The organism is Achromobacter spanius, from assembly GCF_002812705.1.
In the GTDB taxonomy this organism is placed as follows: domain Bacteria; phylum Pseudomonadota; class Gammaproteobacteria; order Burkholderiales; family Burkholderiaceae_B; genus Achromobacter; species Achromobacter spanius.
The window spans coordinates 6,039,323-6,270,008 of the sequence record NZ_CP025030.1; the positions used below are offsets into that span (position 1 = coordinate 6,039,323).

A 230,686-nucleotide genomic window follows, 5' to 3' on the forward strand; every position below is an offset into this window, starting at 1 on the left:
CGCACGCGGATTATCGGGGTTGGCGAATTGGTCCAGCACCACGCCCCTGCCGTCCGCCTGCATCTCGGTGGCCAGGTCGCGGGCATACTCCATGCCGCCCTTGTCGGCCGGCGTCAGGATCAGCTCGGCGCCATAAGCCGCCATGGCCGCGCGGCGTTCCACCGACAGGTTGTCGGGCATGATCAAGATCATGCGGTAGCCCTTCATCGCGGCCGCCATGGCCAGGGCGATGCCGGTGTTGCCGCTGGTGGCTTCGATGAGGGTATCGCCCGGCTTGATGTCACCGCGCGCTTCGGCGTGCTGGATCATCGACAAGGCTGGGCGGTCCTTCACGGAACCGGCGGGGTTGTTGCCTTCCAGCTTGGCCAGGATGACGTTGCCACGCGCGGCGCCCGCGGCACCGGGAATGCGCTGCAAACGCACCAAAGGCGTATTGCCGACGGTCTGCTCGATAGTGGGGTAGGTAGTAGTCATGCGAAAGATCATAACTCCGCCCGATAGCGAGCGCGGGCAAAAGCCGCGCTCGTGCCAGGGGTTCCCAGGCGGCCTGGTGCCGTCAGGGCCGGCTGGGCTGCGGGGGGGCAGCTTTGCCGGTGGCCGGCCGGTTGGCGGGTTTTCCGGCCGGTTTGGAAGCGGCTGAGCTGCTTGGCGCCGCGGCTGCGGCAGCCGGTGCCGAGGCGGCAGTCGCTGCGGCGGCTTGGGTTGCGGCATCCCCTTCACCCACCTGCAGGCCGGCCGCTTCCAGTGCCTTTGCCTTCTTCTCGCCGATACCGCGCACCCGCTCAGCCAGGTCTTCGAACGAATCAAAGCGGCCGCCCCGTTCGCGTTCGTTGATGATGATCTCGGCCGTGCGAGGACCAATACCGCGGATGGTCTCCAATTGCTGCGCGCTGGCCTGGTTCACATCCAGCGCCCGCGCTTCGGGTGCGGCGAAACCAAGTCCGCCAATCAGCAGGATCGCACCCAGGGTGTGCTGCCACAAGCGGCGCCCGCCCTGCGTGCCCCCAGCCACCTGACGCGCATGGCGTTTGTGCCAAGGCATGGTCAAGGAGCGCCGGGCGACGGCGGGTACGGAAAAAGCGTTCATGGGAAGTCTCCAGAAAGAATGGGCGCGGCAGGTGCCGAACCACACCCAGATCATGACTTTCCGCCCCGCTTTTGGGCCGGGCAGTGAATGGAATGATCCACCTCGGGAACTACGCGTGACCTGCTCCCCGTGATTAGTACGAAATCGATGTAGAGTCCGTTCCCAAAGGAATGGCAATGAAGAAACGATTCACGGAAGAACAAATCATCGGCGTGCTCAAGGAGGCCGATGCGGGTGCCAAGCCCGCAGAACTGTGCCGCAAGCACGGTATCTCCGAGGCAACGTACTACAACTGGAAGGCGAAGTTCGGTGGCATGACGGTGTCGGACGCTCAGCGGCTCAAGGAGCTGGAGCAGGAGAACAACAGGCTCAAGAAGCTGTTGGCCGAGTCGATGCTGGACAAGGCGGCGCTTCAGGATCTGCTAAGCCGAAAGTAGTCAGCCCGCAGGCCAAGCGCGAGGCGGTCAGGACATTGATGGCCGAGCGCAGCATGGGTGTTACCCGGGCCTGCGGGCTGGTAGGAATTTCGCGGTCGTTGTTTGCCTACGGGAGCACGCGCATAGGCGATGCTGCTCTGACCGAGCGCATGAAAGAGATGGCAGTGGCCAAACGACGCTATGGCTATCGGAGAATCCATGTGCTCTTACGTCGCGAAGGCTGGCAAGCAAATCACAAGCGAGTCTGGCGGCTGTACAGCCTGGCAGGGTTGAGCGTGCGCAAACGCAAGCGTAAGCGCATCGCGGCGACCGAGCGCGTGGTTCGCCCAGCGGCAACCGCGCCGAATCAAAGTTGGTCGATGGACTTTGTGGCCGACGGCCTAGCCTATGGCCGCCGGTTCCGTTGTTTGAATATCGTCGATGACTACACTCGCGAATGCCTGGCCATCGAGGTCGATACGTCGTTGCCGGGAGTGCGTGTTGCCACGGTGCTGCAACGGCTAGCTGAAATGCGTGGCCTGCCGCGATCTATTACTGTGGACAACGGTCCGGAATTCGCCGGAAGAGCCTTGGATGCCTGGGCCTACCAAGCTGGCGTAAAGCTGTCGTTTATCCGGCCGGGTAAACCGGTGGAGAACGCTTATATCGAAAGTTTCAACGGCAAGTTCCGCGACGAATGCCTTAACGAGCACTGGTTCTTGTCCCTGCGACAGGCCAAAGACTTGATCGAAAACTGGCGGGTCGAGTACAACACCGATCGGCCCCACAGTGCGCTCGGATATTTAACCCCGGCGCAATTCGTGCAGGCTCATCAGAAAGAAGGTCTTTTACCCCTGGACTCTATGTCGGTGCCGTACTAAATCTGGGGGCAGGTCACGCGGGCGAAGCCATGCGGAGACGAAAAAAAGCCACCTCAAGGGTGGCTTCCTGTCATGGCGCCTTAGCGCGATATCAACGGCGAGCGCGCCAATACCGTACGTATTCGGCCACGCCCGTTTGCACATCGCGCATCGGCGCCTGAAAGCCGACCGCACGCAGTTGGGTGACGTCGGCCTGCGTATAGCTTTGATAGCGCCCTTTTAGGTCGTCGGGGAACGGGATATAGCGGATCAGGTCCAGTTCCACCAGTTGCGCCAAGGTCAAGTTGGCCTCTCCCCGTTCGGCGCGCAGCGTGTTCACGACCGCGGCGGCCACGTCATTGAACGGCTGCGCACGCCCCGTGCCGCAGTTGAAGATGCCGGATTGCTCGGGGTGATCCAAAAAGTGCAGGTTGACCGCCACCACGTCTTCGACCGAGATGAAGTCGCGGCTTTGGCCACCATCCACATAGCCGTCCCAACCCGCGAACAGACGTACGTGGCCGTGCTCCAGGAACTGGTTCATGTTGTGGAACGCCACCGAGGCCATGCGGCCCTTGTGCTGTTCGTGCGGACCATAGACGTTGAAATAGCGCAGGCCCACGACCTGTGCCGTCAGGCTGTCCATGCGCTTGCGCAACACCTGATCGAACAGCAGCTTGGAGTAGCCGTAGACGTTCAGCGGCCCTTCGTTGGCCGGGTCTTCCACATAGACCGAAGACGCGCCATAGACGGCGGCGGACGAGGCATACAGGAACGGAATGCGGCGCGCCTGGCAGAACTCGAACAGTTCCAGCGTGACGCGGTAATTGTTGTCCATCATGTAGCGGCCGTTGCGTTCGGTCGTGTCCGAACACGCGCCTTGATGCAGCACCGCACGCACCTCGGGCAGACTTCCGTCGGCCACACGGCGGCGGAAGTCGTCCTTGTCCATGTAGTCGGCGACCTGGCAATCGACCAAATTGACGAACTTGTCGCCCTCCGTCAAATCGTCAACCGCGATGATGTCATGGATGCCGCGGCGGTTGAGCCCGCGCACCAGGTTGCTGCCTATGAAGCCCGCGGCTCCGGTTACGACGATCATGAGGATTCTCCTGCCAATTCCGCGGCGGTAACGACGGACGTGCCCAGCTTGCCCACGGCGATGCCGCCGGCCTTGTTGGCCCAGCCCATCGACTCGGTCCACGGCAAGCCGATGGCGCGTGAAACCGCCAGGGTGGCCAGCACCGTGTCGCCTGCGCCTGACACATCGAACACTTCGTGCGCCTGCGCATCGATGTGGTCGCGTCCCGCATCGGTAAACAATGTCATGCCCTGCTCGGAACGGGTCACAAGCAGCGCTTCCAGGTCAAGATTGGCGCGCAGGCGCTGCGCGCGATCGGTCAATTCGGCTTCAGAATTCCAGCGGCCCACGGCCTGCTGCATTTCCGCCCGGTTGGGGGTGACCAGCGTCGCGCCACGATAGCGCGAATAGTCGTCGCCCTTGGGGTCCACCAGCACCGGAATGCCCGCATGGCGCGCCATGGCCACGAGCGATTCGACGCGCGTCAGCACGCCCTTGGCGTAGTCGGATAGCACCACGACATCATGATTGGCCAGATGCCGGGCCAGCGCGGCGTCCACGCTATCCAACGCGGCTTGTTCGGGAAGCTGTTCGAAGTCCACGCGCAGCAATTGCTGCTGGCGGCCCAGCACGCGCATCTTCAGCGTGGTGTGCAGGGACGGGTCGGCGATCAGGTCGGCATGGATGCCGGCTTCGGCGGACAGGCGGCGAATGCTGTCGCCAGCTTCGTCCGCACCCAGCACGCCCACCAGCGTCACCTGGCCACCAAGCGCCGCGACGTTGCGCGCCACGTTGGCGGCGCCACCCAGACGGTCTTCGCGGCGCGCAACGCGCACCACGGGCACAGGCGCCTCCGGCGAGATGCGTTCGACTTCACCGAACCAGTAGCGGTCCAGCATCACGTCGCCAACCACGAGGACGCGACCTTGTGAAATGGCTTCGGCGGGGAAAGGCTTCATTCAAGTTCTTCCAGGCGGCGCGGCGCATAGGTTTCCCAGGCGTTGCAGCCGGGACATTGCCAGTAAAAACGACGCGCTTGAAAACCGCAACTGCGGCACGCATAGCGGTCCAGGCGTTGCGTATGCTTGTGGATCAGGCTGCGCAGCAGCGTCAGGTCGGCGCCGGGTACCGGCCCCTTTTCGGCGCCTCCTTCCGGATTGGCCAGTTCGGCTTCCAACAGGCGGTCCAGGCCCAGCAAGGACGGATGGCTGCGCAACGCGCCGCGCGCAAACGCCCAGGCGACTTCCGACCCTTGCTGCGCGCGCAGTTCGCGGAACACGACGTTGAAGAGGTCCAACGAGGCGTGGCGCTGATATTGCTTCATCAGGAAATCCAGGCCCGCCTCGATCTGATTGGCAGCGCGATAGTTGGCCAGCAGTGGCTCGGCCACCAGCCCCGCGAATTCGGGCGCGTCGGTCATTACCGATTCCAGATAGAGCCGTTCGCGCTTCGGGTCCTGCTCCAGCAATGCCAGGCGGGCGCGCAGCATGGCGGTGCGCACCATGGCACCCTTGCCTACCGTGGCATCGGTGGTCGACAAGGCGTGGTCGGCGGCGTCAAGCGCCGTGTGTGCGGCATCCACGTCAGCGGGCTTGGCAGATAGCGCGGTTTGCGCCTGTTCGCAGTAGTAGTGCACGATTTGCGGCACCGGCTCGTCGACCAGGCCCTGCAAGGTCTTGACCGCTTCAATCGCGCGCGGCCAGTCGTGCTCGGACTCAAAGATGCGGATCAGGGAACGCAGCGCGGGCAGCGCATAGCGCGTGTCCTTCAACTGCTCGAAACCGCTTTCGGCGCGGTCCAGCATGCCGGCTTTTAGAAAGTCCTGCGCCAGTTCATGCTGGGCGTGCTCGCGCTCGGCATCGGGCAGGTCGGAACGGCTGAGCAGGCTTTGGTGCACGCGGATGGCGCGCTCCATTTCACCGCGCCGGCGGAACAGGCTACCCAGCGCGAAGTGCAGCTCCGTGGTTTCCGGGTCCAGCTTGGCGACTTCGACAAAGGCGTCGATCGCGCGGTCCGGCTCTTCATTGAGCAGGAAATTCAGCCCCCGGAAATAGGAGTCGGGCAGGCTGCGGGTTTCCCGAAGCATCTGCCGGATATCGAAACGCGCGGCCAGCCAGCCCAGCGCGAACAACACCGGCACGAAAATCAACCACCAAGGTTCAAAATCCACGGTTCGGGCTCATGCGGTAATTCAGTGCGGTATGCGGGACGTGCGGTGATTGGCCCGCCATCAGAGCGGCGACATCGGTGCAACGGCTTCGGGCGGCACGACGGGCGTGGTGCCGTTGGCGGCGGCCTGGACACGGTCCAGCTCGCGGCGCAAGCGGATCGCTTCGCGGCGGCGGCGCATGGCGGCGGGCACGGTCAACAACAGGCCGAACACGGCGCCGGCCACGAACACAACCAGCATCACGACGATCAGCGGCACATCTTGCACGACGTAGTCCGCATAGAACTTCACGGCAACCGGATCGGTGTTCTTCAAGGCGAACATCAATACGGCAATAAACACGAGCAATCGCAGGGCCCAGACGAGATAGCGCATGACGCATGCTCCAGAGATTCAAGACTGTCAATTGTAAGCGGAGTCTTAACAGTCGAAGGAAAAAAACAAAGCCCCTTGATTTCTCAAGGGGCCTGTTCTCGGTCCGATCTGCCCGTAGGCAGCCTTACTAGCCGATCCGTCAGTGCATGGCGTGCAAGCTTGCCATTGACGTCATCGGTTCACCCGATCCAGAGGACTGGGCGTCCTCATCGTTGCCGCCGACCAGGTCAACCCGCTCGCGCAATTCCTTGCCTGCCTTGAAATGCGGCACCTGTTTACCAGGCACCAGCACTTGTTCGCCGGACTTCGGATTGCGGCCGATGCGGGGAGACCGCTGCGACAACGAGAAGCTGCCAAAGCCGCGGATCTCGATGCGCTGACCCGAGGCCAGGGCCTGGGTCATTGCATCCAACACGGTCTTGACGGCGTAATCGGTGTCGCGGGCGGCCAGCTGAGGATAGCGGGCCGCCAAGGCGGCGATCAGCTCCGACTTGGTCACGAATTAACCGTCGTTGCGCTGTTGGTCCAGCTTGGCCTTCAGCAGCGCGCCGAGGTTGGTGGTGCCGGACGAAGCGCTGGCGTCGGACATGCGCTGGATCGTATCGGCGGTTTCGGCGTTGTCACGAGCCTTGATCGACAGTTGGATCGAACGCGTCTTGCGGTCGATGTTGACGATCATGGCTTCGATGTTTTCGCCGGCGTTCAGCACGGTGGTGGCATCTTCAACGCGACCCGAGGAGATCTCGGAAGCGCGCAGGTAGCCTTCAACGTCCACGGACAGCGTAACCACAGCGCCCTTGGCTTCGACGGACTTGATGGTGCCCGGAACAACCGCGCCCTTGTCAAACGTGGCGACGAAGTTGTTGAAGGGGTCGCCTTCCAGCTGCTTGATGCCCAGCGAGATGCGTTCCTTGTCGGTATCGATGCCCAGAACCACGGCTTCGATCTCGTCGCCCTTCTTGAAGTTGCGCACGGCTTCTTCGCCCGTTTCCGTCCACGACAGGTCGGACAGGTGAACCAGGCCGTCGATGCCGCCAGGCAGGCCGACGAACACGCCGAAGTCGGTGATCGACTTGATGGCGCCGCGGACCTTGTCGCCGCGCTTGAAGTTCGTGGCGAACTCTTCCCACGGGTTCTGACGGCACTGCTTCATGCCCAGCGAGATACGACGACGGTCTTCGTCGATTTCCAGGACCATGACTTCGACTTCTTCGCCCAGGGTAACAACCTTGCGCGGGTCGACGTTCTTGTTGGTCCAGTCCATTTCGGAGACGTGAACCAGGCCTTCGATGCCGGCTTCGACTTCAACGAACGCGCCGTAGTCGGTCAGGTTCGTGACCTTACCGAACAGGCGGGTGCCTTGCGGGTAGCGGCGAGCCAGGCCCACCCACGGATCTTCGCCCAGTTGCTTGACGCCCAGCGAGACGCGGCTCTTTTCCTGGTCGAACTTGAGGACCTTGGCTTCGACTTCTTGACCCACTTGCAGGACTTCGGACGGGTGACGCACACGACGCCATGCCATGTCGGTGATGTGCAGCAGGCCGTCGATGCCGCCCAGGTCAACGAACGCGCCGTAGTCGGTGATGTTCTTGACCACGCCCTTGACCACAGCACCTTCGTGCAGGGTTTCGAGCAGCTTTTGACGCTCTTCGCCCATGCTGGCTTCCAGCACCTGGCGACGCGACAGCACAACGTTGTTGCGCTTGCGGTCAAGCTTGATGACCTTGAATTCGAGGGTCTTGCCTTCGTACGGGGTGGTGTCCTTGACCGGACGCAGATCCACCAGCGAACCCGGCAGGAACGCGCGGATGCCGTTGGTCATGACGGTCAGGCCGCCCTTCACCTTGCCGGTGATGGTGCCGGTAACCAGTTCGCCGTTTTCCAGGGCCTTTTCCAGCTGCAGCCAGGCCGACAGGCGCTTGGCGCGGTCACGCGACAGGATGGTGTCGCCGTAGCCGTTTTCCAGGGAATCGATGGCCACCGAGACGAAATCGCCGGGTTGCACTTCGAGCTCGCCCTGGTCATTCAGGAACTCTTCCAGGGGGATCAGCGCTTCGGACTTCAGGCCGGCGTTGACGACGACGAAATTATGGTCGACGCGCACGACTTCGGCGCTGATGACCTCGCCGGACTTCATGTCCTGGCTCTTGAGGCTTTGTGCGAAAAGGTCGGCGAAACTTTCGCCGCCGGTGGCGGTAGTGGAAACGGAAGACATGGGGTTGAAATCCATTGGGCCGAAATGGCCGTTAAGAACACACCGCAGCGGATTGCCCGCCACAGTGGAGTCAAAATACCTGCCTGCCGGTTTGCCCTGCGGGGTGGCCCGTGGGGGTTGCGCCTGGCTAGGACAGGGCCTAATCAAGTAAAAAATCTTGGCCTGGATGGTTTGGCCTGGCTGCATTGGCTGAAACTTGCCAATGCCAGGGCGGGTTTCAGCCCATCAGGCTTAGCCCTTCGGGTTTCAGCCCACCGGGTTTACAACCCACCCTTGCCTTTCTCTTGCTGCCAAAAATCCAGTATTGCCTGCACCGTTTCAGCAATCGTCAAATTGGACGAATCCAGCACGTGTGCGTCTGCTGCGGGAGCCAGCGGCGCCGTGGCGCGTTCGGTATCGCGGGCGTCTCGCTCGCGCATGTCTCGCAGAAGGTCGTCTAGATTAGCAGAAATTCCCTTTTCGATCAACTGCTTACGCCGCCTCTCCGCCCGGGCCACCACGTCGGCAACCAGGAACACCTTCAGGGACGCATCGGGAAAGACCACCGTGCCCATATCGCGGCCGTCCGCGACAAGCCCCGGGGGCAGGCGGAAGGCACGCTGGCGCTCGAGCAAAGCGCGGCGCACACCGGGGTACGCCGCCACGCGGGACGCGAAATTACCCACTTCCTCGCGACGTATGTCATGCCCGACATCCACCCCCGCCAGGTAGACGTGCGGGCCGTCAAACTGAACATCCAGGGTTTCCGCCACACGCGCCACGCCGGCTTCATCGTCGGCAGGCACACCCTGCTTGAGGGCGGCCAAGGCGGTCAGGCGGTACAGCGCACCACTATCCAGAACCGCCCAGCCCAGCGCCTTGGCGACGCGATGCGCCACCGTGCCCTTGCCGGACGCGGTGGGGCCATCGATGGTGATGACGGCGGCGGGGGAATCTGTCGATGAAATCAAAGTCATGTGGAAAGTGCGCTAGGCCGAGACCAAGCTTGCGTAAACATCAAAATAACCCGGGAACGTCTTGCTGACGCAACCGGGGTCCATGATCCGGACGGCCGCCGGCCCGAACGCCGCCAATGAAAAGCACATTGCCATGCGGTGGTCATCCCAGGTGCCGATTTGCGCATCGCGCCAGGCATCCTGCGCGGGCGGGATGACACGCAGCCAATCCGGCCCCGATTCCACCTGCGCGCCAAGCTTTTCAAGCTCGGTCTGCATGGCGTGGATGCGGTCGGTTTCCTTCACACGCCAACTGCCAATATTGCGCAACAGGCAAGGGCCGTCGGCATATAGCGCCAGCGCGGCGGCGGTCATGGCCGCGTCCGGGATCAGATTGAAATCCGTGTCGAAGGCTTTCAAGCGCGCACCGTCGGCCACACGCACGCCGGAAACCTCGATCCAGTCGGGTCCGTACGCCACATTTGCGCCCATCTGCGCCAGCGTGTCGGCAAACGCGACGTCGCCCTGAATGCTGTCGGCGCCCACGCCCGTTACCCGCAAGGGGCCGCCACCAATCGCGCCAAGCGCCAAGAAGTAAGACGCTGTGGAGGCATCGCCTTCCACCGCGATCTGGCCCGGGCTGCGGTAGCCCGCGCCGCCATCGATCACAAAACGGGTCCAGCCATCGCGCCGCACCTGTACACCGAAGCGTGCCATCAGGTTCAGCGTGATCTCGATATAGGGCTTGGAGATCAGCTCGCCGACCACTTCAATCGTTACCGGCTTACCGCTACGGCCTGCCTGCAAGGGCGCCGCCAGCAGCAAGGCGGTCAAGAACTGGCTGGACACCGAACCCTGCACGCGCGCCACCGCATCGTCCGAGATCTGACCCTGGCCAATATGCAGCGGGGGATAACCCGGCTGACCCAGGTAATCAATACGGGCGCCCAGTGCATTCAAGGCGTCGGCAAGATCACCGATGGGCCGTTCGTGCATGCGCGGCACGCCCGACAGGCGGTAATCACCCCCCATGAGCGCCAGCGCGGCCGTCAGCGGACGTATGGCCGTGCCGGCGTTGCCCATGAAAAGGTCGGCGCTTTCCACCGGAAAACGCCGCACGCCCTGGACCGTCACGCAACCGGCATCCAATTCAGACACCTGCACGCCCAATTGGCGCAAGGCGCCCAGCATGACGCGCGTATCGTCGGAATCCAGCAGACCGGTAATGGTGGTGGTGCCCTCGGCAATCGCCGACAACAGCAGCACGCGATTGGAAATGCTCTTGGACCCCGGCAAGGCCATCACGCCCTGCGCCTGCCGCACGCGCGGCAGGTCCAGATAAGGCAAAGCGCCCATGTCAGCTACTCCTTCTGCCAGTTACGGCGCGCTTGCGCCGCCGTATCCAGCAATGCCAGCAACGCCGCGTCATCGCCATTGGCGATGGCGCGTTCGGCGCGATCCAACACGGCGCGCACGTCGGCAAGCTCGGCCAGCATCGCATCGCGATTGGATAAAAAGATATCGCGCCACATCTCCGGCGAACCCGCCGCAATGCGCGTGAAATCACGAAAACCGCTACCCGCGAGGTCAAGCCGGGTGCGGGCGTCAGCGGCCGTGGCCACCTGCTCCATATACACCGACGACAGCAGGTGCGGCAGATGGCTGACCGACGCCAGCACGCGGTCGTGCGCGCCTGCGTCCATATCGATCACGCTTGAACCGCAGGCCTGCCACGCGCGGCGCACCAGGCTGATGGACGCGGCGCGGTTCTCGGCAAGCGGCGTCAGGATGACGGTGCGACCGGCGTAGAGCTTGGCATCGGCCGCCTCGGGGCCCGTGCGCTCTGCGCCTGCGATCGGATGGCCGGGCACGAAGCATCCGACCCGCTCGCCCAGGGCCTCACGCGCGGCATCGACGACTTCAGCCTTGGTGCTGCCCGCATCGGTCACCACGGTGGCCGCGCCCAGATGTGGCAGCATCCGCGACAACACGTTTTTCAAGCCGCCAACCGGTGTGGACAGCAGGACAAGATCAGACCGCGCCGCCGCGTCTTCCGCGCTGACGGCTTCGTCGATCAACCCGAGTTCAACCGCCCGCGCCAGCGACGATGCGCTACGCCCGACACCCAGCACGCGGCCGACCTGACCCGCCCGGCGCAACGCCGCGGCGAACGACCCGCCGATGAGGCCAACGCCCACCACGGCCAATACAGGAATCAGGGGGCCAGCGGCCCCCTGATCGGTAGAAGGTAACGCGTCGTTCATGTGGCCAGAATGTCGGTCAGGGCATCAATAAAGCGGGCGTTCTCTTCGGGCAGGCCGATCGACACGCGCAACCATTCCGGCAAACCATCGCCCGCGACGGGGCGCACGATCACGCCGCGCTTGAGCAGTTCCAGATTGATGCGGGGCGCATCGCCCACATGCACCAGCACAAAATTGCCATAGCTGGGCACGTAGCGAAGCGCAAGGCGGTCAAACGCGGCGCACAGTTGCGCCTTGCCCGACTTGTTCGACGCGTAGGCTTCTTCCAGATAGGCGGTGTCGCCCAACGCGGCAATCGCGGCGGCTTGCGCCAGCGTGTTGACGTTGAAGGGCTGACGCACGCGGTTCAGCAAGTCGGTCAGCGGCGGCTGCGACACCGAGAAGCCCACGCGCAGCCCCGCCAGCCCGTAGGCCTTGGAGAACGTGCGCGAGATGATCAGGTTCGGGAAACGACGCGCCAGCGCGGTGCTGTCGAAACGGTGTTCCGGATCCAGGTATTCGTTGTAGGCCTCGTCCAGAACGACGGTGACGCGGTCGCCGTGGGCGGCATGCACACGCTCCAGGAACGACGTGACCTTGTCGCCCGACACAAAGGTGCCCGTGGGATTGTTGGGGTTGGCAATGAAAAGCAGGCGCGTGTCGTCGGCAATGGCCTCGAACATCGCATCCAGGTCATGGCCATAGTCCTTGGCCGGCACCACGATGTGGCGCGCGCCGCGCGCTTGCGTGGCCAAGCGGTAGACCGCGAACGAATGCTGCGCGTACACCGCCGACGAACCCGGCTCCAGCAAGGCCAGCGCGGCGATCTCCAGGATATCGTTCGAGCCGTTGCCCAACGTGATCCAGTTCATCGGCACGCCGTAACGTTCGGCTAGCGCCGCCTTCAGGTCGAAACCATTGGGGTCCGGATAACGGGCCAGGGACTCGGCCGCGGCCAGCATGGCTGCGCGCGCCGACTTGGGCATGCCCAGCGGGTTTTCGTTGGAGGCCAGCTTGACGATGCCGGCCGGGTCCAGCCCGAATTCACGGGCCAGTTCTTCAATGGGCTTGCCCGCCTGATACGGCGCGATGGCGCTGACGTGCGCGGGGGCAACGAGGGGCTTGGATGCGGTGGTCATGGTGTGGACTCACGGCGCCGGGTAGGAACCCAGCACCTTCAGGTAGGCAACCTGCGCCTGCAACGTGGCAAGGGCGCGCTCAACGTTCGGATCATTACGGTGACCCAGGACGTCTACGTAGAAATAGTATTCCCACTGGCCGGTGCGCGCGGGACGCGACTCAAAGCGCGTCATCGACACGCCGTTGGCCGCCAGCGGCGCCAGCATTTCGTACACGGCGCCCGCGCGATTTGGCACGGCCAGGATCAGGCTCGTCTTGTCCTTGCCACTGACCAGCGGCTGGATGTTGCCGATGGCCAGGAAGCGGGTGCGATTGTGCGGATCGTCCTGGATGCCGGACGCAATCACCTGAAGATTCCAGGCGGGCGCGGCCACTTCGCCGGCGATTGCGGCAATGGTCGGGTCCCCCGCCGCGGCGCGCGCCGCTTCGGAATTGCTGGACGCCGCGACACGGTCCACATCAGGATAATTGCGCGTCAGCCAGCCCTGGCACTGAGCCAGCGCCTGCGGATGCGCCGAGATGGTCTTGATGCCCTCCATGCCGCCCGATTGCGACATCAGACAATGGCGGATCACCAGCGAGCGCTCGCCCAGAATCGTCAGCGGCGTGTTCAGCAACAGGTCCAGGCTGCGGTTGACCGCGCCTTCGGTGGAATTTTCCACCGGCACCATGCCCACATCCGCCTGGCCGGCCTCGACCGCGCGAAACACTTCATCGAACGATACGCACGGCAGCTTCTGCACGGCGTGGCCGAAATGTTCCAGTGCCGCCTGCTCGGAAAACGAGCCTTGCGGGCCAAGGTAGGCAACGGTCATGCCGCGCTCCAGCCCACGGCAGGCCGAGATGATCTCGGTCCACACCGACGCCACGCCCGCATTCGGGAAGGGGCCGGGGTTGATCTGCTGCAAACGGCGGATGACCTCGGCTTCGCGCTCGGGGCGCAACACCGGGCCATCGGCCTGCGCGGCATGCTTGGCCTCGCCCACTTCCAGGGCAGCGCTGGCGCGCTGCGACAAAAGGTCGAGAATTTGCGCGTCCAACGCATCAATGCGTTCACGCAAGGGGCGCAGCTTGCGCTGCAGATCTTCATCCATAGCGGCGCTCGAATTCCTTCAGGTACTCGACCAGCGCCGACACCCCGGCAAGGGGCACGGCGTTGTAAATGGACGCGCGCATGCCGCCCACGCTCTTGTGCCCTTTCAACTGGGTCAAACCCGCCGCATCGGCGCCTTGCAGGAAGGCGTCGTTCAGCGATTCATCGCGCAGTACGAACGGCACGTTCATGCGCGAACGCACGGGCGCATGAATGGGATTGCGATAGAAATTGCTGCTGTCCAGATAGCCGTACAGCAAATCGGCCTTGGCCTTGTTGGCGGCTTCCATGCCCGCCACGCCGCCATTGGCCTTGACCCACTTGAACACCAGGCCCGCAACGTAAATCGCGAAAGTTGGCGGCGTGTTGTAGCGCGAATGTTCGGCGGCCACGTTGGCGTAATCGAACGCCGACGGGCAGATCGGCAAGGCGTGGCCGATCAGGTCGCGGCGGGCGATGACCATGGTAACGCCTGCCGGGCCGGCATTTTTCTGCGCGCCGGCGTACACCATGCCGCAGCGTGTCACGTCCATCGGACGCGACAGGAAATGCGACGACGCATCAACCACCAGAGGCACGTCCGGCGCGCCCAGCGCGGCGGTGTCGGGCCAGTCCATGAACTCGACGCCACCAATGGTTTCGTTGCTGCACAGGTGCAGGTAGGCCGATTCCTTGCGCACGCTCCAGGTATCGACCGGCGGCACCCAGGTCAGCGGCGCCTGCTCGCGGCCATCCAGTTGGATGGCCTGTTCGCTGCTTGCCGCCACATGGGTGCTGCCATAGCGGCCAGCTTCCTTGTACGAACGCTTGGACCAATGGCCCGTCACGACGAAGTCGGCGGCCGGCGTGCCGCGGCGCCCCATGAGATTCATGGGAACGATGGCGTTTTCCCCGGAACCGCCGCCTTGCATGAACATGACCGCGTAATCGGCGGGCAAGCCCAAAAGATCGCGCAGATCGGATTCCGCTTCGTCGCAGATCTGCACGAAGTGCTTGCCGCGATGAGACATTTCCATCACCGACATGCCACTGCCATGCCAATCCAGCATCTCAGCTGCTGCTTGCTGCAATACCACCTCGGGCAAGGCCGAGGGGCCTGCCGAGAAGTTCCAGGGGCGGGCCATTATTGCTCCGTAGGTTCCGTCGAATCCGTCGAGTCCGCTGCGCCGTTGCTGTCGTCGCCGCCTTCCGTCGCGCCGCCTTCAGCCTGGACGTCTTCGTCCAGTTCGCCGTCGTCGTCCGCATCGCTTTCCACAACACGACGCACGCCGGACAGCGTGCTGCCGTCATCAACGTTGATCAGTGTGACGCCTTGGGTCGCGCGGCCCATTTCGCGGATTTCCGCGACTCGGGTACGCACCAGAACGCCGCCGGTGGTGATCAGCATGATTTCGTCGGTCGGGTTGACCAGCACCGCGCCCACGACCTTGCCATTACGCGAGGTGGTCTGGATGGCGATCATGCCCTTCGTGCCGCGGCCATGGCGCGTGTATTCACCGATGGGCGTGCGCTTGCCATAACCGTTTTCGGTGGCGGTCAGCACGGTTTGCGTTTCGTCGCCGGCAACCAGCAGCGCAATGACGGTCTGCGTTTCTTCCAGCATCATGCCGCGCACGCCGCGGGCGTTTCGGCCCATCGGACGCACGTCGTTTTCGTCGAAGCGCACGGCCTTGCCGGAATCCGAGAACAGCATGACATCGTGCTTGCCGTCGGTAAGGTCGGCGCCGATCAGGTAGTCGCCATCGTCAAGGTCGACGGCGATGATGCCGGCCTTGCGCGGGTTGGAGAAGTCGGACAGCGGGGTCTTCTTGACCGTGCCGCGCGACGTCGCCATGAAGACGTAGTGATCTTCGCTGAATTCCTTGACCGGCAGCACCACGGTGATCTTCTCGCCGTCAGCCAGCGGGAACATGTTGACGATGGGCTTGCCGCGCGAGTTGCGCGTGCCTTGCGGCACTTCCCAGACCTTGAGCCAGTACACGCGGCCACGGTTCGAGAAGCACAGCAGGTAGTCGTGCGTGTTGGCGATGAACAACTGGTCGATCCAGTCGTTTTCCTTCATCGCCGTGGCCTGCTTGCCGCGTCCGCCACGCTTTTGCGAGCGGTATTCGGACAGCGGCTGGCTCTTGATGTAGCCGCCGTGCGACAGGGTCACGACCATGTCGGTCGGCGTGATCAGGTCTTCAGTGTCGAGCTCGGTGGCGTTCAGTTCGATTTCCGAACGGCGCGAGTCCTTCGTGTTCGTCGAGAACTCGGCCTTGATGGCCTGGAGTTCGTCACTGATGATGGCCGTGATGCGTTCCGGGCGAGCCAGGATGTCGAGCAGGTCGGCGATGGTGGACATGATGTCCTTGTATTCGCCGACGATTTTGTCCTGCTCCAGCCCGGTCAGGCGTTGCAGGCGCATGTTCAGGATTTCCTGAGCCTGCGTATCGCTCAAGCGGTACATGCCGTCGGCCTGCAGGCCGAACTCGGTGCCCAGGTCGTCCGGACGGAAGGCTGCGCGGCCTCCCGGCGTATCGCCGTCGGCGCGCGAAAGCATGTCGCGCACCAGCGACGAATCCCACGACTTCGCCATCAATTCCTGGCGTGCGACGGGAGGCGTCGGCGCGGCCTTGATGATGGTGATGAAATCATCGATGTTGGCCAGCGCAACGGCCAGGCCTTCCAGCACGTGGCCGCGTTCGCGGGCCTTTCGCAGTTGGAACACCGTGCGGCGCGTGACCACTTCGCGGCGATGCTGCAGGAAGTAATCGATCATCTGCTTCAGGTTGAGCAGGCGGGGCTGGCCATCGACCAACGCCACCAGGTTCATCCCGAAGGTGTCTTGCAACTGCGTATTCTTGTACAGGTTGTTCAGCACAACCTCTGGCACCTCACCGCGCTTGAGCTCGATGACCAGGCGCATGCCGTCCTTGTCGGACTCGTCGCGAATATCGGAGATACCTTCGATCTTCTTGTCGTTGACGAGCTCGGCAATGCGTTCCTGCAGCGTCTTCTTGTTGACCTGGTAGGGAATGGCGTCGATGACGATGGCTTGGCGGTTGCCCTTTTCCATGTCTTCGAAGTGCGTCTTGGCGCGCATGATGACGCGGCCACGACCCGTGCGATAGCCTTCGCGCACGCCGGACATGCCATAGATGATGCCGCCCGTGGGGAAGTCCGGCGCCGGGATGATCTCGATGAGTTCATCGACCGTGCAGGCCGGATTGCGCAGGCAGTACAGGCAGCCGTCGACCACTTCCTGGAGGTTGTGCGGCGGAATGTTGGTGGCCATGCCCACGGCAATACCCGAGCTGCCGTTGACCAGCAGGTTGGGCAGGCGCGACGGCAACAGCAGCGGTTCTTGTTCGCTGCCGTCGTAGTTGGGGCCGAAGTCCACCGTTTCCTGGTCGATGTCGGCCAGCAATTCATGGGCGATCTTCGCCAGGCGGATTTCGGTGTAACGCATCGCCGCGGCGTTGTCGCCGTCGATGGAGCCGAAGTTGCCCTGGCCATCGACAAGCATATAGCGCATGGAGAAATCCTGCGCCATGCGGACAATGGTGTCATAAACGGACTGGTCACCGTGGGGGTGGTACTTACCGATAACGTCCCCGACGATACGCGCTGACTTCTTGTAAGCGCGGTTCCAGTCGTTGTTAAGCTCATGCATCGCGTAGAGCACGCGCCGGTGGACGGGTTTGAGCCCGTCCCGCACATCCGGTAGCGCCCGCCCAACGATCACGCTCATCGCGTAATCGAGGTAACTGCGGCGCATCTCTTCTTCCAGCGAAACCGGAAGCGTCTCCTTGGCAAAGGAATCCATATATATAACGACAGAATCGTGTAAGGAGGAACCCGGGCCGGGTAAACAGGAAATTCTATCATTCGATTCCGTTCCCGTTTGCCGGGGTTGCCGCAGGAGCCCCGCCAGGCGTTCGCCCCGCCCATCGCTCAAGCCGCCTCGTTGGCCGCCCGATGGCGCCCCACGGCCCTGTTGTCAAAAACCAACATGGAAAACCGAACGAGCGCCGAAAACGTCGTATCCAGCATTAATGCGGCTCTCCAGGGAAGCCAAAGGCCCCCAAATGCCTTAAGATTGTTTCCAGCACGCAGGAAACCCAGTAGCTAATACTTTGAACCAGCTCTTGGCGTTGCTATACTGGCCCCGTTTTCCTGATATGCGGCGGGGGTTCGCTGCGAGTCACTTATCCAGCTTCAAGCTCAACGAGGAGAAACATGAACAAACCCTCCAAATTCGCTCTGGCGCTCGCCTTCGCCGCCGTCACGGCCTCTGGTGTAGCTTCCGCGCAAACCGTGGACAACTGGCGCAACCCGTTCGGTGACGTTTGGAAAAACGGTACGAACGAACTGTGCTGGCGCGATGCTTTCTGGACCCCTGCCACCGGTATCCCCGGTTGCGACGGTGTCCCGGTTGCACAACAGAAGGCGAAGCCGGCCCCGATGGCGGCAAAGGTCGTGTTCAATGCTGACACGTTCTTCGACTTCGACAAGTCGACCCTGAAGCCCGAAGGTCGTCAGCTGCTGGACCAAGTCGCCCAGCAAGCTCGCGGTATCGAGCTGGAAACCATCATTGCTGTTGGCCACACCGACTCGATCGGTACTGACGCCTACAACCAGAAGCTGTCCGAGCGCCGCGCCGCTTCGGTCAAGACCTACCTGGTCAGCAAGGGTATCGACCCCAACCGTATCTACACGGAAGGCAAGGGCGAGTCGAACCCGATCGCTTCCAACAAGACGAAAGAGGGCCGTGCCCAAAACCGTCGCGTTGAAATCGAAATCGTGGGTAGCCGCAAGTAATTGCCGGACTAGCTACAATAAGGGGCCTCGCATAGCGAGGCCCTTTTTTTCGTCCGCAGCGCACCAATCTGGTGCCCCGGCGCGTGGCCCTGCCCGGCAGCGCACGGCGGGCCCCTCTATATATATAGCGTCGCCTTTCGCTGGACCTTCCCATGACCACGCAAACTCACGACTCCGACCGCCCTGCCGTCAATGCTGATCAGGCTGAACTCGACAAGTTCAGCGCCTTGGCCAGCCGTTGGTGGGATCCTGAAAGCGAGTTCAAGCCGCTGCACGCCATCAATCCGTTGCGGTTGGAATGGATTCAGGAATGCGCGGGCAGCCTTGCCGGCAAAAAGGTGCTGGACGTCGGTTGCGGCGGCGGCATCCTGTCTGAATCGATGGCGCGCGGCGGCGCGGACGTAACCGGTATCGACCTGGCGGAAAAATCGCTCAAGGTGGCTCGCCTGCATGGCCTGGAGTCGGGCGTGAAGGTGGAATACCGCAAAGTGCCCGTGGAAGAACTCGCTACCGAGCAGCCCGGCCAGTACGACGTGGTCACTTGCATGGAAATGCTGGAACACGTGCCCGACCCGGCGTCTATCGTGCGCGCCTGCTCCACGCTGGTGAAACCGGGCGGTTGGGTGTTCTTTTCCACACTGAACCGCAACGCCAAGGCCTTCCTGTTTGCCATCATTGGCGCGGAATACGTCCTGCGGCTGCTGCCGCGCGGCACCCACAGCTATGACCAGTTCATCAAGCCCAGCGAACTGTCCGCCGCGGCGCGGGCCGCCAGCCTGGAACCCGTGAGCATGCGCGGCATGGAATACAACCCGATTACGCAAATTTACTCGCTGTCGTCCGACACCTCGGTCAACTACCTGATGGCTACCCGCAAATGAGCGCCCTGATTCTGTTCGATTTTGACGGCACCCTGGCCGACACCGCCCCCGATCTGGCCGCCGCCGCCAATCAGCAGCGTACCCGCCGCGGCTTGGAACCCATGCCTTTCGAAGCCCTGCGCCCCGTCGCGTCGCAGGGCGCGCGCGGCCTGCTTCGGGTGGCCCTGGACCTGGCGCCGGGCGATCCGGACTATGAGCCGACGCGCTTGCAGTTTCTGGAAGACTACGCAGCCAACTCCACCGTGCACAGCAAGCTGTTTCCTGGCATTGAGGAATTGCTGGCGGATATCCGCCGGCGGGGCATGTCGTGGGGAATCGTCACCAATAAAGTCACCTACCTGACGCTGCCCATCGTCGAATTCCTGGACCTGACCCGCGACAGCGCCGTGCTTGTCTGCGGTGACACCACGGCCCACGCCAAGCCGCACCCGCTGCCGCTGCAGCACGCCGCGCGCGAAGCCGGTTTTTCCACCGATCGTTGCGTTTACGTGGGCGACGACCTCCGCGACATTCAGGCTGCGCACGCCGCCGGCATGCCTGCCGTCGCGGCGGCGTATGGCTACGTGGGCGAAGACGACAACATCATCAACTGGGAAGCGGAAACCTGCGCCAACACGCCCGAGGAACTGTGGGCGGCCATCCAGCCGTTGCTGCCCATCGACCTGCGTTGAAGGGGCCAGGCTTGGCGGACCGCAACGGTCCGCCGGCCCGCTTGCAATGCATCGTGCCGATTCGTCGAGCCGATTCCTCGCGCGAATAAGTTGCATCTAGCAGCTGCGCCCTGGTTGCGCCTGGTAGTTGGTTCCATTAGTTGTACCTTGCGAACAATCTTTCCGGAATTGCACGCTTTATCCGGATTTCCAAGTCCCTTAAAGTGTGACCCTTGCAAGGCGCTCGGGTGCTTCCCGATTGCCGGTCCGGCAGACGCCGGTGTTGCGGAGCCTGCCTCTGCAACCACTCCCCTCCATGCCGACGGTTAGACACCCTCGTGCACCGTGCGCGGTCAATGCTTGCGCGCACCGACGACCTTTTCGCTGACAACGCCCTACCCCGCGCGACGCCTCTTGGCATCGCGCCAATGGAATGCCTATGCTTTTGCCCATCCTGCTACTTTCTGCCGCCGGTTTTACGATTCTGACCACCGAATTCCTTATCGTCGGACTGTTGCCCGCCCTGGCCCGCGACCTGCAGGTCACCGTGTCCCAGGCCGGCCTGCTTGTTTCGCTGTTCGCCTTCACGGTGGCGGCAACCGGCCCTTTGCTGACCGCCTTGATGGCCAACGTCGAACGCAAGCGCCTGTTCATCGGCGTGCTGATATTGTTTGGCGTTTCAAACGCGGTTGCCGCCATGGCGCCGAACATCTGGGTCATGGCCGTGGCCCGCTTTGTGCCCGCGTTGGCCTTGCCCGTATTCTGGTCACTGGCCAGCGCTACCGCCGTCGAACTTGTTGGGCCCGCGCGCGCCGGCCGGGCGATTTCGATGGTCGCTTTCGGCATCGTGGCCGCCACCGTGTTTGGCATCCCGATCGGGGTGCTGATCTCGGACGCATTCGGGTGGCGAGCGGCGTTCTGGGTGCTGTCGGCCGTGGCGTTCGCCAAGGCGCTGCTGCTGTTCCTGGCGTTTCCCAGCACCCGAATCCGCGCTGACAGCGTCAAATTGGTCACGCAACTGCGCATCCTGCGCAATCCCATCGTGCTGGGCCACGTGGTGCTGTCCCTGCTGGTGTTTACCGGCATGTTCACGGCCTACACCTATCTGGCGGACATGCTGGAACGTCTGGCGGGCTTTGACGGACAGATCGTTGGCTGGACGATGATGGCGTTCGGGGCGGTGGGCTTGATCGGCAACACGCTGGGCGGCCGCATGGTGGACCGTAGCCCCCTGGGCGCCACCGCGCTGTTTTCGTCGTTGATGGCGGCGGGTCTGGTATTTGTGGCGCCGGTGATGCAATCGCATGGCCTGTTGGCCGTGGCGCTGGGCCTGTGGGGCATCGCGCAAGCGGCGCTGTTCATCGTTTGCCACGTGCGCTTGATGAAGGCCGCCCCCGAGGCACCCGCCTTCGCGGCGTCGCTGAACATATCGGGCGCCAACATCGGCATTGGCCTGGGCGCCGTGGTGGGCGGACACGTCATTGACCAGTACGGGTTGGCCTCGCTGGGTTGGGCCGCTGCCTTGATCGTGGCGATTTCAGTCGCCCTGGCGCTGGCGCTGATGGTCGCGTCGCGCACGCAGCCGTCGACCAAAACCGCTTGCGCGAATGCCGCCTGAACCCCGCTTGTGTCCGCCGCGCCACGCCTGGGCGACGGCCAGTGGACAGTACAGCAGGCTATGGCATTTACCAGTACAATAGAAAGTTCTTGGGGCCGATCCGGATTCGACGTGGGTCGCGAAACAACTCAGGGCATGCCGAGCACCAGTTCGCTCGTTAAACCACTGGAAACACTACAAACGCCAACGACGAGCGTTTCGCTCTCGCCGCTTAAGCGGTGAGCCGCTGCACTGATCTGTCCTTGGGTCAGGCGGAGGAAGGCAACTTCCTAGGGGGGTAACCCTCGAACCGCAGCAGCGACATTCACAAGGAATCGGTCTGCGCTGGGGTCACACGGCTCAGATTTAAATTACGTGAATCGCTTTGGTCCGGCCTGTCGGTTGGCTAAGTCCAAAGTTAAAACTAAATAAATCGACTACGCATGTAGAACTGATTGCAGAGGGCTTGCGGACGGGGGTTCAATTCCCCCCGGCTCCACCAAATTCCGCTTTATTGCACAGTGCTTAGCAAATGGCCAACTCTTCGGGGTTGGCCATTTTTTTGCCTAGGCGCAACACATGCCAGCTACCGGAAGTAACAAATGGGGGTATATCCCCAAGGTTCACCGGGACCGAAATACTCCGTCACATATTACGAAAAATATCAAGACATAATCAACCCAAGAAAATGCCACCACGTCTGTGAGGTCATTCTTGTGATGAAAGTCCTATCCATCTTTGGGACCCGTCCCGAAGCGATCAAGATGGCGCCGCTTGTCACCGCCCTTTCCCAAGAGCCGGCGATTCAAAGCGTGGTGTGCGTCACCGGCCAACATCGCGAGATGCTGGATCAGGTGCTGGCGCTGTTTGGGCTGCACGCCCAGCATGATCTGGACATCATGGTGCCGAACCAGACCTTGAATGGCCTGTACTCACGCCTCATTGCCCGCGTGGACCAGGTTCTGGAAGCCGAACAGCCCGACTGCGTACTGGTGCATGGCGATACCAGCACCGCATCGGCCTGCGCATTGGCGTCGTTTCACCGACGCGTGCAGATCGGGCACGTCGAAGCCGGTTTGCGTACCGGCAACCTGGCGATGCCATTCCCCGAAGAAATGAACCGGCGTGTGGTCGATGCGATCGGCGACTGGTTGTTCGCCCCTACCGCGCAATCGCGCGGCAATCTGTCGCGCGAGAATTTGGCGGGGCGGATCACCGTCACCGGCAATACCGTGATCGACGCATTGGCGATGACGTGCGCCAAGCTGGATCCCTCGGGGCCGCTGGCACGACAGTTGGAGGCCCGTTACGGTTGGCTGGATACGACGCGGCGGCTACTGCTGGTGACGGGCCATCGGCGCGAGAGCTTTGGCGGCGGGTTCAAGAACATCTGCGCCGCGTTGGCGGAACTGGCGCACCGCGAAGATTTGCAGATCGTCTACCCGGTGCATTTGAATCCGCAGGTGCGCAATGTAGTGATGACGGATCTGGCCGGACTGTCGCATGTGCACCTGATTGATCCCCTGGATTACCTGGATTTTGTCTGGTTCATGCAACGCGCGCATCTCATCCTTACCGATTCGGGCGGGGTGCAGGAAGAGGCGCCCTATCTGGGCAAGCCGGTGCTGGTCATGCGCGATGTGACCGAGCGCCCCGAGGCGGTTGAAGCCGGCACGGTGGCGCTGGTCGGCACGGATGCCCGGCGCATTGTGACCGAGGTGAATCGCCTGCTGGACGACGCCGACCTGCATGCGTCGTTTTCAAGGCGCATCAACCCTTACGGCGACGGCCGCGCCAGCCAACGCATCGTGGATGCGCTATGCGGCCGCGCCGTCTCTGAATTTGATCCCTACGGGACCGCCATCACCCCATCCGCCTGATGCATCCCCCCGCGACGCATTCCTGCCCCGGAGTCCGCATGCACCACCCCGCCCTGCACTTTCCTGTTGCCCGAACCCTAAGCCGCGCGCTGATGGCGGCGGGACTACTGCTTCCCTTGGCCACCCTGGCCAGCCCGGCCGGCGACGCGCTGCGGCGTTTGCAGGGCGACGACTGGGCAACGCGCAACATCACGCTGCAAGACCTGGGCATTACCGAGCCCGTCGTCCTGACCAACAGCGATGCGCACCACGAGTTCTTTTTGCCCGTGCCGCGCGGCGTGCCGATCCTGGACGCAACCCTGGATTTCGACGCCAAATACACCAAAGGTGAATCGGGCCGGACCAACATGGTGCTGTGGCTGGACGGCATCCCGCAGACCGCGCAACGCATTGCCGATGGCGACGGGTCGGTGGCGCGCAATCTGACGGTCGAGCAGCGCAACCGCCAGACCGGCTTCCTGCGGCTGGGTGTGGACTGGCAGTCGGAGATCGCGCTGCGCCACTGCGAAAGCAACCGCGCCACCGCCAACGCGCTGACCATTTCGCCGCAGACCCGGTTGAGCTACCGCTACGACGCCTCGGCCATCAACAACCTGGATGACGCCTGGGGCACCCTGCCCGGCAAGCCCGTGTTGATGGTTGCGGGCGCCAAGCTCGACCAGCAGGCCTTCGATAGCGCCTGGCGTCTTGGCGTGGCGCTGGAACGCACGGGCAAGCGGGTCTCGGTCCGGGCGTTCCCGTCGGTGGGCGACGAGATTGACACGCGCGGGCTGCAAGTACCGGCGGGCCTGGAACGGGTCACCGCCTTTGCCGCCATCGCCGGCAAGGAGAAGCACAAGCTGGCCAGCCCGGCGGAACTTGGCGCCTTGCTGGTGCTGGGCGCCCCCGCCGTCAGCGCTGACGTGGCGATTGTGGATGCCGCATTTCGCGCGCGCTACAACGAAGCGCTGGATGCGTTGCAGGTGCAACTGGCCTCGGACAGCGACGCAGCCGACGCCTTCAAAGCGTGGCGCCAGGCGCGCATGCCGCTGGCCGGCGCCGACCTGCCCGCCAAGGACATCCGGCTGCTGCCGCTGGGCCGGCAAGCCGTGATCGCGGTGGCGGCCGATGCGGGCGCACAAGCCGCAGGCGCTTTCGACAGCGCATGGCGGCGCATCCTGGTGACCCGCCACGTCAACGTCAAGGCCGCGACGCCGCCACTGAGCGCGGATGGGGCATTGCGCCTGACCGCGTTGGGCGGCTCCGCCGACAGCTTCGATGTTGCGTCGCGCGGCGACTGGACCACCACGTTCCCACTGTCGGCCGTGTCCTCGGGCGGCCTCATGCCCGACGAACTGGTGATGGACCTGGCCGCGGCGCCCGGCGCCTCGTCCACGCGACCGGTGGCCTCCGTCTTCTGGAACGGCATCCTGCTGACGGCCAAGCAGATGGACGCGGATGGCAAACCCGAACGCCTCAGGGCGCGCGTTCCGGGCTATGCCCTGGGCGTCAACAATGCCGTGCGCGTCACGTTCCAGCGGCAGCCCGTTTCGGTGGATTGCAATGAGATCCCGCAGGGCTACCCTGTCAACGTCCTGCCGACCAGCTATGTGCAGCCGGGCAAGGCGCAGCCGGACGGCAGCTTTGTCGGGCTGCTGCCCTTGATGGCGGGCAACCCGCAACTGATCATTCCCGACAGCTATCTGGCCGACGCGCCCGACAACATCAAACGCGTGATCGGCATTGCCTCGGCAAGCGGCGTATCGCCGACGCGCGCGGAACTGGCGGTGACGCCGGTTGGCCAGGCGGTGAAGCCCGGCCGCGCTTTCCTGGCGATGGAAGTGGCGGTGGATGGCGCCGAACCCATGGTCACGGTCACGGACCGCAAGCAGTTGACGGTAGCCGGCAAGACCGCGACGTGGCTCGACATCTCCGGGCTGGAAAACCTGAGCACGGCGGAAGTCGTGCGCGGCAATGGCCAGGATGGGTTGCTGTGGCACACGCTGGGCCAGTACCCGGGCAGGTTGGACGCGCCTTTCGTGCTGAACCGGGGCAATGTCGCCGTCATCGGCGCCACGGGGCCGATTGCCTGGATAGACAGCGCCAACCCTGACGCCAGCCACCCACCGGGCGCGGGCGAAAGCGCCTTCTTCGAGTGGCGTCGCTACGTCTCCTGGAGCGTGCCGGCCATCAGCGTCGCGCTGCTTGTCCTGATCCTGGTCCTGATCCTTGCCCGACGGGTAAATCGCAGGAAGACCAGGGAAACGAAGTAAGCCGGCCGGGTCTTCCCCCATGTCTTCCCTCTACTGGCCCTACTTCTTCGCGGACTATTACCGCGGGCTGGAAGTGGTGACCGCCATCGTCGGCGTCGTCATCCTGCTATCGAGCCTGGACGATCTGTTCATCGACGCCTGGTACTGGTTGCGGGAACTGCGGCGTTCGCTGACGGTCAAGCGCCGCTACACGCCCTTGTCCGCCGAAGACCTGCGCGCGAAAGCCGAGCAACCGCTGGCGATCATGGTGCCCGCCTGGCTGGAGTACGACGTGATCTCGTCGATGCTTGAGACCATGGTGTCGACGCTGGAATACAAGAACTACATGATCTTCGCCGGCACCTACCAGAACGATCAGCGCACGATCGACGAGGTAGAGCGGATGCGGCGCCGATACCGCAAGTTGATCCGCGTGGAAGTGCCGCATGACGGGCCGACCTGCAAGGCGGACTGTCTGAACTGGATCGTGCAGGCCATCTTTGCGCAGAACGCGAAGCAGCCCGAGCCCTTTGCCGGCGTCATCCTGCACGACAGCGAAGACGTGCTGCACCCGCTGGAACTGAAGTACTACAACTATCTGCTGCCGCGCATCGACTTCATCCAGTTGCCCGTCACGTCGCTGGAACGCCATTGGCATGAGCTGGTCGCCGGCACCTACATGGACGAGTTCGCCGAGTGGCACACCAAGGACCTGGTGGTGCGCGAAAGCCTGTCGAAGATGGTGCCGTCGGCGGGCGTGGGCACCTGTTTTTCGCGCCGCGCGCTGGAACAACTGGCGGCGGAAACCAACAACCAGCCCTTCAATACCGACACGCTGACCGAGGACTACGACATCGGCGCGCGGCTGGCGCAACGCGGCATGAAGCAGATTTTTGGAAAGTTCCAGGTGGAATACGTGACGCGCCGGCGTTCCTGGTTCGGCCTGGGACGCGAAAAGGTGTCCAGCATTCGCATGCCGCTGGGCGTGCGCGAATATTTTCCCAACACCTTTCGCACCGCGTACCGGCAAAAGGCGCGCTGGACGCTGGGCATCGGCCTGCAAGGCTGGCAGCAGGTGGGCTGGACGGGCTCGCTGGCCAACCGGTATCTGCTGTTCCGCGATCGCAAGGGCCTGGTTACGTCGTTCATCGCGATTCTTGCCTACGTGCTGCTGGCCAACTTCTTCCTGTTCTTCCTGGCGGATAAATTTGGCTGGTGGACGGTGTATTACCCGTCGTACTTCCGGCCCGGCGGCTGGTTGGTGACGCTGATGTGGCTCAATGCCGCCGCCCTGCTGCTGCGCGTGGTGCAACGGGCGTACTTCGTGGGTCACATGTATGGGTGGGAACACGCGGTGCTGTCGATACCCCGCATGATCGTGGGCAACTTCATCAACGCCATGGCGGCGGCACGTGCCTGGCGCCTGTTCATCGTGCACCTGATCACCGGCAAGCGCCTGGCCTGGGACAAGACCATGCACGACTTCCCCAGCACGGACCAGTTGTCGCAGCAACGCAAGCGGCTGGGCGAACTGCTGCTGTCGTGGCAGGCCATCGACCAGGACACGCTGGCGCGCGCGCTTGAGATCCAGGCGCGCGACAAGAAGCCCTTGGGCCAGATCCTGACCGAACAAGGCTGGCTGGACGAGGGCACGCTGAACGAAGCCATCGACTTCCAACAATCGGGCCAGGTGGCGCCATCACCACACGCCAACGACAAACCCGCGACGACATGATCCCGCTGACCCGTTCGCTCATTCTGTCCGCTGCACTGGCCTGCGTGTGGGCCGCCTCGCCCGCCACCGCACAAACCGCCGCAAAAACGGAAGCCCCGCTGGAAGGCGCGGCGTACCGCTTTGCCGAAGAGGCCCACAAGAATTTTGACGCGGGCAAGTACGAACTTGCGGCGCAGCAGGCAGAGTCGGCCATCGTGTTGCGGCCCGACGTGGAACGGCTGCACCTGCTGCTGATCTACGCGCTGCAAAAGCAGGGAAAGTTGCAAGAGGCTGAACAGGCCGCCGCCAACGCCGTCAAGGAAGGGGTGGATACGCCCGCGTTGCGGCAGGCCCGCGCCAACCTGCGTCCCGCGCCCGGCCCGGCCGCCACGCCGGTGGCACCGACCGCCACATCCACCACACCCGCTGCCACGTCGACGGCAAAACCCACCGCAACGCCGCCCCCGCCCGCCCCCCGACCCGCCTCCGCCTACAGCCGCGCTTACCCCATCGCCACCCGCGCCTACGCCGACTACAAACGCGGCGACTATGCCGCTGCCGCGCGCGGCGCCGAGCAGGCCTTTCGCATGGACCCCAAGCAAGGTGCCTGGGCCATGTTGTGGCTGGACGCGCTGGAAGCCCAAAACCAATACGCACAGGCCGAAGCCGCCGCCGACAGGGCGATTGCGCTGGGTGCCCCCAACAAGAAAGACCTGGCCGCCCGCCGCCAGACGATGAATGCGCGCATGGCCGCCAAGCAGGCTGGTGCGGCCTACCAGGCGCTAAGCGCCAACCGCCCCGACGACGCCGTGCCGCTGGCGCGCCAAGCCGTGGCCCTGGCGCCCGACTCCGCCAGCCACCGCCTGCTGTTGATCAACGCCCTGATGCTGGACGACCAATTGGCCGCCGCCGAAGCGGCCGCCACCGATGCCATCACGCAAAATAACGGCAACACCACGGCGCTTGTCATGCGCGGCTATCTGCGTCAACGCCAAGGCAAGACCGACCTGGCGAATGCGGACTTTGACGCCGCGCTCAGGCAAGATCCGCAAGACGATACCCAACGCCGCAACGTCCGCCTGCTTGCCGCCGATGCGGCGTTGGCGGCCGGCGAAAATGCGCGCGCGCTGGACTTGCTGGCGCCCTTGGGCCAACAGGACGACGCGGCCGATGCACGGATAAAACGCGCGCGCTCCCGCCCCGCCGTACCCGCCACATTGACGCTGGGCAACTACCCCGCGCCGGTACAAGACTGCCGCGACACGCCTGCCGGCGCCGTTTGCCAATTGCTGCCGTCCGACACCGCCGGCAATGGCGGCCCTGCCACACTGGCCTATGCTGCCTACGCACGGGAAGACTACGCCGAAGCCATCGCCCAGGCCCGCAAGGCAGTCGAACAAGATCCCGACAACCAGGACTATCAGCGCCTGTTGACGACCACGCTGGCAGCCGGCAAGGGTCCCGAATTGGTCGAGGCAGAGCAACGCATGAGCCAAGCGCTGGCGGCCCAGCCCGACGACCCCACGCTGCTGATGCAGCGGGGCTATCTGTACCAGCGCATGAGGCGGCCCGCGCTTGCGCTGCGGGATTTCGAGGCCGCGCGCGCCACCGGCAAAGCGCCGCCCACCGTGATCCTGGACGAAGGCTACGCGCGGGCCGGCTCGGGCGACAAGCGCGGCGCGGTCAACAACCTGAAGCAGGCCATCGACGAGGCCGATGCCGGCAAGCTGGCCCTGACGCCGCAACAGCGCTATGACACCCGCAGCGGTATCGGCGAGCTGTCTCGTGAATGGGGCGGCTACGTTTCAGCCGGCTATCGTGGCGCGCGACCAGCCTCGTCGGGCCTGGGTGGCGCGGCCATCACCGTGCCTGGCGACGCCATCTTCAGCACGGCCGAAATCTTCTGGCGCCCAGCTGATTTCATGAACTCCGCCACGCAGACCTTCGAACTGTATGGGCGCGTTTCCAACACGCTTTATGACAAGGGCGGCACAACGCCGGAACAGACAGTCGCCAACCCTTGCCCGAAAGAGGGAGCTTTCGATATTGCCGAAAGCCAAAACCAAGGTGTCGCCGGCTTCCCTACAACAATCGGATCGCTGGGCATGCGCTTCACGCCATCCACGGAGGTAGGACTCACGTTCGGCATCGAACGCCAGTTCAACCTGGGCACCGCCACCCGACGCGGCTCCTTCAGTCCGGCCTCTTCCGATCTTCGCTGCGATCTCAACAGACTCCAGGCAACCCCTCATTACGAAACCACCGCCGACAACGGCGCCTGGCTGGCCTACGTCACCTACGGCCTGTACGAAGGCACGACGCTGCGCATCGACCGGCCCGACTGGTTCACGATGGAAGGCTATCTGCAGGCCGGCTATTCCTGGCAGGACATGCCCGCAAAATTCTGGTTGCGCGACAACGTCACGGGCGAAGACAGCGACAAGGTCTCGGGCCGCATGAAGCGCGACCAGGCGTTCGGGGCCGGCGAAGTGCGCGTGGGCCGCAGCTATCGCGTGGATGCCATCAGCGACCGGCTGGTGCTGTTTCCCTATGCAGTGGTGGGCGCCGACTGGCTCTGGAACAAGAACCGCGCAGCTTTCTCCTCCCAGGGCGAGTCGCTTACCGTCGACCAGCTAGGCAACGGCTCATCCTGGTCGCTGGGCGCCGGACCCGGTTTCAACGTGCGTTACTGGTTCCGCGAAGACCACTACAACGCGCCACGGTCTTATCTGGACCTGACCACGCAGTACCGTTTCAACATCGGCGGCGGTTCGGCCGACCGGGCTCGTGGTCTGTTCATCAACCTGACCCTTTCGTACTGACGGCTGTACTGAACGCTGTACTAACGGCGCATGGGCGCTGCCGCCCTACGCCCAGGCATCAAACGCGCGCCGCTAACCAGGCCTGCATCAATGCCCGCGCCTCGGGCGTGTTGTCGATCACCCAAGGGTCTATCGCAAACGCCACCACCCGCTTGGCGCCGTAGCCGCGAGCCACCTCCCATTGCTGTTTGACGCGATCGAAATCCGCCGAGCGCGCCTTGAAGGTGGACCCGTCCGTGCTGCCCGAAGGCAGTTCCTCGAACAGCTCCAGGATCAAGTCGAACGAGGCGCGCCGCGCCAGCAGCATGTCGTGCAAGGGGGCGAGCGACTGGTAGTTGGCCAAGCCGGCCACACCCACCCCGTCCTGGATCATGGGGTGAATGCGCACCCGGTCCAGGATGCCGCTCCACAGCTTCGTCAAAGAGCCCTCGCCGGGCAGGCGGGAATGGTAGGTGGATATGCAGGGCACGCCCGGGCTGGTGGCCTGCGCCGTGCGTGAGAAGGCGTCCAGCCAGGGCATCAACAGCGCCTGCCGTTCGGCGGATGCCCAGTTGTATTGCTCCAGCTCGTAAGGCACATACCAACCGCGAAAGGTGCGGCGCTTGGGCCAGGACGCGGCCTGCATATACGCCACGCCCCGCGCCCGCGTCTGGTCCAGATAAGCGGTCAGCGCCGCTTGATCCGGCTTGGCCAGCACGTCCCACCAGCGCTGGTCGTAAGGCAGGCCCACATGCACGCCCAGGCCCTGGTGCTCGGCCTCGTCAAAGATCATGCGCAGGAGGGCGTCGGACGCCATCCAATCGTCAGGCCGGCCACCTTCCAGGCCCACCCATTGCAGGAAGATCTCGCGGCATCCCAAACGGCGATAGGCCGACAAGCGCACACGCCAGTCGTCGGGGCCCAGGTCCAGGTGGCTGCGCCACAGTTGCAGGAAGGTGGCGTTCAAGGACAGGGGCGGCGCGCAGGCGACCAAGGGTGCCAATGCGCCAAGCGCCAGCGCCTGAAGCAGGCGCCGGCGCGAGAAGGAGGTAAGCAGACGGTGCGTCAGGAAAAAGCCCCGTGCCGCCCTTAGCCGCGGTTGCCGAACATGCCGGACAACGACGCCAGCAGATCAGTCGGGTTGAATTGTTGGCCGGGCTGCACTTCGCCTTCCGGCGTGGCCTTGTCCACCAATTGGGGCAGCAGCGAAGACAGTGAAGCCAGCACCGAATCGGTGTCCTGCCCGGTCTTGGCGGACAGCTCGTTGACAACGCCGGGGTCCAGCACGGAACCCAACTGGTCGGCGCTGACGGGCAAGTTCTGGCCCGGGCCGACCCACGACGCCACCACTTCGCTCAAGCCGCCTTTCTGGAAGCTGGCGATCAGGCCGCTGAGGCCGCCCGGGTATTTGTTCAATTGCTCGATCAACGCCGGCAGCAACGACGCCGAACCTCCTTGCTGACCGCCGCCGGCCATCGAGGCCAAGGTATCCAACAGGCTCATCGCAGTGCTCCTGAAAAGTGGGAAAACCAGTATAGGGCCCCGGTTGGCGTCGCGCATGTCAGGGTGGTTACCTGGCGCGGGATCTTTGCAAAACTTGTAAATCTGGCGACTGGGGGCCTATCAACGTGGCGTGGCCGAGCTTGGTGCCGAGGCCGAAGCGCACAGCGCCTGTAGCGCCTTCTGCCCCGCCCGCCCGTCCGCGGGCAAGCCCAGCTCGCGCTGCGCGGCCTGCAAGGCCTGGCGCGTGCGGGTGCCCACCATGCCATCGGGTTCACCCAGCTCATAGCCTTTGGCGATCAAGAGGCGTTGCAATTCGCGCCGTTCCGCCCGGGACAGGCCCGGGTCGTCCGTCGGCCAGGCTTGTACCAATGGCCCACCGCCACGCAGCCGATCAGACAGATGAGCGATGGCCAGCGCGTAGCTTTCCGCTGCGTTGTAGGAATACAGCGCATCGAAATTGCGCGTGACCAAAAACGCCGGGCCTTTCCTGCCCGCCGGCAGCAACAGGCCGGCCGGCGTCTCGCCCCCGGGCAAGGCCTGTCCGTCCACGCGCGTCACGCCCTGCTTGGCCCACGCCGACATCGGACGTTTGTTCTTGCGCCCCGCGCCCGCCGTATCCAGCCCGGAAGGAAGGCGCACCTCATAACCCCAGGCCAGTTGCGGATTCCAGCCCGCGCGCTTCAGGAAGTTGGCGGTGGACGCCAGCGCATCGGGCACGCTATCGACCAGGTCGCGGCGGCCATCGCCATCGAAATCAACCGCCAGCCGCAGATAGGTGGACGGCATGAACTGCGTTTGGCCGAAGGCGCCTGCCCAGGACCCCACCAGCCGTTCCGGTGCGATGTGCTCGTCCTGGATGATTTTCAAGGTGGCGAAGAATTCGCCCCGGAAATACGCTTGCCGGCGGCCAAAGCACGACAGCGTGGACAAGGACGTCAACAAGGGCCGGCCACCGAGTGTGCGGCCGAAATTGCTTTCCACGCCCCACACCGCCGCAATGGTGGCCGGGTCGACGTTGTAGCGCGATGCCGCGCGCGCCAGCTCCGCTTGCCAACGTGCCATGCCCGCCTGGCCGTCCGCCACCCGCTCGTCGTCCACCAAACCTGCCATGTAGTCCCAGATGGGCGTCTTGAACTCGGGCTGCGCATCCAGCAGATCAATGACGGCCATATCAGGCGACAACCCGGCCGTGTGCGTATCGAAGGTGGACGGGGACACGCCCGCTTTCTGCGCCGGGCCGCGCAACTGCGACAGGCAGGCGGCGTAGGCGTCAGCGGCCTGAGACGCCACCGGCCATGCCAGCGCGGCGCTACAAAGCGCCAGGGCCAGGAACGGCATTCCGGCGCGATAGGGTTGCTTCATGCCTGGATGCTTCATGCGGGGATGCTTCATGTTCAACGTTCCTTGGGTGCTGAAAGCGCGGCGTCGCCTTCCAGCCGTCGGGTCCAATCTTCCACCTGCCCCGCCTGCGCGCGCTTCTCGAACAGCGCGCGCCAATTCGGCGACAGCTCGGGCATCGTCGCCAGGGCGTGCAGCACGTCCGCATCCAGCACGCGTCGGTTCAGGATGTCTTGCACGCGGGACAACGGCCATTGCGGCTGAGGCCGTTCACGCAGGGCCAGCGTATCGCCCGCACACAGCCAGCCTTCTTCAAGCACCCGGTAGTACCAGCCGGTCATGCCGCTTGCTTGCACGCGCGCCGCCATGCCACGGTGGCCGAATCGGTGGTCCAGCTTCCAGCACGGTTGGCGTGCCTGCGACACCTGGATCAGCGCCGTGCCGACGCCAAAGACGTCGCCCACGCAGACATCCGCCTCGGTCAGTCCGGTGGTGGAGATGTTCTCGCCGAACGCGCCCGGGGCATCCAGCACGGCACGCGCACCCAGCTCGGCGCGCCAGGTCGAATAGTGGTCGCGGGCGTAATGGTGCAGCGCTTTTTCCGGGCCGCCATGAAAGCGGCGGTCGGCTTGTTCGTCGCCGCGCAGACCTTCGGCGCCCAGCCACAGACGCTCGGCCACGGGGTGCTTGTCGATACCGCTGTCTCGGCCGGAATCACCCAGCGGGCGCAAGGTGCCCGTCAGCAGCGCAGCAATGGTGATGGGTGTCATCGGGTATTCAGTTCCGGTTGGTCGGCTTGCAATGCGGCCAATTCAGCATCGTCGAATCCCGCGGCGCGGCGCGCTTCCAGGTTGAACGGGCCGCGCAGCCGGGGTGCGTCATAGCGTTGCGCCAATTCGGCGTAGCACGCCACGGGTTCCTTGCCCGCTAGCGCGCACAGGTGCTTGAACCATTGGTTGCCGATGGCGACATGACCGATTTCGTCGCGCAGGATGATGTCGACGATGGCCGCGCTTTCCGCGTCGCCCGCCCCCGCTAATTTATTGCGGATCATGGGCGAGGCATCCAGCCCGCGCGCCTCCAGCGTGCGCGGCACCAGCGCCAGGCGCGCCAGCAGGTCGCTGCTGGTGCGCTCGGCCATATCCCACAAACCGTTGTGCGCCGGGAAGTCGCCATAGGCATGGCCCAGCGTCGCCAGCCGCTGGCGCAGCAGGTCGAAGTGGTAGGCCTCTTCGCGCGCAACACGCAGCCAGTCGCGATAGAAGGCGTCAGGCATGCCGGCAAAGCGCCACAGAATGTCCAGCGCCAGATTGACCGCGTTGAACTCAATGTGGGCCAGCGCGTGCAGCAATGCCGCGCGGCCCTCGACCGTGGCCATGGAACGGTGCTTGACCTGCGCGGGTACCACCAGTTCCGGGCGTTGCGGCCGGCCGGGCAAGCTGGCGGGGGCCACGAATTCGCGCTGGCGGTCCAGCACGGCGCTATCCTCGATACCTCGCACGGCTGCCATTTTCTCTGGCCATTCCCGCGCGGCCAGCGCCGCCAGCGCCTGTCCGCGCAAGCAGTCGTCGACGTGCCCGCTCGGCGCGGCGGACATGGTGTTGCTGTTCATGGTGATTTCAATCCCAGGTGGCGCGTGCCACCGCAAACCCTGAAAAAGCCCACGGTTTCAAACCCGTGCGCTGTCGATGACTTTATCATTCACGGATGGATTCCCTGCGCCTGACCATTGAAACCGACCTGTCCCGCATCGACGCCCACGCCTGGGACGCCTTGGCCGGTGATCAACCCTTTCTGCGGCATGCATTCCTGTGCGCGATGCACGAAACAGAATGCGCCGCGCCGGCATCGGGATGGGCGCCGCATTACCTGGCGCTATGGCGCGATGATGCGCTGGCGGCGGCCGTGCCGCTTTACCTGAAGTCCCATTCGCGCGGCGAGTACGTGTTCGACTACGCCTGGGCCGACGCCTTTCAGCGCCACGGCATGCGCTATTACCCCAAGCTGCTGTCGGCCATTCCGTTTACGCCGGTCACGGGGCCGCGCCTGCTGGCGTCCAACGACGAAGACCGCGCCACGCTCGTGCGCGGCCTGGTTGCCTTCGCCGAGGAAATCAAGGTGTCGTCGCTGCACGTGTTGTTTCCGTCGGACGCCGACATGCGCGTGCTGCGCGAGGCGGGGTTCATGGTGCGCGAGAGCGTGCAGTTTCATTGGACCAACCCCGGCTACGCGGATTTCGACGCCTTCCTGGCGATGATGAGCCACGACAAGCGCAAGAAGATCCGGCAAGACCGCAAGAAGGTCGCCGCCGCTGGCGTGTCCTTCCGCTGGCTGCGCGGCGCCGAGATCGGCCCCGCTGAACTCGGCTTCTTTTATGACTGCTATTGCCGCACGTACTTCCAACATGGCAACCCGCCGTATCTGAACCGCGATTTCTTCGAACGCGCGCATCGCGAACAGCCGGATGCATTCGTGCTGGTGCTGGCCGAGCGTGATGGCGAACCCGTGGCGGCGGCCTTGAACCTGGCGGGTGGCGACGCGCTGTACGGCCGCTACTGGGGCGCGACGGAATACGTGCCGGGGCTGCATTTCGAGACCTGCTACATGCAATCCATCGCGTATTGCATCGCGCATGACATCAAGCGCTTTGAAGGCGGGGCGCAAGGCGAACACAAGATGGCGCGCGGCTTGCTGCCCACGCCGACGTGGTCGGCGCATTGGGTGGCGCATCCGGGCTTTGCCGAAGCCATCCAGAACTTCCTGGACGAAGAGACTTCGGCCGTCACGGACTACCTGGGCGAACTGGAATCCCATACGCCGTTCAAAGGGAGCGCGTAGCGCGCTTGGATAGCGCTTGGGTAGCGCTTGGGCAGCGCGTAACGCGCGTACCCCTGCCCGCGCGAGCCACTTACAGGAAGCGATCCAGCAGCTTGCGGCTGTGCTTGTCCAGGGACAGGATGTCGCGCACCAGATAGAAGATGCCGTGGCTGTCGGCAATCAACAGCGTCTGCGGGCTCAGGCGGCGGATGTCTTCCTCGCCGCGCAGCGTAAACGATGTCGGGCCGCGATCCGTTTCGACCTTCCAGGTGCTGGGCGTGGCGTAGGTGGACACGCTGCTCAGCTTTTGGATTTCGGGCATGAATTCGCGCCCGGCAAGCTCTTCCTCGATCAGGGCGCGCTGCGGCGCTGGGACGTCGGACAGGTGTTCGATCCACAACAGTTCATGGCCGTCGCTGGTCACCAGCGACAGGCCTCGGCCGGCTTCACTGATCGGGAAAGCGCGCACGGGGATGACCCCTTCGTGCGTCTCGCCGTCGGCGGAGATGAATTCCAGACGCCCGAAGGCATTGCGGCGCAGATCAAAGAGAGGCAACGAGGAAGGCAAGGTCATGAAGAGAATCCCGATTCCGCGTCAGGCCACGGCGGCCATGTCTTCGCTGCCCGACGCCTGTGCGTCGGCTTCGGCCTGGCGCGCCTGCGCCTGGTAGAGACGATAGTAGGCGCCCTCGTGGGCCATCAATTCTTCGTGCGGACCCTGCTCCACGATCTGGCCACGGTCCAGCACGACCAGCCGGTCGGCCTTGCGCAGCGTGCTCAAGCGGTGCGCGATGGCGATGGTGGTGCGGCCCCGCACCAGGTTGTCGAGCGCCTTCTGGATTTCCTTTTCGGTGGTGGTGTCCACCGACGACGTGGCTTCGTCCAGGATCAGGATGCGCGGGTCGATCAGCAGCGCACGCGCGATCGAAATGCGCTGGCGTTCACCGCCCGACAAGGCCTGGCCGCGCTCGCCCACCAGCGAATCGTAGCCATGCGGCAGGCGCAGGATGAATTCATGTGCGTGCGCCGCGCGCGCCGCCGCCACGATTTCGTCGCGGGTGGCATCGGGCTTGCCGTAAGCGATGTTCTCGGCAATGGTGCCGAAGAACAGGAAAGGCTCTTGCAGCACCAGCCCGATGTTGCGCCGATAGTCGGCCACGCGCACGGAACGGATGTCGATGCCGTCCACCAGCACCGCGCCTTCGGACACATCGTAGAAGCGGCAGATCAGGTTGATCAGCGTGCTCTTGCCCGAACCGCTGTGCCCCACCAGGCCGATCATTTCGCCCGGCTCGATGCTCAGGTCCAGCCCCCGGATCACCTGGCGGTTGCCATAACGAAAGCCCACGTCGCGCAGTTCAATGCGGCCATTGATGTGCGGCAGCGTGGCGGGCTTTTGCGGCTCGGGCACGCTGGACACATGGTCCAGCACATCGAAGATGCGCTTGGCGCCGGCGGCCGCTTTCTGCGTGACCGAGACGATGCGGCTCATCGAATCCAGGCGCATGTAAAAGCGCCCGATATACGCCAGGAACGCCGCCAGCACGCCCACCGTGATCTGGTTTTGCGACACCTGCCAGATACCGAATATCCACACCACCAGCAGACCCACTTCGGTCAGCAGCGTCACCGTGGGTGAGAACAGAGACCACGTTGTGTTCACGCGGTCGTTGACTTCCAGGTTGCGGTTATTGGCTTCGCGAAACCGCGCAACCTCGCGCTTTTCCTGCGCAAACGCCTTGACCACGCGTATGCCGGGGATCGTGTCGGCCAGCACGTTGGTGATCTCGGACCAGATGCGGTCGACCTTTTCAAAGCCATGGCGCAAACGGTCGCGCACCGCGTGGATCATCCAGATGATGAACGGCAGCGGCACCAGCGTGACCAGCGCCAGCCAGGGGTTGATCGTCACCAGGATCACCGCCGTCATGACAATCATCAGGATGTCGGTGGCGAAGTCCAGCAGATGCAGCGACAGGAACACGCAAATGCGATCGGTCTCGCTGCCAATGCGGGAGATCAGGTCGCCTGTGCGCTTGCCGCCAAAATACTCCAGCGACAACTGCTGCAAGTGCTCATAGGTGGTGGTGCGCAGGTCGGCGCCGATGCGTTCGCTGACCCAGGCCAGGATGTAGGTCCGGGCCCAGCCCAGCCCCCATGCCAGCAAGGCGGACGCCAGCAAACCGCTTAAATACAGGCGGACCTTGTCGTAGTCGATCGGCGCGCCGTTCTGGAACGGAATCAGCACCTCGTCCATCAACGGCATGGTCAGGTACGGCGGCACCAGGGTGGCGGCGGTGCCCAGCAAGGTCAGCAAAAACCCCGCCAGCAAGGGGCCGCGATACGGCCGGGCGAATCGCCACAGGCGCAACAGCGCCCAGGTGGACGACGGCGCGGCCAGTTCCTGGTTGCAGGTGGGGCATTCCTCTTCGCCTGCGGGAATGACGTTATTGCAGACGGTGCAGTTGCGCTCTTGCGGCGCTTCTTCCGGCTGGCCGGACAGCCGGATCGCCTGTTGCGATTCGAACTGGGCCAACAGGCGCAGCGCGGCCGGATTGCGGGCCAGAGTGAAGCGCCAGACCGCCAGGCGCGCGGCATCGTCGTGCAATTCCAGCACGGCGGCGCCCGCATGATCGGTGAGACTTAGCGACAGTTGCGGCCCATAGACCCAGGATTCCCAGCCGTTATCGGCGGAATTGCGGGCCAGCAGGCGGCGGTCGGTGGCTGCGACCAGCCCAGGCTGGAACTTCAGCCGCTGATCCAGGTCAATTTCAACCCAGGCCAATATGGTTTCGTCATCCGCGAGTTCAGCGCGGATTTCGTCCCGCCAGCGGGCAGGAAATGCATCGGCAAGGCCGGAAAGCAGGTGTGGTTTTTTCATTGGAACGCATACCGGGCCAGGACTCTGCCCTACTAGGCGGCAACCGGTTTACCACCCACGGCGGCAAACGTGTCCCTTCCTTACAACACAACGAATCGACGCCTTGAAGGCGTCGTATAGTAGCAGCCGATTTTTCTAATTAGGAATATCTGGGATCCCCCACTCGTTGGCATTATTCTTGAAGCGCAACCCCGAAAATTCTTAATAGATTCGCGGTCTTACCTAGGGGCGTCCGCGCGTGCCAACCTGCTTCTCACGTAAATTAAAACATGAAAAAGAAAGACATTGAATTTCTCGATGTCGTGGCTTTGCGCGGCCCGAACATTTGGACCTATCGCCCGGTCCTGGAAGCATGGGTGGATATTGGTGAACTGGAGGACTATCCGTCCAACACCATTCCCGGGTTTTACGAGCGCCTGTCCGAATGGCTGCCGACGCTGATCGAACACCGATGCAGCCCCGGCGTGCGCGGCGGATTCCTGGCCCGCCTGAAAGAAGGCACCTGGCCCGGCCACATCCTTGAGCATGTCACCCTGGAATTGCAGAACCTGGCCGGCTTGCGCGGCGGCTTCGGCAAAGCCCGGGAAACGTCGACTCGCGGCGTCTACAAGGTTGTGGTGCGCGCCTGGCAGGAACAGGTGACGCGCACCGCCCTGAACGAAGCGCGTGACCTGGTCATGGCGGCCATTGAAGACCGCCCCTTCGACGTGCCCGCCACCGTTGCGAAACTGCGCAGCCTGGTGGACAAGCACTGCCTGGGACCCAGCACGGCCTGCATCGTGGATGCTGCCGATGACCGCGATATTCCGTATATCCGTCTGTTTGAAGGCAACCTGGTGCAGTTTGGCTACGGCTCGGCCCAGCGCCGCATCTGGACGGCCGAGACCGACCGCACCAGCGCCATCGCCGAAGGCATTTCGCGCGACAAGGACCTGACCAAGGAACTGTTGTCGACCTGCGGCGTGCCGGTGCCGGAAGGCCGCCTGGTCGATAGCGAAGACGACGCCTGGGACGCCGCCGAAGACATCGGCCTGCCCGTGGTGGTCAAGCCCTACGACGGCAATCATGGCCGGGGCGTGTTCACCAACCTGACGACCCGCGAAGACGTGGTGGCCGCCTACCGCGTGGCGGTGGACGAAGGCAGCGGCGTCATCGTCGAACGCTTCGTGCTGGGCAACGAGCACCGCCTGCTGGTGGTGGGCAACCGCATGGTGGCCGCCGCCGCCGGCGAACCCGCCTGGGTGACGGGCGACGGCACGTCCACCATCACTGAACTGATCGACAGCCAGATCAATATCGACCCGCGCCGTGGCCGCACCGAAAACCATCCGCTGAATTTCGTGCGCCTGGATTCCGCCGCCCGGCTGGAAATCGCGCGCCAGGGCATGTCGGAAGACAGCGTGCCGGCTGAAGGGCAGCGTGTGCTGGTGCAGCGCAGCGGCAACGTGGCCTTCGACGTGACCGACCGCGTGCATCCCAGCATTGCCGCCACCGTGGCCTTGGCCGCGCGCGTGGTGGGCCTGGACATCGCCGGCGTGGACCTGGTGGCCGAAGACATCACCCGGCCGCTTGCAGAGCAACGCGGCGCCATCGTGGAAGTCAACGCCGGCCCCGGCTTGCTGATGCACTTGAAACCGGCCGACGGCACGCCGCGCCCGGTGGGCCGCGCCATCGTCGACCACCTGTTCCCGGAAGGCGACGCGGGCCGCATCCCCATCGTGGGCGTCACGGGCACCAACGGCAAGACCGTCGTGGCGCGCCTGGTCGCGCGCTTGCTGCACCTGTCGGGCAAGCGCACCGGCCTGGCTTGCAGCGAAGGCCTCTACCTGGACCGCCGCCTGGCGCACAAGGGCGACCACGCCGACTTCGCCTCCGCCACCCGTTTGCTGATGAACCGCAACGTGGACGCGGCCGTCATCGAGAACGACAGCGGCGTCATCCTGGGCCAAGGTCTGGCCTATGACCGCTGCCAGGTGGGCGTGGTCACCAACATTGACGACGCCGACCATCTGGGCGACTTCGACATCAACGAAACGGAGCGCATGTTCAATGTGTTCCGCACGCAAGTCGATGTGGTGCTGCCGACCGGCGTGGCCGTGCTCAACGCACGCGACCCGCGCGTAGTCGAGATGGCCGAACTGTGCGACGGTTCCGTGATTTTCTTTGGCATCGACCCCGCCCTGCCCGCCATTGCCGCCCATCTGCAACAAGACGGCCGCGCGGCGTTTGTGCGCGACGGCGCCATCGTCCTGGCGCAAGGCGCCCGCGAAGAGCGCTTGGCGGATGTTGCCGCCATTCCGCTGACCCACGGCGGGCGCGTGGCCTTCCAGGTGGAAAACGTGCTGGCCGCGGTGAGCGCCGCCTGGGCCCTGGACATTCCCGTGGAGCTGATCCGCGCCGGCATCGAAACCTTTGACATCGACCAGGCCGACGCGCCCTGGCAGTTCACGCTGTTTGAACGCAATGGCGCCACGGTCGTGGTGGACGACGTGCACAACGCGTCGGCCTTGCGCCCGCTGATCGCCGCCATTGATCAATTCCCCGCATCGAGCCGTGCCGCCGTCTATTCCGCCGGCGCCGACCGACGCGACACGGACCTGATCGAACAGGGCCGCCTGCTGGGCGATGCCTTTGACCGCGTTGTGCTCTATGACGACGACACGGTGAAGAGCAAACGCCCGTCGGGGCAGGCGCGCGCGCTGCTGCGCCAGGGCTTGTCGCAAGGCAGCCGGGTGAAAGACATCCAGGACGAGCCTGACCATGGCAAGGCCATCGAGAGCGTGTTGAACGGCATCGCGGCGGGCGACTTCGTCCTGCTGCAATCCGACGAAGCCTTCTCCGGCCCCACCATCGATCTGGTGCGCCGCTGGATTCAACAATACTGACAGGAACACCTGCCATGGAAGTTTCCCGTATCCGTGCCCTGCGCGGCCCCAATCTGTGGAGCAAGAACACGGCAATCGAGGCCATTGTTTCTTGTGCCGACGCCGAGTGCTCCATCGACAACCTGCCCGAGTTCGAAGCCCGCCTGCGCGCGCGGCTGCCGCAAATCGGGCTGATGCGCCCGGAAGGCCATCAAGGCGCCGTGTCCATCGCGCATGTCTTGCAGATTGCCGCGCTGACGATGCAGGCGTACGCCGGTTGCCCGGTCACCTTCGGCCGCACGTCGGCCACCATCGAGCCCGGTGTGTTCCAGGTAGTGGTGGAATACAGCGAAGAAGCCGTCGGCCTGCTGGCGATGGAACTGGCCCAGCAGCTCGTTCGCGCCGCGCTGGACGACACGCCGTTCGACCTGGCCGACGCGCTCAAGCGCTTGCGCGATCTGGATGAAGACGTGCGCCTGGGACCCAGCACCGGGTCCATCGTGAACGCCGCCGTCGCGCGCAACATTCCCTATCGCCGGCTGACGCAAGGCAGCATGGTGCAGTTCGGCTGGGGCAGCAAGCAGCGCCGCATCCAGGCCGCTGAAACCGACCTGACCAGCGCCATTTCGGAATCCATCGCGCAGGACAAGGACCTGACCAAAATGCTGCTGGACGCCGCTGGCGTGCCGGTGCCGATGGGCCGTTCCGTGACGTCTGCCGAAGAAGCCTGGGAAGCCGCGCAAGCGCTCGGCGGCCCGGTGGTGGTCAAGCCCCGCGACGGCAGCCAGGGACGCGGCGTGGCCGTCAATATCGAAACGCGCGAACGGGTGATCCAGGCCTTCGAGGTTGCCGAGGAAATCAGTTCGGAAGTCATCGTCGAACGCTATATTCCCGGCCACGATTTCCGCCTGCTGGTGGTGGGCGGCAACATGGTGGCGGCCTCGCGCCGCGACCCGCCCCAGGTCACGGGCGACGGGCAGCACACCATTCGTGAACTGGTCGATCAGGTCAATGCCGACCCCTTGCGCGGCGACGGGCACGCCACGTCGCTGACCAAGATCCGCTTTGACGACATCGCGCTGGCCACGCTGCAAAAGCAGGGTTTCGACGCGGATTCCGTGCCCGCGCCCGGCACCCTGATCTTCCTGCGCAACAACGCCAACCTCAGCACCGGCGGGTCGGCCACCGACGTGACCGATGAAGTCCACCCCGAGATGGCGGCACGCGCCGTGTCCGCGGCCCGCATGATCGGCCTGGACATCTGCGGCGTGGACGTGGTGGCCGAAAGCGTGCTCTTCCCCCTGGAAGACCAGCATGGCGGCGTGGTGGAAGTGAACGCGGCGCCGGGGCTGCGCATGCACCTGAACCCCTCTTTCGGCAAGGGCCGCCCCGTGGGCGAAGCCATCATCGCCAACATGTACGCCGACGGCGACGACGGCCGCATTCCGGTCGTGGCCGTGGCCGGCACCAACGGCAAGACGACCACGGTGCGCCTGACCGCTCATCTGCTGGGCGCGGCCGGCAACCGCGTCGGCATGACCAATTCCGACGGCGTGTACGTCAACAACCTGCGCATCGACACCGGCGATTGCAGTGGCCCGCGCAGCGCGCGCAGCGTGCTCATGCACCCGGACGTAGACGCGGCCGTATTCGAAACGGCGCGTGGCGGCATCCTGCGCGAAGGCTTGGCGTTTGACCGCTGCAACGTCGCCATCGTCACCAACATCGGCATGGGCGACCATCTGGGCCTGGGCTACATCAGCACGGTGGAAGACCTGGCCGTGGTCAAGCGCGTCATCGTCCAGCACGTGCATCCGACGGGCACCGCGGTGCTGAATGCCGCCGACCCCATCGTGGCCGAGATGGCCGGCAGTTGCCCGGGCTCCATCACGTACTTTGCCGAGGACCGCAACCACCCGGTGCTGACCACGCACCGCGCGCAGGGCCTGCGTTCGGTGTACCGCGACGGCGACGCGATCGTGGCCGCGCAAGGCGCACAAGAGATGCGCTTTGCGCTGGCCGACATCCCGCTCACGCGCAATGGCACGATTACCTTCCAGGTGGAAAACGCGATGGCGTCGATTGCGGCCGCCTGGGCGCTGGGCCTGGACTTGGACGTCATCCGCCACGGCTTGGCCACCTTCGTCAACGATGCCCAAACCGCGCCCGGACGCTTCAACGTGTTCGACTACCGCGGTGCCACGGTCATTGCGGACTACGGCCACAACCCGGACGCGATCCTGGCCTTGGTGCGCGCGGTGGACGCCATGCCCGCCAAGCGCCGTTCGGTGGTCATCAGCGGGGCGGGCGACCGCCGCGACGAGGACATCCGCATGCAGACGGAAATCCTGGGCGCGGCGTTTGACGACGTGCTGCTGTACCAGGACCAATGCCAACGCGGGCGCGCCGACGGCGAAGTGCTGGCGTTGCTGCAGGAAGGCCTGGTCGGCGCCCCGCGCGCGCGGCACATTGAAGAGATCCACGGCGAATTCCTGGCTATCGACACCGCGTTGGCGCGGCTGCAAGCCGGGGATTTGTGCCTGATCCTGGTGGACCAGGTGGAAGAAGCGCTGGACCACATCGCCAAGCGCATCGCGCAGCCGTGACGCTGGCTGCGGTGGATGAGGCCATGCGGTAACTCAACCGCGGCAAATGCAAACGGGGCGCGCAGGCGCCCCGTTTGCATTGCCCGGCCAGGCAGCCATACGGCCCGCGGCCGTACGACCCACGGCCATATCAAGAACCGCCCACTGCCCTGGCCGACGCGATCAAGTGCTGGGCGTCACCGCCTGCGTGGGCGCCGTGGCCTGGTACCGGTCCGTCACGTGCGTGCATCCCACCGCCGCCATGGCGGCCAGCGTCAGCAAAATCGCGCTGCAAAGTCGTTGCGTCATGCGTGCCCCTTCCTATTTCGTTGATGAAGCATGAAGTGTTGAATCACGAAGTGTTCCGTCACGACTATACCGGCCCACCCTCAACCCAACCAGTGCCGCGCGTCTCAAAAAATCGCCGCATCTTCCGTTACGAGGCCCGCTCAAAAGGGGACAAGACATTGCCGGAATGTAACTCCTGCTCTATGGCCGCCCGCCTCTTTTTTCCGTCGGAAAGCGCGCCAGGAACCCGGCTTTGCGCTGTTACATTTACCGACAGCGAGGTTTGACAGCCCCCGGGCCGGCTCGTACGGTAGGGGCTAGCTGATCAGTGTCCTAGTCAACCGCGACTGCAAGACTTATAGGCCATGAGCCTTGTGTCGCACGCAGAGAAGAAGAGAGGTCACCATGAACAACGACATCATCGCCGGCAAGTGGAAGCAAATGACTGGCAAGGCCAAAGCCGCCTGGGGTGAACTCACCGACGACGAATTGACCCGCTCGGAAGGCAATGCCGAACGCCTGGCCGGTCTGATCCAAGAGCGCTACGGCAAGACCAAGGAAGAAGCGCAAAAGGAAGTCCGGGATTTCTTCGACCGCAATCCCTGAATCTCACCCCGCCTTGATCGGTCGAAACCACTGGAGAAGCTGACATGTTGCATTACGCCGTAGTTTTCTTCGTCATCGCGATCATCGCGGCGGTTCTCGGTTTTGGCGGCATCGCCGCCGGGGCCGCGGGTATCGCCAAGATCCTGTTCTTCGTATTCCTGGTGCTGGCGCTCTTGTCCATCTTGAGCGGCGCCCTGCGAAAAAAATAGAACTCGTCGATAGAACGCATACCCCTACACAATAAATTTGATCGTCTGCCGCGCAGCCTGTTTTCGCGGCAGACCATACGAACAAGGAGCACGACTATGGAATTCCGCAAGCTGATCGCCGCCGCCGCACTGGGAACTGGCGCTGTCTTCACTTCCATGGCTTTTGCGGCGGATGATGGCAAGCCCAAGCAATCCGTGGGCGAGTACGCCTCCGACGCCACCATCACCACCAAGATCAAGGCCGCCTATGTTGCCGACAAGCAATTGAGCGCGCTGGACATCGCCGTGGAAACCAACAACGGCGTCGCGACGCTGACCGGTACGGTAGCCACGGCGGCTGAAGCCGATCACGCCGCAACGGTCACCCGTGGCATCGAAGGCGTGAAGCAGGTGAAGAACAACATCAAGGTCGACGCGACCAAGAAGTAAACCAGAGCACGTAGCAGGACGGCCCCGTTCCATACCGAGGCCTAGAGAGAGCACGGCGCCTGTGGCTGACACAGGCGCCGTTTTTCATGGGCGGCGTTCAAGGGCCGCGTGCCGTCAGATACTGATGGTGCCCCGGCCGATTTCCAATGCCCGGCCACCCACCTGGATGCGGCCGTCGGCCAGCACGTCCAGCAGCAGGCGGCATGGCCTGCCCATCTGGTCGCCCTGCTCAACCAGGATGCTGACGGGCAAGGAGCGTTGTTGGTGGATCAGCCAACCGCCCAGGTTGGCGCAGGCCGAACCCGTGCCCGCATCTTCATCAACGCCGCCGCCCGCCTTCGCGAAGAAATAGCGCGCCACCACCACCTGGCGAGCGTCGCGCACATTGCCTTCATCAAACGCAAACACGTACAGCGTCTTGCGGCCCAGGCTGCTGGCTTGCCAGCGACTGAGCTTGGATGCGTCCGGCGCCGCCCGGCGCACCGCGTCCACGCTGGCCAGGGGCACCAGCAATTGGTCCGCGCCGGTATCCACCCAGATCGGGTCGGCGGCAAGGTCATCCGCGCTCAGGCCGACCAACGCCGCGATCTCGGCGCGGCCCAGTTCGGGCGTCGCCGTCTGTACGCCACCGGGGCATGGCGCGGTGAATGTCCAGGCATCGCCTTGTGCTTGCACCGGCACGATGCCCGCGGCAAATTCCAGCGTCAATGCATCGCCCGTTTGCCGAAGCTCGCGCACCACTTGTGAAGTACCGATCGTGGGATGGCCCGCGAACTTCATTTCGTAGCCGGGGGTGAAGATGCGCACGCGCGCATCGGCCTTATCCGACGGCAGGATGAAGGTGGTTTCGGAAAGATTGAACTGCGCCGCCAGGTTCAGCATCGTGGCGTCGTCCATGCCGCGCGCGTCTTCAAACACGCAAAGCTGGTTGCCGCTGAAGGTGGTTGATGCAAAGACGTTAAGCAGGCGAAAGGCGTAGGAAGTCATGGACTGGCGTGTAGGCATCAAGGCGCCGGCGGACCGGCAAGGCGTTCCACTTTATCGCAGTGGCCCGCCGCCAGCCATCAAGCAGTACTTACCAGATCGCAAAGAAAAACACCCATGCCAGGCAGAACGGCGCCAGGCCCGCCGCCAGCACGATCCACGCGGCCAGCTTGCGCACGCCACTTGCCGCGCGCGGCTTGAGCAGGCGGGCGAACAGGCGCAGGGTCCACAGCACGGCCAGCGTCAGCAGCGTGAAGCGCACCGGCCCTGCCCACGCGGCTTGCACCCCTTCGTGCTTGAGCAGGTTGACCGTGGTGGCGGACAGGCCCAGGAACACGCCGATGCCCGCCGACGGAATCAGCGCCTGCGCCAGCTTGTGCACGCCCGGACGAATCCAGCGCCAGGCGGGCGCATCGGCCACGGCCGCCGCGGGCGCCAACCGGTCCCCGATCCACAACGACAGGAAGCTTGCGCCGCCCACGATGACGGTGGCGCCCACGACAAACATCAGGATGCCCGCGCCGTCCAGCCACGAGAAGCTGTCGTTCACGTCGGGGTAGTGCGTCAAGATGAACCAGGGCGCGTTGTCCATCAACGGCCACATGATGTCGCGCTCGACCAGCCAGGTGGCGGCCCATTGCTTGGCGGTCACGTACCAGGGGCTGGCGCTCCAGAGAAAAGCGCCGATCGCGATGCCCATCAAGCCAAAGCACAGCAACACGGTCTGCCAGGCATCGCCGTCGGCGACGTGCACGATTTCTTCTTCGGGCGAACGCGGCGTCAGTTCAATGGCGCCACGGTAGCCGCTGCAACGCCCGCACATATGGCAGTCGCCCGCGCCCTTCATATGGCGCAGGGGCACCAGCGGCGCACAGTTGATGGGTTCGATCCGGATGACCGGATGGCGCCACTTTTCTTCGTCGACCTTGAAATGCCAGGGCGCCAGCTTGGCCAGCAAATTGAACACGCCGTTGACCGGGCACAGGTACTTGCACCACACGCGCTTGCTGCGGCCATAGCGCCACCCGACGATCATCGCCGCCACGGTGGACCCGCCCAGCACAACCAGAACCGCCAGCGGGTATTGATAAACGCTGACGAGTTGGCCGTAGATTGTCGTCAGCGCGAAGGCCACGAAAGGCCAGCCGCCCCAGCGCATCCATTTCGGAATGGCGCGGCCCTGCCCGCGTTCACTGGCCCACTCGGTCAGCATGCCCTCGGGGCACAGCCAGCCACACCAGGCGCGGCCCAGGATCGGCATCGATATCAACACGAACGGCCACCACACGCCCCAGAACGCGAACTGCGCGACGACGGTCAGGTTGTTGAACACCGATGCCGCGTTGTCGGGCAAGGGCATGATCGCGGGCACGATCAACAGGAACGCGTACAGCGCAACAATGCCCCACTGCAGCTTGCGCAACAGCGGGGCATGGTCACGAAGAAAATCGGCGATCCGGGAGGTCGCCCTCCCGAGTACAGCAGCCATGGTCAAACCTTCACAGTGTTCAGTCCGGCATCACGTCGGAATCAGGATGCATTGCGGGACGGGGCCGGAGCCGGAGCCGGAACCCGGGCGGGTTTGTCGCCCACCCAGCGCAGCAGCGCCCAGACCACGACCCAGTAAGCCACCCACAGCAAGACCGAGGTCAGGGCCGGGAAGGCGCGGTAGCCCGCGAAATCCGCCAGCACCTTGCCCACGCCGCTGCTGTCATCCAACAACCACGAGCTGTCCCACACGGGGTCGATGATCGTCGGCAGCACGTCCAGCGAAATCAGGTGGTCCAGGCCGCCAACCAGCAGCGAACCGGCCAGCAGCAGCAACAGGATTTCGGTCACGCGGAAGAAGCGGCGCCACGTAATCAGCTTGCCGCCCAGTTGCAGCAGCCAGAACGTCAGCAAGGCCACCGCAAAGCCGGCAACACCGGCCAGGGCCAGCATGAGCATGTCGCTGCCGCCTTCGCCCGCCGACACGGTGCCATACAGGAACACCACCGTCTCGCTGCCTTCGCGCGCCACGGCAATGGCCACCAGCACGAACAGGCCCCACCAGTTGTCGTTGGCGACCGAACTGCGCGCGCCGCTTTCCAGTTCGCTTTTCAAGGTGCGGCCGTGCTTCTTCATCCACACGACCATCTGCACAACCAGCGCGCACGCCGCCAGCGACATGATGGCCTGGAACCATTCCTGGCCTTCGTCGCTGAGCCAGGACGACACGCCCAGCAACACCAACGCCAAGGCCACGGCCAACGCCAGGCCTGCCGCAACGCCGCCCCACAGGTAGTTCAGCCCGCGCTTGCCCTCGGGCGTGGCGCGCAGCCAGGTATACAAGATACCCACCACCAGCAACGCTTCGACGCTTTCACGCCAGACAATAAATAGAACCTGTTCCATGTGTAGCTACCGCTTATTCCTTGGGCTTGACGACCAGGGTGCCTTTCACGCTTTGGTGAAAGTCATCAAAGAAGGGATATTCGCCGGGGCGGGAAATGGTGATGACCACAAAGGACTTCACCCCCGGGCCCAACACTTTTTCCTTGCGCAACGGAATGCTCTCGAATTCCACCGGCTCGTTGCTTTCGTTGATGAGTTCAATCTTGAAACGGCCGGCGGGCACTTCCAGGGTTGCCGGCTCGAACGTGCCGTTCGGCTTGAACCTGAGCGTGAACGTCGGCAGTTCGGCCGCCTGCGCGGGCGCGATGCCGGCCAGGGCGGCCAGGCCGATCAGTGCGGCGGCAATCAGGCGATGCAGGCGGCGCACGATCAATATCCGCCCTTCTTGCCGGTGCCGGCGTAGACGAATTCGTAGTCCAGTTCAAAGGGCTCGAACCACGGACCCACGCCGGTTTCCTTGTCGACGTGGCGGCCGAAGTGGGCCATCTTGTTTTCGGACGGCGGCAGGATCGTGTACTTCAGCTTGTACTTGCCCGGGCCTTCCAGCTTGACGTTGTCGCCGTAGTGCGGGCCGTCGTTGGCCACCATGGGCATGAAGGTGCCCTTCTGCACGTTCTGGCTGCCGACCTTCTGAATTTCAAAGTTCACGACCAGATACGGCACCCACTCGCCTTCGGGAAAGCCGGTCTTGTTGCCGGCGGTGGCGTGGATATCGGCCTCAAGGTGGACATCCGAATCCTTGGCGGGACGCATCATCCCGGGCGGATCCATTTCGATCGGCTGCAAGTACACCGCGCCGATTTCCATGCCACCCTTTTCTGCCGGCTTGCCGATGGGGTATTCAGCCGCATTCGCGGCCGATACGCTCAGGGCGACGATGGCCAGCGCCAAGGCTTTCTTGATCATGTGCATAATCCTTGAGACACAAATGAATGGCGGTTCAAAAACATAAACAAGAACCGTTTGCATTAATGTAACGAAAAAAACTGACATCACCCTGAACCGAAAGGCCCTGGATGCGTCAGTTCATTGCGTTTGCTCAAGGCGCCGCACGGCCACAAAAAAGCCGGCAAGGCGAGTGCCAAACCGGCTGCTGGCGGGCAAAAGGCGGCGTTGCGCGCCCTCGCCTCCGGGTGCTTACTTGCGGCCCTGGCCCGGCGTGCTGCCGGGCGTGAACGGGAACGTCGAGAACATCGCGCGCGTCTGGTCCTGCATCTGGTCTTGCATCTGCACGAACAGGTTTTTGCTCTGGTCGATGTAGTTGTTCATCATGTTTTGCAGCATGGGCGTTTGCACGTTCATGAACTGCGTCCAGGCTTCCGGTCCGAACTGGCTGCCGTACAGGCCCTTGGACTGTTCCGCCATGCGCGTCTGGATTTCCATGAAGGCCTGGATGTTCTTCTCAAGGTAAGAACCCATGATGCCCTGCATGGCATGTCCGTAGAAACGGATGATCTGCGACAGCATGTTCGACGAGAACATGGGCATGCCGCCACTTTCTTCTTCCAGGATGATCTGCAACAGGATGCTGCGCGTCAGGTCTTCACCGCTCTTGGCGTCGATCACCTGGAACTCTTCGTTGGCCAGGACCAGTTGCTTGACATCTGCCAGAGTGATGTAGGTGCTGGTCCGGGTGTCGTATAGGCGACGGTTGGGGTATTTTTTAATCAGGCGCAGGCTGGCGCCGGTTTGTGCTTGCGTCATGTGTGTCCCCGGATCGGGCGATCTCTAAGACTTCGAATAAGGTGGAGTGTAATGCTGGAAGGCCCTCTCCCCGAGACCTTCCAGCGCTTTGGGCCGCCGGGGCGGCCCGCTGACCGTCATCAGCCCATGTGCAGGCCGCCGTTGAGCGAGAAGTCCGCTCCGGTGGAAAAACCGGATTCGTCCGACGCCAACCACGACGTCATCGACGCGATTTCCTCGGGCGTGCCCAGGCGGCGCACCGGGATGGTGGCCACGATCTTTTCAAGCACTTCGGGGCGGATGGCGCGGACCATGTCCGTGCCGATGTAGCCGGGCGAAATCGTGTTGACGGTCACGCCCTTGCTGGCCACTTCCTGCGCCAACGCCATGGTGAAGCCGTGTATGCCCGCCTTCGCCGTGGAATAGTTGGTTTGGCCGAACTGGCCCTTCTGCCCGTTCACCGAGCTGATGTTGATGATGCGCCCCCACTGCCGTTCGACCATGCCCTCGATGACCTGCTTGGTCACGTTGAACAGGCTGTTCAGGTTGGTGTCGATCACCGCGCGCCAGTCGTCGGCGCTCATTTTGCGGAACAGGCCATCGCGGGTGATGCCCGCGTTATTGACCAGCACGTCGACACCGCCCAGTTCGGCCGTAATCTTCTCGAAGGCCTTCACCGTGGATTCCCAGTCCGATACGTTGCCCACCGATGCGTGGAACGTGTAGCCCTGCGCAGCTTGCTCATCCAGCCATTGCTGGTAATTGCGGCTGGGGCCGCAACCTGCCACGACGCGAAAGCCATCCTTGGCCAAGCGCTGGCAAATAGAGGTGCCGATACCGCCCATCCCGCCTGTTACGTAAGCCAGTTTTCCGCTCATTGGACTTCCTCCTGTGTGCGACGGACGCCTCGTTGATTAACTTTCTTCTTGGTCCCGAGCAAACCGCGTATTGCGGCTTCAGGCTGCCCGGACCTTTACATACCTGCCAGGCGCCGGCTCGATCGGCTGGTGCTTGGCATTGCCTAATTTTGTACGCGCCTTGACCTGCTTGCCCGCGTGCTCCGCCAGCCAGGCCGTCCAGTCCGGCCACCAACTGCCGGCCTGTTCCGTGGCTTGCGCGAACCAGGTGTTGGGATCACCCGGCATGTCATGGCCCTTCTGGCCCAGCTTGTCGGCCACCCAGTAGCTGCGGCGTTTCTTGGCGGGCGGATTCACCACGCCCGCGATGTGGCCCGACGCCCCAAGCACGAAACGCTGGGGCCCGCGCAGCAATTGCGTGGAGGCATAGGCCGACACCCACGGCACGATGTGATCTTCACGCGAGCCGAAAATATAGGCCGGCATGGTCAGGCGGGTCAGGTCCAGCGGCATGCCGGCGGCTTGCGCGCGGCCCGGCACTTTCAGATTGTTCTCAAGATAGGTATTGCGGAAATACCAGGAAAAGAACGGGCCCGGCAGATTGGTGCTGTCGCCATTCCAGAACAGCAGATCAAACGGCGGCGGCTTCTGACCCTTCAGGTAGTTGCCGACCACGTAGTTCCAGACCAGCTCATTGGGCCGCAGGAACGAGAACGTGGTGGCCAGGTCGCGGCCAGGCATCAGCCCGCCGTTGCCAAGCTGATGATCGCGCAGCAGCGCATGGGCTTCGTCGACAAAGACGTTCAGGATGCCGGTGTCGTGGAAGTCCAGCAGCGAGGTCAGCAAGGTCAGCGAGGCCACCGGGTGTTCGCCACGCGCCTCGGCCAGCGCCAGTGCCGAGGCCAGCATCGTGCCGCCCACGCAAAAGCCCAGCGCGTTGACCTTGGGCTGCTTGGTGATGTCGCTGGCCACGCGCAGCGCTTGCAGCACGGCGTCGTCCAGGTAATCGGACCAAGTGGCGCGGTCTACGCCGTCGGCGTCGCCCGCCACCGGGTTGCGCCACGAAATCAAGAACACCGTTTGGCCCTGGTCAACCGCATAGCGCACGAAGGAATTCTCGGGCTGCAGATCCAGGATGTAGAACTTGTTGATGTTCGGCGGCACGATCACCAGCGGGCGCTCGTGCACCGTGGCCGTCGAGGGCGCGTACTGGATCAGTTGGAACAGCTTGTTCTCGAACACCACTTCGCCGGGCGTCACCGCCACGTTGCGGCCGATTTCGAATTGCGATTCGTCGGTTTGGGTGATGCGGCCTTTCTTGACGTCGCCCAGCAGATTGGCCAGCCCTTCGTTCAGGGCGCGGCCGGCGCTTTCCACGATAGATTGCTGGGCGTCCGGATTCAAGGCCAGGAAGTTCGACGGCGACAGCGCATCCACCCACTGCATGATGGAAAACCGAAGCCGGTTGCGCATGGGCTCGCTGACCTGCGCCGCGTCAACCATGCGCTGCATGGCACGCGCCGACAGCAGGTAGGTGTGCGCCAGCAGCAGATGCGAGTTGTTGGCGGCCCAGGCATCGCCGGCGAAGCGGCGGTCGGCCGGGGGCACGAGCGCGCCGCGCCGGGCGTCGTCACAAAGGCGCTGCCATTCGCGAGAGAATTCGGCCTGAATGTCGGCCAGGATTTCCGGTGCCACGCTCACCGGAATGGGACCTGCGGAGAGATTGGCGTTCACTTCCACACCTTGTTATCGACACTGCTCAATTGATGTTGCATTCCGGGTCCATCACTGTCAATGCGGGTATACAAGGAGTTTCGCGGCAGGGGTTCAAGCCTTCCGCGACAGCCTTGCGCCAGATCAAACCGGGTCGAGCCAGGCCAGCAACGCCATGCGTCCGGTTTCGGTGTCGCGACGGTAAGAAAAGAAGCGCTGCGCTTGCGATACCGTACACATGCCGCTCAAGGCCACCTCTTGTACCCCGGCGCGGCGCAGGCGGAAATCCGCCAAACCGGCGAGGTCGGCCAGCCACTTGCCGGGCAAGCCCGGCCGGGGCGTGAAGTAGCGCGCGGTGGCGGGATCATCCGCCGTGAAGGCGTCCAGCACGTCCTGCCCCACTTCGAAGGCCTGCGGGCCGATGCCGGGGCCGACCCAGGCGCGCCAGCCGGTGGCCGTTGGCACCTTGGCGCGCATGGCGGCCAGCGTATGTTCCAGGACGCCGCCCGCCAGGCCCCGCCAGCCGGCGTGCGCCGCGCCCAGCACCTTGCCATCAGCATCAGCGATCACAACGGGCAGGCAATCGGCCACCATGACGGCCAGCACCCGACCCGGCTGCGAGGTAACGCTGGCGTCCAGCGCGGGCTCGTCGGGCAGCTCGGGGGAATCGGCATCCACGACCTCGCTGCCGTGCACCTGGCGCAGCCATAACGGGTTACCCGGCACGGCGGCGCGTACCCGGCGCCGGTTCTCGGCCACGGCGGCGGGGTCGTCGCCCGCGCGCAGCCCCAAGTTCAGGGTGTCGTGCGGCGCCACCCCCACGCCACCGGCCCGGGTGGTGCAGAAGTACGTCACGCCGGGCCACGGGGGGCCGGTGACAACGGGCAGGCTGGCTATCACGCGGTCCATGCAATCGTCTCCTGAACCTGTGTCATGTCGGCGGGCACGTCGGCGGCGAATTGCACCTCGCCGTTGCCGCCGGGGTCGTCGAAATGCAGGGCGCGGGCGTGCAGCATCTGGCGCGTTGCCCCGGCAATGTTCTTGCCGCCGTAGATGGTGTCGGCCAGCAGCGGGTGCCCCAGGCTGGCCATGTGGACGCGGATCTGGTGCGTGCGGCCGGTCTCCAGGCGGCACACCACTTCCGTGACGCGGCCGCCCGGGTCCACCTGGCCGCGACGGGCCGGGGCGTAATTGGTAATGGCGGGTTTGGGCGCGACCGGGCGTTCGACGCTCATGCGTATGGGCACGCGGGCGTCGCGGCCGATGGCACGGTCGATCTTGCCGGCCGCCGCCACCCAGCCATGCGCCAGGGCTACGTATTCGCGGCCCATGCTGCGCGCTTGCAACTGGCGCACCAGATGCGTCTGGGCCTTTTCATTGCGGGCCACCACCATGAGGCCGGAGGTGTCCTTGTCCAGCCTGTGAACGATGCCCGCCCGCGCTACCGCCGCCAATTCCGGGTAGCGATACAGCAGGCCGTTGAGCAGCGTGCCGCTCCAGTTGCCGGCGCCGGGGTGCGTGACCAGGCCCGCGGGCTTGTTGACCACGATCCAGTCGGGGCTTTCGTCCACAACGATGAATTCAACGGGTTCGGGAGTGAAGGCGCGCGCATCGGGAGCGGGCTGGGCCCAGACCAGGAGCTCGTCGCCCGGGCCCACTGTCTGGCGGATCTTGCCGGGCGCGCCGTTGACGTGCACATTGCCGGATTCGATCCAGCCTTGCAGGCGGCTGCGGGAATGGTCGGGCAACAAGCCGGCCAGCACCTTGTCCAGCCGGTCGGCGCGGGTACTGGAAGGCACCGTTACAAGTTGCGGTTCGCCGCGAGTTTCGGCGGGATTTTCATCAGGAAGGCCCGGGAATTCGTCGTCGGAAACGAGATCTGTGCCGGCGGCTGTATCAGACATGGAGACAAATCATATAATCAGCCTGCCATGCTAACACCAAGGATACGATTCTCGTGATTCACCACCCCGCAGCTCCCTTGAACCCCGCATCCCGAAGCGGGCCGGTTTTGCGCGTGGTTATCGCGCTATTTGCCGTATTGGTCATCGCCGGTTGCGGCTCGACCAGCACCAAATATGACAAGACCACCAACTGGAGCGCCGAACAGCTCTACGCCGACGCCAAGGCCGAAATGTCCTCCGGAGGCTGGAAGGAAGCACGCGAACGCCTGACCGCCATCGAAAGCCGCTACCCCTTCGGCGTATACGCCCAGCAAGCCCTGCTTGAACTGGCCTACGTCAACTGGAAAGACGGCGAAAACGAACAGGCCCTGGCCGCCATCGACCGCTTCCAGCAGCTCTACCCCAACCATCCCGGCACCGACTACGCGCTCTACCTGAAAGGCCTGATCAACTTCACGCCGGCCAGCGCGTTCATGACCAACATCACGGGCCAGGATCCCGCCGAACGTGATCCCAAGGGTCTGCGCGCGTCCTACGACGCCTTTAACGAGCTGATCAAGCGCTACCCGGAAAGCAAGTATTCGGTCGACGCCGAAAAGCGCATCGCCTGGCTGGTCAACACCATCGCCATGAACGAAGTGCACGTCGCCCGCTACTACTACGAGCGCGGCGCCTACGTGGCCGCCGCCAACCGCGCGCAAACCGTCATCACCGACTTCGAGGGCGCCCCCGCCACCGAAGAGGCGCTCTATCTGATGGTCTCGTCCTACGACAAGCTGGGCATGACCGACCTGAAGAACGACGCCGAGCGTGTCTATAACAAGAACTTCCCCGATAGCACCTTCAAGACCCAGGGCCTGCAGGCCGACCGCAGTTGGTGGAACCCGTTTGACTGATTGATCGCCGATCGGTCAGCTTCAACGCATGGGAAACGAAAAGCCCCTTGGAGAACCTCCAAGGGGCTTTTTTCTTGTGCGTTGGGCGTGTGGGCGTCGCTGCGCTAAACGTCCGCGCCGCCCTGCTTGCGCTGGTAGAAGGCCAACACCTCGTCCAGTTCGCGCGTGCGGGCAAACGGCGGCAGGCCGCGCCACAGGCGCTTGCCGTAAGGCTTTTCGACCAGGCGGGCGTCGCCCACCATCAGCACGCCCCAGTCTGATTCCGTGCGGATCAGGCGGCCCGCGCCCTGCTTGAGCGAAATGGCGGCTTCCGGCAGTTGGTATTCCGAGAACGGGTTGCCGCCTTGGGCGCGGCACGCACGCAGGCGCGCTTCGATAACCGGGTCGTCAGGCGGCGCGAACGGCAGCTTGTCGATGGCCACCAAGGTGAGCACGTCACCCGGCAAGTCGATGCCTTCCCAAAAACTGGCGCTGCCCACCAGCACCGGGTGCTTCAGCTTGCAGAAGCGGTCCAGCAGATCGCGGCGCGTGCCCTCGCCTTGTTTCAAAAGCGGCCAGTCATGGCCGGCGTCATCAAAGGCATCGGCCAGCAAGGTGGCCACTTTTTCCACGGCGCGCAGTGTCGTGCACAGCACCAGCGTGCCGCCGGGGCTGGCTTCCAGCAGCGGCATCAGCGTGTCGACGAAGCGGTCCAGGAACTGCGGCGATTGTGGCTCGGGCATGCCGCGCGGCACGAACAGCAGCGCCTGCTCGGGATAGTTGAAGGGCGATTCCCACTTGCCGGTGCGTGCGCGCTCCAGGCCCAACTGGCTGGTGAAGTGCGTGAACTCGCCGTTCACCGACAGCGTGGCCGAGGTCATGATCCAGGCCTGGCCGGGCTTGCGGTACTTGGAGAACGCCTGCGCCACGGACAGCGGCGCCGAATGCAGGCGCACATGGTGCTGGCCGTGTTCGACCCAGCGCACGGCTGGCCCCGTCCATTGCTCGGCGGCCGCGGCCACACCTTCCAGAATGGCGGCGGGCGTGGACGGCCCGTCGCCCAGCGCGGGGGCGGACGTGGCTTCAGAGGAGGGTTCAGATGCGGGTTCAGAGGCGGAAAAAGGCGCGGGCTCTGGCGCCTGGTCATCGCGGCCCCAGCCTTCGTCCTCGAAGCCGGTTCCTGCGCGCCCGGGTGTGGCCCAGCGCTTGAGCCGCACCGAGATCTCGGCGCCGCCGCGCGCGGCCGCCATCAGGTCGGGGTGCTTTTCAGCCACCGCGCCCAGCGCTTTGGTGGCGCTGTCCACGGCCTCGCGCAAGGTGGCCAAGGCCTCGTCGAATTCTTCGGGGTTCGGGATGGCTTCGAACGTGGCCTTGCGGCCGGGCATGCGGTCCAGCGGCGCACAGGCCAGGCGCAATTCGCGCGCGGCGGTTTCAAGATGGCGGCTGACGTCGCTCCATTTGGCGGCCTCGCGCGCATACGCCAGGCCGGCCACTTCGAGCGCGCGGCCGAAGTCCATGAGTTGATGCGTGGACACGCTGTTGCCCAGGAAGCGGGTGGCGGTGTCGGGCAGTTGATGGGCTTCGTCGAAGATGACGGTATCGGCTTCGGGAAGCAGATCGGTCACGCCCTCTTCGCGCAACACCAGATCAGCCATGAAGAGCGCGTGGTTGACCACCACGACGTCGGCTTCTTGCGCCTGGCGGCGCGCCTTGACGACAAAGCAGTCGCGAATGCGCGGGCATTCCTGGCCCAGGCAGTTTTCGCGCGTGGACGTCACGCGCTGCCAGATATCGGCGTCTTCAGGCACCTGGGCAAGATCGCTGCGGTCACCCGTTTTGGTAATGCCCGCGAACACCTGGATCTGGCGCAGTTGCTGGATTTCGGTGCGCGACTTCAGCGCGCGTTCGTCGCCCTGCAAGCGCTCAAGGTGATAGTGGCAAACGTAGTTGCCACGGCCCTTGAGCAAGGCGGCGGTGACGGGCGCGGCCAGCGCGGCGCGCACGCGCGGCAGATCGCGCGCGAACAACTGGTCTTGCAGCGTGCGCGTGCCGGTGGAAATCAGGACCTTGCCGCCCTGGATGAACGCGGGCACCAGATAGGCCCAGGTCTTGCCAATGCCGGTGCCCGCTTCGGCCACGAGCGTGGCGCGGTCCTGGATGGCGTCGCCGATGGCTTGCGACAGTTCCACCTGCGACGGGCGTGGCTTGTAGCCGGGCATGGCCGTGGCCAAGGGCCCGTCTTCATCAAAAAATTCGGAAATATCCAGGTCCAGCATTACGGCAGCCTAGTGTCGGTCGGAGTCTATGGTGAACCGGTACCGGTTACGGTTCGGGCGCCAGACACTGATGTGGGAAAGGACCAAATGATACCCTTTGCCAGGCCCGCTTTCCGTGCGGACCAGGGACGGATCCATCCACCCTGGCACGTTCTGTAACAGCGGCTTATGGCACAATCCGCCCCTCGTTTTTCCTTTTTGTCGTCGTATAGAGATGTCTGAAACTTCCGCTATCACGAACGTCGCCGCCGGCGTCGACAACGCCCGCATCGTCGCGCAGCTTGCCACCGAACTCGGCGCGCGCGTCTCCCAAATCGCTGCCGCGGTGGACCTGCTGGATGACGGCGCCACCGTGCCCTTTATTTCGCGCTATCGCAAGGAAGCCACCGGCGGCCTGGACGATACCGTGCTGCGCAACCTTGAGGTGCGCCTGGGCTATCTGCGCGAGCTCGAAGAGCGCCGTGGCTCCATTCTTGAATCCATCTCGCAGCAGGGCAAGCTGACGCCCGAGCTGCAGCAGGAAATTGCCACCGCCGATACCAAGCAGCGCCTGGAAGACTTGTACGCGCCGTACAAGCCCAAGCGCCGCACGCGCGCCCAGATCGCACGCGAGGCAGGTCTTGAACCCCTGGCCGACGCCATCCTGGCCGACACGGCCTGCGACCCCGCCGCACTGGCCGCGCAGTACCTGAACCCCGAAGCGTCCATCAACGACGCCAAGGCGGCGCTGGACGGCGCTCGCGACATCCTGGCCGAGCGCTACGCGGAAAACGCGGACCTGCTGGCCGACATGCGCGAGCACCTGTGGTCCACCGGCCTGATCTATTCCAAGATGATCGACGGCAAGGAAACCGAAGGCGCCAACTTCCGCGACTGGTTCGACTTCAACGAGCCCTTGCGCACCCTGCCCTCGCATCGCATCCTGGCGCTGCTGCGCGGCCGTCAGCAAGGCGTGCTGGAACTGCGCCTGGGGCTGGAAGCCGAGCTTGAAGCGCAAGTGCCGCACCCCTGCGTGGCGCGCATCGCCAATTTCCTGAAACTGGGTAATGGCCTGTTCGCGCTGGACGCCACGCCGCGCGCGCGCTGGCTGGGTGAAGTCTGCCGCTGGACCTGGCGCGTGAAGCTGCTGACGGCATTCGAAAGCGAATTGATCGGCCGCCTGCGTGAAAGCGGTGAGGCCGAAGCCATCCGCGTGTTCGCCGCCAACCTGAAAGACCTGCTGCTTGCGGCTCCCGCCGGCCCCAAGGCCATGTTGGGGCTGGACCCCGGCATTCGCACGGGCTGCAAGATCGCCGTCATCGACCAGACCGGCAAGGTCGTCGACACCACCACTGTCTACCCGTTTGAGCCGCGCCGCGACCGCGAAGGCACGATCAACACGCTGGCCGCGCTGGTGGCACGCCACAAGGTCGACCTGATCGCCATCGGCAACGGCACCGCCTCGCGCGAAAGCGAAAAGCTGGTGGGCGACATGATGGAACGCTTCCCTGACCTGAAAGTCACCCGCGTGGTGGTCTCTGAAGCCGGTGCGTCCGTCTATTCCGCGTCGGAAACCGCCGCGCTGGAATTCCCCGACCTGGACGTGACGCTGCGCGGCGCCGTGTCCATCGCCCGCCGCTTGCAGGACCCGCTGGCGGAACTGGTCAAGATCGATCCCAAGGCAATCGGCGTGGGCCAGTACCAGCACGACGTCAACCAGCGCGAGCTGGCGCGTTCGCTGGATGCCGTGGTCGAAGATTGCGTGAACGCCGTGGGCGTGGACGTGAACACCGCGTCTGCCGCATTGCTGGCCCGCGTGTCCGGCTTGAATTCGCTTCTGGCCAAGAACATCGTGTCCTGGCGCGACGAGAACGGCGCCTTCCCCACGCGCGATGTACTGCGCAAGGTGCCGCGCTTTGGCGAAAAGGCCTTTGAACAGGCCGCGGGCTTTTTGCGCATTCCCAACGGCGACAACCCGCTGGACGCCTCGTCGGTGCACCCGGAAGCCTATCCCGTGGTCGAGCGCATCGTTGCGAAGATCAAGGCCGAGGTCAAACAGATCATCGGCCAGCGCGACGCGCTGAAAGGCGTATCACCGTCCGACTTCACGGACGAGCGCTTTGGCTTGCCCACGGTGCGCGACATCTTCGCCGAACTGGAAAAGCCCGGCCGCGACCCGCGCCCCGAGTTCAAGACGGCCCAGTTCAAGGAAGGCGTTGAAACCTTGAACGACCTGTACCCGGGCATGGTGCTGGAAGGCGTGGTGACCAACGTGGCCAATTTCGGCGCGTTCGTCGACATTGGCGTGCACCAGGACGGCTTGGTCCACATTTCGGCGCTGGCCGAAAAATTCGTGAAGGACCCGCGCGACGTGGTGCGCGTTGGCCAGACGGTCAGCGTGAAGGTCCTGGAAGTGGATGCCGCGCGCAAGCGCGTCGCGCTGACCATGCGCCTGAACGACACCGCCGCCCCCGCGCGCCGCAGCGGCGACGCCCCCAAGGGCGGTGACCGCCCCCGCCGCCCGCAAGGCGATGGCGGCCGTGGCAACGCGGCCGGTGGCGCCAGCGGCATGAACAGCGCCATGGCGGACGCCTTCGCCAAGCTCAAGCGCTGATCCTTCAGCGCCTGTTGACCCCCAAAGCCAGGGCCACACGGCCCTGGCTTTTTCATTGCGCCCTGGCTTTTTACTTGCCCGCTTCGCCCCTAGGACTTTCCCCTAGATGGGCCTATTTTCTTGCGCTCGCTCAATCAACAATTCTAAAAATAAGGGAAAATATCGAATTGTGTCCGAATAATAAAAGCTGGTGGCATTGGGGAACACAGCAGACACAAACATCCATGATCAGGCGAACCGCGGCGCGAACCGTCTATCAGGCAAGAAGCAAAAGAAAAAGCGCCCTATCCCGTAGCGTCCCCGGAGAGCCATTCGTCATGCGCACTACCATTACGCTTGCCGCCAATGAAGCGGCAACCATTACCGAAAAAGAAGCCGGCCATAGCGGCACCTACGCCGAAGTCACGCTGGGCCAATACGCGCATCTGATCATTGACGGCGCCGAAGTCGCCTTCAAGCACATCACGCTGGAACGCCTGGGCACCCGGGTGATTGAATTGCGCAACGGCGCCCAGCTACAAGTGGGCGCGCTGGGCTTTGCCAGCATGGGCGCCAGTATCGTGTACCGCATCGGCGTGGGCTGCGCGCTGACCTTCGACGCCAGCCAATGGGACCCCGAAGTGGTCGCCAACACGACCTTTGATTTCGCTAGCCAAGGCAGCGGCACGCTGAAGTATTTCCCCTTCATCAACCCGGAATGGCTGGACTGCCCCAACGTCGTCGGCTATTCGGAAGGCGACCTGCTTGAGATCGCTGGGCAAGGCAACGCGCAGCGTTTCCAGGTGCGCGACGGCCGCATCGTGGCGGGCGCGCGGCCGGCTTGAGCCTATACGGAAAGCGGCTGCGGCGCGGGTAGCAGCGGGCGTAGCAGCGTGGATGGCAACGCAATGCGCCGCCATCCGGCAAGCCACCTATTCTTGCGCCAACGACGCCAGCGCTTCGCGCACGCGCGCCAGGCGCGCATCGGCATCACCCTGCGCACCCGCGGGCGCTTCGGCAACCGCCACGCCGTCGATGACAGCCGTGTAACCGTCACCGGCGGCCTGCAGCACCTGATCGGCCGATTCCGATTGCAGGCGGCGCATCAAGGCGCCCGCTTGCTTGGGGTCGGCAAAGCGCTGCGACAACAGCAGTTCTTCACCGTCGGCACCCAACAGGCGGAAACGGAAACCACCCGTGTCGTCACGGAAGCTGACGAAACGCGCGCCCTTCTCTTTGTCCTTCTTGCCTTGCGGCTTGCCGGATACGGCGCCGGCATTCAGATTGCGCAAGCCGACCGCCACGCGCAGTTCCTGCATCAGCGGCAGCGCCTGCTTGCGCGCCTTGTCGGCGCCCGCTTGCAGGATGTCTTCGATGCGGCCCGGGTTGGCGATCAGCTCCACATACTTTTCGCGCATCGGCGCCAAGCGATTTTCCAGGTGCTCGTAAAGCGCCTGCTTGGCGTCACCCCAGCCCATGCCGTCTTCCAACTGCTTGCGAAACACCGCCGATTCCGCCTGCGTGGCGAACGCGCGGTACAGCGTGTACAGGTGCGAGTTTTCGGCATCCTTGGCTTCGCCGGGCGCGCGTGAATCGGTCACGATACGCATCACCGACGCGCGCAGCGCCTTGGCGCCGCCTTCAAACAACGGGATGGTGTTGTTGTAGCTCTTGGACATCTTGCGGCCATCCAGGCCCGGCAAGGTTGCAACGTCTTCCTCGATAGCCACTTCAGGCAGCGTGAAATAGTCGCGTCCGTACAGATGGTTGAAGCGTTGGGCGATGTCGCGGGCCATCTCCAAGTGCTGGATCTGGTCGCGGCCGACCGGCACGCGGTTCGCGTTGAACATCAGGATGTCCGCCGCCATCAGCACGGGATACGAGAACAAGCCCATCGTGACGCCGTCGTCCGGGTCCACGCCCTTGGCCACGTTCTGGTCCACCGACGCCTTGTAGGCGTGCGCGCGGTTCATCATGCCCTTGGCGGTAACGCAGGTCAGCAACCAGCACAGTTCGGGAATTTCCGGGATGTCGGATTGGCGGTAGAACGTTACCCGTTCGTGATCCAGGCCGACTGCCAGCCAGGTCGCGGCGATTTCAAGGCGGGAACGCGCCACGCGGGCCGGGTCGTCGCACTTGATCAACGCGTGGTAATCGGCCAGGAAGAAAAATGCGTCCACACCCGGCTGCGTGCTGGCCTCTACCGCGGGCCGGATGGCTCCGGCGTAGTTGCCAAGGTGGGGGGTGCCAGTGGTGGTAATGCCGGTAAGGACGCGGGTATTCATGGGGCGAAGAGGCGTGTGCGAGGGGAAACGAGCAGTGTAACTTGCCGCAGCCACGGTGGCTTAGCGGTTCAGCGCCGCACTTGCCGGGCCATGCCGTGAACACCCGGCATGGCCCCGCATGACTGGGCATGACTGCGCATGACGGCGCAAGCCCTCAAAGATTGCCTTGCTTACCAAACCGCCAGCAGCGGAGCCGCCAGCGCGCAAACCCCGCCCGCGGTCAACGCCGCACGCGGTCGGAAGGTCAGGAACCAGATCAGCAACAGGCCGGCGATGCTGAGAATGCCGATCCATTCCACCGTGCCGTAGCTCCACCCCCACACCGTGGCGGATGCATAGAGCGACAGGGCCAACGCGATCCAGCCGAACACGCGCAATGGCACGCGGTGGCGGCGCGGCATGGCGCGATCGAACAGGTCTTCGTAGTGACGATCCATGCCCAGGCACAAGGCGGAAAAGCCCGCGTAGGCCAGGCAAAAAGCGGCAAGCGTCATGGCGTATCACCTCGCGGTTCGTAAACGGCGGCGTTGGGGGCAGCCTGGGCCGGGGACGCCGCGGCGGCAGTCTTGGCTGAAGCCTTGGTTGGCGCCTTGGCAGGTGCCTTGGCTGGCAAGCGACGGGCCCGCGCCGCCTTGCGCGACATCCAGGCAAACAGCACGGCGCTGGCCAGGCAGGTCAGGTCGAAACCAGCCATGACCCAATCCCCTTCGGGCAGCGACACCCCCAGGTGGCGCGACGTGGTCAATGCGTTGACCACCGGCACCAAGGCCAGCGCTGCGGAGGCGATGGCCAGCAGGTCTTGCCACTTGCGATGCTGGAACAGAAAGGCGTAGACCAGCGACAAGGCCCAGGCCGAGAAGAACGCGCGTGACTCCCAGAACTGGCGCCCCGGCAGATCCACGGGCAGCAGCCGGTTGGCCAGGAAAAATGCGGCCACGCCAAACACTACGCCCGCGATGGTGCCGGCGTTCAGGGCATCAACCAGCCGCAGCGAAAACGCTTCGCGGGTATCTTGCGGACGCGCCTTCTGGCGCCGCTTGGCAATCCACAACACCAGCCCCGTGCCCACCATGCCGGTGCCCGCCAGGCTGACCAGGAAATAGAACCAGCGCAGTAGCGGTTCGGCGAAAAGGCCCAGGTGCAGGCCGGTGATGGTGCCGGCGGTGCTTGCCGTAGCCCCGAGCGTGTCCTGCCCCTCCAGCAGCTTGCCCGTGACGCCATCAAACCGCTTCCAGGGGGCCAGCACGCCATACGACACCGCATCAGAGGAGGCACGGGTCAGGGTCACGGTGGCGCCGGCATCGCCCGGGTTGTTGACCGTGATGCGGCCCACGCGCCCGTGCCACTGCTGCTGCGCCTGCTCGACCAGCGGGGCGATCTGTATCAGGGGCGCGGGCTGGTTCAGCGGCGGCGTCACCTTGAATGACTTGAAGACATCATCCGTGTACTGGCGCGGGTTTTCATAGACGGCCTTGATGCCTGCCGGCATCAGCATCACCATGAACAGCACCAGGCCGCTGAAGGTGATCATCAGGTGGAACGGCAGGCCCAGGACCGACAGCACATTGTGGCCGTCCATCCAGGCGCGTTGCCCGCCCTTCTTGGGGCGAAAGGTGAAGAAATCCGTGAATATTTTTTTGTGCGTGATGATGCCGCTGATGATCGCCACCAGCATGAACATGCCCGCAATGCTGGCCAGCCAACGCCCCCACGGGAACGCGGTCTCCAGTTCGAAATGGAAGCGGTAGAAGAAGTCGCCGCCGCGCGTTTCGCGGCCGGTGACGGCCTGGCCGTTGGCCGGGTCCAGCTTCACGCGCACGAATCCGCGTTCGCCCGGTTTGGGCTTGGGCACTTGATACAGCAGCAGGATCAACGGCTCGCGGTTCGACGGCGGCGTGATGAACCAGCGCTTGGCGTCCGGCGCATGCTCGGCCAGATAGCGCTGCGCCACTTCAACCGACTGCACGGCGGGCGCCGCCTTTACCTGGATCTCGGGCTGCATCCAGTGTGTGATCTCGGGCCGGAAAAACGCCAGCGACCCGGTCAGGAACATCGCGAACAACACCCAGCCAAAAATCAGCCCGGCCCAGGTATGCAGCCAGGACATCGATTGGCGCAGGCCTTCTTCACCCTGCGCTTTGACCTTCCCTGCCTTCATGCCGCCCCCATCGCGCGGCCGGCCAGGAACAAGCCGCCCAGCAGCAAGGTCGGCACCAGGACGCCGGCCCAGGCGCGCCAGGCGTTGCGCGTGGCGAACACCCAGATCACGCCGCAGGCGTAGACCACGAAGGACAGCATCTGGGCCGTGGTGACGGCGTCTGCCCGCCCCATGGGCAGCCAGACCGCCAGGCAGGCCGCAGCCGCCGAGGCCAGGGCATAGCCGCCCAGAATGGCGGCAAGCGCCCTGGAAAATACGGCCATGCGATAGCGCATCATGCCTGCGCCGGCTGCGGGAGCTTTCACTTGTTCACATTGAAGGTCGTGGTGGAAACGTAGCGGATCTTGGCGTAGGACTTGCCATCCGCCTCACCCGCCTTCTCTTGGACATGGGCGGCTTCCAGCACGTACTGGCCCGGCCACGGCGTCGTGATCTCGATGCGGCCGTTCTCATCGGTCCAGAAGCGCTTTTCCCATTTCGGGGGACCGAAGACGGTCACTTCCGTCTTGGCCAGCGGTTTGCCTTCAAAGTTCAGGACAAAGGTGTTGGCGCCGGCGGCGGTGGGCACCAGTTCCAGGTCCAGCTTGGCCTGCGTGTCGGTGCGGCCGACCTTGGCGCCGTACTTGACCAGCGTTTCCTTGAACTGCATCGGCTGAGCCAGGCGCACATCGCCCTTTCCGGTGGCTGCGAATTCAACGAAATCCGCGCCCTTGCCCGAGGCCTTCAACACGGTGCCATCGGCGGCCGTCACCACCGGCGCCACCAGGATCTTGCCCAGCAAGCCATCCTGCTTCTCGCGCACGTCGTCGGCCCATTCGCCGAAGTACGCCTTGGCCGGGCCCTCGGCCCCGCGTTCCAGCCAAACAAAGTGCGCCTGCGCAGCGCCCGCGCTGCCCATCAGGGCAATGGCGGCCAAAGTCCTAGCAAAAGTCATTCTGTTTCCTCTGGTTTTTAGTCTGATAAAGACAACAGGCAAGCCCCGCGGCCAATGCCTGTTTTTCATCGGCCTGAATTATAACCATTCTCACTACCACATCCATTTAAATTTGGGCCGGAACGTCAGGCGCTCGTTAACCCTCATTCCTTTAATCTGCAAATTAAATATATTAACGATATATCTGAAGCCACCCACCGCACGTGAACCTGGAGTTCCTCATGACGCACCCTCGCTGGACAGGCATCTTTCCCGCCATCACCACGAAATTCCACGCCGACGAACGGATTGACGCCGAAGGCACCGCCAAGCACATTGATTTCCAGATCCGCAACGGCATCCATGGCGTCGTTACCTGCGGCTCCCTGGGCGAAGCCAGCACGTTGACGCTGGAAGAAAAGCTCCAGGTCGCCAAGATCGCGCTGGAAGCGTCGGGCGGCCGTGTGCCGGTGCTGGCCAACGTATCCGAGACCAGCACGCGCGAAGCGCTGCGGTACATCGAAGGCGCCAACAAATTGGGTGTGGCGGGCTTCATGGTCATGCCGTCGCTGATCTACGTGGCGGACGCCCGCGAGGCCATGCTGAACGTGCGCACCATGGCCGAGGCCGCGCAGCAACCCATCATGGTCTACAACAACCCGCTGGCCTATCGCGTGGACCTCACCCCCGCCCACATGGCCGAGCTGGCCGACTGCAAGTGGCTCGCCGCCGTCAAGGACAGTTCGGGCGACACCCGCCGCGTGACCGATCTGCGCAACGCCGTGGGCGATCGCTACCAGATCTTCCTGGGTGTGGACGACCTGGCCTATGAAGGCCTGGCGCTGGGTTGCGATGGCCTGCTTGCCGGCGTGGGCTGCGCGTTTCCTCGTGAAACCGTCGCCCTGTACGACCTGATGAAGGCGGGCAAATTCGCCGAAGCGCTGGCGCTCTATCAATGGATGACGCCGCTGCTGCACCTGGACGTATCCACCAAGCTGGTCCAGAACCTGAAGCTGATCGACGCCTTGGTCGGCGTGGGCACCGAGCACGTGCGCCGCCCGCGCCTGCCGGTAATCGGCGAAGAACGCGCCCTGATCGAGCGCGTGGTGGCGCACGCCCTGGCGACCCGCCCCGCGCAGTACCAGTCGGTGCCCTGATCGCGGTACCCACCCCGGCGATGACGCGCATCGATAACCCCCAGAAATTGCCTGCAATGTCATGGAGTTATCGCTGACTCGTCCGGGGAAAAAAATGCGTGGCATTGCGGTCTCTACGACACGACGCCACGCGTTTAATTGCCTAGACTAGCCCGTTCGATTCTCGTTCGTCCGCCGGCAAACCACACGTTGTCAGGCCGTTTGCCCGCTGCACGTCTACAACTTCTGCACAAGGCGCGTCAATGAATCAGATCCGTGTCATCGACTCCCATACAGGCGGTGAACCCACCCGGCTTGTCGTCTCCGGCTTTCCCGATCTGGGCACGGGCGACATGGCCGAACGGCAACGTCGCCTGGCCGACAAACACGACGCATGGCGCGCGGCTACCGTCCTGGAACCTCGCGGCAGCGACGTCATGGTGGGCGCCTTGCTTTGCCCGCCGCAGAACCCGGCCAATGCCGCCGGCGTGATCTTCTTCAACAATGCCGGGTACCTGGGCATGTGCGGCCACGGCACCATCGGCCTGGTCGCCACCTTGGCCTACCTGCGCCGTATCCAGCCCGGCGTGCACGGCATCGAAACCCCGGTAGGCACCATCCGCGCCACCCTGCACGAAGACCAATCGGTCAGCGTGCGCAACGTGCCCGCCTACCGGCTGCGCGAAGCCGTAGGCGTTGACGTGCCCGGATACGGCCAGGTGCTTGGCGACGTGGCGTGGGGCGGCAACTGGTTCTTCCTTGTCAGCCGGCACACGCAACGCGTCGCGCCCGACAACCTTGACGCCTTGACCCAGTACGCCTGGGCCATCCGCCAGGCATTGCAAGCGGCGGGCATCACGGGCCGCGACGGCGCGCACATCGATCACATCGAGCTGTTCGCGCCCGATCCCAACGCCGACAGCCGCAATTTCGTGCTGTGCCCCGGCAAGGCCTATGACCGTTCGCCTTGCGGCACGGGCACCAGCGCCAAGCTCGCCTGTCTTGCGGCGGACGGCAAGCTGGCGCCGGGGCAGGTCTGGCGGCAGGCCAGCGTCATCGGCAGCACCTTCCAGGCCAGCTATGAAATGGACGGCGCGCAAATCATCCCCACCATCCGCGGGCGCGCACACGTCTGCGCCGAGTCCACCTTGCTGATCCAGCCCGACGACCCCTTCGGCTGGGGCATCCGGCTCTAAGCGCTGACCGCCAACGGAAGCCTACGCATGCCACACCCTTCGAGAGACGTCCTGATCGTCGGCGCGGGCATTATCGGCGCCGCCTGCGCGCACCATCTGGCGGGCGCGGGCCTGTCGGTGCATGTCGTGGACGCACGCCTGAAAGGCGCCACGCAAGCCGGCATGGGGCATCTGGTCGTCATGGATGGGTGCCCCGCCGAACTGGCACTGAGCAGCTTGTCGATGAACACGTGGCGACAGTGGGGTCCGCGCATGAACGCGGCGGACCCGGCCTGCGCCTATACCGAATGCGGCACCCTGTGGGTCGCCGCCAATGGCAAAGACATGGCAGAAGCCGAACGCAAGCAGGCACGGCTGCGCCAGCACGGGGTCGCCGCCACGCTGCTTGACGCCCAGCAACTGGCCGATGCCGAACCCTTCTTGCGCCCCGGCCTGGCCGGCGCCCTGCACGTCCCCGGCGACGGCCTGGTGTATGCCCCCAACGCGGCCCGTTGGCTACTGGCGCATGCGCCACCGGGCGTGTCATTCGAGGCCGCGCACGTCGGCAAGATCGACGGCCAAGGCGTCGTGCTGGCCGATGGCTCGCGCCGCAATGCCGGAGCCGTCGTGCTGGCGGCGGGCATGTCGGCCACCCGCCTTTGCGACGACCTGCCGCTCACCCCCAAGAAAGGCCATCTGGCCATCACGGACCGCTACCCGACGGGCATCCGCCATCAACTGGTCGAGCTTGGCTACATGGCCAGCACCCAACAGCGCGACGGCGCCGCCGTCGCATTCAATGTGCAGCCCCGGCCCACCGGGCAACTGCTGATCGGCTCGTCCCGCCAAATCGGGCAAGCCGATTCCGACATTGATCCCGTGTTGCTGTCTCGCATGCTCAAGCGGGCCATCGACTTCCTGCCGGGCCTGTCGGGCATGAACCTCATCCGCACCTGGACCGGCATCCGCGCCGCCACGCCCGACGGTTTGCCCTTGATCGGTCCGCACCCTGCCCGCCCCGGGCTTTGGCTGGCGTTGGGACATGAGGGGCTTGGCGTCACCACCGCGCCTGCCACCGCCGCCTTGCTGACCGCCCTGATAACGAACGCAACGCCGCCGCTGGCGGCCGCGCCCTTTGCTCCGTCCCGCTCATTTGCCGAGGTAGCGCCATGACGTTTCCGCGAAACTCCGCGCGCCTGCGCATCCAGGTCGACGGTCAGCCGATGCGCGTGGCAACCGGCAGCAGCGTCGCCGCCGCTCTGGCCAGCAGGTCGCCCGGCAACTCGCGCATATCCGTATCCGGAGAAAGGCGCGCGGCATTCTGCGGCATGGGCGTCTGCCATGAATGCCGGGTCCTTGTCGACGGCCACCTGCGCCTGGCTTGCCAGACGCCTTGCCGGGAAGGCATGCGGGTGGATACGGTATTGGAACACGCCGCCCCCGTCTGCAACGCCCCAGCGCAAGACGTTGAACATCCGGCCTGCGACCTGCTCATCATCGGCGCCGGACCCGCGGGCATGTCCGCCGCGCTGGCGGCCGCGCCCAGTGGACGCGCCATCGTGCTGGTCGACGACAACGCCGCGCCGGGTGGCCAGATCTGGCGCGATGGTCCGGGTGCCTCACTGCCCGTCCCGGCCCGCCGCCTGCGTGAACAACTGGCGCAATATTCGAATATCACGCTGCTCTGCGACACCCGCGTGGTAGGCATGGCCGGGGTGCCAAGCCAGCCGGCACTGATGCTTGAAAACGCGCGCCACGGCTGGGCCCAGCGCTATGGCACGCTGATCCTGTGCACCGGTGCTCGCGAACTCCTGCTGCCCTTTCCCGGCTGGACGCTGCCCGGCGTGACCGGCGCCGGTGGGCTGCAAGCCTTGGTGAAGGCCGGCGTGCCGCTGCGCGGCAAACGTATCGTCATTGCCGGCACGGGACCACTATTGCTTGCCGCCGCGCGCGCCGCGCATCAAGCGGGCGCACGCGTCGTGCGCATCGCCGAGCAGGCCGATTGGCGCGCGCTGCTGCGCTTTGCCTATCGCTTGCACCGTTGGCCCGCCAAGGCCGCGCAAGCCGCCGCACTGTTCAGCCCGCAATACCGTACCGCCAGCCACGTCCTGGAAGCCACCGGCGACGGACGCGTGCAACACGTGCGGCTGCACCGCGCCGATGGCGAAGAAGAGATCGCCTGCCATCGGCTGGCCTGCGGCTTTGGGTTGGTGCCCAATATCAAGCTGGGTCAGATGCTGGGCTGCGCGCTGGACGCGCACGGCGGCCTGCAAGTGGACGACATGCAGCAAACCACCGTGCCCGGCATCTTTGCCGCAGGCGAATGCACGGGCATCGGCGGCAACGAACGCGCGCGGGTACAGGGCACGCGAGCCGGGCATGCGGCGGCGGGCGAACTGACCCAGGCCGCGCGCCTGTCCAAAGATCTTGCCCGTTGGCAGAGCTTCGCCGACGCGCTGCGTGAACCCTTCGCGCTGCGGGCGCCACTGTTGTCCCTGGCCCGCCCCGACACCTTGATCTGCCGTTGCGAAGACGTGCCGCAATCCGCGTTGGCCCCACACCGCAACTGGACCGACGCCAAGCTGCACACGCGTTGCGGCATGGGCGCCTGCCAGGGCCGCATCTGCGGCGCCGCCACCCAGGCGCTTTATGGCTGGCAGCCCTCGCCCCCCCGGCACCTGCTTGCGCCGGCCCGCATCGACACGCTGGCGGCCATCGCATCCACATCCGGCAAATCGTTCGACTAAGGAATCCTCATGATCAACACCCTGGACGCCCATATCGCGTTCGCGCAAGGCTTGGCACAAGAGGCGCGACAAATGTACGCACCCTATCTGCGCCACGTCGTGGGCGTGGACACGAACGGCGCAACGTCCCGCTTGCCACAGACCGATATCAAGCCGGACCGCAGCCTTGTCACCGCGCTGGACCACGCCATCGAAGCGCACCTGCGCGCGCGCATCGAAGAGGCCTATCCCCAGCACGGCATCTACGGAGAAGAAGGCGGTACGGTCCGGCTGGACGCCGAGCACGTCTGGGTACTCGACCCCATCGACGGCACCGCGCCCTTTCTTGCCGGCATCCCGGTCTTTGGAACCTTGATCGCACTTTTACAGCGCGGCACACCCGTGCTGGGCATCATGGATTTTCCCGTCACCGGTGATCGCTGGGTGGGCGCCGCCGGACGCCCGACGCTGCATCACGGCGCCCCCTGCCACACGCGCGCTTGCGATCAACTGGGCGACGCCATGCTCAGCACCAGCAACCCGGATTTCTACGCGCCCGACGAACTTCCGGCGTTCCAGGCGCTGCGGGAACGCACGCGCTGGCGCATCTATGGCGGTTGCTGCCTGGCGTATGGCCTGCTGGCCGCCGGCCGCACCGACATCGCCATCGACGCCCGGCTGGCGCTTTACGACTACGCGCCCTTCATCCCCATCATCCAGGGTGCGGGCGGCGTCATTACGGACTGGAACGGCCGTGCGCTCGGGCTGGACAACCCGGCATCGCGCATCCTCGCCGCGGGCGACCCGGCGCGCCATCGGGAAGCCTTGCATCTGGTGCGCCAGGCAATGGATTGATCCTTCCCCTCAATCACCCCGCAAGCACCAGGAGCCCCCGGGCATGGACATCCGCATCGAGAACCTCTGCATTTCGTACGGCAACCAGCGCGTCATCGACGGCCTGAGCCTGGATATTTCCCCCGGCGCCTTCTTTACCTTGCTGGGCCCCAGCGGCTGCGGCAAGACCACCCTGCTGCGCGCCATCGCGGGCTTTACGCCCATTGCGTCCGGCAATCTGCTGTTCGGCGGGCGCGACGTGACCCGCCTGCCGGCGCACCAGCGCAACATCGGCATGGTGTTCCAGGACTACGCATTGTTTCCCAACCGCAGCGTGTTCGACAACGCCGCTTACGGTCTACGCGCAAGAAAAGTGGCGCCCGCCCTGATCCAGCAAAGAGTGACCTCGGCGTTGGACCGCGTGGGGCTGGGGCAATACGCGGCAAGGCTGCCGGCCGAACTATCCGGCGGCCAGCGACAACGCGTGGCGCTCGCCCGCGCGCTGGTCATTCAGCCGCAAGTACTGCTGATGGACGAACCGCTGTCGAACCTGGATGCCAAGCTGCGGATCCAGGTGCGCCAGACGATCGCCGAACTCCAGCGCGAGGCCGGCATCACCACCGTTTTCGTCACCCACGATCAGGAAGAAGCGCTGGCGCTATCCGATCAGATCGCCGTCATGCAGCAGGGGCGCGTGGCGCAGCTCGGCACACCACGCGACATCTACAGCGCGCCTGCCAGCGGCTATGTGGCGGACTTCATCGGCGCGGCCAATCTGCTGCCCGTGCAGTGCCACGCGCTTGAAACCGGGCCGGTGCATTTACAGGTGGACGGGCACGCCGTGGCCGCGCACGCCCCCGTGCCCGTGGCGGGGCAGGCCGTGCTGGTGGCGCGCCCCGAAGACATCCTGCTGTCCACCACGCCGGGCGCCGGGGTGCCCGCGCGGATCCTGGCGCAGCAGTACCTGGGCATCAAGACCAACTACCGCGTCGAACTGCCCAGCGGCCGCCATATGAACGTGGACGTGCACGGCGACCCGATCGCCGCGCTTGCGCGAGGAACCGAGGTCGATCTGGTATTCAACCCGCAAAAAACCCTGGTGTTGGCATCATGAAGCGCCTGGCCCCCATCTTGCGGTCGCCCTGGACCTGGTTGTCGCTGGCGGTACTGGCGGTGCTGCTGGTGTTCCTGGTCTGGCCCGTGCTGAATATCCTGTCGGCCAGCGTGCTGGCGCGCAGCGACGAAGGCCTGTCCGGCTGGCAGATCATGCTGTCGGATCCGCGTTACCCGCGCGCCATCGGCAACACCTTGCTGCTGGGCGCGGGCGTGACGCTGCTGGCCGTCGCCATCGGTGTGCCGCTTGCGTACCTGACGGCGCGCCACCGCTATCCCGGTAAAGCGCTGGTGTCGATCCTGCCGCTGATCACGCTCATCATTCCCGAAGTCATCGGCGCGCAGACCTGGCTGATGATCCTGGGCAATAACGGCGTGCTGACGCGCGCGCTGCGTGATGGGCTGGGGCTGGACCCGCCCTCCTTCTATGGCTGGCCCGGACTGCTGACGGTCATGACCTTCACGTATTACGCGTACATCTACATCGGTACGCTGGCCGCCATCCGCGGCTTTGACGCGCAGCTTGAAGAGGCCGCCCAAAGCCTGGGCACGTCGCCGCCCGTATCACGCCTGAAAGTCATGGCGCCGGTGGTGATGCCCGCCGTGCTGGCCAGCGCCCTGCTTGTCTTCACCATGGTCGTGGGCAACTTCGCTACGTCGATGATTCTTGGGCACCGCGTCGAACTGCTGTCGGTGTTGACCTATCAGGCGTCGGTGTCCGAAACAGGCAGCGACCCGGTCATGCAAAGCACGCTTGCCACCACGTCGATCGGCCTGGTGATGCTGGCCCTGTTCCTGCAACGCTGGATTGTGTCGCGCGGTCGTTATGAAATCACCCAGGGGCGTGCCGCCCCCGAGACGCCGATACGGGGGCCGGGCGGGCTGGCGATGGCGGGCGCGGCGCTGGCCGTGATGGCGCTGTCCATGCTGCCGCTGGGCACACTGGCCGTCGGCGCGTTCACCCGCGCGCACGGCCCCGTCATGCGCTGGGGCGAATGGACGGTTGCGCATCTGGAACGGGTGCTGATCAACGCCCCGGGCCCGGTGCTCAACTCCGTTTTGTTCGCAGGCGCCGCCACGCTGATCGCCATCGCCTTCAGCACCCTGGCCAGCTACCTGATCGTCAAGAAGCGCAACGTGTTGACGCCCTGGCTGGACTACCTCAGCTCCATTCCGCTGGCGCTGTCCGGCACGGTGATCGGCATTGGCCTGTTGATGACCTTCGGCCATGGCGCCTTCGACCTGTCCGGCACCGCTTCACTGATCGTGCTGGCCTACATCGTGCGGCGGCTTCCCTTTGGCGTGCGCAACGCTTCGTCCACGCTGTTCAACCTGCCCGACTCCATTGAAGAGGCGTCCATCAGCCTGGGGGTGCCGCCATTGGCGTCCTTCATCAAAGTGGTGCTGCCCTTGATGGCGCCCGCCATCGCGGCTGCCGCCGTGCTGACCTGGACCACCAGCGTCTCGGAACTGAGCGCCTCGGTCATCGTGTATTCGCCCGGGCATGAAACGCTGCCCATCCAGATTTTCCGCTTGATCGACAGCGGCCTGATGGCGCAGGCATCGGCCTACGGCCTGGTGCTGATCACGGTGATCCTGGCGCCCGTGCTGCTGGCCACCCGCGTCTTCAACATCCGGCTCTTTGCCTGAGACCGGCTCATTCACCTTCCCATCAAAGGAATCGCCATGATCCAGCTTCCCGCTTTCAACCGACGCCAGATGCTCAAGCTGCTGGCCGCCACCGGCGGCATCGGCGCCCTGCCCACCCAGGCGCTGGCCCAGCGTGCCGAAAAGGTCGTCCTGTACACCACGCTGAACGCGCAGTCCGTCGAGACCGCCAGCGACATCGCGCGCGACGTGCTGCCCCATATCAAACCCAGCACCGTTGCAGGCGGCAGCAGCCAGTTGCTCAAGCGGATCGAAGCCGAAGCCGGCCAGCCCAAGGGCGACCTGTTCTGGACATCCAGCGCCAACGTCATGCATGGCTACCGCGCCCTGTTCGAGCCCTACCGCTCTGAACATATCGCCGCCATTCCCGACGATCTGCACGGCCCCGACGATCTCTGGATGGCCGCCAACCTTCACATCGTGGTCGGCATGGTCAACGCGCGGCACGTGCCCGGCGCCGCGCCGACGTCGTGGGCGGACCTGACCGACCGTCGCTTCAAAGGCAAGATCATCATTAGCGACCCCGGCAACAGTTCCACCGCCTTCACCGCCTTGTGGGGCATCGAGCGCGTGCTGGGCACCGAAGGCTTGAGAGCGCTGGCGCGCAACGTCACCGTGTCCAGCGCGGCCTCGCATGTGGTGCGCAGTGTTGGCCAGGGCGAATACGCCGTGGGCATCACTTTCGAGTCCACGGCCTACCCCTATGTGGCGGGCGGCCAGAAAGAGATCGGCATCATGTACCCCACGGACGGCACCTTCACCGTGGCCGACAACATGGCCATGGTAAAGAACGCGCCCAACCCGGAAGCCGCCAAGCGCATGTACGACTTGCTGCTGTCGCGCGAGATGCAATTGGCCTTGCTGCAAAACGCCTACCGCCGCCCCAGCCGCAACGACATCGACGTCAGCAAGCACCTGGATATGCCGCCGCTTGCCGACATCAAGATCGTGCCGGTGGACGAAGCCGAAGCGGCGGCTGGCCGCGAAGCCTTTCTTGCACGGTGGCGCGCCTACCTCGCGCAGTCGCGCAGCACCTGACTGCTTACCAGCGATAACGCAGGCTGGCCTTGACCGAACGCTGGTAGCCATACCAGCACCAGGAATCCCCCGAGCAAGACGCGATGTATTCCTTGTCGAACAGGTTCTGGACGTTCAAGGCCACCTGCATGCCCTTCAACGACGGCGACACACGGCCAAGGTCATAGTCCAGCATCAGGTCGACCAGCGTCACGGACGGTACCTTCATCGTGTTGGTCTCATTGACAAACGACGAGCCGATGTAGCGCACGCCGCCGCCCACGCCCATGCCCGCCAACGGTCCGTCCTGCAGTTGATAGCGCGCCCATGCGGACGCCTGCTGAGACGGCACGCCGGCCGGCGATTTGTCCTTCAGGTTCAAGCCCGCCAGGTTGGGGTTGGCCTTGGAGTACTCGTTGTTCATCAAGGAATACGCGGCCACCACCGTCAGGCCCCGCATCGGTTCGCTCTTGGCTTCCAGTTCGATACCCTGCGTGCGCAGCTCGCCCGCCTGGATCGAGCACCGGCCACCGGCAGTGCCGCAGATGTGCGTGGGATCCGGATCCGTCGTGGTCATGTTTTCGCGACGGATGTCGAACGCCGCGAACGACAGCAGGGTTGCGCTGCCAGGCGGCTGGTACTTGATGCCGACCTCGTACTGATTGCCCTCGATGGGCTTGAACGGCGTGTTCTGCCAGCCCGTGCCCGACTGCGGCTCGAACGATTCCGAATAGCTGAAGTACGGCGCGACGCCGTTGTCGAAGTTGTAGATCACGCCCAGGCGGCCCGTGAACTTCTCGGCATTCAAGGAAGACGGCGCGACGCGGCCGGTGGCAATCGTCGTGGTCTCACCCACGTTGCGAGACCAGTCGTAGCGTCCGCCCAGCAGCACCGACAAGCGATCAATCTTGATCTGGTCCTGGAAGTACAGGCCCGCCTGGTACTGCGTGGAGGTGGCGTCCGTCGAGAACGCGGGGGTGGCGATGCGCTGGTGATTGTCCGGGTTAAGTACATACAGCGGCGGCGCGCTGCCATAGCCCGCCAGCGTGTCGGTCTTCACGTGCTGATAGTCAAAGCCCAGCAACGCCGTGTGGCCGAAGCGGCCGGTATTGAAACGCGCCTGCAGATTGTTGTCGATGGTCAGCGCGCCCACGTCCACGTCCGTGGCAATGGATGCGCGCTGCTGGTACAGGTAGCGCTTGTCCGTGTAGCCGTAGTTGTTCGTCATGGCGCCATAGACGCTGCGGTACTGAGCCTCGGACCGCGTCCAGCGCAGGCTTTGCGTGGCCTTGAACGTGTCGTTGAAGCGATGGTCCAGCACATAACCCAGCGAATAGCTCTTGCGATCGCTCTTTTCGAAATTGGCGTCGCCGTCGTAGTAGTTGGCCGGAAGGCGGATGCCGTCCGGCGCCGACAGCAGCGTGCGCATGGCGGGCACGGTGCCGTAAGAGCCCATGTCCGGATCGCGTTGGAAGTTGGTCAGCACCGTCAGCGAGGTGTCGCCATTGGGCTTCCACGTAAAGGCCGGCGACACGAAATAGCGCCGTTCCTTGGTGTCCTTGACCTGGCCGTCCGACATATAGCCCGCGCCGACCAGGCGATACAGGTACTTGCCTTCCTCGTCCATGGGGCCGCCAAAGTCAAAGTTGGCGCGGCGGTAATCGTAGTTGCCGACCTGCACCTCGACTTCGCGTAGCGTCTCTTCCAACGGACGCTTGCTGACCTGGTTCACCACGCCGCCCGGGCCGCCCTGGCCATACATGACCGAGGCGGGTCCCTTCAACACGTCCACGCGCTCCAGGCGGTAGGCGTCCACTTGCGGCAAGGCGTCACGGCCGCCGAACACGCGCAAGCCGTCCAGATAGGACGACGCCGAAAAGCCACGCACGCTGAACTGGTCCAGGCGCGTGGCGGTGGCGCCGCGCGATTCAGTGGCCACACCCGCCGTATATCGCAAGACCTGGTTCAGCGTTTGCGCGCCTTGCTCCTTGATCTGTTCGCGCGTGATCACCGACACCGATTGCGGCGTTTCGATCAGCGGCGTGTCGGTCTTGGTGGCGCTGACGCTGGCGCTGGCCACATAGCCCACGGTGGGCGCCAACGCGCTTTCCGACATGCCCGACACCGTCACCGGCGCCAGCACATGCGCGTCGCCCGAGACCGGCGCGGGCGCCAGCGTCCAGGTATTGCCCGACTGCGCACGCGCCTGCAGGCCGCTGCCCGACAGAATCCGCGCAAAGCCCGCACCGACCGAATAGGTGCCGTTCAGCCCATCGGAATGACGGCCGCGCACCAACGCCGGGTCGAACGACAGCACCACGCCCGCCGTGCGCGCAAACTGCGTCAGCGCATCGGCCAGGGCGCCGGCGGGAATCTGGTAGCCGCGCTGCGCGTTGACGGAGACTGGGGCGGCGGCGGGCGCGGATTGCGCCCACACGGCGGGCATACCGACGGCAAGAGCGCCCGCGCAGGTGGCGGTCAGCACAGCCTTGCGGCCAGCCGTCAATGTGGCGCGCATGCGCGGTTGAGATGAAGCAGACACGAAACTCTCCCTGTACGGTGATCTATCTCTGCCTTTCCGTACGGGAAACGAAAACCTGCAATGCGTCGGGCAAAAAAGTTTGTAACGGTCAGATCTGGCGTGGTCCGACCTGCAACCAGTACTGGGTGTGCCGACTGACGCTAATGGGTAGCGCGGGTTCAAGCGCCCTGAGCGCGCGTTCGGCATCGTCCAAGGGAAAGACGCCTGATAGCCTCAGCCCTGCGACGGCCGGGTCCACCCGAATCACACCCACGCGCTGGCGCGCCAGATGGCGCGCGAAGTCATCCAGACGCCATTCCTTGGCGACCACCAAGCCGTCCACCCAGGCCAGGCGGTCCGGGTCCGAGGCCTTGCGCACGACGTCATGCGCGTCTGAGAAAGCCAGGCGTTCGCCCGCGCTGGCTTGGGTCCAGGCCCCATCGCGCAGCAAAGCGACGCTGCCCTCGTACACGCCCAAGCGCGAATCCGTATCCGTGCGTCGCAGATCAAAGCGGGCTCGCTCGGCTCGCAATTCGCCATGGCCCGAGTCCACGCGCAACGCGTCAACGCCCGGACGCGGCTCGGTGTCGACCAGCATCTCGCCGCGCAACAGATCAATGCCACGCTCGCTGCCCGACACATGCACGCGCACCGCGCTGTCGCTGTTCAAGATGATGCGCAAGCCGTCGGCCAACGCCACGCTGCGGCGTTCGCCCACGCGCGTGCTCAAGTCTGCCGTCAGGCGCTGCCAGGGCGTGTGCCGATAGCCCGCCCACCCCATCGCGGAAATTGCGCTAACCCCGAGCAGCGACCGCAATACCGCGCGGCGCCCCGAAGACGCCGGGGCATTCAGCGCCGCATGCGCCAGCGGCGCAGGCACCCGCCGCGCGTCGCGGCCGATCGCTTCCAGGCGTTCCCAAGCCTGCCGGTGCGCGGCATCCGCTTCCAGCCAGGCGCGACAGGATTCCCGGTCGTGCGCGTCGGCCACGCCGCTTTGCAGCTTGGCCCACCAGGCAATGGCCTGGCGCACGACCGGGTCCGGCGGCATGCCGTGCGCGGCGTTATTCATAGAACGCCGCATAGCACGCGGTCATCGCGCGCACCATGTACTGTTGTACGGAACTCAGGGAGACGCCCAGGCGTTGTGCGATGTCGGGATAGGTCAGCCCATCCAGCTGCGACATCAAGAACGCGGCTCGGGCCTTGGGAGGCAGGCCGTCCAGCAAGTGGTCCAGACGCACCAGCGCCTGCAGTTGTTCGGCCTGCGTCTCGGGTGACGGCGCATAAGCCTGCGGCAGCGTGGAAAGATAGCCAAGGTAGGCGTATTCCAGCGCGGCGTGGCGCTGGTGGTCCACCACCAGCCCCTTCGCAATCGTGGTCAACAAGGCGCGCGCGTCATGGGCGCGCACGGCTTTGCGCCCCTGGATCACCCGCACGAACACATCCTGCGCCAGGTCTTCCGCGCGGTGGTCGCAGCCCAGCTTGCGGCGCAGCCAGCCGAACAGCCAGGGGCGATGCTCGCGGTAGAGACTATCAACGCGGCTATCGACGAGCCCGTCAACGGACGCGATGACGGCGTCGGCACACGGGGCCGATGAGGAGAGCAAGGGGGAAGGCACGATTGAGACGGCGGTGCGGGACCTGAAGTCTCAAAATGTTAATTGATAATGACTTGCATTACCAATGCTATCTTCAGGCGGCCCGCGCCATGCGGGCCGCTTGCGGCATTACTACAACGTCGCCGTCGACCGGCGTTCGGATTCCAGGTATTCGCGCGACTGCATTTCCAGAATGCGCGACACGGTGCGATGGAATTCATTGGCCAGCGCGCCTTCCGTGTAGATCTCTTCAGGTTCGCACTCGGCCGACATGATGAGCTTGACGCGGTGGTCATAGAACACGTCGATCAACCACGTGAAGCGACGCGCCTCGGACGCCTGGCGCGGCCCCATCTTCGGCACGCCGGACAAGATCACGGCATGGAAGCGGCTGGCCAGTTCCAGATAATCATTCTGCGAACGCGGGCCGCCGCACAGCGTGGCGAAGTCGAACCACACCACCGCGCCCGCCAGCGCCACCGCGCGAATTTCGCGGTGCTCGATGTGCAGCAGGGGTTCTTGCGGCGGCGTATCGGCCAGGCTGTCGAAGGCCTTTTGCAGCGCGGCTTGCGCGCGCTCGTCCAGCGGCGTGTGATAGCACTGCACCTGCTCGAGCGAACGGCGGCGGTAGTCCACCCCGGCGTCCACATTCAGCACGTCCATGCGCGACTGAATCAACTTGATCGCGGGCAACACGCGGTCGCGGTGCAGGCCGTCGGTGTACAGCGTGGACGGCTCGTAGTTGGACGTCATGACGAACGACGTACCGTACTCGAACAGCTTCAACAGCAGCCGGTGCAGGATCATGGCGTCCGCCACGTCCGACACATGGAATTCGTCAAAGCAGATCAGGCGATAGCGTTTGGCGACTCGCTTGGCCACCTCGTCCAGCGGGTCCTGCATGCCCTTCACTTCTTCCAGCTCGCGATGCACGCCGCGCATGAATTCGTGAAAGTGCAGCCGCGCCTTGCGCACGACCGGCACGGTGGCATAGAAGGCATCCATCAGGAAGCTCTTGCCGCGCCCCACTCCGCCCCACAGATACACGCCGCGCGGCACATCGGGGCGGTTCAGCAGCTTCTTCAGCGCGTTCGAGCGCATCGACTTGAACTTGACCCATTCGTCGTAATAGCGCTGCAAGCGGTCGATAGCCTGCTTTTGCGCGGCATCGGGCTTGTAGCCACGTTCGGCCAAGGCGTGTTCGTAGTATTCGCGGACGTTCATGGGGACTTAGTTCAACCAAGCAAAATGAAAAAAGGGCGGGTCCTTGAACCCGCCCCCTGTCTAGCTCCGGTCAAGCACGCTTAGAAGTTCAGCGCGCGCTTGTCCACGGCCAGAGCGGCTTCCTTCACGGCTTCCGACAGAGTCGGGTGCGCGTGGCAGATGCGGGCGATGTCTTCGGCGGCGCCACGGAATTCCATGATGGTCACGGCTTCCGAGATCAGCTCCGAGGCCATCGGGCCCACAATGTGCACGCCCAGGACTTCGTCGGTCTTGGCATCGGCAATCACCTTGGCAAAGCCGGTAGTGTCGCCCAGCGCGCGGGCGCGGCCGTTGGCCAGGAACGGGAAGCTGCCGGCCTTGTACTCGCGGCCTTCGGCCTTGAGTTGTTGCTCGGTCTTGCCAACCCAGGCGATTTCCGGCGACGTGTAGATGACCCACGGCACGGTGTCGAAGTTGACGTGGCCATGCTGGCCGGCGATGCGCTCGGCAACCGCCACGCCTTCTTCCTCGGCCTTGTGCGCCAGCATCGGGCCGCGCACCACGTCACCCACTGCCCAGACGTTTTGCAGGTTGGTCTTGCAGTCGCCGTCCACGGCCACGAAGCCGCGTTCGTCCAGCTTCAGGCCCACGGCGTCGGCGTTCAGGCCGCCGGTGTAGGGCACGCGGCCGATCGAGACGATCAGCTTGTCGACCACCAGCTTCTGCTCGGCGCCCTTGGCGTCGACGTAGGGCACGGTCACCGACTTGGCGGTGGCCTTGATCTCGCCGATCTTCACGCCCATCTGGATGTTCAGGCCTTGCTTGGTGAACGCCTTCAGCGCTTCCTTGGCCACTTGGCCGTCAGCGGCGGCCAGGAATTCCGGCATCGCTTCCAGAATGGTCACTTCCGAACCCAGGCGGCGCCACACGCTGCCCATTTCCAGGCCGATCACGCCGGCGCCGATCACGCCCAGCGTCTTCGGCACGGCGCCGATGTTCAGTGCGCCGTCGTTGGACAGCACGACCTTTTCGTCGAACGGCAGGCCGGGCAGTTCGCGCGCGGACGAACCCGTCGCCACCACCACGTGCTTGGCGATCAGGTCTTCTTCGGCGGTGCCGGTGACCTTGATGGCCCAGCCGCCTTCCACTTGGCCGCTGAACGCGCCCTTGCCGTGGAAGAAGGTGACCTTGTTCTTCTTGAACAGGTACAGGATGCCGTCGTTGTTCTGCTTGACCACCGTGTTCTTGCGGCCGATCAGCGTGTCGAGCTTCAGGCTGACGCCCTTGACTTCGATGCCGTGCTCGGCGAAGTGGTGGTTGGCTTGTTCAAAGTGCTCGGACGATTGCAGCAGCGCCTTGGACGGGATGCAGCCGACGTTGGTGCAGGTGCCGCCGGGAGCCGGGCCGCCTTGGCCGTTTTGCCAGGCGTCGATGCAAGCGACCGACATGCCCAGTTGGGCTGCGCGAATGGCGGCGATGTAGCCGCCAGGGCCTGCGCCGATCACGACGACGTCAAATTGTTTGGACATAGTGTTCTCGCGGATGAGTGTGGGGTGGAACACGCCCCGCCCGACGTTTGCGAGCCGGAGGCAGGCAGAGAGCCTGCCGGGGCGCCGCGGGCCGGAAGGCCCGGAGCGGCGCCGCGCGGGGCGTCGAGATTACAGGTCCAGCAACAGGCGCTGCGGATCTTCCAGGGCGTCCTTCATGGCGACCAGGCCCAGCACGGCTTCGCGGCCGTCAATGATGCGGTGGTCATAGGACAGGGCCAAGTAGTTCATCGGACGGATGACGATCTGGCCATTTTCGACAACAGCGCGATCCTTGGTGGCGTGCACGCCCAGGATGGCCGATTGCGGCGGGTTGATGATCGGGGTCGACAGCATCGAACCGAACACGCCACCGTTGGAGATCGAGAACGTGCCACCGGTCATTTCTTCAATGCCCAGCTTGCCGTCAGCGGCGCGGCGACCGAAGTCGGCGATGGTCTTTTCGATTTCAGCGATGGACAGTTGGTCGGCGTTGCGCAGGATCGGCACCACCAGGCCACGCGGGCTGCCGACAGCGATACCGATGTCGAAGTAGCCGTGATAGATGATGTCCTTGCCGTCGATCGACGCGTTGATCAGCGGGTACTTCTTCAGCGCGGCCACAGCGGCCTTGACGAAGAACGACATGAAACCCAGCTTGATGCCGTGTTCCTTTTCGAACTTGTCCTTGTACTTGCTGCGCAGATCGATGACCGCTTGCATGTTCACTTCGTTGAACGTGGTCAGGATTGCGTTTTCTTGTTGCGATTGCAGCAGGCGCTCGGCGATGCGGGCGCGCAGGCGGCTCATCGGCACGCGCTGTTCCGGACGGCCGTCCAGGGACAGCGTGGTCGGGGCCGGAGCGACCGGGGCCTTGGCCGGAGCAGCCTTGGCGGCGGGAGCCGAAGCGGCCAGGGCGTCGCCCTTGGTCACGCGGCCGTCGCGGCCGGTGCCCGACACGGAAGCGGCGTCAACGCCCTTCTCGGCCAGGATCTTGGCGGCGGCGGGCGATGCCACGCCGGCAGCGGCCGACGAGGCCGGCGCAGCGGCGGGAGCGGCGGGGGCTTGCTCGGCAGCCTTGGGGGCTTCGGCCGGGGCGGTCGCGGCGGCGGCGGCCTTGGCGGCGGTGTCGATACGGGCCAGCACTTCGCCCGAGGTCACGGTGCTGCCATCGCCCTTGACGATTTCAGCCAGCACGCCCGAAGCGGGAGCCGGCACTTCCAGCACAACCTTGTCGGTTTCGACTTCGATCAGGATTTCGTCCGCTTCAACGGCAGCGCCCGGCTGCTTCTTCCAGGTCAGCAGGGTCGCTTCGGAGACGGATTCGGAAAGTTGGGGGACAACGACGTCGGTAATAGCCATTTTGTTTGTTCCGTAAAGTTTGTGTTCTGGTCACGCTGCGCGGCAAGGTTCGAAACCGGGTTCCAAAACGCTTGCCGCGCGCGGCGCGTGCATCAAGTCAGCGTTACTTCGTCAACATGACCTTGAACTTGGGCGCGAAAGCCGTTTCGATCAGGGCCTTCTGCTGCTCCTGGTGCTTGGCCAGGTAGCCCACGGCCGGCGATGCCGACGCGGCGCGGCCGGCGTAGCCCAGCTTCTGGCCTTCCACCATGTTCTCGTACACGTGATGCTGAACGTAGAACCAGGCGCCTTGGTTCTGCGGTTCGTCCTGAACCCAGATCACTTCGGTGGCCTTCGGGTACTTGCGCAGTTCGGTCTCGAACGCCTTGTGCGCAAACGGGTACAACTGCTCGACGCGGACGATGGCGACGTGGTCGGCGCCACGCTCGCGGCGGGCGTTGACCAGGTCGTAGTACACCTTGCCCGAGCAAGCCAGAACGCGCTTGACCTTGCTGGCGTCGATGGCCTCGTCGACTTCACCGATCACCGGCTGGAAGCTGCCGCCGGCCAGGTCGGTCAGGGGCGAACCCGCGTCCTTGTTGCGCAGCAGCGACTTCGGCGTGAACAGCACCAGCGGCTTGCGGAACGGGCGGATCATCTGGCGGCGCAGAACGTGGAAGATCTGCGAGGCAGAGGTCGGCTGGACCACTTGCATGTTGTTGTCGGCGCACAGTTGCAGGAAGCGCTCGATGCGGCCCGACGAGTGCTCGGGGCCTTGGCCTTCGTAGCCGTGCGGCAGCATCAGGGTCAGGCCCGACTGGCGGCCCCACTTGGCTTCGCCGGAGCTGATGAACTGGTCGATCACGACCTGGGCGCCGTTGACGAAGTCGCCAAACTGGCCTTCCCAGATGGTCAGCGTGTTCGGTTCAGCGCTGGAGTAGCCGTATTCAAAGCCCAGCACCGCCTCTTCGGACAGCACGGAGTCGATGACGGTGAACGGCGCCTGGCCGTCCGACACGTTCTGCAGCGGAATGTAGGTGCCGTCGTTCCAGCGTTCGCGGTTCTGGTCGTGCAGCACGGCGTGGCGGTGCGTGAACGTGCCACGGCCCGAATCCTGGCCGGTGATGCGGATGGCGTAGCCCGAGGACACCAGGGTGGCGAAGGCAAGGTGTTCGCCCATGCCCCAGTCCAGGTTCAGTTCGCCCTTGGCCATCGTGCGGCGGTCGTTCAGCAGCTTGGCGACCAGCGGGTGCACCGTGAAGCCTTCCGGAACCGTCGTGATGCGTTCGCCGATGCGCTTGAGTTCAGCCAGCGGCACGGCGGTGTCGGCCTGGTCGGTCCACTTGGCGCCCAGGAACGGCGACCAGTCGATGGCGTACTTGCTCTTGTAGTCGGTCAGCACGGGTTCGATCGTGCGCTGGCCGTCTTCCATCAGTTGACGGTAGTCCTTGACCAGTTGATCGGCTTCGCCTTCGGCCAGCACGCCTTGCGTGGTCAGCTTGTCGGCGTACAGCTTGCGCGTACCGGGGTGATGGCCGATGCGCTTGTACATCAGGGGCTGCGTCAACGACGGGGTGTCTTGCTCGTTGTGGCCCAGCTTGCGGAAGCAAACGATGTCCACGACGATGTCGTGACGGAATTGCAGGCGGTAGTCCAGAGCCAGCTTGGTGACGAACACCACGGCTTCGGGGTCGTCGCCGTTGACGTGGAACACCGGGGCTTCGATCATCTTGACCACGTCGGTGCAATACAACGTCGAACGCGAGTCACGCGGGTCGGACGTGGTGAAGCCGATCTGGTTGTTGATGACGATGTGCAGCGTGCCGCCCGTACCGTAGCCGCGGGTTTGGGCCAGGTTCAGGGTTTCCATCACCACGCCTTGGCCGGCGAAAGCCGCGTCGCCGTGCACCAGCACCGGCAGCACGGTCTTGCCTTCGGCGTCGCCGCGGCGTTCCTGGCGAGCGCGCGCGCTGCCTTCGACCACGGGGTTGACGATTTCAAGGTGGGACGGGTTGAACGCCAGCGACAGGTGGACCGGGCCGCCACGGGTGGACAGGTCGGACGAGAAGCCGTTGTGGTACTTCACGTCGCCGTCGGTCAGGCCTTCAGCGTGCTTGCCTTCGAACTCGGCGAACAGGTCGCCGGGCATCTTGCCCATGATGTTCACAAGCAGGTTCAGGCGGCCGCGGTGGGCCATGCCGACCACGATTTCCTGGACGCCGTTTTCACCGGCGTGGTTCACCACTTCGTCCATCGAGGCGATGAAGCTTTCGCCGCCTTCCAGCGAGAAGCGCTTCTGGCCGACGTACTTGGTGTGCAGGAAGCGCTCGAGCCCTTCGGACTCGGTCAGTTGCTGCAGGATGTGGCGCTTTTCTTCGGCCGAGTAGGCCGGCGCGCCCAGCGTGGTTTCCAGGCGTTCCTGGATCCAGCGCTTGGCGGCGGGGTCGGAGATGTGCGTGAATTCAGCACCGATGCTGCGGCAATACGTGTCGCGCAGCGCCTTCAGGATGTCGCGCAGCGTCATGGTGCTGGCGGTCGTGAAGTAGGTGTTGGTGGCCGAGTAGGTTTGGTCCAGGTCGGCTTCGGTCAGGCCGTAGAAGGCCGGATCCAGTTCGGGGATCGGCGGGCGCTCTTGGCGCTTGAGCGGATCCAGGTCGGCCCAGCGCGAGCCCAGCGAGCGGTAGGCGGCAATCAGCGATTGCACAGACACCTGCTTGCTGGCGACGCTCAGATCGGGTTCAGCCGTGCGTTGCACAAAGGCATTGGCCTTCGCGCGCTGGGCGAACGATTCGACGATGGGAGCATGGGCCTGGTCACGAGTGGACTCTTGGCCGTCGGTAGCGGGAGCGTGCTGCAACTGGTCGAAATATTCGCGCCAGTTATCAGGAACCGAACCGGGATTGTCGAGGTAGGCTTCGTAAAGCTCCTCAACATATGGCGCGTTACCGCCAAAGAGATAAGACGTGGATAGAGATTCTATTTCCGAAGACATATCGCTTCACCTTTACGAGTGCTTCACTCGACACGATGCAGGAAAAACCTTCCGCGACACGGGCTTCCCGTTTAGCGGATCGCAGGGGGCAGAAGGCGCGTACAAGCCTTGAAAGCCGTATGCCGAGCAGTATAACCCTTTGAGTTTACGGGCGTCTTCAGACATTTTTGTGGTGCAAAAAGCCCTTTCGGAATGCCTGCATGCGGCCGCGGAATGTCCAGCCAACCCCTGACATTGCGACGTCTACACGCCACCAATTTCTGCCATTCCAAAATGCCGCAGTGCGTCATTGCTGAGCACTTCGATGCGCGAGTGTTGCGCATTAGCCGCGTCACACCGGCAAGGCCGTCGTCGACAAGATCTCTTTCAACACAAAAAAGGTGCGAATCTGGCGTACGCCGGGCAGCTTGATGATCTCGCCCGCATGCAGCTTGTTGAAGCGTTCCAGGTCGCGTATGCGCAGCATCAGGAAGTAGTCGAACTCGCCCGCCACCAGGTGGCATTCCAGGCAGCCGCTGATGCCGCGCGCCGCTTCCTCGAAGTCGGTGAAGGAATCCGGCGTGGACCGGTCCAGCACCACTCCCACGATGACCAGCGTGGCCATGTCGACCTCGGCGGGTTCAAGCAACGCCACCGTCTTTTTGATGATGCCTTCGGCCTTCAGCTTTTCCACGCGCCGCAAGCAGGCCGCAGGACTCAGGTGGACGCGCGCGCTCAGATCCAGGTTGGTGATCTGCGCGTCGTCCTGCAAGACGCGAAGAATGTGCCGGTCGATACGGTCCAGTCCAGAAAGCGCGGCCATTTAATACGTCCCCAAAAATATTATCTGGTTAATGTCGAGTCTGAAAAAATATTAAATCGAAAATCTGATTAGCCATCGATTTTTATATTCCATTTGGTCTTCAATACGCAATTGACCACTTCCACCCGCAATTCCTATGATTTTTCCCATCCGAGCCTCACTCGCCGGCCGGAATGCCTTCATCAGGAGCCCGCATGGATCTGCAACGATTTCCCCGACATCGCCTGACCTTCGGCGACACCCCCATCGAAAAACTTGAACGCCTGTCCGCGCATCTGGGCGGCAAGGTCGACATCTACGCCAAGCGCGAAGACTGCAATAGCGGCCTGGCGTTTGGCGGCAACAAGCTGCGCAAGCTGGAATACCTGATCCCGCAAGCGCTGGAGCAAGGTTGCGACACGCTGGTCACTATCGGCGGCATTCAATCCAACCACACTCGCATGGTGGCCGCGGTGGCCGCCAAGCTGGGCCTGGCCTGCGTGCTGGTGCAGGAAAACTGGGTGGACTATTCCGACGCCGTCTACGACCGCGTGGGCAACATCATGATGAGCCGCCTGATGGGCGCCGACGTGCGGCTGGTGGACCAGGGCTTTGACATCGGCTTTCGCCGCAGTTGGGAAGAGGCGCTGGAAGACGTGCGCAAACGAGGCGGCAAGCCCTACGCCATTCCCGCCGGCGCGTCCGATCACGAACTGGGCGGCCTGGGCTATGTGGGCTTTGCCGAGGAAGTGCGCCGCCAGGAAGCCGACCTGGGCTTCAAGTTTGACTACATCGTGGTCTGCGCCGTCACTGGCAGCACGCAGGCCGGCATGGTGGTGGGCTTTGCGGCGGACGGCCGGGCCAACCGCGTGATCGGCATCGACGCATCGGCTACGCCCGAGCAAACCCGCGCGCAGATCCTGCGCATCGCGCGCCGCACCGCGGATATGGTGGGGCTGGAAGCAGGCATCGCCGACAGCGACGTGGTGCTGGATACGCGCTACGCCTACCCCGCGTACGGCTTGCCGTCGGCCGAAACCAACGACGCCATCCGCACCTGCGCGCGGCTGGAGGGCATGATGACCGACCCGGTTTACGAGGGGAAGTCCATGCAGGGCATGATGGATCTGGTTCGCCGAGGCGAGATTCCGGCTGGGTCGAAGGTTCTGTATGCGCACCTGGGAGGGGTGCCGGCGATCAACGCCTACAGCTTTCTGTACCGCAACGGCTGACGCCGACGGCCCGCCCGCCGGCTTCGGGGCGATGGGCTGGCCGGCGGGCGACTTGCGCTGACCGGCCCCACCCCGGCTACCGGGTCTTTGCGCCGGCCTGGAACCACGCGCCGATCAACGCGCGTTCGTCGTCGGTCATGCCGGTGGAATTGGCCATCGGCATGATTTTCGACACAACCACTTGCTGGTACACGGCCTGGGCGTGGACCGCGATCTGCTCAGCGGAATCCAGGCGCACGTTCTTCATCTGCACCTGCTCGCCGTGGCAAAGCAGGCAGCGTTGGTCGAACACATGGCGTACCTCTGCAAACGCCACCTCGGCGGGCGCGGCCACCGCCGCCGATGCCGCCACGGGCGCGGGCCGCATCCACGCAATGGTCAAGCCCAGCACCGCCAAGCCCAGCAACACATACGGCAGCGGGTTGCGTGCGTTGCCCAGCTTGAAACGATGGCGCACCACGAAGAACTGGCGTATCGCCGCACCGCCAAGCATGATCAGCAGCAGCACGATCCAGTTGTAGTGATGGGTATAGGTGAAGCTGTAGTGGTTGCTCATCATGGTGAACACCACCGGCAGCGTGAAGTAGGTGTTGTGCACGCTGCGCTGTTTGCCGCGCTGGCCATGAACCGGGTCGACCGGCTTGCCCGCGCGCATCGCCGCCACGTTCTTGCGCTGTCCGGGGATGATCCAGAAGAACACGTTGCCGCTCATGGTGGTGGCCATCATTGCGCCAACCAGCAGGAACGCGGCCCGGCCCGCGAACCAATGGCAAGCCAGCCAGGACGCCAGGGCGATGAATACCGCGACCAGCACGCCCACGATGGTGTCGCCATGCTTGCCCCGGCCGAACAAACGACAGATGCCGTCGTAGACAATCCAGAACACGACGAAGAACGCCAGCGCCACCGCCACGGCGGTGCCGGGCTGCCAATCCATTTTCGACCGGTCAATCAGATAGGTGCTGGCATTCCACAGGTACGACACGGTGAACAGCGCGAAGCCGGTCAGCCAGGTGCTGTAGCTTTCCCAGAACGACCAATGCAGATGTTCGGGCAGCTTCTTGGGCTGCACCGCGTACTTCTGCATGTTGTAGAAGCCGCCGCCGTGTACCGCCCATTGCTCGCCACCCACGCCCTTGTCGAGCGACTCGGCGTCTTGCGGCTTTTCAAGGCTGTTGTCCAGCATCACAAAGTAGAACGAGGTACCGATCCACGCGATGCCGGTAATGATGTGGGCCCAACGCAGCAACAGGTTGACCCAATCCAGGTAATAGCTTTCCATCCACGCCCCCGCAGTGGGCGGGCCTTGACAGGCTCCGCCGCACTGCCTACCACCGCGGGCGCTGTAAGCAGAGATAGATCGCGCACAAGGCCTGGTTGATAAGCCCCGCACCGCTGCGATCGAGATCCGCGAAATTGTATGCAGGTTTTGTTTACAAAGCTACGGAAGGCTGGCCGTCCTGGCATCAGGAATACCCTGATGCCGGCCTAGGGCCATCATGACCCACGATAGGTGGAATAGCTCCAGGGGCTGACCAGCAGCGGAACGTGATAGTGCTGATCGGCATGCGCCACGCCAAAATCCAGACTGACCAGGTTCAGGAAATTGGGCTCGGGCAAGGCCACCCCGCGGGCCTTGAAGTAACCGGCCACATCGAACACGAGCCGGTAGGTGCCTACCTTCAGCTCTGCGTCGTTGAACAGCGGTTGGGCGCTGCGGCCGTCGTGGTTCAAGGTGAACTGGCTGAGCAGCGTGGCCGAAGCGCCGTCGGTGCGAGGTCCGGTGGAATACAGCGCAACCGCCATGCCCTCGGCCGGGCACCCGTGCATGGTGTCGAGTACGTGTGTGGTCAATCCCATGATGTCTCCTGTGCGTCGGGCGGTGTGCCCGGTGATCTTATGGTTATCCTTAATGATGTACATAAATTGTATACAGCTAATTGCTTTCCAGCTATTGTTTAGCCCATCATGAAACCGTCCGCCCACCCGCGCCCTGCCGCGCTTATCGGCTTGGTGCCCCACGGCTTTGTGCCCCACGGCTCTGTGCCCCACCGCTCTGTGCCCATCCATTCATGAACACCTACGATTCCACGCTTCCGTACCCCCGCGACCTCGTCGGCTATGGCCGCAACCCGCCCCACGCGCAATGGCCGGGCCGGGCTCGCATCGCTGTGCAATTCGTTTTGAATTACGAAGAAGGCGGCGAAAACAGCGTGCTGCATGGCGACCCAGGCTCCGAACAATTCCTGTCGGAAATGTTCAACCCCGCCAGCTACCCCGACCGCCATCTCAGCATGGAAGGCATCTATGAATATGGGTCGCGTACCGGCGTGTGGCGCATCCTGCGCGAATTCGAAAAACGGCAACTGCCGCTGACGGTATTCGGCGTGGGCATGGCCTTGCAGCGCCATCCCGAACTGACGGCAGCATTCACCGAACTGGGCCACGAAATCGCCTGCCATGGCTGGCGATGGGTGCACTACCAGAACGTGGACGAAGCCACCGAGCGCGAACACATGCGCCTAGGGATGGACGCCATCACGCAGTTGACGGGCACGCGGCCGCTGGGCTGGTACACCGGGCGCGACAGCCCCCGCACGCGCCGTCTGATGGCGGACTACGGCGGTTTCGAATACGACAGCGACTACTACGGCGACGACCTGCCCTTCTGGATGCAGGTACAAAAAAGCGACGGCGCCGTCGTGCCGCAATTGATCGTGCCCTACACGCTGGACTGCAACGACATGCGCTTTGCCCTGCCCCAGGGTTACTCGCACGCCGACCCGTTCTTCCAGTACCTGAAAGACAGTTTCGACGTGCTCTACGCCGAAGGCGATGACGCGCCCAAGATGCTCAGCATCGGCATGCATTGCCGGCTGCTGGGGCGCCCGGGCCGCATCACGGCGTTGCAACGGTTTCTGGACCACATCGCCAGCCACGACCGCGTCTGGGTGTGCCGCCGCCTGGATATCGCCCGGCACTGGAAAGCCACCCATCCCTACCTTCCCAACCATTGAGCGCGACAACCATGCCCCACACGCTGGAACAACTCAATGCCGCCACGCCCGAGGCGGCGCTAGCCATCCTTGACGGCCTGTACGAACATTCGCCGTGGATCGCGCGGGCAGCGTTGGCGGCGCGCCCTTTTCGGTCCCTGGCGCATCTGCAAGACCAGATGCGGCAGGTGCTGGACCAGGCCGATATCGAAGCGCAGTTGGCATTGATCCGCGCGCACCCGGAACTGGCCGGCCGCGCCATGCTGCAAAACAGCCTGACCGCGGAATCCACCAACGAACAAGACCAAGCGGGGCTCACGCATTGCTCGCCGGACGAACTGGCGCGCTTGCAGCAACTGAACACCGACTACAACGCCCGCTTCGGCTTTCCCTTCATCCTGGCCGTGCGCGGCGCGCGCGGCACGGGTCTGAACCGACAGCAGATCATCGATGAATTCGCGCGCCGGCTCGACAACCCGCCCGACGTCGAACGCCAGGAAGCGCTGCGCAACATCCACCGCATCGTCGAGATCCGCCTGGCGGATAAATTCGGCGTGGACCTGAGCCTGGGTAACGATATCTGGGACTGGCAGGAACGCCTCAGCATCCATAGCGACCCCGGCTACGCCGAGAAGGGCCAGCTTACCGTCACCTATCTGACCGAGGCGCACCGCGCCTGCGCGCAACGCATATCGCACTGGATGCGCGACTGCGGCTTCGACGAAGTGGAAATCGACGCGGTGGGCAACGTGGTGGGCCGCTACCGCGCCGACCACGCCGACGCCCCCACGCTGATGACCGGCAGCCATTACGACACCGTGCGCAACGGCGGCAAATACGACGGCCGCCTGGGCATCTTCGTGCCCATGGCCTGCGTGCGCGAACTCCACCGCCAGGGCCGCCGCCTGCCCTACCACCTGGAAGTGATCGGCTTTGCCGAAGAGGAAGGCCAGCGCTACCGCGCCACCTTCCTGGGATCCGGCGCACTGATCGGCCACTTCAAACCCGAATGGCTGGACCAGCAAGACGCCCAGGGCGTCACCATGCGCGACGCCATGCTGCATGCGGGCCTGTGCATTGACGACATCCCCAAGCTGCGCCGCGACCCGTCGCGCTACCTGGGCTTTGTCGAAGTCCACATCGAACAAGGCCCGGTGCTGTACGAAATGGGCCTGCCGCTGGGCATCGTCACGTCCATCAACGGCAGCGTGCGCTACCAGGCGCAGATCTTCGGCATGGCCTGCCATGCGGGCACCACGCCCATGAATCGGCGCCGCGATGCGGCCACCGCAACGGCCGAGCTGGCCTTGTATGTGGAACAGCGCGCGGCGCGTGACGGCGATTCGGTCGGCACCATCGGCATGCTGGAAGTGCCCAACGGATCCATCAACGTGGTGCCGGGCGAATGCCGCTTCAGCCTGGACCTGCGCGCCCCCAGCGATCCGCAACGCGACGCGCTGGTGAACGACGTGCTGGCCGAACTTGACGCCATCTGCCAACGCCGCGGCCTGCGCTATGCGCTGGAAGAAACCATGCGCGCCGCGGCCGCGCCCAGCGCGCCCGCGTGGCAACAGCGCTGGGAACGCGCCGTCGATGCGCTGGGCGTGCCGGTGCATCGCATGCCCAGCGGCGCCGGGCACGACGCCATGAAGCTGCACGAAGTCATGCCCCAAGCCATGCTTTTCGTGCGCGGCCAGAACCACGGCATCAGCCACAACCCCCGCGAATCCACCACCCGAGACGACATCCAACTGGCCGCGCAAGCCATGCAAGGCCTGCTGGACGATCTTGCCAACGACATCAAACGCTAAAACGCCATGACTGACTACGCCCGACTAGACGCCTGGGTCGACGCCCACTTCGACGAGCAGGTGCGCTTCCTGCAATCGCTGGTGCGCGTACCCACCGACACACCGCCCGGCAACAACGCCCCGCACGCGGTCCGCACCGCCGAACTGCTCAAGGAAATGGGCCTTGAAGCCGAAGCCCACGCCGTTCCAACGCAAGAGGTGCGGGACTACGGCATGGAATCCATCACCAACCTGATCGTGCGGCGCGAGTACGGCCCGGGCAGGCGCGTGGCGCTGAACGCCCACGGCGACGTGGTGCCCCCCGGCGACGGCTGGCAGCACGACCCCTATGGCGCTGAAATCGAAGACGGCAGCCTGTACGGCCGCGCCGCCGCCGTCAGCAAAAGCGACTTCGCCAGCTTCACCTATGCCGTGCGCGCATTGGAAGCCGTGGCCAAGCCCAGCCATGGCGCCGTTGAACTGCACTTTACGTATGACGAAGAATTCGGCGGCTTGCTGGGCCCCGGCTGGCTGCTGTCGCAAGGCCTGACCAAGCCCGACCTGATGATCGCCGCCGGGTTCAGCTATGAAGTGGTCACCGCGCACAACGGCTGCCTGCAAATGGAAGTGACGGTGCACGGCAAGATGGCGCATGCCGCCATTCCTTCAACCGGCGTGGACGCACTGCAAGGCGCGGTCAAGATCCTGAATGCGCTGTACGCACAAAACGCGCGCTACCAGGACATTACGTCGGACGTGCCCGGCATCAGCCATCCCTACCTGAATGTCGGACGCATTGAAGGCGGCACCAACACGAACGTGGTGCCCGGCAAGGTCAGCTTCAAGCTGGACCGTCGCATGATCCCCGAAGAAAACGCCGTTGAAGTGGAAGCGGATATCCGCCGGATCATCCAGGAGGCGGCGGCCGCCACGCCAGGAATAACGATCGACATCAAACGCCTGCTGCTGGCCAATTCGATGCGCCCGCTGCCGGGCAATCAGCCCCTGGTGGACGCCATCCAGAAGCATGGCGAAGCGCTCTTTGGCGAACCCATTCCCGCCATGGGCACGCCGCTCTATACCGACGTACGCCTGTACGGCGAAGCCGGCATTCCCGGCGTGATCTACGGCGCCGGCCCGCGCACCGTGCTGGAATCACACGCCAAGCGCAACGACGAACGCGTCGTGCTGGAAGACTTGCGCCGGGCCACCAAGGTCATCGCGCGCACCCTGTCGGACCTGCTTCAACCGGTCTGAGTTACGGCCACCTGAGTTTCGGCAACCCATGACGCCGCCCGCGCGCGGCGTCATGGCACATCACTGCCCACCACCGCCCCCTCTGCCGTACACCCCTAACTTTCCTACACAACGTAACTAATAATGTCTATTTGATTCGGGTTTTCCTCTATTTCGAGAACCCCGCCTGGCTGTATACATTCCCCGTACACAAGAACTGCTTTTCAGGATTTTCCCGACCGACATTTCACTCCGCCAGGAGACATTCCCATGCAGGCTGCATCGCCCGCGCCGTCCAGCGCGTCTCAAGACCTCCACCCCGTTGACCAGCGTCTGCCCTCGGGCAAACTGGCGGCGTTGGGCCTGCAACACGTGTTGGTGATGTATGCCGGCGCGGTGGCCGTACCGTTGATCGTCGGCCGCGCCTTGAACCTGACGCCCGACGAAGTCGCCATGCTGATCTCGGCGGACCTTTTCTGTTGCGGCCTGGTGACCTTGATCCAGACCCTGGGCGCCACGCAGTGGTTCGGCATCAAACTGCCCGTGATGATGGGCGTCACGTTCGCGGCGGTAGCCCCCATGGTGGCGATGGCCAACGCCAACCCCGGTCCGGGCGGGGCGCAATTGCTATTCGGGACCATCATCGGGGCGGGCATCATCTCCATCCTGGTCGCCCCGATGATCAGCCGCATGCTGCGCTACTTTCCGCCCGTGGTAACGGGCACCATCATCACGGTCATCGGCATCACCTTGATGCGGGTCGGCATCAACTGGGTGTTCGGCAACCCGTCCGGCCCCACCGCGCCCGTCATCGTGGACCCCATCTACGCAAAGTGGCTGGCCGACGTCACCTCGCCGGGCAGCGCCATTCCGCCCGTGCCCCAGGGTTTTGCCATCATGCCGTCGATGCCCAACCCGCGCTATGCGGACCTGACCGGCTTCGGCATCGCCGTGCTGGTGCTGACGTCCATCCTGCTGATCGTCAAATTCACGCGCGGCTTCATTGCCAACATCTCGGTGCTGCTGGGCATCGTGATCGGTGCCGTTGTGGCCTCGGCCACCGGCATCATGACGTTTGAAAAAATCGGCCAGGCAGACTGGTTCGACATCGTCCTGCCCTTCCATTTCGGCATGCCAAGGTTCGACCCCATGTTGATTCTGAGCATGGCGCTGATCATGGTGGTGGTGATGATCGAATCCGCCGGCATGTTTCTGGCGCTGGGCGAAATGACCGAGCGTGAGATCAGCCAGGAGAACATGGCGCGCGGGCTGCGCACGGACGGCCTGGGCACCCTTATCGGGGGCATCTTCAACACGTTCCCGTACACCAGTTTTTCTCAGAACGTGGGCCTGGTCGCGGTGACCGGCGTGAAAAGCCGCTTTGTGTGCGTGGCGGGCGGCATCATCCTGCTGGTGCTGGGCCTGCTGCCCAAGATGGCCGCGCTGGTGGAATCGCTGCCCACCGTGGTGCTGGGCGGCGCCGGCATCGTCATGTTCGGCATGGTGACCGCCACCGGCATCCGCATCCTGTCGGGGGTGGACTTCAAGGGCAATCGCCACAATTCCATGATCGTGGCGGTGTCGATCGGCATCGGCATGGTGCCGCTGATCGCGCCCAATTTCAAACAATGGATGCCGCACTCACTGCACACGCTGATCGAGTCCGGCATTCTGCTGGCGTCGCTGTCGGCCGTGCTGCTGAACCTGTTCCTTAACGGCGCCACGCATGACGAACGCGCCATCATCACCGCGGCACTGCAGGCCGAGGAACACTGATCGGGTTGTGGAGCATCGCGGCCGGGCCCCGTCGGGGCAGGCCGCGATGTGTTCACGAGGTCCGTCCGTTCACGGCCCCCAACTGTTCACCAGCCCGCCTCGTTCACAGCCCCCTCCGTCACCGGCCCTTTAAGCCAGGCGCATCACCCGACGCCAGAACATGACCGCCACCAGGACAAAGACGGCCAGGCCCAGATAAGACGCCGTAGCCGAGAAATCCTCGCCCGCGATCGCCAATGGCGCATCAGTACCGGCCGCGCCGATAATCCCCGCCATCAGCACGCCAACCAGGCTCTCGCCCACGATCAGACCCGAGGCGATCAGCACGCCGCGCCGGTTCGGCGCATCGGCGAATTGCTCATACGGGGTTCCGGCGGCGGCGGCACGGCGGCGCAAGGCCCGCTCCAGCAACCACGCCAGCACCGCACCCGCCACAATCGGCGCCGCCACGGTCGGCGGCAGGTAGATACCGATGCCAACGGCCAACACCGGAATGCGCGCCACGCGGCAGGTACGCTTGAGAATTTCGTCCACCACGATCAGCGCAACCCCCACGGCCATGCCGATCAGGATCATCGTCCAATTCAGTTGATGCGTGAAAATGCCGCGCGTAATCGCCAGCATCAGCGTGGCTTGCGGCGCCGACAGCGCTTGCGTGGGGTCCATGCCTTCGCGCGGCATCGCATCCGCGAAACCGTAGGCGTTGTAAAGCAGGTCCAGCACGGGTGAAATCACCGCCGCGCCCACCACGCAACCTATCAGCAGCGCCACCTGCTGGCGCCACGGCGTTGCGCCGACCAACCAGCCCGTCTTCAGGTCCTGCAGGTTGTCGTTGGAAATGGACGCTACCGCCACCACCGCCGAGGTGCTGAAGATCGACAGCGCAATCGCCATCTGCACACCGTTTTGCGCCTGGAGCAATTCGCCGCCCAGCGTCAGCATCAACAGCGACACCAGCACAATGGCCACGATGCCCACACCCGAAATCGGGCTGGTCGACGACCCCACCAAGCCCGCCATGTAGCCGCAGGCCGCGGCCACCAGGAAGCCGAACACAAAGGCAAACAACACGGCGTAGGCCACCAGTTTCCAGACGGCGCCGGCCGACACGGGCGCGCCCGACAGGAACACCTGGAAGGTGATGACCAAGACCGCCACCAGCACCAGCGTCACGATCGAAATCCAGCCCGCCGACAAGTCGCGTTCCGTACGCGGCGCCTGGCCCGCGCGGGCCGCGCCCGCTTTGGTCAACGCCGAAAACGAGGCTTTGACGCCGCGCGCCATGGGCACGAACAAGGTCGCCAGCGTCCAGATTGCGCCCACGCCTATCACGCCCGCGCCAATGAAGCGCACTTGCGACGACCACAGGCCGGTGGCGTACTGCGCCAGCGATTGCCCGGCCGGCATGTCGCCCATGGCGGTCAGCACGGGTACCGCAATGCCCCAGGAAATGATCAAACCGGTCAGCATGGCCAGGCCCGCCACGATGCCGATCAGGTAGCCCGCGCCCAGCAGCGCCAGCGAAAAGCCCATGGGCAGCCGGAACACCGCGCCGCCCAGCGCGAACCAGCCACTGACGCTGTCGCCCAGCACCCGCAAGCCGCTGGCCGCAAAGCTGACCACCGCGGCCACCACGCCCCCCGCGACGATATCGCCCATGCCGGTCGCGACGGGTTTGCCCACTGCCTTGCCCGCTGCATCGCCCTCGGCCGCATCCTGCGCCCGTTCGGCGCTGCCCACGCGCAGGATCTCGGCCGCCGCCACGCCTTCCGGGTACGGCAGGTTGCTCTGCACCACCATCACGTGGCGCAGCGGAATGGTGAACATCACGCCCAACATGCCGCCCGCGGCGCAAATGCCCAGCGTCTGCCAGAACGGAAAGCCCTGCCAGTGGCCCATCATGACCAGCGCCGGCAGGATGAAGATGATGGCCGACAGCGTGCCGGCCGCCGAGGCCTGCGTCTGCACCATATTGTTTTCGAGGATGTTGGCGTCCTTGAACAGGCGCAACACCGACATCGAGATGACCGCCGCCGGAATGGCGGACGAAAACGTCAGGCCCACCTTCAGCCCCAGGAAGACGTTCGAGGCCGTGAAGATCACGGTAATCAGGGCGCCCAGCAAAATGCCCCGGAACGTCAGTTCCGGTAGCGTGACGTTTGCCGGGACGCTGACGGGTTGAGTCATTGAAGTCTCCCGTTGTGAATGCGAATAAACCGCGCATTCTAGCGCTTCGGCGTCCACCCAGTGGTCACCACGAGTAAGCGTCGCTTGGCCGCAGAAGCTGCCGGCAAGGGAAACATCGGCAAAAGATTATGCTGAAATCCCCGGCGTCTCCCTGTGAATTTGATGACTCATGCCACCCACACAGGTCTAGCATTGAGCGATAACAGGAGACAACACCCATGCGCGACGCGAGCCACCCCGCCCCCGGCCCTCACACCGGGTCTGACGCCGACCCCACGGAAACCGCCGAATGGCGCGACGCCTTGCAGTCGCTGCTTGAGGCCGATGGCGCCGAGCGCGCGGGCTATGTGCTGGACAGCGTGCTGGGGCACGCCGCGTCCCTGGGGCTGCGCGCCAACAGCCAGACGCGCACCGCCTACCTGAACACGATTCCCGCCAGCCAGGAGCCGCCTTTTCCTGGCAACCTGGCCGTGGAAGAACGCATCGCCCGCATCAACCGCTGGAACGCCTTGGCCATGGTGGTGCGGGCCAACCAGGCGCACGGCGAGCTGGGCGGCCACATCGCCAGCTATGCCTCCGCCGCCGACCTGTTTGAAGTGGGCTTCAACCACTTCTTCCGCGCGCAATCGGCCGATGGCCCCGGCGACCTGGTCTACATGCAGCCGCACTCCGCGCCCGGCGTGTACGCCCGCGCCTTTCTTGAAGGCTTCCTGGGCGAAGATGACCTGGCGCATTTCCGCCAGGAAATCACGGCTACCGGGCGCGGCCTGCGCGGGCTGTCGTCCTACCCCCATCCGTGGTTGATGCCTGATTTCTGGCAGTTCCCGACGGGGTCCATGGGCATCGGCCCCATCAACGCGATTTATCAGGCGCGCTTCATGCGCTATCTGGAGCACCGCTCGCTGGCACCCGCCAGCGACCGCAAGGTCTGGGGTATTTTTGGCGACGGCGAAATGGACGAGCCGGAATCCATCGCCGCCCTGACGCTTGCCGCGCGCGAGAAGCTCGACAACCTGGTGTTCGTCGTCAACTGCAACCTGCAACGGCTGGACGGCCCGGTGCGCGGCAACGGCCGCATCATCGACGAACTGGAAACGCTGTACGCGGGCGCCGGCTGGAACGTGATCAAGCTGGTGTGGGGCAGCGACTGGGACGCCCTGCTTGCCCGCGACGCCAATGGCGCGCTGGCCCGCGCCTTCTCCAATACCGTCGACGGCCAATTCCAGACCTTCGCCGCCAACGATGGTGCGTTCAATCGCGCGCATTTTTTCAATCAGCACCCCGAGCTGGCCGCGCTGGTGGCGGACTGGACCGACGAAGCCATCGACCGCCTGCACCGAGGCGGCCACGACATGGTGAAGATCCATGCCGCCTATCACCGTGCGGCCAAGCACAGCGGCCAGCCCACCGTGATCCTGGCGCAAACGAAAAAGGGCTTTGGCATGGGCGCGGCAGGCCAGGGCAAGATGACGACGCACCAGCAGAAAAAGCTGGACGACGAAGCCTTGCTGGCCTTTCGCGACCGCTTCGCCCTGCCGATCTCGGACGCCGACTGCCTGGCGCTGAAGTTCTACCGCCCCGCCGAAGACAGCGCCGAGCTGCGCCACCTGCAGGCACGTCGCGCCGCACTCGGCGGCCACATTCCCCGCCGCCGCACCGAAGCCCCGCGCCTTACCCCGCCCCCCGCCGAACACTGGGCGCGCTTCGCGCTGACGGCCAGCGGCAAGGAAATGTCGTCGACCATGGCCATCGTGCGCATGCTTACCGCGCTGCTCAAGGACGGCACCGTGGGCCCGCGCATTGTGCCCATCGTGGCCGACGAGGCCCGCACCTTCGGCATGGCCAACCTGTTCCGCCAGATCGGTATCTATTCGGCGCAAGGCCAGTTGTATGAACCCGAGGACATCGGCTCGGTGCTGTACTACCGGGAAGCGCGCGACGGCCAGATTCTGGAGGAAGGCATTACCGAAGCCGGCGCGATTTCATCGTGGACGGCGGCCGGCACCAGCTATTCGGTCAATGGCCTGCCGATGCTGCCGTTCTATATCTATTACTCGATGTTCGGCTTCCAACGCATCGGCGACCTGATCTGGGCCGCCGCCGACCAGCGCACCCGTGGCTTTTTGATCGGCGCCACCTCCGGGCGCACGACGTTGGGCGGCGAAGGGCTGCAACACCAGGACGGCTCCAGCCACATCATGGCCGCCGCCGTGCCGAACTGCCGCGCTTACGATCCGGCCTATGCCTACGAGGTTGCCGTCATCGTCGAACACGGCATGCGCCGCATGCTGGACGAGCAGCATGACGAATTCTTCTACCTGACCGTCACCAACGAAAACCTGGCGCAGCCCGACATGCCCGCCGACGACGGCGTCAGCGCAGGCATCCTGCGCGGCATGTACCGCCTGCGGCCTGCGCGCAAGCAGGCAGACGTCCGCTTGCTGGGCGCGGGCCCCATGCTGCGCGAGGCCGAAATCGCCGCCGAGCGGCTGCGCGAGCAATACGGCGTGGACGCCGAGGTCTGGAGCGTCACCAGCTTTTCCGAACTGGCCCGCGACGGCCGCGAAGCCGAACGCGCCCGCGTGCTGGGCCTGGACACCGCCAGCGACGCGGACTGGGTTCGCACCTGCCTGGGCGACAGCGACGCCCCGGTCATCGCCGCCACCGACTACGTGCGCGCCGTGCCCGAACAGATCCGCGCCTGGGTCCCGGCCCCGTATCGCACCTTGGGCACCGATGGCTTTGGCCGCAGCGACACCCGCGCGCAACTGCGCGACTTCTTCGAAGTCAGCGCCGACTGGATCACGCTCTACGCGCTGGACAGCCTGGGCCGACAAACAGACGCCGACAAGCTGCGCAACAAGCTGAACACCCGCACCCGCAAAACCCCACCGTGGAACTCGTAGGATGGGTGGAGCGCGATAGACCGGTGAAAAAAACCCCACTATCAATCGCGCGAAACCCATCAAGCACCGGTGGAATTCTTGAACAGAGCAGCCACAGCTTTCTTGCCTATTGCGTCTGTCGCTCAGCCACAGCTTTCTTGCCTATTGCGTCTGTCGCTCAGCCGCTGCTTGATGGGTTTCGCGCGGTCCGCACCGTGTTCTTGTGCCGGCCATCGCGCGCTACACCCATCCTACGATTCGATGGGCGCCGATCACCCGACCGATGGGAACCGATCGCCCATCCCCCGGGAGCCGATCATCTGACCGATGGAGAACCCGTCGCCACATAAACATAATCCGACCCGTTCTTGATCAAACGCGCCTGATCGCTGCACTGCAACAACCAAGCGTCCGCGCTTTCTGGTGAAATACGGGTGTTCCCTAAGCATTTCGCAAAGAAACCGGCGGGCCGCGAGCCCGCCGCTTGTCATTCGTTTTTCATCCCGTTTTCTTTCTCAGTTAGTGCCTCAGAGGCCCCGATCCCATGGACGAAACTCTTACCAAAATGGCGTTGGATTACCACGCCTATCCCACTCCCGGCAAAATCTCGGTCGTCCCGACCAAGACCTTGGCCAACCAGGACGACCTGTCCTTGGCCTACTCCCCCGGCGTGGCGGCCGCTTGCATGGCCATCTTCGACCAGGGCGATGACGCCGCGTCCAAGTACACCTCGCGCGGCAACCTGGTGGGCGTGATCACCAACGGCACCGCCGTCCTGGGCCTGGGCAACATCGGGCCGCTGGCCGCCAAGCCGGTCATGGAAGGCAAGGGCTGCCTGTTCAAGAAGTTTGCCGGCATCGACGTGTTCGACATCGAACTGGCCGAGAACGACCCCGACAAGCTGGTCGACATCATCGCGGCGCTGGAGCCCACGCTGGGCGGCGTCAACCTGGAAGACATCAAGGCGCCCGAGTGCTTCTACATTGAAAAGAAGCTGCGCGAGCGCATGAAGATCCCCGTCTTCCATGACGACCAGCACGGCACCGCCATCATTTCGTCGGCCGCCATCCTGAATGGCCTGAAGGTCGTGAACAAGGACATCGGCTCGGTCAAGCTGGCTTGCTCGGGCGCCGGCGCTGCCGCCATCGCCTGCCTGGACCTGCTGGTTCACCTGGGCGTCAAACGCGAGAACATCTTCGTGGTGGACTCGCGCGGCGTCATCTGGGATGGCCGCGATGAAAACATGGAAGCCAACAAGAAGCGCTACGCGCAAAAGACCGACGCGCGCACGCTGGCCGATGTCGTCAACGGCGCCGACGTGTTCCTGGGCTGCTCGACCTCTGGCGTGCTGACGGGCGACATGGTCAAGACCATGGCCGACCGCCCGCTGATCCTGGCGCTGGCCAACCCCGAACCGGAAATCCGCCCCGAAGTGGCCAAGGCCGCCCGCCCGGATTGCATCATTGCCACCGGCCGTTCGGACTACCCGAACCAGGTCAACAACGTGCTGTGCTTCCCCTTCATCTTCCGCGGCGCCATGGATGCCGGCGCCTCGCGCATCACGGAAGAAATGAAGCTGGCTTGCGTGAAAGCCATCGCCGAACTGGCGCAAGCCGAGCAGAACGATGAAGTGGCCCGCGCCTACGCCGGCCAGGAACTGTCGTTCGGCCCCGACTACATCATCCCCAAGCCCTTCGACCCGCGCCTGATCTTCCAGATTGCGCCGGCCGTGGCCCAAGCCGCTGCTGATTCCGGCGTGGCTGCCCGCCCCATCGAAGACATCGAAGCCTATCGCCAGAAGCTGATGGGCTTTGTGTACCACTCGGGCCAACTGATGCGTCCGCTGTTCGCCCAGGCCAAGAAGGCGCCCAAGCGCGTCATCTATGCCGACGGCGAAGACGAGCGCGTGCTGCGCGCCGTGCAGACCGTGGTTGACGAAAAGCTGGCCCGCCCGATTCTGATCGGCCGTCCGTCGGTTATCGAAATGCGCATCACCAAGGCCGGCCTGCGCCTGGTGGCCGGCGAGCATTTCGAAATCGTGGATCCGGAAGACGACGAGCGCTTCAACGAAACCTGGACCGCGTACTACCAGTTGAAGGGCCGCGAAGGCGTGACGCCGGCCATCGCCAAGGCGATGATCCGCAAGCACAACACGCTGATCGGCGCGATGCTGCTGCGTCGCGGCGACGCCGACGCGCTGCTGTGCGGCGTGGCCAGCAAGTACGACAACCAGCTCAAGTATGTCGACGAAATCATCGGCAAGAAGGAAGGCCAGACCTACGCCGCCCTGAACGTGCTGATGCTGCCTGACCAGACGCTGTTCGTCACCGACACCCACGTCAACGAAAATCCGACGTCGGAAGAAGTGGCCAACATCACCATCCAGGCCGCCGATGAAATGCTGCGCTTTGGCGTGGTGCCCAAGATTGCCCTGCTGTCGCATTCGAACTTCGGCAGCCGCGTCACGGAATCGTCGAAGAAAATGGCCGCCGCCAGCAAGCTGGTGCAGGAACGCGCGCCCGACCTGGAAGTGGACGGCGAAATGCACGCCGACGCCGCCTTGTCGGAAAAGATCCGTGTGCTGGCCTACCCGGACAGCACGCTCAAGGGTCGCGCCAACCTGCTGGTCATGCCGAACCTGGACACCGGCAACATCACGTACAACATGCTGAAGATGACGGGCAGCAATGGCGTCGCGATGGGTCCCATCCTGCTGGGCGCCGCGCGCCCCGTGCACATCCTGACGACCAGCGCCACCGTGCGCCGCATCATCAACATGACGGCCCTGGCCGTGGTGGATGCACAGCAGGAAGCCGCCGACGCCGCCAAGAAGCGCCGTTGATCACGCGCTTGTCTTGACGCCAAAGGCGCCCTTCGGGGCGCCTTTTTTCATGGCGCATTTTCTTGCCGCCGAAGCCGTATTTTCCTGTCGATTGATCGACGCCGCTCCACAGGCCGGTGGTAAAACCATGCTTGACCTTTTTCCTGGAGACGACATGTTGGCCGATGCCCTATACGCCTGGTTCCACTACCTGGCGATCTTTGTAATGGTGGTGGTGCTGACCGCCGAAGCCGTGCTGCTGCGCCCCGACCTGAGCGCCAGTGGCGTGAAGCGCCTGGTGATCTACGACCGCCTGTATGGCGTCAGCGCCGTGCTGGTGCTGATCACCGGGCTATTGCGACTGACCCAGGGCGCGAAGGGCGCGGCCTTCTATATGAGCAGCCCGTGGTTTCACGCCAAGATCACGCTGTTCGTCATCATCGCGCTCTGTTCGATCCCGCCCACGCTGGCCGTCTTCCGCTGGGCAAAGCAGGCGCGTCAGCAAGCCGGTTTCGTACCCACGTTGCCCGAGATCAAGCGCGTGCGCCGCTGGGTGATGATCGAAGCGCACCTGTTCATTTTCCTGCCGCTCTTCGCAGTACTGATGGCACGCCACATCAGCGTGTAGCGCCAGCGCACCGTTCAACGGTGCTAGCCACCGTTCAGCACGGGCGCCTGCCAGCCTTGCGCCAGGCATTCAATCAGATAGTCGACGAATGCCCTGGCCCTGGCCGGCAGCAAGCGCGTTTCGGTCACGACATGCACGGGAAACGGTCCCACCGTCCAGTCGGGCAACACGCGGCGCAAAGCGCCTGATTGCACAAGCTCGGTCTGGTCTCCGCCCAGCGCGGCGATACCCGCGCCCAACATCGCCAAGCGCCGCGCCATGCCGGCTTCATTGACCGAAAACCGGCTACCGGGCACAACGCTGATCTGCTCGCTCCCGCGAGCCAGCGGCCAACGGGTGGGTGCGCCATTGGCCTGGGCGCGAAACCCGATGCATTCGTGCGCCGACAATTCCCCGGGATGCTCGGGCGCCCCATGCGCCGCCAGATAGGCCTCGGACGCGTATAGATGAACGTTCAGGGCGCCCAGGCAACGCGCGATGCGCGACGAATCCGGCAGTTCACCAATCTTGATCGTCAGGTCGCACGGGTCGGCCACGCGATCCACATGTTCCAGGCTCGCCAGGTTCACGTGGAAAGCCACATCCGGATACCGACGCGAGAACCTCAGGAATATATCGGCCATGACATCGGTGGCAAAGGCGGCCGGCATGTTCACGCGCAGCAGCCCGGACGGTGTCGCGGTCAAGGCTTGCAGTTCTTCATGCGCCACCTCGGCCTCTTGCACGATGCGCAGGCAGCGCTCCAGATACAGTTCGCCCGCGCCAGTCAGTTCAACCTTGCGGGTGCTGCGGTTCAGCAGGCTCAGGCCTACCGAACGCTCCAATTGCGCTACGCGGCGCGACAGCGTTGATTTCGGCAGCCCCAGCACGGCCGCCGCGCGGCTGAAGCTGCGGGCCTTGGCTACCTCTGCAAACAGCTCCATGCTGTGCAGGCTTCTCACGACACTCTCATCCGGCGTCACTCCGTTAACGGCTTGACCGGCGCAACACCGCCGCCGGCACACCGCATTGTCGGAACAGACTTTTAAGAATTTCTTAACGCGCGCCGCAAGCGCGAACGCGCAAATGCATCATGCCGCTATGGACAGCGCGCCCGCGCGGGCGGCTTGGGCTCCTCGTCGCCGACAGTGAAGGTCGCAAATTTAAAGACGCCGACTTCCTCGTTCTTCACAATGCCGGCCAGCGTGCCATCGAACGCCTGCATGACCGACATGCCCTCGGGCACGTCGGCATGGCCGTCATTCCTGGCCACCTGCCCGGCCGCCGGGCTGAACACCAGCACGCCGGGAAAGGCTTCGCGTTGCCCATCGATCACGCGCCGGATGGTCTTGACCTGCGTGCCCTCGGCATAGTCAAAGCCGCCCCGCCGCGCGCGGCAGGCAAGCTCGGCGTCGCTGACTCGCAGCAAGCGCCGTTCGGCATCCAGGTATAGCCGGGGCTCGCTCAACATCAGCCCAAACACCTGCACCGCCACGGGATCCTTGACGTCGATGCGCCAGCGGTCCGGGTCGGTCGAGCCGTCCACATAGACCGTGCCGTTCGAGCCGTACAGCACCGAGCCCGCATGGATCGCAACGCCGTCGATCTCGTTGCCGCTACCCAGCCGACACTGGCTCAAGGCCTTCATCGCCCCGTCGGGCTCGGTATCGAATTCGATGTCATGCGTGCTGTCGCAGCGCCATCCCAGCACCGCCTGGTCGCCCTGGCCGGTCAGGATGACGCTACGCGGATACCGGCGAATTAGCGCGTACGTGTCCTTTTCGTATTCAGTGTCCAGATAGCGGCGTACCCGCATGGCCTGCACGCCGAAGACGGAAGTGGGCGCCGGAAATTCGGCCTCGACGTACGTTTCCAACTGCCCTTCGTCTTGCAGTTTCAGCCGCGTGCCGGCGGGCATGGCCACGCCGCCCACGGTGCTTGCTTGTTCCAGCGTCACGTTGCGCGCCGCCTCGGCCCGCTCGCTCTCGCGCTCAACCTGCCAGACAATGGTGTGCACCCACGCGAAGAAGGCAAAGGGCACCGCCAACACCACGAACAGCGCGGCCGACGTCTTCCAGTACTTGCGGACCGTGCGGCGATGGCCGGCGCTGACGGCCAGCATCAGGCCCCAAGCAGCCAGCACGACGCCGGCAAGCAAGCCCAGCGAAAGCAACAGGTAGAAATTGGCTGATGGCAATGAAACGGGAATCATGGGCAGCATGATATCCGCATTGCCGCCGACTCATAGCTGCCCTTGCGCAGGCAACAAAAAACCGCCCGAAGGCGGTTTCTTGTCATTCACTTGCCGAAAGGAAAAGCGGATTAACGCTTGTCCATCGGGGGCACGTCGCGGGTGACCGAACCCGTGAAGAGCTGGCGCGGACGGCCGATCTTGTAGTCGGGATCCGACAGCATTTCGTTCCACTGGGCAATCCAGCCCACCGTGCGGGCCAGCGCGAAGATGGCCGTGAACAGCGAGGTCGGGATGCCGATGGCGCGCTGGACGATACCCGAGTAGAAGTCCACGTTCGGGTACAGCTTGCGCTGGACGAAGTACGGATCCGACAGGGCGATGCGTTCCAGTTCCATGGCCAGCTTGAACAGCGGGTCGTTTTCCAGGCCCAGGGCCGAGAGCACTTCCTTGCAGGTTTCCTGCATCAGCTTGGCGCGCGGGTCGTAGTTCTTGTAGACGCGGTGGCCAAAGCCCATCAGGCGCACGCCCGAGTTCTTGTCCTTGACCTTCTCCATGAACTCACCGACCTTGTCGATGCCGCCGTTGGCTTGCAGCTCTTCCAGCATTTGCAGGCAAGCTTCGTTGGCGCCGCCGTGAGCCGGGCCCCACAGGCAAGCCACGCCGGCCGAGATGGCGGCAAACGGGTTGGTGCCCGACGAACCGCACAGGCGCACGGTGGAGGTCGATGCGTTTTGCTCGTGGTCGGCGTGCAGGATGAAGATGCGGTCCAGCGCGCGTTCAACGACTTCATTGACCTTGTAGTCTTCGCACGGCGTGGCGAACATCATGCGCAGGAAGTTGCCCGTGTAGGACAGGTCGTTCTGCGGATAGATGAACGGTTGGCCTTGCGAGTACTTGTACGCCATCGCAACCAGCGTCGGCATCTTGGCGATCAGGCGGATGGCCGAGATGTGGCGATGCTGCGGGTTCGTGATGTCGGTGGAGTCGTGGTAGAACGCGGACAGCGCGCCAACCAGACCCGTCAGCACGGCCATCGGGTGCGCGTCGCGGCGGAAGCCACGCAGGAAGAAGTGCAGTTGCTCGTTGACCATCGTGTGATGGGTCACTTGCGAGTCGAAGTCGGCCTTCTGTTCCTGGTTCGGCAGATCGCCGTTCAGGATCAGGTAGCAGATGTCCATGAAGTCGCAGTTGACGGCCAATTGCTCGATGGGGAAGCCGCGGTACAGCAGTTCGCCCTTGTCGCCGTCGATGTACGTGATGCCCGACTCGCAAGCCGCGGTGGACATGAAGCCGGGGTCAAACGTAAACATGCCCGTCTGGCCATACAGCTTGCGGATGTCGATCACATCCGGACCGACCGTGCCCTTGTAGACAGGGAACTCAATGGGTGCGCTGCCATCCGAGAAGGATAGAGTGGCTTTTTTGTCAGACAGGTTCATGTTTATTCCTCTCACATTAATCAGAGTGCGCGCATCTGGCCAATAATGCCCCGAAGCCTGGGGGTGTCCAGGTCGCCTTCGAGTTCCTTGCGGGCCAGCAGCAGGTCGAGAAGATCGTTGTCTCCCATCTCGAAAAGCTGGGTCAATGCGGCCACATCATCATCGGTAAGTTCGGCCTCGTAAGCGTCAAGATACCGAGTGATGATCAAGTCGTTTTCGAGCAGGCCGCGGCGCGCCCGCCAACGCAGACGCGCCCGCTCCAGTTCAGTTAGCCTGCTCATCGTTACACCATAAAAACAAAAGTCTTCACACTAGAAACTAGACCGTGCGGCGAACCATCAGTTCCTTGATCTTGCCGATTGCCTTGGTCGGGTTCAGCCCCTTGGGACAGACGTCGACGCAGTTCATGATGGTGTGGCAACGGAACAAGCGGTACGGATCTTCCAGGTTGTCCAGACGCTCGCCGGTGGCTTCGTCGCGGCTGTCCGCGATGAAACGATAGGCTTGCAGCAGGCCGGCCGGGCCGACGAACTTGTCCGGGTTCCACCAGAAAGACGGGCAGGAAGTGGAACAGCACGCGCACAGGATGCACTCGTACAGGCCGTCCAATTCTTCGCGTGCCTCGGGCGACTGCAGGCGCTCTTTTTCGGGCGGCGGCGCGTCGTTGATGAGGTACGGACGAATCGAGTGGTACTGGTTGAAGAAGTGCGTCATGTCCACGATCAGGTCGCGGATGACGGGCAGGCCCGGCAGCGGACGCAGAACGATGGGTTCCTTCAATTCGCGCAGGTTCGTCGTGCAGGCCAGACCGTTCTTGCCGTTGATGTTCATGGCGTCCGAACCGCACACGCCTTCACGGCACGAGCGGCGCAGGGCCAGGCTGTCATCGACGTCGTTCTTGATGCGCACCAGCGCATCAAGCAGCATCTTGTCGGTAGGCTGGAGTTCAACGTCCAGCTTCTGCATGTACGGGCGCTCGTCCTTGTCCGGATCGTAGCGGTAGATTTCGAACTTGACGATTCTCTTGGTGCTCATAATGGGCTCTATCCGGACTTAGAAGGTACGCGCCTTGGGCGGGAAGGACTCAACGGTGAGCGGCTTCATCTGCACAGGCTTGTAATCCAGGCGGCTGCCTTCGGAATACCACAGCGTGTGCTTCAGCCAGTTCTCGTCGTCGCGCGTCGGGTGGTCGTCCAGCGCGTGAGCGCCACGGCTTTCCGTACGGGCAGCGGCCGACTTGATCGTGGCGCGGGCCACTTCGGTCATGTTGGCCAGTTCCAGCGCTTCGACGCGCGCGGTGTTGAACACCTTGGACTTGTCCTTGAAGTAGATGTTGTCGGCGGTTTTGGCCAGATCTTCGATCTGGGTCACGCCTTCGTTCAGCAGTTCCAGCGTGCGGAACACGCCGCAGTGGCGCTGCATCGAGAAGCGGATGGCATTGCCGACGTCTTGCGTCTTTTCGCCCGACGTGCGCGATTCCAACTTGTTCACGCGGTCCAGCGAGAATTCCACGGCTTGCTTCGGCAGTTCCTGGTGCGCACGCTGGCGCTCCGGGTGCGAATTCACGATGTGGTTGCCGGTGGCGCGGCCGAACACGATCAGGTCCAGCAGCGAGTTCGTGCCCAGGCGGTTGGCGCCGTGCACCGACACCGCGGCGCATTCGCCGATGGCGTACAGGCCGTTGACGACCTTGTTCTCGCCGTTTTCGCGCGAGAGCACCTGGCCGTGGTAGTTGGCCGGAATGCCGCCCATCTGGTAGTGAATGGTCGGGACGACGGGGATCGGTTCCTTGATCGGGTCGACGTTGCCGAACTTGATGGCAATTTCGCGGATCGAGGGCAGACGCTTGTTAATGACGTCGGCGCCCAGGTGGTCCAGCTTCAGCACAACGTAGCTGCCGTCCGGACCGCAACCGCGGCCTTCCTTGATTTCCTGGTCCATCGAGCGGGACACGAAGTCACGCGGGGCCAAGTCTTTCAGCGTGGGCGCATAGCGCTCCATGAAGCGTTCGCCATCCTTGTTCAACAGGATGCCGCCTTCGCCACGCACGCCTTCGGTGATCAGCACGCCCGCGCCGGCCACGCCGGTCGGGTGGAATTGCCAGAACTCCATGTCTTGCAGCGGGATGCCCGCGCGCGCCGCCATGCCCAGGCCGTCACCGGTGTTGATGAAGGCGTTGGTGGAAGCGGCCCAGATACGGCCGGCGCCGCCGGTGGCCAGCACCGTGGTCTTGGCTTCCAGGATGTAGATTTCGCCCGTTTCCATTTCCAGGGCGGTCACGCCGACAACGTCGCCGGCTTCGTTGCGCAGCAGGTCCAGCGCCATCCATTCGACGAAAAACTGGGTGCGCGCGGCAACGTTGCGCTGGTAGAGCGTGTGCAACAGCGCGTGGCCGGTGCGGTCGGCGGCGGCACAGGCGCGCTGCACGGGCTTTTCACCGAAGTTGGCGGTGTGGCCGCCGAACGGACGCTGGTAGATCGTGCCGTCGGGGTTGCGGTCAAACGGCATGCCGAAGTGCTCGAGCTCGTACACGGCGTTCGGCGCTTCACGGCACATGAATTCGATGGCGTCCTGGTCGCCCAGCCAATCCGACCCCTTGACGGTGTCGTACATGTGCCAGTACCAGTTGTCTTCGCTCATGTTGCCCAGCGAGGCGCTCACGCCGCCCTGTGCGGCAACGGTGTGCGAACGCGTGGGGAACACTTTGGACAGCACGGCAACGGACAGCCCCGCTTGGGACAGTTGCAGCGAACAACGCATGCCGGCTCCACCGGCGCCAACGACCACCACATCAAACTGGCGGCGCGGCAAGGATTTCATGACAGAGACCACGGCTTAAATGCTCCAGAGGATTTGCGCGAAGTAAACGACCGTACCGATCAGCCAGAGGATCGTCAGCACTTGCAGCAGCAGGCGCAGGCCCACCGGCTTGACGTAGTCCATCCAGATGTCGCGCACGCCAATCCAGGCATGCCAGGCCAACGCAATGAATGCAAGGGAGGCCAGGATCTGGCCAACCGGAATGAAGCCCACGTAGAAATTGAACAGCTTGACCCAGTGTTCATACGTGAAGGCAGGCATCATCAAGATGCCAACGAGCAGCACCAGCGTATACACGGCCATGATGACGGCGGTGATGCGCTGAATGATGAAATCCATGACGCCATAGTGCGCGCCGACGACCAGGCGCTTGGGTCCGTAGTTTTTAGCGGCGGCCATTTACAGCACTCCGAACAGTTTGAGACCGAACACCAGCGTCAGCGCCAGGCTGACACCGAAAACCACGCCGGCGCTTTTCTTGGCCGACAGCTTGTCGATACCGATGTGCAGGTCAAGCAGCAGGTAGCGGATGCCGGCACAGAAGTGATGCAGGTAGCCCCAGACGAGGACCAGGAAAACAAGCTTGACGATCGGGTTGGCCGCGATGGAGGCGATCCAGGCGAACGTTTGCGGTGCGGCCACGCTTGCTGCGAACAGCGGCACGATGACCAAGGGCAAACAGAGGAACAGCAAAATGCCGCTGATGCGGTGCAGGATGGACAGCTTGCCGGCCAGGGGCAGGCGATAGGAGAACGCAACTTGGGCAAGCCCAATATTGCGAAACTGCGGACGTGGCTTGGCAGCGGTGTCGGACATGACGGCCTCGGTGTTTCTGAACTAGGGAATCGTGACGGCGAAAGTGCCGTGGCCCTTTCGGGCAAACACGCTATTATCGCCCAGAGATTGGGTTGGTATCAAATCGTAGTTAAAAAGCTCATCAATTCAGACTATTGCGGTAGTGGTATCGATCGGTCAAGTACAAACCCCGGCGGATTTCCATGGGGCGGTCACCATAGGTGTAAGACACCCGATCTACCTGCAACAACGGCGTGCCGGCGGAAACATTAAGCAGCGGACAGACTTCGGCCGGCGCGATCACCGCGCGCAGCTTCTCGTCCGCGCGCACCATGCTCACGCCGAACTCGGATTCAAACAGACCATAGAGCGGCGCCTTGTTGGCGGTCAGCAGTTCTAGGGTGAGTCCACGGAAAATGGAACCGGGCAGCCAGATGTCGTCCACCACGGTAGGTGTCTGCCCCATGGACAGCAGGCGGCGGATCATCACGACGGTTTCGCCGGCCCGAAGGTCCAGGGCGCGCGCGATCTCGGCGGGCGCGCGCAGGCGCCGGCATTCCAGGATGCGGCTTTCCGCGCGGCCGGCCTCGCCTTCTTCATCGGCGGCCAGGCGCAGAAAACGGTAGCGCACGCGGGCTTCGTGGTGGGTGGCGACAAAGGTGCCCTTGCCTTGGCGACGCAGCAGCATGTGCTCGGCGGCCAACTCATCAACCGCCTTGCGCACCGTACCCTGGCTGACCTGAAAACGGGCAGCCAGATCGATTTCGCTGGGGATGAGTTCACCGGGCTTCCATTCCCCGCGCTCAAGGCTTTGAACGAGCAGATCCTTGATCTGGCGATAGAGCGGACTGAAAGCGGCTCCCTCGCCCGTTGAACGGGCGGCGCGTGTGCGTAAGGAGGTTTCGGGCCGAGGCTCTGCCATGGATCTTCTTGAAAGTGTCATGTTCATCCGGATGATGGGAGGGCGGCGCAAACAAGATGCAAACGGGATGCAAACCCACATCCAAAATGCGCTGTCAGGGGGCACAAGATGCCGGGCTGCAACGCATTCGAATAAACGCTCTATTGTGGCATATCGGGCCAGACGCTGTCCAACGTCTTATGTCTTATATAAGATAGAAGAGCGTTTGACGCCCCCTGGAAATCGTTCTAGGATTCACGGCTGTCAGGGCCCCGCGCCGGCTTGCTTGTGCGCGCTGTTTTTGATGCCCCAACGATTACACTGATTGGTGAGATTTTTTCTCGCCAAACCATTACGGAGAACGTCCATGTCCAAGCCTGCCTTGCGTGTCGCCGTCACCGGCGCCGCCGGCCAAATCGGTTACGCACTGCTATTCCGCATCGCCTCCGGCGAAATGCTGGGTAAAGATCAACCCGTCATCCTGCAACTGCTGGAAATCCCCGACGAGAAAGCGCAAAAGGCCCTGAAGGGCGTCATCATGGAATTGGATGACTGCGCCTTCCCGCTGCTGCAGGAAGTGACCGCCCACAGCGACCCCCGCACCGCCTTCAAGGACGCCGACGTGGCCCTGCTGGTTGGCGCCCGTCCGCGCGGCCCCGGCATGGAGCGCAAGGACCTGCTGTCCGTCAACGCCCAGATCTTCACGGCGCAGGGCAAGGCCCTGAACGACGTGGCCAGCCGCAACGTCAAGGTCCTGGTGGTGGGCAACCCCGCCAACACCAACGCCTACATCGCCATGAAGTCGGCACCGGACCTGCCGGCAAAGAACTTCACCGCCATGCTGCGCCTGGACCACAACCGCGCCCTGTCGCAGTTGTCGGCCAAGTCGGGCAAGCCGGTTGCCGACATCGAAAACCTGATCGTCTGGGGCAACCACTCGCCCACGATGTACCCGGATTTCCGTTTCGCCACCGTCGGCGGCGAGTCGCTCACCAAGCTCATCAACGATGACGCCTGGAACCGCGACACGTTCATCCCCACCGTCGGCAAGCGCGGCGCCGCCATCATCGAAGCCCGTGGCCTGTCCTCGGCCGCTTCGGCCGCCAACGCCGCCATCGACCACGTCCGCGACTGGGTCCTGGGCAGCAACGGCAAGTGGGTCACGATGGGCGTTCCGTCGGACGGCTCGTATGGCATTCCGGAAGGCATCATCTACGGCGTGCCGGTCACGACCGAAAACGGTGAATACAAGCGTGTCGAAGGCCTGGAAATCGATGCCTTCTCGCGCGAGCGCCTGGACTTCACGCTGAAAGAGCTGCTGGAAGAGCGCGACGGCGTCAAGGACCTGCTGAAGTAAGCAGCGCTTGAAACAGAATTGGGCCCGTTGATGCGGGCCCAATTCTTCTGTGTAGCGATCATGCCGAAACATACACCTGTCTCTTGGCCCGGCCGCGCCGGGATTGTCGCGTAGGGGACAGATTTATATTCCGGACCCGCGATAAGGTCGTGGGCTAGCCATAAGAACGGAGACCTCCATGTCCAGACCCGAATCGCCCGGCGCCCTCTTCCGCCGCGCCCTTGCCGAAGAAAGCCCGCTGCAGATCATCGGCGCCATCAACGCCAACCACGCGCTGCTCGCCAAGCGCGCCGGCTACCGCGCCATCTACCTGTCGGGCGGCGGCGTCGCGGCCGGCTCGCTGGGCTTGCCCGATCTGGGCATCAACACCATGGACGACGTGCTGACCGACGTGCGCCGCATCACCGACGTGTGCGACGTGCCGCTGGTGGTGGACATCGATACCGGCTTCGGCCCGTCGGCGTTCAACATCGCCCGCACCGTCAAGAGCCTGATCAAGTTCGGCGCGGCCGCCTGCCACATCGAAGACCAGGTCGGCGCCAAGCGCTGCGGCCATCGTCCGGGCAAGGAAATCGTCACTACCGAAGAAATGGCCGACCGCGTCAAGGCCGCGGCCGATGCGCGCACCGACAGCGATTTCTACCTGATCGCCCGCACCGACGCCATTGCGTCGCACGGCGTGGACGCCGCGATCGAACGCGCGCTGGCCTGCGTGGAAGCCGGCGCCGACGCCATCTTCGCCGAAGCCGCCTACGACCTGCCCACCTATGACCGTTTTGTCAAAGCCGTGAAGGTGCCGGTGCTGGCCAACATCACCGAGTTCGGCAAGACGCCTCTGTTCAGCGTTGAAGAGCTCAAGAGCGTGGGCGTGGGCATGGTGCTGTACCCGCTGTCGGCCTTCCGCGCCATGAACAAGGCCGCCGAAGCCGTCTACACCGCCATTCGCCGCGACGGCCACCAGAAAAACGTGGTGGACCTGATGCAGACGCGCGACGAGCTGTACGACCGCATCGGCTATCACGAATTCGAGTCCAAACTGGATGCGCTCTTCCAGAAGGGCAAAGCGTAATCCGCTGCGCCTTCGGTATCCGGCGCCGCGACACCCTCGCGGCGCCATGCTAGTTCCCCATTGCATCGACCACAGCGAAAGGAAAGGAGTAGAGACATGAGCACGGCTCCCAAAAAGCAAGAAGCCAAGCCGGATGCCAAGCCGGAAGAAAAAGCCGGTTTTAAACCCAAGAAGTCCGTTGCCCTGTCGGGCGTGGTCGCGGGCAACACCGCGCTGTGCACCGTCGGCCGCAGCGGCAACGACCTGCACTACCGTGGCTACGACATCCTGGACATCGCCCACACCAGCGAGTTCGAGGAAATTGCCCACCTGCTGGTCCACGGCAAGCTGCCCAACAAGGCCGAACTGGCCGCGTACAAGCAAAAGCTGAAGAGCCTGCGCGGCCTGCCCGCCCAATTGCAAGTGGCGCTGGAAGCGCTGCCGGCATCCAGCCACCCCATGGACGTGATGCGCACCGCCGTGTCGGTGCTGGGCTGCGTGCTGCCTGAAAAAGACGACCACAACACTCCGGGCGCGCGCGACATCGCCGACCGCCTGATGGCCAACCTGGGGTCGGCCCTGCTGTACTGGTACCACTACAGCCACAACGGCCACATGATCGACGTGCAAACCGATGACGACAGCATTGGCGGCCACTTCCTGCACTTGCTGCACGGCGAAAAGCCCAGCGACGAATGGGTCAAGGCGATGCACATCTCCTTGAACCTGTACGCCGAGCACGAGTTCAATGCGTCGACCTTCACCGCGCGCGTCATCGCCGGCACGGGCTCGGACATGTTCTCGTCGATTGCCGGCGCCATCGGCGCGCTGCGCGGCCCCAAGCACGGCGGCGCCAACGAAGTGGCGTTCGACGTGCAAAAGCGCTATGACACGCCGGACGAAGCCGAAGCCGACATCCGCCGCCGCGTCGAGGCCAAGGAAGTCATCATCGGCTTTGGCCACCCCGTCTACACCGTGTCCGACCCGCGCAACAAGGTCATCAAGGACGTGGCCAAGAAGCTGTCCAAGAAGGCCGGCAGCACCAAGATGTTCGACATCGCCGAACGCCTGGAAACGGTCATGTGGGACATCAAGAAGATGTTCCCGAACCTGGACTGGTTCTCGGCCGTCAGCTATCACATGATGGGCGTGCCCACCGCCATGTTCACCCCGCTGTTCGTCATCGCGCGCACGGCGGGTTGGTCGGCCCACATCATTGAGCAGCGCATCGACAACAAGATCATCCGCCCCACCGCCAACTACGTCGGCCCGGAAGATCAGAAGTTCGTGCCGCTGGACAAGCGCAAGTAAGGCGGCCCGCAACCAGAACGAGAACAAGGCGCGGCATGGCCACCTGTATTCACTTCTTTACCAAGGAGGGTTCGCAATGTCCGCCCCAATCTCAAACGTACGTCCCGATCCCGATCAGGTCCTGGTCGATATCGCGGACTACGTTCTTAACTACGAGATCAAGAGCAGCCTGGCGTACGAGACTGCACGCAACTGCCTGATCGACACGCTGGGCTGCGGCCTGGAAGCGCTGGAATACCCGGCGTGCAAGAAGCTGCTGGGGCCGATCGTGCCTGGCACCGTAGTGCCCCACGGCGCCAAGGTGCCCGGCACGTCGTTCCAGCTTGACCCCGTGCAGGCCGCGTTCAACATCGGCACGATGATCCGATGGCTGGATTTCAACGACACCTGGCTGGCCGCCGAATGGGGCCACCCGTCCGACAATCTGGGCGGCATCCTGGCCACGGCCGATTGGCTGTCGCGCACGGCTGTCACTGCCGGCAAGCCCCCGCTGACCATGCGTGACGTGCTGACCAGCATGATCAAGGCGCATGAAATCCAGGGTTGCATCGCGCTGGAAAATTCCTTCAACAAGGTCGGCCTGGACCACGTGGTGCTGGTCAAGGTGGCGTCCACCGCCGTGGTGGCGCAGATGCTGGGCCTGGACCGCGATGAAGTCATCAACGCCGTGTCACTGGCCTGGGTCGACGGCCAAAGCCTGCGCACGTATCGCCACGCGCCGAACACCGGCAGCCGCAAAAGCTGGGCCGCGGGCGACGCCACCAGTCGCGCCGTGCGCCTGGCACTGATCGCGAAAACCGGAGAAATGGGCTACCCGTCGGTGCTTAGCGCCAAGACCTGGGGCTTTTACGACGTGCTCTTCAAGGGGCAGCCGTTCAAGTTCCAGCGGCCGTATGGCAGCTACGTGATGGAGAACGTACTGTTCAAGATCTCGTTCCCGGCGGAATTCCATTCGCAGACCGCCGTGGAATGCGCCATGAACATCCACGCGAAGCTCAACGCGCTGGGCAAAAGCGCGGACGACATCAAGGCCATCACGATCCGCACGCATGAAGCGTGCATCCGCATCATCGACAAGAAGGGCCCGCTGAACAACCCCGCCGACCGCGACCACTGCATCCAGTACATGGTGGCGGTGCCCGTGCTGTTCGGCCGTTTGACCGCCGGCGACTACGAGGATGACGTCGCGCGCGACCCGCGCATCGACATCCTGCGCGACAAGATCGTCTGCGTGGAAGACCCCGCCTACACCCGCGACTACCACGACCCGGACAAGCGCTCGATCGCCAACGCGCTGACGGTGGAATTCAACGACGGCTCAAAGCTGGACGAAATCGTCTGCGAATACCCCATCGGCCACAAGCGCCGCCGCGCCGACGGCATCCCGTTGCTGGAAGCCAAGTTCCGCACCAATCTGGCCCGCATGTTCGCGGCCAAGCAGCAACGCCGCATCCTGGACGTGTCTCTGGACCAAAAAGCGCTGGAAGCCATGCCGGTCCACGAATACGTGGACCTGTACACGTAGGATGGGTGAAGCGCGCGCGAACGCTTGCAATGGCGCAATTGCCGAACGCGCGCAACCCATGCGGAACCGGCGCGGGAATCTGTAGGAGGTTCTTGCGGAGGAAGCCTAGTGGGGTTCTTGCGGCGGCCGCCTAGTCGGGTTCTTGCGGCGGCCCCCTTGTCGTTCACCGTTGCTTGATGGGTTGCGCGCGTTCGGCATTCAGGTTCTTGCGGCGGACTGGGCGCGCTGCACCCATCCTACCTATGGCAGCGGCCTTACAATGCGGCTTTCCTCGACGGAGGCTTGCCATGGGCATGCTTTGGGTCAAGACCTTTCACATTGTTTTTATCGCTTCCTGGTTTGCCGGATTGTTCTATCTGCCGCGCATTTTCGTGAACCTGGCGCAGCAATCGGACGCTTCCGTCCAGGCAACCCTGCTGGGCATGGCGCGCCGGCTGTACCGCTTCACCACCATTCTGGCCGTGGTCGCCGTTGTGTTCGGCATGTGGCTGTACCTGGGCTACCGCATCGGTGTGGGTCCGGGCAACGGCTGGATGCACGCCAAACTCTTTTTCGTCTTGCTCGTCATCGGCTACCATCACGCCTGTGGCTTGATGCTGCGCAAGTTCGAACAAGGCAAAAACACCCGTTCGCACAAGTTCTATCGCTGGTTCAACGAAGTTCCCGTCTTGCTGCTCTTGGTGGTGGTGGCGCTGGTCGTCGTCAAACCCTTCTGATTCCCCCTACCTTTGCACATTCGCCAGGATTCGTATGTCCTCTGATGACAAGGACCGCCCGCGCAAGACGCTGACGATCAAAAAAACGGCGCGCGACGCCCATGCCGAAGAAGCGCCCAAGCGCACCCGCACCGGCGCCCGCGCCAGGCTGGTCGCGCAGATCTCGCGCACCAAAGAAAACGTAGAACGCCAAAAGGATCCTGAAGGCTACCAACGCCGTCAGGAAGAAGAGGCGCGCCGCAAGCCGGGCGCTGGCGCGCGCGGCCAGTACGAGCGCGGGCAACCGAGCCGTGGCGAAGGTCGTGGCGCTGCCAGCCGAGGCTCGGCTGAACGGGGTACGTCCGAACGCGGGGGATCTGCACGGGGTGGCTCCGAACGGGGTGGCTCTGATCGTGCTGGCTCCGAACGTGGCAGTTCTGATCGTGGCAACTCCGAACGTGGCCGGTTCGATCGCGGTCAGCCCGCCCGTGGGCGTTCCGACGACTCGCGCCGCGACGCCGCGCCCAGCGCCCGTTCAGGCCGTCCGCCGCAACGCGCGCCGCGCCTCGATGACCAGTACATTGCGCCGGCCACGCCGGTGGGCCGCTTCTACGACCCGTTTGAAGATGACGGCCCCGCTCCCGATTTCCAGGCCGAACCGCCCGAGCACACCCCGGAACCTGAATTCACCGAAGCGCGCGACGATTACGCCGACGCGCCGCGCGATGACTATCAAGACCGCGCCCCGCGTGTCGAAACCCGCAGCCGCCGCCCGCGCGAAACCCGCCAGGCGGAAGTGTTCACGGTGTTCGCCCCCTGCCCGCAAGGCCTGGAAGAAGCCCTGACAGCCGAAATGCAGGCACTGGGCTACGACGACGCCCAAGCCGGCCGAGCCGGTTGCTCGTTCACGGCCGACTGGGCAGGCGTGCAGCGCGCCAATTTGTATTCGCGCCTGGCCACCCGCATTCTGGTGCAGGTGGCGCACGCCGAAATCTCGCATGAAGACGATATCCTGGACCTGGCCCGCGACACCCCCTGGGAACGCTGGTTCGGCGCCGAACAGACGCTGCGCGTGGACACCTCGGCCATCAAGAGCCCGGTGCAGAGCTTGCAGTACTGCAACCTGCGCGCCAAGGACGGCATCTGCGACCGCCTGCGCGAGCTGGAGGGCGAACGCCCCAGCATCGATACGGTGCGCCCGGACGCGCGCGTCCACCTGTTCCTGACCGGCCATACGGCCACGCTGTACCTGGACACGTCGGGCGAATCGCTGTTCAAGCGCGGCTGGCGCCTGGACAAGGGCGAAGCGCCGCTGCGTGAAAACCTGGCGGCCGGCATGCTGGCCCTGGCCGGCTGGGACCCCGCCGCGCCGCTGCTGGATCCGTTCTGCGGGTCGGGCACCATCCTGATCGAAGCGGCCTGGATTGCGCTTGGCGTACCTCCCGGCATTTCGCGCCCGTTCGGTTTTGAACGGCTGCGCGACCACGACGCCTACCGCTGGCGCGACCTGAAGGACGATGCCCGTTCGCGCATCCTGCCGCAGTTGGACGCGCCGTTGGTGGGCTACGACCTGGACCCGCAAGCCATTGAATTCGCTCAGAACAACGCCGAGCGCGCCTGGCTGACGGCCGATTCGATCCGCTTTGAAGTCGGCGACGCCCGCCAGCTGACGGCGCCCGCCGACCACGGCTGGATCGTCACCAACCCGCCCTATGGCGAGCGCATGCTGACCGAACAGGACGCCGACTTGTGGCGCGACTGGGCCGCCTGCCTGAAACGCAATTTCGCGGGCTGGCAGTTGCACGTCATCACCAGCGACATGACGTTGCCCAACCAGATGCGCTTGAAGCCCAAGCGCCGCGTACCGTTGTACAACGGTGCGCTGGACTGCCGCCTCTTCGGCTTCGAGCTGGTTGCCGCCGGCTACCGCGACGCCTGAACGCACTCGGCCCGGACGTTTCTCGCCCGGGCCTACCTCCCCTTTTCGGGCTTGCCACCACGTTGTAAAAGCGCCGCAACATCGCGCCCGTATCTTTGCTTATGGTGCCCCGACGCTCGGATTTGGGGCATTATCAGCACCAAGGTGTTGCCACATTGCACCAGCTTGCATCCGCCACTTGCACAGGCCCAGGGTTAACCCCTATAATTCGGGTTATCCCTAGTAGCTAAACAACTGAGCAAGCCCGTGGAGGCTATTGTGATCAACCCGAACAACACCATCCGCCTGACCGACGAACTCGAGCGCCAACTGATGCTCCAGGCAATTGAAGAACAATTCCGTCCGCACCCGATGCGGGCGTTGGCCGCAGGCCTGCGTAAGCTGGCCCACGGCGTGAAGGCCCTGGCCGGCAAGACGAGCGCCAAGAACGCGCACTCCGCCGCCTGAAGCTTCACCCGGGCCTGAGTTCGCGGCCCGAACGATTTTCCCCTTGGGGGCTGCATAGCCCCTTTTATAGACCCGCCCTTACCGGCGGGTTTTTTTTTGTCGGATAATGCCGACCCATGACGACCGACGCCTACCTCGACCAGACTCCCAATCGGCTGCGCCGATTCGCCTGCATGATGTATGAAGCCGTGCTGCTGTTCGGCGTCGTGTTCCTGGCCGGCTACCTGCTGGACACGCTGACCCAAAGCAAGAACGCGCTGGAGCTGCGTCCGGCCCGGCAAGCGTGGTTGTTCGTCGCCATTGGCGCCTACTTCGTGCTGTGCTGGCGCCGCCGTGGGCAGACGCTGCCCATGAAAACCTGGAACATCAGACTGGTGGACCGCGACGGCAACACCCCGAAAATGCCCCGCCTGATCCTGCGCTACGTCTTGGTCTGGCCGCTGGTGCTGGCCGGCGCGGCCGTCGTGTGGGGCGCCGCCAGCCTGACCGGCTGGCCGTCGGTCGACATGTTCATCGTTGCCGCCCCCTTCACGATCTTTATCTGGTCCTGGTTCGACCCTGAAGGCCAGTTCCTGCATGACCGGCTGCTTGGCACCCGGCTGCGCAACGCGCCTGGACGCCAGAAGGCCTCCTAGACGCCGCAGGGCGAAGGCAGCGCCGGGGGCAGCCGTCACAACAGCGTCACGATAACTTCACACGCCCGTCATGGCCGGCTGGTCTCATTCCCAGACATGACGACAGCCCACATGGAAGCGACCGTGAACGAAATCCGCCCCGCACACTGGCGTGCCCTCTGGATTTCCGACATACACCTGGGCACTGCCGGGTGCAAGGCGGAATTCCTGCTCGATTTCCTGGACCACAACGATTCGGACACCCTGTATCTGGTGGGCGACATTGTGGACGGCTGGCAACTTCGCAAGCACTGGCATTGGCCGCGCGCCCATAACGACGTCATCCAGCGCATCTTGCGCAAGGCCCGCAACGGTACGCGGGTGGTGTTCATTCCCGGCAACCATGACGAGTTCGCGCGTGAATTCGCGGGCTACGCATTTGGCGACATTGAAATCCTGGACGAAGACGTGCACGTCACAGCCAAGGGATTGCGCCTGCTGGTGCTGCACGGCGACCAGTTCGACGGCGTGATCCAGCACAGCCGCTGGCTGGCGCATCTGGGCGACGGCCTCTACCAACTGGCCTTGTGGATCAACCACCATTTCAACCGGCTGCGGCACCGATTGGGCCTGCACTACTGGTCGCTGTCGCAGTATTTGAAGCACAAGGTCAAGAACGCGGTGTCCTTCATCACGGATTTTGAAGAGGCACTGGCGGGCGAGGCGCGCCGGCGCGGGCTGGACGGTGTCGTGTGCGGCCACATCCACAAGGCCGAGCTGCGTGATGTCAACGGCATTCTGTATTGCAATGACGGCGACTGGGTGGAAAGTCTGTCGGCCCTGGCGGAAACCCACGACGGCCAATTACAACTGCTGGACTGGGCCGCCATCCAGGCCGAACGGCAGACCGACCCTTCTGCCCGCCCTCCGCGTTCGCTATCGCTTCCTGCCCTGCCGTCTGCCCTGCGCCGCCAAGGCAAACACCCGTGATAACCCGAATGCGTCCCCATTACGCAACGGGGATATTGCAGTTCACGGCCCTCTAGGTCATGCTTGCATCTGAGCCAACGGGCGAGCCGGTCCGTTCACGCAGCTGCAACATGCTTACAACATAGGGCCATGAACGACCAATATCAGGCGCTCTACCAATCATTCCGCTGGCTGGTTCCCACCCAGTTCAACATCGCGGAAGCGTGCTGCCACCGCTGGGCATCCAGTAGTCCGGATGCGCGGCGCATCGCCATCTACTACGAAGACGAATCCGGCAACCGCGAGGTCTGGACCTATGCCCGCCTGGCCGAAGCCGTCAATCAACTGGCCAACGGCCTGGTGAAGATGGGCGTGGGCCGGGGCGACCGCGTCGGTGTGGTGCTGGGGCAACGGCCGGAAACGGTTGTGGCCCACATGGCCATCTACACCGTTGGGGGCGTTGTGCTGCCCTTGTCGGCATTGTTCGGCCCCGAGGCGCTGGAAAGCCGCCTGCGCGACTCTGAAACGCGAGTCGTCATCGTGGACCACGCCTCCAGCGCCAACCTGCTGGCGGTAAGCGACAACTGCCCCCACCTGCAGCAGATCATCGGAATCGGATTCGCAGACGAGCGCGTGCTGCCCTGGCGCAGCCTGCTGGCCCGCCAGCCCAACGAATTCAAGGCCATTGCGACCCGCTCGTCGGACCCCGCCATCCTGCTCTACACGTCAGGCACCACCGGCGCGCCCAAGGGGGCGCTGCTGCCGCATAGCGTGCTGATCGGCAACCTGCCGGGCTTCGTGGCCTCGCAAGACTGGTTTCCCAAGCCCGCTGACGTGTTCTGGTCACCCGCCGACTGGGCCTGGACCGGCGGCATGATGGATGCGCTGCTGCCCACCCTGTATTTCGGCCATCCCATCGTGGGCACGCGCGGCCGCTTTTCGCCCGAGCGCGCGTTCGAGCTCATGGAACGCTACCAGGTCACCAACACCTTCCTCTTCCCCACCGCCCTGAAGATGATGATGAAGGCGGTGCCTGAACCCCGCAATCACTACAAGCTGGCGCTGCGCTCCATCATGAGCGCGGGCGAAAGCGTGGGCGAGACCGTTTTTGGCTGGTGCCAGTCGGCCTTGGGCGTGACGCCCAACGAGATGTTCGGCCAGACCGAAATGAACTACGTGGTGGGCAATAGCCAGAAGCGCTGGCCTGCCCGCGCGGGCAGCATGGGCCGCCCGTATCCCGGCCACCAGGTCGCGGTGCTGAACGATGCCGGACAAGCGGTGGCGCCGGGCGAAACCGGAGAGATCGCGGTCAACCGGCTGGATATCCACGGCTATCCGGACCCGGTCATGTTCCTGGGCTACTGGCGCAATGAAGCCGCCACCCAGGCCAAGTTCAAAGGCGACTGGTGCCTGACGGGCGACCTGGCCACCGTCGATGCGGATGGCTATCTCTGGTATGCCGGCCGCGCCGACGACGTTTTCAAGTCGGCCGGTTATCGCATCGGCCCAGGAGAAATCGAAAGTTGCCTGATCGGGCATCCGGCCGTGGCCAACGCTGCCGTGGTACCCAAGCCGGATGCCGAGCGCGGTGCGCTGGTCAAGGCCTATGTCGTGCTGACGCCCGAGTTCGCCCAGCGCGACCGCGCCGACGTCATCGAAAACCTGCAGGAACATGTGCGTGAGCGCCTGGCGCCCTACGAATATCCGAAGGAGATCGAGTTCGTCGACGAATTGCCGATGACCACCACCGGTAAGATTCAACGCCGTATCCTGCGCCTGCGCGAAGAAGAACGCGCGCGTGCCATGCCCGCGCCTGCCGCGGTTGCGCCTGCCCCTGCCGTACCTACCCCGGCTGCGCCCTCCCTGGCTCCGGCCGCAGAGCAAGCCGCGGACGTGGCGCCCGCCCAGCCGGCACCATCTTCCCCACCGGGCCCAGAAAAACTATCGGAGACCTAGGCAATGCCGATTTACCAGCTTGACGACCTGATTCCCCACATTGACCCTGCCGCCTATGTCGCCGACAGCGCCGACATCATCGGCAACGTCACGTTGGAAGCCGACGTCAGCATCTGGTCGCACGTATCGATCCGGGGCGACAACGACGCCATCCTGATCCGCCGTGGCACCAATATCCAGGAATCCAGCGTCCTGCACGTGGACAGTGGCTGTCCCATGACGATCGGTCCGAACGTCACCGTGGGCCATCAAGCCATGCTGCATGGCTGCACCATCCACGAAGGCGCGCTGGTGGGCATGCAGGCCATCGTGCTGAACAATGCCGTGATCGGCCGGAATTGCCTGATCGGCGCGGGCGCGATCATCCCCGAAGGTCGGGTCATTCCAGACAACTCGCTGGTGATCGGAATCGGCAAAGTGGTGCGCGAACTGTCGGAAGAAGAAATCGACAATTTGCACAAAAACACCGCCCATTACGTGGCGCGCGGCCAACACTACAAGACGGCGCTCAAACGCTTGGCCTGAGCCTACCGGGCGGGGCCCGAAGCCCTGCTGGCGACGCGGGAATTGGGCCGCCTGATCGGCTAAGATTCCCCCCATGACCGATCAGCTGAAAAAATACCTTACCGAAGACCGCAGCGTCCGCATCCAGGCCGTGCGCCTGGACGCGACCTGGAAGGCCGTCCAGGCCAACCATGACTATCCGCCCGCCATTACACACCTGCTGGGCGAACTGGTCGCCGCGTCCACCCTGCTTGCCGCCAACATCAAATTTGATGGCTCGCTGGTGCTGCAGATCCAGGGCGACGGCCCCATCGCCTTGCTGGTGGTGGAATGTCGTTCCGACTTGAGCCTGCGCGCCACCGTCAAGGTGCGCGAAGGCCACGAAGTGCCTGCCGACGGCACCATGCAAAGCCTGCTTAACCCGGGCGGCAACGGCCGCTTCATCGTGGTGCTGGACCCGCAGCGCAAGCTGCCCGGCCAGCAAACCTACCAGGGCATCGTCCCGCTGGAAGGCGAGACGGTGGCGCAGGCGCTGCAGCACTACATGAAGGCTTCCGAACAGCTCGACACGCGCTTGTGGCTGGCCGCCGACGCCGACCATGCCGCGGGCATGCTCGTGCAGCGCCTGCCTTTCCACGGCGGCACCGATGCGCCGCTGTTGACGGAGCAAGCGGCGGCCGACACCTGGGATCGCGTCGTGGCATTGGCCAGCACGCTCAAGCGCGACGAAGTGCTGGAAGCCGACATCGACACGTTGATCCATCGCCTGTTCTGGGAAGACACCCTGCTGGCATTCGACCCGGTAGCCGTGCGCTGGCATTGCCCTTGCACGCGCGAGCGCGTGGCCAGCATGCTGCGTTCGCTGGGCGAAGAGGAAGTCAACAGCGTCCTGGCCGAGCGCGGCCAGGTCGATGTGTCCTGCGACTTCTGCGGCAAGCCGTACAAGTTCGATGCCGTCGACTGCGCCACGCTGTTCTCGCCCAACCAACCCCCGGCCGACGACGCGCCTCCCACGGTGCACTGATAGTGCCGAGTCCCGCCACGCGGGACGTTTCCATCACACCGGATTGTCCGTATCGACAGGCGGTCATGCCCGCGCCACACTGCGCAGCCATGACCGCCTTTTTCTTTGCGCCGCGTCAGCGCGGCACCGCCTCCATTGAATTCGCCGTGGCTGGCGCCATGGTGTTGCTGCTGGGCCTGCTGGGCGTGGAGGCCGCACGCTGGCAGGCCGTGCGCCACATGGCGCACGTAGCGCTGATGGAGGCGGCGCGCGCGGGGGCGACCGCCCACGGCGACCCCATCCCCATGCGCGACGCCTTTCTGCAAGGTCTGTTGCCCTTGCATGCCAGCGCCCAGGGCGAAGCAGGCGCCTGGCGGCAACTGGCGCGCGTGCACGCTGAGCGCGTTGCGTCCGCAGACCTGACGCCATGGCGCATTGAAGTGCTGCGGCCCGACGCCCGCGCCTTTCGCGAGCATCGCCGCGCCGGGCTGAATGTGCCCGCGGCGCCAGGCCGGCGTGCCATCGACAATGATTACCAGGATCTGCAACACGCGCGCAGGCCCCCACGGCCCGGTGGCCCCAGCATTTTTGAAGCCAACACCTTGGCGCTGCGCCTGACCTATCTGCACAAGCCGTGGCTGGCGCCCGTGCGCGCCGTATTGGCAACGCTGGGCCGCAACGATGTCAGCTACGCGGGCGTGGCCCGCCAGCATGGCTTGCTGCCGATTCAGATTGAACTGGAAATAGAAATGCACTCACATCCCGTCGATTGGACGGGAAGCGGGCAATACCCTGCGGAGATCGTGGCGGGCGCATGCCGCAAGGCCCGCTGCCACTGACAGTGGTGTCAGTGTCTTGGGGGAGTGCCTGCCGCGTTGACAGGTGGCTTGGCGGCCGCCGCGCTGCCGCGCGCGGGCGTCGCCGGCTTGGCGGCTGCGCCGGTCGCCACCGAGGCGCCGACGGCGGGCGGCGGCACATTCTGCGGCAGAACGTGAACGAACACTTCACCTTCGCGCATCATGCCCAGTTCACCGCGCGCACGCTCTTCGATGGCCCCGGTGCCCCCTTCAAGATCGCGCACTTCAGCTTCCAGCGCCGAATTGCGCGCGCGCAGGCCTTCATTGGTCTCGCGCTGCTCGGCCACTTGGCGTTGCAGATCCCAGACCTTGAACCAGCCTCCCTTACCCAGCCACAGCGGATATTGGATCAAGCCGACCAGCACGAACAGCACCAGGAACAACAGGCGCATACGCGAGAACCCTCAGAGCAGTCGTGGCGCGGATGCGGTGGCGGCGCCAGGCGCTGCCACCGCGCTTCCCATCAACGCAGGTTGTAGAAAGCTTCCAGGCCAGGATACGAGGCCACTTCAGCCAGCTCTTCTTCAATGCGCAAGAGCTGGTTGTACTTGGCCATGCGATCCGAACGGGACAGCGAACCCGTCTTGATCTGCATGGCGTTGGTCGCCACGGCGATGTCGGCAATGGTGGAGTCTTCGGTTTCGCCCGAGCGGTGCGACACAACGGCGGTGTAGCCGGCGCGCTTGGCCATTTCGATGGCGGCGAAGGTTTCGGTCAGCGTGCCGATCTGGTTGATCTTGATCAGGATCGAGTTGGCGACGCCCTTCTGGATGCCTTCACGCAGGATCTTGGTGTTGGTGACGAACAGGTCGTCGCCCACCAATTGCACCTTCTTGCCAAGCTGGTCGGTCAACAGCTTCCAGCCGTCCCAGTCGTTTTCGGCCATGCCGTCTTCGATCGAGATGATCGGGTACTTGTCGCACCAGGTGGCCAGCAGGTTGGTGAATTCCTGCGACGACAGCGAGATGCCGCCTTCGCCGGCCAGCGTGTACTTGCCGTCGCGGTAGAACTCCGAGCTGGCGCAATCCAGGCCCAGGGCGATCTGCGTGCCCGGCTCGTAGCCGGCTTCGGTGATGGCCTTCAGGATCAGTTGGATGGCAGCTTCATGGCTGGGCACGTTGGGGGCAAAACCGCCCTCGTCGCCCACCGCCGTGGACATGCCCTGGCCGTGGATCAGCTTCTTCAGCATGTGGAAGACTTCAGCGCCCCAGCGCAGGGCTTCGCGGAAGCTGCCCGCGCCCACCGGCAGGATCATCAGTTCTTGCAGGTCGAGCGTGTTGTTGGCGTGCGCGCCGCCGTTGATGACGTTCATCATCGGCACAGGCATGCTCATGGGGCCGCTGCCGCCGAAGTAGCGATACAGCGACAGGCCGGATTCGTCGGCGGCGGCGCGGGCCACAGCCATGCTGGCGGCCAGGATGGCGTTGGCGCCCAGGCGTTCCTTGGATTCCGTGCCGTCCAGTTCGATCAGGGTGCGATCGACGAAGGTCTGTTCCTGGGCGTCCAGGCCCATCAGCGCTTCGGAGATTTCGGTGTTCAGATTTTCAACGGCGCGCAGCACGCCCTTGCCCAGATAACGGCCCTTGTCGCCGTCACGCAGTTCGATGGCTTCGCGGGCGCCGGTGGAGGCGCCGGACGGCACGGCCGCGCGGCCCATGGCGCCGGACTCCAGCAGCACATCGCATTCCACGGTGGGGTTGCCGCGCGAATCCAGAATCTCGCGGCCGATGATATCGACGATTGCACTCATGACTTTACATTCCCTGAACGATAAACATATTCATGACAGCCGCGCCCTCGCGGGCGTTGCGGGCACGGCGGTACTGCCAGGAGTCGTAGAAGGCCTGGGCGGCGGTCATGGACGGAAATTCCATGACGACGGTGCGGCCAGGCTTACGCCCCTCAAGGTGCTTGGTCTCGCCGCCTCGCACCAGGACCTTGGCATCGTACGCGCGCATGGCGAGCGTGGACAGACGCTTGTAGTCTTCGTATTGCGCGGGCTTGGTCACCGTGACTTCGGCGATGATGTAAGCACTCATGGGGTTCCTTCAGAGCAGTGGCGTTGAAAGGGGGACGCCGGATACGGCAAAGCCGCCAGTGTCGCCCAAGGCGGTCTGGCGACGCATATCCGATGCTAATTGGTTGTATCCGAAAGCAGCGCCGCCGCATAGGGCGGCGCTGGGGGACAGGGCCGCGGCCCCGAGGATCCGCTTACGGAACTCGAGACCGCGAACCCGCATTACTCCCCCTGACCGCGACGAGACTTCTGCTCGATGGCGGCGCGGATATAGCTGGAGAACAACGGGTGGCCATCACGCGGCGTGGACGTGAACTCCGGGTGGAACTGCACACCCACAAACCACGGGTGATCGGGCAATTCCATCATTTCCGGCAAGTTCTCGGTCGGCGTGCGGGCGCTGATCACCATGCCGGCCTCTTCCAGGCGCGGCACGTAGACGTTGTTGACCTCGTAGCGGTGACGGTGACGCTCGTTCACTTCGTCGCCGTAGATGGTCTGCGCGCGGGTGCCCGGCTTGATCGGCACGCGCTGCGCGCCCTTGCGCATGGTGCCGCCCAGGTCGGACGAGTTGTCGCGCTTTTCGACCTTGCCTTCGCGGTCCATCCATTCGGTGATCAGGGCCACCACCGGGTGGGGCGCCGACGGATCGAATTCCGTGCTGTTGGCGCCGCCCAGGCCGGCGACATGGCGCGCGAACTCGATGACGGCCAACTGCATGCCCAGGCAGATGCCCAGATAGGGCACGCCGTTTTCACGGGCAAAGCGAATGGCGGCGATCTTGCCCTCGGTGCCGCGCTTGCCGAAGCCGCCCGGTACCAGAATGGCGTCCAGATGCTTCAGTTGGTCGGTGCCGCGGGTTTCGATGTCTTCCGAATCGATGTATTCGATGTTGATCTTCGAGCGCGTATGGATGCCAGCGTGGACCAGGGCTTCCGTCAGCGACTTGTACGATTCGGTCAGGTCGACGTACTTGCCCACCATGCCGATCGTCAACTGGTGCTGCGGATGCTCCAGGGCTTCGACCAGGTTGTCCCACATGGACAGATCGGCCGGCGGCGGGGTCAGGCCCAGCGCTTCGCAGACGATGTTGTCCACGCCTTGCTTGTGCAGCATGGCGGGAATCTTGTAGATGGAGTCGGCATCCCACACGGAAATGACGGCGTCCAGCGGCACGTTCGAGAACATCGAGATCTTGGCGCGCTCGTCGTCCGGAATGGGACGGTCGGCACGGCACAAGAGCGCGTTCGGATAGATACCGATTTCGCGCAGCTTCTGGACCGAATGCTGCGTGGGCTTGGTTTTCAGTTCGCCGGCGGAGGCGATGAACGGCACCAGGGTCAGATGCACGAAGGCCGCGTTGTTGCGGCCCATGCGCAGGCTCATCTGGCGCGCGGCTTCCAGGAAAGGCAGGGACTCGATGTCGCCCACGGTGCCGCCGATTTCGACGATGGCGACGTCCGTGTTGCCGTTCCAGCCGGCTTCAGCGCCACGGGCGATGAAGTCCTGGATTTCGTTGGTGATGTGCGGAATGACCTGGACAGTCTTGCCCAGGTAGTCGCCACGCCGTTCCTTGCGCAGCACCGATTCGTAGATCTGGCCGGTGGTGAAGTTGTTCACCTTGTGCATGCGAGCGGAAATGAAGCGCTCGTAGTGGCCCAAGTCCAGATCGGTTTCGGCGCCGTCTTCGGTGACGAACACTTCACCGTGCTGGAAGGGGCTCATCGTGCCCGGATCGACGTTGATGTACGGGTCGAGCTTCAGCATGGTGACCTGCAAACCACGCGACTCGAGGATGGCGGCGAGCGACGCAGCGGCGATGCCCTTGCCCAGGGAAGACACCACTCCGCCGGTGACAAATACGTATTTGGTCATCGTAATGAGCACCCGGGACGAGCGGGCGCGTGCGGGAAATTTGGATTATAGCCGGGAGGCGGAAGTTATTTGGGTTTTCCCCTAGCGATGACGAGTAACATTTGGCAGCACTCAAATAGTCCCCGCGGCACGGCGCTTGCACGTGGGCTGACAGCGCCGTGATATGTTCGATCCCTAATTTTCAGCTGCTGTTTTTTCTCAACACTCGTCCCTCGCCGATGATCCCTTCCGCCCGATCCCCCACCTCGCTTGCCTGGCGCCTGGCGCTTGTCGCCATCATCGTGCGCCTGGTCTACGCCGCGCTGGTGCAAAGCTACACGATGCTGGGCCTGCCCCAGTCCGAACAGATGCGCGAGATGTATGGCCAGCCTCAGTATCTGATGCCGATGCTGACCAACATCTTGGCGTCCGCCGTCATGGTCGCGCTGACGGTATGGGGCACGATGCACGGCTGGCTGCGCCGCCACGACACCACTGCGGTGGACGAACCGCGCAAGCTGTTCGGCACCTTCATCGCCTTGCAGTTGATCTATACCCTGATGGTTTCGGCCGCCACCGCCTACCTGCATAACGTCGGAATGCTGTTCATCATGGCGCAACGCGACGCGCTGACCGAGCGGTTCGGCATCGACCTGGCCGGGCAGTTCCTGGCCATGGGCGTGCTCTTCCGGATCGTGGCCATCGTGTTGGAAATCCTTGGCATGTTCCTGGCGGTGCGCATCGCCGCCTGGACAGTGCAACGCACGGGGCCCGCGGGCGCGCCCGCCTACGATCGGCGCCACGCGGCCTGGAACACCGGCCTGACCGTGCTGGCCTGGCAGTTGACCGTATCGATCGCCCTGGGCGGCTACCTGCAAATGATGTTTCTGAATGCCGACTGGCCGTCTTTCGTGTTGGGATACCTGGTCCTGCCCGCGCTGCTGTTGGTGCTGTGCACGCTGGTTTGCCTGAACATCCTGCCGCGCCAACTGGGCGCAGTGGGGCCGGGGCGGGCTGTGGTCCACGGCACGATTGTGTTCTGGCTGGCGCAGGCGGCAGGCATCGGCATCGCCTACCTGGCCATCCAGTCGATGAGCTGGAGCCAACTGATACGCGCGGCGCAATCCATCGGCGCGGCCGTGGCGGCACTGGCAATCTATGCCGCGCTGTTGGCCTTGGGATGCATCCTCGGCAAGCTGGCGCTGTATCGCCGCGCCCACGCCACGTAGGCTCGTAGGATGGGTGAAGCGCGCACGGCTGGGGACCAGTGAATTGCCACATGCCGCGCGCAACCCATCGGGCGGTGCGGCGTTCTTGCGGTGGGACGGTGCGGCTTTCTTGCGATGAGGCGGTGCGGCGTTCTTGCGATGAGGCGGTGCGACTTTCTTGCCTTGGGCCGCTGAAGTGCCGCCGTTGCTTGATGGGTTGCGCGCGTTGGGCTGTTTCTTTCTTGCCATGGGCCTGCCGCGCTACACCCATCCTACGGGCGCACGCAACGTCCGATCGTAGGATGGGTGAAGCGCGCGCGGCTGGGGGCCAGTGAATTGCCGCATGCCGCGCGTAACCCATCGGGCGATGCGACGTTCTTGCAATGGGCCGCTGAAGTGCCGCCGTTGCTTGATGGGTTGCGCGCGTTTGTATGGCCCGGGGACATGGGTAACGGGTGTTCGGGGACATAGGTAACACTTCTAGCATCACGGTATGGTCGTTTTTAGGAGCGAGCGATGCCGTGGAAGGAGTCAAGCCTTATGTCCTGCCGAATGGAGTTCGTTCAGCTTGCCCTGCAACCGGGCAGCAATGTGCGGGAGCTTTGCCGGCGTTTCGATATCAGCGCCAAGACCGCATACAAGTGGTTGGGCCGCTACGAGCAGAACGGCCAGGCTGGGTTGCAAGATCTGTCTCGCAGACCAGGCAATAGTCCTGGGCGCACGTGTGAGCAAATCGAAGCGCAGGTGATCGACCTGCACAAGCGTTACCCGTACTGGGGGCCTCGCAAGTTGCGGGCGCTGCTTGGGCCGACTACGGCGCCCGCGCCCAGTACCATCTCGGCAATTTTGCGACGACATGGCTATCGGGTCCAAGGCGAGGACTCGAACGTCGGGCTGGCGAACCAGCGCTTTGAGCATGAGGCGCCAAACCTGTTGTGGCAGATGGACTTCAAGGGGCACTTTGCCCTGACAGACGCGCGTCAGGGACGGTGCCATCCGCTGACGCTATTGGACGATCACTCACGCTACGCCCTGTGCATCCAGGCTTGTGGCGATGAGCGCAGCAAAACTGTGCAGCAGCACCTGAAGGCCGTATTTCGCCGTTACGGATTGCCCGAACGGATCACCGCGGACAACGGCCCATCCTGGGCATCGGTGCGCGGCCTGGGGCTGACAGGCCTGGAGGTTTGGCTCATGCGGCTGGGTGTGCGTATCAGCCACAGTCGCCCTCATCATCCGCAAACCCAAGGCAAGCTAGAACGCCTGCATCGAACGCTCAAGCGCGAGTTGATCCAGGCCCGGGGGTTTAGCAGTCTGCTGGACTGCCAGCAAGCCATGGATCAGTGGCGTGAACAGTACAACCACGTCCGGCCCCACCAGGCGTTGGGGCAGATGCCGCCCCTGTCGAGATATAGACCTAGCCCTCGTCGCTATCCTGCCTCGTTGCCTCCGATCGAATACGAGCCGGGCGATCGAGTGCTCAAGGTCAGGACCAAAGGGCAGATCATTGTGAACGGACGCGTCGTCTTCGTCGGAGAGGGAATGGCGGGTCTGCCTGTCGCGGTCAGACCCTCCTCGCAAGACGGCGTGCTTGATGTCGTCTTCCTGTACAAAATTGTTCAACAGATCGACCTCAGAGCACCCCAATAGGATAAAAACCTATGTGTTACCCATGTCCCCGAACATGTGTCACCCATGTCCCCGGTCCATACACGCGTTGGGCTGTTTCTTTCTTGCCATGGGCCTGGCGCGCTTCACCCATCCTACCGGGTGCGCGCAACGTCCGATCGTAGGATGGGTGAAGCGCGCGCGGCTGGGGGCCAGTGAATTGCCGCATGCCGCGCGCAACCCATCGGGCGATGCGGTGTTCTTGCAATGGGCCGTTGACGCGCGACCGTTGCTTGATGGGTTGCGCGCGGTTCACGCCTGTTTGTTTCTGGCGTTCCTGCCGCGCTTCACCCATCCTACGTGGGTCGTGGCTATGCGTTCAGCAGCGCCGTGCTGCGTTCCAGCCACGCCAACGCTTCGCCTTCCACCAAAGGTGACAGGCGGTCGAAGACCGTCTTGTGATAATCGTTCAGCCAGGCGATCTCGTCGGCGCGCAGCAGCGATACTTCGATGCAGCGCGTGTCGATCGGGCACAGCGTCAAGGTTTCAAAGCACAGGAATTCGCCCAGCTCGGACGTCAGCCAACTGCGGTTGGCGACCAGGTTTTCGATGCGCACGCCCCAACGGCCCGGGCGGTAGATGCCCGGTTCGTTCGACGTGATCATGCCCGGCTCCATCGCCGTATGCGGCCCCGGCATGGCGCGGTAGGAAATCACCTGCGGGCCTTCGTGCACATTCAGGAAGTAGCCCACGCCGTGGCCGGTGCCATGGCCGTATTCCGCACCGCCTTCCCAGATGGGGGCACGCGCAATCGCATCCAGCATGGGCGACGGCGTGCCGCGCGGGAAGGACGCGCGCGACAGCGCGATCATGCCCTTGAGCACCAGCGTGAAATCCACTTTCTGGTCGGCGCTGGGGGTGCCCACCGCGACCACGCGCGTGATATCCGTCGTGCCGCCCAGGTACTGGCCGCCCGAGTCGATCAGCAGCAGGCCATCGCCTTCGATGGTGGCGTGCGATTCCGGCGTGGCGCGGTAATGCGGCATGGCGCCATTGGCATTGAAACCGGCAATGGTGGCGAAGCTGGGGCACACGTAGGCCGGGCGGCGTGCACGGGCGGCGGTGATCTGCTCGTCTATCGTCAGTTCGGTAATGGTTTCCTTGCCCAGCGCGCCTTCGAACCACGAGAAGAATTCGCACAGCGCCGCGCCGTCCTGCGCCATCGCTTGCCGTACATGGGCCAGTTCGGCATCGGTCTTGCGCGACTTCAGCAAGGTCGACGGGTTGATCGCTTCAATGCGCGGCACCGCCGGATCCATGGCATGAAACACTCCGCAGGTGACGCGCGCCGGATCAATCAGCAGCTTTTGGTCGAGTTCCAGCGAAGCCAGGGCGTCCGCGGCCTGCGCATACGCGGCCACTTCGACGCCATCGGCGGCCAGCGTGGCGCGCAGTGCGTCGTCGATCTTGCCGTCCGCCACGAACAGCGTGGCGTGGTCCAGGCCGATCAGCGCATGGCCAACGAACACCGGGTTGTAATCCACGTCCGCGCCGCGCAGGTTCAGCAGCCAGGCGATGTCGTCCACGGTGCAAATGAAATGCACGTCGGCGCCGTGCGCGCGCATGGCGTCACGCACCTGCGCCAGCTTGTCGGCGCGGGCCACGCAGGCCTCGGGCGCGACGTGTTCATAGATCTTCGCGTCGGGCAGGCCGGCGCGGTCGGTCCAGATGTCGTCCAGCAGGTCCGCGCGGATTTCCAGCGTGGCGCCGGACGTGGCGGCGGCGGCCGACAAGGCGCGGAACGCCCCCAGGCCCAGCACCTGCCCATCGACGCCGATGACGTCGCCCGCGCGCGTATTGGCGGCCAGCCAGTCGACATGGCCCGGCGTGGACGCCAGCGCGATCTTCATCAGTTGCACGCCGGTACCGGCCAGTTGCGCCTCGGCCTGCACCCAATAGCGACTGTCCACCCACAGGCCGGCGAAGTCGGCCGTGACGACCAGCGTGCCGACCGACCCCGTGAAGCCCGACAGCCAGCGCCGCCCCTGCCAGCGCGCCGGCAGATACTCGGACAGGTGCGGGTCCGAGGACGGAACGATATAGGCGGACAAACCGCGGCGGCTCATGGCCTGCCGCAATTGGGCGATACGGGCGTCGGTGCTAGACATGGGGGATGGAATCCTTAGCGCAACATGAAAGACATGGCGGCCAGGCTGTTCAGCGTGCGGACGGCCGACTGCATGCTATCCACGGTGAATCGCAAGGTGACGCCGTCCACGCGTTCCAGCGTGGGCCACATGCAGAACAGGTCGGCCAATGCCGCGCTCTGCGTCTGCAACCGGCATTCTATAGGGGCGGCAATGCGGAAAGGAACGGATTTCACCTCGCCGGAAGCGGAGGCCCCTTGCTTCAGCTTGCACACGGCAGTTTCGGCGGCGGCGGCAATGGCACGGCGCGATGCCGTCGGCGACAAGGTCACCCCACTGCCCTGGCCATGGGCCACTTTGGTCTGCACCCATTCGGCGCCGGGGAACGTGTCGCGCGTTTCCGAGATGAACACGTCGTCGCCCGTCGCCAAGATCACCGGCACGCCCATTTCGCCGGCCAGCGCGCCGTACAGGCCCGCTTCACCCAGCTCCATGCCGTTGATGAACACGCGCGCGAACGCAAAGCTGTTGATCGTGTGCGCCAGGATGCCTCGGCCTTGCGAGCGCGAGTGGTAGCCGATCATGAAGACGGCGTCGCAGCCCTCTTCCAGCCCGCCCATCATGCCCAGGTAGCGCGGCTTGCCCAGCACCAGGCGGGCACGCTCGTCCAGACCGTCGGGCAGCAGGTTGCGAAAGCCGCCATGCGAGTCATTGACCAGGATCTCGTCGGCGCCGCCCGCGAATGCGCCTTGTACGGCCGCGTTGGCCTCGGCCGTCATCCAGGCGCGGGCGCGCTCGTACTCGCCATTGCCGGCGCGGACCTGCTCGGGGTGGAAGACGCCGGCGACGCCTTCGATATCGGTGGAAATCAGGATCTTCATGGAATCAGCCTTCAAGGAATTCAGAATGCGGTGTCGGACAGCCATTGGCGCCATTGCGGCGCGGCTTCGCGGATGGCCGCGCGGTGATGGCCGTCGCGCCCGGTGACGGCATCAGCCCGCCACAGCGCGGCGATGATGGCCTGCTCGCAGGCCTCGGCGGCCGCTTCGAACAGCGGGTCGATACGGGTTTCATGCAGCATCGCCACGGCCGGCATGGGCTGCTCGGCTAGTTGCGGCACGGTGTAGGCGGTGGAAAATGCCAGCGCGATGTCGCCGCTGCCATGGCCGAACACCGAGCCCGTGCGCGCCAGGCCCGCGCCCGCGCGCAGCGACAAGCGTCGCAGTTGGCGCGCATCCAGCGGCGCATCAGTGGCCAGCAACAGGATGATCGAACCCTTCTCCGGCACGATCGCGGCATTCTCGCCTTGCTGCGCCAGCCCACGGTCCAACTGATCCGCCAGCCGACGGCCGAACGGGCGGCCCGCCACGGTCAGATTGGGCAGGCGGCCGAAGTTTGCCAGCACCAGCGCGCCGACGGTGTAACGCAAGCCGGGCTGGATGGACGCCACGCGGGATGCTGAACCGATGCCGCCTTTGAACGAAAAGCACGACATGCCGCGCCCCGCGCCTACTGCCCCTTGCGCAAACGATTTGGCGGCGCTGGCATAGGCGTCGGCGTAATGCGCTTCCTGCACGGACAGCGCCTGGATGTCGTTCAAGTAACCGTCATTGCACTCGAAGACCAACGGGTTCACGGTGGCCATGCCGCGCCCGATCTCGGGGTTGGCCGCGATGGCTTGCCGGATCTGCGCATTGGCCACGTTGCCCACGCCAAAGGTGTTGGTCAGCGCGATGGGCGTTTCCAGCACACCCAGCTCTTGCACCTGGATCAGGCCGGTACTTTTGCCGAAGCCGTTCAGCACCGTCGCGGCGGCGGGCACTTTGTCCAGATAAGGGTCGCCGCCATGTGGACGCACGACGGTGACGCCGGTCTGTTGCGCACCGTCTGCCAACGTGCAGTGCCCGACGGTGACGTCACCGACGTCGCAAATCGAATCCAACGGTCCCGACGGCAGCACGCCGATGCGGGGAAGGTCCAGCGCTTGTTTGTCCATGGTTTTCGCCAAGGTCCTTAATGCAAAACGCCGCCGCCCTTCGTTCAGGAGCGACGGCGAGATGTACAGCCCCCACGCCGCGCCCCTTCGGGGCTAGCAGCCCCCCCGGAGGGGGCTGCCCGGCGGCGGGGCCTTTTCTATTTACTTGTGCTTATCACTTGCGATCGATCTTCGGATCGAGCGCGTCGCGCAAGCCGTCGCCCAGCAGGTTGAAGGCCAGCACCGTCAGGAAGATCGCCAGCGCCGGGAAAATGGCCACGTGCGGGGCGATCACCATGTCGGCGCGCGCTTCGTTCAGCATGGCGCCCCACTCCGGCGTGGGAGGCGATGCGCCCATGCCCAGGAACGACAAGCTGGCAGCGGTGATGATCGACGTGCCGATACGCATCGTGCCGTACACCACGATCGGCGAGATCGTGCCGGGCAGGATGTGGCGCATGATGATCGTCCAGTCGGATGCGCCCACGCTCTTGACCGCTTCGACATAGGTCATCTGCTTGATCGACAGCGTGTTGCCGCGCACCAGGCGGGCAAACGCCGGCACGCTGAACACGGCCACGGCCACGATCACGTTGATCATGCTGGAACCCAGCACGGCCACCACGCCGATGGCCAGCAGCATGCCCGGGAATGCCAGCAGCACGTCCGAGATGCGCATCGTGATGCGTTCCCACCAGCCTTCGTAGTAGCCGGCCATCAAGCCCATGAAGGTACCCACGATTGCGCCCATGGCCACCGACAGGAAGCCCGCGGCCAGCGAGATCCGCGCGCCCATGACGATGCGGCTGAAGATGTCGCGGCCCAGCGAATCCACGCCCAGCCAGTGGGTCAGCGACGGGCCGGCGTTCAGCGCGTCGTAGTCGAAGAAGTTCTCGGCGTCGAAGGGCACGATCCACGGCGCGAAGGCCGCAACCACCACCAGCAACAGCACGAAGATGCCGGCGCCCACGCCCAGCTTCTGCTTCTTGAATTTGCGCCAGAACTCGGTGGCGGGCGTGCGCACGTCGTTCTTCGGAACGGCGGCAATAGTCGTGGCGGGTGTCGTATTGCTCATGGCCGCCTCACTTGTAACGGATGCTGGGATTGATGACGCCATAGAGCACGTCGACAATCAGGTTGATCAAAATGAATTCCAGCGAGAACAGCAGCACAAGGCCCTGAATCACCGGATAGTCGCGTTGGGTCACGGCGTCAACCAGCAGGCGGCCAAGGCCGGGCCAGTTGAAGACGGTTTCCACCACGATCGAGCCGCCCAGCAAGAAGCCGAATTGCAGGCCCATCATGGTGACGACCGGAATCAGCGCATTGCGCAGCGCATGCTTGATGATGACGCGGCGCTCGGTCAGCCCCTTGGCGCGGGCGGTGCGCACGAAGTCTTCCTGGATGACTTCCACGAACGACGCCCGGGTAAAGCGCGCCATGACGGCGGCTACCGCGGCGCCCAGCGTGATGGACGGCAAGATGTAGTGTTGCCAGGTTGAGGCGCCCACGGTCGGCAGCCAACCCAGATTCACGGAAAACACCTGCATCAGCATCATGCCCAGCGCGAACGCGGGGAAAGAAATGCCTGACACCGCCAGTGTCATGCCAAGACGGTCGGGCCAGCGATTGCGCCAGACCGCCGAGACAATGCCGATGATCATGCCGAAGGTCACTGACCACGCCATGCTGGCGAGCGTCAGCCACAGCGTGGGCATGAAGCGGTCGGAAATTTCGGTCGAGACGGGGCGCTTGGTACGCAGCGAGGTACCCAGGTCGCCTTGCAGCATGTTGCTGAAGTAGCGCACGAACTGCTGCGGCAGAGGCAGATCCAGCCCAAGTTCCTTGCGCACGAGCTCAACGGTTTGCTGGTCGGCCTCCTGGCCCGCGGCCAGCCGCGCCGGGTCGCCCGGAAGCATGTGCACAAACAGGAACACGACCACGGCTACCAGCAGCAGCGTGGGGATCATGCCCAGAAGACGTTTGACGATGTAGGTCAGCATTGAAATTCCTGCAACATCGGCGGGGACACCGCGCCCCCGCCGAATGTGGCCTTACAAGGGCCCGAAGGCCCCGAGAGTGACTGCTAGGTTTACTGCTTCAGGTCGATGTCGCCGAACCAGAACGAGGTGTCCGGTTCCACGTACACGCCCGACAGGTTCTTCGACTTCACATACAGGTTGTTCTGGGTCACCAGGAAGGCCCACGGGGCGTCCTTCCAGATGGTTTCCTGAACGTTCTTGTAGATTTCCGTCTTCTTCGCGCGATCGGTCGTGGCCAGGGCTTCTTGAACGCCGGCGTCAACCGTCTTGTTCGAGTAGTACGACACGTTGTTCAGCACCGGCGGGAAAGCGGCGGTGGTCAGCAACGGACGCAGGCCCCAGTCGGCTTCACCGGTCGAGGACGACCAGCCGGCGTAGTACATGCGAACCTTGGCGTCTTCCGGCTTTTGCACTTGCTGCACACGCTGACCCGATTCCAGCACTTCAACCTGCACCTTGATGCCGACTTGCGCCAGTTGCTGCTGCAGGAACTGAACCACCTTCACCGAGGTGCCGTCGTTATAGGCGGACCACAGCGTGCTTTCGAAGCCGTTGGGGTAGCCGGCTTCGGCCAGCAGGGCCTTGGCCTTCTTCAGGTCATACGGCCACGGGCCGGTCTTGTGGGCAAAGTCCACGCCCTTGGGCACCACGCCGTCAACGACGGTGGCATAGCCCGAGAAAGCGACCTTGGCCAGGGCTTCCTTGTTGATGGCGTAGTTGATGGCTTCGCGCACCTTGACGTTGTCGAACGGCTTTTGCTGCGTGTTCATCGACAGGTAGCGGGCCATGATCGAGTTCTGGTGATCGACCACGTCCAGCTTGTCGTTCTTCTTCAGCACGGCGGCTTGTTCGAACGGCACCGGGAAAGCGAACTGCGCTTCGCCCGTCTGCACCACGGCGGCGCGGGTGTTGTTGTCGGTCACGGTACGGAAGGTCAGCGTGTCGACCTTCGGGTAGCCCTTCTTCCAGTAGCCGTCGAACTTCTTGACCTTCAGGTATTCAGCCGGCTTCCATTCGACGAATTCGAACGGGCCGGTGCCCACCGGGTGGAAACCGATTTCCTTGCCGTACTTGGCCAGGGCGGCCGGCGAGATCATCATGGCGGCCGGGTGGGCCAGCGCGTTGATGAAGGCCGAGAACGGCTTCTTCAACGTGATCTTGATGGTCATCGGGTCAACCACTTCGGTCTTGTCGATGACGCTGAACTGGATGTAGCGCGACAGGCGGTTGTCCGGATTGGCCGGACGATCGAAGTTGATCTTGACCGCTTCGGCGTTGAAGTCGGTGCCGTCGTGGAACTTCACGCCGGGACGCAGCTTGAACGTGTAGACCAGGCCGTCTTCGCTGACGCTGTAGTCGGTGGCCAGCACCTTCTGGATCTTCAGGTCTTTGTCGAACTCGAACAGGCCTTCGTAGTAGGCCTTGCCGGCAGCCTGGTTCAGGGTGCTGTTGGTGTTGTACGGATCAAGCGTTTCCAGTGCGATGGAGACGGCAAACGTCACGTCCTTGGACGCATGCGCCAACGGCGAAGTGAGCACGCCGAAGGCCACCGCGGCGGCGGCCATCAGCTTGGTGGGGCGCAAAACTTTCATCATTGCAACTCCTGGTTCCAAATTGGAATTAGGGGGTTTGGTGGAAGAAAAACGAGTACGACAACGGAATCAATACGCGCCGCCGACCGCATGGCGGGCAACGAAGTGATCGGTTCCAACCTGCACCAGCGGCTGCACCACGGGCTCGTCGCCGAGCTTGCGGATCGGGCTGGGAATTTCATCGGACAACAAGGTGCGCTTCAGGTGGCGGCGCGCCGGATCGGCGATCGGCACGGCCGACATCAGCTTCTTGGTGTACGGGTGCTGCGGGTTCTCGAAGATGGCGCGGCGCGGACCGATCTCGACGATCTGGCCCAGGTACATCACCGCCACGCGGTGGCTGACCCGTTCCACCACGGCCATGTCGTGCGAAATGAACAGGAACGAAATGCCCATGTCGCGTTGCAGGTCGATCAGCAGGTTCACGATCTGCGCCTGGATGGATACGTCCAGCGCCGACACGGATTCGTCCGCGATCACCACCTTGGGATTCAGGGCCAGCGCGCGCGCGATGCAGATGCGCTGGCGTTGGCCACCCGAAAATTCGTGCGGATAACGCTGCGCCATTTCAGGCGGCATGCCCACGCGCTCAAGCAGCTCAGCCACGCGGCGCTCGGCTTCCTTGCCCTTGGCCACGCCGTGCACCAGCAGCGGTTCCATGATGGAAAAGCCGACGGTCACACGCGGGTCCAGCGAGGCAAACGGGTCCTGGAACACGAACTGGATGTCGCGGCGCAGGGATTGCAATTCGTTGTTCTTCAGGCTGACGATGTCGCGGCCGCCGAACTTGATCTCGCCGCCCTGGCTTTCCACCAGGCGCAGCAGCGAACGGCCGGTGGTGGACTTGCCGCAGCCCGATTCCCCCACCAGCGACAGCGTTTCGCCGGGGTAGAGATCAAAGCTGACCTTCTCCACCGCATGCACGCGGCGTTGCACGCGGCTCAGGATGCCGCCGCGCAGGTCGAAGCGGGTCACCAGGTTGCGCACGGAAAGAATCGGCTCGCGCTTGGCGGCCGGCACTTCCTGCGTGCTGGCAATGCCGGGTTCCGCCACGGGCTGGACCTGGCCTTCCACTTGCAGCAAGGGGAAACGCGCGGGCAAGTCGGTGCCTTCCATCGCGCCCAGCTTCGGCACGGCGGACAGCAGCGCCTTGGTGTAGCTGTGGCGCGGCTCGGCGAACACCTGTTCCGACGGGCCTTCCTCGACCTTGTCGCCGCGATACATCACCAGCACACGGTCGGCCACTTCGGCCACCACACCCATGTCGTGGGTGATGAACACCACGCCCATATGCATTTCTTCCTGCAGCTGACGGATCAGTTGCAGGATCTGCGCTTGAATGGTGACGTCCAGCGCGGTGGTGGGTTCGTCGGCAATCAGCAGCGCGGGCTTGCAGGCCAGCGCCATGGCGATCATCACGCGCTGGCGCATGCCGCCCGACAGTTGATGCGGGTAGCGGTCCAGCACCGACTTGGCTTCCGGAATGCGCACCTGCTCCAGCATGCGCAGCGCTTCGGCGCGCGCGGCGGCGGCGTCCTTGCCCTGGTGCTGGCGGATCGATTCGGCAATCTGGTCGCCGGCGGTGAACACCGGGTTCAAGGACGTCATCGGCTCCTGGAAGATCATGGCCATGTCGGCGCCGCGCACATTGCGCATGACGCGCTGGCTGGATCCGGCCAAATCGACCACGGAGCCGTTACGCCGACGCAGCGCCATGCGGCCCTGGGCGATGCGGCCACCGCCATGTTCCACCAGACGCATCAGGGCCAGGGACGTCACCGACTTGCCCGAACCCGATTCGCCCACGATGGCCAGGGTTTCACCCCGGTCCACATGGAACGACAAGTTACGCACGGCTTCGACCGTGCGCTCCGAACCCACGAAGCGCACCGTCAGGTCGTCGACCTGGACCACGCGGTTTTCCGGCAGCGCCAGGCTGTTTGCGCGATCAACCATCTTTATTAATCCCCAAAATCAAAACAGAACCCGCCACGCTTATCGGTAGATAGCAGTGACCGGCTTTTCGCCAACGCGGGCGTAACCCCGATACATGCCTTCCGTGTTGAACGGCAAGGCCACATTGCCCTGGGCGTCAACGGCCACCAGGCCGCCCTTGCCGCCGATGGTGGGCAGTTTTTCCATTACGACGCGGTCCGCGGCTTCTTGCAGCGACGCCCCGCAATACTCCATCTGGGCCGCAACGTCATACGCGGCAACCATGCGGATGAACATCTCGCCGGTACCCGTGGTGGATACGGCGCAAGTCTTGTTGCTGGCGTAGGTGCCCGCGCCGATCATGGGCGCGTCGCCGACGCGGCCGACCTGCTTGTTGGTGATGCCGCCGGTTGACGTGGCCGCGGCCAGATTGCCCTCTGCATCCACGGCCACCGCGCCCACCGTGCCGAACTTCTTGTCGGCGTCCAGCGGGTCGGCCGGCGCGGGCTGGCCGCGCGCAACCATGGCTTGACCATCGTGGTCCAGCACGGCGGCGTCCGGCGTTTCGCGCTGCACACGCAGCAATTGTTCGCGGCGAGCCTCGGTCGAGAAGTACGACGGGTCAACGATTTCCAGGCCTTCGGCCTTGGCGAAGGCTTCGGCGCCCTCGCCCACGAAGAACACGTGCTTGCTGTTTTCCATGACACGGCGCGCCAAGAACACCGGGTTGCGCACGCAGTTCACGTTGGCGATGGCGCCCGAACGCAGCGTGGCGCCGTCCATGATGGAGGCGTCCAATTCATGCGTGGCCGCGCTGGTGAACACGGCGCCGTGGCCGGCGTTGAACAAGGGGCAGTCTTCCAGCAGGCGCACGGCTTCGGTCACGGCGTCCAGGGCGCTGCCGCCACGGGCCAGCACGGCCTGGCCGGCCGTCAGAATGGACTCCAGGGCGGCCAGGTATTCCTGTTCTTTCTCGGGCGACATGGCCGCGCGGGACATCGCGCCGGCGCCACCGTGAATGGCAATCACGGGTTGAATCATCGTTTACCTACTCCATGGATAAGCCACGGCATCACGGACTGGGTCACCCCAGCGGCTGCCGCAACGGAATTCTCGGCCCGATAGGCCACCGCGGCGGACAGGGCTTCGATCAAGCCCAGCGCGGCGGTTTCGGAATTTGGGATCAACTGGCGCGCCGAATACGCATACAACACCACGGACGCGGTGGGCGCCAGGGGCGACGTGGGCTTGTCGGTCAGCACCAGTACCGGCACGCCGGCTTGCTTGGCGGCGGCGGCCAGCGTCACGGTGTCGGCCAGATAGCGGGGGAAACCAATGGCAATGACCAGGTCCTTGGCGGTCATGCGCGACATCTGCCGCGCCGCGTGCGACACGCCGCCCGGCCCGGCCAGCGATTCGACGGAACGCAGGTGCATGCACAGGCCGCGCTGCAGCAGGCCGGCCAGGAAACCGCTGGCGCCGAAGCCGATGATGAAGACGCGCTCGGCGGCCAGGATGGATTGCACCGCCTGTTCACAGGCGCCCGAGTCCAGCGCCTGCAAATTGCGCTGGGCGTTGCGGATGTCTTCTTCAAGCGTGGCGGCAAAGATCTGCACGGCGCTGGCGGAATGCGCCAATTCGGTGCGCAGCTTTTCCACGGGTTCCAGCGCGGCTTCGAATCCGCGCGCCAGCTCGGCACGAAACTGCGGGTAGCCCGGCAAGTCCAGGGCACGCGCAAAGCGGTTCGCCGTCGCCACCGACACCCCGACCGCCACGGCGAATTCGTCGACGGTCATGGTGGCCACGCGGAACTGATGTGCCAGCACGTACTCGGCCATCTTGTGCTGAGTCCGGCTCAGCGCGGGCTGAGCCCGGGCGATCCGATCAGCGATCGACAGTACGGCCTTGTTCATCTTTTTGGGGTGCGTCTTAGCGGGTGTTGGTGTAAATCTGTTTACACGCAAATTTTAAATAAGAAAATTCCTTTTCATACTCAGGGTATACCCGTGAATTTATGTAACGGTGGACGAAAAGAAACGGGGCCGGTTTGAGGTACGCTATCGGCGCCTCTTTTTCTTCCCTTGGAATGCCGCAATGCCCGATTGGATCTGCAAGCCCCACCAGGAACTGACCGTTGCCGAGATCTACTCGATTCTCCAGCTACGCACGGAAGTGTTTGTCGTTGAGCAGGAATGCATCTTTCAGGACATCGACGGGAAGGATCTGGTCGGGCAGACCTCGCACTTGATGGCTTGGCAGGGAGATCAGTTGGCTGCGTATTGCCGCATTCTTGATCCGTCACTGAATAAGAACGGTGATATTGAGATTGGCCGGGTCATCAGCGCGCCCTGGACGCGCGGCCAGGGGCTGGGGCATGAGTTGATTCGCCATGCGATGGCGGAAGTGCGCCGGCGCTGGCCGGGTCGTGCGATGTACCTGGGGGCGCAGGCCCGGCTGCGGGCTTACTACGGCGGGCACGGGTTTGTGGAAGTGACCGAGGAATATATCGAGGACGGGATTCCGCACGTGGGGATGCGGTTGGGGTGACGCGGGGGCTGCTGCAGGGTGAAAAAAAACGTTCCCTTGGGAGCGTTTTGCAGGTACGCGCCCACTGGGAGCGCTTGTTGGTTTTTGCGGGGCTAGACGGGTTGCTTGTTGCGTTGCTTGATGGGTTGCGCGCGATCGGCACTTTTGTTTTTGCCTTGAGGTTCGCGCGCTTCACCCATCCTACAGGGCCGAAACGTCTAGCTTGGCCAGGGTTTTGGACTGGATTTCATCGACCGTAACGCCTGGCGCCGTTTCCAGCAGTTTCAGGCCATTTTCCGTGACTTCCATCACGCCCAGGTCGGTGATGATCAGGTCGACCACCCCTACGCCGGTCAGCGGCAGGTTGCATTCCGGCAGCAGCTTGATGTCTTCGGTGCCGTCCTTCTTCTTGGCCACGTGTTCCATCAGGACCACGACGCGGCCAACGCCGGCCACCAGGTCCATCGCGCCGCCCATGCCCTTGACCATTTTGCCGGGAATCATCCAGTTGGCCAGGTCGCCCTTTTCGGACACCTGCATCGCGCCCAGGATGGCCAGGTTGATCTTGCCGCCGCGGATCATTGCAAACGAATCGGCGGACGAGAAGATCGACGAGCCCGGCAGCGTCGTCACCGTCTGCTTGCCGGCGTTGATCAGGTCAGCGTCGACTTCGGCGTCGGTGGGAAACGGGCCGATGCCCAGCAGGCCGTTCTCGGATTGCAGCCACACCTCAACACCCTTGGGCACGTGGTTGGCCACCAGGGTCGGCAGGCCGATACCCAGGTTCACATAAAAACCGTCTTGCAGCTCGCGCGCGGCGCGCGCCGCCATTTCATCGCGGGACCATGCCATGTCGTCTTCTCCTTAGGCCGGGCGAGTGGTGCGTTGTTCGATGCGCTTTTCCGGCGTCGTGTTCAGCACGATCCGTTGCACATAGATGCCGGGCAGGTGGATCTGATCGGGATCCAGGCTGCCGGTGTCAACGATCTGTTCAACCTCAACCACCGTGAACTTGCCGGCCATGGCGACGTTCGGGTTGAAGTTGCGGGCCGTCTTGCGGAACACCAGGTTGCCGCTGCGGTCGGCGATGTGCGCCTTGACCAGCGACACGTCCGGCGTCAGCGAACGTTCCATCACGTATTGCTGGCCGTCGAACTCGCGGATTTCCTTGCCGTCGGCCACGATGGTGCCCACGCCGGTGCGGGTGAAAAAGGCGGGAATGCCCGCGCCGCCGGCGCGCAGCTTCTCGGCCAGCGTGCCCTGCGGGGTGAACTCAAGCTCGAGTTCGCCCGACAGGTACTGGCGTTCGAATTCCTTGTTTTCGCCCACGTAGGACGCGATCATCTTGCGTACCTGGCGCGTGTTCAGCAGTTGGCCCAAGCCAAAGCCGTCGACGCCCGCATTGTTGCTGACGCAGGTCAGGTCCTTCACGCCTGAATCCCGCAGCGCGGCGATCAGGGCCTCGGGAATACCGCAAAGGCCGAAACCGCCCACGGCGATCATCTGACCGTCCTTGACGATGCCTGCCAGCGCCTCCTGGGCGCTTGCAAAAACCTTGTCCATCGCTCCAACTCCTAGTTAAGGTCTAACCGAAGAGAGCCCGCCCCGCCGCTTGCGCGGTGTGTCCCATGGGGGAACAAGAAAATCGGGGTGAGCCTTGTTTTTCCTTGGAGCGCGGCTGCCGGCGTCGGCCCCAGACGGCATCGCTACACTGCCCGATGTCTCTGGGTCGCGGCGCCGAGGGTGGCGCGCCCCTTTAGTTCTCGTGATTTTGCGCTTGATTTTAACGGCATGACGGGCGATTCCGCGCCCCTAATCTCAAGCGGCCGCCTGAAATTGCGTGGCCATCTGCGCCAGCACTTCGGGCGGCCACGGTGCGGACGTATTGGCCACGTAGTCCATCCAGACTAGCACGTTGCGCCCGCGCGCATAGGGGCCGGCGTCGTCGCCGACCTTCTCCAGCAAGAGCTCGAATTCGGCGCTGGAACGGCCGATGCGCGTGACCTTGTGGATGACCCGGACCGTGGCTGGGTACGTCAGCGGGCGCAGAAAATCGCAGGAGGCGTGGGCCAGGATGGCGCCGTTGTCGGCGGGCAGCTCGAAGCCCGCGTCATACAGGATCTGCATGCGGGCCTCTTCCATGAGGCGGAAATACAGCGTGTTGTTCAGATGATTCAAGGCGTCTGAGTCGCCCCAACGCAAAGGCAATTCCACCTGATGGGTATCGCCCACCGCCAGAATCCGCGCAGACAGATTGTCCGGGTTCACCAATTACTCCTGAAGGCTAAAAGAAATACGAAGGCGTACACGGCCTCCGCCTGCAATACAATCGCCGATAATACTTCCAGCCAAATATGGAATACATACGGGGAGCTTTGCAAATGTCTGAACGCGAGTCGATGGAATATGACGTGGTCGTGGTTGGCGGTGGACCCGCCGGCTTGGCCACCGCAATCCGTCTAAAGCAGCTGGCCGCTGAAAAGAATCAGGAAATCGGCGTATGCGTCCTGGAGAAAGGCGCGGAACTGGGTGCACACATCCTGTCCGGCGCCGTCATGGACCCGCTGGCGCTGACCGAACTTATCCCCGATTGGAAAGAAAAAGGCGCACCGCTGACCGTGCCGGTCACGCAGGACAAGTTCATGTTCCTGTCCCAGACCGGCGCGCGCACCACGCCAAACTGGATGCTGCCGCCCTGTTTCCACAACGAGGGCAACTACATCGTCCGCCTGGGCGACGTCGTCAAATGGATGGGCGAGCAAGCCGAGGCGCTGGGCGTGGACATCTTCCCCGGCTTTGCCGCGGTTGAAGTGCTGTACGACGAAAACGGCGCCGTGCGCGGCGTGGCCACCGGCGACATGGGCGTGGCCCGCGACGGTTCGCACACCGACCACTACCAGCCCGGCATGGAACTGCATGCCCGCTACACCGTGTTCGGCGAAGGCTCGCGCGGCCAACTGGGCCGCCAACTGATCGAACGCTTCAAGCTGGACGACGGCCGCAACCCGCAGTCCTACGGCATCGGCATCAAGGAAATGTGGGAAGTCGACCCGGCGCAATCCAAGCCCGGTCTCGTCATCCACACGGCCGGCTGGCCGCTGGATTCCGACACCTACGGCGGTTCGTTCCTGTACCACCTGGACAACAACCTGGTGGCCGTGGGCATGATCGTCGGCCTGGATTACGCCAACCCCTGGCTGTCGCCGTTCGACGAATTCCAACGCTACAAGACGCACCCCGCCATCCGCGGCACGTTCGAAGGCGGCAAGCGCATTGCCTACGGCGCGCGCGCCATCACGGCGGGCGGCCTGATGTCCTTGCCCAAGCTGACGTTCCCGGGCGGCGTGCTGGTCGGCTGCGAAGCCGGCTTCCTGAATGCGTCCCGCATCAAGGGCAGCCATGCCGCCATCAAGTCGGGCAAGATGGCCGCCGAAGCCGCGTTCGACGCCCTGCTGGCCGACCGCCGCCAGGACGAACTGGCCGCGTATCCGAAGGCTTTCGAAAGTTCGTGGCTGCACGCGGAATTGAACAAGGCGCGCAACTTCAAGCAGTGGTTCAAGAAGGGCCGCACCATCGCCACGTTGATGACGGGCGTGGAGCAACTGCTGCTCAAGGGCAAGATGCCCTGGACCCTGCGCCACAACAAGCCCGACCACGCCTGTCTGCAACCGGCGTCCGAATGCGCGCGCATCGACTACCCGAAGCCCGATGGCAAGCTCACCTTCGACAAGCTCAGCTCGGTGTTCATTTCGAACACCAACCACGAAGAGAACGAGCCCATCCACCTGACCTTGAAGGACCCGTCCGTGCCGGTGCAGGTGAACCTGGCCAAGTACGGCGGCCCGGAATCGCGTTACTGCCCGGCCGGCGTGTACGAGTTCATCAAGGACGACCACGGCGAGGACCGCTTGCAAATCAACGCGCAAAACTGCGTGCACTGCAAGACTTGCGACATTAAAGACCCCACCCAGAACATCGTCTGGGTCGCCCCGCAAGGCGGCGAAGGGCCGGTCTACAGCGGCATGTAAATCCCGACCAGGGTTGTTGGATACCCTGCCTCAAGGCGCCTTCCGGGGCGCCTTTTTCACGAACCAAGGCGGCATCATGACTGAACGCGTACTTCTCATTGGCTGTGGCGACCTTGGCCAGCGCGTGGCCCGGCGCTTCCTGGCGCGTGGCGACCAGGTGACCGCGCTGCGCCGCCACCCGCCCGCCGACGACAGCGGCATTCAATGGCTGCAAGGCGACATCACTCGCGCGGACACCCTGCCCGCGCTGCCCGAAGGCGTCACGCGGCTGATCCATCTGCCCGCCCCCGGTGGGCGCGACCCGGCCTTGTATCGCGGCGTCTTCATCGATGGCTTGCAGAACGTACTGAACGTGTTGGATACGTTGCAGTTGAAGCGCGTGGTGTTAGTGTCATCCAGCGCCGTGTATGGCGAACACCATGGCGACTGGGTCACCGAAGATACGCCGCCCGCGCCACAAGGCTTCAACGGCCAGATTCTGCTTGAAGCAGAAGCCGCGCTGGCCGCGCGCGGTCTGTCGTCTACCGCGCTGCGGTTGGCCGGACTGTACGGACCCGGCCGACTGCAATTGATCGAGCGCCTGCGCAGCGGCGCGGCAGGCGCGCCGACGCAGCCTGAACATTGGGCCAACCGTATCCACATCGACGACGCGGCAGCCGCCGTGGTGCACCTGGCGCTGTTGCCCAAGGTTGAACCGGTTTATATCGGGTGCGACGACACACCGCTGCCGCTGCGCACGCTCTACGCCGAGCTCGCTGCCATGATTGGCGCGCCCGCGCCGCGTGTCGCCCCTGCCCCGGCGAATGTGGGCAGCAAGAAGCTCAGTAACGGGCGGCTGCGCGCCAGCGGCCTCACGCTGCAATGGCCGGATTCACGCCAGGGTTACGCGGCGCTGCTGGCGGACGCTGGCGCCCGCCTGCCCGGCACGTCGCGGGCATAGTTCGGCCGGCATCGAATCGTTGCATGCCCGGGAGGCAGATACTGGCAGCCGGATCTCCTACCGGCCACGCCATGCTTCCCGCCCATCCCCTGCTTGCCGTCACGCACGACGACCCCTACCCCTACTACGCCGCGCTAGCGCGCGAGAAGCCCCTGTACCGAGAGGACGCGCCAGGCCTTTGAGTCGCCTGCCACCCTGACACGATCACGGCCGTGGTGCGCAATCCAGCTGCGCGCGTCCGTCCGCCATCGGAACCTGTGCCGCGCGCCCTGCACGCCGATAGCGCTGCGCAGATTGCCGCGTTCCTGTCCGCCCTGCCCACCACCGCCAATGTGGACCAGAGAGCCGCCGGACATGCCGCTGCCGACGCGCTGCAACGCCGCCTGGAATCCTTCCTGCTTGCCGCCGACGCCGACGCGATCGTCGACCACGTCATCCGCCACGATCCGCCCCTGCACAACACGCGGCGGTTCCTGGCATCCCGTTTCCGGTACCGACCGCTGCCCAATGCACGCGTGCCGCAGTTTGCGTTTTCAAAGGAACCCAACCCATGATTGCCGTGATATTCGAAGTCGAACCCGCCAATGGCAACCCCGGTCCTTATCTGCACATTGCCGCCGGCTTGATCGACGAGCTCAAGACCATAGATGGCTTCATCTCGGTGGAGCGCTTTCAAAGCCTGAGCACGCCGGGCAAACTGCTGTCCCTGTCGTTCTGGCGCGATGAAGACGCCGTGAAGAGCTGGCGCTCGCTGGAGTCGCATCGCCGCGCCCAGGAAGCGGGACGCGGCGGTGTATTCCAGAACTATCGGCTGCGCGTAGCGCACGTGCTGCGCGACTATGGCATGAACGCGCGCGACGAAGCGCCCGCCGACAGCCGCAGCCGGCACGGCTGACGCGTCAGGCGGCTACCGTTTCGGCCAACGCCAAGCCGGCTGCCAGCGCAACGCGATGCGTGGCGCCGGATGCCGGCACTGCCGTCATGGCGGGTGCGGCCACGTCCGCGCCGAGGGACGGATCAAAGTAGTCCGCATCGGGGCGGCGCGTGCCGGCAGGCAGGTCGCGCACTTGCACACGGAATCCTTCCGCCGCACTGCCGCGCAATTCGGGCACGGCCTGCAATAGCCGGCGCGTGTACGGATGCGTCGGATGATCGAACACCTCGTCGCGCGATCCTTCTTCGACGATATGCCCGCGCAGCATCACGACCACGCGGTCGGCGATCTGCTCGACCACGCCCAGGTCATGGGAAATCAGCAGACACGCAAAGCCATAGGAACGCTGCAAGGACATCAGCGTTTCCAGAACCTGCTTCTGCACGGTCACGTCCAGCGCCGACACGGGTTCATCCGCGATGATCACTTCTGGCCGCATCACCAGCGCCCGCGCAATGGCGACGCGCTGGCGTTGCCCGCCCGACAACTCATGCGCATAGCGCTCGGCATAGCCGTCGCCCAACCCCACATCGTGCAACGCCTGATCCACGCGCTGTTGCCGCGCATCTGGCGTGATGCCCGCTTCCAATCTCAGCCCCTCGCCCACCAGCGCGCCGATGGTCATGCGGGGATCGAGCGACGAATACGGATCCTGAAACACCATCTGAATGCGGCGGCGCGCCGTGCGCCAGATGCCGCCCTCGCCACCCGGCGGCAACGCTTGCCCATCCAGCGCAATGCGCCCCTGCGCCTGCGGCACCAGGCCCAGTATCGACATCATGACGGTCGTCTTGCCGCTGCCCGATTCGCCAACAATGGCCAACGTTTCGCCCGGAGCCACCTGGAAGCTCGCCTGATGCACCGCGCGCACGAAACGCTTGCGGCGCCAGCCACCGCGCACGGCGTAGTCGATGGCCAGTTGGTCCACCTGCAAGATCGGCGCACCCGTGACGGGCGCGCGCGCCGGACCGCGCTTTGGCAGCGCATCCAGCAGGCTCAAGGTGTACGGGTCCGCCGGACGCGACAGCACTTGCGACACATCGCCCATTTCCACCGCACGGCCTCGGCACATCACCAGCACGCGCTGCGTGTACGCGGCCACCAGCGCCAGGTTGTGGCTGATGAAGATCAGCGCCGTGCCTTGCTCGCGCGTCAGCTCGACCATCAGGTCCAGCACTTCCTTTTGCACGACGCAGTCCAGCGCGGTGGTGGGTTCATCGGCGATCAGCAGGCGTGGCTTGAGCAGCATGACGCCCGCCAGCAGGATGCGTTGCCGCATGCCGCCCGAGAACTCGTGGGGATACCGCTTCATGCAATCGCGCGCATCGCGCACCCGTACGCGTTCAAGCATCTGAACGGCCGCATCCCACGCCGCGCTGCGCGTCATGCTCCGGCGCAGGACCAGCGCTTCGATCAGCTGTTCGCCCACGCGGAATGCGGGGTTCAAGGACACCATGGGCTCCTGGAACACCATGCCGATACCGGTGCCACGCGTGGTCTGCCAATCGCCCGCACTTTGCGGCAGCACGTCGCGGCCGTCGAACAATGCCCGCCCGTTAGTGATGCGCGCGGCATCCGGCAACAGGCCCAACAACGCCTTGCCGATCAACGTTTTTCCGCTGCCGGATTCGCCCACGATGGACAGCGATTCGCCGGCCTGAAGATCGAAGGACACGCGGTTCACCACCGGTGCGTTATCGCGCTTGCCGGGAAAGCGGATTTCCAGATCGCGCACCGACAACAGGGGCGCGGCGCCGGCCGGGGAATGATCAGGCGCGTTCATGCCATCACCCCTCGCATGCGCGGATCCAGGCGGTCGCGCACTGCATCGCCCAACAGATTGATGCCCAGCAGGCTTAGCGAAATCATCGTGCCCGGAAACAACGCCAGCCAGATCGCCTGGTCCATGGCGTTGCGGCTTTCGGACAGCATGCCGCCCCACGTCGCTAACGGTGGCGGCACGCCCAACCCCAGGAAGGACAAGGCGCTTTCAGCCAGCAACGCCGACCCGAAGATGGACGTTGCGAAGATCAGCAGCGGCGCCAAGCAGTTGGGCAGCACGTGGCGGAACACCGTCCACAAACCGCCATGCCCGGAGGCGCGCGAGGCAATGACGAAGTCCCGCTGCCGCAGCGACAGCGCCGCGCCGCGCGCAATGCGCGAGACGGATGGCGAATACGCCAGGCCCAGCGCAAGTACCACGCCCCACTTGGATGGGCCCAGCACCGTCATGATGCCCAGCGCCAGCAATAACCCGGGAAACGCCATCATGGAATCGACCAGCACGCTGATGCCCCGATCCACCCAGCCGCCCGCATAACCCGCCGCCACGCCGATGGTTGTGCCCAGCGCCAACGCCAGCAGCACCGAGAACACGCTGACCGCCACGCTGACGCCCGCGCCCGCCATCAGGCGCGACAAGACGTCGCGGCCGAACTCATCGGTGCCCAGCCAATATTCGGCCGACGGCGGCGAAAAGCGCGCCAGCAGATCGCCTTCCAGCGGATCGTGCGGCGTATACACCAACCCCACCAGCGCCATCAGCACCACGCCCGCCACCAGGGCGCCGCCCACGACGGCATTGGTATGTTTGAAACCCGCTTTGAAACCCGTCATGACGTTCCTATTGAAGCTTCACGCGCGGATCGAACAGCGGATACAGCAGATCCACCACCAGATTGACCGCCACGTACAACAACGCAATAAACAGCAGGCAGCCCTGCACCACCGGATAGTCCCGCGCATAGATGCTTTCCACCAGCAGCCGGCCGATGCCCGGCAAGGTGAAGACGGTTTCTATCACCGCAGCGCCCGACAGCAGATGACCCAGCATCAGGCCGATGACCGTGAGCGTGGGACCGAAGGAATTGGGCAACACGTGCCGCAGCATCACGCGCTTTTCAGGCAGGCCCTTGGCGCGCGCGTGCGCCACGTACTCCAGCCGCAGCGTTTCGATGGTGCTGGCGCGCATCATCCGCGTGATCGCGGCGATCTCGGTCAACACGATCGCGCATACCGGCAGCACCAGATACTTCAACGCGCCCACACCGCCTTGCGCCATCGACTCGAAGCCATACACGGGCAACCAGTTCAGCTTCACCCCAAACAGCCAGATCAGCAGGATGCCGACCCAGAAGCTGGGCATGGACACAAACAAAATCGAGGTGGACACGATGGCCGTATCCGCGCGCCGGTTTTGTCGCCACGCCGCGATCATGCCGGCGGGAATGGCCACCAGGCAGGCCAGCAACGTTGCCGTCAACACTACCTGCGCCGTTACCGCGAAATGCGTCAGGACCAGATGCATGACGGGTTCGCGGCGCGCGATGGACATGCCCAGGTCGCCATGCAGCGCATTGCCGACCCAGATCAGGAACTGTTCGCCCACAGGGCGATCCAGGCCCAGTGCGTGGCGCATTTCGGCCAGCAGCGCGGGGTTGTCGATGTCGCCCAGCATCAGCGATGCGGGGTCGCCGGGAATGGCGCGGATCATGCCAAAGACCAGCACCGTCACCACGATGATCGTAGGCACCGCCGCCGCGATGCGCTTGGTTAGATAGCCCAGCACGGCGCCTCAGTTCTTGGTGACGTTGAAGAAACGCGGCTTGCGCAGCGGCCAGCCGGTAAAGCCATGAAGCCGGCTCGATACGACGACGTAGCCGGGCTTGTTGTAGTACATCAGCAGCGGCGTATCGCGCAGCATCAGCGCGTGCAGCTTGTCGAACGCCTGCTTGCGCGGAGCCGTGTCCGACTGGGCCTCGATGCCTTCAAGAATGGCCGCGGCCTCAGGGCTTTCCCATTGCGCCATAGGTGTCTTGGACTTGTCGCCGACCACGTCGCGATACATCAGCGCGGGCTCGGTGCGCGCCGAATACGCAAAAGCCATCAACTGAAACTTGCCTTCGCGAAAGTTCGTGACCTGCGTGCCCCATTCCAGCATGTCCAGCTCGGTCTTGATGCCGGCCTTGTTCAGCAACTGCTGGGTGACCACCGCCACGCGGTACAGGTAGGGATAGCGCTTGTTGGCCTGCAACTTCAGCGTTTCGCCACGGTAATTGGCGGCCTGCAACAGGCGCTTGACCTCGTTCAGGTTCTTTTCGTAACCCGCCTTGTCGGCCTCGGAGTAGTACACGCTTGCCGTCGGCACCAGCGACGGGTTGTACGCCGCCTGACCGTTGTTCAACGCGCGGGCGATGGCGGAGAAGTCCAGCGCCAGCGCGATGGCGCGGCGCATGTTCACGTCGGACAGAAGCGGCGCGCGCGTCTGCATCAACAGGTTGACGGTGTCCAGCCCTTGCTCGGTGATGATGGACCAGCGCGGATCCTTCGCCGGCAGGTTGTCTTCGTCGGCGTTGTAGGCATCGACCTGGCCGGCCATCAGCGCGGCCTTTTGCGCGGCGGCGTCCGGAATCACCACAAAGCGCACGTTGGCCGACGCCACCTTCTTGCCGGCCATGCCGCTGGCCGCTTCGCTACGCGGCGCATAGCCGGCATACGGCGTCAGCAGCACGTATTGTTCCTTCTTCCATTCGGCCAGCACGTACGGGCCGGTGCCGACGGGCTTGATCCACTTGCCGTCGGTGTCGACGCTTTTCGGGCTGAGCACCGGCATCGGACATTGCACGCTGGCCATCTGGTCCAGGAACAACGCATAGGGCGCATCCAGCGTGAACACCACGGTGACAGGGTCCGGCGTTTGCACGTCGACCACCTTGGCGCCCTTGCTGCCGTCGTAAAGATTCTTGCAGGCGTATTCGGACTGCGCGCCGGTCAGGTAGCCGTACGTCCATTTGACGTCGCTTGACGTCATCGGCGAGCCATCGTGGAAAGTCACGCCCTGGCGCAGCTTGAAAGTGTAGCTGCGCTTGTCGTCGGACAGCGTCCAGCTGTCGGCCAGCATCGGGCCCACGCTCATGTCCGCGCGCAGCGCGACCAGCGATTCGACCACGTGAGCCAGCACGTTGTCGGTAGACGTGTTGCGCGAGCGGCCGCCGGGCATGGACGTGGGCGTGCCCGAGCCTTCGGCGTAGCGGATCTCGGGCAGCGGCGATGGCACCGGAGTTTGGGTTTGGGTCAGCCCCGGCAGGCCCGTCAAGGCGCCGGCCAGAGCGGCGGATAACAGCAGCGCGCGCTTGCCGCGCAAGACTTTCGACGTCATGGAATGGTCTCCTGGCGCGGCTTAGAACAGCCGGTATTCAACAAAATTGCGGCCTTCATAGGGCTTGCGCGCGATCCACATCACGCCGCTTTCCGGCTCCATCAGCGTGGTGGCCACAGTGGCCGAAATGCTGTCGAAGCTGGCCGGCTTGGGCGAACGCAGTACGCCGTCGGGCGCGGCGAAATCATCGGCCAGGATGCGTTTGACGGCATCCCAGCCCACCTTGCCGCCCTGGCGCGCAAGCATGTCCTCGACGCGTCGTTGGCGATAAATGGAATCGGGGTTGGCGGCCAGGCCCTTGTCGAACAGCTTGGCGCGCGCGGGCGGGCTGATCCAGTGGTTGGCATGTACCAACAGGCCGTCCTGCGGTGTGATCCAGAAGATTTCGTCCGGCGCGCATTCCAGGTCCACGGCTTCGCCCTGGGCCTGGGCCAACATCAGGTTGTTGGAACAGAAGCGGCGCGACGCCCACAGCACTTTCATGGCGTTGCAGATGTTGGCGGCTTCCAGCATCTTGCGGCGCACCAGCACCAGCGGCACCTGCGCGGGCCGTTGATAGTCTTGCTCGCACGACAGGAAATTGCCGGACAGCGATACGCCCGCACTGTTGAAACCATGGCGCGCCAGGCTGCCGGCCTCGGTGAACATCAACAGGTCGGGGCCATCGTCGCGGCGCATGCGCACGACGATGCCGGTGTCCACGCATTCCTCACGCCAGTCCCAGTTGTGGGCGTGCATCAACTTGCCGTCGGCGCTGGCCTCGGGCAGCACGACCAGGCCGGTGCAGCCGTCGTCCAGCCCCTTGCGGGCGCGGCCCAGTTCGGCATGGCCGAACATCATTTCAGTGCGGCAGTTGATTACCACCACGTCTTCCAGCGATTGTCCGGCGCCGTCGGCGATGCCGCGCAGTTCTTCCAGGTAGGCGGCGTCGTAGTCTCCCACCACCGGCACCATGGCAGCGGCCAGTTCCTTCAGGCGGGTGGCGTCCACGCCACGGCGTTCCAGCTGCCCCCGATACAAGGCCACACTGCGCGCCACGTGCTCCGGCACCGCCGAGCCATGCTGGCGGCCGCGTTCATAAGGACTGCCCTGGACGTCGACCAGGGGAAACGGGGTAGGCATCGTCACGCTAGCAAAACTCCGGGTAGGGCCGAACGGCGGCCTGGATGATACGGTCAGAATCGACGATCAAATTTTGTACTAATATAGTAAAAAGTTCAATATTAGGGTTTGCCCGAATCGGATTCAAAAGCGACGTCGCTCCGGTACCATTGCCCTACGATCCCTGCCCGCCCTTTTTCCCTCTGACGCGCCATGCCCCCCGCCGCTACCGCCCGCCCTACTCCGCTGCAAGTCGACCTGGCGCGACACATCGCCGAAGACATCGTGGCGCGGCGGCACGAGCCCGGCGCACACCTGTCGGAAGAAACACTGGCGGCGGCTTACGAGGTGTCGCGCACCCCGGTACGCGGCGCGCTGCGCCTGCTGGCTGCTCAAGGCTTGATCACGCATCGGCCAAACAGCGGCTATACCGTGTCCGACCATGCGGCGGCGGCGCCCCACCCGGCCATTGAAGGGGCCGGCCCCACGCAGGAAGAGCTGACACGCCAGCTGATCGATGACCGCGCGTCCCGCCAACTGCCCGAGACCTTTACCGAACGCGATCTGTTGCAGCGCTATGACGCGCCGCGCAGTGTGCTGGCCAAGACCTTGCTGCAATTGTCGGCCGATGGCCTGATCGAGAAACGCAAGGGGCATGGCTGGCAGTTTGCCCCGTCGCTGGAAAGCGCCGACGCGCTGAACGAAAGCTATCGTTTCCGCATGACGGTGGAATGCGCCGGGCTGCTGGAGCCGACCTTTCGCGTGGACAAGCCGGCGCTGGCGCGCATGCGTGCCGCGCATGAAGCCCTGATCCAACGTAACGACGCCGACATTTCGGCCACTGAATTTTTTGGCCTGAATGCATCATTCCACGAGCTCCTGGCCCGCTTTTCCGGCAACCGCTACATCCTGCAAGCGGTGCAGCAGCAAAACCATCTGCGCCGGCTCGAAGAACACGCCGCTTTCTATCGCGACGCGCGTTTCGTCAATTCCAGCAACGAGCACCTGCAAATCATCGACGCACTGGAATCCGGCGACCAGGAATGGGCGTCGCAATTGATGCGCCGCCACCTGAAAGCGTCGCTCCAAGCCTCCTGACGCGGACACCTCCGCCTGCACCCGCCCCGCCCGGGGCGGGCCGGCGCACGGCTGCCCAAGCAGGCTGATCAATGGTCCATATTGTATTTATAGAAGTATTAATACAAAATAGATGAACCTGAACTCTCCTTGAAGCAGGATCGTCCCATGTCCACGTCTCCCTCCACCCTTTCCCAAACCGACGCCTATTGGATGCCGTTTACCGCCAACCGGCGGGTCAAGCGCAACCCGGTGCTGTTCACCGCCGCCGAAGGCATGCACTACATCCGACCGGATGGCCGCCGCGTCCTGGACGGCATCGCCGGCCTGTGGTGCGTGAACGCGGGCCATCGCCGCCCGGAAATCGTGGAGGCCATCGCGCGCACCGCCCATGAACTGGACTACGCGCCGTCGTTCCAGATGAGCCATCCCCTGGCCTTTGAACTGGCGGACGCGTTATGCGCCGAGGCGCCCGACGGCGTTTCCAATGTGTTCTTTTCCAACTCGGGCTCGGAAGCGGTGGACACCGCGCTGAAGATTGCGTTGGGCTATCACCGGGCGCGCGGCCAAGGGCAGCGCGTACGGCTGATCGGGCGCGAACGCTCGTATCACGGCGTTGGGTTCGGCGGGCTGTCCGTGTCGGGCATCGGCGGGCACCGCAAACCCTTTGGCAATCTGCTGCCCTATGTGGACCACCTGCCCCACACCTATGACCGCCAGCAAATGGCGTACACGCGCGGTCAGCCGGATTGGGGCGCGCACCTGGCCGACACGCTGGAGCGCATTGTGGCGCTGCACGACGCCTCAACCATCGCGGCCGTCATCGTCGAACCGGTGGCCGGTTCAACCGGCGTGATCGTGCCGCCGCGCGGCTATCTGCAGCGGCTGCGCAAGATCTGCGATGCGCACGGCATCCTGTTGATTTTCGATGAGGTGATCTGCGCTTTCGGACGCATCGACGGCGCATTCGCGTCGCCCTATTTCGGCGTCAAGCCCGACATCATCACCAGCGCCAAGGGGCTGACCAACGGCGCGATTCCGATGGGCGCAACGCTGGTGCAGCAACACGTGTACGACGCTTTCATGCAAGGCCCGGAAAGCGCCATCGAGCTATCGCACGGCTACACGTATTCGGGCCACCCCGTGGCCTGCGCGGCGGGCTTGGCGACCCTGGACATCTGCCGTCGCGAGGGCTTGTTCCAACGCAGCCAGGAACTGGCGCATTACTGGGAAGACGCCGCGCACAGTCTGAAGGGGCTGCCGCATGTGGTCGATATCCGCAACATCGGTCTGCTGGCCGCCATTGAACTGGCGCCGCTGGAGGGTCAGCCAGGCCAGCGCGCCTATGCGGTGCACAACGCCTGCCTGGAACGCGGATGCCTGATCCGATCGGCGGGTGACACGATGCTGCTGTCGCCCCCGCTTATCATTGAACGCGCCCAGATCGACGAGCTGTTTTCGGTGCTGGCGGACGTGCTGCGCGCGGGCGCCTGAAGCTGCCCGCTGCCCCTCTCGACCGCGATCAGGCCAGGTGGCGCGCCACCGCCTGAACCACCCGCTGGACGTCGTCGGCCGACACGTCCAGGTGCGTGACCAGGCGCGTGGGGCCGCCGTAGACGGCGCGCATCTGGATGCCTTCCTTGCCCAGCGCTTCGGTCAGCGACTCGCATCGCGCCGGCTCGAACTCCACGAACAACATGTTCGTGTCCTGGCTCAGCACCTTCACACCCGGAATACCCCGCAAGCCTTCGGCCAGCGCACGGGCGTTCTCGTGGTCATCGGCCAGGCGCGCAACATGATGCTCCAGCGCATACAGGCAGGCAGCGGCCAGCACGCCCGACTGGCGCAAGCCGCCGCCCAGCACCTTGCGCCAGCGGTACGCGCGGGCGATCAACTCCTTGCTGCCCACCAACACCGATCCCACCGGCGCGCCCAAGCCTTTTGAAAAGCAGATGGATACCGAATCGAAGGGCTGACACATGTCGACCAGCGGCTTGCCACTGGCCGCCGCCGCGTTGAACACGCGCGCGCCGTCCAGGTGGGTCGCCAAGCCTTGCTTGCGCGCCCAATCCGTGGCGGCCTGGATGTAGCCGGCCGGAATCAGCTTGCCGTGAAAGGTGTTTTCCAAGGCCAGCAAACGGGTGCGGGCAAAGTGGGGATCGCCCTGGGGCTTGACCGCCGCCGCCAACTTCTCCAGCGGCAGCGAGCCGTCTTCGGCGTGTTCGATGGGCTGGGGCTGGATGCTGCCCAGCACGGCCGCTCCACCACCTTCGTACTTGTAGGTGTGCGCCAGTTGCCCCACCAGGTATTCATCGCCACGGTCGCAATGGGCCATCAATGCGGCCAGATTGCTTTGCGTGCCGGACGGAAAGAACAGCCCCGCCGCCTTGCCGGCGCGTTCGGCCACGGCCGCCTGAAGCTGAATCACGGTCGGGTCGTCGCCCATCACGTCGTCACCCAGGGGGGCGGAAACCATGGCCTGCAACATGGCGGGCGTGGGCCGTGTGACGGTGTCGCTGCGCAGATCGATCATTGGAAAATCCTTGATGGGGAGTAAGAAGATCGGGAAGGTGAACGCGGAGTGTCAGGTGCTGCGGGCAGCCGGGGCGGCGGGCGCGGCCCGGCTCACGACGAAGATGCCCGCCAGGATCAGGGCCATGCCGCCCAGTTCAACCAGCGAGGGGCGCTCGGACAGAATCGCCCAGGCCAGCAGCATGGCCACCACCGGCACACCCAGGCTGGACAGGCCGGCAATCGATGCGGGCACGCGGCGCACCACCTGCAGCCACAGCAGCCATCCTGCCGCCGTGGCAATCAAGATGATGTAGGTCATGCCCGTCCATAGCGGCCAGTCCCATTGCGCCGTCATCTGCGGCACCAGGTACGCAACCGGCACCATGACGAGGCCACCGAACAGCATCTGCCACGCGGTAAACGTCATGACGTCGGGCGCGTGGCGTTCAAACATGCGCTTGGACAGCACCGTGCCCACGCCCCAGCACAGGCCGCTGCCCAGGCCCAGCAACACGGGGCGCATATCGCCCAGGCCGTTCCAAGGCTCCACGAAACAGACCAGGCCGATTGCCGCCAGGCCGATGCCCACGCCATGCTTGGCCGACGGGCGCTCGCCCAGCAGCCACCACGCAAACAGCACCACCCAGAACGGCATGGTGTAGGCCATCAGCGAGACCTTGCCCACACCGCCCGACACCAGCGCCGTCTGCACGAAGCCCTGGAATCCCGCTGTCTGGGTCAGCCCGATCAGCAGGGTCAGTTTCCACGGGGGCATGCCCAGTGGCCGACGAGTCGCGATAGCCAGCGCGAACAGCACCAGGCTGCCCACCACATAGCGCAGCGCCACGAAATCGAAGGGACCGATGTAAGGCACGATCAGTTTCATCGCGATCCAGCTACCCGCCCAGACCACGATGGTGCTGAACATCAGGGCAAGTCCTGCACGATCGAAACTGCTGCGGCTCACGTGGTTGGCTCCGTCTTGTATGGGTGAGAAATGCAAGGACACAAAATGAAAAGACGCCCGGACCGGCAATTACCGGTGCGGGCGTCTGACATTATGCTCCTGTCGCCAGGAGGTCGATCGGCCGTTTATGGCCGATCGCACTTACAGCGGCTTGGCCAATTGCTCAAGAATGGCGGGATTTTCCAGCGTGGACACGTCCTGCGTCACTTCCTCGCCCTTGGCCACCACACGCAGCAGACGGCGCATGATCTTGCCCGAACGCGTCTTGGGCAGGTTGTCGCCAAAGCGGATGTCCTTGGGCTTGGCGATGGGGCCGATTTCCTTGGCGACCCAGTCGCGCAACTGCTTGGCGATGGCCTGAGCGGCTTCGCCTTCGGGACGCGCCTGCTTGAGCACCACGAAAGCCACCACGGCTTCGCCGGTGGTGTCGTCCGGACGGCCGACCACGGCGGCTTCCGCCACCAGTTCATGCGCTACCAGCGCCGACTCGACTTCCATCGTGCCCAGGCGGTGGCCCGACACGTTCAGCACGTCGTCGATGCGACCCATGATCCAGAAGTAGCCGTCCGCGTCGCGCTGCGCGCCGTCACCAGCCAGGTAATAACCACGCAGCTCCGACGGGAAGTAGCTTTTCTTGAAGCGTTCCGGGTCGCCCCAGATGTTGCGGATCATCGCGGGCCACGGGCGCTTGATGACCAGGAATCCGCCATTGCCTTTTTCGACGTCGCCCCCGGTTTCATCAACAATGGCGGCGGCGATGCCTGGCAGCGGCAGCGTGCACGAACCCGGCTTGGTCGGCGTGGCGCCCGGCAAGGGGGTAATCATGTGGCCGCCGGTTTCGGTCTGCCACCAGGTGTCGACGATGGGGCAGCGTTCGCGGCCGACATGCTTGTGATACCACATCCAGGCTTCGGGGTTGATGGGCTCACCCACCGTGCCGATGATGCGCAGGCTGTCCAGATCGTAATTTTTCGGGTGCGCGTCCGGCGTCGTTTCCGACGCCTTGATCAGCGAACGGATGGCCGTGGGCGCCGTGTAGAACGTGGTGACCTTGTGGCGCGCGATCATGTCCCAGAAGCGGCCGGCGTTGGGGTACGTGGGCACGCCCTCGAACACCACCTGCGTCAACCCGGCGGCCAGCGGGCCGTAGGTGATGTAGGTGTGGCCAGTGACCCAGCCCACATCGGCCGTGCACCAGTAGACGTCGTCCTTGCGGGCGTCGAAGGTCCACTTCACGGTCAGCAGCGCCCACAGCAGGTAGCCCGCCGACGAGTGCTGCACGCCCTTGGGCTTGCCGGTGGAACCGGACGTGTAAAGAATGAAGAGCGGGTGTTCGGCGTTGACCGGCACGGGTTCGCAGGTGTCGGGCTGGCCGGCCTCGACCTCGTGCATCCAGAGATCGCGGCCTTCGTTCCACTGCACCTTGCCGCCGGTGCGGCGGTACACGATCACCTTTCCGACGGCTTCGCAGCCGCCCATGGCGATGGCGTCTTCCACGGCGGGCTTGAGCGGAATGGTCTTGCCGCCGCGCACTTGTTCGTCGGCGGTGATGACCAGCGATGCGCCAACGTCCACGATGCGCTCTTGCAGGCTCTTGGCCGAAAAGCCGCCGAACACCACCGAGTGCGTCACGCCCAGGCGCGCGCAGGCCTGCATGGCCACCACGGCTTCGATCGACATAGGCATGTAGATGATGGCGCGGTCGCCCTTCTTGTAGCCCAGGTCTTTCAGGCCATTGGCGAAGCGGCACACACGCGCCAGCAGTTCGCGGTAGGTCACCTTGTTGACCGTGCCATCGTCGCCTTCGAAGATGATGGCGGTCTTGTCGGCGTTGCCGTTGGTCAGGTGTACGTCCAGGCAGTTGGCCGACACGTTCAGTTCACCATCGCCGAACCAGCGGTAGAACGGCGCGTCGGACTCATCCAGCACTTGCGTGAAGGGCTTGGTCCATTGCAGATTGTCGCGGGCCTGGCCGGCCCAGAAGCCGTCGAAGTCGTTTTCCACTTGGGCACACAGCGCGTTGTAGGCGTCCATGCTGGGAATCGCCGCGCCCTCGGCCGCGCGCTCGGGCGGCGGAAAGACGCGGGTTTCTACCAAGACGGACTCAATTGCATTCGACATGATCTTGTCTCCAAACAGTGATTTTGTTGTTGATGCCGCTGTTTTGCCTTGGCCGCCGAACCGCAAGCTTCGTGAGGGCGTGCGGCGCAGGGACATTTCTTATCCACCCACCACCGTATCGCCACGCTCTTACGGGCACCTTACGCAAAAACCGGGCCGGAGCCCGAGCAATCAACGCAAGGCATCACGCAACACATGTGATGCCTTGAAGGCAGTGCATAAGGATAGCAGCCAGATCAACACCGCGGCGGGCTGCGGCAGGTGTAGATTCAGACGGCGGGACGCCGCGCCAGGCCGCGTTTCATATCCACGCGCGACAACAGGATGAGGCCGCCCACGAAGAACACGCCGGTCACCAGGATGGCCAGGCGATGGTTGCCATCGGTAGCCCAGGTGACGATGCCGTAGGTCAACGGCCCGATCACCGCGGCCAACTGCACGGCAAAGGTCCACAGCGAATAGAACTCGGCCAGGCGGCCGGCAGGCGCCAGCGCGCCGGTCATGGCGCGGCCGGCGCTTTGGGTCGTGCCCATGCATAGCCCCGCCAACGTGGCGGCCACCCAGAACACCGGCGCCGTCACAGCCGAATATGCCACCAGCACCATCACGATCCAGCCGCACAAGGTGATGGCCAGCGCCGGCTTGTGGCCGATGCGGTCTTGCACATAACCGAACGAGAACGCGCCCACGGCGGCGCCGATATTCACCGTGAACACCAGCAGCATGATCTGCGGCGTGGTGAACCCCATGACTTCGGATGCGTAAACGGCGGCCAGCGTGATGACGACCGAGATGCCCGCCTGATAGCAGGCGATGCACATCAGCAGGCGGCGAAACTCGGGAAAGTGTTGGCCGGTTTCGCGCCAGGCATAGGCCAGGCGCTTCAGCATATGCAGCGCTTGCGGTTTGACCGCCTGCGGCCGCGCGCGCTCTTTCAGCAAAAAGAATGACGGCAGCGCCGCCAACGCGAATACCGAGCACGTCACCACGATGACCCAGGGCACGAAATGTTCCGCTGTCATGCCACGGGCTTCGGCCGATGTCACCACCACCAGCGACAAGCCCAGGGTCAGCATGCCGCCGCAATAACCGAAGCTCCAACCCCAGCCCGATACGCGGCCCAGCGCGGCCGGGCGGGCAAGCTCGGGCAGGAACGCCGCCACCACGGACTCCCCCACGCAGTAGCAATAGTTGGACACCACGATGGCGGCCAGCGCCAGCCACACGTCGCCAGGGCCCGCTTGCGTCAGGACCAGCGTGGCGGCCACGCAGCCGATGGTGCTGGAATACAGCAGGCGACGCTTGCTGCCGCTGGCGTCGGCGCGCGCGCCCAGCGTGGGCATCGTCAACATGATGAGCAGATAGGACAGCGACAGCGCCGCCGTCCAGGCCAGCGTGGCCCACGGGGCTCGCCCGCCGACCACGCCAACAAAATAGGTGCTGAACACCGCCGTGAGAATGACGGTGGTGTAGCCGGAATTCGCGAAGTCGTACATGGCCCAGGCCCAGACTTCGCGTTTGGCCACGCCGGGGTTCAGAGGGCTGGCGCCCCCTGCCCCGACTTCAGGCGTGGAACCGCCCGTAGGCGGTTCCGGCAATTGCGTCTGGCTCACAGGCCCAGCGCGGCAATGCCTGCTTGCGCGATCAGCACATCTTCGGTCGACTTCACGCCCGACACGCCGACGGCGCCCACCACATGGCCGTTGACGGTGACCGGCACGCCGCCTTCCAGCATGCCTTCGATCAGCGGAGCCGACAGGAACGACACGCGGCCGTTGTTGATCATCTCTTCGTAGATGCGCGATTCGCGGCGGCCCAGCGCGGCGGTCTTGGCCTTGGCGGGCGCAATGTGCGCCGAGATGGGGGCCGCGTCATCCAGACGCAGCATGCCAAGCAGGTGGCCACCGTCATCGACCACCGAGATGGTCACGGCCCACTTGTTCTGCACGGCGTGTGCTTCGGCCGCGGCGAGGATCTTCTTGACGTCTTCGGCGCTCAGCACGGGTTTGGTATTCATTGCAACGACTCCTTGATCTGTTCCAGGGCGGATGGGTCTTCAATGGTCGTCAGGTCTCCGGGATCGCGGCCTTCGCATACTGCGACGATCGCACGGCGCAGCACCTTGCCGGAACGGGTCTTGGGCAATGCGCCCACGAACCGGATCCTGGCGGGTCTTGCCACCGCTCCCAGCTGATCTTCCACCAGCCGCATGATATCGCCTTCCAGCTGCTTTGCCCCGTCGGGCGTCTCGGCCCCGGCGGGATTCTTCAACACGGCGAACGCCATGGCGACCTGGCCCTTCAACGCATCCGCCACGCCCACCACCGCGCATTCGGCAATTCCGCTATGGCTGTTGACGGATTCCTCGATCTCTCGCGTACCAAGACGGTGACCCGCCACGTTGATCACGTCGTCGGTACGGCCCAGAATGAACCAGTAACCATCGGCATCCACCCGCCCCCAATCAAACGTGGAATACACCTGCCGCCCGGGAATCGACGTGAAATACGTCTGCACGAAACGCGCATCATCGCCCCAGATCGTGGACATGGCGCCGGGAGGCAGCGGCGGCACGATTGCCACCACGCCTTTCTCGTCCGGCCCCAGATCTTCGCCCGTGGCCTCGCTGACGATGCGCGCGTCAAAACCGTAGACAGGAAATGATGGGCTGCCGAATCGGGTCGGCACGTTTTCAACACCAGGCTGCGCGGACAGGATCGGCCAGCCGGACTCGGTCTGCCAGTAGTTGTCGATGATGGGTTTACCCAGCCCTTGCGAAATCCAGGTGGCGGTCGGCTCGTCCAGCGGCTCGCCGGCCAGATACACCGCGCGCAGGCTGGACAGGTCATGGCGCTTGAGCAGCGCGGGGTCCTGCCGTTTGAGCACCCGCACGGCGGTGGGCGCGGAAAACAAGGTGTTCACGCCGAACTGCTCCACCAGCTTCCACAGAATGGCGCCATCGGGGCGCACCGGCGTGCCTTCATACAGCACCGTGGCCTGCCCGCCGATCAAGGGGCCGTAGACGATGTAGGAATGGCCGACCACCCAGCCGATGTCGCTGGTGCAAAAAAACGTATCGCCCGCGCGGCCGTTGAACAGGTACTCCATGGACGATGCCAGCGCTACCGCATAGCCGCCCGTGTCGCGCTGCACGCCCTTGGGCTTGCCGGTGGTGCCAGACGTGTAAAGGATGTAGCTGGGCTCGGACGATTCCAGCCACTGCACCGGCACCCGGGCGCCACGGTGGCGCGCGCGCAAGGTGGCGTAATCCAGGTCGCGTCCGGCCACGGGTTCGAAGGGCGCCAGGCCCCGGTCAAACACCACGACCGATGCGGGCGGCGACTTCGCCAGGCCCAAGGCCTTGTCCAACAAGGGCTTGTACGGCACCACCTTGCCGCCGCGCGATCCGCCATCGGTGCACACCACAACCTTGGGCGCGGCGTCGTCGATGCGCTGGGCCAGGTTGACGGACGCAAACCCGCCGAACACCACCGAATGCACCGCGCCGATCCGGGCGCAGGCCAGCATGGTGAACACGGCTTCGGGCACCATCGGCATGTACAACAACACGCGGTCACCCCGCCCCACGCCCAGCTCCTTGAGCATGGCGGCAGCCGCGTTGACCTCTTCGTAAACGTCCTGCCGGGTGTACGTCCGCTCTTGCTCCACCTCGGTGGACACCCAGATCAGCGCGGGCTGATCGCCCTGGGTCGGCAACCACCGGTCGACCGCGTTGTAGCAAAGATTGGTCGTTCCGCCCACGAACCACTTGGCGAATGGCGGTCGCGAGAAATCCAGCACAGACTGAAATGGCGTATCCCAGTGGATGCGTCCCGCCTCCTCACGCCAGAAGCCATCCCGGTCATGCAATGATCTGTAATGGAAATCCCGAGTTTTTTGCATTTGTGTCTCCTGGTATTGTTCGTACGCCTTAAGGCGGATTGATTTCTTGCGAATCTTTCGGTCATTTTGGTAGGCAAACCTTGCACGAGGCTTGCCACAAGTCAAAAATATTCTTCCAAACGTCCTCGCGGCACGGACCTTGTTACTGATCTGGCACTGATTAGTAATAAAAGTTTGGTAGAATGCCCGCGAAGTTGTAGATAATTGTTGATTCTGCTGACATTTCGGCCCATTCCACGGCTAATTCCGTGGTTTTTGCTGTGAAAAGGCAGGTCATCCCAGGCGAATGCATCGACACTCCATACTCGCGCAATTCAGTTCATCCACTGGCCAGGCAAAGCGCGGTCTGCGTACGCTCGCGCTGATGGCATGTGTTGCGAGTCTGGCAGGTTGTGCAGGCACCGGGCAAAAGTCAACCGCCCATACGTCCGAGATTGATCCGTACGAAATGGAATGGGTCGCCACCGCCGATGACCCTATCGGCATGCTGGTGACGCAAAAATTCAAGCGTGATCGCCAGGGCCGCAATGCCGGTAACGCCGGCGCCAATACCGGTGACAACGCCATGGTCAGCGAAGCCCTGAACTACCTGGGCATCCGCTACCGCTTCGGCGGAAGCACTCCCGAAACCGGCTTTGATTGCAGCGGCCTGGTCTCGTACTCCGCTGAACGCTCCCTTGGTCTGAAACTGCCGCGCAACGCCGCCGAAATGGCCCAGCAAGGTGTCTCGGTCGCCAAAAACGAATTGAAAGCCGGCGACCTGGTCTTCTTCAACACCATGGGACGCCGCTATTCACACGTGGGCATCTACCTGGGCGACGACCGCTTCGTGCATTCGCCCAGCGCCGGTGGCGTCGTGCGCGTGGAAAGCATGACCATGGCTTACTGGACCAAGCGCTACAACGGCGCCCGTCGGCTGGATAACACCCTGATGGCTTCGGCCCGCGCCGCCAACTGATTTCCCTGCTTCCGGCATGCTCGCACAAGCGGTTGCCGAAACGCCATACCCCAAAAGCAAAACGCCGTCAGACTTAGGTCTGACGGCGTTTTGCTTTGCGCTTTTCATTGCTCTTCGCGGCCCGGGGGCCGCAGGCCGTTTCGGCCTCCCCAGTTTTTATGGTCCGGCGACAAGCAGCGAATTCAGTGCACGGTGCCTGCGCGCGGGCACAGGCCGCATTGCTGCAGGGCTTGCTGCATGCTGCATACCGAACGGCGACAAGCCACGACCCGGATGCCGCCACGCTGCGCAGCGTTGCGGAAGGTCTTCATGACGTTGTGGCCCAGGAAGTCGGTCAGCAAAATGACCAGTTGGGTGCCCGAAGGCAGTTGCAGCGTCTTCTTCTGATGTGAGGGATCACGGCCGCTGATGTGATGCGTGATCGAAATGTTGTGTCCTTTGAGCAGATCCGGAATATTACCCAGTCGATCTGCCCCAACCACTACTGCACTGAGTCCTGCCGTCATGATGAACCTCACTGGTCGTTGAGCCTGGATGTAATGATAATGATTCCTATTTTTTAGTCAACTTAAATGAGATCGGTTCTTATTTAATTATTTATATGAGCTAGTGAAAAGGGATAGCGAGATTTGCTATCAGCCAGGGAACTCGCGGCTGTCCGGCCGGTCGCGGCGCTACCGGCACGCCCCGGCAGCCCAAAAAAAACGCGGCGTCCGATGACGCCGCGCTAGTTTGATCGCGAAAAGGTCTTCCGATTATTTCGGCGTGCCCTGCACTGCCGCGGACACCACCGCCCGCGTTAGCGAGGGCGCCAGCATTTCCAGGAACGTGTAGACGTAGTCGCGCAGGAACACGCCCGATTTCACGCCCACGCGCGTGGTGTGCGTGCCAAACAAGTGGCCCACGGGCAGGCCGACCAGGTTCGAGTCGCGGCGCGGGTCATAGGCCACGCCGGCAATGATGCCGATGCCCAGCCCCACGTCCACGTAGGTCTTGATCACGTCGGCATCAATGGCTTCCAGCACGATGTCGGGGTGAATGCCCTGGTTGGCGAATACCTCGTCGATCGTGCTGCGGCCCGTGAACGCGCGGTCGTAGGTCACGATGGGATGTTCCGCCAGTTGCGCCAGCGACAAGCGCTTGGCGGCACTGGACGTCAGTTCCGCCAGCGGATGGTCCGGGCGCACCACCACGGTGTGCTCCCAGGCATAGACGGGCAAGGTGGCAAGGCCCGGCGTCAGCGCCAGGGACTCGGTTGCCAGCGCCAGATCGGCCTGCTCATGCAGGACCATTTCCGCCAATTGCGCCGGACTGCCTTCGGCCAGCGACAAATGCACTTTGGGAAATTGCTTGCGGAACGCGGGGATCACGCGGGGCAAAAGATAGCGTGCTTGAGTGTGGGTGCAGGCGATGACCAGGCCACCCTCGTCACGCCGGGCGAATTCATCGCTGACTTTTTTCAGGTTGTCGACCTCGCGCATGATGCGGTCGATTACTTGAGACACCGCCAAGCCGGGCTTGGTCAGGCCTTTGATGCGCTTGCCATGGCGTTCGAAGATCTTGATGCCCAGCTCGTCTTCGAATTCGATGATGGCCTTGGAGACTCCAGGCTGCGAGGTATAGAGCATCCGGGCGGCTTCGGTCAGGTTGAAGTCGCGCCGGATGGTTTCACGCACAAAACGAAATTGCTGGAGGTTCATTGAATTGGCCCCTGATAGATCGGCCAATTATAAGTAATAAGGACGCATCACTATATAACTTATTTATATAAGCTTAGGAGCAGGGCGTCCCTCCTTTCAGCGCATCGAGATGGTGGTATTCACCGTCTTGGCGTGGGCAGACCAGCGCGCGGTTACCGTCTTGGTCTGCGTCCAGAACTGCACGGCCTGCTTGCCATTGGGACCCAGGTCGCCCAGCTTGGAGCCGCGCGAACCCGTGAAGCTGAACCACGCCACCGGCACGGGAATCGGCACGTTGATGCCGACCTGGCCCACATCGATGTTGTTCTGGAAATAGCGCGCGGCGCCGCCATCCTGCGTGAACAGCGCAACGCCGTTGCCGTTGGGATTGCGGTTGATGAAGGCCACCGCGTCTTCCAGCGTTTCCACCCCGACGCAGCACAGGACCGGTCCGAAAATTTCTTCGGTGTAGATGGTCATGTCTTCGTTGACGCCGTCAAAAATCGTCGGGCCCACGAAGTTGCCTTGCTCAAAGCCCGACACCTTCAGATTGCGTCCATCCAGCAGAAGCTTGGCGCCTTCGTCCACGCCCTTCTGGATCAGGCTTTCCACGCGCTTCTTGGCATTGGGCGACACCAGCGGGCCCAGGTCGGCTTCGCGGTCGGTGCCGGAATTGACCTTGAGCTTCTTGGAGCGCTCGACAAAATCGGGCAGCCAGTTGCGGGCATCGCCCACCAGCACGGCCACGGACGAGGCCATGCAGCGCTGGCCGGCGGCGCCGAACGCCGCGCCCACCAGTTGGTTCAGCGCCACTTCGGGGTCCGCGTCCGGCAGGATCACGCAATGGTTTTTAGCGCCCATCATCGACTGGCAACGCTTGCCCGCGGCCGATGCGCGGTTGTAGATCTCGGTGCCCACGCGGGTCGAACCAATGAACGACACCGCCTTGATGTCGGGGTGTTCGCACAGGCCGTTGGCCGTGTCGGGGCCGCCATGCACCACGTTCAGCACGCCCGGGGGCAGGCCAGCTTCCAGCGCCAACTCGGCCAGGAACAGCGACGCGGTCGGATCCTGTTCGGACGGTTTGAGCACGAAGCTGTTGCCGCAGGCCACGGCAATCGGGAACATGAAGCAAGGCAGCATCACCGGGAAGTTGAACGCGGTGATGCCCGCGCAAACACCCAGCGGCTGGATCAGGGTGTAGACGTCGATGCCGGACGCGGCGTTTTCGGCGTACTCGCCCAGTTGCAGGTTGGCGATCGAGCAGGCGTGCTCAACCACTTCCAGGCCGCGCCCGATTTCGCCTTCAGCGTCGGGCAGCGTCTTGCCATGTTCGCGCGTAATCATCTCGGCCAGCTTGCCGGTGTTGGCGCGCAGCAGCTCCTGAAACTTCAGCATGACGCGCATCCGCGTGCCCTGCCCGCTGTTGCGCCAGGTCTTGAAGGCCTCCTTGGCGTTGGAGACGGCCAGGTCCAGCTCTTCGCGCGTGGCGAAGGGCACCTTGGCAACGACCTCCTGGGTGGCGGGGTTGATCACGTCGCGCCATTCGGTGGATTTGGACTGCACGAGCTTGCCGCCGATCAATAGCGGAACGCGGGGGACTTCACTCATTTCATGCTCCTCACACTGCGTAGTCGATGCGGATGGAATCCGCGTTCTTGGATCTTGCAGCGCGCCGGCAGGACAGGGGCCCAAGCCGGCGCGCCAGGCTTATTTCTTCACCAGCGGACAACTTGAATCGGCCAGGGGCTGGAAGGCTTCGGCCGCCGGAATGGTGGCCACCAGCTTGGAATAGTCCCAGCCGCCCTTGGATTCCGCGGGCTTCTTCACTTCGTACAGGTACATGTCGTGGATCACGCGGCCATCGGGGCGGATCGATGCATTGCGCATGATCGGGTCCTTGATGGGCAATTCACGCATCTTGTCGGCCACAACCTTGCCGTCGGTACTGCCGGCAGCGGCGGTCGCCCGCAGGTAATGCAGCACGCTGGAATACACGCCCGCCTGCGTCATCGTGGGCTTCAGGCCACGGAAGGCCTTTTCAAAGCGCGCGGCCCATTGCCGGGATGCATCGTCGTAGTCCCAATAAAAGCCGTCCACGTATGACAGGCCTTGGGCATTTTCCAGGCCCAGCGCACGCAGATCCGACAGGAAGATCAACAGGGACACCAGGCGCTGCCCACCGTCCACGATGCCGAATTCACGCGCCTGCTTGACCGCGTTGACGGTGTCCTGGCCGCCATTGGCCAGCGCCACGACCTGCGCCTTGGAGCTTTGCGCCTGCAACAGGTACGACGCAAAATCCGGTGCGTTCAAGGGATGGCGCACGTTGCCGGCAACCGTGCCGCCCAGCGCCTTCACTGCCTTGGCCGTGTCTGCTTCCAGCGAATGCCCAAACGCATAGTCCACGGTGATGAAGTACCAGGACTTGCCGCCCGCCCGCACGGTCGCCTTGGCGCCGCCCGCGGACTGCGAATACGTGTCGAACATCCAGTGGAACCCGACGGGCGAGCATTCCTTGTTCGTCAGCGCGGTGGTAGCCGGGCCGGAGAACATCACCACCTTGTTTTTCTCGCGCGCGATCCCTTGCACCGCCAGCGCCACGGCCGAGTTGGTCAGGTCGGCAATGGCCGTCACGCCGTCACGGTCAAACCATTCGCGCGCTTTCGCGGCGCCCACATCCGCCTTGTTCTGGTTGTCGGCGGACACCAGTTCGATCTTCATGCCCTTGCATTCCGCGGCCAGGCAGTCGTCGATGGCCAATTGCGCCGCCGCCACCGAACCCGGCCCGCCCATCCCGGCATAGGTGCCGGACATATCCGTCAGAATGCCGATCTTCACTGGCGGCTTGTCGGCCGCCTGCGCCTGGCTTACCAATAAAGCGCCCAGACACAAGCCTGCGGCCAGCCCGCGTGCGTGCAATTTCATGGATTTGTCTCCTGAGTGTTATGCGCTGAGTCGTAGCGATATGCCGTCTTTGCGGCCTGCGGCTCCCGGGGCTTCCCCGAGGCCTGCCGACCCAGTGTAGATGTGTGAAAATCAACAAGCAACACTAGAAATGCACATTCCTTGTGCATTCATGCACAATCAGAAAATTGCCCCGCGCCCCTCTTGGCGCAGGGCCTGCGGAGAGCGAAATCGTGCTGGATTGGGATAGCCTGCGGTACTTCCTGGAAGTCGCCCGTACCCAGCGGGTCAGCGCCGCCGCGCGCAAGCTGGGGGTGGAACACACCACGGTGTCACGCCGCATTCGTGCGCTGGAAACCGAGCTGGACACCTTGCTGTTTGAAAAATCCCGCAGCGCGGGATTCATGCTGACGGACGACGGCCAGCGCCTGTTCGTGCATGCCGAGCAGATGGAAAGCACGGTGCATACCGCCCGCGAAAACCTGTCAGGCATTGGCCAGGCCTTGTCGGGGCACGTGCGCATCGGCGCCACGGAAGGGTTCGGCAGCTATGTGCTGACGCCGCTGGCCGCCGACTTTCAGCGCCGCTACCCGCACATCACCCTGGACATCCTGCCCGTGCCGCGCTTTGTCAGCCTGTCAAAGCGCGAGGCCGATCTGGCCATCACCATCGAACGCCCGCAGCGCGGCCCCTATGTGTGCAGCAAGCTGTGCGATTACACCTTGAGGCTGTACGGAACGCCGGGGTATCTGGCGCGCCACCCGCCGATTGCCACGCGCGCGGACCTGGCCCAGCATACCTTCATCGGCTATGTGGATGAACTGCTGTTCAGCGAACGGCTGCGCTACCTGGAAGACCTGCTGCCGGCCAGCAATGTGGTCTTGCGCAGCACCAGCGTGGTCGCGCAATACCATGCGGCGCTGCAGGGCCAGTCGTTGGCGATCCTGCCCTGCTTCATCGCCGCGCAGGACCCGCGCTTGAAGCCGGTGCTGGAAAAGGAAGTGGAGATCACGCGCTCGTTCTGGATGTACTGCCATGAAGACCTGCGCAAGCTCAAGCGCGTGACGGTGCTGTGGGAATTCATCCGCAAGTCCGTGCTGAAGAACGCCGACCTGTTGGCGGGCAAGCGCGGCACGATGAAGTACCTGCCGTGATGCAGTCCCAGCCGTAAAGCAAAGGGGCCGGAAACCGGCCCCTCTTTGCGTCTTGCCTGGTTCGCGTCTTGCCCGGTCTTAAGCCGGGGTCGCGCTCTTGGGCGCCTTGACCCGCAGACGGCGCATCAGCAAGAACACGGTCAGCAAGGCAACCGCGCCATGGATCGCCCATACCCCCACGCCGAAGCTGAGCTTGCCGTTCGAAATCCAGGCGCGCGACAGGTTGATCATGTTCATGTAGAGCAAGCCCACCAGGCCGGCAATCAGCAAATCGCCCGAACGCCCCAGGCGCGGGTTCACCGCCCCCAGGGGAATCGCCAGCAGCGCCAGGTTGAGCGCGGCCAGCGGCAAGGAAATGCGCCACATGACCTGCGACCAACTGCTGTCGGTGTCATCCGCGACCAGCTGCATGGTGGCGCGCGCCTTGGATGAGCGCTCGGCCGCGGCGCGGGCTTCCCCAATGGGATCTTCGCCCGCCTTGCTTTCCAGGCGCAAACCATACTTTTCGAAGTGCACCAGGCGAATCTCGGGCGTACCCGGCTTGAGGTCATAGCGATGGCCTTCGCCCAGCACCAGGAACCGGTCGCCATTGGGCAAAGTTTCGCTGTGCGCGCTGCTAGCCGTCAGCACGCTCAACCATTCAGGCCCGGTTTCGCGCGCGAACACGTTGCCCAATTCGTCGGTGGGCTTGACCGGGTCTTCCGAGAAGAACACGCGGCTGCCGCCAGACGATTCCGCGAACTGCCCGGCCGTCACTTTGGACAAGTCGGAACGCTGCTCGAACCGTTCGTGGTATTCCCCAATCTGCCGGTAGGCCCACGGCGCGGCCACCAGCGTCAAGCCGGCCACTGCCAGGGCCACGGGAACGGCCACGCGCAGCACGGGCCTTAGCCAGTCGGCCAGCGACAGGCCACTGGCAAACCACACCACCATTTCGGATTCGCGGTAATTGCGCGTGACGGTCGTCAGCACCGCGATGAAGATGGACACGGCCAGAATGGTCGGCAAGGCCGTGATGGTGGACAGCGCAGCCAGCACCACGACGACGTCGGCTCCGATGTTGCCCCCCGCCGCTTCACCGAGCAGGCGCACGAGAAGCACGCTGAGCCACACGACGAGCAACGTGGAAAAGACAACGCCAGCGTGACTGGTGATCTCGCTGACGACAGAGCGTTTAAATAGAGACATGGGAGAATATGCGGGATAATCGACCGCATCATACACAGACGTACACGGGAAACCCTCATGGAATTTAGCACACAGACCACTGCTTCCCTGCACCAGGTTCTAACCGCCGCCCTGGCTGTCGGGGTGTACGCGGATGGCGTGTTGAGCCCCGCCGCGGACATCATCGACCGAGCTTCCAACGGCGCCGTACGCGCCGTGGTCAAGACCGAGTTCCGCGGCCGCGCCGGCTCCACCCTGACGCTGCGCACGCTGCCCGGCGTAACCGCCCAGCGCGTCGTGCTGGTGGGTCTGGGCAAGCAGGAAGAATATTCGGCCCGCGTCCACGCCTCGGCCGAACAGGCTTTCGCCTCGGTCTGCGTGGCCGCCCAACTGACGGAAGGCGTGTCCACGCTGGCCGCCAACCCCATCGGCGACATCGCCATCATTGCCCGCGCCCGCAGCGCCGCCATTGCGGCCGGCGCCGCCACCTATCACTACGACGCCAGCTTCGGCAAACCTGACCGCGACGCCCGCCCCAAGCTCAAGAAGATCGTCCAGGTGGTCGAGCGCGCCGACGCGGCCCAGGCCCAGAAAGGCCTGCGCGAAGGCGCCGCCATTGCCAACGGCATGGAACTGACGCGCACGCTGGGCAATTTGCCCGGCAATATCTGCACGCCCACCTACCTGGGCGACACCGCCAAGCGCCTGGCGCGCGAATTCAAATCCCTGAAGGTTGAAGTGCTGGACCGCAAGCAGGTCGAGGCGCTGGGCATGGGTTCCTTCCTGTCGGTCGCGCGCGGTTCCGCCGAAGCGCTGCGCTTCATCGTGCTGCGCCACGCTGGCGCCAAGGCCGCCAAGAAAGGCGCGAAAGGCGCCCAGGGCCCGATCGTGCTGGTCGGCAAGGGCATCACCTTCGACGCCGGCGGCATCTCGCTCAAGCCCGCCGCCACCATGGACGAAATGAAGTACGACATGTGCGGCGCCGCCAGCGTGCTGGGTTCGTTCCGCGCCCTGGCCGAACTTGAGCTGCCGCTGGACGTGGTCGGCCTGATCCCCGCGTGCGAGAACCTGCCGAGCGGCACCGCCAACAAGCCCGGCGACGTCGTCACCAGCATGGCCGGCCTGACCATCGAAATCCTGAACACCGACGCCGAGGGCCGCCTGGTCCTGTGCGACGCCCTGACCTACGCCGAACGCTTCAAGCCGTCGGCCGTGATCGACATCGCCACACTGACCGGCGCCTGCGTCGTGGCCCTGGGCCATGTCAACAGCGGCTTGTTCTCGAAAGACGACGCGCTGGCCGAGGCCTTGGCCACGGCCGGCCGCAAGTCGCTGGACACCGCGTGGCGCATGCCGATGGACGACGCCTACCAGGAACAACTGAAGTCCAACTTCGCCGACCTGGCCAACATCGGCGGCCCCCCGGCCGGCGCGGTGACGGCGGCGTGCTTCCTGTCGCGCTTCGCCAAGGCCTACCCGTGGGCTCACCTGGACATCGCCGGCACCGCCTGGCGCGGCGGCAAGGACAAGGGTGCCACCGGCCGCCCCGTGCCCCTGCTGATGCAATATCTGCTGGACCAGGTTTGAAGCCTTTGCAACGGAACCGGGCATGACGCGGATCGACTTCGCCTTCGGCGCGCCCGACCGCTTGCGCATGGCCTGCCAGGTCGTGCGCAAGCGCGTTCTGGCAGGGCAGCGGCTGGTGGTGTACTGTAAAGATGGTTCACGGCTGGCCGCGTTTGACCGCATGCTCTGGGCCTTTGACGACACCTCGTTCGTGCCGCACGTGCTGGCCAACGACCCGCTGGCGCCCGAAACGCCGGTGGTGCTGACGGCGGGAGATCCCCAGCAAGCGGCCCAGGCCGCTCAACCCGCAGCGGGCGCGGATGCCGCCCCGCTGTGGCTGTTGAATCTGGACAACGATTGCCCGCCCGGCTTCGACACCTTTGAGCGCCTGCTTGAAATCGTGTCGGATGACCCGGATGACAAGCAAGCCGCTCGCCAGCGCTGGCGCGTCTACCAGAATGCGGGCCACACGCCGCTCAGCCACGACCTCAGCCGCCAGCCCCCCGGGGGCTGACCTGCCCCATCCATCCCGGCGGGCACCGTGCCCGCCGCGGTCTTTTGATATTTGGGAGCCCCCATGCCCTCTCGCTCCAACGATACCGGCATCCCCACCCTGACCCAGCGGGCCGAACCGACGCTCTACGCGCCGCGCGCGCCCGAAGAGCCCGAAGATGCCGGCCCCCCCGTACTGACCGATCTGGCCGATGACGCCGCAGGCGGGGATGCCGACGAGGCGTTCCCCTTGCTGACCGACATCGCCGATGGGCGCGGCCAGGACTGGGACGTGGACGAAGCCCCGGCCGTGCGCGCGGGCACCACGCAAACCGCCGCCGCACTGCCCGACGCGTCGGTGTTGACCGCCCGGCTGCAAGCCGAGGTCGAACAACTGATGCGCCGGGCGCTGGCAGACGCCATCGAGCAGATTCAAATGCGCATGGACGCTGAATTACCGGGTATCGTTTCCCGGGTATTGAACGAGGTCCGCCCTGGGTAAAAAGGGTGTCCGGCAGTGGGTCTAAATCTTCCAAAAACTGGATTCTTCAGGGAACTGTAAGGTATCCTTCCCCTCTAAGCCTTCTAGGCAATTATTTTTGGCGCATACAGGAGTTCTCCATGAACGAATATCGTCCGTCCCCTTTTAACCGTTCCGGCTCGGTCGCTGGCGCGCCGGGCGAGGTCGCGCGCAATCAGGTGCTGCGCAACACGTACTGGCTCTTGGCCCTCTCGCTGATTCCCACGGTGCTGGGCGCGGCGGTTGGCCTTTTCACCGGCATCAACCAGGTCATGGGCGCCAGCCCGGGCCTGTCGGCCATCGTGTTCCTGGTGGGCGCGTTCGGCATGATGTTCGCCATCGAGAAAAACAAGAACAACTCGATGGGCGTGGTGCTGCTGCTGGCCTTCACGTTCTTCATGGGCATCATGCTGTCGCGCCTGCTGGGCTTCGTGATGGGCTTCAGCAACGGTTCGCAGCTTGTCATGACGGCGTTCGGCGGCACGGCGATCGTGTTCGGCACGATGGCCACGCTGGCCACCACCATCAAGCGCGACCTGTCCGGGATGCAGAAATTCCTGTTCATCGGCGCGGTCGTGATCCTGGTTGCGGCGCTGGCCAACATCTTCCTGCAAATGCCCGCACTGATGCTGACCATCTCGGTCATGGCCATCCTGGTGTTCTCGGCGTTCATGCTGGTTGACCTGCAGCGCGTGGTCAATGGTGGTGAAACCAACTACGTGTCCGCCACCCTGGCCATCTACCTGGACGTCTACAACGTCTTCTCGAACCTGCTGATGCTGCTGGGCATCTTCGGCGGCAACCGCGAGTAATCGCACGCCGCTAGTTCAGTACCGAAGGCCTACATTCGCATGTAGGCCTTTTTCTTTGGAGCGTTCCCATGCACGATCGCCGCCGCTTCCTCCAGACCGCCGCCTGCGCCGCCCTGCTGGGACCCGCTGGCGCCGCCCAGGCCCTGAGCGCCAAGCAAGCCATGCTGAACCGCTCCATTCCGTCCACCAAGGAACAGATACCCGTCATTGGCCTGGGCACTGCCGACACCTTCAACGCCTCGCCCAATGACGCGGCCGCCATGCAACCCTTGGCGCAGGTGCTGGACGCCTTCACGAAAGCCGGCGGCACCCTGATCGACACCGCCCCCAGCTACGGCCAGGCCGAGGCGGTTGTGGGAGCGCTGCTGGCGCGCCAGGGCGGGAAGAGCAATCCGTATTTCCTGGCGACCAAGATCGGCGCGCGCGGCCACGATGCCGCCATGGAACAGATCCGCGAATCACAGAAGTACCTGGGCCGTGACAAACTGGACCTGATCCAGATCCACAACCTGATCGACACCCGCAATCAGCTGAGCTTGTTGCGCGACCTGAAGCAGCAAGGCGTGATCCGCTACGTCGGCATCACGCATTACCTGGACCATGCCCACGACGAACTGACTGAACTGGTCGAACGCGAAAAGCCCGATTTTCTTCAGATCAATCTGTCAGTGGGCGCGCGCAACGCCGAAAAGCGCCTGCTGCCGGCTTGCCAGGCCAACGGCGTCGCGGTGCTGATCAACCGCCCCTTCCAGGACGGCGCGCTGTTCCGCCAGGTCAAGGGCCGCGCCCTGCCCGGTCTGGCTGCCGACATCGACTGCACCTCCTGGGCGCAGATTTTCCTGAAATTCATCATCGGACACCCGGCCGTGACGGCCGTCATTCCCGCCACCTCCAAACCCGCGAACATGGCGGACAACGCACTGGCCGGATTCGGGCCACAACCCGACGCGGCACTGCGCGACCGCATCGCCGCCCTGCTGGCATAAGCCATGGCCTCAGTCGGCCTTGGCTCCCTGCGTGGCCGCGCGGCGCGGGCATTGGGCATACACGAAGAAGAAATAGCGCCTGCCGCCTGCGGCTTCGCGTTTTTTTTCTTCCTGTTCTGCGGCTATTTCATGCTGCGCCCCATCCGCGAAACCATGGGCATCCAGGCGGGCGTGAACCAACTGCAATGGCTGTTCACCGCCACCTTCGTCGCCACCTTGGCCGTGGTGCCCCTGTTTGGCGTATTGTCCTCGCGCGTGCCGCGTTCAACGCTGCTGACCTGGGTCTACGGTCTATTTGCGCTGACCATGGCGGGCTTCGCTGTCCTGCTGTACCTGCAACCGGGCAGCATCTGGGCCGCGCGCGCGTTCTATGTGTGGCTGTCGGTGTTCAATTTGTTCGTGGTTTCCATCGCCTGGAGCCTGATGGCCGACGTGTTCCGCATGGAGTCGGCCAAGCGCCTGTTCGCCTTGATTGCCGCCGGCGCCAGCGCGGGCGGGCTGTGCGGTCCGCTGTTGGGCGCGTTGCTGGCCGGCGCGCTTGGCCCGGCGGGCCTGTTGCTATTGTCCGCGCTGCTGCTCACGGCAACCTTGCCGCTCAAGCAATGGCTGTTGCGATGGCGCGCGGCCACGCGCACGGACGTCAGTCTGGAAGACATCAAGCACCCCATTGAAGGCAGCGTCCTGGCCGGCATTTCGCGAATTTTCCGATCACGCTACCTGCTGGGCATTTCGCTGCTGGTGGTACTGCTGGCCACGCTCAACACCTTTCTGTACATGGAACAGGCGCGACTCGTCGCCGATACGTTTCCCGACACGGCGCAGCGCATCCGCGTCTTCAGCGCGCTGGACTTCACCGTGCAGACACTGGCGCTGTTGTCGCAAGTGTTCATTACGGGCCGCGTGGCAGCGCGCCTGGGGCTGCGCTTCCTGTTGACCGCGGTGCCGTTGGCCGTGGGGGTGTCGTTCCTGGCGTTGGCCGCGTTTCCGGTCTTTGGCGTGTTGGCGGCCGCGATGATCTTGCGCCGGGCCGGCGAATACGCCCTGATCAGGCCGGGCCGCGAAATGCTGTTTACAGCGGTCCCGCCGGAAGACAAGTACAAGACCAAGAGCGTCATCGACACCGTGGTCTACCGTGGCGGAGACGCCGCTAGCGGCTGGGTCAAGGCGGGGGTGGACATGCTGGGCCATGGCGTGGCGCTGATCGCGCTATTGGGCGCGGCCGTGGCGCTGGGCGCCGCCGCCGTGGGCTACGCATTAGGGAGACAGGCCGACGCCAGAAAGCCCGACAACCATTAGCTTTTTCCAAACAAGCATCTTAGTAAACCAAACGGATCTCGCGGGCGGCCGCCGCACAATGGCGCAGCTCTCAACGCCTGGGGAATCGTCATGAAACGCTCTGCCTGCCTTGCCGCCGTGCTGCTTTGCCTTAGCGCCACGTCCGCGCACGCCGCCTATCCCGAAAGGGCCATCACCTTGATCGTGCCTGCGGCCGCGGGCGGCAACGCGGACATCACCGCGCGCCTGATCGGCCAGGAGATGAGCCGTCAGCTTGGTCAGCCCGTCGTGGTGGAAAACCGCGTGGGGGCCGGTGGCCGCATCGGCACCCAGGCAGTGGTGCGTGCCCCGGCCGACGGCTACACCATCGGCTATGCCCACGTTGGCACGCTGGTGCTGCACCGGTTTCTGTTCAAACAACAACTCTACGATCTGGACCGTGACGTGACGCCGATCGGCCTGGTGGCCGAAACCCCGAACGTCATCGTGGTGAACGCGGCCTCGCCCTATCGCGACCTGAAGAACTTCATCGAGGCCAGCCGCGCCCAGCCCGACCGCCTGACGATGACGTCGGCGGACCCGGGCACGACCAGCGAGGTGGGGGTGAAGCTCTTCATTGCCCAGACCGGCGCGGCCGTGCGCCAGATTCCCTACAAGGCAACGGCCGCGCAGCTCTCCGACCTGCTTGGCGGCCACGTGGACGCCATGATGGAAAACCTGCCCCCGTTGATCGGCAATTTGAAGGACGGCCGCCTGCGCGCGCTGGCCGTCACGACGCGGTCCCGTGCCGCGTCCAATCCCGATGTGCCGACGGTGGCCGAACAGGGCTACCCCAACTATGAGCAGTCCGCCTGGAGTGCACTGATCGCCCCGGCCGGTACGCCGCCTGCCGTCATCGACCGCCTGAATGCCGCGATGAACCAGGCGCTGCGATCGGAAAATGTCGCAAAAGAACTGCGCAGCCGTTCCCAGGCGCCGCTGGGCGGCACCCCGCAAGACGTACAAACCCAAATTCGCAAGGAACTGCCCAAATGGGAAAACATCATCAAGGCCGCCACGCTGGATTAATGCCCATGGGTAGTCCTGCGGCAGGCGATCCTGCGGCAGGCGGACCTGCGGCAGGCGGACCTGCGGCGGGCGGACCCGCGGCAGGCGGACCTTCCGCAGATACCTCGGCGGGAGGCGCCACATGGTTCAGGTAAGCCGCGAAGACTTCTCTGTCGCCGCCGCGACCAACGAATCGGCCTATCGCCGCATCACCATCCCCATGTTGCGAATCGACGCCGGACCCGGCCCCGCCGTTGCCTTGATTGCCGGCGTGCATGGCGACGAATGGGAAGGCCAGGCGGCCATCCTGGATCTGTGGCATCACCTGCCCAACGTCCTGCAACGCGGCACGGTCTATCTGCTGCCCGCCGTCAACGCGGAGGCCTCGCTGGCCGGTACACGGTTGTCTCCCGCCGATGGCGGCAACCTGAACCGCGCCTTCCTGGGCACCCCGGCGCGCGGCTATACCGAAAGCGTCGCGGCCGCGCTCGAAGCGCGTTTGCTGCCGCGCGTGCAGGCCATGGTCGACGTGCACAGCGGTGGCGCGTCCCTGCGCTATCTGCCGTCATCCGTGATCACGCGCTACGGCAACGACGCCTACGACGAGCGCCTGCCCGCCCTGGCGCGCGCGTTCGGTCTGCCGCATTGCGTGTTCTTTCGCGGCAATGAAGCGGGCTCCATGCCGGCCGTGGCCAGCCGCCACGGCGTATTGCGCCTTAGCGCCGAGATCGGCGGCGGCAGGGAAACCCACGCTGCCCTGGTCCAGCGCTGCCGTGACGGGCTGCTCGGTTGCCTGGGCGAATTGGGCCTGCTGCCCGGCCACCCAAGCCCCCGCAACCCGGACGTCAAGCTTTATGACCTGGACGCCCCCGCTGCGACGTTGCGCGCAAGCGAATCCGGCGTGTTCGTGCCCGGCATCGAACTGGGGCAGTCAGTCACGGCGGGCCAGCAGATTGGCCGCTTGATCGAACCCGCCCGTCCGGACATTCCCATGCGCCCCTTGCACAGCTCCCAAGCAGGCACGGTCGTGTGCCTGCGCGCCATTGCCCGCAGCGACGACGGCGACTGCCTGCTGCAAGTTGCGCCCGCCCTTCCCCTTGAATCCCTCGTGTCGAAATACTGACCATGCAGATGAACCCAAGATTGTCCGGCCTGCGTTGTATCCGCTGTGCAAGCCTGTGGCCGCCCGGCGACTATCCCGAAGGCTGCCCCCATTGTCTGGCGGCCGGCCACCCCGCCACGCTGGAATGCTGCTACGACTCGCCCGGCGACACCCCCGCCATACCCTTGCCGATCCTGGCCCCGATCACGCTGGGTGAAGGCGACACGCCTTGCCTGGAAGCGTCGGACCTGGCCCAGGCCGAAGGCATCGGCCAGCTTTGGCTGAAATGTGAAGGCGCCAACCCCACCGGTAGCCACAAGGACCGCATGGCGGCCCAATTGGTATCGCGGGCAAGGCTGGCCGGCGCAATCCGCGTGGCGGCGGCCTCCAGCGGCAATGCCGGCGTCTCGATCGCCGCCTACTGCGCCGCCGCCGGCTTGCAGGCCGATATCGCCATCACGCGCAACTGCCCGCCCTTGCAGCGCGAAGCCATGGAACGCTTCGGCGCCAAGCTCAGCGCCTTCGAAGACAGCCTGGCCCGTTGGCCTTACGTGGAAGACCTGTGCCGCAACCACGGCGCTTTCGCGGGCACCAACTATTTGAATCCACCCGTCGGCACACACCCTTACGGCGTCGAGGGCTACAAGCCCATTGCCGCCGAGATCCTGGACCGTTGCGGCGCGCCGACCGACATCATCGTGCCCACCGCGCGCGGCGATCTGCTTTGGGGAATCTTGCTGGGGTGGCAGTATCTGATGCAAATCGGCCGTATCCAGCGCCTGCCCCGCCTGCACGCCGTCGAGCCCTATGCGCGCCTGTCGCAAGCTCAAGCCACTGGGGACGCGCGCGGCTTGTGGGACGCGCCAACGAACCAATACTCCATTGCGGGCGGCACCTGCACGCTACAGTCGCTGGAGGCTTTGTCGCGCTCAGGTGGCACGCCGGTGGAAGTATCCGATTCGGCCGCCGCGCAGGCGCAGCAACGGCTGGAACGCAGGGGGATCAGCACCGAGCTGTCTTCGGCCGCCGCGCTGGTGGCAGTGGCCCGCCTGCGGCGGTCGGACATATTGGATGCCGAATCATCGGTAGTGCTGATGCTGACCTCGGACGGGCGCCGCGGCTGAACGGGTCTTGCAGCCCTAGACGCCGAAGCGCTCCACCAGCGGGGCCAGCGCACCGCGCAGGCAGGTGGCCCAGAATTTGCCGGCCTCGGACAGGGGCCGGCTGCCGTGCAGGATCATGTGGCATTCAAAATGCACCGGTGCGGTCAGCGGGCGGTAGCAAAGGCCCGCGGCCTCCATCCCCACGGCAGTCGCCGGGTTGGCGATGCCTACCCCATGCCCCGCCAGCGCCAGTTGGCACACGGTGCTGGAATACGGGGTTTCGATGGCCACCTTCAGGCTTAGCCCCGCCTGCAGCAATAGCGAATCCAGGCGCTTGCGCGAGCCATCCTCCGCGTTCAGGGCGATGACCTCGGCATCCGCAAGATGGGTGAATTCCACGCGCTCCACGCGCGCCAGCGCATGGCCGGCGGGAAACACCGCCACGGCACGCAAACGCGCCAGCCGGTGGCCGAGCAGCCCTTCCAGTTCAGATTCGTCGGCCACCACCGCCAGGTCGAGCTCACCCGACACCACCATGTCGCGCAAGGTGTTGGAGTCTCGAATTTGCAGATACAGCGGCGTGTCGGGATAGCGCGTGCGAAACCGCGAGATCGCGTCGCTGACGATGGTGCCGCCATACGCATGGATGCAACCAATGCGCAGGCGCGGCTGCGCGGCGCCACGGATCGCACGGATCTTGCGCCCAAGGCTTTCCAGCCCCACGTTCAAGCGGCGGATTTCCTCGTACAGCAAGGTGGCCTCGGGCGTGCGCTGCATCCGCTGGCGCACACGCTCGAACAGGCGCAACTCAATACTGGCTTCCAGCGCGGCCAAGGTCGCGCTGACTGTCGCGGGCGACACATCCAGGCGCCGGGCAGCAGCGGTCACGCTTTCCGTTTCGTAAACGGTGCGGAACGTCTCGACCTGTTTCAGCGTGAAGGTCATAGGCTGCTTGCGGCACGCTCAGACGCGCTGCAAGTCCATCAGGACGCGGCGGGTGGACAAGGGGCGGCCGGCAAGGATCTCGGCCAGGCGTTCGCGCAAGTCCCGGCGCAGCGCGGGTTCGATGGCGGTGTCTTCGAAATCGGGCGCGTCTTCATCCACGCCATAGCCGGTCTCGCGCAGCAAGGTCCATTCAAAGCGGCGCAACGCGCCCGCGGCGCGCGTGCCGTTGGACAACTGCTGCAACGCCATGTCGTAGGCATCGAATAGCAAGGGGTGGGCGTCCTCACGTGGCAGCAGGCGCAGCAAAAGCTCGTTCATGTACCAGGCGGACATCAGTGCGGTGCCGGTCAACGGGCGGATGCCCGCGATTTCAGCGCGCGTCAGTGTCTTGACGTCGCCGTTGCCGGTCCAGGACAGCAGCAGGGGCTGAAAGGCCGACAACACGGGCCGCAGCACCGAGTAAGGGCGCTTGGCGCCCTTGGCGACCATGGCCACACAGCCATGATCGCGGGAAAACGTCTGAACAATAAGGGAGGTTTCACGCCACGCGGTGGCGTGCAGCATAAAGCCCGGGCGATCCTGGACGCGAGGCGCCCGTCTACTCATAGCCCAAATCGCGGAGCGCACCCTCGCGGTCGGACCACCCCTTGCGCACCTTGATGTAGACCTCAAGGTGCACGGGCTTGTCCAGCAGCTTGGCGATGTCCTGCCGCGCCTCCGTGGCGATACGCTTCATGTGCATGCCGCCCGTGCCCAGGAGAATGGGCTTGTGGCTGTCGCGCTCGACCACCACGCAGGCGTTGATGCTGGCGCCCTTGGCGGTCTCTTCCCATTGCTCGATGACGACGGTACAGCCGTAGGGCAGCTCGTCGCCGACCAGGCGGAAGATCTTCTCGCGCACCAGTTCGGCGGCAATGAAGCGCATGGGGCGGTCAGTCAACGTGTCTTCTTCGAACATCGCCTCGCCTTCGGGCAGGCGCGTGGCAATTTCTTCCAGCAACTGATCCAGTTGCTGGTTCTTGCTGGCGCTGACCGGCACCACGGCGCCGAACGGATGCAGCGCCATGATCTTGGAAACGAAGGCGAAGAGATCATCACGATTCTTCATTTGGTCGATCTTCGAGACGACCAGAATCGTGCGCTCCGGGTTGGGCAACAGCGGCAGCAACTTGGCGTCGCCTTCCGACCACTTGCCGGCCTCGACCACATGCACCACCACGTCGACGTCGGCCAGGGCCTGCGTCACGACGCGGTTCATCATGCGGTTCATGGCGCCGCCATGGCGCGTCTGGAAACCGGGGGTATCAACGAAGACGAACTGCTCGTGTTCGCGCGTCAACACGCCATGGATGCGGTGGCGCGTGGTCTGCGCCTTGCGCGACACGATGGAGATCTTGGAACCGATCAGGGCGTTGGTCAGCGTGGACTTGCCCACATTGGGGCGGCCAACGATGGCAACAAAGCCGGTACGAAAAGGGGTATCGCTCATTTAGTCTCTTGAGCCACTGCCACGGGCAGCGACAATTGCGCGGTTTTGCGCGCCTTGCCCGACTTGCGGGCAGCCTTGGTGGCCGGGCTGATGGCCAGCGCAGCCTCCAAAGCCAGCTTGGCCGCCGATTGCTCGGCGGCGCGGCGGCTGGCGCCGGGCGCCGTAACCTTGATCTCGAGCGCCGGGATGGCGCACTCGACTTCGAACTGCTGGCTGTGGGCCGCGCCATGCGTGGCCACCACCGTATACAGCGGCAGCGCCAACTTGCGGCCTTGCAGGAATTCCTGCAGCAAGGTCTTGGCGTCCTTGCCCAGCGTTTTGGGGTCAACCGAGGCCAGCACCGGCAGGTACTGGCGCACGATCACGCGGCGCGCGGCCTCAAAGCCCGCGTCCAGAAAGACGGCGCCAAACAGCGCCTCGACCGTGTCCGCAAGAATCGATGGCCGGCGGAACCCGCCGCTTTTCAATTCGCCTTCGCCCAGGCGCAGATACTGCGAGAGCTCCAGGCGCTGGGCGATATCCGCCAGCGAGGCCTGCTTGACCAGATTGGCCCGCAGCCGCGACAGATCGCCTTCGTCAATTTTCGAGTAGCGCTCGAACAGCATGGCCGCAACGACGAAGTTCAGCACGGAATCCCCAAGGAATTCCAAGCGCTCGTTGTGGCGCGCACCATGACTGCGATGCGTCAGTGCCTGTTCAAGCAAAGCCGGATCACCGAAGTGGTGATCCAGGCGGTTTTCTAGCGTGGCTAGCGACATAATCAGTTGAACCGGCCGATGCGGCTGAGATCGCTGAAATTCATCCAGATGAAGAACGCGCGTCCGACGATATTGGATTCTGGAACGAAGCCCCAGTACCGGCTGTCCGCGCTGTTGTCCCGATTATCACCCATGGCGAAATAACTGCCTTCAGGTACTTTGCAGCGTACCCCATTGCGGCTGTATTGGCAGTTCTGGCGGTGAGGAAATTGCCACATCGGAGAATAATCCTGCGGCTTGTTCTCATCTAGCAGTATTTTGCGCTCAACGTCGCCCAACTTCTCTTTATATTGCGCAATATAAGAAACGCGGTCCGGTTCAAAATAGTCGCCGTCGCGCACATGCGGCACGAGTTCGCCGTTGACGTACAGTTTTTTGTCCAGGTAGGCGATTTCATCGCCGGGCAGGCCCACCACACGCTTGATGTAGTCCACATCCGGATCAACGGGATAGCGGAACACGAACACGTCGCCGCGCTTGGGTTCGCCGATGTCGATAACTTTCTTGTCGATCACGGGCAGGCGCAAGCCATAGCTGAACTTGTTCACCAGGATCAAGTCACCCGACTGCAGCGTCGGCAGCATGGAACCCGACGGAATCCGGAACGGCTCCACCACGAACGAGCGCAGCATGAACACAAACAGAATGACGGGAAAGAAGCTGACGGCGTATTCGATCCACCAGGGCACGCGCCGCGCGATGTCGCCGGCTTCGCGGCGCAGGCGTTCGGCCTCCTGGGCGTCTCCGACCAGGGCCGCGTCGTACTGCGCCATTGCCGCTTGCGCCCGCGCTTCGCGGCCACGCCGCAGCACCGCCAGATCAAGCACCCAGATAATGCCGGTCAAGACCAGCAGAACAAACAGGATCAGGGCAAAGTTCCAACTCATCAGCTAACCGCCTTCTTTTGGTTCTACTTGTCTTCCACTTGCAGGATGGCCAAGAACGCCTCCTGCGGAATTTCAACGCTACCCACCTGCTTCATGCGCTTCTTGCCGGCCTTCTGCTTTTCAAGCAGCTTCTTCTTGCGCGAGATATCGCCGCCGTAGCACTTGGCCAGCACGTTCTTGCGCAGCGCCTTCACGTTTTCGCGCGCGATGATTTCCGCGCCGATGGCGGCCTGGATGACCACGTCGAACATCTGGCGGGGAATCAGACCACGCATGCGGGTGACGACGTCACGGGCGCGATGGCGCGCATTGCTGCGGTGAACGATCACGGCCAGCGCGTCGACGCGGTCGTTGTTGATGAGCAAGTCCACGCGCACCACGTCGGCCGAGCGGTATTCCAGGAATTCGTAGTCCATCGACGCGTAGCCGCGCGACACGGACTTCAGCTTGTCGAAGAAGTCGAGCACGATCTCGGCCAGCGGAATCTCGTACACCAGGTGCACCTGGCGGCCGTGATAGCTCATGTTGATCTGCGAACCCCGCTTGTTGTTGCACAGGGTCATGACCGGGCCGACGTAGTCCTGCGGCATGAACAGCGTGACCTTCACGATGGGCTCGCGAATGTCCTGGATCTTGCCCACTTCGGGCATGCGCGACGGGCTTTCCACGGTAATCACGGAACCATCACGCTGCTCGACTTCATACACCACCGACGGCGCGGTGGTGATGATGTCCATGTCGAATTCGCGCTCCAGGCGTTCTTGCACGATTTCCATGTGCAACAAGCCCAGGAAGCCGCAGCGGAAACCAAAACCCAACGCTTGCGACACTTCGGGTTCGAACATCAGCGCGGCGTCGTTCAGCTTGAGCTTGTCGAGCGAATCGCGCAGTTGGTCGTATTCAGAGCTTTCCACCGGATACAGGCCGGCGAACACCTGCGGCTTCACTTCCTTGAAGCCGGGCAGCGCGGACGGCGCGGGCTTGTTGGCCAGCGTGACCGTATCGCCAACCTTGGCGTCTTCCAACTGCTTGATGCCGGCGATGATGAAGCCCACCTCGCCCGCCGACAGATGCGGACGCTGCTGCGACTTCGGCGTGAACACACCGGTCTGCTCGCACAGGTGGGTGGCGCCGGAGGCCATCAGCAGGATCTTGTCCTTGGGCTTGAGCACGCCGTTGATGATGCGCACCAGCATGACCACGCCCACGTAGTTATCGAACCACGAGTCGATGATCAGGGCTTGCAGCGGCGCCTCGGGGTCGCCCTTGGGCGCAGGCACGCGCGCCACGATGGTTTCCAGGATTTCGTCGATGCCCATGCCCGTCTTGGCGCTGGCCAGCACGGCTTCGGAGGCATCGATGCCGATGACGTCTTCGACTTCCTGGCGCGCGCCTTCGGGATCCGCCTGCGGCAGGTCCATCTTGTTCAGCACGGGCACCACTTCCACGCCCAGCTCGATGGCGGTGTAGCAGTTGGCAACCGTCTGCGCTTCCACGCCCTGCGACGCATCCACCACCAGCAACGCGCCTTCGCAGGCCGACAGCGAGCGGCTGACTTCGTACGAGAAGTCCACGTGCCCCGGGGTGTCGATCAGGTTCAGGTTGTAGACCTTGCCGTCATTCGCCTTGTATTGCAGGGAAGCGGTCTGGGCCTTGATGGTGATGCCGCGTTCGCGCTCGATTTCCATGGAATCGAGCACCTGCGCCGACATTTCGCGATCCGCCAATCCGCCGCAGCGCTGGATCAAGCGATCGGCCAAGGTCGATTTGCCATGATCGATGTGGGCAATGATGGAGAAGTTGCGAATATGCTGCATGCTTGAAATTATAAGGGACGGAACACTCGGCACTAGGCCGGAAGACGCCGCGGCCGGAGAACACACGGCTGACGAGAGGGGCGCTGACGGGGCAAAACCCGGGCAAAACGAGGGGGCGCCAAGCGCCCCCTCTTGCGGCAACCAGCCATTTTAGCCGGTCTTGGGCAATTTTTTCTGCCGGCTGCCCGCAGCCTGGCAAAAAGGCGCCCCACCGGGGCAAACCTGCCCTACTTCGATGCAGGCACCGCAACCCATTGGGTCTGGTCCCCACGGCGCACCAGCAGGCCCACGGTGCGGCTCTTGTCGAGCTTGGCCACGAGTTCGCCGAATTGCTTGGCGCCCGTCACGTCGGTGTCGTTCAAAGCCAACACGATGTCGCCTTCCTGCAGGCCGGCCTTGCCGGCCGCGCCCTCGGCAGCCTTCACCTGGACGCCGCCCTTGATGCGCAGCTTTTTCTGCACGTCGGCCGGCACATCGACCACGCCCAGGCCCAGCGCATTGGTAACTTCCGGCACCGGCGCGGCTTTCTTATCGGCCGCGGCCGCCTTTTCGGTGGGGATCTCGCCCACCTTGACCGCCAACGTCAGGCTCTTGCCCTTGCGCCACACTTGCATGTCTGCGCGCGTGCCAGGCTTGGTTTCGCCCACGATGCGCGGCAGGTCGGACCAGCGCTTGATCGGTTCGTTGTTGAACTTCAAGATCACGTCGCCCGGCTGCACGCCAGCTTGTTCGGCGGGGCCATCGACTTCAACGCTGCTGACCAGCGCGCCTTCCGCCTTGGGCAGCCCGATGGCTTCAGCCACGTCCTTGCCCACTTCACCGATCTGCACGCCGACCCGTCCGCGAGTCACCTTGCCGGTGGTGCGCAATTGATCCACAACGCGCATCGCTTCGTCGATGGGGATGGCCAGGGAAATACCCATGAAACCGCCGCTGCGCGAAATGATCTGGGAATTGATACCCACCACCTCGCCATCCAGGTTGATCAAGGGCCCACCCGAATTACCCGGGTTGACGGCGACATCCGTCTGAATGAACGGCAGGTATTCGCCGGTGTCACGACCAATCGCGCTGACAATGCCCGAGGTCACGGTGGAATCCAGGCCAAACGGCGAACCGATCGCCAGCACCCATTGGCCCTTCTTCAGCTTCTTGGGGTCGCCAATGACCAGCGGAACCATGTCCTTGGCTTCGATCTTGATCAGCGCCACGTCGGTACGTTCATCGGTGCCGATGACCTTGGCTTTGAACTCACGGCCGTCGGTCAAGGTGACGTAGATATCCGTGGCATCAACCACCACGTGGTTGTTGGTCAGGATGAAGCCGTCGTCAGACACGAAAAAGCCCGATCCCACGCCGCGCGGCACGGTGCGCTCTTCAGGCTGGGGACGCTGGCGCGGCGCAGGCACTTGCCCGCCGCCAGGGGGTTGAATGTCGGGGCCGAAGAACCAGCGGAAGAGTTCGTAGGGGTCGCTACCGCCGCCGGGGCCAGGCCCACGGACCGGCACGGTGGCCGTAGTACGGATGTTGACCACCGCCGGATCGGCTTTTTCGACAATCCCCGTGAAGTCGGGCAACGCCACCGTGGGCGTTTGCGCGACAGCAGCGGGCACATAGGCGGCAGACATGAAAACCCCTGCTGCCACGGCCACCAGAAAGCGCCGGAAAAAAGCGTTCGACACCGTCATTGCTTTCATAAGTTACTCCGAAGTTGCTGCTTGCTGCCTGTGGCCTGGGCCTGAATCACTTGGACCCAGCGGCCGGCACGTATTCTGTCGCTTGCGCAAGTTGTTCCAGCGTCGCCACGGGCACTTCGCCCACGGCCGTCAACCAGTAATCAGCAATGCGCGTGCCATACACCGTGATGGCTCCGCGCTGCGCGGCCCCGGGCGGAGGATGATGTCCGCGCTCGCTGTCATAGGGCTCGATGAAAACCGAGATGGCCGCCAAGCCGTCGGACAACACCATCTGGCTGACCGCTGCGCCGCGCCCCATGGAGCGCGACACCTGCATGATCACCTTGAAGCCCTTGGGGGCAGGAATGCGCCAGCCCTGGGCCATCAGGTCCACCGGCGTCATGGTCGATTCCAGCACCTTCCAGTCACGCGTGCTCCAGCGCGAACTCAGCTGTTGCGGGTCCACTTCCGACCCCAGGCGCAGCGAGGTGAACGACACTTGCTCGACCACGCCTCGGGCCGCATTCAGCGTTTGCGCCTTGAGCAGCAGATTGGTTTCAACGTCGGCGCAAAGGCGATAGCCGTAGCGCAGCTTGTCCAGCGGTTCGATCGTGATCAGGCGGCATTCGCGGCCCGCAACCCGATGCAGCTTGGGCTCGGTGCGGATTTTGTAGTGCTCGGCAAGATTGGCCGGATCACCCAGCAACAAGCCAGGAAAGCGGTCGCCGCGCCGGCGCTCGATCAGAACGGTCTTGCGCTCGGGAATCAGGCATTGCACGTCATCGTTGTGACGCAGGTACTCACGCGGCTGGCCGTCCAGGATCTCCAGCCGCTCGCGCTCGCCGGTGCCGTCCAACACGTGCACCAGGCGCGAGGACTGGATCATCTCGCCCTGCTGATACATGAAGACGCCGGCATAGTCCTGCTTGCGCGCGGCTTGCTGGATGCGCGTCAGCAATTGGACGACGTCATCCGTGGCCGGGGCCGCATCGGCGGCGCGCGCCGGCTCATGGGTAGACAGAAAAGCGGTCAGAAGCGTAGCGGCAAACCATCCGGCGCGATGTGCGTTCCAGGAGGCTGCGCGCGGCCAACGTGTCGGTAACGCCAGCGCCATCAACGTCCGGCTCCGGCGTCGAACGAAACTTGTCGCACCGCGCTGGGACCCGCCATCTGGCGATGGGCTTCGAGGTAGTCGCGCAGGCCGGCGTCGTCAGCGGCGGAGACCGCCGTGGGCGTGCCGCTGGCATCAGCCAGCACGCGCACTTCCGTGGCCGGCGTGCCGGTCAGATAGGGTTGCGCCACCCAGGCAACCGTTGCCACCGCGGCCGCCACGGCCAGGCCGGACAGGCCGACCCGCAACGGCGAACGTCGTCGCGGCGCGGCCACGATGGGCAGTTCCGCGTCAAGCGCGCGCGCCAGCCGCGACTGGAACGCGGCGCTGGGCGTCAATGCCAGATCGGCATTGCGTAGAGAATCACCGATCAAATGATAGGTGTCCCAGGTCTGACGTCCATCCTTGGACAACAGACTGGAAAGAATATCGTCGGAATCTTCTCCGTCCATCCAGGCGGAAACCGATTCCTCCCAGGAGGCCTCGGCGATTTCAACGGACTTGGCTGCTGTTTGCATGACTGCCACTCCTTACCAGCGACGCTCGGCATCGGTGCCTAGCAATGGACGCAATTTGGTCGCAATGGCCTCACGCGCACGAAAAATGCGGGAGCGCACCGTACCAATGGGGCAATCCATGCTTTGGGCGATGTCTTCGTAACTCATACCTTCGATTTCACGCAGGACAATTGCGGTGCGCAACTCTTCGGGCAATTCCTCGATGGCCGCGTTCACCGTCTCGGCGATTTCGCGGCTGGCAACCATGGATTCCGGCGTGCTTATGTCCGTTAGGTTGTCGGTTTCGTTAAAAGTTTCACCGTCTTCCGTTTCTATCGCATTGGGCGCGCTGGGACGCCGGCCTTGCGAGGCCAGCCAATTGCGCGCCGTATTGATGGCGATACGATACAACCAGGTGTAGAAAGCGCTGTCACCCCGGAATTGGGGCAAGGCCCGATAAGCCTTGATGAACGCCTCCTGGGCGACATCCTCGATTTCCGAGGGGTCGCGGATCATCCGGGCCAACAGGCGCAGGATCTTGCGCTGGTATTTGAGCACCAGCAGATCAAAGGCCTTTTTGTCGCCCCGTTGAACGCGCGCGACCAACTCCGCGTCGACTTCGCGCTCGCTCATGACGTCTCCCGCCTACGTGCCGCCGAGCGAGCGTGCTGCGTTGTGCCCGTCAGCAGGCAAAGACGCCGCCAGGACTGGGGGTGCAACGTCCGCTGCCAGACGGTGAGGGTGATTGTGCTATTTGTAAAGACGGTACTCCCGGTGGGCAAGGGCTGCAAAATGAGCGTGAGCCAGCGAGGGCCGCGCTGGTGATCCAACAAGCGCGCGTCTTGCCACCCTTGCGGCTGGTGAACCTGCCAGCATCCCGCCCCAGCCGTGCGCAACGCCGATACTGGGGACGGTCTGCTCCGTGCAGAGTGTAACAGCCAGGCTGGCACAAGCAGCAGCGCAATCGCCACTACCGCGGCCTCTGCCGCCATGCCGTGCCAGGACAGCGCCATCAAGGCGCAGCCCGCCGCGACAATGACGGCAAGGCCGCACAGCGCATGGACGCTGGCCGGCCGCCCGATGGGCACATGCAACGACCAGCGTCCTGCGTGGGAGCCTTCCAAATCAGACCCGGCGCACGGCCATCGAGCCGTTGGTGCCGCCGAAGCCGAACGAGTTGGACAGCCCGACTTCAATCTTCATCTGCCGCGCTTCGTTCGCGCAGTAGTCGAGATCGCATTCAGGATCTTGATTGAAGATGTTGATGGTGGGGGGCGAAACCTGGTTGTACACGGCCAAGGTTGTGAACACTGCCTCGATGCCGCCGGCCGCGCCAAGCAAGTGCCCGGTCATGGACTTGGTCGAATTGACCACCAGCTTCTTGGCGTGATCGCCGAACGCCAGCTTCAGCGCATCGGTTTCGTTCTTGTCGCCCAGGGGGGTGGACGTGCCATGCGCGTTGACATACTGGATGTCGTCCACGTTCAGGCCGCCATTGCGCAGCGCATTGATGACGCCTCGGCGCGGGCCGTCCTTGTCCGGAGCCGTGATGTGATGCGCGTCCGAGCTCATGCCGTAACCGGCCAGTTCGCCATAGATGCGCGCGCCGCGCTTCTTGGCGTGCTCGTACTCTTCGAGCACCAGGACGCCGGCGCCTTCGCCCAGGACGAAGCCGTCGCGGTCACGATCCCAGGGGCGCGAAGCCGTCTGAGGATCATCATTGCGGGTCGACAAGGCGCGCATGGCGGCAAAACCGCCGATACCCAGCGGCGACACGGTCGATTCAGCACCGCCCGCCACCATGACGTCTGCGTCACCGTATTCGATCAGGCGCGCGGCGTCGCCGATGCAATGCAGGCCAGTCGTGCAGGCCGAGACAACGGCGTAGCTGGGGCCCTTCATGCCATAGGCAATGGACAAATGACCGGAGATCAGGTTGATCAGCGAACCCGGCACGAAGAACGGAGAAATCCGTCGCGGACCCTTGGCCATGTATTCGACCTGGGTTTCTTCGATACGCGGCAAACCGCCGATGCCGGAGCCCACGATCACGCCAATGCGCTCGGCATTGGCTTCGGTGACTTCCAGGCCGCAATCACGCCATGCCTGCATCCCGGCGGCCAGGCCGTAATGGATGAAGGTATCCATCTGGCGGGCTTCTTTGCTCGAGATATAGGTGCTGATGTCGAAGTCTTTGACTTCGCCAGCAATGTGCGTGGTGATGGCCGAGGGATCGAAACGGGTGATGCGGCTGATGCCAGAACGTCCGTTGACGATATTGTCCCAAGCGGTGGTCAGGTCGTTTCCAACGGGAGAAACGATACCCAGGCCGGTGATGACGACACGTCGCTTCACGGATGACTCCTCAAACAGACAAAAGAAAGGCGGTTTTCGGGATGCGCTGCACGTGTGGCCCACGCGAAAGCGGGTCGGGCTTTACAACGCCCTTCCCGCACGCGGACCACACGGCAAATTCCTGAAACCGCCCCGTTTCCCGATTGGCCCCGAAAGTCGGGCAACCGGAAGGATATAAGTCGAGCTTACTGCTTACCGTGCGAATTGATGTAGTCAATCGCTTGTTGCACGGTCGTGATCTTTTCGGCCTCTTCGTCGGGGATCTCGGTCTCGAATTCGTCTTCGAGCGCCATGACCAGTTCGACCATGTCGAGCGAATCGGCACCGAGGTCGTCAAGGAAGGAGGATTCGTTCTTGATCTCGGCTTCGTTGACGCCAAGTTGTTCAGCGACGATCTTCTTGACGCGCTGTTCGATGCTTTCCATGCAGATCTCCAATTGGGAAAAATCCCGCGAATTATAGCCAAGCGTAGAGGAAAGCAACGCCTGGCCGTGACAAAAATAACACCGCGCACTTGTTCTGTCGCCCGTTGATGGCACAGGAATACCAGTATGCGGCGTTTCCGGTTGAACTGCGTGCCGCCCAGGCCGGCTGCCCGGCAAGGCGCGGCGACCTGAGCCGCCTGACGCGCAATTCGTGATTTATTGCATGTACATCCCGCCGTTTACGTGCAGGGTGGTGCCGGTAATGTAACCCGCTTGCGGCCCGGACAAAAAGGCCACCGCATGGGCGATGTCTTCAGGCGAGCCCAAACGGCCCAGCGGAATCTGTTGCAGCAGCGCCGTGGTCTGGCTTTCAGCCAGCGCGCGCGTCATGTCGGTGTCAATGAAGCCGGGCGCGACGCAGTTCACGGTGATGTTGCGGCTACCCAACTCACGGGCCAGAGCACGTGACATGCCCGACACGCCCGCCTTCGCGGCGGCGTAGTTGGCCTGGCCCGCGTTGCCGCTGGAGCCGACCACCGAGGTCACATTGATGATGCGGCCCCAACGGGCCTTCATCATGCTGCGCATCACCGCGCGCGACAGGCGAAACACGGACGTCAGGTTGGTATCCAGCACCGCGGACCAATCGTCGTCTTTCATGCGCATCGCGAGCGTATCGCGCGTGATGCCCGCATTGTTGACCAGGATGTGGGGGCCGCCGCCGTCCTTGGCCAGCGCGTCGATCAAGGCGTCGCAGGCTTCAGCGTCCGTCACGTTCAGCACCACGCCACGGCCACCCAGGGGCGCCAGAGCTTCGGTGATGGCGGCCGCGCCGGACTCGGTGGTGGCGGTGCCGACCACGGTCGCGCCGCGCGCAGCCAGTTCCTGGGCAATGGCACGGCCAATGCCGCGCGTGGCGCCGGTCACCAGCGCGATCTTGCCTTGCAGTTCGATCGAGTTGTCCATGTCTTTAATTTCCGTTAACGACGGCCAACGCGGCTTCAAGCGAAGCGGGATCGGTAATGGCCAGGCCAGTAAGTTCGGGATCAATGCGCTTGGTCAAACCGGCCAGCACTTTGCCGGGACCGCATTCGATAACGTGCGTGACGCCTTGCGCCTTCATGGCGCGCAGGGTTTCAACCCAGCGCACAGGATGCCATGCCTGACGCACCAGCGCATCCCGGATTGCACCGGGTTCCGTGGGCGAGGCCACGTCGACGTTATTGATGACCTGGATTTGCGGCGCGGACACGGTGGCGTTCGCCAGCGCGCCAGCCAGCACGTCGGCGGCGGGCTTGAGCAGGCTGGAGTGGAACGGTGCGGACACGGGCAGCAACAGCGCGCGCTTGGCGCCAGCGGCCTTGGCCAGTTCGCACGCACGTTCGACAGCGGCCTTGTGGCCGGCGATCACAACCTGCGCGGGCGCATTGAAGTTCACGGCCTCGACGACTTCACCCTGGGCGGCGGCGGCACACGCGGCGCGCACGGCATCGTCGTCCAGACCCAGGATGGCAGCCATGGCGCCCGTACCCACGGGCACGGCGGCCTGCATGGCGTCAGCGCGCACGCGGACCAGGCGCACAGCGTCTTCCAGCGTCAGCGAACCTGCCGCGGTCAGCGCCGCGTATTCACCCAGGCTGTGGCCCGCGACGACGTCGGGCTTGCGGCCGCCAGCGGCCGTCCATGCAGCATAGAACGCCACGCCGGCCGTCAACATGGCAGGTTGCGTGTTCGTGGTCAGGTTCAGTTGTTCCGCCGGACCTTGCGCGATCAGCGCACCCAGATCCTGTCCCAGCGCCTCGGAGGCACGCGCCACGGTATCCGTGACGGCAGCAACGCCCGACCAGGCATCCAGCATGCCGACAGCCTGCGACCCTTGGCCGGGAAAGACAAAAGCAATTTTCATGATTAACCGGTTGAATTGATTCAGTGTCTGTGTGGAATGTCGGGCGCGCGTTCGGCGGCGGCGCATGTCGCACCACCCGCCTGGACGCGCGCTTACATGCGGGCCAGTACCGAGCCCCAGGTGAATCCGCCACCCACGCCCTGCATCAGGATGAGCTGGCCAGGCTTGACGCGGCCATCCCGGCGCGCGGCATCCAGCGCCAGCGGCACGCTGGCAGCCGAGGTGTTGGCGTGACTATCAACAGTGATGACGACTTTCTCGACCGGCACCGCCAGTTTGCGTGCCAGGAAATTCAAGATACGCACATTGGCCTGGTGAGGAATCAGCCAGTCGACATCCGCGAGTTCAACCCCGGCTTCCGCGCACGTGTCGCGCGCCGAACGGTCCAGCACGGTGACGGCCTGCTTGAAGACGGCCTGGCCGTCCATGCGCAGGAACGGGTCGCCCGTAACGTCACCATAGGCCACGTTGCCCGCGGCGCTCAGGATCTTCATCTGGCTGCCGTCGGCATGCAACTGCGCGGCCATGATGCCCGGCTCGTCGGATGCTTTCAGCACCACGGCGCCCGCGCCGTCGCCGAACAGCACGCAGGTGCTGCGGTCGTTCCAGTCCAGGATGCGGGAGAACACTTCCGCGCCGATCACCAGCGCGCAACGGGCGCGGCCCGCGCGAATGAAGCTGTCGGCGGTGGTGAGCGCATAGACGAAGCCGCTACACACGGCCTGCACATCGAACGCGGCCGAGCCCTTGGCGCCCAGATTGGCCTGCACCAGGCAGGCGGTGCTGGGGAATACGAAATCGGGGGTGGAGGTCGCGACGATGATCAGGTCCACGTCGGACGCTTCAACGCCCGCGTCGGCCAGCGCACGGCGCGAAGCCTCGGTGGCAAGCTGGCTGGTCGTGACGCCACGCTCGGCAAGGTGGCGCTGACGGATGCCCGTGCGCTCGACGATCCATTCATCGGACGTGGCGATATCGCGCGTCGCCAGTTCCGCAGCCAGTTCGTCATTCGAAACCACGCGTTCCGGCAAGAAGCTGCCGGTGCCCGCGATTGCGGAATATTTCATTGCGGTATCCATCAAGCGGTGTCCCCAGCCACGTTCGCGGGAGGCGTTGCGGCGCCCTCTTCCGACTGAACGCGCTTGGTAATCTGAGCGACCGTCTGAGCGGTGCGCTCCAGCAGTTTACTCACTACGGCTTCACGGGCGCGCTGCAATGCAAAACCGTAGGCGTAGACATCCGCGGAACCGTGGCTCTTGATGACCACGCCGCGCAGGCCCAACAACGCGGCGCCGTTGTAGCGGCGGTTATCGACGCGGTTGCGCAGGCGGTTCAGCACGGGCTTGGCGATAGCCCCGGCCAGCAACGTGAAAATATTGCGTTTGAACTCTTCGTGGATGATGCTGGACAGCATCTTCGCAAGCCCTTCTACGGACTTGAGCACGACGTTGCCGACGAAGCCGTCGCAGACGACGACGTCAACCGTGCCCTTGAAGATGTCATTGCCTTCCACGTTGCCGTAGAAATTCAAGGGGCTGCCGCGCAGAAGCTCGGCGGCTTCCTTGACGACTTCGTTGCCCTTGATGACTTCTTCGCCGATGTTGAGCAAGCCCACGGTGGGGTTCTCACGATGGTCCACCGCCTGCGACAGCGCGGCGCCCATGATGGCGAATTGCAGAAGGTGCTCGGCCGTGCAGTCCACATTCGCGCCCAGGTCCAGCACCGTGGTGGCGCGGCCCGTCTGGTTCGGAATGGACGTGGCGATCGCAGGGCGGTCAATGCCGTCCAGCGTCTTGAGCACGTAGCGTGAAATGGCCATCCACGCGCCGGTATTGCCCGCGGAAACGCAGGCGTCGGCGCGCCCATCCTTGACGGACTGGGCGGCCAGGCGCATGGAGGAGTCTTTTTTGCGGCGCAGGGCGACCTCGACAGGGTCGTCCATGGTGACGACTTCAGAAGCCGCCACGATTTCCATACGATCGCGCGCAACGTCGCGGTGCTCGGAGAGCGCCGCTTCGATCGCGTCGGGAAGCCCGACCAGCAATAGCCGGGTATCCGGAAATTGCCGGGCGAACTCGATCGCAGCCGGAATCGTGACGGGCAGACCGAAGTCTCCGCCCATACAGTCTATGGCGATGCGTATCACGGGTGCCAGGTATCAGCGCTCAGCCGAATTGGTCCGAGTACGAGTTCGGCCCGGGGGCCTTATTCGTCGGCCTTGGTCTTCAGGACCTTGCGGCCACGGTAGAAGCCGTTGGGGCTGATGTGGTGACGCAGGTGGGTTTCACCGGTGTTCGGCTCGATGGCGGTCGACGGGGCAACCAGAAAATCGTGCGAACGGTGCATACCGCGCTTGGAGGGGGACTTCTTGTTTTGTTGAACGGCCATGATGACTCCTAGAAACGGGGCGCATTGTACGCGATGCGGCCCGATGTTGATCTCAATCTTTGTGCTTCAGTTGTTCCAGCACCGCAAACGGCGACGGACGCTTGACAGCGGGTTCTTCAGGAACTTCGCTGACGTTGGCCTGCGCGCCCGGGCATACATCATGCTTGGGCACATACGGAACGCTCAGAATGAGCTCATCTTCGATCTGGGCCAGCAGATCAAAGTGATGCGAACCCACCACCTTTTCAGGTTGGTTGGACACAAAACCATTTCCTTCTTCGTCTTCGTCGTCGCTGCTGGCAGAACCGTCGGTGACATCACCGTTGGTAAAACCATCATCAAGATCGGATTCAGACTTAACCAGCTGCAAGAGGACTTCGCTATCGACCGGATAGACAAACGGCACATTGCACCGCTGGCACACCAGCACCGGATTCGCTTGCACATGAACATGCAGAAGCGGCCGGCCAAGCAACAGCCCCGACTTACCAATCTCGCCGCGCACGGACCACGTCACAAGCCCGGCCTCGCCCAGCGGTTGTTCAGGTAACCCTTCAACCGCGCGCGTAAACCGCACAAGAGGTATGGTGCCTTGCGCTTCCCTGCCACTATGGGCAAATGCGAATGCATCGATGCGCTTGATGATCAATCCTTTGCATTCACGGGACTTTGCTTTAGCTTTTTGCTTTAGCTTTTTGCTTTAGCTTTTCGCTTTAGCTTTCCGCCTTAGCGTTTTGCTTTGCCTTCCGCCTCACCTTCCACTTCTGGCTGCAAAAATCCCGCAAAACGTTAGATAATACTGCGACTTACGCTTACACGTCAAATACCGAATGCCTTCAAAGCCTAGCCTGATCCTCGCGTCCAGCTCGCGTTACCGCAAGGAATTGCTGTTGCGCCTGCGCCTGCCCTTTACCGCCATTTCCCCCGATGTAGACGAAACGCCACACCCAGGGGAAACGCCTGAAGCGCTGGCCCTGAGGCTATCGGTTGCCAAGGCCATGGCCGTGGCGGCCAAGCACCCGGACAGCATTGTGATCGGGTCGGATCAGGTGGCCACCATTGATGGCCAGCCTATCGGCAAACCAGGGAATTTCGCCGGTGCCCAAGCGCAATTACGCGCACTGTCAGGGCAAACGGTGGCATTTCACAGCGCGCTGGCGGTCACGGACGGCCAGCGGGTGGAAAAAGCCGACATCGTTACGCTCTGCCGCTTCCGCCAACTGTCGGACTCCGCCATCGACGCCTACCTGCGCGCCGAAGAACCTTACGATACCGCAGGCAGTGCCAAGGCGGAAAGCCTGGGCATCGCCCTGATGGAAAGCATCCAGAGCGATGATCCGACCGCCATTATCGGGCTGCCGCTGATTGCACTGACGCGCATGCTGACGCAGTTCGGACTAGACCCGCTGGACGCCCCGGGCGCATCGGCATGAACGGCGCCCTGCACCTGATCCCCGTCGGCCTGGGCGACGCCCCGCCCGAGCGCTGGCTGCCGGCCGACGTGCGCGCATTGGCCGGTCGACTGGACACCTACATCGCCGAAAACGCCAAGACCGCGCGCGCTTTTCTCAAGCTGATCGGCACCACGCGCCCACTGCAGGAAATCACCATACACACCCTGACCGACAAGATCGACGCCGGCCAGATCAATGCCTGGTTGGCGCCGGTGAAGCAAGGGGCCGAGATCGGCCTGGTTTCCGAGGCCGGTTGCCCGGCCGTCGCTGACCCGGGCGCCAAGGTCGTCGACGCCGCCCATCGCCTGGGAATACCGGTCCGGCCTTGGGTCGGCCCCTCGTCCATCTTGCTGGGCCTCATGGCCAGCGGGCTGGACGGGCAGCGCTTCGCCTTCCATGGCTACGCGCCGGTGGATGCCGCCGAGCGCGCCAAGCAACTGAAGGCCTGGGAGCAGATTTCCGCCAAGCACAACCAGACCCAGTTGCTGATCGAAACTCCCTATCGCAACGCCGCCATGTTCGCCACGCTGCTGGCCAGCCTGAAAGGCGACACCAAGCTGTGCGTGGCGCGCTCGGTCACTACCGCGGACGAATGGGTGGTCACGCACACCATCGCCGACTGGAAAAAACTGCCCGCGCCCCAACTGGACAAGCTACCCACGCTGTTCCTCTACCTGGCCCGCTGATCGATGCTACGCCTTATCACCACCCTGCTGGCCACGGCAGTGCTGGCCGGCTGCGCCACGCGCGGACCGGCCGGGCTGGACCTGGACACCTCAATCACCGCCGTCAGCCAGGCAAGCCGTGTGCGCAGCATCGTCCTGCACTACACCAGCGTCGACGACCCCACGTCGATCAAGCTGCTATCGCGCGGCAAGGTCAGCTCGCACTACCTGATTGCAGACTCTGGCCGCGCCTACCGCCTGGTGGATGAAAATCGTGCCGCATGGCATGCCGGCGCCAGTTCCTGGTACGGCAACATCGCCATGAACAGCACGTCGATCGGCATCGAAATCGTCAACCCGGGCTGGACCGAAGGGGCTGACGGAAAGCCCGTCTGGCATGCCTATAACGACCGCCAGGTGCGCGCGTTGACCATCCTGTTGCACGATCTCATTCAACGCCACGGCATCGCCCCCGAAAACGTGGTGGGGCATAGCGACATCGCGCCGCAGCGCAAGGTGGATCCTGGGCCGCTGTTTCCCTGGAAGGCACTGGCCACTGCGGGCATCGGGCGCTGGTACGACGAGACCGGAGCAGCCGAGCACCTGGCGCGCCTGCAAACGCAAGGCATGCCCGATGTGGCCTGGTTTCAGAAGCAATTGCAGCGCCTGGGCTATGCCTGCCCGCAGGACGGCGTGCTGGATCGGGCCACCATCAACACGCTGGCGGCGTTCCAGATGCACTACCGGCCCGCCCTGCACGACGGCCAGCCGGATGCGGAAACCGCCGCCATCATGCTGGCCATGCTGTAGCGGTAACAGGTAGCCGGAACCACCGCTGGCGCTGGCTACGGCTAGCCCTTGCGGCGCCACCACGCCACGATGCGCCAGCCCAGCAGCAAGGCCAGCACGGCCGCATACAAGACAGGCTCGGTGAAGTCGTTCTTGCCGGCCTTGTGCCACCAGAAGTGCAGCACCGCAAGCAGGCCGATGGCATAGATGGCTCGATGCAACTGCTGCCAGCGCTTGCCGAGCCGGCGCATGGCCCATTGGGTGGACGTGGCGGCCAGCGCCGTCATCAGCACGAAGGCGGCGAACCCGACCGTAATGAAAGGACGTTCGGCTATATCCTGCAACATGGCTTGGGGATCCAGGCCCCGGTCCCACCACACCCAGGCCATGAAATGCATGGCGCCGTAGAAGAAGGCAAACAGGCCGCACATGCGCCGCACGCGCACCAGCGCGGGCTGCCCCGTCAAGCGGCGCAAGGGCGTGATAGCCAGGGTGACCAGCAGGCATATAAGGGTCCACGTGCCGGACGAGCGGGTCAGGAACTCAACCGGGTTCGCCGTCAAGCCATTGTCCAAACCCAGCCAGACCCAGCGCGCGAACGGCGCCAGGCCCAGCAGGAACAATAAGGGCTTGAAGCGGCCCACGGTCTTGGCGGAAAGCTGCGCCTTGCGAGGCGGCGCGCCCGCAGGCTGGGTAGAGGCCTCGGACATATCGATGTCAGTAATTCGCTTTCAGGTCCATGCCCTGGTAGAGCGAGGCCACCTGCTCGCCGTAGCCGTTGAACATCAGGGTTTTGCGCTTGGGCGTGAAGAGCCCGTCTTCACCAATGCGGCGCTCGGTGGCCTGGCTCCAGCGGGGATGGGGCACATTGGGGTTCACGTTGGCGTAAAAGCCGTATTCCTGCGGCGCCGCCTTGACCCAGGACGACTCCGGCATTTTCTCCACCAAACGAATCTTCACCAGGGACTTGGCCGACTTGAAGCCATACTTCCATGGCACGGCCAGCCGCAGGGGCGCGCCGTTCTGGTTGGGCAAGACCTTGCCGTACAGGCCGAATACCAGCATGGCCAGCGGATTCATGGCCTCATCGATGCGCAACGCTTCCACGTACGGCCAGTCCAGGACGCCGGCGCGCACACCAGGCATGTTCTCGCGCTGCACCGCGGTCACGAACTCCACGTACTTGGCATTGCCAGTGGGTTCGACCTGCTTGAGCAGTTCCGACACCGAATAACCCACCCACGGGATCACCATGGACCAGCCCTCGACACAGCGCAGGCGATAGACGCGATCTTCCATCGGCGCCAACTTGAGCAGCTCTTCCATGCTGAATGTGCGCGGCTTGCCGACTTCGCCCTCGACGCTGACGCTCCAGGGGCGGGTCTGCAATTTGCCGGCCCGGGCAGCGGGATCGCCCTTGTCGAGCCCAAATTCGTAGTAGTTGTTATAGGAGGTGATGTCGGCCAGCGAGGTTTGCTTGTCCATCACACTGAACGCGGCGTTCGACTTGCCGGGCAAGGCCCCGGCGTCCTGCGCGAAGGCGCTACGGGAGGCCCATCCGGACAGGCCCAGGGCTGCTGCCGTCACCCCGGCACGCAGCATCAATTCGCGGCGCGAGCGCCAGACCGCCTCGTCGGTGATTTCGGACGGAAGAATATCGTCGGGCTTGCGTATCAACATCGTGGTCTCCGGTTCGGCGCCGGCCAGCCATGGCAGCACCCTGCGCAACGCATAGACGTTGCGCCGCCCCATGATATTCCGCGGCGGCACGCCAGCGGGTGGGCATGTTCAGATTGACTCGCCGCGATGCAAGACGTTCCCGGCCAGATACACGACCATTCACCAATCAGGCGCTTGCCGACACGCGAGGCAACAGCCAGTCGCGCACGAGCGGCACGCTATCCAGCACGGCCTGGGGTGCGCAACCCTCAAGTTCCTTCACGGTATGGGCGCCATACGTCACCCCCAAGCCGTGCACGCCCGCGTTGACCGCCATCTGCAGGTCGTGCGAGGTGTCGCCCACCATTACGACGCGGTCAGGTTCCACGTCCAATTCCTGCATCAGCTCATGCAACATGGCGGGATGCGGCTTGCTGAAGGTTTCATCAGCCGTGCGGGTGGCGTCAAACAAGGGCCCCAGACCGGTCGCGGCCAGGGCGCGGGTCAAGCCCACCCGGCTTTTGCCGGTAGCCACGGCCAAGCGCACGTTCTGGCCGGCCAGTTCGGTCAGCAACTCAGGGATGCCGTCAAACAGGCGCAGCTCGGGATCGCGCAGCAGATAGTGCGTGCGATAGCGTTCCAGGAAGCGCGGCATCATGGCCTGCGTCAGTTCCGGCACGGCGCGACGCAATGCGCTTTCCAGGGACAGACCAATCACCCAGCTTGCCTCGGACGTCGAGGGCACCGCCAGTTCCAGGTCGCGGCACGCGCCCTGAATGGCGGCCACGATGCTGTGCGTGGAGTCCATGAGGGTGCCATCCCAGTCAAAAACGACCAGCGAATACGACGACATAATCAGACCGACTCCAGTTGTTTCAGTAGTTTTTGGCAGGCAGGGGGCAGCTCGGCGGTAAGCGTCATGGGCTCGCCCGTGACCGGATGGGCCAAGGTCAGTTGGTGGGCGTGCAGGAACATCCGGCCAAAACCCATGCGCGAGAATTCGGCGCGCACATCATCATGTCCGTATTTGTCGTCGCCCACGATGGGAAAGCCGCTGGCCGCCAAGTGCACCCGGATTTGATGGGTGCGACCCGTGCGCAGTTCCGCGTCGACCAGACTGTACCCCCCGAAACGCTGCTTGAGCGTGATGATGGTGTGCGCGGTCTGGCCGTCGGGATCCACCTTCACGCGGCGCTCACCAGACTGGGTGGTCCATTTGGACAAGCCCAGCTTGATGTGCTGACGGTCGTTCACCCAGTCGCCTTCCACCAACGCCAGGTAATGCTTGTCGCCCTTGCCTTCACGCAGCATGGCGTGCAGGGCCAGCAAGGCGCTACGTTTCTTGGCCACCATGAGCAGCCCGGACGTTTCCCGGTCCAGGCGATGCACGAGCTCAAGAAACTTGGCGTCCGGCCGCGCCGCGCGCAATTGTTCGATCACCCCGAAGGACACGCCGCTGCCGCCGTGCACCGCGACTCCGGCCGGCTTGTCCACGACCAGTAGCGCATCGTCTTCGAACACGATGGGAAATTCCGCGCCGGGCACGGGGCGAGGCTTGCCCGGATCAGGCAAACGCAAGGGCGGAATGCGGACGATGTCGCCTTCGACGATGCGATAGTCGACCGAGATGCGTCCCTTGTTTACGCGCACTTCGCCGCCACGAATGGCTTTGTAGATATGCGTTTTGGGAACGCCCTTGCACAAGCGCATCAGGAAGTTGTCCAGACGCTGGCCGGCGTGTTCGCCATCGACCTCCACCATACGGACGGCGGGGGCGGCTTTAGAGGGGAATATGGGGGAGGAAGTTTCTTTGCGCATTGCGGAAAGCGACATATAATCGGGACAGCCTTAAGGGGCTGAACTAGCCGCCTGGCGTAGAGATGCAAACAAGTACGCAACTCCGTCGAGCGCGCGGGCCGCCATTGTACTGCCTGCTGATTCAACCCCTGGGTCTCTTGGTCGCCGGCGCAACCGCGCCCTGCCGGATAGTGGTGTGGCATTCACTTTGCCCGCTGTCCCAGCAGGTCCGTTGCATGCCGCAAGCGGCTCTGAAGCACTGCAAGAATCGTCGCATATTTAAAGCACCAGCTGCGTGTAGGCAACCAATCCGACCGCAACTGCCGTTCACAGCAATTTTTCCGTCAAACCACATTCAGTGAAGCTGACCCTCCTGCTGACAGAACCCCGTGCCCCACGGCACGACGTGCCCGCCTGACCCGCGGCGGATACGCCTGGGCGCCGCCCAGGTACGGTCCGCATTTCTTGCCCGCTTCAGCCGCAGCCCGAGTGACCCGAGGTCACGCGCCGATATCGGCGCGTCATGACAACGGAGAAACCCTCTCATGAAGCGCATGCTGTTCAATGCGACGCATCAGGAAGAATTACGCGTCGCTATCGTTGATGGGCAAAAACTCATCGACCTCGACATCGAGACTGCCGGCCGCGAACAACGCAAAGGCAACATCTACAAAGGTGTCATTACCCGGATCGAACCCGGCCTGGAAGCTTGCTTCGTCAACTACGGTGAAGACCGTCACGGCTTTCTGCCCTTCAAGGAAGTTGCTCGCAGCTTCTTCAAGGAAGGCGTCGATGTCCGTAGCGCCCGCATCCAGGATGCACTGCGCGAAGGCCAGGAACTGATCGTTCAGGTCGAAAAGGAAGAGCGCGGCAACAAGGGCGCAGCCCTGACCACGTTCATCTCGCTGGCTGGCCGCTATCTGGTCCTGATGCCCAACAACCCCCGTGGCGGCGGTGTTTCGCGCCGCGTCGAGGGTGAAGACCGCCAGGAACTGCGCGACACCATGGAGCAGCTTGATCTGCCCCAGGGTATGAGCATCATTGCTCGCACCGCCGGCATCGGCCGCAACGTCGAAGAGCTCCAGTGGGACTTGTCCTACCTGATGCAGCTGTGGACCGCCATCGACGGCGCCGCCCGCGACAACTCCGCGCCGATCCTCATCTATCTGGAATCCAGCCTGGTCATCCGGGCCATCCGCGATTATTTCTCGCCCGAAATCGGCGAGATCCTGATCGATACCGACGAGATCGCCGACCAGGCCACCGCCTTCATGAGCGTGGTGATGCCGGACAACGTCCAGCGCGTCAAACGCTATCGTGACGACATCCCGCTGTTCTCGCGTTTCCAGATCGAACACCAGATTGAAACGGCGTATTCGCGCACGGTGCAACTGCCCTCGGGCGGCGCCATCGTGATCGACCACACCGAAGCCCTGGTTTCCGTCGACGTGAACTCCGCCCGCTCCACGCGCGGCGCGGACATCGAGGAAACCGCGCTGCGCACCAACTCCGAAGCGGCCGACGAAGTGGCCCGCCAGTTGCGCTTGCGCGACTTGGGCGGCCTGATCGTCATCGACTTCATCGACATGGAAGACAGCAAGAACCAGCGCGCCGTTGAACAGCGCCTGCGTGACGCCCTCCATTTCGACCGTGCCCGCGTGCAAATGGGCAAGATTTCGCGCTTTGGCCTGATGGAACTGTCGCGTCAGCGCCTGCGTCCGGCCCTGAACGAAGGCTCGCACATCACCTGCCCGCGTTGCAACGGCACCGGCGTGATCCGCGATGCCGAATCCAGCGCTCTGCACGTGTTGCGCCTGCTGCAAGAAGAGGCCATGAAGGAAAACACCGCGGCAGTTCATGCCCAGGTGCCGGTGGATGTCGCCACCTACCTTCTGAACGAAAAGCGCGCCGACATCACCAAGATGGAAGCCCGCCTGAAGGTCAACCTGATGCTGATCCCGAACAAGCATCTGGAAACGCCGCATCACCACATTGAGCGCCTGCGCCACGATGATCCGCGCCTGGAAGAGCTGAAGACCAGCTTCGAACTGGTTGAAGCGCCCGCCACGGATGCTCCCTGGCAGCCGCGCGAAAGCGAAATCAAGGCTCGCCCGGAAGCACTGGTCAAGGGCATTACGCCCTCGCAGCCCGCTCCGGTTTCCACGCCCGCCGCTCCTGTCGCTGCCCCTGCCGCTCCTGCCGCCGCCGGTGGCCTGGGTGGCTTGTTCAAGCGCCTGGTTGGCTGGCTGACCGGTGGCTCCGAAGCCGCCAAGCCGGCCCCCACCACAACCGAAGACACCGCCAAGCGCAACGCCTCCGGCCGTGGCAAGGGTCGCACTGGCCATGACGGCCAGGAACGCCGTGGCGAACGCCATGGTTCGGACCGCAACCGCAACAACCGCCGTGGCCGTGGCCGCAACCGCCGCGAAGAAGGCCAGTCCGACGCGCCGATGAGCGAACAGGAAAGCATGGTGGCCGCGCTGGCGCAGTCCGTAGCGACCGCCCTGCCCGACACCAAGCCCGCCTCCGACGCCTCGACCGAAGCCGCTGACGCCGCCGAGCAAACCGCCGACGGCATGCCCATGGGTGAAGGCGCCGAAGGCGCAGCCGATCCGGAACGCAAGCGCCGCCGCCGCCGCAGCCGTCGTGGCCGCCGCAGTCAGGACGAAGCGGGCCTGGCCGGTAGCGACGAGCAACTGGATGATGGTTCGGATGATGAGTCCGCCGATCAAGCCGACAACGCCGCGGTTCCCGCAGCGTCGGCAGCATCGGTAGAATCCGCCCCGGCCGCTGCCGTGGAGCCCGTCCCCGCCGCCCCGTTGGCACCGACGCAGGTTGTCGAAACCAAGGTGACGGAAGCCCAGGTCGTCGAGTCCAAGCCGGTTGAAACCGTGAAGGTTGAAGCCCCGGCGCAGGTCCCGACTCAAGCCCCGGCTCTAGCCCAGGTTGAAGCCCCCGCACAAACCCAGGTCGAAACCTCGGCTGCGGTAGTTATCAGCCCGGCAGAAACGCCCGTCGAAGCCGCCAAGGCCGAGCCGGTGCAAACCGCCGTCGAACCGGTAACACAGCCTGTGCAAGCGGCTCCTCAAGTGACCCAGCCGGTCGCCGTGGAAGCTGCCGCGCCGGTCCAAGCTCCCGCCGAGCAGCCCGTGCAAGCCGCCGCAGCAGTAGAACCCGTTGTGACGGCGGCAACTCCGGTTGCCCCCGCAGCACCGTCCGATGCCCAAGCCATCGTGATGCCGGCAACGACTCCGTCGGCCAAGGCGCAAGCTCTGCACGAAGTGGTCAACGCCGCTGGTTTGAAGTGGGTGGAAACCGATCCGGACCGCCACGCCCAAACCCAGCTGCGCATCGCCGCAGCGCACACGCCGACCCGTCTGGGCCGTGAGCGCAAGCCGGTTGCAGCCGTGTCGAACGAACCCCTGGTTCAAGTCGAAACGCGCCACTAAGCCGTGCGCCGCTAAGCGCTAAGCGACAAGAGGCCGCCCGTTAAAACGGGCGGTCTTTTTTTGCCTGTCGCAGGCCTATCGATGCCTTTATGCAAACGCAGGACGAAAAAAAACCCTCGGCGACGAGGGTTTTTCACGTGCTGCGCAGCGCAGAAGCAAAACGGTCAGAACTGATACGTGTAGGTCAACTGCACCACGTCCAGGCCGGGGTTGGGCCGCTTGATGCTGGCGTTGGAGAAGTGCGAGTAACGCAGGCCGATCCGGTTGTTCGGGGTCACCAAAAAGCCCAAGCCGACGTGGTCGCCAAATTGGAAGGCGGTGCTGATGTTCTCGTCGGCAAAGCGCGTGCTGGAGAACAAGGTGGCGCCGATACCGGCTTCAAGGTAGAAGCGCTCGCCCGTCCACCAACGGAACATGGGGATCGCGTTCAGTTGCCAGACGTGCCCCGGCGAACGCGAGCCATCAGCCTGCCAGTACGACGCGCCGATCTCGGGCGTGAGATCCAGGCGCCCCCAATTGCCGCCGAAATGGTACGTCCAGACCGACGGGGTTTCGTAGTTCAAGGTCAGGCGCTTGTAATGGTCACCGATGCCGTAATGCAGGCTCACGCCACCCTGCGTGCCTTCCGAGGATTGGGCGCTGGCCAACGTGGCCGCGCCAGCCAATGCCAAACCGACAAGGCGTGTGAGCAATTTCTTTTTGGTCGACAGCATGAAGCTAACTCCGTGGATATCTTGGACTAACCGGCAACATAGCAAAATACGGGCCAGATGGCTTTAGCTCTGTCGCAATAAGGCAACATAATCGTGGTGGAAAACACTGTTCCGAAAAGCGCAGTCACAATCGAAACGAGATCCGGTAAGCCGCGTCACAAACCCCACGCCCCGCTGAATGAAAATGCCGTCGCAAGCTACGCTGACGACGGCATTTTTTATTGCACTGGGGCTGGCACGCTTGCAAACGACACGTGCGCGGCGGATCAGGCCGTCACGACATCTGCCGGCTGATTCGTCAGCAAGGCGAGCAAGCGCGCGATTTCCTCGCGCAGTTGGCGGCGATCAACCACCATATCAATCGCACCCTTTTGCAGCAGGAACTCCGAACGCTGGAAGCCTTCGGGCAGTTTCTCGCGCACCGTCTGCTCGATCACGCGCGGGCCGGCAAAGCCGATCAGCGCCTTGGGCTCGGCAATAACGACATCGCCCATGAAGGCGAAGCTGGCCGATACGCCGCCCATGGTGGGGTCAGTCAGCACGCTGATGAACGGCAAGCCGGCCGCCGACAGGCGGGTCAGCATGGCATTCGTCTTGGCCATCTGCATCAGCGACAGCAGGCTCTCCTGCATGCGCGCGCCACCGGAAGCGGCCACGCAGATGAACGACGTTTTGTTGTCCAGGGCAGCCTGGGCGCCACGCGCGAAGCGTTCGCCCACGACCGAACCCATCGACCCGCCCATGAACTCGAATTCGAAGCAGGCCAGGGTGGCCGGCACGCCGCGAATGGAACCGCTCATGACCACCAGCGCGTCGGACTCACCGGTTTGCTTGACGGCCTCTTGCAGGCGCTCGGGATACTTGCGGGTGTCCTTGAACTTCAGCGTATCCACGGACCGCGTGTTCTGGCCAATTTCAACCCGGCCTTCCATATCCAGCAGTGAATCGATGCGGGCGCGGGCGCCAATACGCATGTGGTGATCGCACTTGGGGCACACGTGCAGGTTGGCGGCCAGGTCTTCGCTGTACAGCACCGATTCGCACGACGGGCATTTCACCCACAGGCCTTCCGGGACGCGGCGGGCGCCGCTGTCGCTGTTTTTATTGATGCGAGGAGGCAGGAGTTTTTCGATCCAGCTCATTGATTTTTCATCCCGTTAGAGGTCGCGCACGGCCGCTCAGGCCGACGCGCCGTCTCGTTTTACTTGATCCAGCGCTTGCCGGATGGTGCGCAGCCAGCCGCTGGCGGCGGTGACTGCGGCGTTGGTTTGCTGGGCAGCCGGGGCGTCCGCCACCGCCTGCTCCATCGTTTCAATCAGTTTGCTGCCAATGACCACCGCGTCGGCCACGCGCGCCACGCGCTGGGCGCTTTCAGCGTCGCGGATGCCGAAGCCCACGCCGACGGGAATGCTGCCCATGTGGCGGCGAATGACGGCCACGCGCTCGGCGACGTCGTCGGTATTCAAGGAGCCCGCGCCCGTGACGCCCTTGAGCGACACGTAATACACATAGCCGCGCGCCACTTGCGCCACCGCCTTGATCCGATCCTCGGTTGAGGTGGGGGCCAAGAGAAAAATCGGGGCAATGCCGTGCGCGCCCAGCGTAGCCGCGAATTCGATGACTTCTTCCGGCGGATAGTCCACGACCAGCACGCCATCCACGCCCGCGCGTTCGGCGTTGGCGGCGAATTCGGACTGGCCCATGCGTTCGATGGGATTGGCGTAGCCCATCAACACCACCGGGGTTTCGGTATCACGCTGACGGAATTCGGCCACCAGTTCCAACACGCGGGCAAGACCCACGCCTTGGGCAATGGCGCGATCGGCCGCGCGTTGGATCACGGGGCCATCGGCCATGGGGTCAGAGAACGGCACCCCCAGTTCGAGGACGTCGGCGCCGGCTTCGACCAGCGCGTGCATCAGGGCCACCGTGGCGGCGGGCGAAGGATCGCCGGCCGCGATGTAGGGAATCAGCGCCGCTGCACGGCCGGATTCGGCGGTGCGAGCGAAGGCCGCAGCGATACGATCAATGCGAGTTGTCATGTTGTTAGAGCTCGATACCGGCACGTTCGGCGACGGTATGCATGTCTTTGTCGCCGCGGCCCGACAAATTGACCAGGATGACAGCGTCACGCGGCAGCGTGGTGGCCATCTTCACGGCTTGAGCGATGGCGTGCGACGACTCCAGCGCCGGCATGATGCCTTCGATGCGGCAGCAGTCGTGGAAGGCCTTCAAGGCTTCATCGTCGGTGATCCCCGCGTATTCCGCGCGGCCGGAGTCCTTCAGCCAGGCGTGCTCGGGACCAACGCCGGGATAGTCCAGGCCTGCCGAGACGGAATGGGTTTCTTGCACCTGGCCGTCGGCGTTCTGCATGACGTAGGTGCGGTTGCCGTGCAGCACGCCCACTTGGCCCGCCGCCAGCGATGCGGCGTGCTTGCCGCTTTCCATGCCCTCGCCCGCGGCTTCGACGCCGATCAGGCGTACGTTTTCGTAGGGAATATAGGGATGGAAGATGCCCATGGCGTTGGAACCGCCACCCACTGCGGCCACGACATAGTCGGGCTGGCGGCCAATGACTTCGGGCATTTGCGTCAGGCATTCGTTGCCGATGACGGTTTGGAAGTCGCGCACCATGCGGGGATAGGGGTCAGGACCCGCTACCGTGCCGATGATGTAGAACGTGTTTTCGATGTTGGTGACCCAGTCGCGCATGGCTTCGTTCAGCGCGTCTTTCAGGGTGCGCGAACCGGACGTGACGGGTACGACCGTGGCGCCCAGCAGCTTCATGCGATAGACGTTGGACGCCTGGCGGCGGATGTCTTCGCTACCCATGTAGACCACGCATTCCATGCCGTAGCGGGCCGCCACCGTTGCCGTGGCCACGCCGTGCTGGCCGGCGCCGGTTTCGGCGATGACGCGGGGCTTGCCCATGCGCTTGGCCAGCAGCGCCTGGCCGATGCAGTTGTTGACCTTGTGCGCGCCGGTGTGGTTCAGGTCTTCGCGCTTGAACCAGATCTGTGCGCCGCCCAGCATTTCCGACCAGCGGCGGGCGTGGTAGACCGGGCTGGGCCGGCCGACAAAGTGCTTGAGTTCGTAGTTGAACTCTTCCAGGAAGGCGGGATCGACACGGTAATGGTCATAGGCAGCCCGCAGCTCGTCGAGCGCGTGCATCAGCGTTTCCGCCACGAAAACACCGCCATAGGGACCGAAATGGCCCTTGGCATCCGGAAAGTCGTAAGGTTTCACCAAGCATCTCCCCCGGTATCACGGCAAGCCACTGCCGGCCGCAAATCCGGTTTGCAACCCGTCATTTTACCTGACCCGAGCCAAGCCGGGGCCGGAGAACCCGTCCCCGACTTGGCTCGACAAACACTTAGAGCGACTGGCCCAGGCGGCGCAGGAAGGTCTCGCACGACGCCATTTGATCCACCGCCACAAATTCATCGGGCTTGTGGGCCTGTTCGATATGGCCGGGGCCGCAGACCACGGTGGGAATGCCGATGCCCTGGAACAAACCGGCTTCGGTGCCGTAGGCCACCTTGCGGGTGCTGCGGTCTTCAGTCAGCGCGCGCACCAACTGGGTAATGGCGGCTTCTTCCGAGGCTTCCAGCGCTGGCGCGGCAGCGCCCGTTTCAATTTCGATGGTGGCCCCGTCGAATTCGGCCTTCATGCGCGGCAACAGCTCATCGCGCACGTATTTTTCGACTTCTGCCTGGATCTGGTCGGGTTGCATGCCCGGCAGATTGCGGAATTCATAGGTGAATTCACAGAGTTCGGGGATGGTGTTGACCGCAATGCCGCCACGGATCTGGTTGGTGGTCATCGTGGAGAACGGCACGTCGTAGAACTGGTCGTACGGACCATTGGCCTTGAAGCTGTCGGCCAGGTCGCGAATGCGGCAGATCAGGCGGGCGGCGTATTCAATGGCGTTGCAGCCGCGCGGGGTCAGCGACGAGTGCGCCGCCTTGCCGTGCACCTTGCAGCGGAACAGGTTGATGCCCTTGTGCGCCACCACCACCTGCATGCCGGTGGGTTCACCCACCACGCAGCCTTCGGGCCGGATGCCGCGTTCCAGCAGGTCGGCCAGCATGTACGGCGCCCCGGCGCAGCCCACTTCTTCGTCGTACGAGAACGCCAGGTGGATCGGTTTCTTGCGCGGCATGGCCAGGAATTCCGGCACCAGCGCCAGCGAACCGGCGATGAAGCCCTTCATGTCGCAGGCGCCGCGCCCATAGAGCAGCCCGTCTTTTTCAACGAGCTTGAACGGATCCGTGCTCCAGTCCTGGCCATCCACGGGCACCACGTCGGTGTGGCCCGACAGGACGATGCCGCCCTGCTGGCCGCCGTCTTGCCCCGGCAGCGTGGCAAACAGGTTGGCCTTGGTGCGCTCGGGGTTGTGCGACAGCCATGCGTCTACGCCCTGGCCCTTGAGCCAATCGCGAACGGTTTCGATCAGGGCAAGATTGGAATTGCGGCTGGTGGTATCGAAACCGACCAGCGTTTCCAGCCAGGTGCGCGCATTCATGTCACTTCTCTTTTTGGGAAAAACAGAAGTGTAAAGCCGGGAAGCGCCCATGTCTCGGACGGCGCCCGACACTGTTCACGGGTTAAGCGCCTAGAATGTCGCCCGGATTGAAGTCAGCCCCCCAAGGAGAAACCGTGCAGCACAAAGCAGTCCCCACACGCAACATCGTGGCCGCAGTCATAGGCAACGCCCTCGAATGGTATGACTTCCTGGTGTTCGCGTTCATGACGCCGATCATCGCGAAGCTCTTTTTCCCCACCGACCCCAACCTGCCCGGCAGCGAGCTCAATGCCATCCTGATGACGACGGCCATCTTCGGCGTCGGCTTTTTCATGCGCCCGGTGGGCGGCATCATCCTGGGCCTGTACGGCGACAAGAAGGGCCGTAAAGCCGCCATGGTGATGGTGACGTCGCTGATGGCCGTGTCCATTGCGCTGATCACGGTGGCCCCCACCTACCACGCGGCCGGCATCCTGGCCCCCATCTTCATCCTGATCGCGCGCCTGTTGCAGGGCTTTTCGGCGGGCGGGGAATTCGGCACGTCCACGGCGCTGCTGATTGAAATGGCGCCCAACGGCAAGCGCGGCTTCTACGGGTCGTGGCAGATGGCCGGCCAGATGCTGGCCCTGCTGATCGGCGCGGCCTGCGGCACGCTGATCACCGAGTTCTTCACGCAGCAACAGATTGCGGACTGGGCCTGGCGCCTGCCGTTCGCGTTTGGCCTGGTGATTGTTCCCATCGCGATCTATATCCGCCGGAACATCGACGAAACCGAAGTCTTCAAGCAGATGCAGGAAGAAGACCGCCAGGCGGCCGCGCGCGGTGAAGTGAAGCGCCTGAGCCTCGTTCAGATGATCAAGACCCACACCCGCGAAACGATGATTGGCGTGGGCCTGGTCGTGACCGCCACGGTGTCCATCTACATCACCTTCACGTACCTGGTGACGTATTCCACGCAGATCCTGAAGCTGCCGATGAAGGAAACCTTCATGGTGCAGATGGCGGGCGCGGCGCTGATGGTGCTGATGACGCCGTTCATGGGCGCGTGGTCCGACCGTATCGGCCGCCGTCCATTGGTGATCAGTTCGCTGATCGGCTATCTGATCGTGCTGTACCCGCTGTACTACTGGCTGTCGGACGCGCCGTCGATCGGCCGCCTGCTGACGGTGCAGATCGTGGTCTGCTTCTTCGTGTCGGCCTTCTTCGGCGTGTTCAGCACGGTGATGGCGGAATTGTTCCCGGCGCGCGTGCGGTCCGTCGGCCTGTCCCTGGCCTATAACGTAGCCGTGATGATCTTCGGCGGCTTCGCGCAGTTCATCGTGACGTGGCTGATCAAGACCACCGGCTCGCCCATGGCGCCCGCCTACTACGTGATGTTCGGTGTGGCGCTGGGCCTGATTGCGTCGTTCTTCATGCGCGACCGCGCGCACGACAATCTGGACCACTAAAGCCAGCGCACTAAACCTTGCCCCCCTGCGGCCGCCCGGCCCAGGGGTAAGGTTAATCAGCAAGCCCTATCGGCGCGACGCCGACGACACGCCCGCCACTTCGGCCAGCGCATCCAGCGCCCGGGTCAGCGATTCGCCCCCGCGCACTTCCACCGTGAACACCATATGAGCCAGCGACTGCTTGCTTTGCGTGTTCACGCCCACCACGTTCAGGCGCAAGCGCGCGAACACTTCGGACAGGTCGCGCAACAGGCCGGGGCGGTCGTGCGCGCGCACGCTGATATCCACCGGATAGAAGGTGTCTGACGTTTCGCCCCACGCCACGTCGATGACCCGTTCGGGCTCGCGCGCGGCCAGCGCCAGATAGCTATGGCAGTCGCTACGGTGGATGGACACGCCACGGCCACGGGTGACAAAGCCGGCGATGGCATCGGGCGGCGCGGGGCGGCAGCAACGCGCCAACTGCGTCAGCAAAGACCCCACACCCACCACCAGCACACCGCTCTTGCCGCTTTTCTCGGCGCTGCCGGCACTGGCATGGCGCAGCGCCGCGGGTTGCGGTTCAGTGGCCGGCGCCGGCTGCTGAAATACGCTGTCGATCTGGCGCAGGCTGAATTCTTCCTTGGCCGCCGCCACGTATAAGTCATCGGCGCGCGCAAAGCCCAGGTTCTGCGCCAACTGCTCAAGGTTGATCGCGGTCTTGCCCAGGCGTTGCAGTTCTTTTTCCACCAGCGCCTGGCCTTGCGTGATGCGTTGCTGCAATTCAATGGCGTTGAACCACATCCGCACCTTGGCGCGCGCGCGCGGGCTGGCCAGAAACCCCAGTTGGGGATTCAGCCAATCACGCGACGGCCCGCCCGACTTGGCCGAGATGATTTCCACGGTCTGCCCCGTGGACAGATGGGTCTGCAGCGGCACCATCTGCCCATCGACACGCGCGCCCCGGCAGCGGTGCCCCAGGTCGGTATGCAGGTGATAGGCGAAGTCCACCGGCGTGGCGCCGGCGGGAAGCTCGATCACGCGCGCCTGCGGCGTCAGCACGTAGATGCGTTCATCCGTGTGCGGCGGCGGCTTGACCGCATTGCGGTTCTTGCTGGACGCAGGCTTGCCTGAACCAGTCTTGCCGGCGTCGGATTTGCCGGATTCGGATTTGCCAGCGTCGAGTTTGCCGGGTTCTTGCCCCGGCTCGCCGCCGCCTTCGACATCGCTGTTCCAGGCCAGCAACTGCCGCATCCACGCCAACTGGCGGTCATATTCGCTGGACGCGGCAACCTGGCCGCCCTTGGCGCCCGCTTCCTTGTAGCGCCAATGCGCCGCCATGCCGTACTCGGCAAACTGGTGCATCTCGCGCGTGCGGATCTGCACTTCAAAGGGGCGGCCGTCATCGTCCGTCACCACCGTATGCAGCGAGCGATAGCCGTTCGGCTTGGGCCGGGAAATGTAATCGTCGAACTCGTCGGACAGGGGCGTCCACATTTCGTGCACCAGCCCCAGCGCCGTGTAGCAGGCGCGCACATCGTCGACGATGACGCGCAGGGCGCGCAGGTCATACATCTGGGAAAAATCCAGGCGCTTGACGCGCATCTTGTTCCAGATGCTGTAGATGTGCTTGGGCCGGCCGCTGACTTCGGCATCGATGCCGGCCTTGGTCAGCGCCGTTTGCAGGCGGTCGATGGCGCCGGCGATGAAGGCCTCGCGCTCGACTCGCTTTTCTTCCAGCAAGCGGGCGATCTGCTTGTAGCGGTCAGGCTCCAGGAAGCGGAAAGACAGATCTTCCATTTCCCATTTGATTTGCCAGATGCCCAGGCGGTTTGCCAGCGGAGCATACAGGTCCAGCGTTTCGCGGGCGAAGTCGGTCGAGCACGGGGCCTTGCTTTCCGCGTGCCAGCGCAAGGTGCGCAGGCGGGACGCCAGCCGCATCAACACGATGCGCAGGTCGGCCGCCATGGCAAGCAGCATCTTGCGCTGCATTTCCTTTTGCGAACCGGTTTCGGCTTCGGCGTCGCTGGCTTGCCGGGCGACCACGCCCAAGCGCAGCAAGGCGCGGGTGCCTTGCACCAGCCGCGCGACTTCGGCGCCGAACGCCGCCGCGATCGGGTCGTTGCGCAGAGCCGGCGCGGGCGCCATCAGGTCGGTAGGCAAGGCCGCCAGCAACGCAGCGGCGCGTGTGGCGGCGTCGGTATGCAAGGCCGCCAAGATGCGGACGACGCCGGCGCCGTGGCTTGCCAGCGGCTCGCCGGTCAGGGCGTGCTGCCCTTCAAAACGCGGGATGGCCCAGGTAACGGCCTGGTCGATCAAGGCAATGCCGGCAGCGTCCAGACCCGCGCCAACCTCCTGCCGCCAGGAAGCGTCGAAAGGCGAAGGCGCGTCGATAACAGGCGGGACGGACATCACAGGCGTCGTGCGTGGGTAGGTTGATATCCCGACACTCTACACTAGCGTTTGGTTACGCTGAATCCCCCGCCAAATCCGGTATATAGAAGGAACCAAAGCTTATGTTGCGCTGGCTCAAGGGCCGGGGCGCCCGCCCGTCGGCAGTGGCCGAGATGCAAGCCCGCATCTCGCCGCAACTCTGGCGGCAGGTGCTGGATGCCCATCCTTTCCTGGCGGCGCTGAACGCCGACGAAACCGCGCAATTGCTGGCGCGGTCGGCCTGGCTGCTGGCCAGCAAAACCATCAATGGCGCGCACGGCCTTGAGGTCTCGGACTTCATGCGTCTGTCGATCGCGGCCCAGGCCAGCCTGCCCATCCTGAACCTGTCACCCGAGCTGTACGAAGGCTGGGACGAGATCATCGTTTACCCCGCCAGCTTCCGCATTCCGCGCACACGCCAGGACGACGACGGCGTGGTCCACGAATTCATCGAGGACGCGGCGGGTGAAGCCTGGGAAGGTGGCCCTCTGGTGCTGTCCTGGGAAGACACGCAGTTGTCCGAAGGCGGCTTCAACGTGATCATCCATGAATTCGCCCACAAGCTGGACCTGCGTTCGGGCATGGCGGACGGCATGCCGTCGCTGGCCGCCCACCCCGACCTGAAGCCGCAGGTGTGGCGTCGCGTATTGGACGACAGCCTGGACCGCTTCATTGCCGCCCTGGATGCCGTCGAAGCCGCCATCCCGCACGACGTGGACCCCGAAAGCGAAGACGCGGACGCCTGGTACGGCCAACTGCCGCTGGACCCGTATGCCGCCACAGACGAAGCGGAATTCTTCGCCGTCAGCTCCGAGCACTTTTTTGTGGACCCGGCCCCCATGCAGCAAGCCTTGCCCGAATGGCACGCACTGCTGCGGGCGTACTACCGGCAAGACACCTTGGAACGCTACGCATGAAGCAACTGCTGATCGTCTGGCATTCGCGTACGGGCGCCGCGCGGCAGATGGCCGAAGCCGCCGCCCGGGGAGCGTCAGCGGCCGCGGCGCAACTGGAACTGGCCGACGAATTGCGCGTCGTGCTGCACCGCGCGGCCGACGTCGAGGCCGACGCCCTGCTGGCCAGCCAGGGCTATCTGTTCTGCGCACCAGAAAACCTGGCCAGCCTGAGCGGGGAGATGAAAGAGTTTTTCGACCGTAATTACTACGCCGTGCTGGATCGCATCCAGGGGCTGCCTTACGCCTGCGCCATCAGCGCCGGCAGCGACGGCACGGGCGCGGCGCGGCAGCTTGAGCGGATCTGCACCGGCTGGCGGCTGAAGGCGGTAGCGCCCGCCTTGATCGTCAACCTGGGCGCGCAGACGGGCGAGCAGATCTGGGCCGAAAAGGTGGTGCCGCAGGCGGATCTGGCTCGATGCGAGGAACTGGGCGGGCTGTTGGCGGCGACGGTGTTGATGGGGGGCTGACACCGGGAGGCTGACGGCGCGCCAAACCCGGATCGACAATAGTGACCGCGCAAGAAAAAGCCCTTCGGCATGCCGAAGGGCTTTTCGCAAGCGAGCGGAGGTCCGCTTAGATCGCGGCCGTCACGATGATCTCGACCTTGAAGTCGGGATTGGCCAAACGGGCTTCGACGGTGGCGCGCGGGGGCGAATTGCCGTCAGCAACCCAAGCGTCCCAGGCCTTGTTCATGCCGTCGAATTCCTTGATGTTGGCCACGTAGATCTGGGCCATCAGGATCTTGGTCTTGTCGGTGCCGGCTTCAGCCAGCAGGCGGTCGATCGTGGCGAGCACTTGCTCGGTCTGGCCGGTGATGTCCAGCTTGGCGTCGTCCGGCACCTGGCCTGCCAGGTACGCGACACCGTTGTACACGGCCATGTCCGACAGGCGCTTGGCGACGTGGAAGCGCTTGATGCTGCTCATGAATATTCCCCTAGAGTCAAGTTGGTGGGTTGGATCAAAACAAGGAAGCCAGCAATGTACCCCGAGCCGCCCTCAGGCGGGGGGGAGCTGGAACACCTGGCGCAAGTACGCCAGGTAGGCGGGATCGTCGCACATGGTCTTTTCAGGCGCGTCCGACACCTTGGCCACCGGCTGGCCATTGCAGCGGACCATCTTCATGACGATCTGCAGCGGCTCGTGGCCCAGGTCGTTGGTCAGGTTGGTTCCGATGCCGAACGACACCTTGCAGCGCCCGGCGAACTGGCGCGCCAGCTCGATGGCGCGCGGGAACGTCAACGAATCCGAGAACACCAGCGTCTTGGCGCGCGGGTCCACGCGGTTCTTGCGGTAGTGCTCAAGCAGGCGTTCGCCCCAGACGAAGGGGTCGCCGGAATCGTGGCGGGCGCCGTCGAACAGCTTGCAGAAATACATGTCGAAGTCGCGCAGGAAGGCATCCATGCCATACACGTCCGACAGGGCAATGCCCAGGTCGCCACGGTATTCCTTGGCCCAGACTTCCAGCGCGAACACCTGCGAATCGCGCAGGCGCGGGCCCAGCGCCTGGCAGGCTTGCAGGTATTCGTGGCCCATCGTGCCCAGCGGCAGCACTTCGTGCTGCTTGGCCAGCAGCACGTTGCTGGTACCGGCGAAGTGCTCGCCCATCTGCGCCTTCATGGTGGACACCACTTCCTGGTGCCAGACCTTCGAGAAACGACGGCGCGTGCCGTATTCGGCCACGCGGAAATCGGCCAGCGCGGGGTCGTCCAGCACCAGGTGCATCTTGGACTGCAGGCGTTGGCGGCCTTCTTCCCAATCGGGGTTCTTGCGGGTGTTGCGGAAGTAGACCTCGTTGACGATGGCCAGCACCGGGATCTCGAACAGAATCGTGTGCAGCCAGGGGCCTTTCACTTCAATCGAGATCTCACCGGGCGCATCGCCTTCGCTGATGTGGATGCAGCGCTCGGGCAGGTGGAACAAGCCGAGGAAGTCGACGAAGTCGCTTTTGATGAAGCGCAAGCCGCCCAGGTAATCCAGTTCGTCCTGGGTGAAGCGCAACTGGCAAAGCTGGTGCACCTCTTCGCGGATTTCGTCCAGATAGGGGCGCAGGTCGGCCCCAGCGGTGCGGCACTTGTAACGGTACTCGACCTGTGCAGCGGGGAACTGATGCAGTACCACCTGCATCATGCTGAATTTATACAGATCGGTGTCGAGCAGCGAGGTGATTATCATGGTTGCGCGTATCGTTTCGCGACACCATAGCATAGAGCGCGCGGGGTTCAGGGCCATGGGCCACGATGTCAATACGGGTATTACCGGCACATCGGCCGCGCATTGGGTAAAATCCGCCCAACAAGACACAAAAGCCGCCGATCCCGGAGTTCCTGAATGACCCACGTTGTCACCGAAAACTGTATTAAGTGCAAGTACACCGATTGCGTTGATGTGTGCCCGGTGGACTGTTTTCGTGAGGGTCCGAATTTCCTCGTGATCGACCCTGACGAATGCATCGACTGCGCGGTCTGCATCCCGGAATGCCCGGCCAATGCCATCTACGCCGAAGAAGATGTGCCGCAGGACCAGATGAATTTCATCGCCCTGAACGCTGAGCTCTCGCCCGAGTTCGCCAGCATCAGCCGCGCCAAGAAGCCCCTGCCGGACGCCGACGAATGGAACGGCAAGCAGGACAAGCTGCAATACCTGGAAAAATAATCCACGAGAGCCGGCATCCCTTTGGCGGCCGGCCTCGCGCGATGCCCCGATGACCGACGACTCCAAATACACGCGCCAGACCGTAACCCACGTTCATACCTGGGTGCCCGACAAGCTGTTCTCTTTGCGCGTGACGCGCGACGACGGGTATACGTTCCTGCCGGGCCAGTTCGCCCGGGTCGGTTTGCCAAGTGCCGATGATCCCGACGGTCCGCCCACGCTCTGGCGCGCGTATTCGATGGTTTCCGCCCCGCACGAGTCCGGGCTGGAGTTCTATTCCATCGTGGTCCCCGACGGCCTGTTCAGCCCGCGCATGGCGCGGTTGCAACCGGGCGACGCGCTGTACGTCGAAAAAGCCCCCTACGGATTCCTGACCCTTGAGCGCTTCGCGCCGGGCGGCGACCTGTGGCTGCTGGCCTCCGGCACGGGGCTGTCGGCCTATCTTTCCATCCTGCGCGACCCCGCAACCTGGCGCGCCTATCGCCGCATCATCCTGGTGCACGGCGTGCGCACCAAAGCGGAATTGGCCTACCGCGAAGAAATCGAATCCTGGGGCAGGCAGCCGGACCTGGCACCGCTGTTCGCGGCTGATCCGCACAAGCTGGTCTACCTGCCCATCGCCACCCGCGAAGCGCTGCCCGGCATGCCACAGGAACGCCTGACCACCCTGATCGCCGATGGCCGCCTTGAGCAATTGGCCGGGCTGCCGCTGGATCCCGCGCAGGCGAAGGTCATGCTGTGCGGCAACCCCGACATGCTGGCGGATGCTCGCAAGCTGCTGGGCGAACGCGGTTTCAAGCCCGGCCGCCGGGGCATTCCCGGCAACCTGGCGGTGGAAAATTACTGGTGATCCCAGCCTGCCCGGCGTAGTGCATAAATCCTCCGTTTAGTCTCTATGCAGGGCCTGAAAACGCCCTAAACTGGTGCGTAACGAGATGACGGGTCTCTTTTTAGCAACATATTCCCGGTTGTTGTGGCAGTTTCTTTAGGCTGATTGGATATATCTTTAGTCTGCGGCGCAATAATCGGGTCACACGCACGACCCTGAAGGACATCTCCCAAATGCTGTACCAATTGCACGAAATGCAGCGCGCCTTCCTGACTCCGTTCGCTGCATTCACGGATGCCGGTTCTCAGCTGTTCTCCAGCCCCTACAGCCCCCTCGCTTACACCCCGATTTCCCGCCAAATGGCCGCCGGGTATGAGTTGATGACGCGTATCGGCAAGGAATACCAGAAGCCCGCCTGGAATCTGCCCGCCACCGACATCAATGGCAAATCGGTCCGTGTGACCGAAGCCGTTGCGCTGGACAAGCCCTTCTGCCGCCTGGTGCACTTCCACCGCGACGTACGCGGCGCCAACAAGGATGACCCGAAGGTACTGCTGGTTGCGCCGCTTTCCGGCCACCACGCCACCTTGCTGCGCGACACCGTGCGCGCCCTGCTGCCCGCCCATGACGTCTACGTGACGGATTGGGTCGACGCCCGCATGGTGCCCCTGTCCGCCGGACCGTTCCACCTGAACGACTATGTCCGTTACGTGCAGGATTTCATCCGCCACCTGGGTCCGGACGTGCACGTCATTTCGGTTTGCCAGCCCACCGTGCCGGTGCTGGCCGCCGTGTCGCTGATGGCGACCGCCAACGACCCCTGCCAGCCGCGCAGCATGGTGATGATGGGTGGCCCCATCGACCCGCGCCAGTCGCCCACGCAGGTGAATCGCCTGGCCACGACCAAGCCGTATTCCTGGTTTGAAAGCCAGGTGATCCACCCCGTGCCGCCGCGCTATCCGGGCGCCGGCCGCAAGGTGTATCCGGGCTTTCTGCAGCACGCCGGGTTCATGGCCATGAACCCGGACCGCCACATGAAGTCGCATTACGAGTTCTACCTGGATCTGCTGCGTGGCGACGACAGCGACGCCGAAGCGCATCGCCGCTTCTACGACGAATACAACGCCGTGCTGGACATGCCGGCCGAGTTCTATCTGGACACGATCCGCATGGTGTTCCAGGACTTCGCGCTGCCCAGCGGCACGTGGGAAGTCGACGGTCAGACCGTGCGTCCCGCCGATATCAAGCAGGTGGCTCTCTTCACCATTGAAGGCGAGCTGGACGATATTTCGGGCCAGGGCCAGACGCGCGCGGCCATCAAGCTGTGCAAGAACATTCCGGCCGAGCGCAAGTCGCACTACACCGCGCCGAACTGCGGCCATTACGGGATTTTCTCGGGCCGCCGCTGGCGCGAAATGATCTGTCCTAAAATTGCCGAATTCATCCGGCAATCGGCGTAGGCTTAGCCAAGCTCGAAGCCTGCCCCTGATCCTGGTCTTGGGCCTCAAGCGCGCGTAATTCATCAGAGGGGTGGGTGCTGTGGCGGAAGTCGCCACGGCGCCCGCGCGGTTTGACGGGTTGCGCGCGTTGGGCTGTTTGTTGGGTGTGTTGGTGCTGGGGCTAGTGTTGCCTTGGTGCGGGCGCTGCTTGATGGGTTGCGCGCGTTGGGGGATTGGGTTCTTGCCTTGGTGGTGCCGCGCTCCACCCATCCTACGGGTGCCACGCTTCACCTATCCCACGGGTGCCGCGCTTCACCTATACGGTGCCGCGCTTCACCTATACGGTGCCGCGTTTCAGCCATCGTACGTTTTTTATTGCAGATTAATGAAATCTCGTTTGCTAGCGGACCGTGTTGACGCTTTGCTGCCTCAGACGCAATGTACCAAGTGCGGCTATGACGGTTGTCGGCCTTATGCCGAGGCCATCGCGGAAGGCTCGGCGCCCATCAACCGCTGCCCGCCCGGCGGGGATGAGGGCATTGCCGCGCTGTCCGCGCTGTTGCAAACCCCTGCCCTGCCGCTGGATCTTGAGCGTGGCGAACCGGGTCCGCTGCTGGTCGCCCGCATCGATGAATCGCACTGCATCGGCTGTACGCTGTGTATCCAGGCCTGCCCCGTCGATGCCATCGTGGGCGCCAACAAGCACATGCACACCGTGCTTGCCGACTGGTGCACCGGCTGCGACCTGTGCGTGGCGCCCTGTCCCGTGGACTGTATTCAGATGGTGCCCGCCGGACGCGCCTGGAGCGCGCAGGATGCCACCATCAGCCGCCAGCGCCATCGCAACCACCTGGCTCGCGTTGAACGCCTGGCGTCAGATAATGCGCGCCTGATGGCACCAGAAGCGCCCGCCGCCCCCAGCGCCCCGGCAACCGACGACGCGCAAAGCGAAGACCGCAAGCGCTCCGCCATTGAATCCGCGCTGGCTCGCGCCCGGGCCCGCCGCAATCCCACGCAGTCATGAACGCAGCCAAACGCCGTGAAATCTTCGCCCGCCTGCAAGCGGCCAATCCGCACCCAACCACCGAACTGGAATACGACACGCCGTTCCAGTTGCTGATCGCGGTGCTGCTGTCGGCGCAAGCCACCGACAAATCCGTCAACATCGCCACGCGCAAGTTCTTCCCGCAATACGGCACGCCTGAAGCCTTGCTGGCGCTGGGCGAAGAAGGCCTGTCCGATTTCATCAAGACCATCGGGCTGTACCGCACCAAGGCCAAGAACACGATCGCCACCTGTCGGATCTTGCTTGAGCATCATGGCGGCGAAGTCCCGCAAACCCGCGAGGCGCTGGAATCGCTGCCCGGCGTGGGCCGCAAGACGGCCAACGTCGTGCTCAACACCGCGTTCGGCCAACCCACGATGGCGGTGGACACGCACATTTTCCGCGTGTCTAACCGCACCGGTATCGCACCGGGCAAGAACGTGCTGGAAGTTGAAGACAAGCTCGTCAAGTTCGTACCCCGCGAATACATCCAGGATGCGCATCACTGGCTGATTTTGCACGGCCGCTACATCTGTGTGGCACGCACGCCCAAGTGCCCCCAATGCGGGATTTCTGATTTATGCGAATTCAAGCAGAAGACGGCGGCGTGATCTGGGGGTGGGTTGGGTTTTTGGTGAATCGTGGCGGATTCGTGATGGGTCCGTGGTGAATCGTGCTCGTATCGTGGCGGGCTCGTGATGGGTCCGTGGTGAATCGTAGGATGGGTGTAGCGCGCCACGACCTGCACCAAGAACAGTGACGCCGTTCGCGCGAAACCCATCACACGGACGTTGTGCCGTGGCTGAATTTGTTTAGGACTCCACCGCTGCTTGATGGGTTTCGCGCGGCATATATCAGGGTTTTTGTGTAGGGCTCTGCGCGCTTCACCCATCCTACATGCACGGCGCATTGATCGCGCTCACAGCGCTTTTGCTGCAACGCATTGCTTGTCAAAAAGGGTTTTCCCCGCCTTGCGGCGCACGTATTGTCGGCCTGCCGACAATTGCCCTTTCCGCACTGCAAAACCTATGTAAAACCCTCATGGAATTTTGATAAGGACGTCCGCATACTCGCCGGCAACTCATCGGAAAACTACTAGAGATTATTAGGATTTCCGCCCTTCGGGGGCTTGTCGCAATGACGGCAGGCAGAGACCATATAAATACAACGCTGGTGCAGCGGACATGGATGACACAATCCTGGAGACAAAAGGCCTCACCAAGGAATTCCGCGGATTCGTCGCGGTCAATGGGGTCGATTTGCGTATCAAGCGGGGCGAGATTCATGCCTTGATCGGGCCGAACGGCGCGGGCAAGACGACATGCTTCAACCTGCTTACCAAGTTTTTATCGCCTACGTCGGGAACCATCAAGTTCAACGGCGTCGACATTACAGGCGAACGTCCCGCGCAGATCGCGCGGCGCGGCATTATCCGTTCGTTCCAGATATCGGCGGTGTTCCCTCACCTGACCGTGCTTGAGAACGTGCGCATCGGCCTGCAGCGCAAGACGGGGCTGTCGTTCCATTTCTGGCAAAGCGACAAGCGCCTGGCCTCGTTGAACGAGCCCGCCCGCGCGCTGCTTGAGCAGGTGGACCTGGGCGCCTTCGCGGACGAAACCACGGTGAACCTGCCGTACGGCCGCAAGCGCGCGCTGGAAATCGCCACGACGCTGGCGATGGAACCGGAACTGATGCTGCTTGACGAGCCCACGCAGGGCATGGGGCACGAAGACGTGCACCGCGTCACGCAACTGATCAAGCGCGTCAGCGCCGGGCGCACGATCCTGATGGTGGAGCACAACATGAGCGTCGTGTCCTCCATCGCCAACACCATCACCGTGCTGGCGCGCGGCTCGGTGCTGGCCGAAGGTTCGTACGCAGAAGTCTCGCGCCACCCCGCCGTGATGCAGGCCTACATGGGCACCACCGACGGCGAACTTCAAGGAGCGCACGCATGAGCACCCCGGCACTGGAAATTTCGGGCTTGCAAGCCTGGTACGGGGAATCCCATATCCTGCACGGCGTGGATATGCGCGTGGGGCAAGGCGAAGTCGTCACGCTGCTGGGGCGCAATGGCGCCGGCCGCACCACGACGCTGCGCGCCATCCTGGGGCTGACCGGGTCCCGCAAGGGTTCGGTACGCATCCATGGCACCGAAGCCATCGACCTGCCCACCTACAAGATTGCTCACCTGGGCGTGGGCTATTGCCCCGAAGAACGCGGCATCTTCGCCAGCCTGTCTTGCGAAGAAAACCTGCTGCTGCCGCCTGTGGTCGGTTCGCTGGGCGGCGGCATGTCGCTGGCCGAAATCTATGACATGTTCCCCAACCTGCAAGAGCGCCGG

Annotated in this window: 202 protein-coding genes, 1 other RNA gene and 1 pseudogene (2 of these 204 cut by a window edge); 83 read left to right on the plus strand and 121 right to left on the minus strand. The window is 64.0% G+C overall.

Annotation, left to right across the window (positions count from 1 at the left end; genetic code table 11):
- Together cysM and CVS48_RS27455 are read right to left on the minus strand one after the other, a co-directional pair.
- On the minus strand, nucleotides 1–474 hold the 5' portion of the coding sequence (gene cysM / locus CVS48_RS27450) for a cysteine synthase CysM (protein ID WP_100857887.1). The gene continues 435 nt to the left of window position 1, outside the view; 474 of the gene's 909 nt are visible here — the first part of the coding sequence; it begins with the start codon at nucleotides 472–474; the stop codon falls past the left edge of the window.
- 82 nt (nucleotides 475–556) lie between these two features.
- Complete coding sequence (locus CVS48_RS27455; protein WP_167401064.1) at nucleotides 557–1,087, minus strand: ComEA family DNA-binding protein; 531 nt, start codon at nucleotides 1,085–1,087, stop codon at nucleotides 557–559.
- Between the two features lie 176 nt (nucleotides 1,088–1,263).
- Here CVS48_RS27455 and CVS48_RS27465 point away from each other — a divergent pair.
- A protein-coding gene (locus CVS48_RS27465; protein WP_100854261.1) for an IS3 family transposase occupies nucleotides 1,264–2,384 on the plus strand; the annotation gives its coding sequence in 2 pieces (ribosomal slippage) (nucleotides 1,264–1,516 and nucleotides 1,516–2,384; 1,122 coding nt in all).
- 91 nt (nucleotides 2,385–2,475) lie between these two features.
- On the opposite strand, the gene rfaD is transcribed toward CVS48_RS27465, so the two are convergent.
- From rfaD to gyrA, 13 genes are all read right to left on the minus strand, one after another.
- The gene (gene rfaD, locus CVS48_RS27470) at nucleotides 2,476–3,465 is read right to left on the minus strand and encodes an ADP-glyceromanno-heptose 6-epimerase (protein WP_100857188.1); all 990 of its coding nucleotides are present in this window, start codon (nucleotides 3,463–3,465) and stop codon (nucleotides 2,476–2,478) included.
- Nucleotides 3,462–4,403, minus strand: coding sequence for a D-glycero-beta-D-manno-heptose-7-phosphate kinase (rfaE1, locus tag CVS48_RS27475; RefSeq protein ID WP_100857189.1), 942 nt, complete (start codon nucleotides 4,401–4,403; stop codon nucleotides 3,462–3,464). Before rfaE1 ends, rfaD begins: the two co-directional genes overlap by 4 nt.
- On the minus strand, nucleotides 4,400–5,614 hold the full coding sequence (gene lapB / locus CVS48_RS27480; RefSeq protein WP_100857190.1) for a lipopolysaccharide assembly protein LapB: 1,215 nt from the start codon (nucleotides 5,612–5,614) through the stop codon (nucleotides 4,400–4,402). The genes rfaE1 and lapB overlap by 4 nt, the downstream gene beginning before the upstream one ends.
- Before the next feature lie 60 nt (nucleotides 5,615–5,674).
- A complete protein-coding gene (locus tag CVS48_RS27485) occupies nucleotides 5,675–5,989 on the minus strand; it encodes a LapA family protein (RefSeq protein WP_100857191.1) in 315 nt (104 codons plus the stop codon).
- 139 nt (nucleotides 5,990–6,128) lie between these two features.
- Nucleotides 6,129–6,488, minus strand: coding sequence for an integration host factor subunit beta (locus CVS48_RS27490; RefSeq protein WP_046802728.1), 360 nt, complete (start codon nucleotides 6,486–6,488; stop codon nucleotides 6,129–6,131).
- Between the two features lie 3 nt (nucleotides 6,489–6,491).
- Nucleotides 6,492–8,204: a 30S ribosomal protein S1 gene (gene rpsA / locus CVS48_RS27495; protein WP_006225145.1), complete on the minus strand. Its 1,713-nt coding sequence runs from the start codon at nucleotides 8,202–8,204 to the stop codon at nucleotides 6,492–6,494.
- A gap of 260 nt (nucleotides 8,205–8,464) precedes the next feature.
- Nucleotides 8,465–9,160 carry a (d)CMP kinase gene (cmk, locus tag CVS48_RS27500; RefSeq protein ID WP_100857192.1) on the minus strand — a complete coding sequence of 232 codons (696 nt, stop codon included), beginning with the start codon at nucleotides 9,158–9,160 and terminating at the stop codon, nucleotides 8,465–8,467.
- 12 nt (nucleotides 9,161–9,172) lie between these two features.
- Nucleotides 9,173–10,495 carry a 3-phosphoshikimate 1-carboxyvinyltransferase gene (gene aroA, locus CVS48_RS27505; RefSeq protein ID WP_100857193.1) on the minus strand — a complete coding sequence of 441 codons (1,323 nt, stop codon included), beginning with the start codon at nucleotides 10,493–10,495 and terminating at the stop codon, nucleotides 9,173–9,175.
- A 5-nt stretch (nucleotides 10,496–10,500) separates the two neighbouring features.
- Nucleotides 10,501–11,403, minus strand: a complete 903-nt coding sequence (locus CVS48_RS27510) for a prephenate dehydrogenase (RefSeq protein ID WP_100857194.1) — start codon at nucleotides 11,401–11,403, stop codon at nucleotides 10,501–10,503.
- The gene (gene hisC / locus CVS48_RS27515; protein WP_100857195.1) at nucleotides 11,400–12,521 is read right to left on the minus strand and encodes a histidinol-phosphate transaminase; all 1,122 of its coding nucleotides are present in this window, start codon (nucleotides 12,519–12,521) and stop codon (nucleotides 11,400–11,402) included. Before hisC ends, CVS48_RS27510 begins: the two co-directional genes overlap by 4 nt.
- 9 nt (nucleotides 12,522–12,530) lie before the next feature.
- Nucleotides 12,531–13,616, minus strand: coding sequence for a prephenate dehydratase (gene pheA, locus CVS48_RS27520; protein ID WP_100857196.1), 1,086 nt, complete (start codon nucleotides 13,614–13,616; stop codon nucleotides 12,531–12,533).
- On the minus strand, nucleotides 13,609–14,739 hold the full coding sequence (gene serC, locus CVS48_RS27525; protein WP_167401065.1) for a 3-phosphoserine/phosphohydroxythreonine transaminase: 1,131 nt from the start codon (nucleotides 14,737–14,739) through the stop codon (nucleotides 13,609–13,611). Before serC ends, pheA begins: the two co-directional genes overlap by 8 nt.
- Complete coding sequence (gene gyrA, locus CVS48_RS27530; RefSeq protein ID WP_100857198.1) at nucleotides 14,739–17,423, minus strand: DNA gyrase subunit A; 2,685 nt, start codon at nucleotides 17,421–17,423, stop codon at nucleotides 14,739–14,741. Before gyrA ends, serC begins: the two co-directional genes overlap by 1 nt.
- 413 nt (nucleotides 17,424–17,836) lie before the next feature.
- Between gyrA and ompA the strand changes: the two genes are divergently transcribed.
- The 9 genes from ompA to CVS48_RS27575 all read left to right on the plus strand — a co-directional run bounded on the left by ompA (nucleotide 17,837) and on the right by CVS48_RS27575 (nucleotide 30,193).
- Nucleotides 17,837–18,418, plus strand: a complete 582-nt coding sequence (gene ompA / locus CVS48_RS27535) for an outer membrane protein OmpA (RefSeq protein WP_100857199.1) — start codon at nucleotides 17,837–17,839, stop codon at nucleotides 18,416–18,418.
- Between the two features lie 152 nt (nucleotides 18,419–18,570).
- The gene (ubiG, locus tag CVS48_RS27540; RefSeq protein ID WP_100857200.1) at nucleotides 18,571–19,299 is read left to right on the plus strand and encodes a bifunctional 2-polyprenyl-6-hydroxyphenol methylase/3-demethylubiquinol 3-O-methyltransferase UbiG; all 729 of its coding nucleotides are present in this window, start codon (nucleotides 18,571–18,573) and stop codon (nucleotides 19,297–19,299) included.
- Nucleotides 19,296–19,970, plus strand: a complete 675-nt coding sequence (locus CVS48_RS27545) for an HAD-IA family hydrolase (protein WP_100857201.1) — start codon at nucleotides 19,296–19,298, stop codon at nucleotides 19,968–19,970. Before ubiG ends, CVS48_RS27545 begins: the two co-directional genes overlap by 4 nt.
- Before the next feature lie 418 nt (nucleotides 19,971–20,388).
- Entirely contained in the window at nucleotides 20,389–21,567 is a 1,179-nt protein-coding gene (locus CVS48_RS27550) for an MFS transporter (RefSeq protein WP_100857202.1), read from the plus strand.
- A 91-nt stretch (nucleotides 21,568–21,658) separates the two neighbouring features.
- Nucleotides 21,659–22,048, plus strand: a transfer-messenger RNA (tmRNA) gene (gene ssrA / locus CVS48_RS27555).
- Between the two features lie 217 nt (nucleotides 22,049–22,265).
- The gene (wecB, locus tag CVS48_RS27560; RefSeq protein ID WP_100857203.1) at nucleotides 22,266–23,426 is read left to right on the plus strand and encodes a non-hydrolyzing UDP-N-acetylglucosamine 2-epimerase; all 1,161 of its coding nucleotides are present in this window, start codon (nucleotides 22,266–22,268) and stop codon (nucleotides 23,424–23,426) included.
- 38 nt (nucleotides 23,427–23,464) lie between these two features.
- Nucleotides 23,465–25,678, plus strand: coding sequence for a cellulose biosynthesis cyclic di-GMP-binding regulatory protein BcsB (locus CVS48_RS27565; RefSeq protein WP_172616217.1), 2,214 nt, complete (start codon nucleotides 23,465–23,467; stop codon nucleotides 25,676–25,678).
- 19 nt (nucleotides 25,679–25,697) lie between these two features.
- Complete coding sequence (locus tag CVS48_RS27570) at nucleotides 25,698–27,392, plus strand: glycosyl transferase family protein (RefSeq protein ID WP_100857205.1); 1,695 nt, start codon at nucleotides 25,698–25,700, stop codon at nucleotides 27,390–27,392.
- A complete protein-coding gene (locus CVS48_RS27575; RefSeq protein ID WP_100857206.1) occupies nucleotides 27,389–30,193 on the plus strand; it encodes an NfrA family protein in 2,805 nt (934 codons plus the stop codon). Before CVS48_RS27570 ends, CVS48_RS27575 begins: the two co-directional genes overlap by 4 nt.
- A 58-nt stretch (nucleotides 30,194–30,251) precedes the next feature.
- Here the strand turns inward: CVS48_RS27575 and CVS48_RS27580 are convergent, their stop codons facing one another.
- The 5 genes from CVS48_RS27580 to CVS48_RS27600 all read right to left on the minus strand — a co-directional run bounded on the left by CVS48_RS27580 (nucleotide 30,252) and on the right by CVS48_RS27600 (nucleotide 34,625).
- Nucleotides 30,252–31,175, minus strand: a complete 924-nt coding sequence (locus tag CVS48_RS27580) for a DUF4434 domain-containing protein (protein ID WP_242001142.1) — start codon at nucleotides 31,173–31,175, stop codon at nucleotides 30,252–30,254.
- 86 nt (nucleotides 31,176–31,261) lie between these two features.
- On the minus strand, nucleotides 31,262–31,675 hold the full coding sequence (locus CVS48_RS27585) for a YidB family protein (RefSeq protein ID WP_050447845.1): 414 nt from the start codon (nucleotides 31,673–31,675) through the stop codon (nucleotides 31,262–31,264).
- Between the two features lie 120 nt (nucleotides 31,676–31,795).
- On the minus strand, nucleotides 31,796–33,037 hold the full coding sequence (locus CVS48_RS27590) for a lytic murein transglycosylase (protein ID WP_419191463.1): 1,242 nt from the start codon (nucleotides 33,035–33,037) through the stop codon (nucleotides 31,796–31,798).
- 32 nt (nucleotides 33,038–33,069) lie between these two features.
- Entirely contained in the window at nucleotides 33,070–33,783 is a 714-nt protein-coding gene (locus tag CVS48_RS27595; RefSeq protein ID WP_100857208.1) for an MOSC domain-containing protein, read from the minus strand.
- Nucleotides 33,780–34,625, minus strand: a complete 846-nt coding sequence (locus CVS48_RS27600; RefSeq protein ID WP_100857209.1) for a ferritin-like domain-containing protein — start codon at nucleotides 34,623–34,625, stop codon at nucleotides 33,780–33,782. The genes CVS48_RS27595 and CVS48_RS27600 overlap by 4 nt, the downstream gene beginning before the upstream one ends.
- A 95-nt stretch (nucleotides 34,626–34,720) precedes the next feature.
- Between CVS48_RS27600 and CVS48_RS27605 the strand changes: the two genes are divergently transcribed.
- A complete protein-coding gene (locus CVS48_RS27605) occupies nucleotides 34,721–35,851 on the plus strand; it encodes a GNAT family N-acetyltransferase (RefSeq protein WP_100857210.1) in 1,131 nt (376 codons plus the stop codon).
- A gap of 70 nt (nucleotides 35,852–35,921) precedes the next feature.
- Here CVS48_RS27605 and CVS48_RS27610 read toward each other — a convergent pair whose 3' ends face one another.
- Nucleotides 35,922–36,404 carry a cyanophycin metabolism-associated DUF1854 family protein gene (locus CVS48_RS27610; RefSeq protein WP_100857211.1) on the minus strand — a complete coding sequence of 161 codons (483 nt, stop codon included), beginning with the start codon at nucleotides 36,402–36,404 and terminating at the stop codon, nucleotides 35,922–35,924.
- A gap of 21 nt (nucleotides 36,405–36,425) precedes the next feature.
- Nucleotides 36,426–38,711 (minus strand): cyanophycin metabolism-associated ABC transporter, encoded by a 2,286-nt coding sequence (locus CVS48_RS27615; RefSeq protein ID WP_100857212.1) that lies wholly within the window; start codon nucleotides 38,709–38,711, stop codon nucleotides 36,426–36,428.
- Between the two features lie 269 nt (nucleotides 38,712–38,980).
- Between CVS48_RS27615 and cphA (CVS48_RS27620) the strand changes: the two genes are divergently transcribed.
- Entirely contained in the window at nucleotides 38,981–41,596 is a 2,616-nt protein-coding gene (cphA, locus tag CVS48_RS27620) for a cyanophycin synthetase (RefSeq protein ID WP_100857213.1), read from the plus strand.
- Between the two features lie 14 nt (nucleotides 41,597–41,610).
- On the plus strand, nucleotides 41,611–44,181 hold the full coding sequence (cphA, locus tag CVS48_RS27625) for a cyanophycin synthetase (RefSeq protein ID WP_100857214.1): 2,571 nt from the start codon (nucleotides 41,611–41,613) through the stop codon (nucleotides 44,179–44,181).
- A gap of 162 nt (nucleotides 44,182–44,343) precedes the next feature.
- Here the strand turns inward: cphA (CVS48_RS27625) and CVS48_RS29815 are convergent, their stop codons facing one another.
- Complete coding sequence (locus tag CVS48_RS29815; protein ID WP_272868269.1) at nucleotides 44,344–44,469, minus strand: hypothetical protein; 126 nt, start codon at nucleotides 44,467–44,469, stop codon at nucleotides 44,344–44,346.
- 384 nt (nucleotides 44,470–44,853) lie between these two features.
- Between CVS48_RS29815 and CVS48_RS27630 the strand changes: the two genes are divergently transcribed.
- From CVS48_RS27630 to CVS48_RS27640, 3 genes are all read left to right on the plus strand, one after another.
- Nucleotides 44,854–45,054: a CsbD family protein gene (locus CVS48_RS27630; RefSeq protein WP_100857215.1), complete on the plus strand. Its 201-nt coding sequence runs from the start codon at nucleotides 44,854–44,856 to the stop codon at nucleotides 45,052–45,054.
- A 44-nt stretch (nucleotides 45,055–45,098) separates the two neighbouring features.
- Nucleotides 45,099–45,263, plus strand: a complete 165-nt coding sequence (locus CVS48_RS27635) for a DUF1328 domain-containing protein (protein ID WP_006218179.1) — start codon at nucleotides 45,099–45,101, stop codon at nucleotides 45,261–45,263.
- A gap of 96 nt (nucleotides 45,264–45,359) precedes the next feature.
- Nucleotides 45,360–45,692, plus strand: coding sequence for a BON domain-containing protein (locus CVS48_RS27640; RefSeq protein WP_100857216.1), 333 nt, complete (start codon nucleotides 45,360–45,362; stop codon nucleotides 45,690–45,692).
- A 114-nt stretch (nucleotides 45,693–45,806) separates the two neighbouring features.
- Here the strand turns inward: CVS48_RS27640 and CVS48_RS27645 are convergent, their stop codons facing one another.
- The 10 genes from CVS48_RS27645 to CVS48_RS27690 form a co-directional block, all read right to left on the minus strand.
- Nucleotides 45,807–46,679 carry a PhzF family phenazine biosynthesis protein gene (locus CVS48_RS27645; RefSeq protein WP_100857217.1) on the minus strand — a complete coding sequence of 291 codons (873 nt, stop codon included), beginning with the start codon at nucleotides 46,677–46,679 and terminating at the stop codon, nucleotides 45,807–45,809.
- Nucleotides 46,680–46,767: 88 nt separating this feature from the next.
- The gene (locus CVS48_RS27650; protein WP_100857218.1) at nucleotides 46,768–48,165 is read right to left on the minus strand and encodes a 4Fe-4S binding protein; all 1,398 of its coding nucleotides are present in this window, start codon (nucleotides 48,163–48,165) and stop codon (nucleotides 46,768–46,770) included.
- Nucleotides 48,166–48,206: 41 nt separating this feature from the next.
- The gene (locus CVS48_RS27655; RefSeq protein ID WP_100857219.1) at nucleotides 48,207–49,070 is read right to left on the minus strand and encodes an FTR1 family iron permease; all 864 of its coding nucleotides are present in this window, start codon (nucleotides 49,068–49,070) and stop codon (nucleotides 48,207–48,209) included.
- 13 nt (nucleotides 49,071–49,083) lie between these two features.
- Entirely contained in the window at nucleotides 49,084–49,437 is a 354-nt protein-coding gene (locus CVS48_RS27660; RefSeq protein WP_419191423.1) for a cupredoxin domain-containing protein, read from the minus strand.
- 2 nt (nucleotides 49,438–49,439) lie between these two features.
- Nucleotides 49,440–49,976, minus strand: a complete 537-nt coding sequence (locus tag CVS48_RS27665; protein ID WP_100857220.1) for an iron transporter — start codon at nucleotides 49,974–49,976, stop codon at nucleotides 49,440–49,442.
- 231 nt (nucleotides 49,977–50,207) lie between these two features.
- Complete coding sequence (gene phaR, locus CVS48_RS27670; protein WP_100857221.1) at nucleotides 50,208–50,774, minus strand: polyhydroxyalkanoate synthesis repressor PhaR; 567 nt, start codon at nucleotides 50,772–50,774, stop codon at nucleotides 50,208–50,210.
- Nucleotides 50,775–50,893: 119 nt separating this feature from the next.
- On the minus strand, nucleotides 50,894–51,631 hold the full coding sequence (gene phbB, locus CVS48_RS27675) for an acetoacetyl-CoA reductase (protein WP_100857222.1): 738 nt from the start codon (nucleotides 51,629–51,631) through the stop codon (nucleotides 50,894–50,896).
- Between the two features lie 78 nt (nucleotides 51,632–51,709).
- A complete protein-coding gene (locus CVS48_RS27680; RefSeq protein WP_100857890.1) occupies nucleotides 51,710–53,344 on the minus strand; it encodes a PHA/PHB synthase family protein in 1,635 nt (544 codons plus the stop codon).
- Nucleotides 53,345–53,467: 123 nt separating this feature from the next.
- Nucleotides 53,468–54,232, minus strand: coding sequence for a peptidoglycan editing factor PgeF (pgeF, locus tag CVS48_RS27685; RefSeq protein ID WP_100857223.1), 765 nt, complete (start codon nucleotides 54,230–54,232; stop codon nucleotides 53,468–53,470).
- Nucleotides 54,220–55,227 (minus strand): RluA family pseudouridine synthase, encoded by a 1,008-nt coding sequence (locus CVS48_RS27690; protein ID WP_100857224.1) that lies wholly within the window; start codon nucleotides 55,225–55,227, stop codon nucleotides 54,220–54,222. Before CVS48_RS27690 ends, pgeF begins: the two co-directional genes overlap by 13 nt.
- A gap of 107 nt (nucleotides 55,228–55,334) precedes the next feature.
- On the opposite strand from CVS48_RS27690, the gene CVS48_RS27695 reads away from it, so the two are divergent.
- Nucleotides 55,335–56,123, plus strand: a complete 789-nt coding sequence (locus CVS48_RS27695) for an outer membrane protein assembly factor BamD (RefSeq protein WP_100857225.1) — start codon at nucleotides 55,335–55,337, stop codon at nucleotides 56,121–56,123.
- 104 nt (nucleotides 56,124–56,227) lie between these two features.
- Here CVS48_RS27695 and yoaA read toward each other — a convergent pair whose 3' ends face one another.
- Nucleotides 56,228–58,378 (minus strand): DNA repair helicase YoaA, encoded by a 2,151-nt coding sequence (yoaA, locus tag CVS48_RS27700; protein ID WP_100857226.1) that lies wholly within the window; start codon nucleotides 58,376–58,378, stop codon nucleotides 56,228–56,230.
- A 214-nt stretch (nucleotides 58,379–58,592) separates the two neighbouring features.
- Between yoaA and tex the strand changes: the two genes are divergently transcribed.
- Together tex and CVS48_RS27710 are read left to right on the plus strand one after the other, a co-directional pair.
- Nucleotides 58,593–60,971: an RNA-binding transcriptional accessory protein Tex gene (gene tex / locus CVS48_RS27705; protein ID WP_100857227.1), complete on the plus strand. Its 2,379-nt coding sequence runs from the start codon at nucleotides 58,593–58,595 to the stop codon at nucleotides 60,969–60,971.
- Between the two features lie 317 nt (nucleotides 60,972–61,288).
- On the plus strand, nucleotides 61,289–61,795 hold the full coding sequence (locus CVS48_RS27710; RefSeq protein WP_100857228.1) for a hypothetical protein: 507 nt from the start codon (nucleotides 61,289–61,291) through the stop codon (nucleotides 61,793–61,795).
- An 87-nt stretch (nucleotides 61,796–61,882) separates the two neighbouring features.
- Here CVS48_RS27710 and CVS48_RS27715 read toward each other — a convergent pair whose 3' ends face one another.
- The 5 genes from CVS48_RS27715 to CVS48_RS27735 all read right to left on the minus strand — a co-directional run bounded on the left by CVS48_RS27715 (nucleotide 61,883) and on the right by CVS48_RS27735 (nucleotide 66,327).
- The gene (locus tag CVS48_RS27715; RefSeq protein WP_100857229.1) at nucleotides 61,883–63,235 is read right to left on the minus strand and encodes a tryptophan--tRNA ligase; all 1,353 of its coding nucleotides are present in this window, start codon (nucleotides 63,233–63,235) and stop codon (nucleotides 61,883–61,885) included.
- A gap of 170 nt (nucleotides 63,236–63,405) precedes the next feature.
- A complete protein-coding gene (locus tag CVS48_RS27720) occupies nucleotides 63,406–63,729 on the minus strand; it encodes a DUF3325 domain-containing protein (protein WP_100857230.1) in 324 nt (107 codons plus the stop codon).
- The gene (locus CVS48_RS27725; protein WP_100857231.1) at nucleotides 63,726–65,393 is read right to left on the minus strand and encodes a PepSY-associated TM helix domain-containing protein; all 1,668 of its coding nucleotides are present in this window, start codon (nucleotides 65,391–65,393) and stop codon (nucleotides 63,726–63,728) included. The genes CVS48_RS27720 and CVS48_RS27725 overlap by 4 nt, the downstream gene beginning before the upstream one ends.
- The gene (locus CVS48_RS27730; RefSeq protein ID WP_167401155.1) at nucleotides 65,390–65,671 is read right to left on the minus strand and encodes a DUF3649 domain-containing protein; all 282 of its coding nucleotides are present in this window, start codon (nucleotides 65,669–65,671) and stop codon (nucleotides 65,390–65,392) included. Before CVS48_RS27730 ends, CVS48_RS27725 begins: the two co-directional genes overlap by 4 nt.
- A 23-nt stretch (nucleotides 65,672–65,694) precedes the next feature.
- Nucleotides 65,695–66,327 carry a DUF4198 domain-containing protein gene (locus tag CVS48_RS27735; RefSeq protein WP_100857233.1) on the minus strand — a complete coding sequence of 211 codons (633 nt, stop codon included), beginning with the start codon at nucleotides 66,325–66,327 and terminating at the stop codon, nucleotides 65,695–65,697.
- Between the two features lie 221 nt (nucleotides 66,328–66,548).
- Between CVS48_RS27735 and CVS48_RS27740 the strand changes: the two genes are divergently transcribed.
- The 8 genes from CVS48_RS27740 (at nucleotide 66,549) to CVS48_RS27775 (ending at nucleotide 75,996) form a co-directional block, all read left to right on the plus strand.
- Nucleotides 66,549–67,463: a dihydrodipicolinate synthase family protein gene (locus tag CVS48_RS27740; protein ID WP_100857234.1), complete on the plus strand. Its 915-nt coding sequence runs from the start codon at nucleotides 66,549–66,551 to the stop codon at nucleotides 67,461–67,463.
- A 242-nt stretch (nucleotides 67,464–67,705) separates the two neighbouring features.
- The gene (locus CVS48_RS27745; protein ID WP_100857235.1) at nucleotides 67,706–68,638 is read left to right on the plus strand and encodes a 4-hydroxyproline epimerase; all 933 of its coding nucleotides are present in this window, start codon (nucleotides 67,706–67,708) and stop codon (nucleotides 68,636–68,638) included.
- Between the two features lie 27 nt (nucleotides 68,639–68,665).
- On the plus strand, nucleotides 68,666–69,790 hold the full coding sequence (locus tag CVS48_RS27750; protein ID WP_100857236.1) for an NAD(P)/FAD-dependent oxidoreductase: 1,125 nt from the start codon (nucleotides 68,666–68,668) through the stop codon (nucleotides 69,788–69,790).
- A complete protein-coding gene (locus CVS48_RS27755; protein WP_100857237.1) occupies nucleotides 69,787–71,364 on the plus strand; it encodes an FAD-dependent oxidoreductase in 1,578 nt (525 codons plus the stop codon). Before CVS48_RS27750 ends, CVS48_RS27755 begins: the two co-directional genes overlap by 4 nt.
- Before the next feature lie 9 nt (nucleotides 71,365–71,373).
- The gene (locus tag CVS48_RS27760; protein WP_100857238.1) at nucleotides 71,374–72,198 is read left to right on the plus strand and encodes an inositol monophosphatase family protein; all 825 of its coding nucleotides are present in this window, start codon (nucleotides 71,374–71,376) and stop codon (nucleotides 72,196–72,198) included.
- 43 nt (nucleotides 72,199–72,241) lie between these two features.
- A complete protein-coding gene (locus CVS48_RS27765; RefSeq protein WP_100857239.1) occupies nucleotides 72,242–73,291 on the plus strand; it encodes an ABC transporter ATP-binding protein in 1,050 nt (349 codons plus the stop codon).
- Nucleotides 73,288–74,940, plus strand: a complete 1,653-nt coding sequence (locus tag CVS48_RS27770) for an ABC transporter permease (protein ID WP_100857240.1) — start codon at nucleotides 73,288–73,290, stop codon at nucleotides 74,938–74,940. The genes CVS48_RS27765 and CVS48_RS27770 overlap by 4 nt, the downstream gene beginning before the upstream one ends.
- 36 nt (nucleotides 74,941–74,976) lie before the next feature.
- The gene (locus CVS48_RS27775) at nucleotides 74,977–75,996 is read left to right on the plus strand and encodes an extracellular solute-binding protein (RefSeq protein WP_100857241.1); all 1,020 of its coding nucleotides are present in this window, start codon (nucleotides 74,977–74,979) and stop codon (nucleotides 75,994–75,996) included.
- A 4-nt stretch (nucleotides 75,997–76,000) separates the two neighbouring features.
- Here the strand turns inward: CVS48_RS27775 and CVS48_RS27780 are convergent, their stop codons facing one another.
- The 8 genes from CVS48_RS27780 to CVS48_RS27815 all read right to left on the minus strand — a co-directional run bounded on the left by CVS48_RS27780 (nucleotide 76,001) and on the right by CVS48_RS27815 (nucleotide 87,958).
- Entirely contained in the window at nucleotides 76,001–78,493 is a 2,493-nt protein-coding gene (locus CVS48_RS27780; protein ID WP_242001427.1) for a TonB-dependent siderophore receptor, read from the minus strand.
- A 112-nt stretch (nucleotides 78,494–78,605) separates the two neighbouring features.
- Nucleotides 78,606–79,565 carry a FecR domain-containing protein gene (locus tag CVS48_RS27785; protein WP_100857243.1) on the minus strand — a complete coding sequence of 320 codons (960 nt, stop codon included), beginning with the start codon at nucleotides 79,563–79,565 and terminating at the stop codon, nucleotides 78,606–78,608.
- Entirely contained in the window at nucleotides 79,558–80,067 is a 510-nt protein-coding gene (locus CVS48_RS27790) for a sigma-70 family RNA polymerase sigma factor (RefSeq protein ID WP_242001426.1), read from the minus strand. Before CVS48_RS27790 ends, CVS48_RS27785 begins: the two co-directional genes overlap by 8 nt.
- A 159-nt stretch (nucleotides 80,068–80,226) precedes the next feature.
- Nucleotides 80,227–81,318: a cell division protein ZapE gene (gene zapE, locus CVS48_RS27795; RefSeq protein ID WP_100857245.1), complete on the minus strand. Its 1,092-nt coding sequence runs from the start codon at nucleotides 81,316–81,318 to the stop codon at nucleotides 80,227–80,229.
- Nucleotides 81,319–81,398: 80 nt separating this feature from the next.
- Nucleotides 81,399–82,826 carry a dihydrolipoyl dehydrogenase gene (gene lpdA / locus CVS48_RS27800; RefSeq protein WP_100857246.1) on the minus strand — a complete coding sequence of 476 codons (1,428 nt, stop codon included), beginning with the start codon at nucleotides 82,824–82,826 and terminating at the stop codon, nucleotides 81,399–81,401.
- A gap of 129 nt (nucleotides 82,827–82,955) precedes the next feature.
- A complete protein-coding gene (gene odhB, locus CVS48_RS27805; RefSeq protein ID WP_100857247.1) occupies nucleotides 82,956–84,185 on the minus strand; it encodes a 2-oxoglutarate dehydrogenase complex dihydrolipoyllysine-residue succinyltransferase in 1,230 nt (409 codons plus the stop codon).
- Between the two features lie 103 nt (nucleotides 84,186–84,288).
- Nucleotides 84,289–87,156 (minus strand): 2-oxoglutarate dehydrogenase E1 component, encoded by a 2,868-nt coding sequence (locus tag CVS48_RS27810; protein WP_100857248.1) that lies wholly within the window; start codon nucleotides 87,154–87,156, stop codon nucleotides 84,289–84,291.
- Nucleotides 87,157–87,487: 331 nt separating this feature from the next.
- Nucleotides 87,488–87,958 (minus strand): Lrp/AsnC family transcriptional regulator, encoded by a 471-nt coding sequence (locus CVS48_RS27815; RefSeq protein WP_100857249.1) that lies wholly within the window; start codon nucleotides 87,956–87,958, stop codon nucleotides 87,488–87,490.
- A 194-nt stretch (nucleotides 87,959–88,152) separates the two neighbouring features.
- On the opposite strand from CVS48_RS27815, the gene CVS48_RS27820 reads away from it, so the two are divergent.
- Nucleotides 88,153–89,169, plus strand: coding sequence for a 1-aminocyclopropane-1-carboxylate deaminase (locus CVS48_RS27820; protein WP_050449820.1), 1,017 nt, complete (start codon nucleotides 88,153–88,155; stop codon nucleotides 89,167–89,169).
- 76 nt (nucleotides 89,170–89,245) lie between these two features.
- Here the strand turns inward: CVS48_RS27820 and CVS48_RS27825 are convergent, their stop codons facing one another.
- Nucleotides 89,246–90,451, minus strand: coding sequence for a urate hydroxylase PuuD (locus tag CVS48_RS27825; protein WP_100857250.1), 1,206 nt, complete (start codon nucleotides 90,449–90,451; stop codon nucleotides 89,246–89,248).
- A 215-nt stretch (nucleotides 90,452–90,666) separates the two neighbouring features.
- The gene (gene uraH / locus CVS48_RS27830) at nucleotides 90,667–91,029 is read right to left on the minus strand and encodes a hydroxyisourate hydrolase (RefSeq protein ID WP_100857251.1); all 363 of its coding nucleotides are present in this window, start codon (nucleotides 91,027–91,029) and stop codon (nucleotides 90,667–90,669) included.
- Between the two features lie 212 nt (nucleotides 91,030–91,241).
- Here uraH and puuE point away from each other — a divergent pair, with 212 nt between their 5' ends.
- The 4 genes from puuE to CVS48_RS27850 all read left to right on the plus strand — a co-directional run bounded on the left by puuE (nucleotide 91,242) and on the right by CVS48_RS27850 (nucleotide 96,967).
- Nucleotides 91,242–92,186, plus strand: a complete 945-nt coding sequence (gene puuE, locus CVS48_RS27835) for an allantoinase PuuE (protein WP_100857252.1) — start codon at nucleotides 91,242–91,244, stop codon at nucleotides 92,184–92,186.
- 11 nt (nucleotides 92,187–92,197) lie between these two features.
- Nucleotides 92,198–93,976 (plus strand): 2-oxo-4-hydroxy-4-carboxy-5-ureidoimidazoline decarboxylase, encoded by a 1,779-nt coding sequence (gene uraD, locus CVS48_RS27840; protein ID WP_100857253.1) that lies wholly within the window; start codon nucleotides 92,198–92,200, stop codon nucleotides 93,974–93,976.
- A gap of 6 nt (nucleotides 93,977–93,982) precedes the next feature.
- The gene (locus CVS48_RS27845) at nucleotides 93,983–95,212 is read left to right on the plus strand and encodes a M20 family metallopeptidase (protein ID WP_100857254.1); all 1,230 of its coding nucleotides are present in this window, start codon (nucleotides 93,983–93,985) and stop codon (nucleotides 95,210–95,212) included.
- 249 nt (nucleotides 95,213–95,461) lie between these two features.
- Nucleotides 95,462–96,967 carry a nucleobase:cation symporter-2 family protein gene (locus CVS48_RS27850; protein ID WP_100857255.1) on the plus strand — a complete coding sequence of 502 codons (1,506 nt, stop codon included), beginning with the start codon at nucleotides 95,462–95,464 and terminating at the stop codon, nucleotides 96,965–96,967.
- 129 nt (nucleotides 96,968–97,096) lie between these two features.
- Here the strand turns inward: CVS48_RS27850 and CVS48_RS27855 are convergent, their stop codons facing one another.
- On the minus strand, nucleotides 97,097–99,154 hold the full coding sequence (locus CVS48_RS27855) for an OPT family oligopeptide transporter (protein ID WP_100857256.1): 2,058 nt from the start codon (nucleotides 99,152–99,154) through the stop codon (nucleotides 97,097–97,099).
- Between the two features lie 218 nt (nucleotides 99,155–99,372).
- Here CVS48_RS27855 and mdeB point away from each other — a divergent pair, with 218 nt between their 5' ends.
- The 3 genes from mdeB (at nucleotide 99,373) to CVS48_RS27870 (ending at nucleotide 105,488) form a co-directional block, all read left to right on the plus strand.
- The gene (mdeB, locus tag CVS48_RS27860; protein ID WP_100857257.1) at nucleotides 99,373–102,060 is read left to right on the plus strand and encodes an alpha-ketoglutarate dehydrogenase; all 2,688 of its coding nucleotides are present in this window, start codon (nucleotides 99,373–99,375) and stop codon (nucleotides 102,058–102,060) included.
- Nucleotides 102,061–102,583: 523 nt separating this feature from the next.
- Nucleotides 102,584–104,881, plus strand: a complete 2,298-nt coding sequence (locus CVS48_RS27865) for an NADP-dependent malic enzyme (RefSeq protein WP_100857258.1) — start codon at nucleotides 102,584–102,586, stop codon at nucleotides 104,879–104,881.
- A 154-nt stretch (nucleotides 104,882–105,035) separates the two neighbouring features.
- Complete coding sequence (locus CVS48_RS27870) at nucleotides 105,036–105,488, plus strand: DUF2214 family protein (RefSeq protein WP_100857259.1); 453 nt, start codon at nucleotides 105,036–105,038, stop codon at nucleotides 105,486–105,488.
- 23 nt (nucleotides 105,489–105,511) lie between these two features.
- On the opposite strand, the gene CVS48_RS27875 is transcribed toward CVS48_RS27870, so the two are convergent.
- The 9 genes from CVS48_RS27875 to CVS48_RS27915 form a co-directional block, all read right to left on the minus strand.
- Complete coding sequence (locus tag CVS48_RS27875; RefSeq protein WP_100857260.1) at nucleotides 105,512–106,411, minus strand: LysR family transcriptional regulator; 900 nt, start codon at nucleotides 106,409–106,411, stop codon at nucleotides 105,512–105,514.
- Nucleotides 106,412–106,566: 155 nt separating this feature from the next.
- Nucleotides 106,567–107,679, minus strand: coding sequence for a hypothetical protein (locus CVS48_RS27880; protein WP_100857891.1), 1,113 nt, complete (start codon nucleotides 107,677–107,679; stop codon nucleotides 106,567–106,569).
- A 110-nt stretch (nucleotides 107,680–107,789) separates the two neighbouring features.
- Complete coding sequence (gene gltA, locus CVS48_RS27885) at nucleotides 107,790–109,100, minus strand: citrate synthase (RefSeq protein WP_050449832.1); 1,311 nt, start codon at nucleotides 109,098–109,100, stop codon at nucleotides 107,790–107,792.
- Between the two features lie 20 nt (nucleotides 109,101–109,120).
- Nucleotides 109,121–109,381, minus strand: coding sequence for a succinate dehydrogenase assembly factor 2 (locus CVS48_RS27890; protein ID WP_006218128.1), 261 nt, complete (start codon nucleotides 109,379–109,381; stop codon nucleotides 109,121–109,123).
- A gap of 37 nt (nucleotides 109,382–109,418) precedes the next feature.
- Nucleotides 109,419–110,135 carry a succinate dehydrogenase iron-sulfur subunit gene (locus CVS48_RS27895; protein WP_006218127.1) on the minus strand — a complete coding sequence of 239 codons (717 nt, stop codon included), beginning with the start codon at nucleotides 110,133–110,135 and terminating at the stop codon, nucleotides 109,419–109,421.
- An 18-nt stretch (nucleotides 110,136–110,153) separates the two neighbouring features.
- Nucleotides 110,154–111,932, minus strand: coding sequence for a succinate dehydrogenase flavoprotein subunit (gene sdhA / locus CVS48_RS27900; RefSeq protein WP_100857261.1), 1,779 nt, complete (start codon nucleotides 111,930–111,932; stop codon nucleotides 110,154–110,156).
- Between the two features lie 3 nt (nucleotides 111,933–111,935).
- Nucleotides 111,936–112,319 carry a succinate dehydrogenase, hydrophobic membrane anchor protein gene (gene sdhD / locus CVS48_RS27905; RefSeq protein ID WP_100857262.1) on the minus strand — a complete coding sequence of 128 codons (384 nt, stop codon included), beginning with the start codon at nucleotides 112,317–112,319 and terminating at the stop codon, nucleotides 111,936–111,938.
- Nucleotides 112,320–112,736 carry a succinate dehydrogenase, cytochrome b556 subunit gene (gene sdhC / locus CVS48_RS27910; RefSeq protein ID WP_100857263.1) on the minus strand — a complete coding sequence of 139 codons (417 nt, stop codon included), beginning with the start codon at nucleotides 112,734–112,736 and terminating at the stop codon, nucleotides 112,320–112,322.
- A 121-nt stretch (nucleotides 112,737–112,857) separates the two neighbouring features.
- Nucleotides 112,858–113,637, minus strand: a complete 780-nt coding sequence (locus CVS48_RS27915; RefSeq protein WP_100857264.1) for a GntR family transcriptional regulator — start codon at nucleotides 113,635–113,637, stop codon at nucleotides 112,858–112,860.
- A gap of 346 nt (nucleotides 113,638–113,983) precedes the next feature.
- Here CVS48_RS27915 and CVS48_RS27920 point away from each other — a divergent pair, with 346 nt between their 5' ends.
- The 13 genes from CVS48_RS27920 (at nucleotide 113,984) to CVS48_RS27980 (ending at nucleotide 127,823) form a co-directional block, all read left to right on the plus strand.
- Entirely contained in the window at nucleotides 113,984–114,973 is a 990-nt protein-coding gene (locus tag CVS48_RS27920; RefSeq protein ID WP_006218122.1) for a malate dehydrogenase, read from the plus strand.
- Nucleotides 114,974–115,151: 178 nt separating this feature from the next.
- Nucleotides 115,152–116,042 (plus strand): methylisocitrate lyase, encoded by an 891-nt coding sequence (gene prpB, locus CVS48_RS27925; RefSeq protein ID WP_050449838.1) that lies wholly within the window; start codon nucleotides 115,152–115,154, stop codon nucleotides 116,040–116,042.
- A 96-nt stretch (nucleotides 116,043–116,138) separates the two neighbouring features.
- Nucleotides 116,139–117,332 (plus strand): bifunctional 2-methylcitrate synthase/citrate synthase, encoded by a 1,194-nt coding sequence (gene prpC, locus CVS48_RS27930; protein WP_100857265.1) that lies wholly within the window; start codon nucleotides 116,139–116,141, stop codon nucleotides 117,330–117,332.
- A gap of 76 nt (nucleotides 117,333–117,408) precedes the next feature.
- Complete coding sequence (locus tag CVS48_RS27935) at nucleotides 117,409–118,857, plus strand: bifunctional 2-methylcitrate dehydratase/aconitate hydratase (RefSeq protein WP_100857266.1); 1,449 nt, start codon at nucleotides 117,409–117,411, stop codon at nucleotides 118,855–118,857.
- A 287-nt stretch (nucleotides 118,858–119,144) separates the two neighbouring features.
- A complete protein-coding gene (locus CVS48_RS27940; protein ID WP_172616216.1) occupies nucleotides 119,145–119,573 on the plus strand; it encodes a CopD family protein in 429 nt (142 codons plus the stop codon).
- 577 nt (nucleotides 119,574–120,150) lie between these two features.
- Nucleotides 120,151–121,491, plus strand: coding sequence for a THUMP domain-containing class I SAM-dependent RNA methyltransferase (locus tag CVS48_RS27945; RefSeq protein ID WP_419191462.1), 1,341 nt, complete (start codon nucleotides 120,151–120,153; stop codon nucleotides 121,489–121,491).
- 258 nt (nucleotides 121,492–121,749) lie between these two features.
- Complete coding sequence (locus tag CVS48_RS27950) at nucleotides 121,750–121,938, plus strand: hypothetical protein (protein ID WP_035212795.1); 189 nt, start codon at nucleotides 121,750–121,752, stop codon at nucleotides 121,936–121,938.
- Nucleotides 121,939–122,054: 116 nt separating this feature from the next.
- Nucleotides 122,055–122,573: an RDD family protein gene (locus tag CVS48_RS27955; RefSeq protein WP_100857268.1), complete on the plus strand. Its 519-nt coding sequence runs from the start codon at nucleotides 122,055–122,057 to the stop codon at nucleotides 122,571–122,573.
- Between the two features lie 96 nt (nucleotides 122,574–122,669).
- Nucleotides 122,670–123,542, plus strand: coding sequence for a UDP-2,3-diacylglucosamine diphosphatase (locus CVS48_RS27960; RefSeq protein WP_100857269.1), 873 nt, complete (start codon nucleotides 122,670–122,672; stop codon nucleotides 123,540–123,542).
- Nucleotides 123,543–123,671: 129 nt separating this feature from the next.
- Nucleotides 123,672–125,477 (plus strand): acetate--CoA ligase, encoded by a 1,806-nt coding sequence (locus tag CVS48_RS27965; protein ID WP_242001141.1) that lies wholly within the window; start codon nucleotides 123,672–123,674, stop codon nucleotides 125,475–125,477.
- A gap of 3 nt (nucleotides 125,478–125,480) precedes the next feature.
- Nucleotides 125,481–126,002: a gamma carbonic anhydrase family protein gene (locus tag CVS48_RS27970; RefSeq protein WP_100857270.1), complete on the plus strand. Its 522-nt coding sequence runs from the start codon at nucleotides 125,481–125,483 to the stop codon at nucleotides 126,000–126,002.
- A 73-nt stretch (nucleotides 126,003–126,075) separates the two neighbouring features.
- Nucleotides 126,076–127,005 (plus strand): Hsp33 family molecular chaperone HslO, encoded by a 930-nt coding sequence (gene hslO / locus CVS48_RS27975; protein WP_100857271.1) that lies wholly within the window; start codon nucleotides 126,076–126,078, stop codon nucleotides 127,003–127,005.
- A gap of 89 nt (nucleotides 127,006–127,094) precedes the next feature.
- On the plus strand, nucleotides 127,095–127,823 hold the full coding sequence (locus tag CVS48_RS27980; protein WP_100857272.1) for a pilus assembly protein TadE: 729 nt from the start codon (nucleotides 127,095–127,097) through the stop codon (nucleotides 127,821–127,823).
- A gap of 8 nt (nucleotides 127,824–127,831) precedes the next feature.
- On the opposite strand, the gene ftsB is transcribed toward CVS48_RS27980, so the two are convergent.
- From ftsB to CVS48_RS28005, 4 genes are all read right to left on the minus strand, one after another.
- On the minus strand, nucleotides 127,832–128,233 hold the full coding sequence (gene ftsB / locus CVS48_RS27985; RefSeq protein ID WP_100857273.1) for a cell division protein FtsB: 402 nt from the start codon (nucleotides 128,231–128,233) through the stop codon (nucleotides 127,832–127,834).
- A 71-nt stretch (nucleotides 128,234–128,304) separates the two neighbouring features.
- Complete coding sequence (gene eno, locus CVS48_RS27990) at nucleotides 128,305–129,591, minus strand: phosphopyruvate hydratase (RefSeq protein ID WP_050447681.1); 1,287 nt, start codon at nucleotides 129,589–129,591, stop codon at nucleotides 128,305–128,307.
- 4 nt (nucleotides 129,592–129,595) lie between these two features.
- Nucleotides 129,596–129,880 (minus strand): DUF1330 domain-containing protein, encoded by a 285-nt coding sequence (locus tag CVS48_RS27995; protein WP_046802646.1) that lies wholly within the window; start codon nucleotides 129,878–129,880, stop codon nucleotides 129,596–129,598.
- 200 nt (nucleotides 129,881–130,080) lie between these two features.
- Entirely contained in the window at nucleotides 130,081–131,733 is a 1,653-nt protein-coding gene (locus CVS48_RS28005) for a CTP synthase (RefSeq protein WP_100857275.1), read from the minus strand.
- A 218-nt stretch (nucleotides 131,734–131,951) separates the two neighbouring features.
- Between CVS48_RS28005 and CVS48_RS28010 the strand changes: the two genes are divergently transcribed.
- Both CVS48_RS28010 and CVS48_RS28015 read left to right on the plus strand, forming a co-directional pair.
- Nucleotides 131,952–132,941, plus strand: coding sequence for a hypothetical protein (locus CVS48_RS28010; protein ID WP_100857276.1), 990 nt, complete (start codon nucleotides 131,952–131,954; stop codon nucleotides 132,939–132,941).
- 495 nt (nucleotides 132,942–133,436) lie between these two features.
- A complete protein-coding gene (locus CVS48_RS28015) occupies nucleotides 133,437–134,570 on the plus strand; it encodes an IS481 family transposase (protein WP_100857277.1) in 1,134 nt (377 codons plus the stop codon).
- Nucleotides 134,571–134,899: 329 nt separating this feature from the next.
- Here CVS48_RS28015 and CVS48_RS28020 read toward each other — a convergent pair whose 3' ends face one another.
- The 9 genes from CVS48_RS28020 to CVS48_RS28060 form a co-directional block, all read right to left on the minus strand.
- The gene (locus CVS48_RS28020) at nucleotides 134,900–136,696 is read right to left on the minus strand and encodes an aminopeptidase P family protein (protein ID WP_100857278.1); all 1,797 of its coding nucleotides are present in this window, start codon (nucleotides 136,694–136,696) and stop codon (nucleotides 134,900–134,902) included.
- Between the two features lie 14 nt (nucleotides 136,697–136,710).
- Nucleotides 136,711–137,556 (minus strand): M55 family metallopeptidase, encoded by an 846-nt coding sequence (locus tag CVS48_RS28025; RefSeq protein WP_100857279.1) that lies wholly within the window; start codon nucleotides 137,554–137,556, stop codon nucleotides 136,711–136,713.
- Between the two features lie 20 nt (nucleotides 137,557–137,576).
- A complete protein-coding gene (locus CVS48_RS28030; protein ID WP_100857280.1) occupies nucleotides 137,577–138,671 on the minus strand; it encodes a DmpA family aminopeptidase in 1,095 nt (364 codons plus the stop codon).
- Between the two features lie 154 nt (nucleotides 138,672–138,825).
- Entirely contained in the window at nucleotides 138,826–139,725 is a 900-nt protein-coding gene (gsiD, locus tag CVS48_RS28035; RefSeq protein ID WP_050447674.1) for a glutathione ABC transporter permease GsiD, read from the minus strand.
- A 7-nt stretch (nucleotides 139,726–139,732) separates the two neighbouring features.
- Nucleotides 139,733–140,653, minus strand: coding sequence for a glutathione ABC transporter permease GsiC (gene gsiC / locus CVS48_RS28040; protein WP_100857281.1), 921 nt, complete (start codon nucleotides 140,651–140,653; stop codon nucleotides 139,733–139,735).
- 89 nt (nucleotides 140,654–140,742) lie between these two features.
- Nucleotides 140,743–142,287, minus strand: a complete 1,545-nt coding sequence (gene gsiB, locus CVS48_RS28045) for a glutathione ABC transporter substrate-binding protein GsiB (RefSeq protein ID WP_100857282.1) — start codon at nucleotides 142,285–142,287, stop codon at nucleotides 140,743–140,745.
- 66 nt (nucleotides 142,288–142,353) lie between these two features.
- Nucleotides 142,354–144,240, minus strand: coding sequence for a dipeptide ABC transporter ATP-binding protein (locus CVS48_RS28050; protein WP_100857283.1), 1,887 nt, complete (start codon nucleotides 144,238–144,240; stop codon nucleotides 142,354–142,356).
- Nucleotides 144,241–144,279: 39 nt separating this feature from the next.
- Nucleotides 144,280–145,260, minus strand: coding sequence for an isoaspartyl peptidase/L-asparaginase family protein (locus tag CVS48_RS28055; protein WP_100857284.1), 981 nt, complete (start codon nucleotides 145,258–145,260; stop codon nucleotides 144,280–144,282).
- Entirely contained in the window at nucleotides 145,257–146,132 is an 876-nt protein-coding gene (locus CVS48_RS28060; protein ID WP_100857285.1) for a MurR/RpiR family transcriptional regulator, read from the minus strand. The genes CVS48_RS28055 and CVS48_RS28060 overlap by 4 nt, the downstream gene beginning before the upstream one ends.
- Before the next feature lie 181 nt (nucleotides 146,133–146,313).
- Between CVS48_RS28060 and CVS48_RS28065 the strand changes: the two genes are divergently transcribed.
- Nucleotides 146,314–146,766 (plus strand): GNAT family N-acetyltransferase, encoded by a 453-nt coding sequence (locus CVS48_RS28065; protein WP_100857286.1) that lies wholly within the window; start codon nucleotides 146,314–146,316, stop codon nucleotides 146,764–146,766.
- Nucleotides 146,767–146,946: 180 nt separating this feature from the next.
- Here the strand turns inward: CVS48_RS28065 and CVS48_RS28070 are convergent, their stop codons facing one another.
- From CVS48_RS28070 to CVS48_RS28080, 3 genes are all read right to left on the minus strand, one after another.
- Nucleotides 146,947–147,597 carry a CoA transferase subunit B gene (locus tag CVS48_RS28070; RefSeq protein ID WP_050447667.1) on the minus strand — a complete coding sequence of 217 codons (651 nt, stop codon included), beginning with the start codon at nucleotides 147,595–147,597 and terminating at the stop codon, nucleotides 146,947–146,949.
- Between the two features lie 12 nt (nucleotides 147,598–147,609).
- Nucleotides 147,610–148,308 carry a CoA transferase subunit A gene (locus CVS48_RS28075; protein WP_100857287.1) on the minus strand — a complete coding sequence of 233 codons (699 nt, stop codon included), beginning with the start codon at nucleotides 148,306–148,308 and terminating at the stop codon, nucleotides 147,610–147,612.
- 255 nt (nucleotides 148,309–148,563) lie between these two features.
- A complete protein-coding gene (locus tag CVS48_RS28080) occupies nucleotides 148,564–149,013 on the minus strand; it encodes an acyl-CoA thioesterase (protein ID WP_167401066.1) in 450 nt (149 codons plus the stop codon).
- 113 nt (nucleotides 149,014–149,126) lie between these two features.
- On the opposite strand from CVS48_RS28080, the gene CVS48_RS28085 reads away from it, so the two are divergent.
- From CVS48_RS28085 to CVS48_RS28100, 4 genes are all read left to right on the plus strand, one after another.
- On the plus strand, nucleotides 149,127–150,773 hold the full coding sequence (locus CVS48_RS28085; protein WP_167401067.1) for an electron transfer flavoprotein-ubiquinone oxidoreductase: 1,647 nt from the start codon (nucleotides 149,127–149,129) through the stop codon (nucleotides 150,771–150,773).
- 76 nt (nucleotides 150,774–150,849) lie between these two features.
- The gene (locus CVS48_RS28090; protein ID WP_100857893.1) at nucleotides 150,850–151,713 is read left to right on the plus strand and encodes an NAD-dependent epimerase/dehydratase family protein; all 864 of its coding nucleotides are present in this window, start codon (nucleotides 150,850–150,852) and stop codon (nucleotides 151,711–151,713) included.
- A 257-nt stretch (nucleotides 151,714–151,970) separates the two neighbouring features.
- Nucleotides 151,971–152,267, plus strand: a complete 297-nt coding sequence (locus CVS48_RS29740; protein ID WP_242001140.1) for a hypothetical protein — start codon at nucleotides 151,971–151,973, stop codon at nucleotides 152,265–152,267.
- A complete protein-coding gene (locus CVS48_RS28100; protein WP_100857289.1) occupies nucleotides 152,264–152,608 on the plus strand; it encodes an antibiotic biosynthesis monooxygenase family protein in 345 nt (114 codons plus the stop codon). The genes CVS48_RS29740 and CVS48_RS28100 overlap by 4 nt, the downstream gene beginning before the upstream one ends.
- A 4-nt stretch (nucleotides 152,609–152,612) precedes the next feature.
- Here the strand turns inward: CVS48_RS28100 and CVS48_RS28105 are convergent, their stop codons facing one another.
- From CVS48_RS28105 to CVS48_RS28125, 5 genes are read right to left on the minus strand one after another with little or no spacing between them, the layout of a single operon-like run.
- Nucleotides 152,613–154,430 (minus strand): dipeptide ABC transporter ATP-binding protein, encoded by a 1,818-nt coding sequence (locus CVS48_RS28105; RefSeq protein WP_100857290.1) that lies wholly within the window; start codon nucleotides 154,428–154,430, stop codon nucleotides 152,613–152,615.
- Nucleotides 154,427–155,263 (minus strand): ABC transporter permease, encoded by an 837-nt coding sequence (locus CVS48_RS28110; protein ID WP_100857291.1) that lies wholly within the window; start codon nucleotides 155,261–155,263, stop codon nucleotides 154,427–154,429. The genes CVS48_RS28105 and CVS48_RS28110 overlap by 4 nt, the downstream gene beginning before the upstream one ends.
- Nucleotides 155,264–155,270: 7 nt before the next feature.
- Complete coding sequence (locus CVS48_RS28115) at nucleotides 155,271–156,215, minus strand: ABC transporter permease (protein ID WP_100857292.1); 945 nt, start codon at nucleotides 156,213–156,215, stop codon at nucleotides 155,271–155,273.
- A gap of 6 nt (nucleotides 156,216–156,221) precedes the next feature.
- A complete protein-coding gene (locus CVS48_RS28120) occupies nucleotides 156,222–157,805 on the minus strand; it encodes an ABC transporter substrate-binding protein (RefSeq protein ID WP_100857293.1) in 1,584 nt (527 codons plus the stop codon).
- Nucleotides 157,806–157,826: 21 nt separating this feature from the next.
- The gene (locus tag CVS48_RS28125) at nucleotides 157,827–158,927 is read right to left on the minus strand and encodes a C45 family autoproteolytic acyltransferase/hydrolase (RefSeq protein ID WP_100857294.1); all 1,101 of its coding nucleotides are present in this window, start codon (nucleotides 158,925–158,927) and stop codon (nucleotides 157,827–157,829) included.
- Nucleotides 158,928–159,119: 192 nt separating this feature from the next.
- On the opposite strand from CVS48_RS28125, the gene CVS48_RS28130 reads away from it, so the two are divergent.
- Both CVS48_RS28130 and aptA read left to right on the plus strand, forming a co-directional pair.
- Entirely contained in the window at nucleotides 159,120–160,004 is an 885-nt protein-coding gene (locus CVS48_RS28130; RefSeq protein WP_100857295.1) for a GntR family transcriptional regulator, read from the plus strand.
- A gap of 147 nt (nucleotides 160,005–160,151) precedes the next feature.
- Nucleotides 160,152–161,477: an omega-aminotransferase AptA gene (gene aptA / locus CVS48_RS28135; RefSeq protein ID WP_100857296.1), complete on the plus strand. Its 1,326-nt coding sequence runs from the start codon at nucleotides 160,152–160,154 to the stop codon at nucleotides 161,475–161,477.
- Between the two features lie 28 nt (nucleotides 161,478–161,505).
- Here the strand turns inward: aptA and ltaE are convergent, their stop codons facing one another.
- From ltaE to CVS48_RS28165, 6 genes are all read right to left on the minus strand, one after another.
- Nucleotides 161,506–162,516, minus strand: coding sequence for a low-specificity L-threonine aldolase (gene ltaE / locus CVS48_RS28140; protein ID WP_100857297.1), 1,011 nt, complete (start codon nucleotides 162,514–162,516; stop codon nucleotides 161,506–161,508).
- A 51-nt stretch (nucleotides 162,517–162,567) separates the two neighbouring features.
- Complete coding sequence (locus tag CVS48_RS28145) at nucleotides 162,568–163,464, minus strand: DMT family transporter (RefSeq protein ID WP_100857298.1); 897 nt, start codon at nucleotides 163,462–163,464, stop codon at nucleotides 162,568–162,570.
- A 141-nt stretch (nucleotides 163,465–163,605) separates the two neighbouring features.
- Complete coding sequence (gene acs / locus CVS48_RS28150; protein WP_100857299.1) at nucleotides 163,606–165,585, minus strand: acetate--CoA ligase; 1,980 nt, start codon at nucleotides 165,583–165,585, stop codon at nucleotides 163,606–163,608.
- Between the two features lie 269 nt (nucleotides 165,586–165,854).
- Nucleotides 165,855–167,198, minus strand: a complete 1,344-nt coding sequence (locus CVS48_RS28155) for an MFS transporter (protein ID WP_100857300.1) — start codon at nucleotides 167,196–167,198, stop codon at nucleotides 165,855–165,857.
- Nucleotides 167,195–167,602, minus strand: a complete 408-nt coding sequence (locus tag CVS48_RS28160; RefSeq protein WP_006218075.1) for a heme-binding protein — start codon at nucleotides 167,600–167,602, stop codon at nucleotides 167,195–167,197. The genes CVS48_RS28155 and CVS48_RS28160 overlap by 4 nt, the downstream gene beginning before the upstream one ends.
- Entirely contained in the window at nucleotides 167,599–169,527 is a 1,929-nt protein-coding gene (locus CVS48_RS28165) for a propionate--CoA ligase (RefSeq protein ID WP_279629476.1), read from the minus strand. Before CVS48_RS28165 ends, CVS48_RS28160 begins: the two co-directional genes overlap by 4 nt.
- 247 nt (nucleotides 169,528–169,774) lie before the next feature.
- Between CVS48_RS28165 and CVS48_RS28170 the strand changes: the two genes are divergently transcribed.
- Nucleotides 169,775–170,446, plus strand: coding sequence for a C40 family peptidase (locus tag CVS48_RS28170; protein ID WP_172616215.1), 672 nt, complete (start codon nucleotides 169,775–169,777; stop codon nucleotides 170,444–170,446).
- A 182-nt stretch (nucleotides 170,447–170,628) separates the two neighbouring features.
- Here CVS48_RS28170 and CVS48_RS28175 read toward each other — a convergent pair whose 3' ends face one another.
- The 4 genes from CVS48_RS28175 to CVS48_RS28190 all read right to left on the minus strand — a co-directional run bounded on the left by CVS48_RS28175 (nucleotide 170,629) and on the right by CVS48_RS28190 (nucleotide 175,053).
- Nucleotides 170,629–170,952: a DUF2325 domain-containing protein gene (locus CVS48_RS28175; RefSeq protein WP_035212827.1), complete on the minus strand. Its 324-nt coding sequence runs from the start codon at nucleotides 170,950–170,952 to the stop codon at nucleotides 170,629–170,631.
- Nucleotides 170,953–171,201: 249 nt separating this feature from the next.
- On the minus strand, nucleotides 171,202–172,146 hold the full coding sequence (locus tag CVS48_RS28180) for a CysB family HTH-type transcriptional regulator (RefSeq protein ID WP_100857303.1): 945 nt from the start codon (nucleotides 172,144–172,146) through the stop codon (nucleotides 171,202–171,204).
- Nucleotides 172,147–172,242: 96 nt separating this feature from the next.
- The gene (locus CVS48_RS28185; protein WP_050447655.1) at nucleotides 172,243–173,736 is read right to left on the minus strand and encodes a CoA-acylating methylmalonate-semialdehyde dehydrogenase; all 1,494 of its coding nucleotides are present in this window, start codon (nucleotides 173,734–173,736) and stop codon (nucleotides 172,243–172,245) included.
- 99 nt (nucleotides 173,737–173,835) lie between these two features.
- Complete coding sequence (locus CVS48_RS28190) at nucleotides 173,836–175,053, minus strand: ABC transporter substrate-binding protein (protein WP_100857304.1); 1,218 nt, start codon at nucleotides 175,051–175,053, stop codon at nucleotides 173,836–173,838.
- Nucleotides 175,054–175,265: 212 nt separating this feature from the next.
- Here CVS48_RS28190 and CVS48_RS28195 point away from each other — a divergent pair, with 212 nt between their 5' ends.
- Entirely contained in the window at nucleotides 175,266–176,186 is a 921-nt protein-coding gene (locus CVS48_RS28195) for a LysR family transcriptional regulator (RefSeq protein ID WP_100857305.1), read from the plus strand.
- Between the two features lie 78 nt (nucleotides 176,187–176,264).
- Here the strand turns inward: CVS48_RS28195 and lptF are convergent, their stop codons facing one another.
- Nucleotides 176,265–177,374: an LPS export ABC transporter permease LptF gene (lptF, locus tag CVS48_RS28200; protein WP_100857306.1), complete on the minus strand. Its 1,110-nt coding sequence runs from the start codon at nucleotides 177,372–177,374 to the stop codon at nucleotides 176,265–176,267.
- Nucleotides 177,375–177,431: 57 nt separating this feature from the next.
- Here lptF and CVS48_RS28205 point away from each other — a divergent pair, with 57 nt between their 5' ends.
- The 10 genes and pseudogenes from CVS48_RS28205 (at nucleotide 177,432) to CVS48_RS28245 (ending at nucleotide 186,277) form a co-directional block, all read left to right on the plus strand.
- Nucleotides 177,432–178,940, plus strand: a complete 1,509-nt coding sequence (locus CVS48_RS28205; RefSeq protein ID WP_100857307.1) for a leucyl aminopeptidase — start codon at nucleotides 177,432–177,434, stop codon at nucleotides 178,938–178,940.
- A gap of 22 nt (nucleotides 178,941–178,962) precedes the next feature.
- A complete protein-coding gene (locus tag CVS48_RS28210; protein WP_100857308.1) occupies nucleotides 178,963–179,433 on the plus strand; it encodes a DNA polymerase III subunit chi in 471 nt (156 codons plus the stop codon).
- Between the two features lie 63 nt (nucleotides 179,434–179,496).
- On the plus strand, nucleotides 179,497–179,913 hold the full coding sequence (locus CVS48_RS28215; protein ID WP_100857309.1) for a hypothetical protein: 417 nt from the start codon (nucleotides 179,497–179,499) through the stop codon (nucleotides 179,911–179,913).
- Nucleotides 179,914–180,032: 119 nt separating this feature from the next.
- Nucleotides 180,033–180,743 (plus strand): Bax inhibitor-1/YccA family protein, encoded by a 711-nt coding sequence (locus CVS48_RS28220; protein ID WP_100857310.1) that lies wholly within the window; start codon nucleotides 180,033–180,035, stop codon nucleotides 180,741–180,743.
- Between the two features lie 68 nt (nucleotides 180,744–180,811).
- Nucleotides 180,812–181,729 (plus strand): aldo/keto reductase, encoded by a 918-nt coding sequence (locus CVS48_RS28225; protein ID WP_100857311.1) that lies wholly within the window; start codon nucleotides 180,812–180,814, stop codon nucleotides 181,727–181,729.
- 3 nt (nucleotides 181,730–181,732) lie between these two features.
- Entirely contained in the window at nucleotides 181,733–183,025 is a 1,293-nt protein-coding gene (locus CVS48_RS28230; RefSeq protein WP_100857312.1) for an NTP/NDP exchange transporter, read from the plus strand.
- 90 nt (nucleotides 183,026–183,115) lie between these two features.
- On the plus strand, nucleotides 183,116–184,072 hold the full coding sequence (locus CVS48_RS28235) for a Bug family tripartite tricarboxylate transporter substrate binding protein (RefSeq protein ID WP_100857313.1): 957 nt from the start codon (nucleotides 183,116–183,118) through the stop codon (nucleotides 184,070–184,072).
- A gap of 15 nt (nucleotides 184,073–184,087) precedes the next feature.
- Nucleotides 184,088–184,153 (plus strand): annotated as a pseudogene (locus CVS48_RS29905) (pentapeptide repeat-containing protein); the annotation flags it as partial.
- A 40-nt stretch (nucleotides 184,154–184,193) separates the two neighbouring features.
- The gene (locus tag CVS48_RS28240) at nucleotides 184,194–185,174 is read left to right on the plus strand and encodes a M14 family metallopeptidase (protein WP_100857314.1); all 981 of its coding nucleotides are present in this window, start codon (nucleotides 184,194–184,196) and stop codon (nucleotides 185,172–185,174) included.
- Nucleotides 185,175–185,176: 2 nt separating this feature from the next.
- The gene (locus CVS48_RS28245; protein ID WP_100857315.1) at nucleotides 185,177–186,277 is read left to right on the plus strand and encodes a pyridoxal-phosphate dependent enzyme; all 1,101 of its coding nucleotides are present in this window, start codon (nucleotides 185,177–185,179) and stop codon (nucleotides 186,275–186,277) included.
- Between the two features lie 15 nt (nucleotides 186,278–186,292).
- Here the strand turns inward: CVS48_RS28245 and CVS48_RS28250 are convergent, their stop codons facing one another.
- From CVS48_RS28250 to CVS48_RS28340, 18 genes are all read right to left on the minus strand, one after another.
- Nucleotides 186,293–187,201: a LysR family transcriptional regulator gene (locus tag CVS48_RS28250; RefSeq protein ID WP_100857316.1), complete on the minus strand. Its 909-nt coding sequence runs from the start codon at nucleotides 187,199–187,201 to the stop codon at nucleotides 186,293–186,295.
- Between the two features lie 18 nt (nucleotides 187,202–187,219).
- Nucleotides 187,220–187,807, minus strand: a complete 588-nt coding sequence (gene recO, locus CVS48_RS28255) for a DNA repair protein RecO (RefSeq protein ID WP_100857317.1) — start codon at nucleotides 187,805–187,807, stop codon at nucleotides 187,220–187,222.
- A complete protein-coding gene (gene era / locus CVS48_RS28260; RefSeq protein ID WP_100857318.1) occupies nucleotides 187,800–188,690 on the minus strand; it encodes a GTPase Era in 891 nt (296 codons plus the stop codon). Before era ends, recO begins: the two co-directional genes overlap by 8 nt.
- On the minus strand, nucleotides 188,687–189,448 hold the full coding sequence (gene rnc / locus CVS48_RS28265; protein ID WP_100857319.1) for a ribonuclease III: 762 nt from the start codon (nucleotides 189,446–189,448) through the stop codon (nucleotides 188,687–188,689). Before rnc ends, era begins: the two co-directional genes overlap by 4 nt.
- Nucleotides 189,449–189,450: 2 nt before the next feature.
- Nucleotides 189,451–190,335: a signal peptidase I gene (lepB, locus tag CVS48_RS28270; protein ID WP_100857320.1), complete on the minus strand. Its 885-nt coding sequence runs from the start codon at nucleotides 190,333–190,335 to the stop codon at nucleotides 189,451–189,453.
- Nucleotides 190,336–190,358: 23 nt separating this feature from the next.
- A complete protein-coding gene (gene lepA, locus CVS48_RS28275; protein WP_100857321.1) occupies nucleotides 190,359–192,152 on the minus strand; it encodes a translation elongation factor 4 in 1,794 nt (597 codons plus the stop codon).
- A gap of 227 nt (nucleotides 192,153–192,379) precedes the next feature.
- Nucleotides 192,380–193,849: a Do family serine endopeptidase gene (locus CVS48_RS28280; RefSeq protein ID WP_100857322.1), complete on the minus strand. Its 1,470-nt coding sequence runs from the start codon at nucleotides 193,847–193,849 to the stop codon at nucleotides 192,380–192,382.
- Nucleotides 193,850–193,895: 46 nt separating this feature from the next.
- The gene (locus CVS48_RS28285; RefSeq protein ID WP_100857323.1) at nucleotides 193,896–194,942 is read right to left on the minus strand and encodes a MucB/RseB C-terminal domain-containing protein; all 1,047 of its coding nucleotides are present in this window, start codon (nucleotides 194,940–194,942) and stop codon (nucleotides 193,896–193,898) included.
- Nucleotides 194,942–195,457 (minus strand): sigma-E factor negative regulatory protein, encoded by a 516-nt coding sequence (locus CVS48_RS28290; RefSeq protein ID WP_100857324.1) that lies wholly within the window; start codon nucleotides 195,455–195,457, stop codon nucleotides 194,942–194,944. The genes CVS48_RS28285 and CVS48_RS28290 overlap by 1 nt, the downstream gene beginning before the upstream one ends.
- A 12-nt stretch (nucleotides 195,458–195,469) precedes the next feature.
- On the minus strand, nucleotides 195,470–196,069 hold the full coding sequence (rpoE, locus tag CVS48_RS28295) for an RNA polymerase sigma factor RpoE (protein WP_006218045.1): 600 nt from the start codon (nucleotides 196,067–196,069) through the stop codon (nucleotides 195,470–195,472).
- A gap of 492 nt (nucleotides 196,070–196,561) precedes the next feature.
- Nucleotides 196,562–197,791: a beta-ketoacyl-ACP synthase II gene (fabF, locus tag CVS48_RS28305; RefSeq protein WP_100857325.1), complete on the minus strand. Its 1,230-nt coding sequence runs from the start codon at nucleotides 197,789–197,791 to the stop codon at nucleotides 196,562–196,564.
- 185 nt (nucleotides 197,792–197,976) lie between these two features.
- Entirely contained in the window at nucleotides 197,977–198,216 is a 240-nt protein-coding gene (gene acpP / locus CVS48_RS28310) for an acyl carrier protein (RefSeq protein ID WP_003813816.1), read from the minus strand.
- A gap of 216 nt (nucleotides 198,217–198,432) precedes the next feature.
- Complete coding sequence (fabG, locus tag CVS48_RS28315; protein WP_100857326.1) at nucleotides 198,433–199,182, minus strand: 3-oxoacyl-ACP reductase FabG; 750 nt, start codon at nucleotides 199,180–199,182, stop codon at nucleotides 198,433–198,435.
- Nucleotides 199,183–199,186: 4 nt separating this feature from the next.
- Complete coding sequence (gene fabD, locus CVS48_RS28320; RefSeq protein ID WP_100857327.1) at nucleotides 199,187–200,122, minus strand: ACP S-malonyltransferase; 936 nt, start codon at nucleotides 200,120–200,122, stop codon at nucleotides 199,187–199,189.
- 92 nt (nucleotides 200,123–200,214) lie between these two features.
- Nucleotides 200,215–201,201, minus strand: a complete 987-nt coding sequence (locus CVS48_RS28325; protein ID WP_100857328.1) for a beta-ketoacyl-ACP synthase III — start codon at nucleotides 201,199–201,201, stop codon at nucleotides 200,215–200,217.
- The gene (gene plsX, locus CVS48_RS28330; protein WP_050447630.1) at nucleotides 201,201–202,268 is read right to left on the minus strand and encodes a phosphate acyltransferase PlsX; all 1,068 of its coding nucleotides are present in this window, start codon (nucleotides 202,266–202,268) and stop codon (nucleotides 201,201–201,203) included. Before plsX ends, CVS48_RS28325 begins: the two co-directional genes overlap by 1 nt.
- Nucleotides 202,269–202,327: 59 nt before the next feature.
- Complete coding sequence (rpmF, locus tag CVS48_RS28335) at nucleotides 202,328–202,510, minus strand: 50S ribosomal protein L32 (protein ID WP_006218037.1); 183 nt, start codon at nucleotides 202,508–202,510, stop codon at nucleotides 202,328–202,330.
- A 52-nt stretch (nucleotides 202,511–202,562) separates the two neighbouring features.
- Nucleotides 202,563–203,159, minus strand: coding sequence for a YceD family protein (locus CVS48_RS28340; RefSeq protein WP_100857329.1), 597 nt, complete (start codon nucleotides 203,157–203,159; stop codon nucleotides 202,563–202,565).
- A gap of 181 nt (nucleotides 203,160–203,340) precedes the next feature.
- Here CVS48_RS28340 and CVS48_RS28345 point away from each other — a divergent pair, with 181 nt between their 5' ends.
- From CVS48_RS28345 to CVS48_RS28355, 3 genes are read left to right on the plus strand one after another with little or no spacing between them, the layout of a single operon-like run.
- Nucleotides 203,341–203,943: a Maf family nucleotide pyrophosphatase gene (locus tag CVS48_RS28345; RefSeq protein WP_100857330.1), complete on the plus strand. Its 603-nt coding sequence runs from the start codon at nucleotides 203,341–203,343 to the stop codon at nucleotides 203,941–203,943.
- Nucleotides 203,940–204,650, plus strand: coding sequence for an SAM-dependent methyltransferase (locus CVS48_RS28350; protein ID WP_100857331.1), 711 nt, complete (start codon nucleotides 203,940–203,942; stop codon nucleotides 204,648–204,650). The genes CVS48_RS28345 and CVS48_RS28350 overlap by 4 nt, the downstream gene beginning before the upstream one ends.
- A 3-nt stretch (nucleotides 204,651–204,653) precedes the next feature.
- Nucleotides 204,654–205,439: an N-acetylmuramoyl-L-alanine amidase gene (locus CVS48_RS28355; protein WP_100857332.1), complete on the plus strand. Its 786-nt coding sequence runs from the start codon at nucleotides 204,654–204,656 to the stop codon at nucleotides 205,437–205,439.
- A 41-nt stretch (nucleotides 205,440–205,480) separates the two neighbouring features.
- On the opposite strand, the gene msrQ is transcribed toward CVS48_RS28355, so the two are convergent.
- The 4 genes from msrQ to CVS48_RS28375 form a co-directional block, all read right to left on the minus strand.
- Nucleotides 205,481–206,128 (minus strand): protein-methionine-sulfoxide reductase heme-binding subunit MsrQ, encoded by a 648-nt coding sequence (gene msrQ / locus CVS48_RS28360; protein ID WP_100857333.1) that lies wholly within the window; start codon nucleotides 206,126–206,128, stop codon nucleotides 205,481–205,483.
- A gap of 7 nt (nucleotides 206,129–206,135) precedes the next feature.
- On the minus strand, nucleotides 206,136–207,098 hold the full coding sequence (msrP, locus tag CVS48_RS28365) for a protein-methionine-sulfoxide reductase catalytic subunit MsrP (protein ID WP_100857895.1): 963 nt from the start codon (nucleotides 207,096–207,098) through the stop codon (nucleotides 206,136–206,138).
- A gap of 166 nt (nucleotides 207,099–207,264) precedes the next feature.
- Nucleotides 207,265–207,930, minus strand: coding sequence for an HAD family hydrolase (locus CVS48_RS28370; protein ID WP_050447624.1), 666 nt, complete (start codon nucleotides 207,928–207,930; stop codon nucleotides 207,265–207,267).
- 2 nt (nucleotides 207,931–207,932) lie between these two features.
- A complete protein-coding gene (locus tag CVS48_RS28375; protein WP_172616214.1) occupies nucleotides 207,933–208,895 on the minus strand; it encodes an RluA family pseudouridine synthase in 963 nt (320 codons plus the stop codon).
- A 524-nt stretch (nucleotides 208,896–209,419) separates the two neighbouring features.
- Between CVS48_RS28375 and CVS48_RS28380 the strand changes: the two genes are divergently transcribed.
- Nucleotides 209,420–212,323: an Rne/Rng family ribonuclease gene (locus CVS48_RS28380; RefSeq protein WP_100857335.1), complete on the plus strand. Its 2,904-nt coding sequence runs from the start codon at nucleotides 209,420–209,422 to the stop codon at nucleotides 212,321–212,323.
- A gap of 164 nt (nucleotides 212,324–212,487) precedes the next feature.
- Here the strand turns inward: CVS48_RS28380 and CVS48_RS28385 are convergent, their stop codons facing one another.
- The 5 genes from CVS48_RS28385 to argE all read right to left on the minus strand — a co-directional run bounded on the left by CVS48_RS28385 (nucleotide 212,488) and on the right by argE (nucleotide 217,561).
- Nucleotides 212,488–213,036: an acyloxyacyl hydrolase gene (locus CVS48_RS28385; protein ID WP_100857336.1), complete on the minus strand. Its 549-nt coding sequence runs from the start codon at nucleotides 213,034–213,036 to the stop codon at nucleotides 212,488–212,490.
- Nucleotides 213,037–213,302: 266 nt separating this feature from the next.
- Nucleotides 213,303–214,178, minus strand: a complete 876-nt coding sequence (accD, locus tag CVS48_RS28390) for an acetyl-CoA carboxylase, carboxyltransferase subunit beta (RefSeq protein ID WP_100857337.1) — start codon at nucleotides 214,176–214,178, stop codon at nucleotides 213,303–213,305.
- A gap of 36 nt (nucleotides 214,179–214,214) precedes the next feature.
- Nucleotides 214,215–215,078 (minus strand): tryptophan synthase subunit alpha, encoded by an 864-nt coding sequence (gene trpA / locus CVS48_RS28395; RefSeq protein WP_100857338.1) that lies wholly within the window; start codon nucleotides 215,076–215,078, stop codon nucleotides 214,215–214,217.
- Between the two features lie 4 nt (nucleotides 215,079–215,082).
- Nucleotides 215,083–216,282: a tryptophan synthase subunit beta gene (trpB, locus tag CVS48_RS28400; protein ID WP_100857896.1), complete on the minus strand. Its 1,200-nt coding sequence runs from the start codon at nucleotides 216,280–216,282 to the stop codon at nucleotides 215,083–215,085.
- Between the two features lie 127 nt (nucleotides 216,283–216,409).
- Nucleotides 216,410–217,561, minus strand: coding sequence for an acetylornithine deacetylase (gene argE, locus CVS48_RS28405; RefSeq protein ID WP_100857339.1), 1,152 nt, complete (start codon nucleotides 217,559–217,561; stop codon nucleotides 216,410–216,412).
- Nucleotides 217,562–217,695: 134 nt separating this feature from the next.
- Between argE and CVS48_RS28410 the strand changes: the two genes are divergently transcribed.
- Nucleotides 217,696–219,009, plus strand: a complete 1,314-nt coding sequence (locus CVS48_RS28410; protein ID WP_100857340.1) for an MFS transporter — start codon at nucleotides 217,696–217,698, stop codon at nucleotides 219,007–219,009.
- A 66-nt stretch (nucleotides 219,010–219,075) separates the two neighbouring features.
- On the opposite strand, the gene CVS48_RS28415 is transcribed toward CVS48_RS28410, so the two are convergent.
- Nucleotides 219,076–221,400: a RelA/SpoT family protein gene (locus tag CVS48_RS28415; protein ID WP_100857341.1), complete on the minus strand. Its 2,325-nt coding sequence runs from the start codon at nucleotides 221,398–221,400 to the stop codon at nucleotides 219,076–219,078.
- A gap of 104 nt (nucleotides 221,401–221,504) precedes the next feature.
- Between CVS48_RS28415 and CVS48_RS28420 the strand changes: the two genes are divergently transcribed.
- Together CVS48_RS28420 and CVS48_RS28425 are read left to right on the plus strand one after the other, a co-directional pair.
- Complete coding sequence (locus tag CVS48_RS28420) at nucleotides 221,505–222,338, plus strand: M90 family metallopeptidase (RefSeq protein ID WP_100857342.1); 834 nt, start codon at nucleotides 221,505–221,507, stop codon at nucleotides 222,336–222,338.
- On the plus strand, nucleotides 222,335–222,844 hold the full coding sequence (locus CVS48_RS28425) for an NAD(P)H-dependent oxidoreductase (protein ID WP_100857343.1): 510 nt from the start codon (nucleotides 222,335–222,337) through the stop codon (nucleotides 222,842–222,844). The genes CVS48_RS28420 and CVS48_RS28425 overlap by 4 nt, the downstream gene beginning before the upstream one ends.
- A gap of 106 nt (nucleotides 222,845–222,950) precedes the next feature.
- Here CVS48_RS28425 and CVS48_RS28430 read toward each other — a convergent pair whose 3' ends face one another.
- The gene (locus tag CVS48_RS28430; protein WP_006218017.1) at nucleotides 222,951–223,301 is read right to left on the minus strand and encodes a RidA family protein; all 351 of its coding nucleotides are present in this window, start codon (nucleotides 223,299–223,301) and stop codon (nucleotides 222,951–222,953) included.
- A 72-nt stretch (nucleotides 223,302–223,373) separates the two neighbouring features.
- Nucleotides 223,374–224,582: a nicotinate phosphoribosyltransferase gene (gene pncB, locus CVS48_RS28435; RefSeq protein ID WP_100857897.1), complete on the minus strand. Its 1,209-nt coding sequence runs from the start codon at nucleotides 224,580–224,582 to the stop codon at nucleotides 223,374–223,376.
- Between the two features lie 123 nt (nucleotides 224,583–224,705).
- Here pncB and fdxA point away from each other — a divergent pair, with 123 nt between their 5' ends.
- The 7 genes from fdxA to CVS48_RS28470 all read left to right on the plus strand — a co-directional run.
- Nucleotides 224,706–225,029, plus strand: coding sequence for a ferredoxin FdxA (gene fdxA / locus CVS48_RS28440; RefSeq protein WP_013392198.1), 324 nt, complete (start codon nucleotides 224,706–224,708; stop codon nucleotides 225,027–225,029).
- 49 nt (nucleotides 225,030–225,078) lie between these two features.
- Nucleotides 225,079–225,879 carry a ferredoxin--NADP reductase gene (locus CVS48_RS28445; protein WP_100857344.1) on the plus strand — a complete coding sequence of 267 codons (801 nt, stop codon included), beginning with the start codon at nucleotides 225,079–225,081 and terminating at the stop codon, nucleotides 225,877–225,879.
- A 212-nt stretch (nucleotides 225,880–226,091) separates the two neighbouring features.
- Nucleotides 226,092–227,318, plus strand: coding sequence for a polyhydroxyalkanoate depolymerase (locus tag CVS48_RS28450; RefSeq protein ID WP_100857345.1), 1,227 nt, complete (start codon nucleotides 226,092–226,094; stop codon nucleotides 227,316–227,318).
- Between the two features lie 190 nt (nucleotides 227,319–227,508).
- A complete protein-coding gene (gene rsxB / locus CVS48_RS28455; RefSeq protein WP_279629477.1) occupies nucleotides 227,509–228,321 on the plus strand; it encodes an electron transport complex subunit RsxB in 813 nt (270 codons plus the stop codon).
- Nucleotides 228,318–228,953 (plus strand): endonuclease III, encoded by a 636-nt coding sequence (gene nth, locus CVS48_RS28460; protein ID WP_100857347.1) that lies wholly within the window; start codon nucleotides 228,318–228,320, stop codon nucleotides 228,951–228,953. Before rsxB ends, nth begins: the two co-directional genes overlap by 4 nt.
- 573 nt (nucleotides 228,954–229,526) lie before the next feature.
- Entirely contained in the window at nucleotides 229,527–230,300 is a 774-nt protein-coding gene (locus CVS48_RS28465) for an ABC transporter ATP-binding protein (RefSeq protein ID WP_100857348.1), read from the plus strand.
- Nucleotides 230,297–230,686: the 5' portion of an ABC transporter ATP-binding protein gene (locus CVS48_RS28470; RefSeq protein ID WP_006223796.1), read on the plus strand. Its footprint extends 321 nt past the window's final position; the window shows 390 of its 711 coding nt (coding positions 1–390); its start codon is at nucleotides 230,297–230,299; its stop codon lies off the right edge, out of view. The genes CVS48_RS28465 and CVS48_RS28470 overlap by 4 nt, the downstream gene beginning before the upstream one ends.

Coding starts and splice junctions, on each gene's coding strand:
- CVS48_RS27815 (WP_100857249.1), bottom strand. CDS start 87,958: ATGGCCGCGCTTTCTGGACTGGACCGTATCGACCGGCACATTCTTCGC.
- CVS48_RS27745 (WP_100857235.1), top strand. CDS start 67,706: ATGAATCAGATCCGTGTCATCGACTCCCATACAGGCGGTGAACCCACC.
- CVS48_RS27850 (WP_100857255.1), top strand. CDS start 95,462: ATGCAGGCTGCATCGCCCGCGCCGTCCAGCGCGTCTCAAGACCTCCAC.
- CVS48_RS27980 (WP_100857272.1), top strand. CDS start 127,095: ATGACCGCCTTTTTCTTTGCGCCGCGTCAGCGCGGCACCGCCTCCATT.
- gyrA (WP_100857198.1), bottom strand. CDS start 17,423: ATGGATTCCTTTGCCAAGGAGACGCTTCCGGTTTCGCTGGAAGAAGAG.
- CVS48_RS27890 (WP_006218128.1), bottom strand. CDS start 109,381: ATGAGCAGGCTAACTGAACTGGAGCGGGCGCGTCTGCGTTGGCGGGCG.
- argE (WP_100857339.1), bottom strand. CDS start 217,561: ATGAATGCGCGCACCTGGCTGGAAACGCTGGTCGGTTTCGATACCACC.
- recO (WP_100857317.1), bottom strand. CDS start 187,807: ATGAGTAGACGGGCGCCTCGCGTCCAGGATCGCCCGGGCTTTATGCTG.
- rpoE (WP_006218045.1), bottom strand. CDS start 196,069: ATGAGCGAGCGCGAAGTCGACGCGGAGTTGGTCGCGCGCGTTCAACGG.
- gsiB (WP_100857282.1), bottom strand. CDS start 142,287: ATGATGAAAGTTTTGCGCCCCACCAAGCTGATGGCCGCCGCCGCGGTG.
- tex (WP_100857227.1), top strand. CDS start 58,593: ATGTCTGAAACTTCCGCTATCACGAACGTCGCCGCCGGCGTCGACAAC.
- CVS48_RS27735 (WP_100857233.1), bottom strand. CDS start 66,327: ATGACTTTTGCTAGGACTTTGGCCGCCATTGCCCTGATGGGCAGCGCG.
- CVS48_RS29815 (WP_272868269.1), bottom strand. CDS start 44,469: ATGACGCAACGACTTTGCAGCGCGATTTTGCTGACGCTGGCCGCCATG.
- ompA (WP_100857199.1), top strand. CDS start 17,837: ATGAACAAACCCTCCAAATTCGCTCTGGCGCTCGCCTTCGCCGCCGTC.
- CVS48_RS27575 (WP_100857206.1), top strand. CDS start 27,389: ATGATCCCGCTGACCCGTTCGCTCATTCTGTCCGCTGCACTGGCCTGC.
- acs (WP_100857299.1), bottom strand. CDS start 165,585: ATGTCGAATGCAATTGAGTCCGTCTTGGTAGAAACCCGCGTCTTTCCG.
- CVS48_RS28070 (WP_050447667.1), bottom strand. CDS start 147,597: ATGGCATGGTCCCGCGATGAAATGGCGGCGCGCGCCGCGCGCGAGCTG.
- CVS48_RS28105 (WP_100857290.1), bottom strand. CDS start 154,430: ATGAACGCGCCTGATCATTCCCCGGCCGGCGCCGCGCCCCTGTTGTCG.
- lpdA (WP_100857246.1), bottom strand. CDS start 82,826: ATGTCCAAACAATTTGACGTCGTCGTGATCGGCGCAGGCCCTGGCGGC.
- fabD (WP_100857327.1), bottom strand. CDS start 200,122: ATGAAAATTGCTTTTGTCTTTCCCGGCCAAGGGTCGCAGGCTGTCGGC.
- gsiC (WP_100857281.1), bottom strand. CDS start 140,653: ATGCTGACCTACATCGTCAAACGTCTTCTGGGCATGATCCCCACGCTG.
- nth (WP_100857347.1), top strand. CDS start 228,318: ATGAACGCAGCCAAACGCCGTGAAATCTTCGCCCGCCTGCAAGCGGCC.
- CVS48_RS28075 (WP_100857287.1), bottom strand. CDS start 148,308: ATGGACAAGGTTTTTGCAAGCGCCCAGGAGGCGCTGGCAGGCATCGTC.
- CVS48_RS27645 (WP_100857217.1), bottom strand. CDS start 46,679: ATGACTTCCTACGCCTTTCGCCTGCTTAACGTCTTTGCATCAACCACC.
- CVS48_RS28285 (WP_100857323.1), bottom strand. CDS start 194,942: ATGGCGCTGGCGTTACCGACACGTTGGCCGCGCGCAGCCTCCTGGAAC.
- CVS48_RS27935 (WP_100857266.1), top strand. CDS start 117,409: ATGTCCGCCCCAATCTCAAACGTACGTCCCGATCCCGATCAGGTCCTG.
- CVS48_RS28020 (WP_100857278.1), bottom strand. CDS start 136,696: ATGTCTAGCACCGACGCCCGTATCGCCCAATTGCGGCAGGCCATGAGC.
- uraH (WP_100857251.1), bottom strand. CDS start 91,029: ATGGGATTGACCACACACGTACTCGACACCATGCACGGGTGCCCGGCC.
- CVS48_RS28250 (WP_100857316.1), bottom strand. CDS start 187,201: ATGACCTTCACGCTGAAACAGGTCGAGACGTTCCGCACCGTTTACGAA.
- CVS48_RS28445 (WP_100857344.1), top strand. CDS start 225,079: ATGACCGACGACTCCAAATACACGCGCCAGACCGTAACCCACGTTCAT.
- rfaD (WP_100857188.1), bottom strand. CDS start 3,465: ATGATCGTCGTAACCGGAGCCGCGGGCTTCATAGGCAGCAACCTGGTG.
- CVS48_RS28125 (WP_100857294.1), bottom strand. CDS start 158,927: ATGCCTACCCCGTTTCCCCTGGTCGACGTCCAGGGCAGTCCTTATGAA.
- CVS48_RS27730 (WP_167401155.1), bottom strand. CDS start 65,671: ATGATGCGCTATCGCATGGCCGTATTTTCCAGGGCGCTTGCCGCCATT.
- CVS48_RS27600 (WP_100857209.1), bottom strand. CDS start 34,625: ATGAACAGCAACACCATGTCCGCCGCGCCGAGCGGGCACGTCGACGAC.
- CVS48_RS27970 (WP_100857270.1), top strand. CDS start 125,481: ATGCCGATTTACCAGCTTGACGACCTGATTCCCCACATTGACCCTGCC.
- CVS48_RS28325 (WP_100857328.1), bottom strand. CDS start 201,201: ATGGATACCGCAATGAAATATTCCGCAATCGCGGGCACCGGCAGCTTC.
- CVS48_RS27750 (WP_100857236.1), top strand. CDS start 68,666: ATGCCACACCCTTCGAGAGACGTCCTGATCGTCGGCGCGGGCATTATC.
- CVS48_RS28180 (WP_100857303.1), bottom strand. CDS start 172,146: ATGAACCTCCAGCAATTTCGTTTTGTGCGTGAAACCATCCGGCGCGAC.
- CVS48_RS28185 (WP_050447655.1), bottom strand. CDS start 173,736: ATGAGTGAAGTCCCCCGCGTTCCGCTATTGATCGGCGGCAAGCTCGTG.
- CVS48_RS28225 (WP_100857311.1), top strand. CDS start 180,812: ATGCACGATCGCCGCCGCTTCCTCCAGACCGCCGCCTGCGCCGCCCTG.
- cphA (WP_100857213.1), top strand. CDS start 38,981: ATGAAAAAGAAAGACATTGAATTTCTCGATGTCGTGGCTTTGCGCGGC.
- CVS48_RS27605 (WP_100857210.1), top strand. CDS start 34,721: ATGGATTCCCTGCGCCTGACCATTGAAACCGACCTGTCCCGCATCGAC.
- cphA (WP_100857214.1), top strand. CDS start 41,611: ATGGAAGTTTCCCGTATCCGTGCCCTGCGCGGCCCCAATCTGTGGAGC.
- CVS48_RS28280 (WP_100857322.1), bottom strand. CDS start 193,849: ATGAAAGCAATGACGGTGTCGAACGCTTTTTTCCGGCGCTTTCTGGTG.
- CVS48_RS28055 (WP_100857284.1), bottom strand. CDS start 145,260: ATGATTCAACCCGTGATTGCCATTCACGGTGGCGCCGGCGCGATGTCC.
- CVS48_RS28015 (WP_100857277.1), top strand. CDS start 133,437: ATGCCGTGGAAGGAGTCAAGCCTTATGTCCTGCCGAATGGAGTTCGTT.
- CVS48_RS27865 (WP_100857258.1), top strand. CDS start 102,584: ATGGACGAAACTCTTACCAAAATGGCGTTGGATTACCACGCCTATCCC.
- CVS48_RS27550 (WP_100857202.1), top strand. CDS start 20,389: ATGCTTTTGCCCATCCTGCTACTTTCTGCCGCCGGTTTTACGATTCTG.
- trpA (WP_100857338.1), bottom strand. CDS start 215,078: ATGACAACTCGCATTGATCGTATCGCTGCGGCCTTCGCTCGCACCGCC.
- CVS48_RS27820 (WP_050449820.1), top strand. CDS start 88,153: ATGGATCTGCAACGATTTCCCCGACATCGCCTGACCTTCGGCGACACC.
- CVS48_RS28380 (WP_100857335.1), top strand. CDS start 209,420: ATGAAGCGCATGCTGTTCAATGCGACGCATCAGGAAGAATTACGCGTC.
- hslO (WP_100857271.1), top strand. CDS start 126,076: ATGACCGATCAGCTGAAAAAATACCTTACCGAAGACCGCAGCGTCCGC.
- CVS48_RS28130 (WP_100857295.1), top strand. CDS start 159,120: ATGCCCCCCGCCGCTACCGCCCGCCCTACTCCGCTGCAAGTCGACCTG.
- CVS48_RS27960 (WP_100857269.1), top strand. CDS start 122,670: ATGACGACAGCCCACATGGAAGCGACCGTGAACGAAATCCGCCCCGCA.
- CVS48_RS28190 (WP_100857304.1), bottom strand. CDS start 175,053: ATGAAATTGCACGCACGCGGGCTGGCCGCAGGCTTGTGTCTGGGCGCT.
- CVS48_RS28230 (WP_100857312.1), top strand. CDS start 181,733: ATGGCCTCAGTCGGCCTTGGCTCCCTGCGTGGCCGCGCGGCGCGGGCA.
- rfaE1 (WP_100857189.1), bottom strand. CDS start 4,403: ATGAAGCCTTTCCCCGCCGAAGCCATTTCACAAGGTCGCGTCCTCGTG.
- CVS48_RS27510 (WP_100857194.1), bottom strand. CDS start 11,403: ATGAACGACGCGTTACCTTCTACCGATCAGGGGGCCGCTGGCCCCCTG.
- uraD (WP_100857253.1), top strand. CDS start 92,198: ATGCCCCACACGCTGGAACAACTCAATGCCGCCACGCCCGAGGCGGCG.
- gsiD (WP_050447674.1), bottom strand. CDS start 139,725: ATGAGCAATACGACACCCGCCACGACTATTGCCGCCGTTCCGAAGAAC.
- CVS48_RS27565 (WP_172616217.1), top strand. CDS start 23,465: ATGCACCACCCCGCCCTGCACTTTCCTGTTGCCCGAACCCTAAGCCGC.
- CVS48_RS27920 (WP_006218122.1), top strand. CDS start 113,984: ATGTCCAAGCCTGCCTTGCGTGTCGCCGTCACCGGCGCCGCCGGCCAA.
- CVS48_RS27770 (WP_100857240.1), top strand. CDS start 73,288: ATGAAGCGCCTGGCCCCCATCTTGCGGTCGCCCTGGACCTGGTTGTCG.
- CVS48_RS27590 (WP_419191463.1), bottom strand. CDS start 33,037: ATGAAGCAACCCTATCGCGCCGGAATGCCGTTCCTGGCCCTGGCGCTT.
- fabG (WP_100857326.1), bottom strand. CDS start 199,182: ATGGACAACTCGATCGAACTGCAAGGCAAGATCGCGCTGGTGACCGGC.
- CVS48_RS27875 (WP_100857260.1), bottom strand. CDS start 106,411: ATGGAGCTGTTTGCAGAGGTAGCCAAGGCCCGCAGCTTCAGCCGCGCG.
- CVS48_RS28160 (WP_006218075.1), bottom strand. CDS start 167,602: ATGAATACCAAACCCGTGCTGAGCGCCGAAGACGTCAAGAAGATCCTC.
- CVS48_RS27895 (WP_006218127.1), bottom strand. CDS start 110,135: ATGAGCACCAAGAGAATCGTCAAGTTCGAAATCTACCGCTACGATCCG.
- phaR (WP_100857221.1), bottom strand. CDS start 50,774: ATGACGCAAGCACAAACCGGCGCCAGCCTGCGCCTGATTAAAAAATAC.
- prpB (WP_050449838.1), top strand. CDS start 115,152: ATGTCCAGACCCGAATCGCCCGGCGCCCTCTTCCGCCGCGCCCTTGCC.
- CVS48_RS27690 (WP_100857224.1), bottom strand. CDS start 55,227: ATGTCTGATACAGCCGCCGGCACAGATCTCGTTTCCGACGACGAATTC.
- zapE (WP_100857245.1), bottom strand. CDS start 81,318: ATGAACGTCCGCGAATACTACGAACACGCCTTGGCCGAACGTGGCTAC.
- CVS48_RS27955 (WP_100857268.1), top strand. CDS start 122,055: ATGACGACCGACGCCTACCTCGACCAGACTCCCAATCGGCTGCGCCGA.
- CVS48_RS27880 (WP_100857891.1), bottom strand. CDS start 107,679: ATGATTCCCGTTTCATTGCCATCAGCCAATTTCTACCTGTTGCTTTCG.
- CVS48_RS27585 (WP_050447845.1), bottom strand. CDS start 31,675: ATGAGCCTGTTGGATACCTTGGCCTCGATGGCCGGCGGCGGTCAGCAA.
- CVS48_RS28175 (WP_035212827.1), bottom strand. CDS start 170,952: ATGACGGCAGGACTCAGTGCAGTAGTGGTTGGGGCAGATCGACTGGGT.
- CVS48_RS28050 (WP_100857283.1), bottom strand. CDS start 144,240: ATGGTTGATCGCGCAAACAGCCTGGCGCTGCCGGAAAACCGCGTGGTC.
- hisC (WP_100857195.1), bottom strand. CDS start 12,521: ATGACCACCGCATCCAAGCCCCTCGTTGCCCCCGCGCACGTCAGCGCC.
- pncB (WP_100857897.1), bottom strand. CDS start 224,582: ATGCTATGGTGTCGCGAAACGATACGCGCAACCATGATAATCACCTCG.
- CVS48_RS27760 (WP_100857238.1), top strand. CDS start 71,374: ATGATCAACACCCTGGACGCCCATATCGCGTTCGCGCAAGGCTTGGCA.
- CVS48_RS28010 (WP_100857276.1), top strand. CDS start 131,952: ATGATCCCTTCCGCCCGATCCCCCACCTCGCTTGCCTGGCGCCTGGCG.
- CVS48_RS28065 (WP_100857286.1), top strand. CDS start 146,314: ATGCCCGATTGGATCTGCAAGCCCCACCAGGAACTGACCGTTGCCGAG.
- eno (WP_050447681.1), bottom strand. CDS start 129,591: ATGAGTGCAATCGTCGATATCATCGGCCGCGAGATTCTGGATTCGCGC.
- CVS48_RS28005 (WP_100857275.1), bottom strand. CDS start 131,733: ATGACCAAATACGTATTTGTCACCGGCGGAGTGGTGTCTTCCCTGGGC.
- lepB (WP_100857320.1), bottom strand. CDS start 190,335: ATGAGTTGGAACTTTGCCCTGATCCTGTTTGTTCTGCTGGTCTTGACC.
- CVS48_RS28370 (WP_050447624.1), bottom strand. CDS start 207,930: ATGTCGTCGTATTCGCTGGTCGTTTTTGACTGGGATGGCACCCTCATG.
- rsxB (WP_279629477.1), top strand. CDS start 227,509: ATGGGTTGCGCGCGTTGGGGGATTGGGTTCTTGCCTTGGTGGTGCCGC.
- CVS48_RS28235 (WP_100857313.1), top strand. CDS start 183,116: ATGAAACGCTCTGCCTGCCTTGCCGCCGTGCTGCTTTGCCTTAGCGCC.
- CVS48_RS28030 (WP_100857280.1), bottom strand. CDS start 138,671: ATGGACAAACAAGCGCTGGACCTTCCCCGCATCGGCGTGCTGCCGTCG.
- rpmF (WP_006218037.1), bottom strand. CDS start 202,510: ATGGCCGTTCAACAAAACAAGAAGTCCCCCTCCAAGCGCGGTATGCAC.
- CVS48_RS27595 (WP_100857208.1), bottom strand. CDS start 33,783: ATGACACCCATCACCATTGCTGCGCTGCTGACGGGCACCTTGCGCCCG.
- CVS48_RS27545 (WP_100857201.1), top strand. CDS start 19,296: ATGAGCGCCCTGATTCTGTTCGATTTTGACGGCACCCTGGCCGACACC.
- msrP (WP_100857895.1), bottom strand. CDS start 207,098: ATGTTGATACGCAAGCCCGACGATATTCTTCCGTCCGAAATCACCGAC.
- CVS48_RS27720 (WP_100857230.1), bottom strand. CDS start 63,729: ATGACGCTTGCCGCTTTTTGCCTGGCCTACGCGGGCTTTTCCGCCTTG.
- CVS48_RS27725 (WP_100857231.1), bottom strand. CDS start 65,393: ATGAAGGCAGGGAAGGTCAAAGCGCAGGGTGAAGAAGGCCTGCGCCAA.
- CVS48_RS28385 (WP_100857336.1), bottom strand. CDS start 213,036: ATGCTGTCGACCAAAAAGAAATTGCTCACACGCCTTGTCGGTTTGGCA.
- CVS48_RS27710 (WP_100857228.1), top strand. CDS start 61,289: ATGCGCACTACCATTACGCTTGCCGCCAATGAAGCGGCAACCATTACC.
- CVS48_RS27870 (WP_100857259.1), top strand. CDS start 105,036: ATGTTGGCCGATGCCCTATACGCCTGGTTCCACTACCTGGCGATCTTT.
- CVS48_RS27615 (WP_100857212.1), bottom strand. CDS start 38,711: ATGAAAAAACCACACCTGCTTTCCGGCCTTGCCGATGCATTTCCTGCC.
- CVS48_RS28110 (WP_100857291.1), bottom strand. CDS start 155,263: ATGACGGGTTTCAAAGCGGGTTTCAAACATACCAATGCCGTCGTGGGC.
- CVS48_RS27665 (WP_100857220.1), bottom strand. CDS start 49,976: ATGATCAAGAAAGCCTTGGCGCTGGCCATCGTCGCCCTGAGCGTATCG.
- CVS48_RS28420 (WP_100857342.1), top strand. CDS start 221,505: ATGTTGCGCTGGCTCAAGGGCCGGGGCGCCCGCCCGTCGGCAGTGGCC.
- serC (WP_167401065.1), bottom strand. CDS start 14,739: ATGGCCCGCCCCTGGAACTTCTCGGCAGGCCCCTCGGCCTTGCCCGAG.
- ltaE (WP_100857297.1), bottom strand. CDS start 162,516: ATGATCGATCTGCGCAGCGACACCGTCACACGGCCCACGCCCGCCATG.
- CVS48_RS27570 (WP_100857205.1), top strand. CDS start 25,698: ATGTCTTCCCTCTACTGGCCCTACTTCTTCGCGGACTATTACCGCGGG.
- CVS48_RS27940 (WP_172616216.1), top strand. CDS start 119,145: ATGGGCATGCTTTGGGTCAAGACCTTTCACATTGTTTTTATCGCTTCC.
- CVS48_RS28425 (WP_100857343.1), top strand. CDS start 222,335: ATGAAGCAACTGCTGATCGTCTGGCATTCGCGTACGGGCGCCGCGCGG.
- CVS48_RS27845 (WP_100857254.1), top strand. CDS start 93,983: ATGACTGACTACGCCCGACTAGACGCCTGGGTCGACGCCCACTTCGAC.
- CVS48_RS27785 (WP_100857243.1), bottom strand. CDS start 79,565: ATGAATAACGCCGCGCACGGCATGCCGCCGGACCCGGTCGTGCGCCAG.
- CVS48_RS28170 (WP_172616215.1), top strand. CDS start 169,775: ATGCATCGACACTCCATACTCGCGCAATTCAGTTCATCCACTGGCCAG.
- CVS48_RS27765 (WP_100857239.1), top strand. CDS start 72,242: ATGGACATCCGCATCGAGAACCTCTGCATTTCGTACGGCAACCAGCGC.
- ftsB (WP_100857273.1), bottom strand. CDS start 128,233: ATGCGCCTGTTGTTCCTGGTGCTGTTCGTGCTGGTCGGCTTGATCCAA.
- CVS48_RS27775 (WP_100857241.1), top strand. CDS start 74,977: ATGATCCAGCTTCCCGCTTTCAACCGACGCCAGATGCTCAAGCTGCTG.
- CVS48_RS27995 (WP_046802646.1), bottom strand. CDS start 129,880: ATGAGTGCTTACATCATCGCCGAAGTCACGGTGACCAAGCCCGCGCAA.
- CVS48_RS28025 (WP_100857279.1), bottom strand. CDS start 137,556: ATGAAGATCCTGATTTCCACCGATATCGAAGGCGTCGCCGGCGTCTTC.
- CVS48_RS28085 (WP_167401067.1), top strand. CDS start 149,127: ATGTCTGAACGCGAGTCGATGGAATATGACGTGGTCGTGGTTGGCGGT.
- CVS48_RS28060 (WP_100857285.1), bottom strand. CDS start 146,132: ATGAACAAGGCCGTACTGTCGATCGCTGATCGGATCGCCCGGGCTCAG.
- wecB (WP_100857203.1), top strand. CDS start 22,266: ATGAAAGTCCTATCCATCTTTGGGACCCGTCCCGAAGCGATCAAGATG.
- cmk (WP_100857192.1), bottom strand. CDS start 9,160: ATGACTTTGATTTCATCGACAGATTCCCCCGCCGCCGTCATCACCATC.
- CVS48_RS27825 (WP_100857250.1), bottom strand. CDS start 90,451: ATGGAAAGCTATTACCTGGATTGGGTCAACCTGTTGCTGCGTTGGGCC.
- CVS48_RS27640 (WP_100857216.1), top strand. CDS start 45,360: ATGGAATTCCGCAAGCTGATCGCCGCCGCCGCACTGGGAACTGGCGCT.
- CVS48_RS28240 (WP_100857314.1), top strand. CDS start 184,194: ATGGTTCAGGTAAGCCGCGAAGACTTCTCTGTCGCCGCCGCGACCAAC.
- CVS48_RS27610 (WP_100857211.1), bottom strand. CDS start 36,404: ATGACCTTGCCTTCCTCGTTGCCTCTCTTTGATCTGCGCCGCAATGCC.
- ubiG (WP_100857200.1), top strand. CDS start 18,571: ATGACCACGCAAACTCACGACTCCGACCGCCCTGCCGTCAATGCTGAT.
- CVS48_RS28245 (WP_100857315.1), top strand. CDS start 185,177: ATGCAGATGAACCCAAGATTGTCCGGCCTGCGTTGTATCCGCTGTGCA.
- CVS48_RS27655 (WP_100857219.1), bottom strand. CDS start 49,070: ATGGAACAGGTTCTATTTATTGTCTGGCGTGAAAGCGTCGAAGCGTTG.
- CVS48_RS28465 (WP_100857348.1), top strand. CDS start 229,527: ATGGATGACACAATCCTGGAGACAAAAGGCCTCACCAAGGAATTCCGC.
- msrQ (WP_100857333.1), bottom strand. CDS start 206,128: ATGTCCGAGGCCTCTACCCAGCCTGCGGGCGCGCCGCCTCGCAAGGCG.
- era (WP_100857318.1), bottom strand. CDS start 188,690: ATGAGCGATACCCCTTTTCGTACCGGCTTTGTTGCCATCGTTGGCCGC.
- CVS48_RS27485 (WP_100857191.1), bottom strand. CDS start 5,989: ATGCGCTATCTCGTCTGGGCCCTGCGATTGCTCGTGTTTATTGCCGTA.
- CVS48_RS28120 (WP_100857293.1), bottom strand. CDS start 157,805: ATGACGTCGAAAGTCTTGCGCGGCAAGCGCGCGCTGCTGTTATCCGCC.
- CVS48_RS28350 (WP_100857331.1), top strand. CDS start 203,940: ATGAACGGCGCCCTGCACCTGATCCCCGTCGGCCTGGGCGACGCCCCG.
- yoaA (WP_100857226.1), bottom strand. CDS start 58,378: ATGCTGGACCTGGATATTTCCGAATTTTTTGATGAAGACGGGCCCTTG.
- CVS48_RS28100 (WP_100857289.1), top strand. CDS start 152,264: ATGATTGCCGTGATATTCGAAGTCGAACCCGCCAATGGCAACCCCGGT.
- CVS48_RS27780 (WP_242001427.1), bottom strand. CDS start 78,493: ATGCGCGCCACATTGACGGCTGGCCGCAAGGCTGTGCTGACCGCCACC.
- CVS48_RS28450 (WP_100857345.1), top strand. CDS start 226,092: ATGCTGTACCAATTGCACGAAATGCAGCGCGCCTTCCTGACTCCGTTC.
- accD (WP_100857337.1), bottom strand. CDS start 214,178: ATGAGCTGGATCGAAAAACTCCTGCCTCCTCGCATCAATAAAAACAGC.
- CVS48_RS27810 (WP_100857248.1), bottom strand. CDS start 87,156: ATGTCTTCGGAAATAGAATCTCTATCCACGTCTTATCTCTTTGGCGGT.
- lptF (WP_100857306.1), bottom strand. CDS start 177,374: ATGTCTCTATTTAAACGCTCTGTCGTCAGCGAGATCACCAGTCACGCT.
- pgeF (WP_100857223.1), bottom strand. CDS start 54,232: ATGGACCGCGTGATAGCCAGCCTGCCCGTTGTCACCGGCCCCCCGTGG.
- CVS48_RS28430 (WP_006218017.1), bottom strand. CDS start 223,301: ATGAGCAGCATCAAGCGCTTCCACGTCGCCAAGCGCCTGTCGGACATG.
- CVS48_RS28375 (WP_172616214.1), bottom strand. CDS start 208,895: ATGCGCAAAGAAACTTCCTCCCCCATATTCCCCTCTAAAGCCGCCCCC.
- CVS48_RS28205 (WP_100857307.1), top strand. CDS start 177,432: ATGGAATTTAGCACACAGACCACTGCTTCCCTGCACCAGGTTCTAACC.
- pheA (WP_100857196.1), bottom strand. CDS start 13,616: ATGGATGAAGATCTGCAGCGCAAGCTGCGCCCCTTGCGTGAACGCATT.
- puuE (WP_100857252.1), top strand. CDS start 91,242: ATGAACACCTACGATTCCACGCTTCCGTACCCCCGCGACCTCGTCGGC.
- prpC (WP_100857265.1), top strand. CDS start 116,139: ATGAGCACGGCTCCCAAAAAGCAAGAAGCCAAGCCGGATGCCAAGCCG.
- CVS48_RS27915 (WP_100857264.1), bottom strand. CDS start 113,637: ATGGCAGAGCCTCGGCCCGAAACCTCCTTACGCACACGCGCCGCCCGT.
- CVS48_RS27740 (WP_100857234.1), top strand. CDS start 66,549: ATGACGCACCCTCGCTGGACAGGCATCTTTCCCGCCATCACCACGAAA.
- fdxA (WP_013392198.1), top strand. CDS start 224,706: ATGACCCACGTTGTCACCGAAAACTGTATTAAGTGCAAGTACACCGAT.
- lepA (WP_100857321.1), bottom strand. CDS start 192,152: ATGCAGCATATTCGCAACTTCTCCATCATTGCCCACATCGATCATGGC.
- CVS48_RS27455 (WP_167401064.1), bottom strand. CDS start 1,087: ATGAACGCTTTTTCCGTACCCGCCGTCGCCCGGCGCTCCTTGACCATG.
- CVS48_RS27855 (WP_100857256.1), bottom strand. CDS start 99,154: ATGACTCAACCCGTCAGCGTCCCGGCAAACGTCACGCTACCGGAACTG.
- CVS48_RS28220 (WP_100857310.1), top strand. CDS start 180,033: ATGAACGAATATCGTCCGTCCCCTTTTAACCGTTCCGGCTCGGTCGCT.
- rnc (WP_100857319.1), bottom strand. CDS start 189,448: ATGTCGCTAGCCACGCTAGAAAACCGCCTGGATCACCACTTCGGTGAT.
- aroA (WP_100857193.1), bottom strand. CDS start 10,495: ATGGGCGCTTTGCCTTATCTGGACCTGCCGCGCGTGCGGCAGGCGCAG.
- CVS48_RS27965 (WP_242001141.1), top strand. CDS start 123,672: ATGAACGACCAATATCAGGCGCTCTACCAATCATTCCGCTGGCTGGTT.
- CVS48_RS28345 (WP_100857330.1), top strand. CDS start 203,341: ATGCCTTCAAAGCCTAGCCTGATCCTCGCGTCCAGCTCGCGTTACCGC.
- CVS48_RS28210 (WP_100857308.1), top strand. CDS start 178,963: ATGACGCGGATCGACTTCGCCTTCGGCGCGCCCGACCGCTTGCGCATG.
- CVS48_RS28415 (WP_100857341.1), bottom strand. CDS start 221,400: ATGTCCGTCCCGCCTGTTATCGACGCGCCTTCGCCTTTCGACGCTTCC.
- gltA (WP_050449832.1), bottom strand. CDS start 109,100: ATGAACCTGTCTGACAAAAAAGCCACTCTATCCTTCTCGGATGGCAGC.
- CVS48_RS27715 (WP_100857229.1), bottom strand. CDS start 63,235: ATGAATACCCGCGTCCTTACCGGCATTACCACCACTGGCACCCCCCAC.
- CVS48_RS28215 (WP_100857309.1), top strand. CDS start 179,497: ATGCCCTCTCGCTCCAACGATACCGGCATCCCCACCCTGACCCAGCGG.
- acpP (WP_003813816.1), bottom strand. CDS start 198,216: ATGGAAAGCATCGAACAGCGCGTCAAGAAGATCGTCGCTGAACAACTT.
- CVS48_RS28090 (WP_100857893.1), top strand. CDS start 150,850: ATGACTGAACGCGTACTTCTCATTGGCTGTGGCGACCTTGGCCAGCGC.
- sdhC (WP_100857263.1), bottom strand. CDS start 112,736: ATGTCCGACACCGCTGCCAAGCCACGTCCGCAGTTTCGCAATATTGGG.
- aptA (WP_100857296.1), top strand. CDS start 160,152: ATGTCCACGTCTCCCTCCACCCTTTCCCAAACCGACGCCTATTGGATG.
- mdeB (WP_100857257.1), top strand. CDS start 99,373: ATGCGCGACGCGAGCCACCCCGCCCCCGGCCCTCACACCGGGTCTGAC.
- CVS48_RS28355 (WP_100857332.1), top strand. CDS start 204,654: ATGCTACGCCTTATCACCACCCTGCTGGCCACGGCAGTGCTGGCCGGC.
- CVS48_RS28290 (WP_100857324.1), bottom strand. CDS start 195,457: ATGCAAACAGCAGCCAAGTCCGTTGAAATCGCCGAGGCCTCCTGGGAG.
- phbB (WP_100857222.1), bottom strand. CDS start 51,631: ATGAGCGGAAAACTGGCTTACGTAACAGGCGGGATGGGCGGTATCGGC.
- CVS48_RS27755 (WP_100857237.1), top strand. CDS start 69,787: ATGACGTTTCCGCGAAACTCCGCGCGCCTGCGCATCCAGGTCGACGGT.
- CVS48_RS27650 (WP_100857218.1), bottom strand. CDS start 48,165: ATGGCTGCTGTACTCGGGAGGGCGACCTCCCGGATCGCCGATTTTCTT.
- sdhD (WP_100857262.1), bottom strand. CDS start 112,319: ATGGCCGCCGCTAAAAACTACGGACCCAAGCGCCTGGTCGTCGGCGCG.
- odhB (WP_100857247.1), bottom strand. CDS start 84,185: ATGGCTATTACCGACGTCGTTGTCCCCCAACTTTCCGAATCCGTCTCC.
- CVS48_RS27635 (WP_006218179.1), top strand. CDS start 45,099: ATGTTGCATTACGCCGTAGTTTTCTTCGTCATCGCGATCATCGCGGCG.
- CVS48_RS27630 (WP_100857215.1), top strand. CDS start 44,854: ATGAACAACGACATCATCGCCGGCAAGTGGAAGCAAATGACTGGCAAG.
- rpsA (WP_006225145.1), bottom strand. CDS start 8,204: ATGTCTTCCGTTTCCACTACCGCCACCGGCGGCGAAAGTTTCGCCGAC.